Origin of the sequence: Pseudokordiimonas caeni, from assembly GCF_026719705.1 — a bacterium.
In the GTDB taxonomy this organism is placed as follows: Bacteria; Pseudomonadota; Alphaproteobacteria; order Sphingomonadales; family Kordiimonadaceae; genus Gimibacter; species Gimibacter caeni.
On the sequence record NZ_JAPPRR010000001.1, the window covers coordinates 1 to 230,686 of the forward strand.

At 61.1% G+C, this 230,686-nt stretch carries 200 protein-coding genes and 1 tRNA gene (1 of these 201 cut by a window edge); 133 read left to right on the forward strand and 68 right to left on the reverse strand.

Going from position 1 to position 230,686, the window contains the following annotated elements:
* The 3 genes from OU694_RS00005 to OU694_RS00015 form a co-directional block, all read left to right on the forward strand.
* Nucleotides 1-993, forward strand: a 993-nt coding sequence (locus tag OU694_RS00005; protein WP_308908951.1) for a calcium-binding protein, incomplete at its 5' end; no start/stop codon positions are given.
* Nucleotides 994-1,463: 470 nt separating this feature from the next.
* Nucleotides 1,464-2,504 (forward strand): UDP-2,3-diacylglucosamine diphosphatase, encoded by a 1,041-nt coding sequence (locus OU694_RS00010; protein ID WP_308908952.1) that lies wholly within the window; start codon nt 1,464-1,466, stop codon nt 2,502-2,504.
* Nucleotides 2,505-2,548: 44 nt separating this feature from the next.
* Nucleotides 2,549-3,667: a glycosyltransferase family 4 protein gene (locus tag OU694_RS00015; protein WP_373460227.1), complete on the forward strand. Its 1,119-nt coding sequence runs from the start codon at nt 2,549-2,551 to the stop codon at nt 3,665-3,667.
* A 9-nt stretch (nt 3,668-3,676) separates the two neighbouring features.
* Here the strand turns inward: OU694_RS00015 and OU694_RS00020 are convergent, their stop codons facing one another.
* Nucleotides 3,677-4,366, reverse strand: a complete 690-nt coding sequence (locus tag OU694_RS00020; protein WP_308908954.1) for a helix-turn-helix domain-containing protein — start codon at nt 4,364-4,366, stop codon at nt 3,677-3,679.
* A gap of 126 nt (nt 4,367-4,492) precedes the next feature.
* On the opposite strand from OU694_RS00020, the gene OU694_RS00025 reads away from it, so the two are divergent.
* From OU694_RS00025 to OU694_RS00095, 16 genes are all read left to right on the forward strand, one after another.
* Nucleotides 4,493-5,092, forward strand: a complete 600-nt coding sequence (locus tag OU694_RS00025; protein ID WP_308908955.1) for a hypothetical protein — start codon at nt 4,493-4,495, stop codon at nt 5,090-5,092.
* A 344-nt stretch (nt 5,093-5,436) separates the two neighbouring features.
* Nucleotides 5,437-5,907, forward strand: coding sequence for a hypothetical protein (locus tag OU694_RS00030; RefSeq protein WP_308908956.1), 471 nt, complete (start codon nt 5,437-5,439; stop codon nt 5,905-5,907).
* Nucleotides 5,843-7,132, forward strand: coding sequence for a DNA-packaging protein (locus OU694_RS00035; RefSeq protein WP_308910587.1), 1,290 nt, complete (start codon nt 5,843-5,845; stop codon nt 7,130-7,132). The genes OU694_RS00030 and OU694_RS00035 overlap by 65 nt, the downstream gene beginning before the upstream one ends.
* Complete coding sequence (locus OU694_RS00040; protein ID WP_308908957.1) at nt 7,132-8,289, forward strand: phage portal protein; 1,158 nt, start codon at nt 7,132-7,134, stop codon at nt 8,287-8,289. The genes OU694_RS00035 and OU694_RS00040 overlap by 1 nt, the downstream gene beginning before the upstream one ends.
* Nucleotides 8,282-9,220, forward strand: a complete 939-nt coding sequence (locus tag OU694_RS00045; RefSeq protein ID WP_308908958.1) for an HK97 family phage prohead protease — start codon at nt 8,282-8,284, stop codon at nt 9,218-9,220. Before OU694_RS00040 ends, OU694_RS00045 begins: the two co-directional genes overlap by 8 nt.
* A gap of 8 nt (nt 9,221-9,228) precedes the next feature.
* Complete coding sequence (locus OU694_RS00050) at nt 9,229-9,687, forward strand: hypothetical protein (protein ID WP_308908959.1); 459 nt, start codon at nt 9,229-9,231, stop codon at nt 9,685-9,687.
* Nucleotides 9,688-9,856: 169 nt separating this feature from the next.
* Nucleotides 9,857-10,990 (forward strand): phage major capsid protein, encoded by a 1,134-nt coding sequence (locus OU694_RS00055; RefSeq protein ID WP_308908960.1) that lies wholly within the window; start codon nt 9,857-9,859, stop codon nt 10,988-10,990.
* Between the two features lie 72 nt (nt 10,991-11,062).
* Complete coding sequence (locus tag OU694_RS00060) at nt 11,063-12,526, forward strand: hypothetical protein (protein WP_308908961.1); 1,464 nt, start codon at nt 11,063-11,065, stop codon at nt 12,524-12,526.
* 9 nt (nt 12,527-12,535) lie between these two features.
* Nucleotides 12,536-12,988 carry a hypothetical protein gene (locus OU694_RS00065; RefSeq protein ID WP_308908962.1) on the forward strand — a complete coding sequence of 151 codons (453 nt, stop codon included), beginning with the start codon at nt 12,536-12,538 and terminating at the stop codon, nt 12,986-12,988.
* Nucleotides 12,989-12,992: 4 nt separating this feature from the next.
* Nucleotides 12,993-13,274, forward strand: coding sequence for a phage fiber-tail adaptor protein (locus OU694_RS00070; RefSeq protein ID WP_308908963.1), 282 nt, complete (start codon nt 12,993-12,995; stop codon nt 13,272-13,274).
* A gap of 4 nt (nt 13,275-13,278) precedes the next feature.
* Nucleotides 13,279-13,908: a head-tail connector protein gene (locus OU694_RS00075; RefSeq protein WP_308908964.1), complete on the forward strand. Its 630-nt coding sequence runs from the start codon at nt 13,279-13,281 to the stop codon at nt 13,906-13,908.
* A complete protein-coding gene (locus OU694_RS00080) occupies nt 13,905-14,261 on the forward strand; it encodes a head-tail adaptor protein (protein ID WP_308908965.1) in 357 nt (118 codons plus the stop codon). Before OU694_RS00075 ends, OU694_RS00080 begins: the two co-directional genes overlap by 4 nt.
* Nucleotides 14,258-14,674 carry a DUF3168 domain-containing protein gene (locus OU694_RS00085; RefSeq protein WP_308908966.1) on the forward strand — a complete coding sequence of 139 codons (417 nt, stop codon included), beginning with the start codon at nt 14,258-14,260 and terminating at the stop codon, nt 14,672-14,674. Before OU694_RS00080 ends, OU694_RS00085 begins: the two co-directional genes overlap by 4 nt.
* Before the next feature lie 35 nt (nt 14,675-14,709).
* Nucleotides 14,710-15,117: a phage major tail protein, TP901-1 family gene (locus OU694_RS00090; RefSeq protein ID WP_308908967.1), complete on the forward strand. Its 408-nt coding sequence runs from the start codon at nt 14,710-14,712 to the stop codon at nt 15,115-15,117.
* Entirely contained in the window at nt 15,117-15,500 is a 384-nt protein-coding gene (locus tag OU694_RS16365; RefSeq protein WP_373460162.1) for a GTA-gp10 family protein, read from the forward strand. The genes OU694_RS00090 and OU694_RS16365 overlap by 1 nt, the downstream gene beginning before the upstream one ends.
* Nucleotides 15,501-15,508: 8 nt before the next feature.
* Nucleotides 15,509-15,694 carry a hypothetical protein gene (locus OU694_RS00095; protein WP_308908968.1) on the forward strand — a complete coding sequence of 62 codons (186 nt, stop codon included), beginning with the start codon at nt 15,509-15,511 and terminating at the stop codon, nt 15,692-15,694.
* 9 nt (nt 15,695-15,703) lie between these two features.
* On the opposite strand, the gene OU694_RS00100 is transcribed toward OU694_RS00095, so the two are convergent.
* On the reverse strand, nt 15,704-16,072 hold the full coding sequence (locus OU694_RS00100; protein ID WP_308908969.1) for a hypothetical protein: 369 nt from the start codon (nt 16,070-16,072) through the stop codon (nt 15,704-15,706).
* 90 nt (nt 16,073-16,162) lie between these two features.
* Nucleotides 16,163-16,798 carry a hypothetical protein gene (locus tag OU694_RS00105; protein WP_308908970.1) on the reverse strand — a complete coding sequence of 212 codons (636 nt, stop codon included), beginning with the start codon at nt 16,796-16,798 and terminating at the stop codon, nt 16,163-16,165.
* Between the two features lie 125 nt (nt 16,799-16,923).
* Here OU694_RS00105 and OU694_RS00110 point away from each other — a divergent pair, with 125 nt between their 5' ends.
* The 24 genes from OU694_RS00110 (at nt 16,924) to OU694_RS00225 (ending at nt 41,597) form a co-directional block, all read left to right on the forward strand.
* Complete coding sequence (locus OU694_RS00110; protein WP_308908971.1) at nt 16,924-17,637, forward strand: hypothetical protein; 714 nt, start codon at nt 16,924-16,926, stop codon at nt 17,635-17,637.
* A 4-nt stretch (nt 17,638-17,641) separates the two neighbouring features.
* Nucleotides 17,642-18,256: a hypothetical protein gene (locus OU694_RS00115; RefSeq protein ID WP_308908972.1), complete on the forward strand. Its 615-nt coding sequence runs from the start codon at nt 17,642-17,644 to the stop codon at nt 18,254-18,256.
* Nucleotides 18,253-18,906, forward strand: coding sequence for a hypothetical protein (locus OU694_RS00120; protein WP_308908973.1), 654 nt, complete (start codon nt 18,253-18,255; stop codon nt 18,904-18,906). Before OU694_RS00115 ends, OU694_RS00120 begins: the two co-directional genes overlap by 4 nt.
* Before the next feature lie 9 nt (nt 18,907-18,915).
* Nucleotides 18,916-19,341: a DUF6950 family protein gene (locus tag OU694_RS00125; protein ID WP_308908974.1), complete on the forward strand. Its 426-nt coding sequence runs from the start codon at nt 18,916-18,918 to the stop codon at nt 19,339-19,341.
* Nucleotides 19,342-19,344: 3 nt separating this feature from the next.
* Nucleotides 19,345-22,824: a phage tail protein gene (locus OU694_RS00130; protein ID WP_308908975.1), complete on the forward strand. Its 3,480-nt coding sequence runs from the start codon at nt 19,345-19,347 to the stop codon at nt 22,822-22,824.
* Nucleotides 22,821-23,441: a hypothetical protein gene (locus OU694_RS00135; protein WP_308908976.1), complete on the forward strand. Its 621-nt coding sequence runs from the start codon at nt 22,821-22,823 to the stop codon at nt 23,439-23,441. The genes OU694_RS00130 and OU694_RS00135 overlap by 4 nt, the downstream gene beginning before the upstream one ends.
* Before the next feature lie 11 nt (nt 23,442-23,452).
* Complete coding sequence (locus tag OU694_RS00140) at nt 23,453-23,746, forward strand: DUF6127 family protein (protein WP_289504856.1); 294 nt, start codon at nt 23,453-23,455, stop codon at nt 23,744-23,746.
* 1 nt (nt 23,747) lies between these two features.
* Nucleotides 23,748-24,212, forward strand: a complete 465-nt coding sequence (locus tag OU694_RS00145; protein WP_308908977.1) for a hypothetical protein — start codon at nt 23,748-23,750, stop codon at nt 24,210-24,212.
* Nucleotides 24,209-24,682 carry a lysozyme gene (locus OU694_RS00150; RefSeq protein WP_308908978.1) on the forward strand — a complete coding sequence of 158 codons (474 nt, stop codon included), beginning with the start codon at nt 24,209-24,211 and terminating at the stop codon, nt 24,680-24,682. Before OU694_RS00145 ends, OU694_RS00150 begins: the two co-directional genes overlap by 4 nt.
* Nucleotides 24,675-25,316: a 4'-phosphopantetheinyl transferase family protein gene (locus OU694_RS00155; protein ID WP_308908979.1), complete on the forward strand. Its 642-nt coding sequence runs from the start codon at nt 24,675-24,677 to the stop codon at nt 25,314-25,316. Before OU694_RS00150 ends, OU694_RS00155 begins: the two co-directional genes overlap by 8 nt.
* Before the next feature lie 63 nt (nt 25,317-25,379).
* The gene (gene kdsA, locus OU694_RS00160; protein ID WP_308908980.1) at nt 25,380-26,222 is read left to right on the forward strand and encodes a 3-deoxy-8-phosphooctulonate synthase; all 843 of its coding nucleotides are present in this window, start codon (nt 25,380-25,382) and stop codon (nt 26,220-26,222) included.
* Nucleotides 26,223-26,227: 5 nt separating this feature from the next.
* Nucleotides 26,228-26,731, forward strand: coding sequence for a KdsC family phosphatase (locus OU694_RS00165; RefSeq protein WP_308908981.1), 504 nt, complete (start codon nt 26,228-26,230; stop codon nt 26,729-26,731).
* Between the two features lie 8 nt (nt 26,732-26,739).
* Nucleotides 26,740-27,483, forward strand: a complete 744-nt coding sequence (kdsB, locus tag OU694_RS00170) for a 3-deoxy-manno-octulosonate cytidylyltransferase (protein ID WP_308908982.1) — start codon at nt 26,740-26,742, stop codon at nt 27,481-27,483.
* 3 nt (nt 27,484-27,486) lie between these two features.
* Nucleotides 27,487-29,556: a capsule polysaccharide biogenesis protein gene (locus OU694_RS00175; RefSeq protein ID WP_308908983.1), complete on the forward strand. Its 2,070-nt coding sequence runs from the start codon at nt 27,487-27,489 to the stop codon at nt 29,554-29,556.
* Nucleotides 29,557-29,571: 15 nt separating this feature from the next.
* A complete protein-coding gene (locus OU694_RS00180) occupies nt 29,572-30,561 on the forward strand; it encodes a glycosyltransferase family 2 protein (protein WP_308908984.1) in 990 nt (329 codons plus the stop codon).
* Between the two features lie 126 nt (nt 30,562-30,687).
* The gene (gene cysD, locus OU694_RS00185) at nt 30,688-31,590 is read left to right on the forward strand and encodes a sulfate adenylyltransferase subunit CysD (RefSeq protein ID WP_308908985.1); all 903 of its coding nucleotides are present in this window, start codon (nt 30,688-30,690) and stop codon (nt 31,588-31,590) included.
* Nucleotides 31,590-33,509 (forward strand): sulfate adenylyltransferase subunit CysN, encoded by a 1,920-nt coding sequence (gene cysN / locus OU694_RS00190; protein ID WP_308908986.1) that lies wholly within the window; start codon nt 31,590-31,592, stop codon nt 33,507-33,509. Before cysD ends, cysN begins: the two co-directional genes overlap by 1 nt.
* A gap of 16 nt (nt 33,510-33,525) precedes the next feature.
* On the forward strand, nt 33,526-34,737 hold the full coding sequence (locus tag OU694_RS00195) for a capsule polysaccharide biogenesis protein (protein ID WP_308908987.1): 1,212 nt from the start codon (nt 33,526-33,528) through the stop codon (nt 34,735-34,737).
* 270 nt (nt 34,738-35,007) lie between these two features.
* On the forward strand, nt 35,008-36,015 hold the full coding sequence (locus OU694_RS00200) for a KpsF/GutQ family sugar-phosphate isomerase (RefSeq protein WP_308908988.1): 1,008 nt from the start codon (nt 35,008-35,010) through the stop codon (nt 36,013-36,015).
* 46 nt (nt 36,016-36,061) lie between these two features.
* Nucleotides 36,062-36,844 (forward strand): ABC transporter permease, encoded by a 783-nt coding sequence (locus tag OU694_RS00205; RefSeq protein WP_308908989.1) that lies wholly within the window; start codon nt 36,062-36,064, stop codon nt 36,842-36,844.
* The gene (locus tag OU694_RS00210) at nt 36,841-37,491 is read left to right on the forward strand and encodes an ABC transporter ATP-binding protein (RefSeq protein WP_308908990.1); all 651 of its coding nucleotides are present in this window, start codon (nt 36,841-36,843) and stop codon (nt 37,489-37,491) included. The genes OU694_RS00205 and OU694_RS00210 overlap by 4 nt, the downstream gene beginning before the upstream one ends.
* Nucleotides 37,492-37,541: 50 nt before the next feature.
* Nucleotides 37,542-38,723: a KpsE/RkpR family capsule polysaccharide export protein gene (locus OU694_RS00215; protein WP_308908991.1), complete on the forward strand. Its 1,182-nt coding sequence runs from the start codon at nt 37,542-37,544 to the stop codon at nt 38,721-38,723.
* Complete coding sequence (locus tag OU694_RS00220) at nt 38,716-40,359, forward strand: polysaccharide biosynthesis/export family protein (protein ID WP_308908992.1); 1,644 nt, start codon at nt 38,716-38,718, stop codon at nt 40,357-40,359. Before OU694_RS00215 ends, OU694_RS00220 begins: the two co-directional genes overlap by 8 nt.
* Before the next feature lie 32 nt (nt 40,360-40,391).
* The gene (locus OU694_RS00225) at nt 40,392-41,597 is read left to right on the forward strand and encodes a hypothetical protein (protein ID WP_308908993.1); all 1,206 of its coding nucleotides are present in this window, start codon (nt 40,392-40,394) and stop codon (nt 41,595-41,597) included.
* A gap of 15 nt (nt 41,598-41,612) precedes the next feature.
* Here the strand turns inward: OU694_RS00225 and OU694_RS00230 are convergent, their stop codons facing one another.
* From OU694_RS00230 to galE, 4 genes are read right to left on the reverse strand one after another with little or no spacing between them, the layout of a single operon-like run.
* Nucleotides 41,613-42,212 carry a hypothetical protein gene (locus OU694_RS00230; RefSeq protein ID WP_308908994.1) on the reverse strand — a complete coding sequence of 200 codons (600 nt, stop codon included), beginning with the start codon at nt 42,210-42,212 and terminating at the stop codon, nt 41,613-41,615.
* Nucleotides 42,209-43,939 carry a hypothetical protein gene (locus tag OU694_RS00235; RefSeq protein WP_308908995.1) on the reverse strand — a complete coding sequence of 577 codons (1,731 nt, stop codon included), beginning with the start codon at nt 43,937-43,939 and terminating at the stop codon, nt 42,209-42,211. The genes OU694_RS00230 and OU694_RS00235 overlap by 4 nt, the downstream gene beginning before the upstream one ends.
* Nucleotides 43,936-45,066: a glycosyltransferase gene (locus tag OU694_RS00240; RefSeq protein WP_308908996.1), complete on the reverse strand. Its 1,131-nt coding sequence runs from the start codon at nt 45,064-45,066 to the stop codon at nt 43,936-43,938. The genes OU694_RS00235 and OU694_RS00240 overlap by 4 nt, the downstream gene beginning before the upstream one ends.
* Before the next feature lie 16 nt (nt 45,067-45,082).
* The gene (gene galE, locus OU694_RS00245; protein WP_308908997.1) at nt 45,083-46,075 is read right to left on the reverse strand and encodes a UDP-glucose 4-epimerase GalE; all 993 of its coding nucleotides are present in this window, start codon (nt 46,073-46,075) and stop codon (nt 45,083-45,085) included.
* A gap of 174 nt (nt 46,076-46,249) precedes the next feature.
* On the opposite strand from galE, the gene OU694_RS00250 reads away from it, so the two are divergent.
* The 6 genes from OU694_RS00250 to OU694_RS00275 all read left to right on the forward strand — a co-directional run bounded on the left by OU694_RS00250 (nt 46,250) and on the right by OU694_RS00275 (nt 57,149).
* Entirely contained in the window at nt 46,250-47,482 is a 1,233-nt protein-coding gene (locus OU694_RS00250; protein WP_308908998.1) for a glycosyltransferase, read from the forward strand.
* A gap of 244 nt (nt 47,483-47,726) precedes the next feature.
* A complete protein-coding gene (locus tag OU694_RS00255; protein WP_308908999.1) occupies nt 47,727-49,724 on the forward strand; it encodes a beta strand repeat-containing protein in 1,998 nt (665 codons plus the stop codon).
* Nucleotides 49,725-49,984: 260 nt separating this feature from the next.
* Complete coding sequence (locus OU694_RS00260) at nt 49,985-51,724, forward strand: type I secretion system permease/ATPase (RefSeq protein WP_308909000.1); 1,740 nt, start codon at nt 49,985-49,987, stop codon at nt 51,722-51,724.
* 2 nt (nt 51,725-51,726) lie between these two features.
* Nucleotides 51,727-53,103, forward strand: coding sequence for an HlyD family type I secretion periplasmic adaptor subunit (locus tag OU694_RS00265; protein ID WP_308909001.1), 1,377 nt, complete (start codon nt 51,727-51,729; stop codon nt 53,101-53,103).
* Nucleotides 53,104-53,127: 24 nt separating this feature from the next.
* Nucleotides 53,128-55,137 carry a DUF6212 domain-containing protein gene (locus tag OU694_RS00270; RefSeq protein WP_308909002.1) on the forward strand — a complete coding sequence of 670 codons (2,010 nt, stop codon included), beginning with the start codon at nt 53,128-53,130 and terminating at the stop codon, nt 55,135-55,137.
* Between the two features lie 11 nt (nt 55,138-55,148).
* Nucleotides 55,149-57,149: a glycosyltransferase family A protein gene (locus OU694_RS00275; protein WP_308910588.1), complete on the forward strand. Its 2,001-nt coding sequence runs from the start codon at nt 55,149-55,151 to the stop codon at nt 57,147-57,149.
* Between the two features lie 15 nt (nt 57,150-57,164).
* Here OU694_RS00275 and OU694_RS00280 read toward each other — a convergent pair whose 3' ends face one another.
* Nucleotides 57,165-58,028, reverse strand: coding sequence for a Stf0 family sulfotransferase (locus OU694_RS00280; RefSeq protein WP_308909003.1), 864 nt, complete (start codon nt 58,026-58,028; stop codon nt 57,165-57,167).
* An 82-nt stretch (nt 58,029-58,110) separates the two neighbouring features.
* Here OU694_RS00280 and OU694_RS00285 point away from each other — a divergent pair, with 82 nt between their 5' ends.
* A complete protein-coding gene (locus OU694_RS00285; RefSeq protein ID WP_308909004.1) occupies nt 58,111-58,791 on the forward strand; it encodes a sulfotransferase in 681 nt (226 codons plus the stop codon).
* 23 nt (nt 58,792-58,814) lie between these two features.
* Here the strand turns inward: OU694_RS00285 and OU694_RS00290 are convergent, their stop codons facing one another.
* The 6 genes from OU694_RS00290 to rfbC are packed head-to-tail and all read right to left on the reverse strand — an operon-like array spanning nt 58,815 to nt 67,590.
* Nucleotides 58,815-61,766 carry a rhamnosyltransferase WsaF family glycosyltransferase gene (locus OU694_RS00290; RefSeq protein WP_308909005.1) on the reverse strand — a complete coding sequence of 984 codons (2,952 nt, stop codon included), beginning with the start codon at nt 61,764-61,766 and terminating at the stop codon, nt 58,815-58,817.
* Nucleotides 61,767-61,776: 10 nt separating this feature from the next.
* Nucleotides 61,777-64,143: a glycosyltransferase family 2 protein gene (locus OU694_RS00295; protein ID WP_308909006.1), complete on the reverse strand. Its 2,367-nt coding sequence runs from the start codon at nt 64,141-64,143 to the stop codon at nt 61,777-61,779.
* A 19-nt stretch (nt 64,144-64,162) separates the two neighbouring features.
* On the reverse strand, nt 64,163-65,044 hold the full coding sequence (rfbA, locus tag OU694_RS00300) for a glucose-1-phosphate thymidylyltransferase RfbA (protein WP_308909007.1): 882 nt from the start codon (nt 65,042-65,044) through the stop codon (nt 64,163-64,165).
* Nucleotides 65,045-65,078: 34 nt separating this feature from the next.
* Entirely contained in the window at nt 65,079-65,966 is an 888-nt protein-coding gene (gene rfbD, locus OU694_RS00305; RefSeq protein ID WP_308909008.1) for a dTDP-4-dehydrorhamnose reductase, read from the reverse strand.
* Nucleotides 65,967-65,970: 4 nt separating this feature from the next.
* Nucleotides 65,971-67,020: a dTDP-glucose 4,6-dehydratase gene (gene rfbB / locus OU694_RS00310; protein WP_308909009.1), complete on the reverse strand. Its 1,050-nt coding sequence runs from the start codon at nt 67,018-67,020 to the stop codon at nt 65,971-65,973.
* 6 nt (nt 67,021-67,026) lie between these two features.
* The gene (rfbC, locus tag OU694_RS00315) at nt 67,027-67,590 is read right to left on the reverse strand and encodes a dTDP-4-dehydrorhamnose 3,5-epimerase (protein ID WP_308909010.1); all 564 of its coding nucleotides are present in this window, start codon (nt 67,588-67,590) and stop codon (nt 67,027-67,029) included.
* 137 nt (nt 67,591-67,727) lie between these two features.
* Here rfbC and OU694_RS00320 point away from each other — a divergent pair, with 137 nt between their 5' ends.
* Together OU694_RS00320 and OU694_RS00325 are read left to right on the forward strand one after the other, a co-directional pair.
* A complete protein-coding gene (locus OU694_RS00320; protein ID WP_308909011.1) occupies nt 67,728-68,882 on the forward strand; it encodes a glycosyltransferase in 1,155 nt (384 codons plus the stop codon).
* Nucleotides 68,879-70,327, forward strand: a complete 1,449-nt coding sequence (locus tag OU694_RS00325; RefSeq protein ID WP_308909012.1) for a mannose-1-phosphate guanylyltransferase/mannose-6-phosphate isomerase — start codon at nt 68,879-68,881, stop codon at nt 70,325-70,327. Before OU694_RS00320 ends, OU694_RS00325 begins: the two co-directional genes overlap by 4 nt.
* Before the next feature lie 21 nt (nt 70,328-70,348).
* Here OU694_RS00325 and galU read toward each other — a convergent pair whose 3' ends face one another.
* The 3 genes from galU to OU694_RS00340 form a co-directional block, all read right to left on the reverse strand.
* Nucleotides 70,349-71,218 (reverse strand): UTP--glucose-1-phosphate uridylyltransferase GalU, encoded by an 870-nt coding sequence (gene galU / locus OU694_RS00330; RefSeq protein ID WP_308909013.1) that lies wholly within the window; start codon nt 71,216-71,218, stop codon nt 70,349-70,351.
* A gap of 3 nt (nt 71,219-71,221) precedes the next feature.
* Complete coding sequence (locus OU694_RS00335) at nt 71,222-72,493, reverse strand: phosphoglucose isomerase-related protein (RefSeq protein WP_308909014.1); 1,272 nt, start codon at nt 72,491-72,493, stop codon at nt 71,222-71,224.
* Between the two features lie 226 nt (nt 72,494-72,719).
* Nucleotides 72,720-73,178, reverse strand: a complete 459-nt coding sequence (locus tag OU694_RS00340) for an Rrf2 family transcriptional regulator (RefSeq protein WP_308909015.1) — start codon at nt 73,176-73,178, stop codon at nt 72,720-72,722.
* A gap of 147 nt (nt 73,179-73,325) precedes the next feature.
* On the opposite strand from OU694_RS00340, the gene OU694_RS00345 reads away from it, so the two are divergent.
* Nucleotides 73,326-74,240, forward strand: a complete 915-nt coding sequence (locus OU694_RS00345; protein ID WP_308909016.1) for an NAD(P)/FAD-dependent oxidoreductase — start codon at nt 73,326-73,328, stop codon at nt 74,238-74,240.
* Between the two features lie 31 nt (nt 74,241-74,271).
* Here the strand turns inward: OU694_RS00345 and glmS are convergent, their stop codons facing one another.
* The 4 genes from glmS to OU694_RS00365 form a co-directional block, all read right to left on the reverse strand.
* Nucleotides 74,272-76,092 (reverse strand): glutamine--fructose-6-phosphate transaminase (isomerizing), encoded by a 1,821-nt coding sequence (gene glmS, locus OU694_RS00350; RefSeq protein WP_308909017.1) that lies wholly within the window; start codon nt 76,090-76,092, stop codon nt 74,272-74,274.
* Between the two features lie 3 nt (nt 76,093-76,095).
* A complete protein-coding gene (gene glmU, locus OU694_RS00355; RefSeq protein ID WP_308909018.1) occupies nt 76,096-77,454 on the reverse strand; it encodes a bifunctional UDP-N-acetylglucosamine diphosphorylase/glucosamine-1-phosphate N-acetyltransferase GlmU in 1,359 nt (452 codons plus the stop codon).
* 91 nt (nt 77,455-77,545) lie between these two features.
* Complete coding sequence (locus tag OU694_RS00360) at nt 77,546-78,577, reverse strand: phytanoyl-CoA dioxygenase family protein (RefSeq protein WP_308909019.1); 1,032 nt, start codon at nt 78,575-78,577, stop codon at nt 77,546-77,548.
* Nucleotides 78,578-78,598: 21 nt separating this feature from the next.
* Nucleotides 78,599-80,125 carry a S10 family peptidase gene (locus OU694_RS00365; RefSeq protein ID WP_308909020.1) on the reverse strand — a complete coding sequence of 509 codons (1,527 nt, stop codon included), beginning with the start codon at nt 80,123-80,125 and terminating at the stop codon, nt 78,599-78,601.
* Between the two features lie 298 nt (nt 80,126-80,423).
* Here OU694_RS00365 and OU694_RS00370 point away from each other — a divergent pair, with 298 nt between their 5' ends.
* Nucleotides 80,424-81,275, forward strand: a complete 852-nt coding sequence (locus tag OU694_RS00370; protein WP_308909021.1) for a CHAD domain-containing protein — start codon at nt 80,424-80,426, stop codon at nt 81,273-81,275.
* Here the strand turns inward: OU694_RS00370 and OU694_RS00375 are convergent.
* The gene (locus tag OU694_RS00375; RefSeq protein WP_308909022.1) at nt 81,267-82,163 is read right to left on the reverse strand and encodes a LysR family transcriptional regulator; all 897 of its coding nucleotides are present in this window, start codon (nt 82,161-82,163) and stop codon (nt 81,267-81,269) included. The two genes, OU694_RS00370 and OU694_RS00375, sit on opposite strands and share 9 nt — an antisense overlap.
* A gap of 147 nt (nt 82,164-82,310) precedes the next feature.
* Between OU694_RS00375 and OU694_RS00380 the strand changes: the two genes are divergently transcribed.
* The 6 genes from OU694_RS00380 to mmsB all read left to right on the forward strand — a co-directional run bounded on the left by OU694_RS00380 (nt 82,311) and on the right by mmsB (nt 91,881).
* Nucleotides 82,311-83,816, forward strand: coding sequence for a CoA-acylating methylmalonate-semialdehyde dehydrogenase (locus OU694_RS00380; protein WP_308909023.1), 1,506 nt, complete (start codon nt 82,311-82,313; stop codon nt 83,814-83,816).
* A gap of 86 nt (nt 83,817-83,902) precedes the next feature.
* Complete coding sequence (locus OU694_RS00385) at nt 83,903-86,728, forward strand: M16 family metallopeptidase (RefSeq protein ID WP_308909024.1); 2,826 nt, start codon at nt 83,903-83,905, stop codon at nt 86,726-86,728.
* A gap of 87 nt (nt 86,729-86,815) precedes the next feature.
* Nucleotides 86,816-88,750, forward strand: coding sequence for a S9 family peptidase (locus OU694_RS00390; protein ID WP_308909025.1), 1,935 nt, complete (start codon nt 86,816-86,818; stop codon nt 88,748-88,750).
* 9 nt (nt 88,751-88,759) lie between these two features.
* Nucleotides 88,760-89,899 carry an acyl-CoA dehydrogenase family protein gene (locus OU694_RS00395; RefSeq protein ID WP_308909026.1) on the forward strand — a complete coding sequence of 380 codons (1,140 nt, stop codon included), beginning with the start codon at nt 88,760-88,762 and terminating at the stop codon, nt 89,897-89,899.
* Nucleotides 89,900-89,902: 3 nt separating this feature from the next.
* A complete protein-coding gene (locus OU694_RS00400; RefSeq protein ID WP_308909027.1) occupies nt 89,903-90,973 on the forward strand; it encodes an enoyl-CoA hydratase/isomerase family protein in 1,071 nt (356 codons plus the stop codon).
* Nucleotides 90,974-90,990: 17 nt separating this feature from the next.
* Nucleotides 90,991-91,881 carry a 3-hydroxyisobutyrate dehydrogenase gene (gene mmsB / locus OU694_RS00405; protein ID WP_308909028.1) on the forward strand — a complete coding sequence of 297 codons (891 nt, stop codon included), beginning with the start codon at nt 90,991-90,993 and terminating at the stop codon, nt 91,879-91,881.
* 4 nt (nt 91,882-91,885) lie between these two features.
* Here the strand turns inward: mmsB and OU694_RS00410 are convergent, their stop codons facing one another.
* Complete coding sequence (locus tag OU694_RS00410) at nt 91,886-92,599, reverse strand: helix-turn-helix transcriptional regulator (RefSeq protein ID WP_308909029.1); 714 nt, start codon at nt 92,597-92,599, stop codon at nt 91,886-91,888.
* Between the two features lie 263 nt (nt 92,600-92,862).
* Here OU694_RS00410 and OU694_RS00415 point away from each other — a divergent pair, with 263 nt between their 5' ends.
* Genes OU694_RS00415 through astB form a run of 4 tightly spaced genes read left to right on the forward strand, consistent with a single transcriptional unit; the run spans nt 92,863 to nt 98,015 of the window.
* Nucleotides 92,863-94,119 carry a hydrolase gene (locus OU694_RS00415; protein WP_308909030.1) on the forward strand — a complete coding sequence of 419 codons (1,257 nt, stop codon included), beginning with the start codon at nt 92,863-92,865 and terminating at the stop codon, nt 94,117-94,119.
* 32 nt (nt 94,120-94,151) lie between these two features.
* The gene (astA, locus tag OU694_RS00420; RefSeq protein ID WP_308909031.1) at nt 94,152-95,204 is read left to right on the forward strand and encodes an arginine N-succinyltransferase; all 1,053 of its coding nucleotides are present in this window, start codon (nt 94,152-94,154) and stop codon (nt 95,202-95,204) included.
* 1 nt (nt 95,205) lies between these two features.
* The gene (gene astD, locus OU694_RS00425; protein WP_308909032.1) at nt 95,206-96,681 is read left to right on the forward strand and encodes a succinylglutamate-semialdehyde dehydrogenase; all 1,476 of its coding nucleotides are present in this window, start codon (nt 95,206-95,208) and stop codon (nt 96,679-96,681) included.
* On the forward strand, nt 96,681-98,015 hold the full coding sequence (astB, locus tag OU694_RS00430; RefSeq protein ID WP_373460228.1) for an N-succinylarginine dihydrolase: 1,335 nt from the start codon (nt 96,681-96,683) through the stop codon (nt 98,013-98,015). The genes astD and astB overlap by 1 nt, the downstream gene beginning before the upstream one ends.
* An 18-nt stretch (nt 98,016-98,033) precedes the next feature.
* Here the strand turns inward: astB and OU694_RS00435 are convergent, their stop codons facing one another.
* Nucleotides 98,034-98,627 (reverse strand): PAS domain-containing protein, encoded by a 594-nt coding sequence (locus tag OU694_RS00435; protein WP_308909034.1) that lies wholly within the window; start codon nt 98,625-98,627, stop codon nt 98,034-98,036.
* A gap of 152 nt (nt 98,628-98,779) precedes the next feature.
* Here OU694_RS00435 and msrP point away from each other — a divergent pair, with 152 nt between their 5' ends.
* A complete protein-coding gene (gene msrP, locus OU694_RS00440) occupies nt 98,780-99,730 on the forward strand; it encodes a protein-methionine-sulfoxide reductase catalytic subunit MsrP (protein WP_308909035.1) in 951 nt (316 codons plus the stop codon).
* Nucleotides 99,730-100,368 carry a protein-methionine-sulfoxide reductase heme-binding subunit MsrQ gene (gene msrQ, locus OU694_RS00445; protein ID WP_308909036.1) on the forward strand — a complete coding sequence of 213 codons (639 nt, stop codon included), beginning with the start codon at nt 99,730-99,732 and terminating at the stop codon, nt 100,366-100,368. Before msrP ends, msrQ begins: the two co-directional genes overlap by 1 nt.
* Here the strand turns inward: msrQ and OU694_RS00450 are convergent.
* Together OU694_RS00450 and OU694_RS00455 are read right to left on the reverse strand one after the other, a co-directional pair.
* Nucleotides 100,340-100,702: a hypothetical protein gene (locus tag OU694_RS00450; protein ID WP_308909037.1), complete on the reverse strand. Its 363-nt coding sequence runs from the start codon at nt 100,700-100,702 to the stop codon at nt 100,340-100,342. The genes msrQ and OU694_RS00450 overlap by 29 nt on opposite strands.
* Complete coding sequence (locus tag OU694_RS00455; RefSeq protein ID WP_308909038.1) at nt 100,699-101,157, reverse strand: MaoC family dehydratase; 459 nt, start codon at nt 101,155-101,157, stop codon at nt 100,699-100,701. The genes OU694_RS00450 and OU694_RS00455 overlap by 4 nt, the downstream gene beginning before the upstream one ends.
* Nucleotides 101,158-101,226: 69 nt before the next feature.
* Between OU694_RS00455 and OU694_RS00460 the strand changes: the two genes are divergently transcribed.
* The 5 genes from OU694_RS00460 (at nt 101,227) to OU694_RS00480 (ending at nt 104,967) form a co-directional block, all read left to right on the forward strand.
* The gene (locus OU694_RS00460; protein ID WP_308909039.1) at nt 101,227-102,144 is read left to right on the forward strand and encodes a DUF3108 domain-containing protein; all 918 of its coding nucleotides are present in this window, start codon (nt 101,227-101,229) and stop codon (nt 102,142-102,144) included.
* 132 nt (nt 102,145-102,276) lie between these two features.
* The gene (locus tag OU694_RS00465) at nt 102,277-103,560 is read left to right on the forward strand and encodes a metal-dependent hydrolase family protein (RefSeq protein WP_373460229.1); all 1,284 of its coding nucleotides are present in this window, start codon (nt 102,277-102,279) and stop codon (nt 103,558-103,560) included.
* 127 nt (nt 103,561-103,687) lie between these two features.
* Nucleotides 103,688-104,053, forward strand: a complete 366-nt coding sequence (locus tag OU694_RS00470; RefSeq protein WP_308909041.1) for an ArsR/SmtB family transcription factor — start codon at nt 103,688-103,690, stop codon at nt 104,051-104,053.
* Entirely contained in the window at nt 104,022-104,456 is a 435-nt protein-coding gene (locus OU694_RS00475) for an SRPBCC family protein (protein WP_308909042.1), read from the forward strand. Before OU694_RS00470 ends, OU694_RS00475 begins: the two co-directional genes overlap by 32 nt.
* A 34-nt stretch (nt 104,457-104,490) precedes the next feature.
* Nucleotides 104,491-104,967 carry an SRPBCC family protein gene (locus OU694_RS00480; protein WP_308909043.1) on the forward strand — a complete coding sequence of 159 codons (477 nt, stop codon included), beginning with the start codon at nt 104,491-104,493 and terminating at the stop codon, nt 104,965-104,967.
* A 74-nt stretch (nt 104,968-105,041) separates the two neighbouring features.
* Here the strand turns inward: OU694_RS00480 and ychF are convergent, their stop codons facing one another.
* From ychF to OU694_RS00495, 3 genes are read right to left on the reverse strand one after another with little or no spacing between them, the layout of a single operon-like run.
* Nucleotides 105,042-106,145, reverse strand: a complete 1,104-nt coding sequence (gene ychF, locus OU694_RS00485) for a redox-regulated ATPase YchF (protein ID WP_308909044.1) — start codon at nt 106,143-106,145, stop codon at nt 105,042-105,044.
* The gene (pth, locus tag OU694_RS00490; RefSeq protein ID WP_308909045.1) at nt 106,145-106,837 is read right to left on the reverse strand and encodes an aminoacyl-tRNA hydrolase; all 693 of its coding nucleotides are present in this window, start codon (nt 106,835-106,837) and stop codon (nt 106,145-106,147) included. Before pth ends, ychF begins: the two co-directional genes overlap by 1 nt.
* Before the next feature lie 42 nt (nt 106,838-106,879).
* Nucleotides 106,880-107,497 (reverse strand): 50S ribosomal protein L25/general stress protein Ctc, encoded by a 618-nt coding sequence (locus OU694_RS00495; RefSeq protein ID WP_308909046.1) that lies wholly within the window; start codon nt 107,495-107,497, stop codon nt 106,880-106,882.
* A 288-nt stretch (nt 107,498-107,785) separates the two neighbouring features.
* On the opposite strand from OU694_RS00495, the gene OU694_RS00500 reads away from it, so the two are divergent.
* The 3 genes from OU694_RS00500 (at nt 107,786) to OU694_RS00510 (ending at nt 110,190) form a co-directional block, all read left to right on the forward strand.
* Nucleotides 107,786-108,472 carry a transporter substrate-binding domain-containing protein gene (locus OU694_RS00500; protein ID WP_308909047.1) on the forward strand — a complete coding sequence of 229 codons (687 nt, stop codon included), beginning with the start codon at nt 107,786-107,788 and terminating at the stop codon, nt 108,470-108,472.
* Between the two features lie 71 nt (nt 108,473-108,543).
* Nucleotides 108,544-109,386 (forward strand): substrate-binding periplasmic protein, encoded by an 843-nt coding sequence (locus tag OU694_RS00505; protein ID WP_308909048.1) that lies wholly within the window; start codon nt 108,544-108,546, stop codon nt 109,384-109,386.
* A gap of 84 nt (nt 109,387-109,470) precedes the next feature.
* A complete protein-coding gene (locus OU694_RS00510; protein ID WP_308909049.1) occupies nt 109,471-110,190 on the forward strand; it encodes a CPBP family intramembrane glutamic endopeptidase in 720 nt (239 codons plus the stop codon).
* A 64-nt stretch (nt 110,191-110,254) separates the two neighbouring features.
* Here the strand turns inward: OU694_RS00510 and OU694_RS00515 are convergent, their stop codons facing one another.
* The 4 genes from OU694_RS00515 to lgt form a co-directional block, all read right to left on the reverse strand.
* Nucleotides 110,255-111,187 carry a ribose-phosphate pyrophosphokinase gene (locus OU694_RS00515; protein ID WP_373460230.1) on the reverse strand — a complete coding sequence of 311 codons (933 nt, stop codon included), beginning with the start codon at nt 111,185-111,187 and terminating at the stop codon, nt 110,255-110,257.
* Between the two features lie 149 nt (nt 111,188-111,336).
* Nucleotides 111,337-112,098: a peptidoglycan editing factor PgeF gene (gene pgeF / locus OU694_RS00520; RefSeq protein ID WP_308909051.1), complete on the reverse strand. Its 762-nt coding sequence runs from the start codon at nt 112,096-112,098 to the stop codon at nt 111,337-111,339.
* Nucleotides 112,099-112,141: 43 nt separating this feature from the next.
* Nucleotides 112,142-113,203 carry a class I SAM-dependent methyltransferase gene (locus tag OU694_RS00525; RefSeq protein ID WP_308909052.1) on the reverse strand — a complete coding sequence of 354 codons (1,062 nt, stop codon included), beginning with the start codon at nt 113,201-113,203 and terminating at the stop codon, nt 112,142-112,144.
* Nucleotides 113,203-114,036: a prolipoprotein diacylglyceryl transferase gene (gene lgt / locus OU694_RS00530; RefSeq protein WP_308909053.1), complete on the reverse strand. Its 834-nt coding sequence runs from the start codon at nt 114,034-114,036 to the stop codon at nt 113,203-113,205. The genes OU694_RS00525 and lgt overlap by 1 nt, the downstream gene beginning before the upstream one ends.
* Nucleotides 114,037-114,179: 143 nt before the next feature.
* On the opposite strand from lgt, the gene OU694_RS00535 reads away from it, so the two are divergent.
* From OU694_RS00535 to proC, 3 genes are all read left to right on the forward strand, one after another.
* A complete protein-coding gene (locus tag OU694_RS00535; RefSeq protein WP_308909054.1) occupies nt 114,180-114,446 on the forward strand; it encodes an accessory factor UbiK family protein in 267 nt (88 codons plus the stop codon).
* A 313-nt stretch (nt 114,447-114,759) separates the two neighbouring features.
* Complete coding sequence (locus OU694_RS00540; RefSeq protein ID WP_289504954.1) at nt 114,760-115,272, forward strand: type III secretion system chaperone family protein; 513 nt, start codon at nt 114,760-114,762, stop codon at nt 115,270-115,272.
* A 175-nt stretch (nt 115,273-115,447) separates the two neighbouring features.
* A complete protein-coding gene (gene proC, locus OU694_RS00545; RefSeq protein ID WP_308909055.1) occupies nt 115,448-116,275 on the forward strand; it encodes a pyrroline-5-carboxylate reductase in 828 nt (275 codons plus the stop codon).
* A 380-nt stretch (nt 116,276-116,655) separates the two neighbouring features.
* Here the strand turns inward: proC and OU694_RS00550 are convergent, their stop codons facing one another.
* Entirely contained in the window at nt 116,656-117,549 is an 894-nt protein-coding gene (locus tag OU694_RS00550) for a LysR family transcriptional regulator (protein WP_308909056.1), read from the reverse strand.
* A 137-nt stretch (nt 117,550-117,686) separates the two neighbouring features.
* Between OU694_RS00550 and OU694_RS00555 the strand changes: the two genes are divergently transcribed.
* Nucleotides 117,687-117,992 carry a hypothetical protein gene (locus tag OU694_RS00555; RefSeq protein ID WP_308909057.1) on the forward strand — a complete coding sequence of 102 codons (306 nt, stop codon included), beginning with the start codon at nt 117,687-117,689 and terminating at the stop codon, nt 117,990-117,992.
* A 58-nt stretch (nt 117,993-118,050) separates the two neighbouring features.
* Here the strand turns inward: OU694_RS00555 and trxB are convergent, their stop codons facing one another.
* Complete coding sequence (trxB, locus tag OU694_RS00560; protein ID WP_308909058.1) at nt 118,051-118,998, reverse strand: thioredoxin-disulfide reductase; 948 nt, start codon at nt 118,996-118,998, stop codon at nt 118,051-118,053.
* A 170-nt stretch (nt 118,999-119,168) separates the two neighbouring features.
* On the opposite strand from trxB, the gene OU694_RS00565 reads away from it, so the two are divergent.
* Nucleotides 119,169-120,662 carry a serine hydrolase domain-containing protein gene (locus OU694_RS00565; RefSeq protein WP_308909059.1) on the forward strand — a complete coding sequence of 498 codons (1,494 nt, stop codon included), beginning with the start codon at nt 119,169-119,171 and terminating at the stop codon, nt 120,660-120,662.
* Here the strand turns inward: OU694_RS00565 and OU694_RS00570 are convergent.
* The 5 genes from OU694_RS00570 to OU694_RS00590 form a co-directional block, all read right to left on the reverse strand.
* Entirely contained in the window at nt 120,659-121,954 is a 1,296-nt protein-coding gene (locus OU694_RS00570; protein WP_308909060.1) for a hypothetical protein, read from the reverse strand. The two genes, OU694_RS00565 and OU694_RS00570, sit on opposite strands and share 4 nt — an antisense overlap.
* Nucleotides 121,929-122,468 (reverse strand): hypothetical protein, encoded by a 540-nt coding sequence (locus OU694_RS00575; RefSeq protein ID WP_308909061.1) that lies wholly within the window; start codon nt 122,466-122,468, stop codon nt 121,929-121,931. Before OU694_RS00575 ends, OU694_RS00570 begins: the two co-directional genes overlap by 26 nt.
* Nucleotides 122,469-122,538: 70 nt before the next feature.
* Nucleotides 122,539-122,904, reverse strand: coding sequence for an MmcQ/YjbR family DNA-binding protein (locus OU694_RS00580; RefSeq protein ID WP_308909062.1), 366 nt, complete (start codon nt 122,902-122,904; stop codon nt 122,539-122,541).
* Nucleotides 122,905-122,920: 16 nt separating this feature from the next.
* Complete coding sequence (locus tag OU694_RS00585; RefSeq protein WP_308909063.1) at nt 122,921-123,385, reverse strand: hypothetical protein; 465 nt, start codon at nt 123,383-123,385, stop codon at nt 122,921-122,923.
* Between the two features lie 111 nt (nt 123,386-123,496).
* The gene (locus tag OU694_RS00590) at nt 123,497-124,102 is read right to left on the reverse strand and encodes a peroxiredoxin (RefSeq protein WP_308909064.1); all 606 of its coding nucleotides are present in this window, start codon (nt 124,100-124,102) and stop codon (nt 123,497-123,499) included.
* A gap of 260 nt (nt 124,103-124,362) precedes the next feature.
* Between OU694_RS00590 and OU694_RS00595 the strand changes: the two genes are divergently transcribed.
* The gene (locus OU694_RS00595; protein WP_308909065.1) at nt 124,363-124,824 is read left to right on the forward strand and encodes a GNAT family N-acetyltransferase; all 462 of its coding nucleotides are present in this window, start codon (nt 124,363-124,365) and stop codon (nt 124,822-124,824) included.
* Between the two features lie 17 nt (nt 124,825-124,841).
* Here OU694_RS00595 and OU694_RS00600 read toward each other — a convergent pair whose 3' ends face one another.
* Together OU694_RS00600 and OU694_RS00605 are read right to left on the reverse strand one after the other, a co-directional pair.
* Nucleotides 124,842-125,054: a DUF4287 domain-containing protein gene (locus OU694_RS00600; protein WP_308909066.1), complete on the reverse strand. Its 213-nt coding sequence runs from the start codon at nt 125,052-125,054 to the stop codon at nt 124,842-124,844.
* A 36-nt stretch (nt 125,055-125,090) separates the two neighbouring features.
* Nucleotides 125,091-126,650, reverse strand: a complete 1,560-nt coding sequence (locus OU694_RS00605; RefSeq protein ID WP_308909067.1) for a PAS domain-containing protein — start codon at nt 126,648-126,650, stop codon at nt 125,091-125,093.
* Between the two features lie 405 nt (nt 126,651-127,055).
* Between OU694_RS00605 and OU694_RS00610 the strand changes: the two genes are divergently transcribed.
* On the forward strand, nt 127,056-127,535 hold the full coding sequence (locus tag OU694_RS00610; RefSeq protein WP_308909068.1) for an Lrp/AsnC family transcriptional regulator: 480 nt from the start codon (nt 127,056-127,058) through the stop codon (nt 127,533-127,535).
* Nucleotides 127,536-127,609: 74 nt separating this feature from the next.
* Here the strand turns inward: OU694_RS00610 and greA are convergent, their stop codons facing one another.
* Entirely contained in the window at nt 127,610-128,083 is a 474-nt protein-coding gene (gene greA / locus OU694_RS00615) for a transcription elongation factor GreA (RefSeq protein WP_308909069.1), read from the reverse strand.
* A 198-nt stretch (nt 128,084-128,281) separates the two neighbouring features.
* Nucleotides 128,282-128,977 (reverse strand): winged helix-turn-helix transcriptional regulator, encoded by a 696-nt coding sequence (locus OU694_RS00620; RefSeq protein WP_308909070.1) that lies wholly within the window; start codon nt 128,975-128,977, stop codon nt 128,282-128,284.
* Between the two features lie 185 nt (nt 128,978-129,162).
* Between OU694_RS00620 and OU694_RS00625 the strand changes: the two genes are divergently transcribed.
* Both OU694_RS00625 and OU694_RS00630 read left to right on the forward strand, forming a co-directional pair.
* Nucleotides 129,163-129,384 carry a tautomerase family protein gene (locus tag OU694_RS00625; protein ID WP_308909071.1) on the forward strand — a complete coding sequence of 74 codons (222 nt, stop codon included), beginning with the start codon at nt 129,163-129,165 and terminating at the stop codon, nt 129,382-129,384.
* A 31-nt stretch (nt 129,385-129,415) separates the two neighbouring features.
* Nucleotides 129,416-130,561, forward strand: coding sequence for an acyl-CoA dehydrogenase family protein (locus tag OU694_RS00630; RefSeq protein WP_308909072.1), 1,146 nt, complete (start codon nt 129,416-129,418; stop codon nt 130,559-130,561).
* A 74-nt stretch (nt 130,562-130,635) separates the two neighbouring features.
* Here OU694_RS00630 and carB read toward each other — a convergent pair whose 3' ends face one another.
* Together carB and carA are read right to left on the reverse strand one after the other, a co-directional pair.
* On the reverse strand, nt 130,636-133,887 hold the full coding sequence (gene carB, locus OU694_RS00635; protein WP_308909073.1) for a carbamoyl-phosphate synthase large subunit: 3,252 nt from the start codon (nt 133,885-133,887) through the stop codon (nt 130,636-130,638).
* 32 nt (nt 133,888-133,919) lie between these two features.
* Nucleotides 133,920-135,101, reverse strand: a complete 1,182-nt coding sequence (carA, locus tag OU694_RS00640) for a glutamine-hydrolyzing carbamoyl-phosphate synthase small subunit (protein WP_308909074.1) — start codon at nt 135,099-135,101, stop codon at nt 133,920-133,922.
* A gap of 287 nt (nt 135,102-135,388) precedes the next feature.
* Here carA and OU694_RS00645 point away from each other — a divergent pair, with 287 nt between their 5' ends.
* The 8 genes from OU694_RS00645 (at nt 135,389) to OU694_RS00680 (ending at nt 145,137) form a co-directional block, all read left to right on the forward strand.
* Complete coding sequence (locus OU694_RS00645; RefSeq protein WP_308909075.1) at nt 135,389-135,844, forward strand: GatB/YqeY domain-containing protein; 456 nt, start codon at nt 135,389-135,391, stop codon at nt 135,842-135,844.
* A 245-nt stretch (nt 135,845-136,089) separates the two neighbouring features.
* Complete coding sequence (locus OU694_RS00650) at nt 136,090-136,737, forward strand: PEPxxWA-CTERM sorting domain-containing protein (RefSeq protein WP_308909076.1); 648 nt, start codon at nt 136,090-136,092, stop codon at nt 136,735-136,737.
* Nucleotides 136,738-137,004: 267 nt separating this feature from the next.
* Nucleotides 137,005-137,640 (forward strand): PEPxxWA-CTERM sorting domain-containing protein, encoded by a 636-nt coding sequence (locus tag OU694_RS00655; protein WP_308909077.1) that lies wholly within the window; start codon nt 137,005-137,007, stop codon nt 137,638-137,640.
* Nucleotides 137,641-137,984: 344 nt separating this feature from the next.
* Nucleotides 137,985-138,626, forward strand: a complete 642-nt coding sequence (locus tag OU694_RS00660) for a PEPxxWA-CTERM sorting domain-containing protein (RefSeq protein ID WP_308909078.1) — start codon at nt 137,985-137,987, stop codon at nt 138,624-138,626.
* Between the two features lie 371 nt (nt 138,627-138,997).
* Nucleotides 138,998-139,906, forward strand: coding sequence for a LysR substrate-binding domain-containing protein (locus OU694_RS00665; RefSeq protein ID WP_308909079.1), 909 nt, complete (start codon nt 138,998-139,000; stop codon nt 139,904-139,906).
* 109 nt (nt 139,907-140,015) lie between these two features.
* Nucleotides 140,016-141,914: a DNA primase gene (dnaG, locus tag OU694_RS00670; RefSeq protein WP_308909080.1), complete on the forward strand. Its 1,899-nt coding sequence runs from the start codon at nt 140,016-140,018 to the stop codon at nt 141,912-141,914.
* 45 nt (nt 141,915-141,959) lie between these two features.
* On the forward strand, nt 141,960-144,191 hold the full coding sequence (gene rpoD / locus OU694_RS00675; RefSeq protein ID WP_308909081.1) for an RNA polymerase sigma factor RpoD: 2,232 nt from the start codon (nt 141,960-141,962) through the stop codon (nt 144,189-144,191).
* Nucleotides 144,192-144,198: 7 nt separating this feature from the next.
* The gene (locus OU694_RS00680) at nt 144,199-145,137 is read left to right on the forward strand and encodes an aspartyl protease family protein (protein ID WP_308909082.1); all 939 of its coding nucleotides are present in this window, start codon (nt 144,199-144,201) and stop codon (nt 145,135-145,137) included.
* Here OU694_RS00680 and OU694_RS00685 read toward each other — a convergent pair.
* Together OU694_RS00685 and OU694_RS00690 are read right to left on the reverse strand one after the other, a co-directional pair.
* Complete coding sequence (locus OU694_RS00685) at nt 145,134-145,979, reverse strand: flagellin family protein (RefSeq protein WP_308909083.1); 846 nt, start codon at nt 145,977-145,979, stop codon at nt 145,134-145,136. The two genes, OU694_RS00680 and OU694_RS00685, sit on opposite strands and share 4 nt — an antisense overlap.
* A 25-nt stretch (nt 145,980-146,004) precedes the next feature.
* On the reverse strand, nt 146,005-146,835 hold the full coding sequence (locus tag OU694_RS00690) for a flagellin (RefSeq protein ID WP_308909084.1): 831 nt from the start codon (nt 146,833-146,835) through the stop codon (nt 146,005-146,007).
* Between the two features lie 260 nt (nt 146,836-147,095).
* Here OU694_RS00690 and OU694_RS00695 point away from each other — a divergent pair, with 260 nt between their 5' ends.
* From OU694_RS00695 to OU694_RS00720, 6 genes are all read left to right on the forward strand, one after another.
* Nucleotides 147,096-147,317 carry a hypothetical protein gene (locus tag OU694_RS00695; protein WP_308909085.1) on the forward strand — a complete coding sequence of 74 codons (222 nt, stop codon included), beginning with the start codon at nt 147,096-147,098 and terminating at the stop codon, nt 147,315-147,317.
* A gap of 45 nt (nt 147,318-147,362) precedes the next feature.
* The gene (locus OU694_RS00700) at nt 147,363-147,713 is read left to right on the forward strand and encodes a hypothetical protein (RefSeq protein ID WP_308909086.1); all 351 of its coding nucleotides are present in this window, start codon (nt 147,363-147,365) and stop codon (nt 147,711-147,713) included.
* Between the two features lie 76 nt (nt 147,714-147,789).
* Nucleotides 147,790-147,866, forward strand: a tRNA-Ile gene (locus tag OU694_RS00705).
* Nucleotides 147,867-147,974: 108 nt separating this feature from the next.
* The gene (locus tag OU694_RS00710) at nt 147,975-148,529 is read left to right on the forward strand and encodes a TetR/AcrR family transcriptional regulator (protein ID WP_308909087.1); all 555 of its coding nucleotides are present in this window, start codon (nt 147,975-147,977) and stop codon (nt 148,527-148,529) included.
* Between the two features lie 52 nt (nt 148,530-148,581).
* Complete coding sequence (locus OU694_RS00715; protein ID WP_308909088.1) at nt 148,582-149,757, forward strand: efflux RND transporter periplasmic adaptor subunit; 1,176 nt, start codon at nt 148,582-148,584, stop codon at nt 149,755-149,757.
* Between the two features lie 6 nt (nt 149,758-149,763).
* On the forward strand, nt 149,764-152,877 hold the full coding sequence (locus OU694_RS00720; protein ID WP_308909089.1) for a multidrug efflux RND transporter permease subunit: 3,114 nt from the start codon (nt 149,764-149,766) through the stop codon (nt 152,875-152,877).
* Nucleotides 152,878-152,901: 24 nt separating this feature from the next.
* Here OU694_RS00720 and OU694_RS00725 read toward each other — a convergent pair whose 3' ends face one another.
* Together OU694_RS00725 and OU694_RS00730 are read right to left on the reverse strand one after the other, a co-directional pair.
* Nucleotides 152,902-153,516 (reverse strand): DUF2306 domain-containing protein, encoded by a 615-nt coding sequence (locus OU694_RS00725; protein ID WP_308909090.1) that lies wholly within the window; start codon nt 153,514-153,516, stop codon nt 152,902-152,904.
* Between the two features lie 105 nt (nt 153,517-153,621).
* Nucleotides 153,622-154,404, reverse strand: a complete 783-nt coding sequence (locus OU694_RS00730; RefSeq protein ID WP_308909091.1) for a MipA/OmpV family protein — start codon at nt 154,402-154,404, stop codon at nt 153,622-153,624.
* Between the two features lie 262 nt (nt 154,405-154,666).
* On the opposite strand from OU694_RS00730, the gene OU694_RS00735 reads away from it, so the two are divergent.
* Nucleotides 154,667-155,533, forward strand: coding sequence for a LytTR family DNA-binding domain-containing protein (locus OU694_RS00735; RefSeq protein ID WP_308909092.1), 867 nt, complete (start codon nt 154,667-154,669; stop codon nt 155,531-155,533).
* Here OU694_RS00735 and OU694_RS00740 read toward each other — a convergent pair.
* A complete protein-coding gene (locus tag OU694_RS00740) occupies nt 155,530-156,525 on the reverse strand; it encodes a LacI family DNA-binding transcriptional regulator (RefSeq protein ID WP_308909093.1) in 996 nt (331 codons plus the stop codon). The genes OU694_RS00735 and OU694_RS00740 overlap by 4 nt on opposite strands.
* A gap of 160 nt (nt 156,526-156,685) precedes the next feature.
* On the opposite strand from OU694_RS00740, the gene OU694_RS00745 reads away from it, so the two are divergent.
* From OU694_RS00745 to OU694_RS00775, 7 genes are all read left to right on the forward strand, one after another.
* Entirely contained in the window at nt 156,686-157,879 is a 1,194-nt protein-coding gene (locus OU694_RS00745; protein WP_308909094.1) for a Gfo/Idh/MocA family protein, read from the forward strand.
* Nucleotides 157,876-158,895 (forward strand): sugar phosphate isomerase/epimerase family protein, encoded by a 1,020-nt coding sequence (locus OU694_RS00750; RefSeq protein ID WP_373460168.1) that lies wholly within the window; start codon nt 157,876-157,878, stop codon nt 158,893-158,895. Before OU694_RS00745 ends, OU694_RS00750 begins: the two co-directional genes overlap by 4 nt.
* A 93-nt stretch (nt 158,896-158,988) precedes the next feature.
* On the forward strand, nt 158,989-160,695 hold the full coding sequence (locus tag OU694_RS00755; RefSeq protein ID WP_308909095.1) for a GMC oxidoreductase: 1,707 nt from the start codon (nt 158,989-158,991) through the stop codon (nt 160,693-160,695).
* Nucleotides 160,695-161,327 (forward strand): gluconate 2-dehydrogenase subunit 3 family protein, encoded by a 633-nt coding sequence (locus OU694_RS00760; RefSeq protein ID WP_308909096.1) that lies wholly within the window; start codon nt 160,695-160,697, stop codon nt 161,325-161,327. Before OU694_RS00755 ends, OU694_RS00760 begins: the two co-directional genes overlap by 1 nt.
* Nucleotides 161,328-161,329: 2 nt before the next feature.
* Nucleotides 161,330-161,974: a 3-keto-disaccharide hydrolase gene (locus OU694_RS00765; protein WP_308909097.1), complete on the forward strand. Its 645-nt coding sequence runs from the start codon at nt 161,330-161,332 to the stop codon at nt 161,972-161,974.
* Nucleotides 161,975-162,030: 56 nt separating this feature from the next.
* Nucleotides 162,031-163,242 (forward strand): nucleoside permease, encoded by a 1,212-nt coding sequence (locus OU694_RS00770; protein ID WP_308909098.1) that lies wholly within the window; start codon nt 162,031-162,033, stop codon nt 163,240-163,242.
* A 136-nt stretch (nt 163,243-163,378) separates the two neighbouring features.
* A complete protein-coding gene (locus tag OU694_RS00775) occupies nt 163,379-165,076 on the forward strand; it encodes an MFS transporter (protein ID WP_308909099.1) in 1,698 nt (565 codons plus the stop codon).
* Between the two features lie 78 nt (nt 165,077-165,154).
* Here OU694_RS00775 and OU694_RS00780 read toward each other — a convergent pair whose 3' ends face one another.
* Nucleotides 165,155-166,426: a hypothetical protein gene (locus OU694_RS00780; protein WP_308909100.1), complete on the reverse strand. Its 1,272-nt coding sequence runs from the start codon at nt 166,424-166,426 to the stop codon at nt 165,155-165,157.
* Nucleotides 166,427-166,603: 177 nt separating this feature from the next.
* Here OU694_RS00780 and OU694_RS00785 point away from each other — a divergent pair, with 177 nt between their 5' ends.
* The 9 genes from OU694_RS00785 (at nt 166,604) to OU694_RS00825 (ending at nt 179,158) form a co-directional block, all read left to right on the forward strand.
* Nucleotides 166,604-168,235, forward strand: coding sequence for a carboxylesterase/lipase family protein (locus tag OU694_RS00785; protein ID WP_308909101.1), 1,632 nt, complete (start codon nt 166,604-166,606; stop codon nt 168,233-168,235).
* 151 nt (nt 168,236-168,386) lie between these two features.
* Nucleotides 168,387-170,657, forward strand: coding sequence for a TonB-dependent receptor (locus OU694_RS00790; protein WP_308909102.1), 2,271 nt, complete (start codon nt 168,387-168,389; stop codon nt 170,655-170,657).
* An 8-nt stretch (nt 170,658-170,665) separates the two neighbouring features.
* Nucleotides 170,666-172,417, forward strand: coding sequence for a carboxylesterase/lipase family protein (locus tag OU694_RS00795; protein WP_308909103.1), 1,752 nt, complete (start codon nt 170,666-170,668; stop codon nt 172,415-172,417).
* A complete protein-coding gene (locus OU694_RS00800) occupies nt 172,414-174,006 on the forward strand; it encodes an AMP-binding protein (protein ID WP_308909104.1) in 1,593 nt (530 codons plus the stop codon). Before OU694_RS00795 ends, OU694_RS00800 begins: the two co-directional genes overlap by 4 nt.
* 123 nt (nt 174,007-174,129) lie before the next feature.
* Entirely contained in the window at nt 174,130-174,759 is a 630-nt protein-coding gene (locus OU694_RS00805; RefSeq protein ID WP_373460231.1) for a TetR/AcrR family transcriptional regulator, read from the forward strand.
* 103 nt (nt 174,760-174,862) lie between these two features.
* Nucleotides 174,863-175,756: an SDR family NAD(P)-dependent oxidoreductase gene (locus OU694_RS00810; protein ID WP_308909106.1), complete on the forward strand. Its 894-nt coding sequence runs from the start codon at nt 174,863-174,865 to the stop codon at nt 175,754-175,756.
* A 117-nt stretch (nt 175,757-175,873) separates the two neighbouring features.
* Nucleotides 175,874-176,677, forward strand: a complete 804-nt coding sequence (locus OU694_RS00815; protein WP_308909107.1) for a DODA-type extradiol aromatic ring-opening family dioxygenase — start codon at nt 175,874-175,876, stop codon at nt 176,675-176,677.
* A 91-nt stretch (nt 176,678-176,768) separates the two neighbouring features.
* A complete protein-coding gene (locus OU694_RS00820; RefSeq protein WP_308909108.1) occupies nt 176,769-178,148 on the forward strand; it encodes a serine hydrolase domain-containing protein in 1,380 nt (459 codons plus the stop codon).
* A gap of 170 nt (nt 178,149-178,318) precedes the next feature.
* Nucleotides 178,319-179,158, forward strand: a complete 840-nt coding sequence (locus OU694_RS00825) for a MurR/RpiR family transcriptional regulator (RefSeq protein WP_444860593.1) — start codon at nt 178,319-178,321, stop codon at nt 179,156-179,158.
* Here OU694_RS00825 and lysA read toward each other — a convergent pair.
* Nucleotides 179,155-180,438 carry a diaminopimelate decarboxylase gene (gene lysA / locus OU694_RS00830; RefSeq protein ID WP_308909110.1) on the reverse strand — a complete coding sequence of 428 codons (1,284 nt, stop codon included), beginning with the start codon at nt 180,436-180,438 and terminating at the stop codon, nt 179,155-179,157. The two genes, OU694_RS00825 and lysA, sit on opposite strands and share 4 nt — an antisense overlap.
* An 86-nt stretch (nt 180,439-180,524) precedes the next feature.
* Between lysA and OU694_RS00835 the strand changes: the two genes are divergently transcribed.
* Complete coding sequence (locus OU694_RS00835; protein ID WP_308909111.1) at nt 180,525-182,081, forward strand: serine hydrolase; 1,557 nt, start codon at nt 180,525-180,527, stop codon at nt 182,079-182,081.
* Nucleotides 182,082-182,100: 19 nt separating this feature from the next.
* On the opposite strand, the gene OU694_RS00840 is transcribed toward OU694_RS00835, so the two are convergent.
* Genes OU694_RS00840 through OU694_RS00850 form a run of 3 tightly spaced genes read right to left on the reverse strand, consistent with a single transcriptional unit; the run spans nt 182,101 to nt 185,776 of the window.
* Entirely contained in the window at nt 182,101-183,195 is a 1,095-nt protein-coding gene (locus OU694_RS00840; RefSeq protein ID WP_308909112.1) for a dipeptide epimerase, read from the reverse strand.
* A gap of 25 nt (nt 183,196-183,220) precedes the next feature.
* Nucleotides 183,221-184,609, reverse strand: coding sequence for an SH3 domain-containing protein (locus OU694_RS00845; protein ID WP_308909113.1), 1,389 nt, complete (start codon nt 184,607-184,609; stop codon nt 183,221-183,223).
* Nucleotides 184,610-184,618: 9 nt separating this feature from the next.
* Nucleotides 184,619-185,776 carry a DUF819 family protein gene (locus OU694_RS00850; protein ID WP_308909114.1) on the reverse strand — a complete coding sequence of 386 codons (1,158 nt, stop codon included), beginning with the start codon at nt 185,774-185,776 and terminating at the stop codon, nt 184,619-184,621.
* 294 nt (nt 185,777-186,070) lie between these two features.
* Between OU694_RS00850 and OU694_RS00855 the strand changes: the two genes are divergently transcribed.
* Entirely contained in the window at nt 186,071-188,995 is a 2,925-nt protein-coding gene (locus OU694_RS00855) for a TonB-dependent receptor (protein WP_308909115.1), read from the forward strand.
* A gap of 75 nt (nt 188,996-189,070) precedes the next feature.
* On the opposite strand, the gene OU694_RS00860 is transcribed toward OU694_RS00855, so the two are convergent.
* The gene (locus OU694_RS00860) at nt 189,071-190,144 is read right to left on the reverse strand and encodes a S66 peptidase family protein (RefSeq protein ID WP_308909116.1); all 1,074 of its coding nucleotides are present in this window, start codon (nt 190,142-190,144) and stop codon (nt 189,071-189,073) included.
* A 199-nt stretch (nt 190,145-190,343) separates the two neighbouring features.
* On the opposite strand from OU694_RS00860, the gene OU694_RS00865 reads away from it, so the two are divergent.
* Together OU694_RS00865 and OU694_RS00870 are read left to right on the forward strand one after the other, a co-directional pair.
* On the forward strand, nt 190,344-191,591 hold the full coding sequence (locus tag OU694_RS00865; RefSeq protein WP_308909117.1) for an NAD(P)/FAD-dependent oxidoreductase: 1,248 nt from the start codon (nt 190,344-190,346) through the stop codon (nt 191,589-191,591).
* Between the two features lie 48 nt (nt 191,592-191,639).
* Entirely contained in the window at nt 191,640-193,046 is a 1,407-nt protein-coding gene (locus OU694_RS00870) for a Na+/H+ antiporter NhaC family protein (protein WP_373460169.1), read from the forward strand.
* Between the two features lies 1 nt (nt 193,047).
* Here OU694_RS00870 and OU694_RS00875 read toward each other — a convergent pair whose 3' ends face one another.
* The 3 genes from OU694_RS00875 to OU694_RS00885 all read right to left on the reverse strand — a co-directional run bounded on the left by OU694_RS00875 (nt 193,048) and on the right by OU694_RS00885 (nt 197,779).
* Nucleotides 193,048-193,512, reverse strand: coding sequence for an Lrp/AsnC family transcriptional regulator (locus tag OU694_RS00875; protein WP_308909118.1), 465 nt, complete (start codon nt 193,510-193,512; stop codon nt 193,048-193,050).
* 77 nt (nt 193,513-193,589) lie between these two features.
* The gene (locus tag OU694_RS00880) at nt 193,590-195,560 is read right to left on the reverse strand and encodes a serine hydrolase domain-containing protein (RefSeq protein WP_308909119.1); all 1,971 of its coding nucleotides are present in this window, start codon (nt 195,558-195,560) and stop codon (nt 193,590-193,592) included.
* A 29-nt stretch (nt 195,561-195,589) separates the two neighbouring features.
* The gene (locus OU694_RS00885; RefSeq protein WP_308909120.1) at nt 195,590-197,779 is read right to left on the reverse strand and encodes a TonB-dependent receptor; all 2,190 of its coding nucleotides are present in this window, start codon (nt 197,777-197,779) and stop codon (nt 195,590-195,592) included.
* Between the two features lie 134 nt (nt 197,780-197,913).
* Between OU694_RS00885 and OU694_RS00890 the strand changes: the two genes are divergently transcribed.
* The 4 genes from OU694_RS00890 (at nt 197,914) to OU694_RS00905 (ending at nt 203,134) form a co-directional block, all read left to right on the forward strand.
* A complete protein-coding gene (locus OU694_RS00890) occupies nt 197,914-198,579 on the forward strand; it encodes a helix-turn-helix domain-containing protein (protein WP_308909121.1) in 666 nt (221 codons plus the stop codon).
* Between the two features lie 55 nt (nt 198,580-198,634).
* Nucleotides 198,635-199,972 (forward strand): MFS transporter, encoded by a 1,338-nt coding sequence (locus tag OU694_RS00895; protein ID WP_308909122.1) that lies wholly within the window; start codon nt 198,635-198,637, stop codon nt 199,970-199,972.
* Nucleotides 199,969-200,970: a dipeptide epimerase gene (locus OU694_RS00900; protein WP_308909123.1), complete on the forward strand. Its 1,002-nt coding sequence runs from the start codon at nt 199,969-199,971 to the stop codon at nt 200,968-200,970. The genes OU694_RS00895 and OU694_RS00900 overlap by 4 nt, the downstream gene beginning before the upstream one ends.
* Before the next feature lie 172 nt (nt 200,971-201,142).
* On the forward strand, nt 201,143-203,134 hold the full coding sequence (locus tag OU694_RS00905; RefSeq protein ID WP_308909124.1) for a BCCT family transporter: 1,992 nt from the start codon (nt 201,143-201,145) through the stop codon (nt 203,132-203,134).
* A 3-nt stretch (nt 203,135-203,137) separates the two neighbouring features.
* Here OU694_RS00905 and OU694_RS00910 read toward each other — a convergent pair whose 3' ends face one another.
* Together OU694_RS00910 and OU694_RS00915 are read right to left on the reverse strand one after the other, a co-directional pair.
* Nucleotides 203,138-205,135, reverse strand: a complete 1,998-nt coding sequence (locus OU694_RS00910; RefSeq protein ID WP_308909125.1) for a tetratricopeptide repeat-containing sulfotransferase family protein — start codon at nt 205,133-205,135, stop codon at nt 203,138-203,140.
* A gap of 57 nt (nt 205,136-205,192) precedes the next feature.
* Entirely contained in the window at nt 205,193-207,601 is a 2,409-nt protein-coding gene (locus OU694_RS00915; RefSeq protein ID WP_308909126.1) for a TonB-dependent receptor, read from the reverse strand.
* Between the two features lie 496 nt (nt 207,602-208,097).
* Between OU694_RS00915 and OU694_RS00920 the strand changes: the two genes are divergently transcribed.
* A complete protein-coding gene (locus tag OU694_RS00920) occupies nt 208,098-210,431 on the forward strand; it encodes a TonB-dependent receptor domain-containing protein (RefSeq protein ID WP_308909127.1) in 2,334 nt (777 codons plus the stop codon).
* A gap of 130 nt (nt 210,432-210,561) precedes the next feature.
* Here OU694_RS00920 and OU694_RS00925 read toward each other — a convergent pair whose 3' ends face one another.
* Nucleotides 210,562-211,722, reverse strand: a complete 1,161-nt coding sequence (locus tag OU694_RS00925; protein WP_308909128.1) for an alkaline phosphatase family protein — start codon at nt 211,720-211,722, stop codon at nt 210,562-210,564.
* Between the two features lie 183 nt (nt 211,723-211,905).
* On the opposite strand from OU694_RS00925, the gene OU694_RS00930 reads away from it, so the two are divergent.
* The 3 genes from OU694_RS00930 (at nt 211,906) to OU694_RS00940 (ending at nt 215,357) form a co-directional block, all read left to right on the forward strand.
* Nucleotides 211,906-212,235 carry a DMT family transporter gene (locus tag OU694_RS00930; RefSeq protein ID WP_308909129.1) on the forward strand — a complete coding sequence of 110 codons (330 nt, stop codon included), beginning with the start codon at nt 211,906-211,908 and terminating at the stop codon, nt 212,233-212,235.
* A gap of 136 nt (nt 212,236-212,371) precedes the next feature.
* Complete coding sequence (locus OU694_RS00935; protein ID WP_308909130.1) at nt 212,372-213,079, forward strand: pirin family protein; 708 nt, start codon at nt 212,372-212,374, stop codon at nt 213,077-213,079.
* A 244-nt stretch (nt 213,080-213,323) separates the two neighbouring features.
* Nucleotides 213,324-215,357, forward strand: coding sequence for a glycoside hydrolase family 97 protein (locus OU694_RS00940; RefSeq protein WP_308909131.1), 2,034 nt, complete (start codon nt 213,324-213,326; stop codon nt 215,355-215,357).
* A 53-nt stretch (nt 215,358-215,410) separates the two neighbouring features.
* On the opposite strand, the gene fghA is transcribed toward OU694_RS00940, so the two are convergent.
* A complete protein-coding gene (gene fghA / locus OU694_RS00945) occupies nt 215,411-216,247 on the reverse strand; it encodes an S-formylglutathione hydrolase (RefSeq protein ID WP_308909132.1) in 837 nt (278 codons plus the stop codon).
* A gap of 154 nt (nt 216,248-216,401) precedes the next feature.
* Here fghA and OU694_RS00950 point away from each other — a divergent pair, with 154 nt between their 5' ends.
* Nucleotides 216,402-217,511 carry an S-(hydroxymethyl)glutathione dehydrogenase/class III alcohol dehydrogenase gene (locus OU694_RS00950; RefSeq protein ID WP_308909133.1) on the forward strand — a complete coding sequence of 370 codons (1,110 nt, stop codon included), beginning with the start codon at nt 216,402-216,404 and terminating at the stop codon, nt 217,509-217,511.
* A gap of 74 nt (nt 217,512-217,585) precedes the next feature.
* Here OU694_RS00950 and OU694_RS00955 read toward each other — a convergent pair whose 3' ends face one another.
* The 4 genes from OU694_RS00955 to OU694_RS00970 all read right to left on the reverse strand — a co-directional run bounded on the left by OU694_RS00955 (nt 217,586) and on the right by OU694_RS00970 (nt 222,491).
* Nucleotides 217,586-218,500, reverse strand: coding sequence for a sugar phosphate isomerase/epimerase family protein (locus tag OU694_RS00955; RefSeq protein ID WP_308909134.1), 915 nt, complete (start codon nt 218,498-218,500; stop codon nt 217,586-217,588).
* A 9-nt stretch (nt 218,501-218,509) separates the two neighbouring features.
* Nucleotides 218,510-219,751 carry an Nramp family divalent metal transporter gene (locus OU694_RS00960; protein ID WP_308909135.1) on the reverse strand — a complete coding sequence of 414 codons (1,242 nt, stop codon included), beginning with the start codon at nt 219,749-219,751 and terminating at the stop codon, nt 218,510-218,512.
* Between the two features lie 78 nt (nt 219,752-219,829).
* Nucleotides 219,830-220,579 carry a FadR/GntR family transcriptional regulator gene (locus OU694_RS00965; protein ID WP_308909136.1) on the reverse strand — a complete coding sequence of 250 codons (750 nt, stop codon included), beginning with the start codon at nt 220,577-220,579 and terminating at the stop codon, nt 219,830-219,832.
* A 67-nt stretch (nt 220,580-220,646) separates the two neighbouring features.
* Entirely contained in the window at nt 220,647-222,491 is a 1,845-nt protein-coding gene (locus OU694_RS00970) for a glycoside hydrolase family 88/105 protein (RefSeq protein ID WP_308909137.1), read from the reverse strand.
* A gap of 253 nt (nt 222,492-222,744) precedes the next feature.
* Between OU694_RS00970 and uidA the strand changes: the two genes are divergently transcribed.
* The 6 genes in view from uidA to OU694_RS01000 are tightly spaced (at most 20 nt apart) and all read left to right on the forward strand, a layout consistent with a single transcriptional unit that may run on beyond the window.
* Entirely contained in the window at nt 222,745-224,538 is a 1,794-nt protein-coding gene (gene uidA / locus OU694_RS00975) for a beta-glucuronidase (RefSeq protein ID WP_308909138.1), read from the forward strand.
* Nucleotides 224,539-224,542: 4 nt separating this feature from the next.
* A complete protein-coding gene (locus tag OU694_RS00980; protein ID WP_308909139.1) occupies nt 224,543-226,243 on the forward strand; it encodes a sodium:solute symporter family protein in 1,701 nt (566 codons plus the stop codon).
* Nucleotides 226,244-226,263: 20 nt separating this feature from the next.
* Entirely contained in the window at nt 226,264-228,801 is a 2,538-nt protein-coding gene (locus OU694_RS00985) for a beta-N-acetylhexosaminidase (RefSeq protein WP_308909140.1), read from the forward strand.
* Nucleotides 228,802-228,806: 5 nt separating this feature from the next.
* Nucleotides 228,807-229,565, forward strand: coding sequence for an SDR family NAD(P)-dependent oxidoreductase (locus OU694_RS00990; RefSeq protein ID WP_308909141.1), 759 nt, complete (start codon nt 228,807-228,809; stop codon nt 229,563-229,565).
* A gap of 10 nt (nt 229,566-229,575) precedes the next feature.
* Complete coding sequence (locus tag OU694_RS00995; RefSeq protein ID WP_308909142.1) at nt 229,576-230,322, forward strand: SDR family oxidoreductase; 747 nt, start codon at nt 229,576-229,578, stop codon at nt 230,320-230,322.
* 12 nt (nt 230,323-230,334) lie between these two features.
* On the forward strand, nt 230,335-230,686 hold the beginning of the coding sequence (locus OU694_RS01000; RefSeq protein WP_308909143.1) for a fumarylacetoacetate hydrolase family protein. 494 nt of this gene lie beyond the right edge of the window; only the first 352 of its 846 coding nucleotides appear in the window; it begins with the start codon at nt 230,335-230,337; its stop codon lies off the right edge, out of view.

The following is a 230,686-nucleotide window of genomic DNA, read 5'->3' on the forward strand; positions in this document are numbered from 1 at the left end:
ATCAATGCCGCCGCCCTGATGGAAGGCGCGCAGATCGACCTCAGACCCGGCCAGACCAGCCTGATCGGCGGGGAAGCCGCCTTCAAGGTGGCAGCGGGTGCGGTGATCACCAGTGCCATAGGCACCGATCAGGCCGATACGCTGACGGGCGCCACGGGGGATGAAGCGCTTTACGGCATGCAGGGGAACGATGTGCTCACCGGCGGGGCGGGGGCCGACACGCTGGAGGGCGGGGCCGGCAACGATGCCCTCTGGGCCGGAGCCGCTGACGACGGCAACGATCTGGTACGTGGTGGCGCCGGGGCCGATACGCTCGGGGGCGGGGCGGGCGACGACACGCTCGAAGGTGGACAGGGACGCGATATCCTCTATGGTGGCGCGGGCGACGATCTGCTGTGGTCGGGCGGCGCCGGCAGCACGGGCGATCCGTTCACGGGCATCCTCTGGGGCGGGACAGGCGACGACAGTCTCACCGGGGGCGCCGGGGCCGATACGCTCGGCGGCGGGGCGGGCAGCGACCGGCTTGAGGGCCATGACGGCGCCGACACCCTTTATGGCGGGCCGGGGGACGGCGCCGACACGCTTCTGGGCGGTGCCGGGCGCGATACGCTCTATGGCGGGGCGGGTGCTGACAGCCTCATCGGCGGCGCCGACGAGGACCTGATCTTCAACGGAACCGGGAATGACGCGGTCGATGGCGGCAACGGGAATGACACGCTCTGGGGCGGGGCGGGCGATGACCTGTTGACCGGTGGCACGGGCGCCGACCTCTTCGCCTTTGAAGCCGGCATGGGCAAGGACACGATCACCGATTTCGATACGGGGGATGACCGGCTCGACCTTTCGGGCTTTGCCATCACCAGCACCGCCGCGCTCAAGGCCGCCGCCAGCAGCGTGTCAGGCGGCATCACGATCGAACTCGGCGGGGGTGACAGCCTTATCCTCAAGGGGCTGGCGATGGGCGACCTTGATGAGCTGGTGCTGGTGGGGTGAGTGGTCGCGTCTGCACGCTTTATCAAAAGTCTCTATCACCAGGTAGGCCCTCGAACTGCAAAGGGCGTTTCCACAAAGTGCAAAACATCATTCGGGCAAAACCTCTAAATCCCAAGGCCGTGGCCAAAAAAAAGGCCACGCACGAAGCGTGGCCCAGGCTCAGGGAGGAAACGCCCACGGAGGGCATTAGCGGGTCGCCCCGCCACCTACTAAGATAGAATCTCGGTAGGTAAATGCAAGATCAGCCTACGTCACGAAATATTGAGGACCGGTTAAAAGTCTCCAAATCATTGATTTCGAAAGAATAAAAATTTCTCAGAAAATCAGATTCGAAAGACGAATCGTTGCGGCGCCGTACCGCTTTCATGGAATGGAAGACTGGAGTGAGGCATCGACTCAACAAATTCGCTGTCACAAAAGTGTCAACTCGCTGAAATCCATATGTAATAGGCTTCTGGCATACGGAAGCCATGAAAGCAGCGCATGGTTCGAACAGCAGTTTCCCCGCCCTCGCCGGCCAGCCGGCTCAATCCCGATTTGATGATGACGATATCCTGGCCTTCACCTCCATCGAAGGCGGCGGGCTCGCTGCAGCGCTTGGCGCCAGTGCACTCCTGAGGAGCATCGACGGTGACCGACCGGGTCACGAGGGCGCACACGAGGCGGATGACGATCATGCCAGCAATATTCGACGCAAGGGAAAACGCCACTTCCGGGCGGTTTTCGTGTCCGACGTTCATCTTGGCACCCGTTCGTCACGCGCTGACCTTTTGCACGATTTCCTGAAATCCATCACCTGCGAGAAACTGTATCTGGTGGGCGATATCGTCGATGGCTGGCGGCTCAAGAAATCCTGGTACTGGGATACGCGCCATAATGACGTGATCCGCCGCGTGCTGAAGATGGCGAAATCCGGCACCGAGGTGATCTATATCCCCGGCAACCATGACGAGGGTCTGCGTGGTTTTGTCGGCCACAATCTGGCCGGTGTTACCCTGCAGATGGAGGCGGTGCATGAAGGCCTTGATGGCCGTCGCTTCTGGGTCATCCACGGCGACGAATTCGATGGCGTGGTGAAATATGCCCGCTGGCTCGCCCATGTGGGGGACCATGCCTATTCGCTGCTTTTGAAGCTCAATACCGCCTTCAACCGGGTGCGCCGGTCGCTCGGCTACCCTTACTGGTCGCTGTCGGCCTATCTGAAACACAAGGTGAAGAACGCGGTCGAATATATCGGCAAGTTCGAGGAAGCGGTTGCCCACGAGGCTGGCCGCCGTGGTGTGCAGGGGGTGATCTGCGGCCATATCCACCACGCCGAGCGCCGCATGATCGGCGAGATCGAATATCTGAACGACGGCGACTGGGTGGAAAGCTGCACAGCGCTTGTCGAAACCCCGACCGGCGCATGGGATATTATCCGCTATGCCGATGAAGTGGCGGCGGAAGAAGCCACCCGCCCGCCCCGCGAGGGCCGCAAGCGCCGCGCCGCGCGCGACAAGGTTGCGGCATGACCGTCCCTTTCGCCCCGCGCCTCAAAGGGGCAAACCGCACGGCGATGCGGATATGCATCGTCACCGATGCCTGGCACCCGCAGGTGAACGGGGTGGTTCGCACGCTGGATACCCTGCGACGCACGCTCAGGGCGGAAGGACACCGGGTATTCATGCTGTCGCCCCGGCATTTTACCACCGTGCCATGCCCGAGCTATCCTGAAATCCGGCTTTCCCTGAACATCCCCTTCCGGGTGGCGGCGATGATCGAAGGCTTCCGGCCCGATGCCATCCATATCGCGACCGAGGGCCCGCTTGGCTGGGCGGCGCGGCGCTATTGCCTGAAACACGGACTGCCGTTTACGACCGCCTATCACACCGCCTTCCCCGATTATATTGCGGCGCGGACCCATCTGCCGGCATCGTGGTTCTATCCGCTGTTCCGGCGCTTTCACGGGGCGAGCCGGGGTGTGCTTGTCGCCACGCCGTCGGTGCGGCGCGATCTTGCTGAGCACGGCTTTGAACGGCTGGTGCCCTGGAGCCGCGGGGTGGATACAGGCGTCTTCTATCCCCGCAGCGACGCGGAGGCTGCGGACCTGATCGCGCGCATCTGCCCAGATACGGATATTTCTGCGCTGCCCCGCCCGATCCAGCTTTATGTGGGCCGGGTGGCAGTTGAGAAGAATGTCGAGGCCTTTCTGGCTGCCGATGTGCCGGGGACCAAGCTTGTGGTGGGCGACGGGCCGGCGCTTGCCTCGCTTCGCCAGCGCTTCCCCGCAGCCATCTTCACAGGCGCCCTGTTCGGCGACGATCTGGCAACGGCCTACAGCCTTGCTGATGTTTTTGTGTTCCCGAGCCGGACCGACACCTTTGGCCTCGTGCTGATCGAGGCGCTGGCCTGCGGGACGCCGGTGGCAGCATATCCCGTGCAAGGCCCCGTTGATGTGCTGGGGCCGGAAGGCTGCGGTGGCGGCGCCTTGCCGGCGGGGGTTGGCCCGGCGGCGCGTCCGGCGGCTTGCCTTGACGATGATCTCGCCACCGCCATTCGCGGCGCACTGGCGTTTGACCGGGATGCCTGTCTCGATCTCGCCCGGCGCTTCAGCTGGCAGACGGTGGCCCGCCAGTTTGTGGCATCGCTTCAGGGAATTGCCCGCTTCGCTGCGGAAGCCCGGCCGGCGGCCTGAGCTGTAACCCTAATCCGTATAACGCCGCGTCACCCACAAGACGCCAGCGACGATATCGCCGGTGCTGACACTGTCGCTGCCGGCACTGTCGGCGCGGGCGCCGGGCATCAGGCGGAAAGGCCAGCTTTCATAGGCCGGGTTTGGCTTTTCGGGCAGGGGCACGAGCCAATCCTCGCCGTTTGCGGTGCGGTGATATTGCCGGGCGGCGATGCGGCCGCCGGGGCGGGAGACGAGCAAGATCACGCCCGGTGTCATCGGGAAGAAATGTTTGCGCGGGTCGGCGGCAATGATGAGGCTGCCGGGGCGGATCTCCTGCGCTAGGCTGTCATCCCCCATCAGATAGCAGGAAAGGCCTTCGGGGCTTGTGGCATCAAGGGGGACAGCCACTTCGCGCAGGGCCATGTCGTCGGGCAGGGGCTCCAGCACGCCGCTGCCCGTGAGGCGGCCGCGGATCGGCAGTGTGGCATGCGCGCCTTCCTGCGCCGGGACAGGGGCACCGGCAGCGAGGCTAAGGAGCAATGCACGCACGCTCATGCCCAGCATCTCAGCCATCGGAATCACTTCATCCGACTGGACCTCGCGGGTGCCATTAACGATATCCGAAATGCGTGGCGGTGGCAGGCCGAGGGTCTCGGCCAGATCCTTCAACTTGAAACCCCGCTGTTTGAGGGCATCCTTGATCCAAGGCTGGGTGCGCATGGCGCTATAATTATGGTTCTCGTAAAAAATGTCATTTACTATGGTCGTAAATGGCGATATTTAAAATACGAATAACGAAAATAATTGATCGAATCAAGCTCGGATCAAGAATGAGGACCGACAGCCATGCACTATCTGACCGCTACCGCCCTTCGTGCCCTCGGGCGTGACCTGCCCGTGAAAGCCGACGCCAGCCTGATGGCTGCTTTTGTGGAAGAACGGATGATTGATGCCGTCTGGACGCTGCGCCGGATGCCTGACCGCGAGGCCGGTCTTCTATATTCCCGCCAGATCCTGTGGCCGGACATGAAGGTGGATCGCAATACCGCCGTGCCGGCAGCGCTTGGCCGCGTGGCAACCGCGAAGCGGATACCGGCAGAGCCACGCTCGATCGACCTGATGCAGCCGGTGCTCGATCTTCTCCGCCTGTTGCCGGATGTGGAGGATCGGCGGATCATTTTCTGGGGAGCCTGGCATCAGGATGGCATGCGGCAAGAGCGGATGCCGTGGGCCAAGGTGCGACGCAGCCTGACCGGGCATCTGGGGGGCGAGCGGGCGAGGGGTCTGTCGCGCTGGACCCTGAAGCGGCGCTATGACGATAGCCTTGGATGGATCGCCTGCCTGCTGATCCGCGCTGAATCGGGCGGCCTCACAGATACGTTAACGAATTCGGAAAAAAAGGCTTGCGTAGGCGCGGCCCATCGGGCACCATCCGTCAAGCCATAGTGACCGAATGCGCCCGCCGAAGGGGTTTCCCCTGAGGCGGGCTTTTCTTTGTGGAATCCGGCTTTTTGAGGCCCTGATTCAACGCATTCTGCCCCGTGGCATTCACAATATACAATTCGAGATTTCATTAGGCGCCTTCTGCGTGCATTTGCGGCATGGCATCGAGTCGTCAGTGATTTTTCCCTTCATTCATAAAAAATACGAAATTCGAAAATATTTGTTGCACCCTTTGCGGTGATTTGCTACATAGTGATTATCAGATTGGAAATGTGCGCCCGCCGAGAGCCTGAACGCTCCTGGCGGGCGCTTTCTTTTCCGACTTCGTTTCCGGTGGTGACATTCCCATGACCCTCCCCCCTGCAGCGTCACCGCCGGGCCGGGCGGCGCGGCGACAGGCCTATCTGATCGCACGCGCCGCCGGCGAAACACGTACGGAGGCGGCTGCCTTTGCAGGCGTGTCTCCGTCCACCGTCCGGCGCTGGTCCCGTAGCGACCCCGCCTTCAGGGATGCGGAGGCGGCTGTTATGGCCGGGGCGCTCGACGCTCTGGAGGCGGAGGCTGTGCGCCGCGCCCTCCATGGTGTCGAGAAGCCGGTGTTCAGGGGCGGCGAGCAGGTGGCGACGGTGACTGAGCTGTCGGACGGCCTGTTGACCCTGCTTCTGAAGCAGCGCTGGGCCGAGCGGGAAGCCGAAAGAGCGGCGCGGCAACGCACGGGCCTGCAGGATATGGAAAGGCTGAGACGTGCCCTTTATGAAAAGCTCGCTCGCCAGTTTGTCCCGCCCGGCACTGAAACGACTGATCCGGGGCCTGAGTGATGAGGAAGCCGCGCTCCTGTTCTACGACTGGCCTTTCTGGGCCCGGCCCGAGCAGCTGGCACCGGAGGGCGACTGGCGTTGCTGGCTGGTTCTTGCCGGGCGTGGCTTCGGGAAGACGCGCGCCGGGGCCGAATGGGTGCGTGGTCTTGTTGAAGGTGGAACAGCCACGCGGATCGCCCTTGTAGCGCCCACGCTTGGTGATGCGCGCGCGGTGATGGTGGAAGGCGAAAGCGGTCTTCTTGCGATTTCACCACCCTGGGCCCGCCCGGTGTTCGAGCCCTCGAAACGCCTGCTGACATGGCCGAACGGTGCTGTTGCGACACTTTTTGGCGCCGAAGAGCCCGACCGTTTGCGCGGGCCCCAATTCGATGCTGCCTGGTGTGACGAGCTTTGCGCCTGGGGTCGTGCTGACGAGACGTTTGACATGCTGCGGTTCGGGCTGAGGCTCGGGGCCACACCCCGGCTGCTTGTCACCACCACGCCGCGCCCGATGCCGCTTCTGAAGCGCCTGATGGCGGATCCGGTGACAGCAGTGACACGCGGCAGGACCACCGACAATAGTGCCAACCTCGCGGCCGGTTTTCTGGACGAAATCACCCGCAAATACGGTGGCACCCGGCTCGGGCGGCAGGAACTGGACGCGGAAATTCTGGAAGATACGCCCGGCGCGCTGTTTGCCCGCGACCGTATCGAGGCGCTGCGAGTTTCAGGCCTGCCTGAGATGCAGCGGATTGTGGTGGCGCTCGACCCGCCGGTTACCGCGGGCGAGACGGCCGACGAGTGCGGGCTTGTTGCCGCCGGGCTTGGGGTTGACGGCCATGGTTATGTGCTCGCTGACCGCTCGGTGCGGGGTCTCAGTCCGCTCGACTGGGCGGCGCGCGCGGTGGACCTGTATCACGAATTGCAAGCCGACCGGATTGTTGCTGAAGGTAATCAGGGCGGTGACCTTGTGCCGGCGCTGATCGGGCAGGTGGATGCAACCGTACCGGTGAAACGGGTGCATGCCCGTGTTGGTAAGCGTCTTCGGGCCGAGCCTGTGGCTGCGCTTTACGAGCAGGGCCGAGTGCATCACACCGCTTGCTTCCCTGATCTTGAGGACCAGATGGCCAATTTCACCGGCAGCCTGCCGGGTGGGGCCAGCCCCGACCGGCTCGATGCGCTTGTCTGGGCACTGACCGACCTGATGCTGACCCAACCCGTTAACCTGAACATGAGGATGCTTTGATGCGATTCCTTTCGCGATTGCGCGCCCGGCGGCCCGAGGCAAAAGCGGCGCCGAACCCCCTTCTGGCCCGAACGCTACCCGGTGATGCTGTTGCCACCCCGCGCCGCTATGACCGGCTGGCAAGCGAGGCTTACCAGCAGAATGTGGTGGCGTACCGGGCGATCAATCTGGTGGCGCGCGGTGTGGCGTCGATCCCGCTTGAAGTGATGGTGGGCGAGGTGCCGATGGACCGGCATCCGCTCCTTGATCTGTTGCGGAGGCCAAATCCGAAACTGAAGGGGGCGGGACTTCTATATGAGATGGTCGGCTTCTATCTGATCGCGGGCAACAGCTACGCCCTGAAAATTGGCCCCGAAGGCCGCCCGCCGGGTGAGTTGTGGCTGATGCGGCCGGACACGATGGCAGTGATTGAAGGCGCTGACGGGGTCGCGAGCGGGTACCGGCAATCGGTTCTCGGTCGTCGGCAGATCTTCGACGCCGCAGCGATGCTCCACTGGAAAAGCTTCAATCCGCTGTCGGATTGGTACGGCATGGCGCCTCTTGAGGCGGCAGCGATGGCGATCGACGCGCACAATGAAGGCAGCCGCTGGAATCTTGCCCTGATCCAGAATGGCGGGACGCCCTCGGGTGTACTGTATCAGGAAGAAGGCGGCGTACCGCTGACCGAGGCACAGTTCGCCCACCTGAAGACGCAGGTGGAAGAACGCCACATGGGTCCGGTGAATGCAGGCCGTCCGCTTCTTCTCGAAGGCGGGCTCAAATGGCAGCATATGGGGCTTTCCCCCAAGGATATGGACTGGCAGGCCGCCAAGAATATGAGTGCGCGGGAAATCGCGCTCGCCTTCGGTGTGCCGCCCCAGATGCTTGGCATTCCCGACGCCCAGACCTATTCGAACTATGCCGAAGCGCGTCAATCGGTGTGGGAGGACACGATCATCCCGCTCGCAGCCGAGCTTGTGGGCGAACTCAACGCCTGGCTGGCGCCTGAGTATGGACCGAACGTTCGGTTGATATTGGATCTGGATGAAATTCCGGCGCTGGAGCCGAAGCGACAGGCGAAGTTCGACCGGCTGACCCGGGCCGATTTCCTGACACGCAACGAAAAGCGTGCCGCCCTCGGCTACGGCCCCAATACGAAGGAAGACATGAATGCATGATGTGATCGATCTGAGGCTCGAAGCGAAGGCGGAGGGGCCGGCGGGTGCGTTTGAAGGCTATGGTGCCGTGTTCGGCAATGTGGACCGCGACGGCGACCGCCTGGCAAAGGGTGCTTTCACTGAAAGCCTAAAGGTGCGCATGCCCGCCCTCTTGTGGCAGCATAATGCCAAGGAACCTATCGGCTGTTTCGATCATGTGGCGGAAGATGCGCGTGGCCTGCATGTGAAAGGACGCCTTTCCATGGAGGGGCGTGGCAGGGAAGCCTATGATCTCTTGAAAATGGGGGCACTCGATGGGCTTTCCATCGGCTTCGTGACCCGCGAGGCGAGCCGCGATGCAGCTGCGGGCGTGCGCACCATTTTGAAAGCCGACCTTATGGAAATATCGCTCGTTACCTTCCCGGCGAACGAACTTGCCCGCGTCGCAAGTGTGAAGGCAGCACCGGACCTGGCGAGCCCACGCGGGCTGGAGCGACTCCTGCGGGAAGCCGGCCTGTCGCGCACTCAGGCAAAAGCGGTGACCGCGCAAGGATACAAAGGCCTTGCAGGCCAGCCGAATGAACAGGCGTCCCTTATTGCAAAGATGATGGCCCGGCTTTCGCGCAAGGATGCCGGTGTGGCCAGTGTGGAAGCGCCGCCCGCCCAGTATGGCACCTGGGTGCGGCTTCCGGCAACCGGCTTCGGCGGCGATGATTTCGACTACAGGATCAACTTTTCCGGTACCGGGGAACTCGTCGGCCCCTTCGAACTGGAGGTCGCCTATCAGGGCTTGCATGGCCCCCATATTGCCCGCACTATCGCCGGAGGGTTGAGTGCGCCTTCGGGCAGCCTGACCCTGCGCCTGCCCGGTATTAGCTGGCAGGAGCTGCAGGTTCGGGCCCGAAGCCTTGCGCAATTCGGCCAGCATATAAGGGTGGCCTATTCGGGATAGGGGGAATTATGACGCTGCAGGCACTGACAACAACACTTGTACGGTTTATCGCGCTGTTCTTTTCGCTGCTCGCCTTTCAGGGGCTTGTCTCGGGCCTGCTCATCAGGATTGGCCATGATGGAGCGGCAGGCCGGTATGACTGGCAGCCACAGTTCGATCTTTTTCAACTCGTGCTCGGTATTGCCCTCTGGGTTCTGGCGCCCCGCATCGCACGCTTGATGCAGGAAGGTGCGGTAGAGCCGCACGTTGAGGTGACACCTGATCGCTTCATCAGGGTCGGGGCGTTTCTCCTTGGGCTTTACTGGCTGATCCGCAGCCTGCCGACCGCCCTGTGGGCTATCCTTCATGGTCCGGGCATGGGACAGGGTATCCTGTTCAGCCTAGCGACGCCGGAGATGCTCACGGCCCTTATCGGGGCGATAGTGATGTTTGTCTCAGTCAGGAAGCGGACGGCAGCCGAGCGCTGACCACGATCACCATTCAGTTTTGAAACATGGGCGTCCAATCGGGCGCCCTTTTCTTTTCCGGGCTTTGTATCGCCTGTGCGAAGCAGGGTTGCGGCCTGGTGCCTGCGGACGCGACGGGATGTCGCTTTCAACGGCTTTGCCATCCCCATCAAATTCAAAGGACAGATACATGGAACTCACCGATCTCAAATCGGCGGTGGATGCATATGCTGATGCTGCCGAAACCGGTCTCGCGGCGTTGGAAATGCGTCTCGGCCAGATTGAAACGAAGCTGGCACGGCCTGGCGCCACACCGGACGTCAAAGCGGCCGACGATGCCTCCGTCGCGCACAAGACGGCCTTTTTTGAAGGCTTTATCAGGAAGGGCGATGACGGCGATCTGAGGGCGCTGGAGAAAAAGGCCCTCTCAACTGTTTCCGGCGGCAATAGCGGTTACGGTGTGCCGGGGGCGATCGACACTGAAATCGAGCGGCAGCTCAAGGCCTACTCGCCGCTCCGCCAGATCTGCAAGGTGCGGGTGATCGACACGCCGGACTATAAACGCCTTCTCGGGCAGACGACGGCGGCTTCGGGCTGGGTTGGTGAAGAAGCGGCGCGTGGCGAAACCACAGCGCCGACCTTTCGCGAAATCGCCATCCAGCCCGGCGAACTTTATGCCAATGCGGCGGCAACCCAACGGGCGCTCGATGACCTGCAATTTGACGCCGAAAGCTGGCTTCTTGAAGAAGTCGCTGAGGAGTTTGCCGCCCAGGAAAGCGCGGCTGTTGTCTCCGGTAACGGGGTGAACAAGCCGAAGGGCTTTTTGACCTACGCCATTTCGACCGCAAGCGATGCGGCCCGGGCAGATGACACGATCCAGTATCTGCCGACCGGCGTGGCCGGTGATTTTGCGGCCGAAGATCCGGCTGACATCCTCATCGACCTTGTTCATGCCCTTAAGGCCCGGTATCGCCAGGGTGCCGTATTTCTGATGAACTCGAAGACGCTGTCCGCTGTTCGCAAGTTCAAGGATAGCGACGGCAATTTCCTGTGGCGTCCGGGCCTTCTGGAAGGTCAACCGGGACTGTTGCTTGGCTATCCCGTGATCGAGGCAGAGGAGATGCCGGATGTTACGGCGAACAGTCTTTCAATTGCCTTCGGCAATTTCGAACGCGCCTACACGCTCGTGGAGCGGCAGGGAACCCGAGTGCTGCGGGATCCCTATTCGAACAAGCCGTTCGTGCAGTTTTACGCGACCCGCCGAGTGGGTGGTGCGCTCGTCAATGACGAGGCTCTGAAGCTCGTTCGTTTCGCAGCGTCCTGATTTCAGCGTCTTCCGCAAGCTTCGGACGGCACCTCCGGGTGCCGTCTGCTACCATCATGGCGAGGCACATCAATGGCGACCAATCTTCGTACTATTCATATTGGTGCCGGGCAGGCAACCAATGTGGCCGCTGGCACCTATGCCACATGGGATGAATTCCGTACCTCCCTGATAGCAGGAGACCTGCCGCTCGACCTGCGTGCCGGGACCGGCGCAGACGAAGACTGGGACATTCTTTTCTATGGGGACGGGGTGAACCCGATCTATTTCGGGGAAACGACCAACCTGAGTTTGCATGTGGGCATGGTGGGTGACGAAAACTGCACGCTCACCTTTCGCCCGGCGCCCGGTCATGGATTTGCGGATAATTTGGATGTTTTGAGCGATCCCTTTACGTATGGAGGGAGTAACGGGGTAACAATCCAGCCCTTGTTTGGCAATAGGGTTTTTATCGCTAGTGGCGCGTCTTCCTCGCCGAATATCGTTATTAGAGGGCTTCAGTTTTATAATCCGGATCGTGAAAACTCCAGACTGGTGGCAGGAACCACTGATAGCAGGCTCAGTGTAAGGGGGTGTGTGGTATGGAATTTGATGTGCGGTGAGGCCGTTGAATATGCTGATGGGACTATAGAAAATTCTCTCTTATTTGCCTTCGAAAACGAAACTGATTTAGGTAGAACCATCAATGGTAAGTCTGGCTCAAATATTGAACATTACATCCGCAACAATATCATAGTAGATGCTCGCTCTTCGGTTGTGGGGTCTGCGATTTTTTCATACCACGGCGACACTGGCAAAACAGCTGCGGGAAATATCTTCTGTGGGGCATGGACCAGCCTGCTTGACACCAACAGGACGTGGGTCACCAAAGCGAACCTCATATCGGGTACCACGGATTCTTCCGGGCAGTTCAAAGAGGAAGATGGCAATCGCTTCAATGTGGATCCCCGCGACATCTTTCAGAAATTTACCCCCGGCAGCACCAATCCGGCGGATTTTGACTTCAGGCTGAAAGCGGGAAGTCCTGCAATCGGTGCGGCGGTCGGGTATCCTCTCCCTCTGACAGATATCTACGGACGGATGCGCTCATCGGTGAGCCATATCGGTCCTGCCGAGGTCGTTGCCCAGACCGATACTGAGAGCGTAGATTTTTCAGTACTGCAAGGACATTGCCTTAGCAGTGCAAAACACCCTGAAGTGGTTACTGACACCATCACTGACCAGAGGGCTGCAGCATCTTCAAGAAGCGCAGGTAAAGTCCCTCAGACCTTCGCGGCGGCTAATCTTATCTCAGCAAGCGGGCATATGCCTGTACGTGCGTTGCCGGTACCGGTGATCACAGCCGCAATAATCTTGCCGCTGAAGGGGCAACCGGATTGTCGTGGCTATGCGCCACTGCTGGATATTTCGGTCGTTGGCAATCCGTCCCCTTCAATGGCACGCACGCGCCATGCGCGGAAGCATCGGGCACAGCTTCAGCCTTCGCATCAAGCGCGCGTGGCACGGACTCATCCCCCTAAGCGAACCCTGACATAGGAGACAGCAATGTCCACCGGCCCCTTCACCCTGTTTGATACAACGCTTGCGGGGCTGCTTTCGGGCGCCTTCGGCAATCTCGCCGTCGGCCCCGTGAGTGCAGTCCTGCTGACCGATGCCTACAGCCCCGATCTGGTAGCCGACGCGTCCCTGGCTGACGTTTCGATATTCGAGGTATCGGGTGGTGATTACGCGCCCTTATCGATTTCGTCGCCCGCAATAGTGCCGGTCGCAGGTGGTGCAGCCTTTTCAAGCGGCGATGCTGACTGGGGCGACCCGGTCACGATGCCCGAGGCCAAATATCTGGTGCTGGTGAAGGGTAATGCCGGAAGCCTTGATCCCGGCGATCCGCTCATCGGCTTTGTCGACCTTGACGAGAGCGGCGACGGTGTCGCGAGTGTCAACGGGCGTTTCCGGATCAGCACACCCGTCGGCGGTTGGTTCGACCTGACGCGGGAGTGATGCCATGAGCTTTTTCGCCAAATCGAGCGAAGCCCGGCTCGACTATTCCGTGGACTGGGCCGACTGGCTGACCGGCGACGAAGCCGTGTCTGAAGCGGCCTGGTCCGTAACGCCCGACGAAGACGGCGGTATCAGCCTCGACAATGCCTTTCTGTCAGGCAGCCTTTCCGGCGTCTTTGCCGAAGGTGGTGTTCCCGGACATCGTTACCGGCTTACCTGCCGGGTCGAAACCGATGCCATGCGGGTTGGCGAGCGCACGATGACCCTGCTGATCGCGGAGACATGAACCCATGCGTATCGAAATTCCAACGCCGCCAGCCCACCCACCGGTGCTGCTGGCGGAACTGAAGACGCATCTCCGGATCGATCATGAAGACGAAGATCCTGCCCTGGCCAGCCTCGTCGCCGCAGCGACCGATGCGATTGAACAGGCAACCTGTCTGATGCTGGTCGGCCGGGTCGTTGATCTTTATCTGACTGCGTGGCCGACGAGTGCGGACAATAGCTGGTGGGACGGTGTGCGCACCGGATCTGTAAGCGATTCCAATACAGCGCTCAGCCTTCCCCTACCTGTGCGGCCCACGCGGCAATTGCTGGGGATCGACCGAATGGAAGCGAACGGCAGTCCGACGGCACTCGATGCCAGTGGGGTTTACTTGCAGCCGGGCACATCGCCTGCCTTGTGCCGTTTGCGAGACACCAGTTGGCCGACGCCGGGAAGGCCGGTCGATGGTATTCGGCTGCGTCTGATGGCCGGGTTCGGCGACGACTGGAACTCGGTTCCCGCAGCCCTTCGGCAGTCCGTCCTGAAGCTCGCGGCTCACCTTCATGTTCATCGGGGCGATGCCGAGAGCGCCGCACCTGTCGAGAGCGCCGGAATAGCGTCGCTCCTTGCACCTTATCGGAGATTTTCACTATGACACCTCAGCGGCTGCTGATCGGCCATATGGGCCGTCGCATCATTCTGCAAAGCCTGGCCGAAACCGTGGGGGCCGGCGGGGAGCGCGCAGCATCGTGGCGTGACATTGCCGCGGTCTGGGCACGTATCGAGACGGAAAAACCGTCGCCTGCCGATTATGGCGAAACGCGAGTCGGGCGCACCAGGGCCACCTTCACCACCCACTTCGCCAAAAGCTTCCGCACGGCACGGCGACTGATCATGGATGGCCGCGTGTTCGAGATCGATGCCATCATCGAGCATGATTTCGATCACAAGCGCTTGTCGTTCGAGGCGAGCGAAACTGGCGAGTTGATTGCCGAGGCTGCAGCATGAGTGCTTTCGCCCCCATGAAGCTGCAGCAGGCGGTTTTCGCCGCGCTGGCGGCGGATCCGACACTCGCCGCGAAGGTGGCAGGTATCCATGACGGCCCGCCCGATCATGCTCGGATGCCATACATAGCGCTTGGCGATACCAGCACTGAAGACGCCAGTACCAAGAGCCATGCGGGTCAGCGCGTGAGCTTCGATGTGCTGGTCTGGTCGGATGCTGGCGGACAGATGGAGGCGAAGGAACTCATGGCCCATGCCGATGCTGCCCTTACAGCATCCCCCATTACGCTTGAAGGGTTGAGCCTTGTTTACCTCCGGCTCGTTTCTTCAGGCGTCACTCGGCGCATCGCCGGCCACGGCACCCAGTATCGGGGCCGGCTTTCCTACCGTGCGCTCGTCATGGCACCCGCCGTCTGAGCCCACAATTCAACCTTATTCCAGGAGACATTTCCATGACCGGCCAATATGGCAAACTTCTGCTGCTGAAAATCAAGAATGGCGAAACCTATGAGGCGGCGGGCGGCTTTCGCACCAACAGCTTCACATTTTCAGGGGAAGTCATTGATGTGACCTCGAAGGACTCGGGTGGATACCGCGCGCTGATGGCGGGTGGCACCCGGTCGCTTTCAACCTCAGGCTCCGGCGTCTTCGTGTCCGACGATATCGTGAAGATGCTGAACGTCAGGATTGCGGCGGGTGAGCTTGTCGACTGCGAGCTGGTGGTGCCGGGCCTTGGCAGTTACAGCGGCATGTTCGCCATCAAATCACTGGAAATGAGCGGTGAACACAATGGCGAGGTCACCTATTCGATCAGCCTCGACAGCGCCGGCGTCGTCGCGTTTGCTGCGGAGGTCGCGTGATGGCGCGCGGGATTTCCGGGGAGGTAAGTCTGAAGGTCGGGCGGCAAGTGCGGCGCCTGCGACTGGAGATTGGGGCAATCCTTGATCTTGAAGATCATTTTGACATGGGACTGGTTCCTCTTCTTTCCACGCGCTTGCCGGAGTGTCGTCTTGGCGACCTCGCCGCACTTCTTGTCGCCATGACGGGCGGAGCCCCCGCCGATGAAGACGCACGCCGGGCAGCCGCTGCCGACATTCAGGAGGCGGGCATTGCGACAGCCGCAAAAGCCATGGCCCGATGCCTTGAGCTTACATTTGCGGGGCCCGAACGTCTCCCGGTGCTTGAGGAGCCGTCCGGAAAAAAGTCCGATCAGGGGAGGGAAGCGCCATCTCGCCCGACATGATGCTGGCGATGGGGTATCTTGGCTGGCCACCGGCAACGTTCTTCGCGGCAACGCTTCCCGAACTTCTCTATGCCATTTGCGGCTGGCAACGGGCGCGCGGGATCGGCGTGGGTGTGGGCTACAGGAACAATGCCCCTGCTGCAGCGCTGACGCAGGCTGAGCTTAGGGACCTGATTGCGGCCGTGAGCAAGTAAAGGGTAGCGTTATTCGTCGCGGTTGGCCCGCAGGCCTGAAGCACTTGTGCGCGTGGGTGAGCCAAGGATGGGTTCGCGGCGGCCGGCCTGAGCTTGTGCAGTCGGTTCATCACCTTGGGCTGCCGGTTGACTGCGGGGCACTTCGGGCCGTTGCGGCATGGGGATACCCGGCTGCTGGTGGCGACGGCCTTCCAATGCTTCCCGAAGGGCTGCAATTTCGTCGACGAGTGCGGTCATTTCGGACGAGACCTTCTCGAGGTGTTTCTTGAGGCCGAAGATTGCGAACGGCGCGAAGGCCCAGAAAACAGCCGCCATGATCAGGACGAAAACAGCGATACCCATCCCGGTTTCGCCGATCAGATTTTCGAGAGTTGCCACATCATGCTCCCTGGCACAATTTGCGCCGCGTCAACGTCTCGGACCATAACCCTTGACGGAAGTGAATTCAATTGGCGACCCCTGAGATATTCAGTTGGCAGCTGCACCGGGAATGCTGGCTTGTTCCATCGCTTTCCAGAAGCCCGCAAAATACCCTGCCGGAACATGAAAATTGCGCTTGCCGCTGTATCCGGCAAGCTGAAATTCGAGGCCTTCCCTAGAAAGGCGTTCGAGTTCGTCGTTCGAGATATTAATTGCTACATGTTCCTCTATGGCACAGCGGATGCCACTGGTGCCGCACTTGGCGATTTCCTGCCGACTGCATTTTTCGCCTTCGTAAGGGCTGCAAAAGATCAGCTCGCGCTTGATCACCAGCAACGGAAACTCATACCCCTGCGTATACATGCGATCGTAGTAGATCCACCGGTCTTCATCCACGTTGATATAGAGCTGTACATAATCCCGCTGCTTCGCAGCGTCAGTGTGGCCCCGATTTCCGCGCAGGAAATAATAGTCTTCTAGAAGGTTGCCCGTCGGGAACACTCTGGGCCCTCGAAATGCGGTCGTTTGCTGGTGGGGGTCGAAGGTCGCTTCGGTTTTGGCCGCCACGGCATCGGCGTCTTCCGGCGCCTGCACATATTGTACGCCCATCATGTCGGCGAATGTTGCTCCACAGGCTGTCAACAGCAGGCCTGCAAGGACAATTATCAAATGGCGTCTCACCATTATTGCTCCCTTTCAACGCAACCCAAACATTCAATCATCGCTATTCATACGGGCACTTCGGTTTGCAGGCAAGGTCAAATCGGAACATATGAAGAACATCTTTGCAAATTCTAAGGAGTGAAATCATGGCCCTTGGTCCGTTCGATTCAGCGCTTGCGCTTCTGGGTGCGGAAGGCAAAGGCTCGCTGGCAACAGCTTTTGGAAAAACGGGCAGCCACCTAGGCTTGCTGGAGCGGGAGTTCAAGGAATTGAGCCGGATTCTCGGCCTGACAGGGGCCGGCGCCGCGACCACGTTGCCGGCTTCCGGCTCTCAGACCGGGACCGTTGTCCCGAAAGCCGACCCGCCAAACACGGAACTGGATGCCATGCGGGATGCGTTCAAGACGGCGGCGGAAAACATCAAGATTGATGTGCTGGATCTGACGAGCAGCCTTGATGCAGCGTTCCAGACGCTCGGGCGTTCGCTCATGCAGGCTGTTGTCAAGCCGATCAATGACACCGTTTCCGGTTGGGTCTCAAAGGCTGTCGGCGGCATTCTGGACTTCGCCGTTCCGACCCTTTTCGGTCATCCGAAGGCCGGAGGTGGCAGGTTGCAGCCAGGCACGCCGACCCTGATTGGCGAGCGAGGGCCGGAGCTTGTGGTGGCCCACCGGCCTGCCACGGTGATGAATGCAGCCGACACGCGCGGGGCTGTGGGATCCGGTGTGACCGTGCAGCAGACGCTGAACTTTGATCTCGTTCCGGCCCCGACCATTGGCGCGATGATCGAAAATGCCATGCCTGCCATCGTGGAAGCGTCCAAAATGGCGGTGCTGTCCTCCTTGCGGCGCGGAGCCTGAGCCCATGAGTATCAACTATCCCCTTATCATGCCTTCGTCGCCAACACCGAGTGCGGTGGAACTTTATATCGACCGGAACCAGACAAAGACCGAAAGCTACAGCCGCCTGCCGCAAGTGCAGCGCGCCCCCGGGGACCGATGGACGGGCAAGCTGACCATGCCGCCGATGACCAGTGCGCAGGCGGCCGACTGGCTTGGTTTCTTTGATGCACTTGATGGCTTTGTCGGCACCTTCTGGATGCCGCATCCTGATTTCATCGTTGCAAGGGGGGCCGCCGGTGGCATTGCCACGGGCCGGGTGAAAGGGGCAGGGCAACTTGGCAGCAGTATCGCGACGGATGGTTGGGGCGCCAATGTTGCGGGGCTTTTTCGCAGGGGGGATGTGGTTCAGATCGGCAATCATCTGCACCGGATCACGAAGGATGCCGTGAGCGACGCGGGTGGCAATGCCACGCTTGATATCGCCCCGGCCATCTACACTGCCCCTGCCGACAACAGCGCGATTGTCACTGCCGGCCCGAAAGGCCTGTTCCGGCTGGCGGCCGGGTTCGTGGTGCCGACGAGCGACCATATGAACCTTTTTACCTTCAGTTTCGCAGTGGAAGGAGCACTTGAATGACCGATCCGCGATTTGGCGGTCAGGGCATAGCTGCCCTTGGCGGGCCGGAAGTGATGCTGATTCCCATCGTCTGGCTGGATATTGAAGGCGACCCCGTGCGCGCGTGGGGTGGTATCGGCGACCTTTCATGGGGCGGACAGATCTGGACCGGGATCGGACAGATGGGCGATATCGGCCCGATCAAGACCGGTGTGAAGGACGCGATGCCCGGCCTGTCGCTCAGCCTGAATGGCTTGCCATCAAATCTGCTCGCGGATGCCAAGGCGGCAGCCTATCGAGGCCGGCGCGGCTATGTCTGGCTTGGTCTCTTTGACCCCGATACGCTGGCGCTGCTTGATGGCGACGCCGCCCTGATTTTTGCCGGGGAAATCAGCGCCATGAACCTTTCGAGCGGACCGGGGGAGGCCCGTATCACGGTCGAGATCGAAAGCCGGATGATGCTTCTGAGCCGGCAGATGACCCGTTATCGCACGCAGGCCGATCAGGCGCGCCGCCATGCGGGCGACCGCTTTTTCGAGTTTGTGCCGGCGGTCCTGAATAAGACCATCTATTGGGGGCTTGAAGCCTCGAAAGCCGCAACTGGCGGCGGTGCCGGCAAGATCGCTGGCAGCGATAGCGGCGGTTTCAACCCGGCTATCAAACTTCGCTAGGGGTAATCCATGCAACGTTATGCTGACTGGCCGGTGCGCTTGCGTGCCGCCATCAAGGCCGCCGATGGGCGGCCTTTTCATTATGGGCGCCATGACTGCTGCACGGCGGCAGCAGGCGTCGTCCATGCCATCACGGGCACGGACCCCCTGAAAGGCTGGCGCGGCCGGTACCGGAGCGCAGCAGGGGCAGCGCGTGCGATGGGCGGCCATAGCCTGCTCGAGACGGCGTCGGCGGTTCTTGAGGCCATGGGTGCCACGGCCATTTCACCCGCAATGGCAACGGCCGGGGATCTGGTTTTGACCGACAGGGCACAGCATGACGCTTGCCGGGGGCAAGCCCTTGGCGTCTGCACTGGTATGGGCGCGCTGTTCCCGGGTGAGGCCGGCTGGGTTGCGCTGCCGCTTGGCACCTGCATTGCTGCATGGAAGGTGTGACGGATGGGCAAGATCGTAAAATCCGCACTGTTTGTGGCGGCTGTTGCGGTGGCAACAGTGGCGACGGGCAATCCCTGGCTCGGGGTGGAACTGGGCAAGGCGTCCTTTATCGGCCTCAGCGGCTATGCGGCCATCGCGGCTTCCGGTGCCGTGCTCGGTGCCGGAATGGGCCTTCTGTCGAGCGTGCTGGCACCCAGTGCGCGGGACATGGGCCAGCAGGCTGACGCCAAGACCCCGATCACCAACAGCGTCGACACCCGGAAGGCCATCTATGGCCGCGTGCGCGTCGGCGGTGCGGAAGTTTTTATCGAGGAATATGACACGTCGGCCGGCAACGACATCCCGAATGACACGCTCGTTTTCGTCCGCGCGGTGGCGGATCACCCGGTTCACGGCTTTGGCCAGTTCAGGATGGGGGATCAGCCGGTCAGTTTCAGTGCTGGGGCCGCGACGGGCGATCTCGCCGGAAACCTGTGGCTATACACCCACGACGGCCGCCAGACAGCGGCGGAGCCTGTGCTTGTGACGGCCGGCCAAGGCTGGACGAGCACGCACAAGGGGCTCGGCATCGCCTATTACGCTGTCAAGGCGCTATACGATAACGCCAAGTTCCCATACGGCGCGGGGGAGTTGCGCCGCTGTTCTATCGATGTGCTTGGCAAGCGGCTGTATGACCCGCGCAAGGACGATAGTGTCGCAGGCGGTGCGGGCGCTCACAGGCTTGATGACCCCGCTACATGGGAATATTCCACCAACCCGGCGCTGTGCATCCTCGATTTTCTCCTCGACCCCGACGATGCGCTTGGCAACGCCGTGCCCATCGACGAAATCGATGTTCCGGCCCTCATGGCGGCCGCTGCGGTCTGCGATACAAGCGTCGGCGTGAAGGCGGGCGGTGCGATCCCTCGCTACAGCCTCAATGGCGTGATCGACAGTGCGCGCCCGAAGCTTGAGAACCTGCGCCTGATGTTGACGGCGATGAGCGGCCGCATGCAATGGCTTGGCGGCAAGCTGGTGATCCATGCGGGCAGCGCGGGCTATGCCACCGCCGTGACGTTTGACGACGACGATATCATCGCAGCGACCTTCTCCGCGATGCTGCCGTCCGGCCAGCGTTACAACGAGGTTCGCGGCACTTTCATCGACCCTGAGGCCGGGTTCGAGCCCGCAGAGTTTCCGGCATTTGTGAATAGTGCTGCACAGGCCGTTGAAGGCGAGGTTGTCCTCAACCTGCATCTGCCCCTCTGCCAGGATCACCGCGAAGCGCAGCGCCACGCCAAGATCGCGCTCGGGCAAGCCCGGCAGGCTGTGATGACCCTGGAGACAGGCGCCAAAGGCTTGCTCGTCAAGCCGATGGACGTGGTGATCGTGCGTCACTCGGGGCTCGGGTTCGATGCCAGCAGCGAAGATTTCCGCGTGGTCGAGCATGAAACAATCCCGCCTGCCGCGGGTAAGCCGCTCATGGTGCGGCTGGGGCTCGTTGCGGAAGATGCCTCGATCTATGGTTGGGATCCGGCGACCGAAGAGCTGGACCAGAATGCCAACCCCGCCCTTCGCAGCGTCAGTGGCCGGGAAGTCACCGCAGTGACCGGCCTTGTGCTGAGCCCCGTCACGCTTGCCAATACGGATGGCAGCGAGACGGCAGCAATCAATGTCGGCTGGAATGAACCGGGGCCGACAGTTGCCTCCACCATTGTCGATGTCCGCAAGGCGGGCACGAGCGTGTGGCGGGCCGGCGGATCGGCGCTTCGCGGAGACAATGACGTGCTTCTGGAGGTGCCGGAGAATATGGCGCTGGAGGTGCGTGCCCGCCATGTGCTGGGCAACGGGCTCATCGGTCCGGCGGCAACGGCTATCGTCACGAGCCCCGATGTGGCCGGCAGCGGCACGGTCGTATGGGACGATATCGAGGGCGACGGCAAGCCCGATGACTGGGCGGACGTGACGGCCGACAACCAGTTCTTCCCGGCCCCCAACGGATACTGGAATTTTGGGGGCTATGAGGACGCTGAAGCTGATTGGGAAGCGCACAATTCGCTCGTGGCGCTTGAAACGCGATATTTGCGGGTGACGCGCAACGTGCCTGAAGGCAATCCGTGCGGCATCGACAGTCCGGACAATCTGAAACTCGATGCCGGGGCCTATCCGCTGCTTCAGGTGCGAGCCAGCCGCCCCGCTGGTGCGGCGCTCGCCAACGCCCGCCCGCGGTTATTGTGGAAACGGTCTGGTGACAGTGACTGGGATTATGCGGGCCGGTCGTATGCTATTACGACAAGGCCTCGGCTTGGCCCGGACACTTGGACGACTTACGTGTTCGACCTGTCGCAACACACGGGCTGGTCGGGGAAAATCAGGCAGTTGCGTTTCGAGCCTGATACCACACCGAACGAAGATGATTTCCTGATCGATTACATCGCAGCCGGGCGTTCTGGGCTTGGCGACGCAAATGCCGTCGAGCCCGCCGAGGTCACCGGCAATATTGCCGACCAGTATTATTCGGCTGTGACGGCCAGCGATAATTCGGCGAGCGAAGACAATTTCGGCGTGATTACCCTGGCGAACGAGGGCTTGTCACCGGGCGACGTCGTGAGCTTCGGTTGCGAAGTGAGAACCGAAACCGGCAAACGAAAGGGCGGCAGCACCATCGTTTTCCGCGGAGCAGACGGCCATACGATCCGTGCCTATTCGACAGGTGTGAAGGATACGGGAGGGGCATGGTCCCGCGTGATGCGGGGCGGGCTCGTCATTCCGGAAAACACAGTCACCATCCTACTGCAGTTGCAGCGCCAGAACGACAATCCGGGCGTCGTTGCCGGCTATGTGCAGGGGCGTCGCCCGTTCCTCAATCTGGGTGCCGTCCCGCAACCACCCCTGCCGACACGGACGGACGTGGAGCAAGGGGCGAACAATGTGACCAGCACCAGTCAGCTTGCCGATGGTGCCAACCTCGGCAAGACGGCCAACTGGTCCGGCGTTGCGAACGACGGTGGCAAGCCGGAAAACAACGCGACCCGAAACAGCGGCCTGCCATCGAGCGGCCCCATCACGTCCGGATATCTGGCGAGCGAAGCGGTACAGGGCGCCCATATCGTCAAGGGTGCCGTTACGGAAGAAGACGGCGGTTCGTCGTCCAGCACCAGCGGAACCGTGAGCGGCAACACGACGATCACCAGCACCGCGATCCAGAACAACCGGATGGCCTTGATCCAGGCAGAATTGCGTATCCGGCACACTGAAGGCGGATCGGGCTGGGGGAACGGATATCGCTGCATCATGCGGCTGCGGCGGAACAATTCGTGGCCGGCTGAAATGCCGATCTTTGTAACCGACGTCTACCGGACTTTCGTTTTGAATTACGTGGATTTCGATGGCGGCGCGGGCTCGTCCTCGGCCACTTATTATATCGAAATCGCGCCCATTGATACCGGCTGGGACTATCAGGTCACCAATGCCGAGATTCAGGCCAGAAAGGTGAACAAATGACCGTTTCTGTCGGGACCATTTACGACCCCCTGACGATGAGGGTCATTGCCCCCTGCACTGGCGGGCGCGGCGTGGACTTCGGCTTGGTGCCGCCGATCCTTGAGGAAGGTAGCGCCTTTCTGTCGGGGTGGCTTGCCCCGCTCGATCACCCGCAGGACTATCTGGTCGATCTGTCCGATCCGACGCAGCCGGGCTTTGTGTTTGACCCGCGGCCGGAGACGGACCTGAGCACGGTCAAGACGAAGACCTTCGACAAGATCGATGAAAGTGCCGGGCGGGCCCGGCGCCTGATTGGCAGCCCTGGCTATGCGATTGATGCCACCTACAAAGCCAAGGAAGAGGAAGCCCGGCGTTTCGTGGCGGAAGTGGCCGCCGGCGGTAGCCCGGAAGGGCATCTTGAGGACTATCCCTATATAGCGGCGGGTACGGGCATCGATGCGGCCACGCCCGGCGATGTTGCCGCACTTTACCTTGCCATGGCGAGGGAATGGCACGCGTTCAACGCGTCGGTGGAGGCGGTGCGGATCGCTTCCAAACAGCAGGTTGCTGCCGCTGAAAGCCGGTCTGAAATCGATACGATCATGGCCACGATCACCTGGCCCATCCCGGCAAGCTGAGGAGGTTAGACATGGAACAATCCGGTCCATTCGAAAATGCTGACGGGCTGGTGGTGCTGAGCCCCGAAAGCCTGGAAGCGATGCTTGAGCGTGCCGCAACACTTGGCGCCCGCCGTGCGCTCGAAGGTGTGGGGTTGCATGACGCCGACGCTGGCGAGGACGTGCGCGACCTGCGCAGTATGCTGTCCGACTGGCGGCATGTGCGGGCGGGTTTCATGCGGCAGCTCGGGCGGGTGCTTTTCTGGGCATTCATCGCACTTGGTGCGGTGATGAGCGCACACAGCGGCTGGTTCGGGGGAAAATAGCATGGTGCTTGAAAGCCTGATCGGTGGGGCGCTCACCCGCCTTGCCCCGGAAATCATCGGTCTTTTCCGCTCAAAAGCGGACCGCGAGCACGAATATCGCATGGCGAAGCTTGGCTATGACGCTGCCGAACGACAGGTCGACATGCGGATGGCTGAGCTTGCCGTGACCGAAAGGACGAGCGAACTGCATGCCATGATGGAAGCGATCAAGGCGCAAGGGAAGCGAACCGGCATCTGGATCGCGGACGCGCTGTCGGCACTCGTTCGTCCGCTGGTCACTTACTGGTGGATGCTCCTTTACACCGCCTACAAGTCGGCAACCCTGATTGCGGCCTATCGCACCGAAGGCAGCGTTGTGGCGACACTTCTGGGCGCATGGACGGAGGCGGACATGGCAATTCTTTCCTCGATCCTCGCCTTCTGGTTCGTGGACCGCGCGCTCAGGCGGCAGGGCAATATGCGGTGAGCGAAGGCATCGATTTCATCAAACGGTTTGAAGGGTTGCATGACGGCGATCGGCGAACCCCACTCTTGGAGCCGATGCGTGACCCTATCGGTATCTGGACGCTTGGCTGGGGCTCGATCTACGACATCAACGGTTGCCGGGTGAGTGCGGCGACACCGGCAATATCACCGGACGAGGCGGAATGGTTGCTCATGCGGGATTTTGATATTGCGATGGAGAAGGCGATCCTGCTTTCACAACCTGCTGAGCTGGTGAATGCGCAGATTGTGGCACTTGGCTCCTTTGTCTATAACGTGGGCGCGGCGGCCTATCGGGCGTCCACCTTGCGATGCAAGGTGAGGGAGAACGATACAACTGCAGTGATGGAATTCAGGCGCTGGATTTTTGCGGGCGGCAGGCGTCTGCCGGGACTTGTTCGTCGCAGGGCTGCCGAGGCGGCACTCTATCTGGGGAAGGATCCGTTTGGCTGATATCGAGATAAGGCTTGAGCAAGTGTCGGTTGCCCTCGCCGACCTGACGCTTCTGAGCGTGGCGGAACGGGGCCGGCATGCGGGTATGGATCCTGAGGCGGGCCGGGCTTTCGCCTGCGGGCGGACCCTACTGCGCCGGATGCTGGGTGCCTTGCTGGAGCTGTCGCCTGAAAATGTGGTGCTGACGCAATCGGGGGCAGGGCGCGTGGCGCTGGCCTCTGCGGGGGGCAAAGGGCCGTATTTTTCCGTCAGTCACACTCACTATGAAGGTGGTGCCTGGGTGGCGGTGGCGGTCAGCCAGGGCGTGCCCGTCGGCCTTGATATCGAGGCGCCGGGCCGTGCGCTCGATTGGCGGCGGACAGCAACGCGGCGCTATCACGCGGACGAAACGCGAATGCTGGCGCGCTTGCCGGAAGATGAAGCCCGACAATCTTTTTTCGATATCTGGACGCGCAAGGAAGCCTTGGTGAAGCTCAGGGACGGCAAGCTTCTGCCGACACTTGCAGCCCCCATGCCTGTAGATGTCTGGGCGGTGACCCGCCGGCTTTCGCCGCTGCCGCTGACGTGCAGTCTTGTCGTTGAAGGGCCAGAGGAAAGATCGGTCGCATGGCATTTGCCCGGGGACAGGGCGTAGCGCATGCTTGCGCTTTTACGCCCGACAGGATAGCCATGCAGCTTGAAGGAGATTGATGCCCCCATGCGTCACGCTGTCATGATTGGCGAGGAAATCGCTGTCGCCAACGAGCGGCCGTTCGTGCTGTTCGGCGGGATGAATGTTCTGGAAAGCCGCGAGCTTGCTCACGAGGTCTGCGCCCATTTTGTGGAGGTGACCCGCGAGCTTGGCATTCCCTATGTTTTCAAGGCGTCTTTCGACAAGGCGAACCGGTCGTCGATCCATTCGTTCCGCGGGCCGGGGCTGGATGGAGGCCTGCAGATACTTGCGGACATCAAATCCAAATATAGCGTGCCGGTGATCACCGACGTGCACGAGCCCCATCAGGCAGCCCCTGCAGCCGAAGTGGCCGATGTGATCCAGCTGCCTGCATTCCTTGCCCGCCAGACCGACCTTGTGGTCGCGATGGCGGAGACGGGCGCTGTGGTGAATATCAAGAAGCCGCAGTTTCTGGCCCCGCACGAGATGCGCCATATCATCAAGAAAATCCAGGACGCCGGGAACGACAATATCCTGCTCTGCGAACGCGGCAGCAGCTTCGGTTACAACAACCTGATCGTCGACATGCTGGGGATGGACAGCATGAAATCCATGGCGCCGGTGATTTTCGATGCGACCCACGCGCTGCAGCGTCCCGGCGGGCGCGAGGACAGCGCCGACGGCCGCCGCAGTCAGGCGGCCGCCCTTGCACGTTCCGGCATGGCGCTTGGCATTGCCGGGCTCTTCATTGAAAGCCACCCGGACCCGACACAGGCGAAATGTGACGGGCCCTGCGCCCTGCGGCTTGATAAGCTGAAGCCCTATCTGCAGCAGATGAAAGCTATTGACGACCTCGTCAAGGGCTTTGCGCCGATTGTGACGGACTGAGCCGGATGGTGAAGCTTTTCGCGCTTGATGTAGATGGTGTCCTGACTGACGGGACGCTCCATTACAGCGCGGACGGTGAAGTGTTGAAGATCTTCCATGTCGAGGACGGACTTGGCCTGAAGCTTCTGGCCAAGCTCGGTATCGAGGTTGCGGTGATTTCGGGGCGCCAGAGTGCCGCACTTGAGCGGCGGCTCGATGATCTGGGCGTCCGACGTCGGCGGTTGAAGGCATCGGACAAGGTGGCGGCGCTGAATGATATCTGCGCAGATACGGGCCTCACGCTCTCTGACTGCGCCTTCATGGGCGACGATCTTGTTGATCTGGCCGTGATGAAGGCGGTGAAGCTCGCCATTGCGCCGGCGAATGCGGTGCCCGAGGTGAAGGCGATTGCCCACCATATTACGCGGCGAAGCGGGGGGCAGGGCGCAGCACGCGACGCGTGCGAGCATCTGGCCGGGCTTGCAGGCACCAGCCTTGCTGCACTTTTCGATGGCAAGGCAACGAACTGAGGGCCCAGATGAAAGTTGTCATTCCTGCCCGTTTCGCTTCTTCCCGCCTGCCGGGCAAGCCGCTTGCCGATATCGCGGGCAAGCCGATGATCCGTCATGTGGTCGACCGCGCGCTTGAGGTGGCGGCTCCTGCCAATGTGTATGTGGCGACGGACGATGATCGTGTCGCCGCCGCAGTTGCCGCCTTTGGCGGTCAGGCCGTGATGACGCGCGCCGATCATGTCTCGGGCACCGACCGGATTGCCGAGGTGGCAGCCGCGCTTGGCTGGGAGGACGACGAGATCGTGGTGAATGTGCAAGGCGATGAGCCTCTGCTGCCGGCGCCCTTCATCCGCCTTGTAGGCGCGGCGCTCGAGGCAGATGCGACCGCCCATATGGCAACGGTTGGCTGTCCCTTCACGGCGGCGGCGGATGTTGCCAATCCGAACATGGTCAAGATCGTGACGACAGGCACGGGGCACGCGAGTTATTTCTCCCGTGCAGCCATACCGTTCGACAGGGACGGGGACGGCATCGATCTCGCCCGCTTCCCCTATCTGCGGCACATCGGGCTCTATGCCTACCGTGTCGCAACGCTGAAGCGGCTGACCGCGCTGCCGCCTGCACCGACGGAATCGGTAGAGATGCTGGAACAGCTTCGCGCCCTTTGGCACGGCATGACGATCCGGGTGGAAGTGATCCCGGAAGCGCCACCGCCGGGCGTGGATACCCCCGAAGATCTTGAAGCGGTGCGCCGCCTTCTCGCAGGCTGACGCATGACCGGCCGCATTCTCACCCCCATCACCTCCACGATGGCCAAGGACAAGGCGATCCGGAAGCTTCTGGGCGCGCCCGTCCGGCGCGGACACTGGGGTGCGCGGCCCGGCGATACGCTCGCGGGCTGGGGCGTGAAACTGAACGGCCAACATATCCGGGCGAAAGCGGCCCGCACCGGGCTGCCCTACATCACGCTTGAAGACGGTTTCATCGGATATCTGACCCATCCGAGCCGGGACCCGCGCCGCCTGAGCCTGATCGTCGACCGGCAGGGCATCTATTATGACGCCAGCCGCCCGAGCGAGCTTGAGGCCATACTGAATTCGGGAGAGGCGTTTCCGGCCAGCCTGCTGGAGCGGGCGGAAGCCGCCATGGCGCTTATCCGGCGCTGGCGACTATCGAAATATAATCAGGGCCGGTTCGAGATCAGCCCCGAGACACAGGCGCTGATCGAAGGCCACAAGGGCCCGATGGTGCTGGTGGTGGACCAGACGGCAGGTGATCTGTCGATCGAGCTTGGCGGGGCGTCCGCCGCGACCTTCACGGCGATGCTTGAAGCGGCAAAAGGCGAAAATCCGGATGCGCTGATCCTTGTGAAAGTGCATCCCGATGTGTTGGCCGGGCAAAAGAAGGGTCATTTCGGACCTGAATCAAATGCGGGGAATGTGCGGCTGATTGCCGATGACTGTGCGCCGCTCGCGCTCATCGAGCGGGCCGCGAAGGTTTATGTGACCACCAGCCAGATGGGCTTCGAGGGGCTGATTGCCGAAAAGCCGGTCGTGTGTTTCGGCCAGCCTTTCTATGCCGGCTGGGGGCTCACGGATGACCGCCAGCCCATTGCGCGCCGCACCGCGAAGCGCAGCAGGGCAGAGCTTTTTGCGGCGGCCTGCATCGGATACTGCCGCTATATCGACCCCTACACCCGCACGCCGGTGGAGCTGGAGCATGTGCTGGATCTGCTCGTGGCCGAGCGCCAGGTGCCCCGCATCACGGCGAAGACGACCTATGCCGTTGATTTCAGCCTGTGGAAGCGCGGCTTCATCGGCAATTTCCTGGAGCCGGGGGCAGGGCGCGTGCGTTTCGTTTCCGAAGCGGCACTCGCTGAAGTGACCTTCGCGCCCGGCGACGCAATTGCGGTGTGGGGCCGTAAGCTCGACAGGCTTGTCGAAACCTTGCCGCCCCAAGTACCCGTATGGCGGATCGAGGACGGGTTCCTGCGCTCGGTGGGGCTTGGGAGCGACCTTCGCCGTCCGTCCTCGCTCGTCGTTGACGGTGAAGGTATCTATTATGATGGCGGGCGGGCCAGTTTGCTCGAAACCTTTCTCGCTACCCACGAATTTTCAGACCGCGATCTGGCGCGGGGGCGGGCGCTGACGGACAAGATCCTGTCGCTGCGCTTGTCGAAATATAATGTCGGCGCGCGTGGCAACCTTGATTTCAAGGCGAAGGCGATGGGCCGCAAGGTGATCCTCGTACCGGGGCAGGTAGAGGGGGACGCCTCGCTCCGCTTCGGGTCGCCCGAGATTTCCTCGAACGGTGCACTGTTGGAGGCTGTGCGAGCGGCGGAACCTGATGCCTATATCGTCTACAAGCCCCATCCGGATGTGGTGAGTGGTAACCGCGAAGGTGCGGTCGCCGACGAAACCCTCGCTTCCTGCGCGGATGAGATTGTTGATGCCGCCGATATCATCGATTGCCTCGAGGCGTCGGACGCGGTGCACACCATGACAAGCCAGACGGGCTTCGAGGCCATCCTGCGCGGCATACCGGTTGTCACCTATGGCATGCCCTTCTATGCCGGCTGGGGACTGACGACCGACCGGATGGCAGCCGCACTGGTGCGACGTGGTCGTGCGCTGCCGCTTGAGGCGCTGGTTTACGGTTCGCTTGTTGCTTATCCGCGCTATGTGGAATGGCCGTCTGGACGCTCCACGAGCCCCGAAGCGCTGACAGAGGCGATGGCCAAGGCCGCGAAGAAGGGCAAGCGGGTGGCCGCACGCGGGCCCATCGACAAATTGTTGGGCAAGGGGCGCAAGCTGCGCTATCTCCTCTCCGCACTTCTCAAATAGACAGGGGAACACTCGGTGCCGGGCACGCTTTCCACCCGCTGGCGCAAACTGATAACGCATCCGGTCGGCTATTGCCTTGACAGCCGGTTTGCGCCCTTGCGCGCCCTTGGGGCACGGATGCGGGACCGGGAGCGCGCACGACTGCTGGCGGCGGGTAGCGTAAACGCCGATGTGCCGGTGACCGTGGTGATGACGGCCTATAATACAGGTCACCTGATCGAGAAGGCAGTGCGGAGCGTGCTTGACCAGAGCCACACCAACCTGCGGCTGATGGTGATCGACGACGCCTCGACGGACGAAACGCCCCAAATCCTCTTGAAACTGGCGGCAACGGACACGCGCCTTACGGTGGTACGCTCCAGTCGCAATCATGGCACCTACTGGTCCAAAAACTGGTGTCTCGCGCAGGCCGATACCGACTTCGTGGCCTTTCATGATAGCGACGACGTGTCGGACCCCGACCGTATCCGCATCCAGCTTGGCTATATGATCGCCAATCCCAACGCCATGGCCTGCACGGTGCGCTGGCAACGGGTGGATGAGGACGGCAGGCTTTTTACGGTCGACGGCAAGACGGACCGGAACGCAGTGATATCGACCATGATCCGCCGCCGGCCGGTGCTTCAGAAAGCCGGTTTCTTTGACTGCGTGCGGATTGCGGCGGACACCGAGTTTCAGTACCGGCTGCGCAGGCTGTTCGGATACGGCGCCGTGCATAATCTTTATCACGTCCTTTATACCGGGCTTCTGCGCTCGGGCTCGCTGACGACAGGTGTGGGCTCGGGCTTCACGTGGGAGGCCGATGGCATGCGGCTTGATCGCACGCTCCATGGCAATCGCGCGCTTTATCATCAGGCCCACACGGAATGGCACGCGTCGGCAGACGCAGCAGCACTCCGCCTGTCATTTCCGCCCGCAGCTCGCCCCTTCCCTGTGCCTACTGACATCGTGCGCGGGGCGGATGACCCCGATGCATCGTCTGCGGTCGTCGTCACGCCCGCGTGATCGGTGGCAGCTAAGGTTGGCGGCCCATAAAGAATTTTTCGCTTTCGTCGCTTTGCTGCACTGCGCTACAACCCCCGGACATTTGCGGCCTTTCCGGGTCGCCCTCTCAGTAAGACCGGGTAGCACATGAAGACGCTGACACACCTGAAGCGGCTCGAGGCCGAAAGCATCCAGATCATGCGGGAAGTCGTGGCCGAGGCCGAGAACCCTGTCATGCTCTATTCCATCGGCAAGGATTCGAGCGTGATGCTCCATCTCGCCATGAAGGCCTTCTACCCCTCGAAACCGCCGTTCCCGGTGATGCATGTGGACACGACCTGGAAGTTCCGGGAGATGATCGAGTTCCGCGACCGCTACACTGCCGAGCTTGGTCTCGATCTTATCGTCCATATCAATCAGGAAGGTGTGGCACAGGGCATTGGCCCCTTCACGCATGGCTCGGCGGTCCATACCGACATCATGAAAACGGCCTCGCTGAAACAGGCGCTTGATAAATACGGCTTCGACGCAGCCTTCGGTGGCGCGCGCCGTGACGAGGAAAAGAGCCGCGCCAAGGAGCGCATCTTCTCCTTCCGCTCGGCCCAGCATCGCTGGGACCCGAAGAACCAGCGCCCCGAGTTGTGGTCGATCTATAATGCCCGCAAGTCGAAGGGGGAAAGCATCCGCGTCTTCCCGCTGTCGAACTGGACCGAGCTTGATATCTGGCAATATATCCACCTTGAACAGATCCCGATCGTGCCCCTGTATCTGGCCAAGGAACGCCCGGTGGTGGAGCGCGACGGCACGCTGATCATGGTAGATGACGACCGCATGCCGCTGAGGCCCGGCGAGGTACCCGAGATGCGCACCGTGCGCTTCCGTACCCTTGGCTGCTATCCGCTGACGGGTGCCGTTGAAAGCCACGCTGCGACGCTGCCTGAAATCATCCAGGAAATGCTGCTGACGACGACAAGCGAGCGTCAGGGCCGCATGATTGACCATGACGCTGCCGCGAGCATGGAGAAGAAGAAGCAGGAGGGCTATTTCTGATGTCGCACCAGTCCGACCTGATCGCCACCGATATCCATGCCTACCTGAAAGCGCAGGAAGAGAAGTCGCTGCTGCGCTTCATCACCTGCGGTTCGGTGGACGACGGCAAATCGACCCTCATCGGGCGGCTTCTTTATGATTCCAAGATGATCTTCGAGGATCAGCTGGCGGCTCTTGAAAGCGACAGCAAAAAGATGGGGACGCAGGGGCAGGAGATCGACTTCGCCCTCTTGGTGGATGGCCTCGCTGCCGAGCGCGAGCAGGGCATCACCATCGATGTGGCCTACCGCTTCTTCTCGACCGACAAGCGCAAGTTCATCGTGGCCGATACGCCGGGCCATGAACAATATACGCGCAACATGGCAACCGGTGCCTCGACCGCCGACCTCGCCATCCTGCTGATCGATGCGCGCCGGGGTGTGCTGACGCAAACGCGCCGTCACAGCTTTATCGCTTCGCTTCTCGGCATCAAGCATGTGGTGCTGGCCATCAACAAGATGGACCTCATGGATTACTCGGAATATGTGTTCCGCGATATCGAGGCCGAATACCGTACCTTTGCGGCGGAGCTCGGCGCGCTCAATATCACGGCGATCCCGATGTCGGCGTTGAAGGGTGACAATATCCTCACGCCGAGCCCCGAAATGCCCTGGTACAACGGCCCTACGCTGATGCATCACCTTGAAACCGTTCAGGTGGAAGACGCGCGCCAGAGCGGCCCGTTCCGGATGCCCGTACAGTGGGTGAACCGCCCGAACCTCGACTTCCGCGGATTTTCAGGCACGATCGCCGGTGGCACCGTGAAGCCTGGCGACCGGGTGAAAATCCTGCCGTCGGCGGTCGAAACCACCATCAAGTCCATCGTCGTGCACGGTGGTGATCTGGACGAGGCGGTGGCTGGCGAAGCCGTCACCCTGACGCTGACGGATGAAGTGGACGCCAGCCGCGGCGACGTGATCGTCGGCAAGGATCATCCGGCGGAAGTCACCGATCAGATCGAAGCCAAAATCATCTGGATGTCGGACGAGCCGATGCTGCCGGGCCGGCCGTACCTGATCAAGACTGCGAACCGCACGCTGCCGGGGCAGATCAGCGACCTGAAATACAAGGTCAATGTAAACACGCTCGAACACACGGCTGCGAAGAAGCTAGATCTCAATGAGATCGGCGTCTGCAACGTCAGCCTTTCCGACCGGATCGCGTTCGACCCCTACGCCCAGAACCGTGACATGGGTGCCTTCATCATCATCGACCGCCTGACCAACAATACGGTCGGCGTCGGCATGATCGACTTTGCCCTGCGCCGCGCCTCGAATATCCACTGGCAGGCCCTTGACGTGAACAAGGACGCGCGCGCCGAGATGAAGCACCAGCGCCCGGCGGTGCTTTGGTTCACCGGCCTCTCGGGGTCGGGCAAGTCGACGATTGCCAATATTGTCGAGAAGCGCCTGTTTGCTCGTGGGCGGCACACTTATATCCTCGACGGCGACAATATCCGCCATGGCCTCAACAAGGACCTCGGCTTCACCGACGCCGACCGTGTGGAAAACATCCGCCGGATCGGCGAAGTGGCGCGGCTGATGGTGGATGCAGGCCTTGTGGTCCTCACCTCCTTCATTTCGCCCTTCAGGGCCGAGCGCCGCATGGTGCGTGAGCTGGTGGCGGGCGGCGAATTTGTCGAAGTGTTTGTCGACACGCCGATTGAGGTTTGCGCCGAGCGTGATCCCAAGGGCCTTTACAAGAAGGCAAAGGCTGGCGAGATCAAGAACTTCACGGGCTTCGACAGCCCCTATGAAGCGCCGGAGGTCCCGGAAATTCATGTGAAGACGGCCGAGAAGTCGGCGGAGGCTTGCGCCGACCAGATTATTGCGTACCTTGAGGCAAACGGCTATCTGAGCGCCAACGGCAAATCGACCTGAAAGGCCTGACCGCCCCATGACTTCAACGGCCCCTCGACGCATTCTCCTGCTGCAGGGGCCACTGGGGCCGTTCACCGCCTACCTGATTGCGGAACTGCGTAAATCCGGGGCCGAGGTTTTCCGTATCAATCTGAACGGCGGCGACGCGCTTTATGGTGGCTTCTTCGGGGGCTATGAAGTCGCTCTGCCTTTTCGGGAACGGCCCGAGGACTGGTCCGATTTTATGGCCCGTTTCCTTGAAAGCAATCAGATCGACACGGTCGTGGCCTATGGCGACTGCCGCTTCTATCACCGCGTGGCGCGCGAGATTTGCGCAGTGCAGGATGTGCGTTTCTTCGGGCTGGAGGAAGGCTATATCCGGCCGGGTTATGTGACGCTTGAAGAAGGCGGCAACAATGGCAATTCCCGCTTTCCGGCGCGTTTCAGCGCTGGCGAGACGAGTGCCGCTAATATGCCCGCGCCAGATGCCGGGCCTTCCACCTTTTGGGCGCAGGCTGGATATGCCTATCGCTATTATGGCGGCAAATTCTTTCGCGGTGACTTGTTTCCCCATTATCTGCATCACCGGCCGGGGCCATGGCCGTACGAGGTATATTGCTGGGGAATGGCGGCGCTGAGGAAACAGCTTTACCGCCAGCGCGACGCGCGACTGGAAGCGCGCCTGCACGGCGATCTTTCCGGGCGTTTCTTTCTGGTGCCGCTGCAGGTCGCTATCGACGCGCAGGTTCTTTATCATAGCGACTTCGCCTCGGTCGGTGCCTTCATTGAAGCGGTCGTCGCGAGTTTTGCCCGGCATGCGAACGGGGATGATCATCTGGTGCTGAAACATCACCCGATGGACCGCGGTTTCTCGCATTATGGTCGCCTGATCCGCCAACTGGCCCACGCACATGGCCTTGTAGGGCGCCTACACTATTGTTTCGATCTGGACCTCGACAGGCTATGGCCGCATGTGAAGGGTTGCGTCACCATCAACAGCACGGTCGGCTTCTCTGCCTTGAAGGCCGGCGTGCCGACCGTTACGCTCGGGCGTTCGATGATGGCGGTGCCCGGGATGGCACAGGCAGGTCATCTGGATGCCTTCTGGCAGGTGCAACCGTCGGTGGATTCTGATGCGGTGCAGACATTTGTGTCTCATCTGGTCGTGGAAACGCAGGTTCCGGGTAGCTTCTACCGTAAAGACAATGTAACTGCAGCGCGCGTTGCTGCAAAATTGCTGGCTTTTTAGCGCTTGCTGCACTGCAAAAAAATTGTCATCCTAGGCTCTGGCCAAAGTGAATGCCTCATTCAGGCGAGGTTCATGAAAGCGAGCATAGAAAGACGACCGGCTATTGCTGCAAATATTTGCCTTCTGTTGTTAAACAGAATCGCTTGTGGTAGCGTGCCAATCGCTCGGTTCTTGCCTGAATGGCCAGGGCTCAACAGGGTAGATAAAAGACCTGAAAAACAAAAGGTTGATGGGACGATCTGCCAAATAATAAAGGCTTAGGGATCTTTTATGAAGAGCTCCGCGGATCATAATGTTTTAGAACTTCCGAACAGCATCAAAGCCGACTTCGGGATGACCATCGAGAATATCGGCGCGTCTTTTCTCAAGCAAGGACAGGCTCTTGAAAGGCTCGCACAGGCATATGACGAAGATGCCTACCGCGATGCCGTAAGGCTGATGCTCAATACGACAGGTCATCTTATTGTCATCGGCATGGGCAAGTCCGGCCATGTGGCGCGCAAGATTTCCGCGACGCTGGCTTCCACCGGCACGCCTTCCTTCTTCCTGCACCCGGCAGAGGCGAGCCACGGCGACCTCGGGATGGTGACCAAGGGCGACACGCTCCTGATCATTTCCTACTCGGGCGAGACGAACGAAATCGTCCAGCTTCTGCCGTCTCTAAAGTCCTTCGGCAACAAGATCATCGCGATCACGGGCGTGCGCAATTCAACGCTCGCCCGTGCTGCCGATGTGGTGCTTGAAATCCCGGTTACCGAAGAAATCTGCCCGAACAACCTGGTGCCGACGACGTCGATCGTCGTGACGGTTGCCATCGGGGACGCGCTGGCGATTGCCCTTATGGCGCTGCGCAACTTCCATGCGAAAGATTTTGCCCGCTACCATCCGGGCGGCTCGCTCGGCCGCCGTCTCTTGAAGAAGGTGGGCGATGTGATGCTGTCGAATTCGGTGCCGGTCGTCACCCCGCAAATGGTGCTGATCGAGCTTGCCGCCGAAATGGCAGGTGGCCCGGCAGGTGTTGCTGTGGTTGTCGATGAAGATCACCGTCCTGTGGGGATCGTGACCAAAGGGCAGCTTGCCGTTGCCCTGCGCGTGACGCGCCGCGTGCGCGAGGTTTCGGCCTTTCAGTGCATGAGCAAGGAATTCTCGACAATCCAGCAGGATCAGCTCGTTGACGACGCCGAAACCATGATGCGTGCCGACGAGGTGAAGTTCCTAGTGGTGATCGATGCCGAAGGTCGTTATGTTGGCCTCTACAAGCACGAAGAAGAGCCGTGATCGCCGCGTGAAGGCCTCCGGCTGATCCGGAAGCGACTGTCGGCCCATGAGAAAGCGTTCCGCCCTTTCAATCCAGAAGGACGTCATCTTCGCCATATTCGTGCGCGAGATCGTCTCGCGTTTCAGCGGATATGCGTTTGGCGCTGTCTGGCTTGTGCTTGAGCCGCTGATGATGATGATCATCTTCATCATGATCTTCGGCGCGCGCGGGCGCGGAGAATTCGGCTTTGCAGAACCCCCCGTCTTCATTATGGCGACTTTCTTGCCGTTCCGAATGTTGTGGCAATCCACGATGAGGAAAAACTTGGGCGCGCTCAGCGAGGCAAGGGGGCTGATGGGGTTCCGCCAGGTGCGGCTTTTTGATGTTTTCATGGCGCGGGCACTTGCTGAAGCCGGACTTTTCTGCGCAGTCGGCCTTCTTCTCATTACCGGCTTCTGGTGGGTCGGCTTCGACCCCTGGCCGGATAATGTTCTCGAGGTTCTGGCGGCATCCTTCATCCTGTGGCTCTTTGCCGCCAGCTTCGGCATGCTCGCCTGCATGGCCAGCAGTGTGGCGAAGGAAGTGGAGAAAGTGATCGGGATCATCACCATGCCGCTTCTCTTCATCTCCGCGGTTTTCTTCCCGATGACGGCGGTACCTGAGTCCTACATGACGTGGCTCTCCTGGAATCCGTTGGTGCACGCTGTTGAAATGATCCGCGAAGGCTGGTTCGAAACCTATGTCAGCCCGATGGCCGATCCGGGATATCTGATCGACTGGACCATTGTCTGCATGGCGCTTGCCATGGCGACATACAGGCTGAACTGGCGGCGGGTTATCGCTACATGATCCGCCTCGAGAATGTCTCCAAATATTTCCCGACACGCTATGGTCCGAAATACATCTTCCGGAACCTCAACCTGCGCATTCCAGACGACCGGGATGTCGCGATCCTCGGCCAGAACGGGGCCGGAAAATCAACCCTTTTGCGGCTGATCGGCGGGATCGACTTTCCATCATCCGGCCGCATTGTGAGCGACCGGTTTGTCAGCTGGCCGCTCGCGCTTGGCACCGGTTTTCACCGCGCGATGACGGGCCGCGAGAATGTGCGTTTCGTGTGCCGCATCCATGGCATCCGCGACACCGCCGACATTGAGGAATTCGTGAAGGACTTCTCCGAAATCGGGGAGAATTTCGAACTGCCGGTCGGGGGCTATTCGTCGGGGATGCGGTCGAAATTCGGCTTTGCCGTTTCCATGGGGTTCGATTTCGACACCTACCTGATGGATGAGATCCTGGCGGTGGGTGACGCGGCCTTTCGTCGCAAGTGCCGCGATGCCCTGATGGCCAAACGTGAAAGCTCCAACATTATCCTTGTGTCGCACGTTGAAGAGAATATTCGGGAACACTGCAATGCGGCAATTTTGCTTGCATATGGCAGGGTGGAATTTTACGAGAGTGTGGAGCGGGCGCTCTACCGTTACCAGCGTCTGTAGGGATGCGGCCTCCGGCCTGGAGGCGTAACCGGACGCCCGATGGGGAATTCATGATGTCATCGCTCGAGAAACTTAGGGGTGCGGTCGCACAGCGGCTGGACCGGCGCGGCGAGGCGGTCCTGCGCCGTTCCGTCATGCCCGATATCCGTCGCCGCATGATCGGCCTTGGCAGCTATCGCTGGGTTCTCGTGCTTTTTGCCATTGCAGCCTTTTACTATGTGGTGATGGCAAGTAACCGTTATGTCGCGGTTGCCGAGGTCTATGTGAAGGCTTCCCAGTCGGAGGCGACCGATATCACCCAGGTCGGTCTTCTGAGCGGGATGGGCAACAACCATCAGGATTCGACCCTACTCCAGGATTTCATCCATTCGCAGGACATGCTGAAGAAGCTGGATGAGAAAGTGGGGCTCCGTGCGCATTATAGCTCGCGCGACTGGGACTTTATCTCGCGGCTCGATGACGACGCGACGATGGAAGATTTTCTCGAATATTATCAGGATCATGTCACGGCCCAGCTCAGTACCACCAGCGGGGTCCTGACCATTGAGGTGCAGGGATTCGACCGCGATGCCGCGCTCGCTATCCTGCAGGCGATCATTGCCGAGGCAGAGGCCTTCATTAACGATGTCGGGCATCAGGTTGCGCGCGCCGAGATCGCTTTCGTCGAAGGTGAAATGGAGCGGGCGCAAGAGAAGCTCAATGCCGCGCGTGAGCGGATGCTGGCCTTCCAATCAACCAACAAGATTATCAGCCCGGTCATCTCTGGGCAGGCGTTGCAGGTTGTTGTGAACGAACTCAATTCACAGCTTGTCCAGTTGAAGGCGGAAGAACGTGCTTACGCCGCCTATCTGAATGACGACGCTTCGCAGCTTGTCAGCACGCGTAACAGGATTGCTGCCGTCGAAGCCCAGATTGAGGCGGAGAAAGCGAAGCTGACAAGCGGTGGTGAAGGCGCGTTAAACGAACTGACCGCCGAATATCAGGAAATGGAAATCGAGCTGCAGCTTGCCACCGACCTTTATCAGGCAACCCTTGTGGGATACGAAAAAGCTCGTGTGGAAGCATATCGCCAGCTCAAGCACTTGGTGGTGGTACAAGCTCCGGCCCGACCTGACGAGGCCCTCTATCCGCGCATACTTTACAATCTGACGACCTTGCTTGTCCTATTGAGCCTGGCCTACGGGATTATCATGATGACAGTTGCCACGATCCGGGAGCACCGGGATGTTTAAACGCCTTCTTCTCTTGTTCGCATTCCTCTCGTTTTCCGGTCTTTCCAGCACGATTGCGACAGCGCAAACCGCACCAACCACGCCCGAGGCCGCGCAGGTGGCCGAACAGTCGCTTCAAACCATTTCCGAGCCTCATGAGACGGTCTTCGGTGACTGGATCTTCAAGGGCATGTTTGCTCAGCAATCCTTTATCGGCTTCAATCCGAACTATCTGATCGCCGTTGGCGACAAGATTCAGGTAAGGCTCTGGGGGGGTTACGAGTTTGCCGGCGGACTGATTGTCGACGCGCAAGGCAACGTTTTCCTGCCGGGGGTAGGGCCGGTGAAGGTTGCCGGCGTGCGCAACGAAAAGCTGAACGAGGTCATCGCCGGCGCGATCAAAGAGGTTTACCGCAAGAATGTGAATATCTATGCAAGCCTGGAAGGCGCCGAGCCGGTGAAAGTGTTTGTTACCGGCTTTGTGCGCCAGCCCGGACTTTATGCGGGGCATGCGTCCGATAGCGTTCTTTATTTCCTCGACAAGGCAGGCGGTATTGACCCGACGCGGGGGTCCTTCCTGAGGGTTGATGTCCTGCGGGGAGGCAGTGTCGTTCGCACGATCAACCTGTATGATTTCATCTTGTCAGGCACCATGCCGGCCATGCAGATCCATGACGGCGACACCGTGGTGGTGAACGCCGTGCAGGGGCAGGCCGGTGTCTTCGGTGAGGTGCAGAATCCCGCGCTCTTCGAGTTCAAGGGCGAGTCCATTCCGATCGAGAAGCTTCTTGCCTATGCACGGCCGTTCCCCCAGGCGACCCATGTGAGAATTAACCGCAATAACATGGAACGTGCCGAGGTCCAGTATTTCGCCTTGTCTGATGTTGCCGAGCGCAGCATCAATCCGGGTGACGTTCTTGACGTCGTCTCGGACAAGAATCCAGGCACAATCAGTATCCGGGTGGAAGGGGAGCACTTCTCATCGAAGGAGTTTATCCTTCCCTATGGCGCCACCCTTGGCGATGTGCTCAAGCAGGTGAAGTACGGCTCTGACGCGGAAATGGATGCGATCCAGTTGATGCGCAAGAGCGTCCAGAAGCGTCAGAAAGAGATGCTGGAAGCGCAACTGGTGGCGCTTCAAAGCAGCGTTCTGACTGCCCGTTCCAACACCGTGGAAGAAGCTTCTCTCCGCACGCAGGAAGCTAACCTGATCCTGCAATGGGTGGAACGCGCCCGCAAGATCGAGCCAAAGGGGCAGGTGGCAATCGCTGGCTCGTCTGTTCGTGATCAGATACTGCTCGAATCCGGCGATATCATCCGTATTCCGCGCAAGAGCGAGCTCATCCTTGTGCACGGCGACGTGCTGTTCCCGACCGCGATTGCGTGGCGTGACAACTTCACGGCTGCCGACTATATCGATCAGGCTGGCGGCTTCACACAGAAGGAAAGTGCTTCGAACGTCCTTCTTCTTCACAGGGATGGTACCTTCGTGAAGCTGGACCGTGGCAGTCTCAATAGCAAGCGGATCGGCCTCAAGCCCGGTGACGAAATTTTCGTTCTGCCGCGTGTGGCGACCAAGCATGTCCAGATTGCCAAGGATATCATCGAGGTTCTATATCAACTTGCCCTGTCGGCTGGCGTTGTCTTCGGTATCTGATGAAAGCCGGGAACAAAGCACGGACAACGGCAGTGGGCGACCGCTTTGATACGCTGATGACACGCCTGCAGGCGTGGGGCGTACCCGGCCTGTTCAAACGTCTGGAATCGATTGATCTTCTGGTCATCGACCAGCAGCTGCAGAGCGCCCTCGAAAGCTTCAATCGGGCGAAGCTGACATGCCATGTTCTGCGGCCTGCCGATCTGGTGGAAAAGAAGGCAATTGGGCGCGCGCGTCGCATCTTTGTCTTCTCACGGACCAACGAATGGGCCCTCGTGCGTAAACTGCGCGGCTGGTACCCCGGGAAAGTCATCCTGTCCGTCCAGTATGATCTGGGACCGGCCGGGGCCCTGCGGCCGATCCGGCGGCGGCCGCTGCCTGAAAGCAATGTCGACAAGGAGGCTGCGCCTCTGGTCATTCTTTCAAGTCCCGGCAGTGATGCGGAATATCTGATCGACCTCCTGCAGGCTGGTGGTCTTGGCAATTTGCCTGAGTATCTGGGGGCGCCTCTCATCGACCTGTTGCCGATGCTGAAGGGGAAGTTCCACCTGCCGCGTTTCCTGATGGGGGCCGCGATGCGCCAGCCCGAGCGAGGTCCGTTCCAGATGCTGGTGCAGACTGACGTTCTTGATGCGCTGTACGCGAACAAGGCCCTGTCGCCTGAGCGCATGCTGAAATGGCTGAATTCCACCAAGGCTCGGGTCATCTATTTTTTGCGTCGGGACAAGCTGATGCAGGCAGGCCTCATGGCTGCGTTTGCGGATAGTCACCACCGATCGGTATGGCGCGTGCCGCCCGGCCAGCGGCAGCAACTTGGGGGTGCGAGCATCGATTTTGCGGCAACCAACCGGCTGCTTAACCGCATCATGGAACATGAAGCGGAGCTTGAGGACAGCCTCGCGCCCTTCGAAAATGTGAAGATGCTGACGCTTGAGGATCTGGTGGAACGGCCGACCGATGTGCTGAAGGACATCGGCATGTTCATCGGGCGACCGGTGAGTATCGGCGACGACCTGCCGTCCTATACCGGGGTCTATCACGCGATGCCCGATCTGCTGCGGAACGTGGTCAGCTTCCGGTATGAACTGATCGACCGCCTTGGCCTGCATGTCAACGAAGCCGGCTCGGTGCTTGGCATGTCGGATGAGCTTTTCAAGTTCGGCAAAGCGCAACCGGCCGAGCGCAGACAGCTCGGGCGAAAGCCCGATACCGTCAAAAATTGGCGCAAGAACCGGTAAGTCTTGTCGCTCGCGTCAGGCAGCGACAATCTCGATCCGGCTGACGGCTAGGCTGCGGCCAGCCTCGCTGTCGCCGCCCTTCGCACCCGCCCGATCTGTTTGTATGGCGAGGAGATGACATGCGGCGCCGGGGGCGAGCTTGGCGGGTGCTATCGTGCCCTCGAAACTCCATCCCTTCAGCCCCTTACGGCGGAAGGCGCCGCTCACCCGGTGGCCATCAAGCCAGACGCTCGCTTCCCGGAGACTCCGCCCGCGCACGAGGCCCGTGCCCGTGATGCGCAGCCGGGCACCCGAGGAAAGATCGAGCCGCAGCATGAGGCTTGCCAGCCGGTCCATCCAGCGGTGCCTTCCACCCCTGCCATCAGGCTCAAGCGTTGACCAGCCGGCCCCAAAAAAAGCATCGCTTCCTGCAAGGATATCCGCCGTGCGTGGCATCGTGCCACCGCCTTCCGCGGCAGCCGGGTTTAACCCCTGTGCACTGGCATGGTGCCGGGCGAGGATGCCAAGGGCAGCATCGACATAGGCAAGGGCTGCTTTTGGGAAGCGCGGCTTCAGGACCGGCGTGCCGAAGGCGGAATAGGGTGCTTTGAGACCGCTGTCTTTTTCGTCCGTCATCGTGTCATCCATAGTCCGGTACTGTTCAGCCATCCGGTCATCCGTTCCGGCCCCGCTGCCGGATCATCAGCTTGCAGCATCAGGCGAAGCCTGAAATCGACGAGCCCATCGGTGTTGGCCGGCACCCTTTCGGTCGCGCCCGGCGCAAGGTCGAAGGTGCGGTCCGTGCTTGCGATCCGCAATATATCCTCGCCCCGGTTTTCAAGATAGACGGGGCCCGTACTGCCGGCAAGCAGCAGGCACCGGAGCGACAAGCCCCGGTGATCGAGCATCCAGAGCGTGCCGCCATCGGCACATGAGCGCCAGGGGCCGTCTCCCGTGCTGACGCTCGGCTGCAGTTGCAGCATGGCGCCCGCATGCCACGGCGCAGCAGCGCTTGCCACGGTGTCCAGCCTCCGAAGCTCTTTCTTCTGCCGTATCACGTCTTCGTCACTGCCAATGACCGGCGCTTCGAATCCGAGCCGCGCCAGCAGCCCGGCAGCGGGCAACCCGGTTGCTTCGCTGAACTGCTTTGCAATCGCAGGCGCTGCGAATCGCGGCGAGGCGGCAGCGTCGATATCCGGCCAGATACGCGCAATGACGGCAGGACCGGGCACAGCACCGATCAGCATAGTGCGGCCTTGGGGGACAGCGTCAGGCGGTGCGAACGAAAGTGCAATGTGTGGCGCCACTGGTGCATCAGGTTGCGTGGCGACCGGTGTCTTGAGCGCGGGCAGGAGAAGACTTGTCAGGTCGTCAGCGCTCGTCAGGCCTTGAATATACGTATGCAGAATGCGCGCGCGCGCGCCAGCGAGGGCGGCGTCGCTGGCAAGCGCCCCGATTGCAGCGACGAGCTGATGATGGGCGCCAGCATGATCGATCCTGACCCCGCCGTCAGGCGGCAGGTGGGGCGAGGCATGCACAAGCGGTACGCCAGCCTCGGCCATGGTTCGCACGAAGGGGGACCATGCCGGGGCGGGGTCGGCTTCCAAATGGACGGCAACGGTCGCGCCCGCCGGCCAGCCAGCGTCAGCCGGGGTGGTGAGGCGCACCGCCCGCCCGAGGGACCGAATGGCATCAGCAGCGGCGCGGACTGCGGGTGCCGCCTCCGGGCAGGCAATCACGATTTCGCCGGTCAGGGGGCGCACTAGCGTTTGAAGGGGCGCGAGTGGCGGGGCTTTCAATACGGTCGCCGAAGCGCCATCCGCCGCCAGCAGGTTGGCGATAGAGGGACTTGCGGCATAAACGGTATCCGCAAGGCTCGCCGCCGGGGCAAGGGCTGGCATGGCGGCAGCCAGACTGTCGGTGAAGCGGCGACGATTGACGAGCGCCTCAGCCAGCACATCGCCTTCCGGCCCATAGGTCGCTACCAACCAGTTCGCAAATCCGTGGGGCCACTCGCCGCGCTGTTTGAAATCGTCCACGAAAGCGTCAAACAGCGTATCGGTGAACAGGAGGAGGGCGCCCGGTCGCAGGCGCAAGGCGTGAAACAGGAGGCCGCCCGCGGCATCATCGTCCGCCAGATGCAGGCGGGGCAGGGCCGCAAGTGCGCTGTCCGCCAGATAGTGCCGCCAGTGCAGATAGGTCGGTCCGCCGCCTTCAGCGCTTGCGGGCAGCAAGTCCAGATCGCCCCCCACGCACCATATATCGGCATGCCGGGCGAGGGCATTGCCGAGCGCTAAGTTCCGTGCGGAGGCCTCGCCGTCGGTGCTGTCGAAACTGCCGATGAGGACGAGGGCACTGGTCATGCGGCCCGCTCCCGCGCGTCACCGAACAGGCGAATCAGCGTCTCCCATTGGCGGCCTTCGTAAGTCTCGAAAAGCTGCCGCCCGGCGACGCCAAGCGCCATGATGTCATCCGGATTGTCCACCAGGCGAGCGAGGGCAGCGCCGTAGGCTTCCATATCGGCGAGCCGGTGGCCGGGATGGACGGGCCCGAGGCCGGTCATCGCGTCTTCGGTGGCCAGAAGCGGCTTGCCGAAGGCGAGCGCCTCGACCGATTTGATCTTGAGCCCGGTGCCGCCGATGTTCGGGTTCAGGATCAGGTCCATCTCCCGGTAAAAGTCGGTGGGGTCGGCAATGAAGCCGAGCCGCCGGAAGCCGCTTGCTTCGCCGGGCGGCGTCTGCCCGATCGCGCCGGCGAGGCAGAAGTCATGGGCGCTAGCGAGGCCGGGATGGCGGGCGAGCACGCGATTGAGTTCAGCAAGCGTGTGCTGGTTCACATAATTGTCGCTTGCCATGAAGCCGATCTTCAGCCGCTTCGGGTCGGCAGGGGCCTCAAGCGGCAGGAAACGCGGGCTTTCGATATGGCCGAGGATTTCAACGCGCGCCTTCGTGCGGCGTGCAAGTTCTGCCGCTTCCACATCCTGGATCGCGAGTACGGTGCCGGCACGGTCAAGCCCCTTGCCTTCAAGGGCGGGACTTGTGGAATACCAGCTCGGCTCCATGCCGCCGTCGCGCAGGCGCTTGTGGCGGTTGCCGAAAAGGTCGTGCGTATCGATGAAGGTGGGGATGCCGGCCGGCACGCCGGTCAGCCATTTCGAGAACCACACATAATTGGCGAGGCAGGCGCCGATCTGCCAGCGATCGATGATGCGGGCGGTGAGGGCGCAAAGCTCGTCCACATACCATTCATCAAGCCCGTGGTGGCGCCAGCGCGGCGGGCGGCGCTTGCCCTTGGCCTCGATGAGATAGACATGATCCCACGCCGCACGCATCGCATTTTCCTGTGCCGCCGTCAGCCCTTCAAGGGTCGCATGCACGAAATGGATTGTGTGGCCGAGTTCCTTCAGCGCAGTCAGCAGGCGGAACACGCGGGCGCGGTTGCCGTGATTCTGTGGGTGCGAGGGAATGGGCGAGGTGACGAGGATATGCAAGGATGTGTGCCCCGGTTCAGGCCGCTGCCGCGCGCGCCTGCAGGAAATGCCAGGCGTGGGCGATCATGTCGTCAAGTGCGGGCCAGTCGGGTGTCCAGCCAAGCACAGCGCGAGCAAGGGCCGGGTCGGCCACCAGCACCGGCGGATCCCCGGCGCGGCGGGCTTCCTCGGTCACCGGGATCGGATGACCGGTCACCCGGCGGGCGGCCTCGATCACCTGCCGCACCGAAAAGCCGCTGCCGCTGCCCAGATTGAAAGCCTCGACTGCAGGGCGGTCGCCGCCGGCTTCCAGCCGCTGCAGGGCGCGGACATGGGCGGCGGCAAGATCGGCCACATGCACATAGTCGCGCACGCAGGTGCCGTCAGGGGTCGCATAGTCGGTGCCGAACATGCGGATGGCGTCGCGCTTGCCTGCCGCGACCTCCAGCACCAGCGGGATGAGGTGGGTTTCAGGCTCGTGCCGTTCCCCGGCGCGGCCCTCCGGGTCGGCACCTGCAGCATTGAAATAGCGCAGGGCAATGGCCTGTAGCCCGTGGGCAGTGGCGGCATCGCGGATCATGCATTCGGCCGCCCATTTGGTCTGGCCGTAGGGGTTGACGGGTGCCTTCGGCAGGCCTTCAGTGAGCGGCGCATCGCCCGCCTGCCCGTAAACGGCGGCGGTGGAGGAAAAGACGAGCCTGTCCACGCCGTGATCCTTCATGGCGGAAAGGAGCGCTAGGCTGCCGCCGACATTATTATCATAGAAGGCAAGCGGCTCGCGCACGCTGACACCGGCCTCGATCGACGCCGCGAAATGGATGACGGCCCCGATCCCGTGGGCGCTGAACACCCGGTCCAGCAGCGCGCGGTCGCGGATATCGCCGTGCACGAGCGGCACATCGCCCACCGCATCGGCATGGCCGTTGGAAAGATCGTCGATCACAACGGGTTGGTAGCCGGACGCCTTCAGGGCCAGGAGCGTGTGGGAGCCGATGAAACCTGCGCCGCCGGTCACAAGGATGGTTGTCATGGGTGTCCCTTCAACTGTCGATCCGGTTTTCGCGGACCCTAACTATTGGTGGAGGCAAGTCAAGATCATGCACGCTTGCGCTCCCGTGTTGCGCAGACCTCTATATTTGGCTAAGTCCCGTTGAACAGCCGTGCTGAAAGGGCAGCACTTCAATCCAACGATACCGGGTAACCCATGCGCATTCTCTTTCATCACAACAATTTTCCGGGGCAGTATCGCCGCATCCTGAAATATCTGGGCACCAGGCGCGGTTACAAGATGAGCTGCCTGACGCTGTCGTCGAACCAGCAGGAAATCACCATCCCGCGGGTGAATTTCAAACCGCACCGGCAGGCCAATCCGGGCGGCATGCATCCGTCCCTTCTCTATACCGAGAATGCGGTGCTCCACGGCCATGCCGCCTTCGCGGCGCTGCACGAAATGAAAAAGCGCAAGTTCAAGCCGGATATCATCCTCACGCATTCGGGCTGGGGCGCAAGCCTGTTTTTCAAGGATGTCTTCCCGGATGCCAAGCAGCTCAGCTATTTCGAATGGTATTATAACGCCAGCAATTCGGACGTTTCCTTCGTCGCCCCTGAAAAGGCGCACGACCCGAACCAGCAGATGCGGATCCGGATGAAGAACACGCCGATCCTGCACGATCTTGCCGCCATGGATTGGGGCCAGTGCCCCACCCATTATCAGCTCAGCCGCTTTCCGGCCCAGTTCCGGGACAGGATCAGCGTGCTGCACGACGGTGTCGATACCGGGTTTTTCTCGCCGGATGAAACGGCGGTGGTCGAGGTCGAGGGCAAGCGATTCTCGGCCGATGATGAAATCATCACCTATGTGGCGCGCGGAATGGAGCCCTATCGCGGGTTCCACCAGTTCATGGAGGCTGTCTCCATTCTGCAGAAGCAGCGGCCGAATCTGCAGGTGATCATCCTCGGTGCCGACAAGGTATCCTACAGCGCCGCCTGTCCGGTGGAGGGCAAGACCTACAAGGATCTGGCACTGGAAGCGTTCGAATTCGATCACGCCCGCCTGCATTTCCTTGGCCTGCAGCCCCTTGATGTCTTCCGCGACCTGATGCGGATCACCAGGGCGCATGTCTATCTGACCGTTCCCTTCGTCCTTTCGTGGTCGATGATGGAAGCGATGGCCGCTGGTGCCCTTGTCGTCGGTTCGCGCACCGAGCCGGTGGAGGAAGTGATCGAGGACGGCAGGAACGGCCTTCTCGTCCCCTTCTTCGAGCCTGCAACGCTGGCAGAGACCGTTTGCCGGGTGCTTGCAGACCCCGCCGCACACGCGCCGCTGCGGAAAGCCGCGCGCGAAACCATCCTGGAGCGGTACGATATCAGGGATCTGTTGCCAAGATATGAAGAATTGATCGTATCTGTTGCAAACGGGTCACACTCCGGGGTCTAAGCAACAAAATTTTCAAGACGGTATCTTTGGGTAGTTGAAAATTAAGCTGAAGGATGGTCATCTCTTCAGCGATTCAAGCGGCATAAGGTTGCGTCTTGGTTGACAAATAGTCGCCACGTGACAATTATGCGGTTGACATCGCTGGCAGCCACTAGCTAGAGGTTGTCGGTAGGGGGCATAATGCAAATAAAGAAGCGTTCGGCCTCGGTTTGAAAAACGAGATTGCTTTTTCAGGAGGAAAGCTATGGCAGATATTTACGGTTCGCCCGTGATCAACGATACCCTCGTGGGTACGTCGGCGGACGACAACTTCTACAGCTCGACCGGTAACGACAGCGTCAACGGCGGTCTGGGCAACGATACCCATCACTACGAAAACGGCAACGACACCGTCGACGGCGGCCTGGGTGATGACACCCTGGACCTGACCACCTTCCTCGACTGGGACCTTTCGGACCTCGTTGCGGCTGAAGCTGCTGACGATGGCCTCATCCTTGGTGGTGCTCCGTTCGACTGGACGATCAACCTTGGCGGTGCCAACGGTATCGTGAACCTGCTGAACACCGAGTTCATCAAGCTCAACGACGCCACCATCGACCTCAGCAAGGACAACCTCTGGGATGGTACCGCTGTTCTCGGTTCGGACCAGTCGGATGGCGCTGACGACAACGACACTGCTTGGGAATCCGGTACGAGCGGCGCTCAGACCAACACCAACCTTGCGGACGACGAAGCTACCATGTTCGACGTGTCGACTGGTTCGCTTGGTGACCTCGCTGGTTTCTCGATCCTTTCGGTTAATGGAACCGACGTTACCGATGCTGCTGCCAACACCCTGACGGTTGCTGGTGGTTCGCTGGTTGTTGCTGCTGGCGCAACCCCGACAGCTGCTGTTTACGAAGCCACGGGCGTTGTAAACCTGCGCGGCGGTTACAATGAAGTTGGTACCATTGATCTTGTCCTTACGGACGGTACCAACACCGTTAACTCGGAAGTCACCCTTGTTCATGTCGACCACGACAACGTCCTGAACCAGTCGGCTGCTACGGCTGCTGTCAACATCAAGGGCGGTGACGACTATGATGGCGACGCAATGCGTGAAGCCATCACCGGTTCGGCTTTCGGTGATACCCTCGTTGGCGGCGGTGCGAATGACCTTATCCAGGCCGGCGCTGGCGACGACACCGTGTTTGCTGGCGAAGACAGCACCAACGGCGGCGATGACCTCGTTCAGGGTCAGGCCGGCGCCGACACCATCGGTGGCGGCTTCGGCAACGACATCCTCGTTGGTGACAGCATCGTTACCAAGACGACAGCTACCTTCAACACCGACAGCACCACGAACGCTGGCGGCGGTAACACAGCTTCGGCTGTGACCACCGGTGCTGCAACCGACGGCTCGGACGTGATCTGGGGTGGTGCGGGCGATGACCTCATCATCACTGGTTCGTGGGATGATGCTGCAGGTACCGGCGACGACGGCATTGCTGATGCAACTGATGCTGCTGCTGAAGTTTTGGGCGTTGCAGCTGACGTTGCTTGGGCTGGTGCAGGCGACGACGTTGTTGTCGGTGCCGGTGGCGACGACATGCTCGGCGGCGGTCTCGGCGACGACGTGATCTACGGCAACGACGGCGACGACACCATCTACGGCGGTGCCGATGATGGCGCGACCACCAATGCTGACGACATCTTCGGTGGCGCTGGCGATGACGTTATCTACGCCGGTGTTGGCAATGACACCATTGATGGTGGTGACGGTGACGACACCATTTACAACGGCAAAGGTAACGACCAGGTGACCGCTGGCGAAGGCAACGACATCCTCTGGGCTGGTGAAGGCAACGACACCTTCACGGGTGCTTGGGGCGCTTCGAACGCCAACCAAGCTGCTGAAGAAGCTCTTGACGGCGTTGATGCAACCGCTGACTTCGACACCTACATGATCGTCAGCAACGGCGGTCAGGACACCATCCACGGCTTCGACAAGCTCGACAACGCTGCTTCGGTTAACGTTGACGACATGGACGTTCTCGACTTCTCGAACGTGACCACCAAGTCGATCAACAACATCAGCGAACTGCTCGACATTGCCGACACGGGTGACTTCGGTCTCGGTGGTGCTGCGCTCGATCTGCAGATCAACCTCGGCGACGGCACTGTTCTCTACATTGCCGACTTCAACAACGCTGACCTGCAGGCAATCGCCAACGCTGGTAACGTGGTTTACAACGCCATCTAATCCCAAGGGATTGGTAAAGATTGCGAAGGGAACCCCTCGGGGTTCCCTTTTGCTTTTCGGACAGCGCGGCTGCTGGATACGGCCGGCCCCCGCGGCTGGCGGGCCCTCGCGCGTCTATGGCATCGACATGCCGTGGGGCCTATGCTAACAGGGTCCAACCGTAGCGGCGTTTGTCGTGATCTCCGGCAAAGAGCTGCGGCATCGGCACAGGCCAGGGCCAGCCGCTGCCTTCGTTTTTCCCTGGCCGGAATCAAGACCACATGAGTTTGAGAAACGATTTCGAAGCGGCACGGGCAACGCTCAAGCAGAGCTTCAAGAAAGTCGCTGGCTATTCCCTTCTGTCCAGCCTCTGTGTCCTTGCGATGCCGATCTATCTGGCGCAGGTCTATAACCGCGTGATCCCGTCCCACAGCCTCGAAACCCTTGTGGCGATCTTCGTGGCAGCGCTTGTTGTGCTCATCTCCTATGCGGTGTTCGATGCCGTGCGCCAGTATCTGCTGACGCGCGCCGCGCTGCATTTCGAAGGGGAACTCGCCGGGCTCGTGCTGGCCGGCGAAATGGCCCGCCAGTCGGACACGAACAAACAGACAATCAATGATCTCGCCGTGGTGCGCGGCACCGTCGCCTCATCCGCGTTCGGCGCCCTGTTCGACCTGCCGGCACTGCCGTTTTTCATGCTGCTCGTGTTTCTTGTCCACCCGGTCCTCGGCTTGGTGGTGCTCGCAGGCGGGGCAGCGCTTGTGGCGCTGGCGCTTTATGGCAATCGGCGCACCGGCCCGATGTCGGAAGATCTGTCGCGGCAGGTGCAGCTCGCCTCCCGCCGGCTTGAAGACCTTATGGCCTCGCAGGAACTGGTTCGCTCGCAGGGCCTGTACCGCGAAAGTGTGAAGGCCTGGGGGCGGCTCTATGCGCCCACCCTTACCGACTATCTCAAATCCTCGATTGCGTCGAACAGCTTCAGTTCCGCATCGAAGGCGGGCCGCCAGATCCTGCAGATACTCATCATCGGCGCCGGTGCGCTGCTGGTGATCGACAATCAGGCAAACGCGGGGGTCATCTTCGCCGCGTCGATCCTCGCTGGCCGCGCCCTCGCCCCGGTCGAGATGATCATCAGCACCTGGCGCCACCTGCGTGGCGGGCAGGAAGCATGGGCGCGGCTCACTGCGCGCATGGATGAACTGACGTTGCCCGAAAACCGCACGCCCCTGCCGCGCCCGAAAGGCCGGATCGAGATGGACCGCCTGATCTATACCCCGCGCCCCGGCCAGCCGCCGATCCTGCGGGGCATTTCTGGCACCATCCAGGCGGGCGACTGCGTGGCGATCATCGGCCCCTCGGGTGCCGGCAAATCGACGCTTGCCCGCATTCTCGTGGGCTACATCGAACCGAGCCACGGCAAGGTGGCGCTGGACGGCCAGGAACTCAGTGTATGGGACCCGGTCGCCCGCGGCCTGCATGTGGGCTATATGCCCCAGCAGGTCAATTTCTTCGAAGCCAGCATCCGCGAGAATATCGCCCGGCTGCGCATGGATGACGATCCGGCCCTTGCGGTTCAGACGGCACAAAGCGTGGGCGTGCATGACATGATCCTGCGCTTCCCCGAAGGCTACGATACGCAGCTCAAGCGCGGTGCCTTCTGGCCTTCGGGCGGGCAGGCACAGCTGATTGCGCTGACCCGTGCCTTTTACGGATCGCCTTCGGTGCTGGTTCTGGACGAGCCGAACGCGGCACTCGACCAGCTTGGCGAGCGCATCCTGCACCATGCCCTGAAAATGGCCCGTGCGCGCGGCATGACCGTTGTGGTCGTCACCCAGCGTCCGAGCCTCCTGCAGGATGTGGACAAGATCATTGTGATGCGGGGCGGCGAAGTTTCCGACTTCGGCCCGCGCGATGAAGTGCTGCAACGCCAGAAAGACGCTGCCGCCAAGGCTCTGCCACGTCGCGCGCCAAAGACACCGCCACCTGCCGCACCGGCGAACACAGCATCAGGGGAGGCTTGATCATGGCTGAAGCAAAGAGCCTTGCGCCGGCCAACGATGCCAAGACGCCCGCAGTGATCCAGGACCAGTTCGACCGGCAGGGCCTGACCTCGTGGGCGGGCCACCTCATGGAACGGGATGACAAGATTCTCAAGCTCGGACGGCTGGTGATTCTGCTTGTTGTGGTTCTGGGTGGTATCTGGGGTTCCACGATGAAGATCGGGGGGGCCGTCATTTCCCCCGGCCGCGTGATCGCGGAAGACCGCAACCGGGTCATCCAGCATCTGGAAGGCGGAATCCTCAAGAGCATCAATGTGCGCGAAGGCGATTTCGTGACGGAAGGGCAGGTGGTTGCCGAGCTTGACGACACGCGCTCGGGCCCCGAGCTCGCGAACTTGCGGGTCCAGCGTGCCATCCTGCAGGCCCAGCTCCTGCGCCGCCGCGCCGAAGTGATGCTGAGCCAGACACTTGAATATCCGGCAGATTTCGGTGGCAAGGTTGCCGATCATCCCCGCGTTCTGGAAGCAGTGGCCAGCCAGAAAGCCGAATTCGATGCCTCGCGTGCAGCCATGCTTGCCGAACTCGAGGTTCTTGACACCAGGATTTCGGCAAGGCGGAAGGATATCGTCGCTTACGGCGAGATGATCGACGCCCTGCAGGACCAGAATGCCCTATACAAGAAGGAACTGGCCGACTTCCAGGAACTGCTGGTGAAAGGCCTGATCCGCCGCACGCAAGTGTATGCCACCGAGCGCAAGGTTTCGGAAATGAATGCGCAGATTGCGGTGCGGGAACTTGATCGCCGTCAGGCTTCGAACGATATTGATGGCCTTGAAAGCGAAAAGCGGCAGGTTCAGCTCAATTATGTGAAAGACGCCAACCGGCTGGTGGTGGAATTGCAGCGCGACCTGAACACGATGGATGAATCCATGGGCCGGCTTGAAGATTCGGTCAATCGGGCCAAGGTGAAGGCGCCCGTCGATGGCACGGTGTTCCGCATCAACGCCCGCACGCTCGGGGGAGTGATCAAACCGGCCGATCCGATCATGGAAATCTTCCCGAGGAACGATAACCTGACCGTCGAATCCTACGTACCCGTCAAGGATATCGAGCAGGTGTACAAGGGCCAGAAGGTGCGTGCCATCTTCCCGTCCAACCGCGAAAACCCGATGCAGCCGGTGAATGGCGAGGTGACTTATGTCTCGCCTGACGCTGTCGTTTCAGAGAAATCGCCGGAAGGCACCTATATCGTGCATGTCAGCATCGATCCTGATCAGACCATTCAGGAAATCGTGCCGGGCAACGTGGCCGAGGTTTATTTCGTCACAGAGCCCAAAACCTTCTTCGGCTACATGGTTGAGCCGATCACACGATTTGCCTTCAGGGCGTTCAAGGGGTAAGGCGCCCCGCTCGGGGCAGGGGGAATGATGGACCTGCGACTGTCGCATGCAGCGCTCAAACGCCTGTTCGGTGAGCCCGTTGTGTTTATCGCCGACGCTACTGCCGCTTCCCGGCTGAAATGGATCGTCGGCAAGAAGGGGGCGGGCGCGCTGGTGATTGCTTCAGCGGGCGGCTGTCTCTATCTGCCGGGAGAGAATGCAAAGGTAGCGACCCTGCCCTTGCCGGGCGTTCCCGGCGGACTTGTCGGGGTTGTCGGGAGCACCGGCCTGAGGTCGTTCTATGAGGCGCTGGAGGCACGGTATCTGGCCGCCCAGACACCGGATGTGCCCCCTTTCCATGCATTGGGGCTTCCGCTTTTGGGTAATGCTGCGCTAGGCCGGTTTGTCGCAGAAGCCCTTGCCCGCAACCAGAAGCGAATGTCGGGGCGCACCGCCATGCTCGAGCGACAGCTTGTGACCGTGCGGGAGGAGGCCGAACGCGCGGCCAGCCGGATCGAAGTCGCCCGCCGCATGCTTGAAGGGGTGGGCTATGGCAGCGATTATCCGGTCATCGAAGCGGCCCCCGGTGCCCGAACACTGGGCCCCGCCGGCGATCTCGATACCACCGCTTTCAGCCAGCTCCTGCCAGTCGATCTGGCAGGTCTCACCAGGGTCGATGTCTATCTGACGGCAGCAACGGGAAAGCCCGGCGATGGCATATTGCGGCTGCGGATCACACGGGCCGCCGATGGTACCTGCCTTGCCGAGACCCTTTTGCCGTTCAAGCATGTCGAGACCGGATGGGCGGCGCTTGCACTGGTGCCCGAACAGGTTCTTGCTTATGGCGATGCCCGGCTGGATATCGACTGGCTGACAGGGGCCCAGGGTGCGAGCGTGCCGCTGGTTTCGCTGTCGGATGCTGTGCCGCGCAGGTTCGGCCATGACGGCCGGACGGTGGCCCTGCGCGCATGGCGCGGACTTACGGATCCCATGTTGTTCGGCAGCCGGCCATCGCACGGCTCGGTTTTCTCTTCCCATGCCCGCATGCGTCTGGGCCCGGACATTCTGGATGCGCACCGTCGCCCGGATAGCCCCAAGGGTGTAGCGCGCAATCAGGATGCCCTTGAAATGCCGCTGCAGGGTGGCAACTGGGCATTGATCCGTTTTGCGGGTCTCGTTCATGCCGGGACGGGTTGTGTGGAGGCGCACGTGCGTGCCAAAGACGCGGGGCTCGAAGTCCTGCTGGCCAGCGTACCGCATGATGCGGACACAGACCCCGGCGAGCTTGCCGGTGAAGCCCACACGATTGGTGAGGGCGAGACGACAAGCGTATGTATTCGGCTGGACGGGCAGGAAGGCGCGGATATCCTGATCGCCGTTCGTCCGGCAGACGCGGGGACTGCGTCGCTGATGATCGAGGGGCTGACGCTGGTCAGCCAGCTTCAGGACCGGACAGCACCGGAAAATGACCGAACCGTATCACAGCGCCGTGCCATCTGGCCCGTGCGGTTCGCCGATGTGATGGCTTCTGTCGTCATACCGGGCGGCCAGAAGGCCATGGCGTCCCTTTTCAAACGCACCGGCATTACGGTGGTCCAGTTCGTCGAGGAGGCAGGCTATTTGCAGCTGCATCCGACACTCGAGGCGCCGTCGGCAGTGGGATTTGTCGGGCTCCTGACCGGTGAAACGCGGGAAATCAGGGCGTGGGTGTCCAACGCAAGCGAGCGCGCGCCAATATTCCGCTTTGTGATTGTAGTGGCACCAGCGGGCTTTGCGATGTCGCAGGACCGGGTCGCAAGCCTTGGTGATACCATCATGGAGAATCCAGCAGGTGAGGCCCTCCATGATGACCTGACCGGCGCCATCTGGACAAGTGCTGACTTGCCGGGAGGCGCTGCCGCCCAGCTGAGCCTCAAGGGACTGGAACAGGCAAACGGGGCCCTTGCATCGCGCGAGATACTCCTCATGACGCTGCCCGTTGAGGGAACAGTCGGTTTTGGCTGGTGTCGCTGGTACAGCCTCGATCTGATCTCCGGGGCTGCGGAAGTTTCCTGATGGCAGGCCCGATGGCAAGACAGGCGGGCGAACGGCGGCCGGTAGGTATCGTGATCCCGGCCTATGGTCACCCTCAATTTCTGGCGGAAGCCATCTCCAGCGCGTGCGAGCAGGATTATCCGGCACCCGTTTATGTGGTGGTGGTGGATGACCAATGCAGATTTGAAGATACGGCAAGGGTCAGCGTTGGGCTGCAGGAGGCTTATCCGGGCAAGCTCTTCTATCTGCGTCAGAAAAACACCCGCCTGCCAGGCGCGCGCAATGCCGGAATTCGCTTTTTGCTGGCGATGGACAATGAGATCGATGCCATTTTCCTGCTGGATGCCGATAATCGGCTGATGCCGCATGCGATGCAGCGGTATCGCGACGTGCTGGGCGACGACGAGAGAATAGGCTGGGCTTATCCCGATATAGCCTTTTTCGGTCTGTCGCGCGTGGATGACGGCGTGGATATCCGCGAGACCGCGCCCGAATACTCTGTTCTCAAGCATCTGAATGGCAATATCTCGGAAGCGGGCTCTCTGGTCCGCGCCGATCTGTTCCGCAAAGGTGTCCTGTTCGACGAGGAAATGAAGTTTGGCCTCGAGGACTGGGATTTCTGGCTGACCGCCGTAGAGGCGGGCTATCGCGGTGTAAGGGCACGGGATTGCGGTTTCCTCTATCGCCGCCGCCCCGAAAGCATGATTGCCGATTCGCAGCGCATGACAACCGGCTGGCTGGATCGGTTGCGAGCCAAACATTCCTCTCTCCTCTCGCCCCGCGCGGTCGTCCGGCACGAGCATGAAGAGGCACCGGCCTTCGCCATCTGGCTGGTCGATAGTGATCGGGTGCATTTGACAAGCGATCCGTATGCGCCGGGCCGGGTCGTTGACCTTGCAACTTTCCGGCAGATGGCGGCGGCATGGATCGAGCGGCCGGAGGAAGTATTTTTCCCGACGCATGTTTTTGCCTTCCAGAATGCGACGTGGGACATGGTCCGGGCTGGCAGTCGTGTTCTGCGCTACCTGTTCTGGCGGCTCCGGAACGAGGAGCACGGTTTGCGTTTCCTAAAGATCGGCCGCTCGCGATCATTTGCCCTTCTTCGCAAGAAGGAACTGATCGAAGAAGTGCATTTCGCTTGCTGGAACACCGACCATCTGGCGGCCCTAGCTGCTTCAAGCCATCGGGCAGAAGGAAGCTCCTCCGGATCACTCGTCCCGGACGATTATGAAAGCGGCATCTGGGCCCAGACGAACATGCATCTTTTCGAGTGCCCACCCGTGGCGGATCTTCCCGCCCGGATGGACGAATTTGTGGCGACACTCCGATATGCACCGGCGCTAATCCACTCAAGAGGCCGGCGCTTTGCCGGGCCCCTTGCCAGCAAGGTTCGCGAGGATACCCGTGAAACCATGAGCCTGACGGGGATTCACTATCCTTATCCCTGCCTGCTTGACGACGGGCCGCGACACATTCTGGCTGTCAGGCCGGACGATCTTGCGTCAAGCCTCGGGGAACAGGCGCTTGGTCCGATTGTTCAGGCGATGGCCGCGCACGGCGCCTTTGTGGTTGCGGCGGAAGGGGACACGGAGCTTGATCTGAAGCGGATCGAGGGCGCAAAATGGTTGCCTCCGATCGCGGAGATCATCCCGCAGAAATGGCAATTCTCCGATGGCGATCATGCCATCTATCTTGGTCGGCGCCTCCCCATTCGCAGTGGGACCGCCCGTGTGCTTTCGATACCCTTCCAGCAGGCGGATACCGTGATCGTGGCGGGCGGGATCGGTAGTCTGGAGGTCCTTGGCAGCACCAGGCATTATGGTGCGCGCTGTATCGTTCTGGCGGATGAACGGTTGCCAAGTTTTGCGAAGGATCCGGCCGCGGCGCTGCATGCCATTCTTGCACTTGAACACGCTGCGAACGAAATCTGGGCTGGCCAGCAATGGATTGCCGATGCGCTTGTTGCGCGGGGTGTTCCCGCCGGCAAGATTGCGGCGAGCGAAAGAGGCCTCAGCGCCTTTTATGCCGGTTGATCCTGCAGCCGTCGCTTAACGGCGATTATCGACCGCGCGGTTGATGATGCGGTCCGTATAGGTCTCGAACCATTCGTCATTGATCGCATTTGATAGCCGCACCATGGCACGTTCCGGCAGGTCTGCAGGAATATCGAGCCCTGCGGCTGCGGCAAGACGATGCAGGTAGCCCGGAAAGTCCCGGCAGTTGTCTTCGTAGATCAACGACAGGGGCTGGATTTCCCAATCATAGAAGAAGCGCTGCCAAAGCAGATTTTCTTCCGTGATTGAACTCACTTTTGCAGCGATCGCGTGCTCGTTGAACTGGGTCTGCACATTATAGTCGGGCTTGTAACCCTGCAGCAGGTTTCCGGCAAAGTGATCTGCTTCCGTATCGCCTGTTGCGTGGTTGACGCCCGTCTGGGTGGCCATCTCCCGAGAGATGGCCTGCCGCACCACATCGTCCCGGCGCAGCCATACCCATGTTGCGTCGCTGAACAATGACCTCACATAGGGAAAGGCCCGGCCATCTGACTCTGCGGCAGGCATCATGGTGGCAAGGCAGGCATCGAGCGTCGCCATCTGGTTTGCCATTATCTTGACGGCGAAAACGCCATTTTCACCGCTACCGCGACGGTAGACGCCTTCAAGATGTGGCGCCCAGTTCATGTCGGGTTTGAGGGACTGCCATGGCAGAAAATGTTCTTCCGGCAGCCCAAGCGTTCCGGCGTTGCGCATATCTTCGCAGATCATCGTCGAGCCACAGCGCTGCGTAGCGCACAGAACGATACTTTTCCGGGGCTTCGGGGGCATGGTCATGATGCGATATCCTTGGGCTTCGAAACGGCTGACACCATACTGACGGGGACCATCCGATGCAACAACCGTGCGGTCGCGCATCGGGCTTTTCCCTATGGCCTATCGGGCTTCTTCCGGTTAATGATGGTGCCCTTGTTCCATCTGCCGCGACGAAATCATTCAAATGACCGAAGACAGAAGACTCTGGCCCAGCGAGGGGTTCGTATTCATCGTCAGCTACGGACGTACTGGTTCGACCCTTCTTCAAACGGTCTTGCAGTCGATCCCGGGTTATTTCATTCGCGGGGAAAACTGGAACACCCTGTATCCCCTGTTTCGCAGCCATGTGCTGGCGAGCCACGCGCGTATCCACCAGGGCTCCAAGGAAATTCCGCCGCACGGCCCCTGGTATGGTGCAGACCAGATCGATCTCGACCGTTATGGGCTTGCGCTGGCGGACCTGTTTATCCGTGAAATCCTGCAGCCCCCGGCTGGTCAACGGGTGATCGGCTTCAAGGAAATTCGCTTCGGCCTTGCCCAAGGGGATGAGTTCAACCACTTCCTCGATTTCATCGCCCGTTTTTTCAAACCGGCACGCTTCATCTTCAATACGCGGAATCCGGAAGAAGTGGCCGTTTCCAGTTGGTGGAAGGATATCGAGCGTTCGCAAGCGTTGCAGAAGATCGCAGATGTGGAGGCGCGCTTCCGGGGCTATATTGAAAGCCATCCGGAGACATGCATGCATGTACCGTATGAATCCTTCAACGGAAATCCGGAAGGGTTACGCCCGATGTTCAATTTCCTTGGCGAGGAGTTCGATTTGTCGGTCGTCGAACGGTTGATGGAGCGCCGGCTGAAACACTAGCACCGGCACTGAGACGCGCCAGTTCAGAACATGCCGGCTGTGCTGGCACGCGCACCACGCAACATGCCCCGAAGCCTTGCCTTTGTCAGGCGTGCCTGGTGCTTGACTGCACTTTCGGGTATGCCATTTTCCTCGGCCCACGCGCGATCATGCGCGTTGAAGTTTTCAAGGACTTCGGCGAGCTGGTCTTCATCCTGCATCAATTCATACCCGAAGAAGTGCTTGAAGAAGGCGCTTTCAATGAAATGCCGATCCTCGGTCTCTTGCGGGTCATAGTCGTGGCTGTGATAGACCACCGCCCGTGGCGCGTAAACTTTGCCATATCCTGCCTTGATGATGGCATCGGCCCAAAGTTGATCCTCACCGAATTTGGTGCGCGGATAGGGGATCTTCTCCCACACCGACCGCCTGAAACAACTGTTGTTGTCGCTGTAGAAGTGCAGCTTCTGGCGCCACGATGGATCTTCCTCGGCATAGCGGTCGGGGTTGGTATCCTTGCCGAGATAGACAGGCAGCCGATCGAATGCATCGAAATGGCGTGTCATGTCACGCTGGGTAAAGGGCGATGCACCGGGCCATGCGAGGTGTTTGCCAAATGCCCCCGCAGCGTCTGGATAATGCTCCAGCGCCGTGACCAGATTGAAGAGCCATCGGCCCACCGGAAGTGCGTCGTGGGTGATATATGCGATGAATTCGCCACTCGTAAGCGATGCGCCGAGGTTGCGGGTGTCCCCGTGGTTAAAGTCTTCGTTGGGGATTTGGTGAAGGCTTACAGTCGGATATTTGCGGACGATATCGATGGTGTTGTCGGTGGAACCACTATCGATCACCAGAACTTCAAACCGCCATGGCGCACGTTGATCAAGCACGCCTTTCAATATGTGCTCGAACCCGTCACCAGGATTGAAGGTCGGGATCACGACGGATGCCTTGAAGGGCTGGTGCCGGATGGCAGGGCCTGATGCCTGAACTTTCGAGACCTCCTTCAGGCCGCGTACGATCGCCTGCTCGACCGTGCGGCAGGCTGCACCCCAGGTGAACTGATTGACCCATTTCAAGGCTTCGGACGCCTGTCGTTGCCGGGCGGTCGGGTCGACTAGCAGGGCCTCCAGCGCGCTGGCAATGGCAAGAGGATGAGGTTTCGTGAACTTCACCACCGTCTCCGGGAAGATGGCGCGGGTATTGTCGCCGTCCAGTTCCACCACCGGCAAGCCACAGGCCATCATCTCTTGCGGCACCAGCGAATAATTGGTGGCCGAGAAGACGAGACCGATATCCGCATTGCGGAATATGGTCGCCAGCTGCTCAGGCGATGCAACCCCGTGATTCACGAATTGGAACGGGGCGGACTCCAGTGCGATGTCGGCACCGAAGAAATCGACCTCGAACTCGATCTCACCCTTGGCGAGCGTTTCCAACGCCAGCATGGCCAGTTCGACCGCCCGCCGGGCCGTGAAATGACGTGCATAAACGGCGATCCGCGGCACCGTATTCGGCGTCCGGTCTGTCGCCGGGGAATAGATTGACATATCTGCAGCCAGCCAGAAGGCGTCGGCTTCCCGACCGTATTTTTCCTGCATCAGCGAGGCAAGCCAGGGGCTGGCGCAGATGCAATGCATATCCTGCCGGTAGGTTTCTTCTGCCGCGAGATAGTGCGACCCCATCGGGAAGAAGGAAGGTTCGAAGTCCTGAATGAAATAGAAGCGCTTCTTGAACCTGGTGGCAGACATGACCGGCCATACCGTCCAGCAGTCGGTTGCGATGATGGCGTCGCCGGATGCCTCCTCCAGTCCTTCCGATACAAAATGGACATCGCCTGCAAAATGCTGGAAATGCTTGATGATATCCTGATAGGCGCTGTCCGGCGTGTTGTGCTGGCGCGGATGGTTGATCCAGACCGTGACCTTGTGGCCTGCAAACTCTAGGTGGTTGATCATGCGGAAGATGGTCATGTGGCCGCCGCCACCTGGCGCAAAGTCCGGGATAACCCAGTGAATGTTCATGCAGGCGGGGTTGAAGGTCTCATTTTCCGGCGCGAGCGGGCGAGGCGCGAATGCGACCATGTCACGCATCGGCTCCAGCCTTGGCATTTTGGCATCAGGGTCCAGAACCGACTTCTTGCCGCGGCCAGCCTGCCGTCCGGGCCGATAGCCGCCCTCGCGGTGCTGGCCAATGGTCAGATAATGGCTGAGCGGATCGAGCCCCGACGACACTGCTTCAGGGGTCATTGCCAGATAGCGTTGGGGATCGAACAGCCGGCCCGGTGAATGGCCCTTGGCGGCACCTTCCCGAAGATAGAATGCGAGCGGATTCTGGCCCGCCAGCTCGTGCCCGTGGTGAGCCTTGTACCATTTCGTGTCGAAGAAACGGTTGGGAGATACGCCGGACAAAGCACCTTCACCCACATAGTGTGCAACCGGATCGGTCCAGCCGCGCACCGGGGCGGGCAAGTTTCCAAGATACCAGTCCCTGTCGATCAGGGGTGAATTGCGCAGGAATATGAAGTCGGCAATCTTCTGTTCGCTGCCTTCGCCCGAAAAAGCCTCGCCAAGGACGATGGCGCCGGCCTTTCGGCCTTTGGTCAGGTAATGGGCGAGCGGGTCTTCGTTCTTGCCGATCAGGTCGGCATTGAGCGCACGGTAGCAGCTTGCCGAAAACTCGGCGCACGGATCCTTGCTGCTGCTGCGCCAGTGTTTGGCATAATGCCGGAGTGCCCGTCCTTTGCCGGCCTTGCCATTCTTCATGTAGCGGCCGGCGTACCAGACAGGATCGAACCACGGGTTCGGCCGGAGGCCTTTTCCTTCGCCCCAGACAATATAATGCAAGACAGGATCGAGCCCGCAGCGCCGCACATCGGCATTCTCGGCGAGATACCAGTCGCGGTCGAAAAGGCCGGTCGCAAGGACCTGGCGCCGCAGGCGTGCCCGCTTGAAATATCGGCGCAGTTTCTTAAGCGGGCTGTCGGACGGATGCATGGCTGCCTTGTTACTCTCTCGACTGGATTGGGGCTTCTATCGCCTGAAATGCCTTGCCCTCGCGGGCGAAAAGCGACGGATACCAGGGGTCGCCCCTGAATGAGGGGCCCCACTTGGCCCGGATATGGTCGCGTTCTGCTTCCTCGCGGGCGCTCTTGGCGCGGTCCTGCGCATCGTATCCCCGGCTTTTCGACTCAAAATGCGACAAGGTCAAGGCAGGAACGTACAGCGTGGCGAAGCCGGCTGCCCACGCCTTGAAACAGATTTCATAATCACTGTACCCGATGCCGAGATTGCCTTCATCAAAACCGCCGGTACAGTCAAACACTTCGCGGCGGCAGGCGAGGAAGGCCCCGAAGACCGCAAGCGTGCGATGGGGTCTGCGAGTGCGGTCGAGATACAGCCCGTCGTCACAGGTGTCGCCCGTGCCTTCCTGTGCGCCGTCCACCACCGAATGGAAGATAACGCCCGCATGCTGGATCGTGCCGTCTTCATACAGGAGCCGTGCGCCAACGATGCCGACCTCAGGCCGCGCAAGATAACCCCTGAGCGTTTCGTCCCACCCGTCTGTCAGCGCCAGTGTGTCGTTATTGAGGAACAGCAGATAGTCGGCGTCCGTCGCCTGCGCGGCAGCATTGTTGAGGGCCGACCAATTGAAGGGGCGGTCATCGCGGATCAGCCGGATGTCGCCCTTGCCGGCAACCGCATCAAGCCACGCAAGGGCCGCCGGGTCATCGCTGCCATTGTCGACAATGATGATCTCGGTGTGCTCCGGATGGCGGAGCGTGCGGTGCAGGCTTTCGACGCAGGGCCGCACGAGATCGAGCCCGTTTCGGGTCGGGATGATGATGGCGAGCGTCGGCAGGGTGGGGTCCGCTTCCCACACAATATCAAGGCAGTCGCCGATCGCGCCGCCGAACACATCGCTGTGGGGGCGGACGCTCGCCTTGCGGCCGGTGCGGGCGAGGTGGGCAGCGACCGCCGCCGCGTCAGCCTCCGCCTGCGGGGGCGTGCCGAGATGCCATGCGATGCCCGGTGCCGGGGCTAGGGCTGCAGCACCGCCTTCCTCGAAGGCACGCAGCATCAGGTCATGCCCACTCGTCAGCCCTTTCTGGCGGGCGAGGAATTCGCGCCGGACGAGGATTGCACGGCCGCTGTCGTTCCGGGAAAGCAGCAGGTCATGATCGAACGCCGCAAACAGGCGCGGGTCGCTGTGGCGACCGTCGGAAGAGATATGATCGTGGTCGGGATAGAGTATGAGCGCATCCGGTTGGCGCCCGGTTGCAGCGGCGAGATGGGCAAGCGCGCCGGTCTCCAGTTCGTCCCGCGCGTGAAGGGGCATCACCCAGTCAGCATCCATTTCGCCGGCGGCATGCGTCAGGGCGGCCCAGTCTATCTCTTCGCCGACGGGCAGGACAGCGATCCTGCTGGCATCACCGCCCACCAGCAATTGGGGGCGATACAGGGCCGCGTACAAATCATAGTTGGCGAGCGGGAAGCGGCGGAACTGTGTCACATGCGGCAGGGCATCCCGGATATGGCCGAGGAGCCTGCCGAGCGCTCCTTCCTCTGGCACAATGCCCGCCAGCGCCATCTTCTCGGCGGCTGTAGCCAGCCGCTGCATATGGCCGATAACGGTCAGGTCGTCACGCCGGATGATTGTATCCGGCACCACCGGCAGGCCGAATTTCCGGTCTCGTACGGTCAGCCGCAAAACAGGGGAGCCTTCAAGCTTGCGGGGTGGGATGACCGTCAGCTCGAACCCGAAACGGCCATGGCCGCCATGGATATCCTGCAAGTCCCGCCGTATCCTGTCGGGGCTTGCGGTGGCGAGATAGGCACCGTTCAGGAAGAAATCGAGCACGGGCGTGCGGTCGGGGTCATCAAGGGCCACGGCCCAGCCCCGGACCGTGTAACCGCTGATAGTTTCAATCCGCGCAAGTGTCGCCGGGGCGGCATCGTCATGCACTTCAAGGCGTGCAAGGGTGCTCGCCAGCACCTCCTTGCCGAGCGCAGACACGAAGGCGTGTCGTGCCTTGTCGGCGGCCAGCGATCCGGCGATCAGCCGTGCCCAGCTTGTCCCTTCGGCCAAGCGTATGCCGAAATGCCGCTGCAGGCTCGTGGCAACCGCCTTGCGGGCTTCTGCGGGCAGCCATTCGTGCGGCAACGAGACGCCGGCCTCAAGGGCGGAAAGAACGCCCGCTGAAAAGTCTTCGGACGCGAACAGGCGCCGCGCCAGCGAAAAAGACGTGAGGCGAGAGGCGTGGATGGCCGCGCAGTCGTCCTGCGTGGGTTCGCGCCCCAGAATCCAGAGATGGAAGAAGCGGACATCGGCCGGGGTGAGTCTCCGGCGCAGTCGTGCAAACCAGCGTTTCATCAGGCCTGTCCGCTTGTCCTCAGAAGCCGGCCGCGGGGCCGAACTTGATGAGCGACTTCAGATATTCGCCGTAGCTGTTCTTGTAACTCGCTGCCAGTTTCTCGAGTGTGGCATCGTCGATGAAACCCGAACGCCACGCCACTTCCTCGGGGCAGGCGATCTTCAGGCCCTGACGCGCCTCGATTGTCTGCACGAAAGTGGCGGCCTGCAAAAGGCTGCCCACGGTGCCGGTATCGAGCCATGCAGTGCCGCGTTGCAACTTGATCACATGCAGGTCACCGCGCTTCAGGTAGGCATCATTGACGCTGGTGATTTCAAGCTCACCGCGCGCCGAAGGTTCCACCGTCTTGGCGATATCGACGACATCCTTGTCGTAGAAATAGAGGCCGGTGACAGCGAGATTGCTTTTCGGCTTGGTGGGCTTTTCCTCGATGGAGATGGCTCGTCCCGAGGCATCCATTTCCACGACGCCAAAGGCGGTCGGGTCGCCCACGGGGTAAGCGAAAACGAAGGCGCCCTTTTCCACCTTGCCAGCCTGTTTCAGATACTGGGTGAAACCGGCGGCGTAGAAGATGTTGTCGCCAAGGGCGAGCGCACAGGCGTCGCCGTCCACGAATTTCTCGCCGATGAGGAAGGCTTGCGCCAGTCCTTTGGGCTCGGGCTGCACGGCATATTCAAGGCGGATGCCCCACTGGCTGCCGTCGCCCAGAAGGTCGCGGTAGAGGGGAGTGTGTTCCGGCGTCGAGATGATCAGCACCTCGCGGATACCGGCCAGCATCAGCGTGGTCAGCGGGTAATAGATCATCGGCTTGTCGTAAACCGGCAAGAGTTGCTTGCTGATCGACTTGGTGATCGGATAAAGCCGCGTGCCAAGCCCGCCAGCCAGAATGATGCCCTTCATGCTTCCCTCCGGAAAATTGAACGCCGACGCGAGACTAGCCGACTTCGCCCGTCTCGACTAGGCGTTTGACGCAGGCGTCGGTACTGGTCTGCCATGCGGGCAGGCGGATGCCGAAAGTGGCCTCCAGCTTGCTGCAATCGAGCCGGCTGTTGGCCGGGCGTTTGGCAGGGGTCGGATAGTCGGCGGTGGTGATCGCGTTCACCGTCGGTGCCTTATGCCCGGCAATGCGTTCGCCCGCTTCGAAGATGCGCGTGGCAAAGCCATGCCAGCTGACGCTGCCGGTGCCCGCCAGATGATAGACGCCTGCCTTGCCTGTGGTGCCCTTTTCAAGGACGGCTACAAGGGCCGCGGCAATATCCGGCGCATAGGTCGGGTTGCCGACCTGATCGGCGACCACACCGAGCGTGTCGCGTGTGGCGCCGAGCTTCAGCATGGTTTTCAGGAAATTTTTGCCCCAGGGGCTATAGACCCACGCCGTGCGGAAGATGAGCGCGTCGGGGTTCACCTTCGTCACCGCCTGCTCGCCCGCGAGCTTGGACCGGCCATAGGCGCCCGTGGGGCCTGTCGGGTCGGTCTCGACATAGGGGGCGTCCTTGGTGCCGTCGAAGACATAGTCGGTCGAGATATGCAGGAACGGCAGCCCGCGCGCATGGGCGATGGCGGCGAGCGCGGCGGCGCCATCTGTATTGATGGCGGTCGCTTCGTCCTCGTCCGTCTCGGCTGCGTCCACTGCCGTGTAGGCGGCAGCATTGATGATGGCGTCCGGCCGGAAGGCGGCCACAGCCGCGTCCATCGAGGTCGGGGACTTCAGGTCAAAATCCGGACGCCCGAAGGTCTCAAGCGTCAGGTCCTCGCGGCCTTTCGCCAGTTCTTCAAGTGCCAGCGCGACCTGACCCGATTTTCCCGCCACAAGAATGCGCATGCGTCTATTTGCCTTTCAGAAGGCCGCGGCGCTCCTGCGCCACATCACGAAGCGGACCCCACCACCATTCGTTATCGAGATACCACTGGATCGTCTTTCTGATGCCGGTTTCGAAATTGTCGCCGGCGCGCCAGCCAAGCTCGTCTTCAAGCTTGGTCGCATCGATGGCGTAGCGGGCATCATGGCCCGGCCGGTCGGTCACGAAGGTGATCTGCTCGGCATAGGGTTTGTTCTTGGGGCGTATCTCGTCAAGGATCGTGCAGATAGTTTTCACCACGTGCAGGTTGGTGCGCTCGTTGCGGCCCCCCACATTATATTTCTCGCCAAGCCGGCCCTTCGCCATGATGGTGTAAAGCGCACGGGCATGGTCTTCCACAAACAGCCAGTCGCGGACGTTCGAGCCGTCGCCGTAAATCGGCAGCGGCGCGCCATCAAGCGCGTTCAGGATCACGAGCGGAATGAGCTTTTCCGGGAAGTGATAGGGCCCGTAATTGTTGGAGCAGTTGGAAATCACCACGGGCAGGCCGTAGGTTTCGAACCAGGCGTTCGCCAGATGATCGGCCGAGGCCTTCGATGCTGAATAGGGGCTTGAAGGGTCATAGGGCGTTTTTTCAGTGAAAAGGCCGTCCTCGCCGAGCGACCCGTAGACTTCATCAGTCGAGACATGCAGGAAGCGGAAGGCTGCCTTGTCGGCGTCGCGGAGACCCATCCAGTAGGCGCGCGCGGCTTCCAGAAGCTGATAGGTGCCGACAATGTTGGTCTGGATGAAATCGCCGGCACCAGTGATCGAGCGATCTACGTGGCTTTCGGCGGCCAGATGCATCACGGCATCCGGCTGGTGCCTGGCGAAGATTTCGTCAAGTGCCGCGCGGTCGCAGATATCGGCTTTCTCGAAGCTGTAAAGCGGGCTGTCCTCGATCTCTTTCAGGCTCGCCAGATTACCGGCGTAGGTAAGCTTGTCGAGATTGACGACCTGATGGCCGAGATCCTTCACGAGGTAGCGGCAAACCGCGGATCCGATGAAGCCGGCGCCGCCGGTGACGATGATTTTCATGGGCTGTCAGCCTTCAAAAACAAAGGGATTATCAAGATCCTTCAGGCGCGGCAGCTTCCCGTCTTTGTCCGAGAGAATAGCCTTTTGAGGATCGATGGGCCACTCGATACCAAGGTCAGGGTCATCGAAGGCGATGCCGCCGTCGCAGTCGGGCGCGTAGAAATCGGTGACCTTGTAAAGAAATTCGGTGCCGGGCTCGAGCGTGCAGAAAGCGTGCGCGAAGCCGGCAGGTATCCAGAGCTGCTGCCAGTTGTCGGCCGAAAGCTCTACCGCCACATGCTGACCATAGGTCGGCGAACCCTTGCGGATATCGACCGCCACATCCAGCACCCGGCCCCGCGAAACGCGGACAAGCTTGCCCTGCGCATGTGGCGGCGCCTGGAAATGCAGCCCGCGCACCACGCCCACATCGCGCGACAGGGAGTGATTGTCCTGCACGAAGGTCACGCCCGGCACATGTTCGTTGAACACGCGGGTCGAGAAGGTCTCGGAAAAGAAGCCGCGATCATCGCCAAAGCGCTTCGGGGTGAACAGAAGGACGCCGGGCAGGGCCAGTTCTTCGACGGTCATTGAGCCTCCAAGAGCGTTTGGGGACAAGGGGTTCGGGACTTTATAGGGGATGCCGAAGGGGAAGGAAAGGGGGCAAGGGCCTTGCGCGGGGCGCGGCGACAACTTATGAGATAGGAACCTCGACAGGGCAGGCATCAATGCTCAAACGCAAACTCAGAAAAAGGCAGGCAGCCAAGGCCCCCGCGCCGGTGACCGCACCGGGCGCGACCGTCGTTGGCGTTTTTCCGCATGCCCGGCGAAACCCCTTCCAGCGGATGCTTTATGCCGATCCGGGCAGCCATGATGTTGACATCGTCATGCTCTCCCGCCCGGAAGAGCTGGTGACCGTTGCCGCCGGCCGGCCGGCGATTGCGCATTATCACTGGGTCCATAGCCTGTTTGACGGGATGAAATCGCCCCGTGCGGTGGCCAAGGCTGCAAAACAGTTCATCGCGCATCTGGATGCCCAGAAGGCGGCCGGCACCGGCATTGTCTGGACGCTTCACAATGTGATGTCGCACCGCAGCCGCTGGCCCGAAGAAGAATTGATGGTGCGTGAGGCGCTCGCCGCGAAAGCCGATGTCATCCATGTGATGAACCCGAATAGTGCCGCAATGACCGCCCCCCTCTACCGGCTGAACCCTGAGCGGATACAGCATGTGCCGCACCCCAGCTATTTTGGTGTCTATCCTGTTTATCAGGCGCGGGAGGTGGCGAGGCGCTCGCTCGGCCTGAAGGACGGTGACATTGCGCTGCTCTTCTTCGGCATGATCGAGCCCTACAAGGGGCTGCGCACCTTCCTTGCCGCGCTCGACAAGCTGCAGGAACGGCTGGATGGGCGGGTGCGGGCGCTGATCGCCGGGCGGCCGTCCGACAAGGATTTCCTGACTGAGGTCGAAGAAACAGTACGGAAGCGTAACGATATTCACCTGCATGCCGAAGCGGTGGACGACCAGTCCGTTCAGACATGGTTCAGGGCGGCGGACATAGTGATGTGCCCCTATCCGCGCGGCCTCAATTCCGGGGTGGCGCAAACGGCCATCAGTTTCGGCCGCCCGGTAGTGGCTTCGGCGGGTCTCGTGCCGACTCTGCCGAACATTCCTGGCGCGGTTTCGGTGTTTGATCCGTCGGCACCTGAAACCTTCGTGGAGGCAACGCTGGCCGCAGTTAAGGCCTCCGCACGGCCTGAACTGGAGGGCGAACTGCTTGAATGGGCGGCGCGACTCGCGCCAGAATCTGTTTCAAGGCGATTCTTCGCCATGCTAGAAACGGCAGGACTATTGCCCTCGGGCGATCAGGAGAGAAAAGCGTGACCAGACTGTCGGACCATGTAGGGAAGATTCAGCCGGTGATCCTGTCGGGCGGATCGGGTTCGCGCCTGTGGCCGCTGTCGCGCACGCACTATCCCAAACAGTTCCTGCCGCTGCACGGTGACAAGAGCCTTTTCTTGCAAACGCTCGAACGGGTATCGCACTCCTATGGCTTCCGTGACCCGATGGTGATCGCGAACGAACATCACCGTTTCATTGTCAACGAGCAGGCTTTGAGAGCCGATGTCGCGCTCGGGCCGTTCCTTCTGGAACCGGTTGGCCGCAACACAGCCCCCGCTATCGCGCTTGCCGCCCTCAGGATCGCAGAAAGCGACCCCGATGCACTTCTTCTGGTGCTGCCGTCCGATCATGTGATTGCCGATGTCCCGGCCTTCCACAAGGCGGTCGCCAAGGCTGCGGCTGTTGCCATCGAAGGCCGCCTCGTCTGCTTCGGGATGACGCCGACCCGGGCTGAAACCGGTTATGGCTATATCGCGGCAGGCAAACCGGTTGCCGGCCATGAGGGGGCTTTCGCGATTGCCGCCTTCAAGGAAAAGCCTGATGCCGCCACCGCAGAGGGGTATCTGAAATCAGGCGGCTATAGCTGGAACAGCGGCATGTTCATGTTCCCTGCGGGCCTGATTTTGGATGAATTCCGCGCGCACGCGCCGGCCATTCTTGATGGTGCGGCCAAGGCGCTTGCGAGCGTGCGGCATGACCTGAATTTCGAACGGCTTGGCGAAGCCGAATTCGGCGCGATTCCCGCCGATTCCATCGACTATGCCATCATGGAAAAAACGGCGCGGGCGGCCGTGGTGCCCGCCAGTTTCGGCTGGTCGGACGTTGGCAGTTTCGGGGCGCTTTGGGATATCGCCGATAAAGACGCCGGCGGCAATGTGTTGCGCGGCGATGTGATCACCGAGGCCTGCCGCAACAGCTATTTCCATACCGATGGCCGCATGGTCGCCGCCCTTGGGCTCGACGACCTGATTGTCGTCTCCACCGAAGACACCGTCCTTGTCGCCCACAAGGGGCAGGACCAGGACGTGAAGAAGCTGGTGGAACGCTGCAAGGCCGAAGGCCGCAGCCTTGTCGACCTGCACACCACCGTCTATCGGCCTTGGGGCAGCTATCGTTCGATTGCTGTCGGTCCGCAGTTTCAGGTGAAGGAAATCATCGTGAAGCCCGGCAAGAAGCTGAGCCTGCAGATGCACCATCACCGCGCCGAGCATTGGGTGGTTGTCGAGGGGACCGCAACGGTCACCCGCGACGAGGATATCCTCACCCTGCATGAAGACCAGTCGATCTATCTGCCGCTCGGCTGCAGGCACCGGCTCGAAAACCCTGGCAAGATCGACCTCAGGCTCATCGAGGTACAATCGGGCAGTTATCTCGGCGAGGATGATATCGTCCGCTTCGAGGACGATTTCGGCCGCCTGAAGGACTAGGCGGCCGAGACGGGCTTTCTGTTATTTCAGCGTGACGAGCGGCGCCAGCCGAGCGGCGAGCTTGGGGTCGTCCATCGCCATCGAAAGGTTGGCCATCAGCCAGCCGACCATGCTGCCGCAGTCGAAGCGGGTGCCTGAGAAGCGCACGGCATGGAAGGGCTGCTTGCCAATCAGCTTGGCCATCGCGTCGGTCAGCTGGATTTCGCCGCCAGCGCCGATTTCCTTCGACGACAGCAGGTCCATGATTTCCGGCTGCAGGATATAGCGGCCGACCACAGCCTGCGTCGAAGGCGCTGCTTCCGGCAGGGGTTTTTCAACAAGGCCGGTCACTTCGATGCAGCGCTCGCTTTTCTGGGCACCGGGGGTGATCACACCATATTTGGATGTATCCTCGCGCGGCACCTCCATGGTGGCGACAAGGTTGCCACCAAGCGTTTCGTACGCTTCGACCATTTCCTTCAGGGCGCCATCCTTGCCCTTGATCAGGTCATCGGGCAGCGCCACGGCAAAGGGCTCGCCGTTCACCAGTTCGCGTGCGCACCATACGGCATGGCCGAGCCCGCGCGGCCGCATCTGCCGGACATAGGAGATGCGACCTTCTTCCAGAAGCATGCTGCGGGCAACTTCAAGCGCTTCGTCCTTGCCCCGCTCGCGCAGGATATCCTCAAGCTCGTAGGCATGGTCGAAATGGTCTTCCATCACCTGCTTGTTGCGGCCGGTGACAAGGATCACATCCTCGATCCCCGCCTGCCGTGCTTCCTCGATCGCGTACTGGATCAGCGGCCGGTCAAGAACCGGCAGCATTTCCTTCGGGATGGCCTTGGTGGCCGGCAGGAAGCGGGTGCCGAGGCCGGCAACGGGAAGCACGATTTTGCGGACGGGACGGGGCATATGTCACTCCAGTTCAGCGAGATACTTGCGGGTCAGGATCTTGCTTTCCTCCACGGCGGGCTGGTCGAAGGCATCCACACCCATCAGGTGCGCCATGACCACGGTTTCCAGCATGAAGGACATGAACAAGGCTCCGATATTCTCTTCGTCCAGCGCGTTGATCGTCAGCTGGCGGATGATGCGACCGCGGGCGCGCAGCGCATCCTGCGTGGCGCGGGCCTGACAGGTGACCGTGTCGCCGATGGTGCGGCCAGCCATATAGTCGAGGCCGTTGTCGCGAGCGGCTTTAGGGTCAAGCCGCGGTCCTTTGCCGTAGCTTGGCACCACGATGAAGGTCGAGAATTTGTCGTCCGGGCCATCCAGGAACAGCTGAAGCTGGCTGTGCTGGTCAACGGGGCCGACAGCGCGGATAGGCGTGGTGCCCTTGCCGTCCTTTCCAAGGCTTTCAGCCCAGAGCTGGCCATGCCAGCGGGTGAAGGCGCGGAGCGCATCGGCATAGGCCATCAGCAGCACCTGCGTCACACCGCGATGTTCGGCAAGCGTGTGGGTGAGGGCGGCGCCGATCACGGCGGCGGTCGTCTCCGGCACGCTGCCGACAGCCTTGTAAACCTCGTGCGCGCCGTGGCGGAAGCCCTCGACCGAAAGGCCGGCAGCCGCGACAGGTACCATGCCGACGGTGGTCAGCACGCTGAAGCGCCCGCCCACATCCATCGGATGCTCGACAATATGCGAGCCAAGCGCTTCACCGTAGGCGCGAAGCGCACTCGGCTTCGGCTCGGTGATGAAGCTGAAATGATCCTTCAGCGGGCGTTTCGTCTGCGGCTCCAGCCAGGCGCGGAAGGCCAGCAGTTGCGCGAGCGTTTCGGCCGTGGTGCCGGATTTCGAGATCGACAGGACATGCGTCTCGCTCGGATCAAGCGTCGCGAACAGGCGGTCCATCTCGAACGGGCAAAGGCTGTCGGGGGTATGGACCGTCACGCCGGTCGAAGGACGGTAGCGCGCGATGGCAAGGGCCGCCTGCGCGCCAAGGCTCGAACCGCCGGTACCCAGCACCACAAGCTCCTTGAAACCGCGCTGGATTTCATGGGCGAGCGCCTCGATGGCGGCATGATCCTGATCTTCACCGGTACGGCGGGCAAACGGGGGGAGGGCATCCATGGCGAGCGCCCGGGCATAGGCCGAGGCCTTTTCGCGATTCTTGTCGAACGCGTGGCGAAGCCCCGCGTCGTCGAGAAGGTCTTCAAGCGGCCGGTCGCCGAAATCCATCGTGAACATTATATTGGTCTCACTTCCCTTGAGTCTGTAAATGACAACGTTGCCATTCAAGCTCTTCTGCGGCTTTTGTGCAAGCTGTCTTTTACTCGGGACACCATGATCGGACGATCATGTTGCAGCACCATAAAGGATGATCAAGGAAAGTGCCATAGGGTCCGAGAGGGAACAGCATCAAGGACTTGGGGGTGACAGGACCTGCAAGGGTGTACAGGGCGCGCTTTACACCTCAGCCATGGTCTTTGGCGTTGGGCGGATGATGCCCAATCATGATGTCGGCGGGAAAACGGTCTGCAATGGCAGCGAGTGAAACCCCCTCGAAACGTTTCAGAAGCAATCGTTCGGCGTCGGCGAAAACGCCTTCGAGAGTTTCATTCACCGCCTGCTCGATCGGGCAGTCCGGCATGTCATACGCAGGCCCCACGGCAAAGACAGACGGTTCGCCGACAGCGCGGTAGATGTCCAGAAGGGTAAGATCTTCAAGGGGCTTTGCCAGCGTCCAGCCGCCGCCATGGCCTTTCTCGGAATGCACATAGCCCTTTTCGCGAAGGCCGGCCATGGTGCGACGGATAACCACCGGATTGGTACCGAGCATCTCGGCAATCCGGTCCGAGGTCAGCGCACCTTCATGTCGTCCCATGTGGATGAGGACATGCAACATGCGCGATAGCCGACTGTCCTGACGCATTCTACTGGTCCTTTGCTTGCGGCTACCCGGCGGCCGACAAGCCTTTCGTAGCATAGCCCGGTGGCTTTCGTCGCAACAAATGTTGCGAGACTATTGACTCTGTGAAGTCACGTAACTTATTTTGTTTCGAGAAATAAGGAGTTTTTCATGAGCGACCGGATTCACGACGTCATCATCATTGGCGGCAGCTATGCCGGGCTTTCGGCGGCCCTGCAGCTAGCCCGCGCCCGCCGCACAATCCTGATCATTGACGAGGGACTGCGCCGCAACAGGTTCGCCAGTCACTCGCATGGCTTCCTGACGCAGGACGGGGCAGATCCGGCCGCTATTGCGGAGGCGGCACGTGCGCAGGTATTGAAATATCCGACCGTAGAATGGCGCCCCGCGCGTGCCGAAAGCGCCAGGAAACTTGAAGTCGCAGCGGGTTCAGACGCTGCGTTCGAGGTCATGGTTGGCGGCGAGAAGCACCTCGCCCGTCGCCTGCTTCTGGCGACCGGTGTGCGGGATATCATGCCCGATATCGATGGATTGGAAGCACGGTGGGGCAAGGCTGTGTTCCACTGCCCCTATTGCCACGGCTATGAACTGAATCAGGGCCAGATCGGTGTGATCGCGGGCTCGGCCCTTTCCATGCATCATGCATTGATGCTGCCCGACTGGGGCCCGACGACCTTCCTGATCAATGACGCGTTCGAACCCGACGAGGAACAGCTGAGCAGCCTGCAGGCGCGCGGCGTGGCGGTGGAGCGCAGCCCGATACGCAGCATCACCGGTCATGCCGAGGCCAATCTTGCTGATGGGCGGACCCTGTCTTTCGCGGGTCTGTTCGCATTGGCACGTTTCAGGGTGGCGAGCGCCATAACCGAAGGGCTCGACCTTGATTACGAGGAACTCCCATTCGGCACGATCATCAAGACCGGGCAGATGAAGGAAACCAGCGTCCCCGGCGTTTTCGCCTGTGGGGATGCGGGCCAGCCGATGGCTTCGGTCGCGCTCGGCGTTGGGGACGGCGCTTTGGCGGGCGCAGGTGTGCACCGGTCCCTGATGTTTGGCGCAGTCTGAGATAACGAGAGGGGAAACCCCGCCCCGCTTCTTATTCCACCGTCACGGCCTTGGCGAGGTTGCGGGGCTGGTCTACGTCCGTGCCCTTCTCGACCGCGGTGTGATAGGCCAGCAGCTGCACGGGCAGGGCATAGAGGAACGGGCTTGTCAGGTCGCTTGCCGATGGCATCGCGAAGCTGCCGTGCATCTCGTTTTCCTGGAAGGCGGTCAGGTGATCGGAGACGAGGATCAGCCGCCCCTTGCGGGCCATGATTTCCTGCAGGTTCGACAGCGACTTGTCGAACAGGCCGTCGGACGGCGCGAGGCCGATCACCGGTACATTCTCGTCAATGAGCGCGATGGGGCCGTGCTTCAGTTCGCCCGCTGCATAGCCTTCGGCATGGATATAGCTGATTTCCTTCAGCTTTAAGGCACCTTCCATGGCGATCGGATAATGAATACCGCGCCCCACGAACAGGATATCCCGCGCCTTGGCGAGCTTGCGGGCGATGTCCACAAGGTCTTCCTGATGATGCAGGATCTTCGCCATTTGCGAGGGGATGCGTTCGAGGTCCGCGACCATCTTGGCTTCTTCCGTCTCGCTCACATGTCCTTTGGCGCGGCCAAGTGCCACCGCGAAGGAGGCAAGCACGGCAAGCTGGCAGGTGAAGGCCTTGGTGGAGGCGACACCAATCTCGGGGCCGGCATAGGTCGGCAGCACCACGTCGGCCTCGCGTGCCATGGTCGATTGCGGCACGTTGACGACCGCCGCGATATGCTGGCCGCCAGCCTTGGCGTGGCGAAGGGCGGCGAGGGTGTCGGCCGTTTCGCCGGACTGCGAGATGAAAAGCGCAAGGCCGCCTGTTTCATACACGGGGTCGCGGTAGCGGAACTCGGACGCGATATCGACATCGACCCCGACGCGCGCGAATTTCTCGATCCAGTATTTGGCAACCATCCCGGCATAGAAACTGGTGCCGCAGGCAACGATAGTGATGCGCTTCACGCTGCCGAGGTCAAACGGCAGGTCCGGCAGTCGCACGCTGCCGGTATTCGGGTCCAGCAGGCGGCCAAGGGTCTGGGCCACCACGGTCGGCTGCTCGAAGATTTCCTTCTGCATGAAGTGGCGGTGATTGCCCTTGTCGACAAGCGCACCGGTGAGGTGCGAGATGGCGACGGGCCGTTCGACCGGTTTACCGGTCTCGTCAAATGTCTTCAGGCTGCCGCGCTTGGCGACCACCCAGTCACCTTCCTCGAGATAGATGAGGCGGCTGGAAAGCCCGGCAAGCGCCAGCGCGTCCGAGCCGAGGAAAACCTCGCCGTCGCCAAGGCCGACAACCAAGGGGCTACCGCGACGGGCACCAAGGAGCAGGTCTTCTTCCCCGTCCACAAGCACGGCCAGCGCGAAGGCGCCCTCAAGGCGTTCAAGCGTGGCGGCAAAGGCCTGTTCGGCGGGCAGGCCGCCATCCAGATAGCGGGTGAAAAGGCGGACGACGACTTCGGTGTCGGTTTGCCCTTCGAACTTCACACCGGCAGCGGTCAGCTCGTCGCGCAGCTCGCGGAAGTTTTCGATGATGCCATTATGCACAAGGGCGGCCTTGTGGGTCATGTGCGGGTGGGCGTTCACCTCGGTCGGCTCACCATGCGTGGCCCAGCGGGTGTGGCCGATGCCGGCATTGCCCTCCAGGGGATCGGTCGCCAGCACCTCGCGCAGGGCGGCAAGCTTGCCAACGGCCCGGCGGCGCTCCAGCTTGCCGGCCTTGATGACAGCGATGCCGGCGGAATCATAGCCCCGGTATTCAAGCCGGGAGAGAGCTTCCACGAGCCCGCCGGTGACCGATGCCTTGCCAAGAATGCCGATAATGCCGCACATGGGTTACTTGCCCTTCTTTTCGGCCTTGCGGGCTTCCGACTTTTTGCGGAAGCGGGCCGCATAGCCCTCGATCTGGTTTTGCGAAGCGCGGGTCAGCGCCAGCGCATCGGCTTCTACCGTTTTGGTGATCACACTGCCAGCCCCGACGATGGCGCCGTCGCCGACCTTGACAGGGGCAACGAGGGCCGTGTTCGAGCCGATGAAGGCGCCCGCGCCGATTTCGGTGCGGTATTTGAAATAACCGTCGTAATTGCAGGTGATGGTACCGGCGCCGATGTTCGCCTTGGCACCCACGGTGGCATCGCCAATGTAGGATAGGTGATTGACCTTCGCGCCGGGCTCGATATCCGCCTTTTTAACCTCGACAAAGTTGCCGATTTTGGCGCCTTTACCGATACGCGCGGCAGGCCGCAGGCGGGCGAAGGGGCCGATCACGGCGTCTGCCGCTACGGTAGCACCTTCAAGGTGTGAAAAGGCATGGATCACGGCGCCTGTCGCCACCGTCACGCCGGGGCCGAACACCACGTTCGGCTCCACCGTCACGTCGGGCTCGATGACTGTGTCATGTGAGAAGAAGACGGTTTCCGGGGCCACAAGCGTTACCCCGTTAGTCATCATTTCGCGGCGCTTGCGCGCCTGGAAGGCAGCCTCTGCAGCGGCAAGATCGTTACGGTCGTTAATGCCAAGCACGTCGGCCTCATCCGCCACCACCACCGCCACATTGCGGCCATCGCCGCGCGCGGCGGCCACAAGGTCGGTCAGATAATATTCGCCGGCGGCGTTGGCATTTGAAAGCTTGTCGAGCCAGCCGAACAGTTCCTTGCCGTCGATCACCATCATGCCGGAATTACAGAGGGTGATGGCGCGTTCTTCCTCGGTCGCGTCCTTATATTCAACGATGCGTTCAAGCGTGCCGTCAGCACCGCGGACAAGCCTGCCGTAACGGGCAGGGTCGGCGGGTTCGAACCCGAGGACGACGATGCCGGGATTTGCGGAACTTGCCCGTGCCGCCATCATTTCCTGCATCACATCCAGCGGGGTGAAGGGCACATCGCCAAAGAGCACGATCACGTCACCGGTGAAGTCCTTCAGCGCGTCGCGGCATACCATCACGGCATGCCCGGTGCCAAGCTGTTCCGCCTGCGTTACGAACTCCAGCCCTGGCAGGGCGGCCTCCACCTGTTCCCGCAGCGAGCCGACAACCACGATGCGGCGCTCGGGCGACAGGCCATCCAGCTTATGAAGAAGGTGGCTCACCATCGGCAGGCCGCCGATCGGATGCAGCACCTTGTGAAGGCCCGATTTCATGCGGGTGCCTTTTCCGGCGGCGAGGATGATGGCGGCAGTATGGCTTTTGGACATGATGTTCCGAAAATTAACGATAATTCCGGGGGCAGTCTATGCTTGGGTGCCCTGTTTCTAAAAGGGCTTTTTGACAGGATCGGGGCAAGGGTCAGAGATTATCGAACATCTCTGCCGCCGTGATCCGGTGCCATGTGGCGCGGCGGCCTCTGGCTGCGGCCTTTTTGTCCTGATGGCGCCACCATGCCTTGAGGGCCGCATTCTGCGCCTTGGCATAGGCCGCAACCGGCAGGCCGGGCAGGGGATTGAAAGGGTTGTGGCGGCTGTAGGCCCAGATTTCGAGCCGGCTGGCGCCTGCCTCCGCCTGCCCCCGGCCATGGAAGCCGTTCGTAAGCCCGATGACGAGCGTGCCGGCCTTTACCGTAAGGCCTTCGGGGGCTGGCAGGCCAAGCTCGGCGAGGTCCTCGGGGTTGGCGCGGAAGGAGCCTTTTTCGGAATAGCCGTCGTTGAGCTTTGCGGCGACCAGCGACCGGCGATATTCCCACTTCAGGCGCCGCCATGTCAGCGCCGCCGAGCCACGCACATAAGTGAAGGGGCCTTTTTCGGGCGTCACGTCCTCAAGGAACAGCCATGCTTTCATCGTCGGGTGGAAGGTATCGGAATGCATCACCTTCTGCGGGTCGGCAGCACCATTGAGTGACCCGTTGCGGATACGCTGCACATACAGGATCGAAGATGTCGCCTTCGCGCCCGCATATGCCAGCCAATCGGTGAAGCGCTTGTCCGTAACCGTCGCGGCGAGGGCAGGTGCAGCGGCGAGCGTTTCTTCGTCCAAAAGAATGCGCTGTGTGGCGGTATCGCCCTGCACCATCTGGCGCGGCTCGCCGGGGCCGCGGGCAAGGTCTGCGCGGATCGCGGCCACCGTTTCAGCGCTGATGAAATCCTCGACCGCGACGAAGCCGTCCCGGTGGAAACGGGCACGCAGCTCCTTCGGCATGCGACCCCGGAGGATGAACCAGCGGAAATTGGTGGCGGCGTGGGAGAGAAGCACCCTCAGCGCATGGAGCCCCAGAAGATTGGGGATCCGTGCGCCGAGGATCGGGTTCGCCTTGAAGGACTTTGCCTCGCCGAGAAGGCCGAGAAGCCAGCCCGGCCACAGATGGAGTTTGAGGATGCGAGGCATGGTGTCCTTCAGGCTGTTTTCCTATTGCTTGTCGTAAGCCTCGATGAAGGACCGGATATCATCCAGGAACTTCAGGCGTGACGGTTCATGCACATACATCATATGGCCCGATTCGTAATAGGTGAAAGCAACGCGGTCCTTCACGATTTCGGGTTGGGCCAGCGCATTCTCGGCCCCGTAGAAGGGGGTTGCGAAGTCATAATAGCCCTGGGTGACAAGCACATGCATGTCCGGATTGTGGCGCATAGCGGAACCGAGCATCGGCACCACGTTCACGAAGCGGCCGCCGTTCGGCAGATCCTTGCCCCACACATTCCAGTTCCAGCCCCAGTCCTTCTCACCGCGTGCGCTATTGTTGTAGCGACGGTCGGTCAGCTTCACGCCGAAGAAGTTTTTCAGCTGGTCGTTGATGGCGACGGTGAAAGCGTTGCCGGTGGCGTCCGAGAAGGGGTCGCTTTCGAAAAACTCGCCGGCTGAATCCGGCTCGTCGCCGAGATAGCGGCTGTCGAGACGGCCCACGACCTTGCGTTCGTCGCGCATCAGTTCCTTGAAGAAGCGGAAGACCTCGATCCGCATATTGGTTGCCTTGATATAGCTTTTCTCAAGGCCCGTATACTGGTGCAACTTGTCGATGATGCGGGCTTCCTCGTCCGCGCTCAGGCGGTTTCCGGCGATGAGGGCGGCGGCATAGTCGGTGCTGGCAAACGCACGCACTTCATCAAGGAAGGCTTCGAGGTTCGCAGGCTTCGACGGCAGCTGGTTATGATACCAGGCGGTTGCTGCATAGCTCGGCAGGAAAGACACATAAGCCTGCACCGAACCCGGCTGGAAGCGGCTCTGGTGATAGTCGAGCACCGCCGAGATCAGCATGATGCCATTGAGGCCGATATCGTGATCGTTGGTCAGCTTGTCGGCAACAACGGCCGAGCGCAGCGTGCCATAGCTTTCACCCGCCAGAAACTTCGGCGAGTTCCAGCGGTTGTTCTCGTCGATCCAGGTGCGGATGAATTCGGCGATGGATTCGCCGTCTTCCAGCACGCCCCAGTGTTTCTTGGGGTCTTCGTCGCCGAGCGTGCGGCTGAGGCCGGTGCCGACTGGGTCGATGAAGACAAGGTCGGTCACATCAAGGACGGTTTCAGGATTGTCGATGATCCGGTAGGGCGCGGCGCCATCATCTGCGGGGTCCGAAGGCACGACCACGCGGCGCGGGCCGAACACGCCCATATGCAGCCACATGGAGGCCGAACCGGGACCGCCGTTATAAACGAAGGTGACCGGGCGGGTCGACGGATCCTTCACGCCGTCCTTCAGGTAGGAATAGGTGAAGAAGGTGGCCACGGGCTTGCCCTTGGCATCCCGGATATAGGTATCCCCGGCAACCGCCTTGTAGGCAACCTTGGTGCCATTAAAGGTGCCGGATTTCGACGAACTGAAAACGGCAGGTTCCGGAATGGCCGGTGCGGCGGCAGGTTTGTCCTCTTCCGCGAACACCGGGTTTGTCAGGCTCATGGCCGAAAGGCCAAGGGCCACGATGCAGCTTCTGATCATGTGTTCCCCCACTTGATTATGCGATCGTTTGAACATTCAGTCCCCAAGGTTGAATGCCACCGGCAGCCCGGAGTCAAGGCCAAGCGCATGACAATAAGTTTAGCGAGAAGGTTGGGGGTATGATTGCATTGACATGGTATCGAGAACGACCAGCCGAATGCAGAGTCCAGTTTCACACGAGGAATCATCGAGCTTTAGGTCATGTCAAGCCATTCACAGCTTGCGGCCTTGCCGTTTCCTTTTCGCAGCAATCGATCAAATAATGATACATTGGTGCCGCCAGAATCTGGAGGGACGCATGCATTCCATGCAAAAGGTGATGCGGGCTTTGAAGAAGGTCCGCCGCATGACGGCGACGCCGAAGGGAAAGCGGCGCAAGGTCGTCCACCGGGCGCGTCAGTCGTGCAAGCGTGTCAGGGCTTCGCTGGCCGTGATTCCGGTCGAAAGTGCCGATCTGGTTCGGGATATGGACGACAGGATTGGCAAGGCCGCGCGGACCCTTGGGCCTGTTCGCGATGCTGCGGTCCACAGCTCGACGCTGAAAAAGCTGCGGCAGAAGGCGGCTACACCGGAGGAAGGCAAGCAGCTTAAGCGGCTGCAGAAGGCCATACGTCGGGCCGATTTGGCAGCGGGGCTCAGCGCCCGCAAGGTCCTGAAACGTTTCTCCCGGCAGATTGACAAGGCTTTGAAAGTGGCCCGCGGAGCAAAGGGGCATGCAGCATCCGCCAGTCAGGCCCTGCCTGCACTGCAAGGACTGCGGGATGCCTATGCGGCCGCGCGGCTGGGGCTGTTGAAGGTCCGGCGCAGTCCTGATGCTGCTGCCTTCCATCGCTGGCGGCGTGCGATTGAACATTTGCGCGACCAGCTTCCGCTTCTGCCCGAAGGCAAGGAACCTGCACTCCAAAGCCTTCATGACGATCTAGCCGTGCTGGCAAAGGCGCTTGGCAAGGATCATGACCTTGCGATGCTTGCAGCCAATCTGGAGAGGCTCAGCGACGCGGTGCCGGCTGACCTGAAACAGACCCTTGTCATGGCGACTGAACGCGACCGGCGACGGATCGAGGCGGATGCGCTTGAGGCGGGTGGAAAGCTGTTTGCGCTGACCCCGGCAGCCATGCTGAAGGCACACGGGGTGCAGGCTTCAGCCTGAGCCGTCCAGCACGGCCGTATCCGCTCGGACAAGTTCCCTCAGGAAGCCGGCAAGGGCGGTAAGGCGCGGATGATCGGCGATTTCGGGGTGAACGACAAAATAGAGGCTGCGGGTGATGGAGACGTCTTCCTTCAACACCGGCGTCAGGCCCTTGATGCGGTCGGCAAGGAAGCAGGGCAGGAGCGCGATCCCCATACCGCTTTCGGCAGCCATCGCCTGCCCCGTCACGCTTGTCGAGCGGAACACCACATGCGGGTTGCTGACCGAGCGGTCCAGAAGCTTCAGTTCGCCGACCGACAGAAGGTCGTCCACATACCAGATGAAATGGTGGGGGGCGAGATCGGCGAGGCGTACGATCGGTGGGTGGCTGTTGAGGTAACTGGGGGCCGCGTAGAAGCGCAGGCGGTACTGGCCAAGCTCGGTTGCATTCAGGCGGCCGATGGTCGGCTCCGACAGCGCCACGGCCGCGTCCGCCTCGCGCCGGGTGAGCGACAGGTGACGGGTTTCAGCCACCAGCTCCAGCTCGATCCCCGGATAGCGCTGGTGAAAGGGCATCAGGCGCCGGGCCAGATACTGGCTGCCGAAAGCTTCGGGTGTGGAAAGCCGGATGGTGCCGGTAGGTGTCGAGCGGCTGGCATCGAGCGTGTTGACGAGCGCATGACCGGCGTTTTCCATCGCCTCCGCATGATAGAGAAGCCGCCGGCCTTCCTCGGTCAGAATGAAGGTGCGGTTGCGCCGGTCGAAGAGCGCGACACCAAGGTCGGCCTCCAGCGCCTGCAGGCGTCGCCCCACAGTGGTGTGATCGACGCCGAGCCGTTCGGCCGCCGCCACCATCTTGCCGCGGCGCGCGACCTCAAGGAAGTAGCGAAGGTCATTCCAGTCGAACATGGTACCCCTTATGTGCAAAAATGCAGATTAAATACTGCATAAGTTCGGGGTGACCTGCAAGCCTGCATGCGATACGGTCCCTGTCATTCCGGGGTGCAGCGCGTGGGGCGCAGGCTCCCGAGGCGCATATGACAGGAGGGTTTCCCCATGTATGACATTCATCACTATGCCGATGGCAAAATCGTTGAAGGCACGTCCGGCCGCTTTGGCAATATCTTCAACCCGTCGACGGGTGAAGTGCAGGGTCGCGTGGCGCTGGCCTCGAAAGCCGAAGTCGAAGGCGTCATCGCGGTTGCCGAAAAGGCCGCGGAAAGCTGGGGCCGTGAATCGGTCGTCAAGCGCGCCCGCGTGCTGCAGAACCTCGTCCATATCCTGTACCGCGAAAAAGACGCCCTCGCCGAGGCGCTTTCCCGCGAGCATGGCAAGGTCTTCTCCGACGCGCAGGGTGATGTGCAGCGCGGGCTGGAGGTTGCCGAGTTCGCACAGGGCATCCCGCACCTCATCAAGGGCGAGTTTTCGGATAACGTTTCGACCGGTATCGATATGTATTCGATGCGCAAGCCGCTGGGCGTGGTGGCTGGCATCACCCCCTTCAACTTCCCGGCGATGATCCCGCTGTGGATGAGCACCGTTGCCATCGCCTGCGGCAATGCCTTCGTGCTGAAGCCTTCGGAACGCGACCCCTCGGTGCCGATGATGCTGGCCGCTTGCTGGAAAGAGGCCGGCCTGCCGGATGGCGTTTTCAACGTTGTGAACGGCGACAAGGAATCGGTCGATACCCTGTGCACCGACCCGCGCATCAAGGCTGTGTCGTTCGTGGGCTCCACGCCGATTGCCCAGTATGTCTATGCAACGGGTACGGCGCATGGCAAACGCGTGCAGGCCATGGGTGGTGCCAAGAACCATATGATCATCATGCCGGACGCCGACCTTGATCAGGTGGCCGACGCGCTGATCGGTGCGGCTTACGGTTCGGCTGGCGAACGCTGCATGGCGATCTCGGTGGCGGTGCCCGTGGGCAAGGCCGTTGCAGACAAAATGATTGAAATGCTGAAGCCCCGTGTCGAGGCACTGAAGGTCGGTCACTCGATGGACCCGCTCGCCGAGATGGGCCCGCTCGTGACTGCCGAACACCGCGCCAAGGTGAAAGGCTATATCGACCTTGCCGAACAGGAAGGCTCGAAGCTCGTCGTCGATGGCCGGTCGTTCCAGTATAATATGCAGGGCTTCGAGAAGGGCTTCTATATGGGCGGTTCGCTGCTCGATAACGTGAAGCCCGGCATGCGCTCTTACAAGGAAGAGATTTTCGGGCCCACCCTGCAAATCCTGCGGACCGAGAGCTTCGACGAGGCCGCCAGCCTGCCGACCATCCATGAATATGGCAACGGTACCTCGATCTTCACCCGCGACGGCGATACCGCCCGCGAATATGTGAACCGCGTTGAGGTCGGCATGGTTGGCGTCAACGTCCCGATCCCGGTGCCGCTCGCTTTCCACAGCTTCGGCGGCTGGAAAAACTCGGCTTTTGGTGACATGAACCAGCACGGTCTTGAAGGCGTGCGCTTCTATACGAAAGTGAAAACTGTAACGAGCCGCTGGCCGACGGGTATCCGGTCAGGCGCAGAGTTTGTCATCCCCACACTGAACGGCTAAGATGCGGCGGTCCGGAACGGCCGGGGGGCCGTTCCGGTAATGCCAACATCCGGATCAAGAAGACCGGAACGACAGTGGGGAACCTTATGAAAAGCCTGAAAACGCTCCTTCTGGGCGCCGTTGCGCTATCGGCTCTCGCCGCCTGCCAGCCCGCCGCCAACAACGACAATGCCACGGCCGACAAGCCGGCGTCCGAAAGCGCGGCGCCTGCCGGTTCGCTGTCGGGCATGAAGGTCGATATCCCGTACGAAAAATTCACGCTGCCGAATGGCCTGACCGTGATCGTGCATGAAGACCGCAAGGCGCCCATCGTTTCGGTCGGCGTCTGGTATCATGTGGGCTCGAAGGACGAACCCGCCGGTAAAACGGGCTTTGCTCACCTGTTCGAGCACATCATGTTCAACGGGTCGGAAAACTTCGACGGCGAGGTTTTCGTGCCGCTCGAAAGCATCGGCGGCAAGGACCTGAACGGCACCACCTGGTTTGACCGCACCAACTATTTCGAAACGGTGCCGACGCCTGCCCTTGATGTGGCACTGTTCCTCGAGTCCGACCGCATGGGCCACCTTCTCGGTGCCGTGACGCAGGAAAAGCTGACTAATCAGATTGGCGTCGTGCAGAACGAGAAACGCCAGGGCGATTCCCAGCCGTTTGGCAAGGTTGAATATGCCCAGCTTGAAGGCCTGTTCCCGCCCGGCCACCCGTACCGCCATTCCACCATCGGCTCGATGGAAGACCTGTCGAACGCCAGCCTTGACGACGTGAAGGCATGGTTCGCCAAATATTATGGCGCCGCCAACACCGTGCTGGTGCTTTCGGGTGATATTGATGCCGCGACCGCGAAGCCCCTTGTGGAGAAATATTTCGGCGATATCGGCGCGGGCGAGCCGCTCACCAAGATGAAGTCCTTCGTGCCGGTGAAGGAAGCCAATCAGGTCGAGGAAATGATCGACCGCGTGCCGAACACCCGCATCTACCGCACGTGGGCAGTACCGGGACGGGCAGAGCGTGATGCCTATCTCCTTGATCTCGCGGCTGGCGTGCTGGCCGGTGGCAAGAACAGCCGCCTCTATCAGGAACTGGTGTACAAGAGCCAGCTTGCTGCCAACGTATCGGCGCACATGCAGCCTTTTGAAATCACCAGCCTCTTCGAAATCCAGGTCGATATGAAGCCGGGCGCCAGCCCTGAGGACGTGGCCAAGGCCGAAGCAATCCTCGACGGGGTGATGGCCGACTATCTGGAAAATGGCCCGAAGGCAGAGGAACTTTCCCGCGCGCAGACCGCCAGCATCGCCGGCACCGTGCGCGGCCTTGAAAGCATCGGCGGCTTCGGCGGTAAGGGTGTCGCCCTCGCGCAAGGCCAGCTTTATGCCGGCGACCCGAACTTCGTGGCCACCATCGTCGACTGGCAGGCCAAAGCCGGTACTGCGGATGTTGCCAAAGCAAGTCGCGACTGGATCGGCAAGGGCTATTACCAGCTGACCGTGAAGCCCTACGACACGACCTACCGGACGATTGCGACCGACCTTGATCGCAAGAAGGGCCTGCCCGAGGTTGGCGATATGCCGAGCCTGAAGCTGCCGGCGATTCAGCAGGCGACGCTCAAGAACGGTATGAAGCTCGTGCTTGTGGAGCGTCACACCGTGCCGGTCGTCGAGGTTGCCCTGCAGTTTGACGCGGGCTATGCGGCGGACGCGGGCGCCAAGCTCGGTACTGCCAAATTCACCCTGTCGATGCTGGATGAAGGCACCGAAAGCAAGACCGCACTTGAAGTGGCGGAAGAGGCCGAAAAGCTCGGTGCTGAAATCGGCTCGAGCTCCAACCTTGATGTCAGTCAGGTGCGGCTGTCGGCCCTGAAGCCGAACCTTGATGCCTCGCTGGATCTCTTTGCCGATGTGGTGCGCCATCCGGCCTTCTCGGACGAAGAGCTGGACCGCCTGCGCGGCCGCTGGCTCGCCGGGATCGCGCAGGAAAAGGCCGACCTGATGCCGATAGCGCTACGCGTGCTGCCGGGCCTTGTGTACGGCGACGACCATGCCTATTCGGTGCCCTATTCGGGCTCGGGTACGGAAGAGTCGATCAAGACGCTGACCCGCGACGATCTGGTGAATTTCCACCAGAATTGGCTGCGGCCCGACAATGCCACCGTCTTTGTGGTGGGGGATATCGGCTTTGACGAGGCTATCAAGGCAGTCGAGAAAGCCTTTGGCGACTGGGCGGCGCCTGCCGTGCCGAAGCCCGAAAAGAACCTCGGCCATGTGGCAGCCCCCAAAGGCAATCGCGTGGTAATCATCGACAAGCCCGATAGCCCGTCGACCATGGTCGTGGCGGCCAAGCTGGTGCCCGGCACGGGGGCAGAGGATTCGCTCGTTCTCGATACCGCGAACGATATCCTTGGCGGCGAATTCACGGCGCGGATCAACATGAATATCCGTGAGGACAAGGGCTGGTCCTACTATGCCTATTCCTCGACACTCGCCGCGCGCGGGGACCGCATGTGGATTGCCTATTCGCCGATCCAGACCGACAAGACGGTCGATGGCCTGAAGGAAATGCTGAAGGAAATCAGCGACTATACGGACAAGCGTCCGGCCACCGAAGCCGAGCTCGACAAGATGAAGGACACCCGTATCAATGCGCTGCCGGGTGCCATCGAAACGTCGGGCGACGTGATGGGCGACCTGTTGCAGAACGACCGCTTCGGCCGTCCGTACAATCACGCAGAAACCCTGAAGGAACGCTTCAGCAGTATGGACCTTGATGCGATCCGCGCGGCTGCCGACACCTACCTGAAGCCCGAAGGGCTGACCTGGGTGCTGGTGGGCGACCGCGCCAAGATCGAAAAGGGCGTGCGCGATCTTGGCCTCGGGGAAGTCAGCTTCCTCGATGTGGATGGCAATCCGGTCGAATAGACCCGAAATATCTGCGATCGGACCGGGGGTGCGCCGCCGGTCCTTTATCATGGGAAACAGGGTCCAGCGCGACCGGGGGGTATTCAGATGAAGCAGGCGTGGATTTTAGGGGTGATGCTGGCGCTTGCCGGCGGGCAAGTGTGGGCTGACGATTGGCCCTATCCTGAGGATACGCCCGCCCCGGTACCGGTGAGCGTCGGTGTTGCCGGTGACTATCCCGCCGATATCAGTCGCTTCCTGATGGCGCGCGGGGCACGCAGCGTGGCGCCCAACACCGATGGCAGCGCTGTTGCCTACGTTTCGTCTGTCACCGGTGTGCCGCAAATCTGGATCGCGCCGACCGCAGGCGGGCAGCCGCACCAGCTTACCTTCGGCGGCGGCGTCACCTTCTTCCGCTGGCACCCGGATGGCACGCATCTTCTATACGGCGCCGACAATAACGGCGACGAGCGCGAGGCCTATTATCTGATCAGCACGGATGGCAAGTCCGAACGGGTGATCCTGCCGGCGTCTGACGCCTACCGTGCCTTTGGTGATTTCGACGGTGAAGGCAAACGCATCGTCTATGCGTCCACCGAACGCACGGGGCGCGATTTCGATATCTATGTCGCCGACCTTGATACCGGCACCGCGAAGCTTGTGTATCAGGCCGAGTTCGGCTTCATGCCGCAATCGTGGCAGCCCGGCACCGATACGGTGGTGGTTGCTGAAACGCGCGGCGAAGATGCGGCCGATGTGCATCTCCTGAATGTGGCGACGGGCGAGATGAAGGCCCTGTACAAACCGAAGGTCGCGGCTGCCTACACGGGCTTCAATTGGACACCCGATGGCAAGAAGCTCTATTTCGCCTCGAACGTCGACGGTGAATATGCGCAGGTGATGGTTTACGAGCCCACAAGCGGCAAGACCGAGTCTTTCGCTCCGGCGGCAGCCAAGGGTGTTGATATCGATGAGGTTGCCCTGTGTGGCGGTGGTCGCTATCTCGCCTGGACGACCAATGAAGGCGGCTACAGCAAGCTTCACCTTTATGATTTCAAATACCAGCGCATGGCGGGCACCCCCTACCTGCCGGACGGGGTCATGTCGCTCAATTGGGCGCTCGGGCATTATTCGGCGCTCGCGATCACGGTGAGCGGCCCGGCGAGCCCCGGCGACAGTTTCGTCTGGCGCGTCACCGATGGCCGCATGGACCGGGTGCTGACGCCTGATATGGCGGGGCTTGATGCCTCCCGCATGGTGCGGCCGGAGGCCATCACCTTCAAGGCGCGCGACGGTGTCACGGTCCACGGGCTTCTCTATCTGCCCCAAGGTGCAGAAAAGCCGCCCGTTGTTGTGGACGTGCACGGCGGCCCGACCGCGCAGGCGCGGCCCGAATGGGCATCGGCGACCCAGTATCTCGTGGGGCGCGGTATCGCTGTCCTTGATATCAACGTGCGTGGCTCCACCGGCTACGGCAAGACCTACACGCGGCTCGATAATCAGGAAAAGCGATTGGATAGCGTCCGCGATCTGGCCGACGCCGTCGCGTGGCTGAAGAAGGACGGTCGGGTGGATGGCACCCGCGCTGCCGTGATGGGTGGCTCCTACGGCGGCTATATGGTCAATGCCGTCATGGGGCTTTATCCCGGCACCTTCCGGGCCGGCGTTTCCATCGTTGGTGTATCCGACTGGGTCCGCGCGCTTGAAGAAGCAAGCCCCGGCCTCAAGGCATCCGACCGTATCGAATACGGCGATATCCGCGAGAAAAAATGGCAGGATTTCTATGCCGTCAACTCGCCGATCAACACGGTTGGCAAGATCGAAGGCGCGATGATGTTCAGCCACGGCGTCAACGATCCGCGCGACCCGGTCACCGAATCCGACCGCATGGTGAAGGCGCTTCGGGACAAGGGCCAGACGGTGGATTACCTGCGCTGGCCGGATGAAGGCCACAGCGTGCGGAAACTGTCGAACCGGCTGATCATGTATCGCCGCGTCGCGCACTTCCTTGAAACGCAGCTGGGTGTGAAGGGTCAGGAGTAAGAGGGACCGATGAATTTCGAACTGACGGAAGACCAGCGCGCCATTCAGGATATGGCGGCCGCTTTCACGCGTGACCGGATCACCCCGTTCGCCGCTGAATGGGACGAAACTAAAGTGTGGCCAGCGGACGTGGCAAAGGCCGCTGGCGAGCTGGGGTTCGGCTCCATCTATGTAGATGACGAACACGGCGGCTGCGGGCTGACGCGGCTTGAATCCGTGCTGGTGTTCGAACAGTTGTCGCAGGGCTGTCCGTCCACCGCAGCCATGATCTCGATCCACAATATGGCGACATGGATGATCGATACATTCGGCAGCGATGCGCAGCGCGCCCGTTTCGTGCCGTCGCTCGCGAGCCTTGAAAAGATGGCGAGCTATTGCCTCACCGAACCCGGTGCAGGGTCGGATGCCGCCGCCCTCAAGACCAAAGCCGTGAAGGACGGCGACCATTATGTCCTGTCCGGTGCCAAGGCCTTCATCTCGGGCGGAGGGGCAAGCGATCTCTATGTCGTGATGGCCCGCACGGGCGAGGACGGCCCCAAGGGCATTTCCTGCTTCGTGGTGGAAAGCGGCACCCCCGGCCTTTCCTTCGGCGCGCAGGAAAAGAAGCTTGGCTGGCACAGCCAACCGACCGCTGCCGTGATGTTTGACGATTGCCGTATCCCGGCCGAAAACCTGATCGGCGGTGAAGGCAGCGGCTTCAGGATCGCCATGCAGGGGCTGGATGGTGGGCGGCTGAATATCGGCGCCTGTTCGCTCGGCGGTGCGACCCGCGCGCTGAACGAAGCCGTGGCCTATGTCAAGGAACGCCGCCAGTTCGGCCGCCCGATTGCCGATTTCCAGGCGCTGCAGTTCAAGCTCGCTGATATGGCGACGGAACTTGAAGCCGCCCGGCTGCTCCTTTATGCCGCTGCACAAAAGGTCTCAGCCAAAGCGCCGGACGCCACGATGGCAGCGGCGATGGCCAAGCGGCTGGCGACGGACACCGGCTTTGATGTCTGCAACGCGGCCCTCCAACTGCATGGTGGCTATGGCTATCTGATGGATTATCCGATCGAGCGCCTGCTGCGCGATCTGCGCGTCCACCAGATCCTTGAAGGCACCAACGAAATCATGCGCGTTGTCATTTCCCGCACGCTTCTGAAGGACTGATTGATGACCACCGAACCTGAAGTCTTGTTTGAAATCAAAGGCGGGATCGGCCTCATCACGCTCAATCGCCCGAAGGCGCTCAATAGCCTGACGCGGGATATGTGCAATGCCATCCGCGCCGGGCTCAAGGACTGGGAACGCGACCCGCGTGTCCATGCCGTTGTGGTGGTGGGTGCGGGCGACAAAGCCTTCTGCGCGGGCGGCGATGTGGTGAAAGTGTCCACAAGCTACAAGGAAGGGACCGACGACTGGCGCGGTTTCTTTCATGACGAATATCTGATGAATGTCGCCATCGACGAATTCAAAAAGCCTTATGTGAGCCTCGTGGACGGCATCTGCATGGGCGGCGGGGTCGGCGTTTCCATTCCTGGCGACTTCTGGGTCGCGACCGAAAAGACGCTTTTTGCCATGCCGGAAACCGGCCTTGGCCTTATCCCGGATGTGGGTGGTAGCTGGTTCCTGCCGCGCCTGCCGGGTGAAGCCGGCATGTATCTCGCCCTCACGGGAGCGCGCCTGAAGGCGGCAGACTTGTTCGCGCTTGGCATCGCCACCCATGTGGTGGCCTCGGCTGATGCGCCGGCCCTCGTCAATGCGCTTGCGGACGCCGACATTCACTGCGGCAACTGCGTGAAAGGCGTGCTCGCCAAATTCCACAAGGAACCTGATCCGGCGCCGCTTGCCGCGTATATGGACCAGATCGACGAGATTTTCGCGGGCTTCAGTGTCGAGGACATTATGACAGGCCTCAAGGCCGATGGCGGCGAATGGGCTGTGAGAGAGCATGACCTTTTGCTGACCAAATCGCCCACCAGCATGAAAGTGACGTTCGAACAGCTGCGCCGGGGTGCGGCTGCCGAAACCTTCCGCGAAGTGATGCTGATGGAATACCGGATCGTCACCCACATCCTCGCCGGCAACGATTTCCACGAAGGGGTGCGGGCTATCCTGATCGATAAGGACCAGAAGCCGGTCTGGTCGCCGGCCTCCCTTGCCGACGTCAGCGACAAGGCCGTAGCCGCCCATTTTGAACCCCTCGGCAGTGCGGCGGAACTTGATCTCGCCCGCCTTGGCTGAAGGAACGGAGAAGAAGAATGACGAAAATCGCCTTCATCGGGCTTGGCCATATGGGCCTGCCCATGTCCAGAAATCTGCTGAAAGCCGGCTTCGATGTGATCGGCTTTGACCTTGTGCCTGCAGCAGTTGCGGCCTTCTCGGAAAGCGGCGGCAAAACGGCAGGGGCAATTGCCGATGCAGTGGCGGGCGCCGACGTCGTCCTCACCATGTTGCCGTCTGGCGCCATCGTGAAATCGGTTTATGAGGGCGAGGGCGGCGTGTTTGCGCATGCGAAGGCAGGGGCGCTGCTGATTGACAGCTCAACCATCGATGTGGCTACCGCGCGTGAGGTTTCGGCGAAGGCTGTGGCCAACGGATTCGATATGGTCGACGCGCCGGTTTCGGGTGGTGTTGGCGGGGCGACTGCCGGGACGCTTGCTTTCATGGTCGGTGGCACCGCAGAAGCCTTCAAACGCGCCGAACCGGTGCTCGCCCCCATGGGCAAGAAGATCGTGCATGCGGGGGCATCCGGCAACGGTCAGGCCGCCAAGATTTGCAACAATATGCTTCTGGCCATTTCGATGATCGGCACGTCCGAAGCCTTCAACCTCGGGCGCGCGCTCGGCCTTGATGATCAGGTCTTTTTCGATATCGCGTCGAACGCCTCGGGCCAGTGCTGGTCGCTGACGAGCTATTGCCCGGTGCCGGGCCCAGTGCCTGCGTCGCCAGCGAACAACGACTACAAGCCCGGCTTTGCCACGGCCCTGATGCTGAAGGACCTGCGTCTTGCAATGGAAGCCGCAGGCGGGGCTGGCGCCAATACGCCGCTCGGCAAGCTGTCGGCTGAAATATATACCGCCATGGACGCGGACGGCCATGGCGGTGTGGATTTCTCCGGCGTGATCAAACATCTCGCCGGCAAGCTGTAAGGGGTCAGACGGCGCCTGCCGTCATCCAGCCGGTGACGGGTTGCATATGCCGCGCGACATCCTGCCCCGTCGCCCCGTAGCGGATTACCGCCTGCGTGCGGTTCGAAACGCCAAGCACTTTGAAGATCGCATGCATGTGCGCCTTCACGGTGCCTTCGGCGATATCGAGCCGGGCTGCAATTTCCTTGTTCGGCAAGCCGTCGGCAGCCATGGCCAGAATCTGCTTCTGGCGGAAGGACAGGCGGCCGAGATCGACCGTTTCTTCCTTCAGACGGTAGCCGTTCGTACCGGTGCGGTGGCCGCGCATGGCGGCACCCACGTCGGGGCGCGCCGGCTGTGTTGCTGAGTGGCCGATATGATCGACAGGCAACTGCAGTGCGCGGCGGATCGTCTTGATGATCATGCCAACGGGGGCCGAGCGCGGCACGCTGAGGCCGGTCCCTGCTGCATCAAGCGGGATTTCTTGGCCCTCGGTGATGGTGACAAGCGCGGCATCGGGATACAGGCGCCGTACCAGCTTGATAAAGTCGGCAGCAGCCCGGCCAAGGCTTGCCGGGCGGACGACGACCAGTGAAATGTTCGACGTGCCGGCAGCAGCAGTGACAAAGCTGTGTTCGGTGCCGACCTCGATGACGCTTTCAAAAGTGGCGGAGGCCCGCACCACTTCTTTCAGGCTCAGTCGGTAAAGTTCTTCGCTATCAGCGATCAGGGCTTGCATCGTTAATTCCTCGCTTTCGTGTTTGGTCCGGCGTTTTTGCCGGCCGCCCCGGGTGGGTCCCGGATGCGGTCCCGTGTCAGGCAACGAAAGTGTATCGGAAACGCGAGGGTTTCTGCGGGGGATGCGATGAAATGTGCGAAAGGCGCGATGAACCGACGTTACAGGCCGTTTGGCGGGCACGGCTTGACCGGCACGCCGGGTTAGTCTAGCGAGGAGGGAGGCATCGGCGCTGTCTCAAAGGCCCGATGCGGGAGAGGAATTTCATGCTCGGGACCCTGACCCAGGCGGCAGCAGCACGCCGCATCCTGGACGAAGTGGACAACCGTACGGCCGCGCTTGTCGGCGTGCTCACGGACTGGTCAGCAATCAATAGCGGCAGCCGCAATCTGGACGGCCTTCTGCGGATGGAAAAAGCCATTGTGGCGCATGCGGCATCGCTTGGCGCCGAGGTTTCCTATGTGGACCTGCCGGACACCGAAATGGTGGAAAGCGATGGTCGGGTGGCGACGGTGCGGAACGGCCGGGCGATCCGGCTTGTCAAACGGCCGACGGCTAATCGCCGTGTGTTGCTGACTGGCCATACGGATACGGTTTTCCCCGAAACGAGCGCTTTCCAGAAAGCCGAATTCCTGAGCGAGACGCACCTCAACGGCCCGGGCGTGGCGGATATGAAAGGCGGCATCCTTGTGATGCTGTCGGCGCTTGAGGCCTTTGAACAGTCGCCCTATGCGAGCCAACTTGGCTGGGAAGTACTGCTGTCCCCTGACGAGGAAACAGGGTCGCTCGCAAGCGCGGGCCTATTGGCGGAACGCGCCCGTGCTGCCCACATCGGCCTTACCTACGAGCCTGCCCTCGCCGATGGCACGCTCGCCGGGGAGCGCAAGGGCAACGGCAATTATACGCTGGTGGTGGAGGGGCGGGCCGCCCACGCCGGCCGCGATTTTGACAAGGGCCGCAACGCAGTGGTGGCGCTTGCCAGCCTCATTGGCGAATTCGCCGGACTCACCGGCGGCCGCCCTGGCATCACGGTCAACCCGGCAGTCATCACGGGCGGCACAGCCACGAATGTGGTGCCGGATCATGCCCAGTGCCGCATCAATGTGCGTCTTGCCCGCCCCGAGGACGCCGAATGGCTCGAAGACCGGTTCGACGAGATACTGGCAGTGTGGAACGCGCGTGAAGGCTATCACGTACACCTGCACGGCGGTATTAACCGCCCGCCCAAGATACTCACACCCGCCAACCTCGCCCTCATGGAACTGATCAAGGACTGCGGTGCCGACCTAGGCTTCGAGGTCAGGTATGTGCCGACAGGCGGCTGCTGCGAGGGGAACAATCTGGCCGCTGCGGGCCTGCCGAACGTCGACACACTTGGCGTGCGTGGCGGCAATATCCACAGCGCCGACGAATACATGCTGACCGATAGCCTGCCCGAACGCATCCGGCTGTCGGCACTCATTCTGATGGCCATCGCCGACGGGCGGCTTGATGGCTATATCGAACGAGGCACCGGCAGTTAGCGACCGGTGCCCAATATGAAGGGGAGAAGGGAATGATCGTTGTCAGACCGGCAGCGCAAGGGGATATCGACGGCCTGATGGCCCTCGCAGGCAAAGCCGGGACGGGGCTTACGACGCTGCCGCCCCATGCCCCGACGCTGGAAGGCAAGATTACCGATTCGATCAAGGCGTTCGGGCACCCGACAGGGCTTGGCGAGCGGTTGAAATATTTCCTCGTGATGGAAGACACCGAGACCGGCGCCATCATCGGCACCAGCGCTGTGGTGGCTGGAATCGGGCTCGACAAGCCTTTCTACTGCTACCGTCTCCTCCATATCACGCAGGCGTCGAATGACCCGGAGATGCGGATCGATACGGAGCTTCTGCAGCTCTCTAACGATTTTGTCGGCTGCACTGAAGTCGCGACCCTGTTCCTTGATCCCGATCATCGCCGGCCCGGTCTTGGCAAGCTGCTCGCAAAGGCGCGCTACCTGCTGATCGCGGCACATCTTGACCGTTTCGCCGACCGTGTGTTCGCCGAAATCCGCGGATGGGTGGACGAACACGAGAACAGCCCCTTCTGGGAAGCGATCGGCCGCCAGTTTTTCGGCATGAGCTTCACAGAAGCAGACCGGATCAACGGGCAGGGCAACAGCCAGTTTATCGCCGACCTGATGCCCAAGTTCCCGATCTATACCGTGCTGCTGCCGGAGGCCGCCAAGTCGGTGATCGGTCGCCCGCACGATGGCGCACGCCCGGCGCTCAAGCTTCTGGAACAGGAAGGTTTTCACTTCTCGGGTGCTGTCGACATTTTCGATGCCGGCCCAGAGGTTGAGGTGCATAAGCGCGGTATCTGGACGGTGCGTGCATCCGAGCGCGGTACGCTCGCCGGCAGCGTTGACGGCCAGCCGGGCGAGGGCGCCTATCTTGCCGCCAACGCCAGCCTTGAAGGCTTCCGCGCCACGCTCACCAATGTGGTCGATACGGCAAGCGGGCTCTGGATGCCTGACGCGGCGGCGAAGGCCCTTGATCTTGCCAAGGGGGACGAATTCATATTCGCGCCCCTCAATCGCGGTGAGCGCACAGCGAACAGGGAACGGAGCTGACATGGCACATCTTATCAACGGCACCTGGCTTGAAGGCAGCGGCACGCTTTTCACTTCGATCGATCCGTCGAATGAGGAAACGGTTTGGACGGGCTTTGCCGCGACCGAAGCCGAAGTTGCTGCCGCCGTCGCTGCGGCCCGTGCCGCCCGCGACAAATGGGCCATGACGCCGCTTGCTGACCGGATCGCCACCGCTGAACGTTATGCCGCCATCCTGACAGAGGAAAAGGCGGCACTCGCCGAACTGATCGCCCGCGAGGCCGGAAAGGTACTGTGGGACGCCGAAGGCGAAGCCACGGCGATGATCAACAAGGTTGCCATCTCGGTGCGCGCCCATGAGGAGCGCACCGGCACGAAGGAAGCGGTCAACGGCCTGATCCGGTCGCGCCTCACCCACCGACCGCACGGGGTGATGGCAGTGTTCGGGCCCTACAATTTCCCCGGCCACCTGCCGAACGGCCATATCGTGCCGGCCCTCATCGCCGGCAATACGATTGTCTTCAAGCCGAGCGAACTGACGCCCGCGGTGGCCGAATTCATGGTCAAGGCCTGGATGAAGGCCGGCTTGCCGGATGGCGTCTTCAACCTCATCCAGGGTGCGCGCGCCGTCGGTGAGGCGCTCGTCAGCGACCCCGGCATCGACGGACTTCTGTTCACCGGCAGCGTGCGCGGCGGGCAGTCGATTGCCCGCGCGCTTGTCGACCGGCCGGAAGTCATCCAGGCGCTTGAAATGGGCGGTAACAACCCGCTGATCGTGCATGAAGTCGATGATCTTGATGCGGCTGCCGTGCTGACCATCCTTTCGGCCTTTGTTTCGTCCGGTCAGCGCTGCACCTGTGCGCGTCGGCTGATCGTGCCGGTGGGCGAGGCGGGCGACCGTTTCATCGCGCGGCTGATCGCCGCCATGAAAGGCATCCGCATCGGCGGCTGGGCAGATGCCGAAGAAGTCTTCATGGGGCCGGTTGTCAGTGCGGCGGCGGCCGACATGGTGCTGAAGGCGCAGGGCGACCTGATCGCGAAAGGCGCGAAAGCCCTTGTGGAATGCGCTGAATTGCCACGCGGCGAGGCGTTCCTGTCGCCCGGCCTTCTGGATGTCACTGCCGTGAAGGACCGGCCAGACGCCGAGATTTTCGGGCCGCTCCTGCAGCTCATCCGCGTGCCGGATTTCGAAGCGGCGGTGGCGGAAGCCAACAATACCCGCTTCGGGCTCGCCTCGGGCCTGATCTCGGATAGCCACGCGCTGTTCGAAAGCTTCTATCCCCGCGCTCGCGCCGGGATCGTGAACTGGAACCAGCAGCTGACCGGTGCTGCCTCCACGGCGCCCTTCGGCGGGATCGGGCTTTCCGGCAACCACCGCCCGAGCGCCTATTATGCAGCAGATTATGCCGCCTATCCGGTAGCGACGATGGAACAGGCCGAAGGGCGCGTGGCAGTGGCCGCGAACCCCAAGGGGCTTGTGTTTGAAAGGGCCGAATGATGGCGTTTACAGAAGCGAATTTTGATGGCCTTGTGGGCCTCACCCACAATTATGCGGGTCTTTCGTACGGCAACGTGGCGTCGGCCAAAAACAAGGGCGGCGTCGCGAATCCGCGGGAAGGTGCGCTTCAGGGCCTCGACAAGATGGCGCATATGAAAAGCCTTGGCCTTGTGCAGGGCCTGCTGCCGCCGCACGAACGCCCACATCTGAAAACCCTGCGCGCTTTCGGTTTCACGGGCTCGGACGCGGAAATCATTGCGAATGCCTACCGCGCAAACCCGGTCCTGATGGCGAACGTGGCATCGGCCGCCGCGATGTGGACGGCAAACGCGGCGACCGTTTCGCCGTCCCCAGACACAACAGACGGCCGCACCCATTTCACGCCCGCAAACCTCGCTGCCATGTTCCACCGTTCGATTGAGGCGCCGACCACGGCCCGCGTGCTGAAACGCCTGTTCCCGCAGGGTGACCGTTTCACGCACCACGAACCGCTTATCGGTGGTACGCATCTGGGGGACGAAGGGGCGGCGAACCACAACCGCTTCTGTGCCGATCACGGCGCTGAAGGGGTGGAGCTGTTCGTTTATGGCCGCAGCGCGTTCGAAACCGCCAAGGAACTGCAATTCCCCGGCCGGCACACGCTCGAGGCCTGTCATGTGGTTGCCACGCACCACAAGCTGAAGCCCGGCAAGGTGCTGATGGTGAAGCAGAATCCAGTCGCGATCAACGCTGGAGCCTTCCACAATGATGTGGTCGCCGTGTCGAACCGCGATGTGTTTTTCTTCCACGATCAGGCATTCGAGGATAGCGCGTCGCTGACAGGCGCCATCCAGAAGGCGATGGGCGATACGCCAATGCATTTCATCGAGGTTGCCTCGTCCGATGTGCCGCTTGAAGATGCTGTCAAATCCTATCTCTTCAACAGCCAGCTCGTCAGTGTGCCCGGCCGTGATGGCATGACGTTGATTCTGCCGACAGAAGTTGCGGAAACGCCATCAACCAAGGCTTATGTTGAAAAGCTGATCGCCTCGGGCGGGCCGATCAAGCATGCCGACTATATGGATGTGCGCCAAAGCATGCGGAACGGTGGCGGCCCTGCCTGCCTGCGCCTGCGTGTCGTGCTGTCGGACGAGGACCGTGCCGCCATGGGCGGACGTGTCCTCATCGATGACGCGCTGCTGGCTGATCTCCGCACATGGGTGAACAAGCATTACCGCGACCGGCTGATGCCGGAAGATCTGGGCGATCCAAAGCTTGCAGAGGAATGTTTCGTAGCCCTTGACGAACTGACCCGGATCCTCGATCTCGGCAGCGTTTACGACTTCCAGCTCTAGGGCAGGGACAGAGCCCGCTCAGGCGACGTCGGCGAAAAGCCGGCCGCCCATCGGCGAGCCGAAGCCGAGGTCGGCGAAATGATAGGATGCGCCTTCATCACGCAGGAGGCGCATTTCCACCCCGGTCTTGCTCATCATATGCGGCGGCAGGGCGCGCGAGGCCCCGATGATGAAGCGCGGCTGGCCGTTGGCGTCGGCAAGCGGCAGGTGGATCGAGCGATAGAGGACTGGCTTCGCGCTTTTCTTGTCGGTGATCAGTACTTCATGGCTGCCCGCACACCGGAAAGTGTGCAGTACACGGAAATAGTCCATCTCACCTTTGGTGAGGAGGCTTGTCGGCAGGTCGTCGATCTTGAGACCCGTCAGGTTGCGCCCGAAATGGGCGCTGAAGGCGGTGCCAGCCAGACGAATCTGCAGTGCGCCTGTATCGGTCCATTCCAGCATGAAGATGTAAGGCAGGTAACGCGCGATTTTCATCGGCGTGAAGGCGGATTTCGCCGGGATGCGGCGGCCGGTTGCGGCCACGCTCTCCTCGCTCAGTTGAAGCCAAAGGTCGACAAGCGCCTTGGCTGCTTCATCCTTGCATAAAATACTCAGATCGATCGGTGTCATTGCCGTCAACTCGGATACCACTCTAAACGTAAACAGACTTGTTGGCCCTTATAGCCTCCCAATCCCTCACAAAAAGTAAAAGGATTCGTTATTTGGTCTTGAGGCCCGTGAAGACTAGGGTGGGGCAAGTCACATTGCAAAGGAATGAAGTCATGTTTCGCCGGTCAAGCCCTTGGCAGGAAAAGGAAAGTGAAGTTACGCCGCAGTCGGTTTACCTGAACCGGCGGCAGATCATGACGGGCGCCGGTGCGCTTTTCGGCCTCACGGCGCTTGGCGGGATCGCGGCGTCGGCACGCGAGACTCGCACCCTTGCGCCCCTGAAGGCGATGAAATCGGACTTTGATCCGGGCGAGGAGCTGACGCCCGAGAGCGCTGTGACCAGCTACAATAATTATTACGAGTTCGGCACCAACAAGGACGACCCGGCGGCGGAAGCCTGGCGGCTGAAGGTTAAGCCATGGACCGTGAAGGTCGATGGCATGACCGACAAGCCGGGTAATTATGCGCTTGAGGATATCGTCGACTATAATGCCCTTGAAGAGCGCATTTACCGGCTGCGCTGTGTGGAAGCCTGGTCGATGGTGATCCCGTGGCTGGGTGTGCCGCTCGCCCCCCTGATCCGAAAGCTTGCCCCGCAGTCCGGTGCCAAATTCGTGCGTTTTGAAACGCTTGCCGACAAAAGCCAGATGCCCGGCATCCGCTGGCCGGTGATCGACTGGCCCTATGTGGAAGGCTTGCGGATGGACGAAGCGCTCAACCCGCTCGCCTTCCTTGCAGTCGGCCTTTATGGCAAGGAACTGCCCAACCAGAACGGTGCGCCGGTGCGCCTTGTGGTGCCGTGGAAATACGGTTTCAAGTCGATCAAGTCGATCGTGCGGATCAGCTTCACGGATGACATGCCCCGCACCGCCTGGATGAAATCGGCACCGAGCGAATATGGCTTCTATTCGAATGTGAACCCGGAGGTCGATCACCCCCGCTGGAGCCAGGCACGCGAGCGCCGTATCGGCGAGTTTGGCCGCCGTGAGACGCTGATGTTCAATGGCTATGGCGAATGGGTCGCGGACCTTTATCGCGGCATGGATCTGCAGAAGAATTATTGATGCCGAAAGTGCCGATGAATGTGTTGCGGTTCGGGCTGAAGCCGCTGGCCTTCGTGGCCATGCTGCTGCCCTTCCTGTGGCTTGCCTACAGTTGGTATTTTGCCTTTCAGGGGCTGCCGAACGGGCTTGGCGTCAACCCGCAAGAAGCATCCAACCGCTTCACCGGTGACTGGGCCCTGCGATTCCTTTTGCTGACGCTGGCGGTGACGCCCTTTTCGAAGCTGATCAAAAGCCCGAAGCCGATCCTGTTTCGGCGAATGATCGGGCTTTATGCGCTTTTCTACGCTGTCGCGCACGTGACGAGTTATGTCTGGCTGGATCTCTATTTTGCGTGGGGCGACATCTGGGCCGATATCCTGAAGCGCACTTATATCACCGTCGGCATGGCCGCACTTCTACTTCTCATCCCGCTTGGCGTTACCAGCACGAAAGGCTGGATACGACGCATGGGCAGCCGGCGCTGGCGAAAGCTGCACATGGCCATCTATGCAATCGCCCCGCTTGCCGTGATCCATTTTTTCATGATGCGAAAGGGTATACAGATCGAGCCGCTGGTTTACGGCGCGATCTATCTGGCGCTGATGGTGCCGCGCGTGAAGGCGCGCCTTGTTACCCGCCGAAGGGCGAGTCCGGCATAACGACTTCCATATTGCAGGTCCGGGCGGCTTTCATGCCGACTTCAGACATGACCTGTGCAAGGCGCCCCATATCCGCCATGTCGATGACACCGCTCATCATGAACTGGGCCATGGCATTCGGATTGTCCTTCAGCTCGTTCGCCTTCAGGGACATCAGCATGAAGGTTTCATAATCCTTGGCGGACAGGCCCTTTTTCATTTCCGCGTGGGCGCAGCGGCATTTGCCGAGGTCGCGGTGTTCTTCAACGCAGGCCTGAATGAGGGCGTCCTCGTTGCTGGCAACGGCAGCACCCGAGAAAAGCGACAGGCTGATAGCAAGTGTCAAACGGATCATGATTGTGTCGGGCGGCGCAGGATCATCATGGTTGCCGTGAAGTCCATCACCACCTCTCCTTTCTGGTTGAGTGTTTCAATATTTGATTTCGACAGCCCGAGGTTGGGCCGTGTTTCAGAGGGCCGGGCTTCAAGCACCGTTGTCCTCACACTCAATACTTCGCCGACCTTCACCGGCTGGCGCCACCGCAATTGCTCGACGCCCGGGCTGCCCATGCTGGCTGTACCCCGGCCCATCATATTCTTCACCATCATCGACATGGTCATGGCGCATGTATGCCAGCCGCTGGCGCACAGGGTGCCGAACACTGACTTTTTCGCCAGTTCCTCATCCAGATGGAAGGGCTGGGGGTCGTATTTGGAGGCAAACTCGATCACTTCATCGCGGGTGACCTCGTAGGACCCGAAGGTCTCGACACTTCCGACAACGAGGTCTTCCAGAAAGATTTTGAACATTCTATCCTTCTCCCTTGAGAAGCGAGAGCGTGGCGGCGAGGCTGCCTTTCGTCAAGTGAGGAAAGAAAAATGACGGCGAGTTTCAAATCTGTCTGCGTTCGCGTGGCTGCGGCTGCCGTGCTGATTGCGCTGCCGGCAAGCGCCGAGACGCATCAGGCTTCCTACGAGTTCCGTTGGGGTGGGCTCCTGATCGGCGAAAGCGATGTTCGGCTGACAACGGATGATGACAGCTACCGGATCGAAACGACCTTCCGCACGCGGGGGCTTCTCTCGCTTTTCTCGAAAGGGGAGAGCCGGGCGTCGGCGACCGGGGATATCCTGCCTGATGGGAGATTGGTACCTGATCAGTATGTCTCCGAGGGTCGTTGGGGCGGCGACGATTACCGCCGCATGATCCGCTATGACGATACGGGTCGGGTGGCCGGGATCGAGCAGGACTGGCCCGAGGAATGGCTGAAGGACGACAAGCGCGAACCTGTGCCCGAGGACCAGCAGGCAGGGCCAGATCCCCTGTCGCTTCTTGTATCCGCCGTCAGCGGCGCAGCACTGCCGGGCGGGGTGGAAAGCGACCGGGTGTGGCGCAGCTTCGAAGGGCGCAGCGTGATCGATTTCCGGGTACGCTGTCTGGATGGCATGGACGAGGTGCCGGAAAGCCGTCACAGCCCGATCGCTGGCGAGGCTGTCGCCTGCGGGCTGACAAGCGAGATCGTGGCGGGCAAACCCATCGAGACTGAGAAGGAACGTCGCAAGCGCGAGAAGCGCGAGGCCAAGGAACTGGCAGCCAGGGACAAGGGCCATGACGACGAACGCGACGGCACGCGCGACGCCGACCTCAAAGGCCTTCGTCTGTGGCTGCAGCGGGACGAGGCGGCCGGCCTGTGGCTGCCGATCCGTGCCCGCATGCGATCCGGCTGGGGCACGGTCAGGATGATCATGGTGGAAAGCGAACTCTCTGATTCCGCAACTGAATCCGCCACGTCCCGCTAGAGCCTAAACTTTAGTCGCGAATCTTCACGTCTTTGTGACTAGGCCGGCCGCTTATCCCCTTGGCTCGCCAACCTGCTGTGGCAGACTGCCGCGCAAAGGTTTCAAGTGGGAGGAAATACCGTGAAAAAATTGATGAAACTGGCTGCCGTCGCCCTGATGGCGGGAGCGTCCACCGCCGCCATGGCAGAAACTACCGTGATCCATGCCGGCGAGCTTCTGGCCGTGCCCGGTAAGGCGCCCCTCAAGGCGCAGACGCTGGTGATCGAGGACGGCAAGGTGAAGGCTGTGGTTGACGGCTACCGGGATGCCGCCAGCTTCGGTGCCGATGCCAAGTATCTGGACCTTAAAGATCGTTTCGTGATGCCGGGCATGATGGACATGCATGTCCACTTGCAGGGCGAACTGGGCGGCGACAAGTACCGCAATCAGGTGCTGCTCTCGAAAGAAGACCTCGGCATGCAGTCGATCATGTATGCGCAGCGCACGCTGGATGCCGGCTTCACGACGGTGCGTGAATGCGGCTCGGACACTGACCAGATGTACGCCTTCCGCGATGCCGTGGAAAAAGGCTGGGTGATGGGTCCGCGTATCATCGCGGCGGGCCATGTGGCCATCACCGGCGGCCATATTGACGTAGATGGCATGAATCACGAGCTGCTGGATCTTTACACCAACAAGGAAGAAGTATGCGACGGTGCCGACGATTGCACCCGCGCCACCCGCCACGCCATCAAATACGGCGCCGACCTTATCAAGATCGCGTCCACGGGCGGCGTGCTTTCGGATATCGCCACCGGCACCGGCCAGCAGATGACCGATGACGAGATCAAGGCGGTGGTCGAAGCTGCCCACGCCATGGGCCGTAAGGTAGCAAGCCATGCCCACGCGGCTGCAGGCATCAATGCCGCCCTCCGTGCCGGAGTCGATAGCATCGAACATGGCTCGTATGCGGATGACGAATCCTTCAAGCTCTTCAAGAAAACCGGCGCCTATCTGGTACCCACCCTTCTGGCCGGCCAGACTGTGGTGGACCTTGCCAACAACACCGATGTCCTCTCTCCGGCACAGGAAGAGAAAGCACTCGCGGTGGGCGAGGCCATGAAGGCCAATATCGCCAAGGCGGTGAAGGCCGGCGTGAAGATTGCCTACGGCACCGATAGCGGCGTATCCCACCACGGCGAGAACGCGCGCGAAGCCGTGCTGATGGTGGAAGCCGGGATGACCCCGATGCAGGTTCTGGAATCGGCAACCGTGGCGGCTGCCGACCTGATCGGTAAATCCGACAGCCTCGGCACGCTCGAGCCTGGCAAGGCCGCTGACATCATCGCCACCTCGGCAAGCCCGCTTGGTGACATCAAGGAACTTCTGGACGTCGACTTCGTCATGAAGGGCGGCAAGGTTGTGAAGCAGAAATAAGAAGGCATCCACCTTCGGAAATCCGGCCCTGGCAGGCATGAGCTTGCCGGGGCTTTTTTATATCTTGACGCGTAACTAAAAGGTGACATATAAAAGCGTTACTAAAAGGTTACGAATAAGGAAAGCCATGTCACAAGCCGCCGATCAAGTCAGCCCCGATGTCTTCGCCGCCGTCGCCGATCCGACGCGGCGGGGGATTGTCGAACTGCTGGCACTGAGCGACCGGACGGCGGGAGAACTGGCAGCCGCCTTTCCGGCCCTGTCACGACCAGCCGTTGCCAAACATATCGCCGTCCTGCAGCGCGCGGGGCTCGTGGAAACCCACAGCGTGGGGCGCCAGCGCGTCAACCGCCTGAAGCCTGCCGGCCTCAGCGACGTGATCACCTGGACCGAAACCCTGAACCGCTATTGGGACAGCCGTCTGGATACACTGAAAACACTCGCAGAAGAGGAAGCACGACATGCAGGACATCGTCCGCAAGATCAGGATTGAAGCGCCGGTCGAAATTGTCTGGCGCTATCTGGTGGACGCCGAAAAGCTCCAACGCTGGCTGATGCGGCTGGAGGGTGAAATCGCGCCGGGCAAGGATTTCAGGCTCTGTTATGACGAGCCGGTCGCCAGGGGCGGCGATCCGATTGTGCATCCTTGCAGTGTCCGCGAGATGGACCCACCGCGTCGTCTGGTGATGAACTGGACCTACAGCGGCCTTCTGAACACCAACACCATCGTCTCCTTCGATCTGGTGGCGGATGGTGGTGCAACCGAATTGACCCTCACCCATGCGGGGTGGGACGACGTGCCCGAAGCCGTGCGGGCGGCACAACGTGGTGATTATGACGGCGGCTGGGCGGAGTGCCTTGTACAGCTGAATGCGGCCGTTACCGAAGACCAATAGAAGCTCAACGAGTACGACAGCAAAGGAAAACACCATGCAGGATATTACACGCAAACTCTGGATTGATGCCCCCATCGAAACCGTCTGGTCATACCTCGCCGACCCCGTGAAGCTCGGCCGCTGGCTGATGCGGGTCGATGGCCCGCTCAAGGCCGGGGAACGTTTCCGCTTCGTTTATGATGCGACAAAAATCCAGTGCGGAGACGGTGAAGTTGCCTGCCGGGTTACCGAGATGACGCCGCCCCGCCGGTTTGTCTTCAACTGGACCTTCACCGAGATCGCCGGCGTTGATACGCTGGTGGCGATCGATCTGGCGCCCGTCAATGGCGGCACCGACCTCACCCTCACCCATTCCGGCTGGGGCGCGGTGGCCGAGCCTGTTCGTGCCGAGCAGGTCGAGAGCCACAGCGATGGCTGGACGGAGCATCTGGCGATCATGGAGGAGCTTATCATGGGCAAATCGGTGATCGGCTGGGAAGACAGGATGCTGGCAGCGCTGAAGGCAAGCTGACAGCGCGGCACAGCAAAAACGAAAGGGCCGGGAAACTTCCCGGCCCTTTCTTTATCAAATGCCTGTGGCTTGCCTCAGTTGGCGAAGCGGAAGTGGAGGACGTCGCCGTCTTTCACCACATATTCCTTGCCTTCAAGGCGCATCTTTCCAGCGTCCTTGGCGCCCTGTTCGCCGTTCAGGGCGACATAATCGTCATAGGCGATGGTTTCGGCGCGGATGAAGCCTTTTTCAAAATCGGTGTGGATCACGCCGGCCGCCTGCGGGGCCTTGGTGCCCTTTTCGATGGTCCAGGCGCGGGCTTCCTTCGGGCCTACGGTGAAGTAGGTGATGAGATGCAGCAGGTCGTGGCCGGCGCGGATCACGCGGGCAAGGCCGGTCTGGCCAAGGCCGAGCGTTTCAAGGAATTCGGCTTTCTCGGCGTCATCCTCAAGCTGGGCGATTTCGGATTCGACCGCTGCAGAGATCACCACGCACGCAGCACCCTGAGCATCCGCCATTGCCTTTACCTTCTCGGAGAATTCGTTGCCGGTCGAGGCCGCGTCTTCTTCCACATTGCACACATAAAGGATCGGCTTGGTGGTCAGCAGTTGCAGCATTTCGAGCGCGCGGACTTCATCCTCGTTCGCGGGTTCTACCTTGCGGGCGGGTTCGCCGGCTTCCAGCACCTTGATAGCCTTTTCGATCACCGCCATGGTGACGATGGCTTCCTTGTCGCCGCCTTTCACCTTGCGGGTGAGGCCATTGATGCGCCCTTCAAGGCTTTCGAGGTCGGCGAGCATCAGCTCGGTCTCGATCGTCTCGGCGTCGGCCACAGGATCAACGCGGCCGTCAACGTGGGTGATGTCGTCATCTTCGAAGCAGCGCAGAACATGGACGATGGCATCCACTTCGCGAATGTTGGCGAGGAACTGGTTGCCAAGGCCTTCGCCCTTCGAGGCACCGCGCACGAGGCCGGCAATATCCACGAACGACAGCTGGGTCGGAATGATTTCCTTTGAACCTGCGATGGCAGCGAGCTTGTAGAGGCGCTCGTCCGGCACCGGCACCTGGCCGACGTTCGGCTCGATGGTGCAGAAGGGATAGTTGGCGGCGGCCGCAGCAGCCGTCGAGGTCAGGGCGTTGAAAAGGGTCGATTTGCCGACGTTCGGCAGGCCGACGATGCCACATTTGAAACCCATCAGGTATCTCCGTTCTTGAGGGCCCGGAGTGCCGCCGCAAGGGGCCCGTCGGGTTGTTCCTGTTTATAGTCAGCCTTGGGCTTCGCCGTCTCGGGCGCTGCTTCGGCTTTTTTATCCTGTTTTGGCGGCTGCAGGTGGCGCGCCACATCGGTCATGAAACGGACCGGGTCGCGCCGTGCCAGCCAGCCGCATTCGGCCGCCACGGCGTCCAGCAGCTTGTCGAGCTCGTCTTCTTCCGCCTTCGCGAAATTGCCAAGCACGTGGCCTGTGACCCGGGACTTGTCGCCGGGATGGCCAATGCCAAGGCGCACACGCACGAATTCTGCCCCGATGTGCTGGTCGATTGACCGGATACCGTTATGGCCCGCTGCACCGCCGCCCGTCTTCACCTTGATCTTGGCGAAGGCCAGATCAAGCTCGTCATAGAAGACCACCACATCCGCAGGCGTCAGCTTGTAGAAGCGCATCGCCTCGCCGACCGACTGGCCCGAACGGTTCATGAAGGTTTGTGGCTTGATCGTCAGGACCTTTTCGCCCCCGATCATGCCTTCCGAGACAAGCGCATTGAAGCGGGCGCGCTCGGGCGAAAAAACATGGCGGCGGACAATCCTGTCCACCGCCATGAAACCGATATTGTGCCGGTGGTTCTGATACTCGCTGCCGGGATTGCCGAGACCGACGAACAGCAGCATGAGTCAAAACCCTCCAGCCGGGGTTGCCCCCGCGATCCGCGATTACTCGCTGGCTTCTTCTTCGCTCTCGGCCGCAGCTTCAGCCGAACGCATGCCGCTCGGTGCCACGATCGAAACGATGGTGAAGTCGCGGTCGGTGATGACCGGAGTGCAGCCCTTGGGCAGCTTCACGGACGAGATTTTTGCAGCTTCGCCGATGTCGAGGCCTTCAACCGACACTTCGATGAATTCCGGGATGTTGTCAGCCGGAACATGGAGGTCAACGTCGTGACGGTTGTGGTTGATGGTGCCACCACGCTTCAGGCCCGGCGACTTCTCTTCGCCGATCACATGCACGGGCACGTGAACAACGACGGTCGCGCCTTTGGCGAGACGCAGGAAGTCGATGTGCATCGGGACGTCCGAAACAGGGTGCAGCTGCAGGTCGCGCGGCAGAACCTTCGTCTTCTTGCCGTTCACGTCAACTTCGTAGGTGTGCGACATGAAGCCGCCACGGTTGATCAAGCGAACGATCTCGTTCAGGGGAACCTGAATCGACTCGGGTTCTTTCTTGTCACCGTAAATAACGGCGGGGACCATATTTGCGCGGCGTGCTGCACGGGAGGCTCCCTTGCCAACCCGGTCGCGAGCTTCCGCTTTCAGCGAAACGATTTGTGCCATGGCACTAGCTCCGAATTCGTTGTGCGCATACGGGCCTATCCCGTATACGACCGCCGCTTCCTCCAGGGATGCAAGGGCGGGTTCCCCGGCCCTCCGGAATGAGGGGACGAGTCGGGGCGCGGTGTATCCCGATTCCGGGCCGAAATCAAGGATAAAGGCCGCGAATCCGGTTGACGGGGAGGCATCGTCATGCTTCGTTGCCCGACTGCCGATAGGTAGCCCCGGTCGTATGCGGGGACGTTTGGTTGGGGGACTGACGTGTCTGGCGTGTTGAGGCGTCTTTTAATCGTGCTGGCGTTTGCCGGCCCTGTTGTTGCCGATGACCCCGGGATTCTCCGGGTTTTTACCCATGGCGAAGGCGTTTACGGCCTGGTGCAGCGCGACGGCACCATCAAGGGCCCGGGTGTCGACCAGCTCGCCTGCGCCTCCAAAAACCTCGGCATTCCCTACGTGATTGAGGCAACGTCCATGTCGCGGTCGGAACGGCTGCAGGCACAGGGGCTGCTCGACATGTGGTTCCCGACCTACGATACCGGTGAGCCGCGCGTTGAAGGGCGGCTTGTCGGGCATTTGGGCGACATGGCGATCTACTGGTATCTTCGGAAAGACAGCACGCTTATGCCGGGAGATCCTGATTTCTGGGCGAAGGCGCGAATCAGTGCGTTTGCCGGCTCCTATCCCGACCGCTATATCCGCCAGCGCTCCAACCTTGTGGTCAACGGATCGGACAATCCCGATACGATGGTGATCAATCTGATGGCCGGGCGTTTTGACGCGTTTCTCGCGGCCGATATCCGGCCGGTCCTGAGCCTGGGGATCGAGCGGCGCGCGGCGGGCCGGGTGGGGCTGATCCTTCATTCACAGCTGCCGATGCGGTTCGAAGTCTCGCCCGAGTTCATCGCGGCACACCCCGGCATCATGCCGCGCCTGAAGGCGGCGTTCGACGCCTGCATCGATCAGCCTGCCACGCAATAATCGCGAACCTTCCTTGATTTGTGCGGGCGGCAGGCCCACATTCAGGGAAAGTAAGGCTGTACCGGAGACAGATGCCTTTGCAGGCCCTGCGCTTCATTTTCCTGATCCTTCTGTCCATGACTGCGGCGCATGCTGCTGCCGCACGCGACGAGCAGGCCGTGGCACCCGCCCCTGTAGCTGTTGTTGTGGCAGGATATGAATTCGAGCCCTATGTCACTGCATCCGGCGGGCTAACGCCTGATCTTGTTGCGTTCCTGAACGAAGCGCAGACGGACTATCATTTCGAATTTCTCCAGATTCCAGCCCAGCGCCGCTACCGGATGATGGAAACCGGCAAGGTGGATGCGATCTTTTTCGAGATGCCGCGTTGGGGCTGGGCCGAAAGCGGTGCGGCGGTCGACGCGACGCCGGTGCTGATGAACGATGCCGAAATCTTCGTTGCCCGCCGCGAGCAGGCCACCACCCCCGGCTTTTTCGATTTTATCGCCAACCGGCGGATTGCGGCGGTCCACGGCTTTCACTACCGGTTCGCCGGGTTCGAGGCGGATTCAGCGACGCTGAATTCCAAATTCAACATGCAACTGGTGAGCAGCCAGTCAGCCGTGATGCGGCTGGTGGAAGCGGGCTCAGCCGAGGTCGGGATTGTGGCGCGCAGTTTTCTGATCGGCGAAATGCTGCAGCGGCCTGCACTCCTGAACGCCATCCTGGTCAGTCCGGATGTCGATCAGATTTTCCGCCTGCCGGTGGTGGTCAGGAGAGGCGGCCCGATCAGCGCCGAAGCGCTGACCGCCCTTTTCCAGAAGCTGCATGATGATGGCCGCCTGCCGCACTTCTTTACCAGCCGTGGCCTTGGGCCCCTCTATGTGTGGCCTGGTGCGGCTGAAGAGGGCCGCGAAAATACCCTAACGCCTTGACATGACGGTTTCTTCCTGCCTCCCTTGACGAGCGACAGCCCGTCCAACAAGCCGCAAAGGCACGGACGCAGAGAGGAAACAGGTATGGATAACAACAGCCCCAGCGTTTCGGCGCTGCCGCGGGCAACCGGCCAATTCGATATCGGCGCCCTTTTCGATCTCATCGTCATCCTCGCGGTGCTTGTCACCGTGAAATGGATGCTTACTCCCCACACGCAGCTTTATGCCGGGGCAGGCTCAACTACATCTGCCATGATCGTGGGCACGCTGCTTCTCCGCCGGCGCGGCCTCCGTTGGGCTGACCTCGGCTTCCGCCGCCCCGAAAGCTGGCCGAAGACGCTCGGGCTCGCGGTTCTGGTCTTTGGTATCTATATCGTCGCGCTTGGCGCCATGAAGGGTGTGGCCGACCATTTCTTCGAAGATGTCGGCACCAGTGGCCGGTTCGATCATGTGGAAGGCAATCTTGTTGCGTATCTGATCCTTATGGGCGTGATCTGGACCCATGCGGCCTTTTTTGAGGAACTGATTTACCGGGCCTTCTTCATCAACCGGCTGGGAACAGCGCTTGGTGGCAGCGGTGTCGCGCTCTGTGTTGCTGTCCTCTTCGCGGGCTCCTTCTTCGGATACCGGCACCTTGTGTATCAGGGCATGCATGGGGCACTGATGACCGGCGCTGTAGGCGTGGCCTTCGGGCTCGTTTACCTGTGGTTCGGGCGGCGCAATATATGGCCGCTTATCATCGCGCACGGCACTGTCGACACAATCGGCATCACCGCACGATTTCTCGGAGTGATGGACGACTGAGACATAAGAAAAAGCCCCGGCAGTCATCTGCCGGGGCTTTTCAAATCTCAGCGCGGGCTGTCGCTCAGTCGAACAGGCTCGACACGCTCGTTTCGTGCGCGATACGATTCATTGCTTCCGCAAGGAGCGGGGCAACGGTCACGACGCGGATTTTGTTGTGCTCCTTCACGCCGTCGGTCGGGCGGATCGAATCGGTGATTACCAGTTCGTCCATCGTGCTTGCTTCAATGCGGTCGAGCGCGGGGCCCGAGAGCACGCCGTGGGCGACATAGGCGGAAACCGAGACGGCACCAGCGTCAGCAAGCGCCTTGGCCGCGTTGCAAAGGGTGCCGGCGCTGTCGACGATGTCGTCGACGAGAACGCAGTGATAGCCTTCAACCTCACCCACGATATGCATCACTTCCGACACGCCGGCACGTTCGCGGCGTTTGTCGATGATGGCGATCGGGGCATCGAGGCGTTTTGCATAGGCGCGGGCACGGACCACACCGCCGACATCCGGCGACACAATCATCGTCTGCTTGCCCTTGTATTTTTCCTTCAGGTCGCGCACCAGCACTGGCATCGCGTAAAGGTTATCCGTCGGGATATCGAAGAAGCCCTGGATCTGACCGGCATGCAGGTCCATCGTCAGCACGCGGTCGGCGCCCGCCGTGGTGATGAGGTTGGCAACAAGCTTGGCCGAGATCGGGGTGCGCGGGCCGGGTTTCCGGTCCTGCCGGGCATAGCCGAAATAGGGCAGCACCGCGGTGATGCGGCGGGCGCTGGCGCGCTTCAGGGCGTCGATCGACACCAGAAGCTCCATGATATGGTCGTTGGTCGGGAAGCTTGTTGGCTGGATGACGAAAACATCCTCGCCCCGAACGTTTTCATGGATCTCTACAAACACTTCCTGATCGGAGAAGCGACGGATCGCCGCCTTCGTCAATGGCATGTTGAGATAGGCCGCAATCGCCTCCGCAAGTTCGGGGTTGGCGTTTCCGGTCAGGATCTTCATACCCATCGGCTGGCCTCCGTGTCATGGGTGTGGCGGGATCGGATTTCGCCCCCCTTTATCAGTGCCGCCCGGCGCTGTAAAGCCGCACGGCCCCTGCACAACAATATTGCGGGAAAATGACGGAAGCAGGTGTCCCGCATGTCCCATTTTCAGGGACGCGGTAACATGATGGCCGAAATCTGCCGCCCATAGTCCGACTCAGCCCGGTGGGTGGTGCGCCGGAAGGAAAAGTGGTCGGGGCTGGTGTAAGTATCGATATTTACGTGGGTTGCCGCCACACCAAGGCGATCGAGCCGCGCGAGGATATAGCCCGGCAGGTCGAACTGCAGATGATCGGCGTCCTTGCCGGGCAGGAAAAAGGCTTCTGCCCCCGCATCAGCCTTCCGGCAGGCTTCGCGGAAGGGCAGGGTGACCTCGTAGCTTGCGGCATGGATGCAGGGGCCAAGGGCTGCTTTGACGGCGGCCCGTCGGGCGCCCAGCGTTTCCATAGCATCAAGTGTCGCCTCTATCACGCCCCCCACGGCGCCTTTCCACCCGGCATGGGCCGCGCCGATGACGCCCGCTTCGGCGTCCTCGAACAGCACGGGGCCGCAATCGGCGGTGAGGATGCCAAGGATCAGCCCCGGCACGTTCGTCACCATCGCGTCGCCGTCCGGCCGTTCGTCGCCCCAGGGTGCGGTGACATTGATGCAATGGGTGCCGTGCACCTGATAGGTGCTGACAACCGGGGTGTCGGCGCTGCCCGACAGCGTCGCCGCGACCCGTCGCCGGTTTTCGGCCACCAGCGCCCGGTCATCGCCCGATCCCAGCCCGCAATTGAGCCCGGCAAAGACACCTGCGGACACGCCGCCCCGGCGGCTGAAAAAACCGTGGGGCAAGGAGAGGGAGGCGCGGTCAGGCTGTGTGGTCATGGCCATATCCTGCTTTTCAAATCATGGCAGCGTCAAGGCGGCGTCAAAAACCCGGCGGCGGGGTGAGGGCAGGGGACTGCGCGGCAAGCGCCTTGAACAAGGTACCCATTTCATCGGGCGCGGTCAGGCGCTTCAGGTCGGCAAGGATTCGGGCCGGGTCGCCACTGGCCGCAAGCGCCTCGGCACGCGCCCCGATGCCAAGCGTCATCAGGAAGGTGCCCTGGTCGGCAATGCGGCTGGCGGATGCGCCTTTTTCCACGGCTGCGCGAGCAAGGGCAGCGAAATCGACATGGGCCGTCAGGTCCGCCGCACCCGGTTCTGCGAAGGGGTCAGTGTAGGCGTGCGCCTTCAGCGCCTGGAAGGTGTCGCCCGTAGCGCTGGTCGCGTAGCCATAGTCAAGGGCGAGGAAGGCGCCGCCCTGTTCGGCGATCATGGCGGCAAGCGTACCCATGACGCTTACCCCCATCGGGCACACCTCGGCAATGGCCCCGGCCTCCGCTCTTGCGGTGACCGAGGAATGGATCATGCCGGCCATCGGGCTCGCAGGGCCAGGCACGAAGCCGAGCCTGCCGTCGGCCTCTCCCACCATTCGTTCGCGCCAGACGCTGCCCGTGCGTTCGAACTGATGGATCGGCAGCGCATCGAAAAACTCGTTGGCGACGATCAGGAGCGGCGCACCGGCCGGCAGGGTCAGGATATCGTCATGCCACGTGGCGTCCGGCACCTTTTTGGCCTGCAAGGCGCGGAGCTGACGGCTTGCTTCAACGAAGTGAACGGTCGCTGCCGCCTGAAAACCCGGTACACGCGCGGCGGTACGCAGGATATCGGCCATCAGGGTGCCGCGGCCGGGGCCAAGCTCCACAAGGCTCACCCGTGCGGGGCGACCCAGCGCAATCCAGCGGTCGGCGAGCCACAGGCCGACCATCTCGCCGAACATCTGGCTCACTTCGGGCGCTGTGATGAAGTCGCCTTCCGCGCCGAACACCTGTTCCTTCTGGTAATAGCCGTGTACCGGGTGCATCAGGCACGCCGCCATATAGTCGGCAAGCGTCATGGGGCCGAGCGCGCGGATGCGGGAGACAAGCTCGGCCTTCAGGGCAGTCATTATCCCTGCTCACCCTTGCGCTTCTTGTAGGTCACGCCCATCCAGATCAGCCAGCCCGCGAAGATCAGCATGGGGGCGGAGAGCATCTGGCCGCGCGAGATGCCGTCCACAAGCCCGATATGGGCGTCGGGCTCGCGGAAGAATTCAACCGTCATGCGGGCGAACGAATAGCCGATGAAGAAGCAGCCGGCGATGACGCCGGGCTTGTCTTTCGGCAGGCGTGTCTTGTGAAACAGGATCTGCAGGATGATGAACAGCACAAGCCCCTCAAGGGCGGCTTCATAGAGTTGGCTCGGATGGCGCGGCAGGCCGGTCGGGTCATCGGGGAAGATCATCGCCCATGAAACATCGGTCGTGCGGCCCCAGAGCTCGCCATTGATGAAGTTTGCGAGCCGCCCGGTGAACAGGCCAAGGGGTGCGACGATGGCCATCAGGTCCGCCATCTTCATCATTTCGATACGGTGCCGTTTCGAAAAGAAGACGACAGCCAGGCAGACACCGATCAGCCCGCCGTGGAAGGACATGCCGCCATCCCACAGCCGGAAAATGGCAATAGGGTCGGCCATGAATTTCGGCAGGTTATAGAAAAGCACATAGCCAAGACGCCCGCCGACGATCACGCCGATCGTTGCCCAAGTGAGGAAATCATCCACATGGGTCGGTGACATCGGCGCACCGGGCTTCGCCATCAGTCGCCGGAGATACCACCAGCCGAATATGAGCCCGGCGATATAGGCAAGCGAATACCAGCGAATGGCCAGAGGGCCGATTTCAACAAGGATGGGGTCGATTTCGGGGAAGGCGATAAGGCCGATGCCGATAAGGTCCAGCATGAAAGCTCCTGCAGGTTGCTTCGGGCGCCATCATGGGCGAGCGGCTTGCCAAGTCAAGCAATTGGAGCGCAGGCCTTGCTGCCTGTTGAAATGCGCGCGCCGATGCGCCATATGAGGCAGGAGCCTTTTGAGAGGAGCCGCCGATGCAAACGACCAGCAAATTCTTCGACGATTTCGCCCGTCTCGCGACCGGGGCGGCTGGCGCCATGCACAGCGTGCGCGGCGAGATGGAAGAAGCCTTCCGAGCCTGGCTCGACCGGCAGCTTGCAGGCCTTGATCTTGTCACCCGCGAGGAGTTCGACGCGGTGCGTGAGATGGCTGAAAAGGCCCGTGCTGAGAATGAAGACCTTCGCGCCGAAATCGAACTTCTGAAGAAAAAACGCACGACGACGGCTAAAAAGCCCGCCTGATCCGCTGCAGCGCGAAAAAAATTCTCCCGCAAGTCGTTTCTGAACGCCGTTTCCTAACGGCTTGAACTGCTTTCCGAATCACTTTTCATCCGATTCGTCGAATCGGAGTTTTCCACAGCTTTTCCGGGCTGGCGGCAAATTCGCCCTTGATCGGGTGAGTCTGTAATGGCACGCTACATCTAGTGTTGTTGGTGGACAAGAAAGCCAGATATCGTGCTTCTGAGCCATAAAAATTGACACGTTGACCGGCACCAATCGGGCCTGCCGGGGCACGTCCAGACCGGTGGGTCGCATCTCTCAAGGGGGAATCGAGATGACGACACTGAATACCGAGCACTCCGAAGTCATTCTCCACAATCCTGTCGATATTGTCGAAGAACTGGCTGCCGCCAATGACTGGGCTTACGAGCGCCAGGGCGATGACGAACTGACCCTTTTCATCTCCGCACAATATACCGACCTGCAGATGCGCATTTACTGGCGCGACGATTTCAAGACGCTGCAGTTCGCCTGCATTTTCGACCTGAAGGTGCCGCCTGTGCGGCAACGCGACGTTTACCAGACAATCGGGCGCATCAACGAACGCCTGTGGATCGGCCATTTCGAATTCTGGGCCGAGGAGGAAGCGCTTCTTTACCGGCACGCCAGCCTCGCCAATGATCCTCTCATCGGCGCGATCGGCGAGGAGCATATCGCCACCATCATCGAAACGGCCGTCGGCGAATGCGACCGTTTCTATCCTGTGTTCCAGTTTGTGATGTGGGGCGGGCAGACGCCCGACCAGGCGATTGAATCAGCCATGCTGGAGTGTGCCGGCACGGCTTGAGTACCGAGTAGCCACTTCTCCGGGGGAGTATTGGAGAAGGGTTCGCAACCCGCGCGTACAGAGTGGTGCAGAGTTGTACCGAGTGTGATCAAGGGAGTCGGGTTGCTGTACTGATCGGGCGGGGCTATGCTCCGCCCGATTTTATTTTTTGGAACAAGCACTGGAACAGCGCCTCATGCTCAGCACCTTCACGCCCGCTTCGCCCCTTCTCCTTGTCGGTTACGGCAACATGGGCCGCGCGATGGTGGACGGCTGGCTGCGCGCCGGGCTGGATGCCGCAGCCCTCCATGTGATCGACCCGGTCTTCGCGCCTGCGCCTGCGGGTGAGTTGGTTGCCCATACTTATGCTGCGGCAAGCGAAGTGCCGGAAATCACGCCCCGCGCGCTGATGGTAGCCGTGAAGCCGCAAGCGATGGAGCATGTGCTGCCGGGCCTTGCCCGCTTTGTGGGCGACGAAACGCTGGTCCTTTCGATCGCTGCTGGCGTGAAGATCTCGACCTTCGCCGAAGCCCTCCGTGACGACTGCGCCATCGTGCGCACCATGCCCAACACCCCTGCCGCCATCGGCGAGGGGGTGAGCGGCCTTTGCGCGTCAGCAGGCGTGACAGACGAAGACAAGGCGCTCGCCGAAGCCCTGATGACGGCGGCGGGGAAAACAGTCTGGGTCGCCGATGAAGGGCTGATGAACAGTGTGACGGCGGTTTCTGGCAGCGGTCCGGCCTATGTTTTCCATTTCGTGGAGGCATTGGCAGCGGCTGCCGAGCGCGAAGGATTTGACGCAGAAACTGCCATGACACTTGCCCGGCAAACCGTGATCGGTGCGGCAGCCTTGATGAAGGAACAGGCCGATGTGCCGGCCGCCACGCTCCGCGAGCGTGTTACAAGCCCCGGCGGCACCACGGCGGCCGCCCTTGGTGTGTTGATGCCGGAGGCCGGCCTCACCGGCCTTCTGACCCGCGCCGTGGCAGCCGCCCGCAAGCGCGGCGAAGAACTCGGCGGCTGATCCGCCACCTTCCTACCAGCATCTGACGACCGACCAAAAAAATCGGGCCCGGAAATCCGGGCCCGTAAAGGGAGAATTGGGAGGTAAATCAGAGTATCCCGATCTTGGGATTGAATGCTGGTCCCGGGAGGGAAGTGGGGGGGAGGGGAGGGTTCCCGGGACCAGCCTTCATGACGGTGGCATCACTGACGCCGTCAGATCTTTTGTTGCGGTGCACTTGTGTGTTGCGCCGCAGCACTTGAGACGGGTTATACGCAGGTGCAGCGAACCGGGAAATAGTTAATTTTGCGATCCAGATATGCAAAAAATGCATGGCTCGCGTGCAGAGATATTAAATTTTTGTTTAAGTGTCCAGCGCTGTCATAAAATTGCGCAAACGCCTAGAGAATGTTGCTGGCATCGCGAATCTGGCGGATCATGAAATCACGGAAAAGGGCGACTTTCACCGAATTTTTCCGCTCCGGGGGGTAGCAATAATAGCTGTTGAAGCTGGTTCCCTCCACATCCGGCAGCACGCGGACGAGCTTCTTGCGGTCATGAACCAGATAGTCGGGCAACACGCCAATGCCCATGCCGGCTTCCACGGCATGCAGGACACCGAGAAGGTTGTTGATCAGCAGGCGCGGCTGGCGGCGGTGCGGGCCGGCACCCACCTCCAGAATCCAGTTCAGGCCGCGAATGGTCGGCGCCGTAGTGTTGCCGATGGTGATCAGGTCATGCTGGTCAAGGTCCTTCGCCGTCACAGGTGTACCGCGCTTGTCCAGATATTCGGGGCTCGCATAGATATGCGCATGGAAGGTGGCGAGCGGCCGGGCGATCAGTTCGGCCTGTTCAGGTTCGTGCAAGCGGATCGCCACATCGGCTTCCCCGGCCGCGAGGTCAAGGTCGCGGTCGTCAAGCGTCAGTTCGATACGGATTTCGGGATATTCGGCCATGAACTGCGTCAGGTGCGGGGTCAGCCACACCGAGCCGAAGGTGACCATCGTCGTCACCCTGAGCACCCCCGTGGGGCGCTGGCGCGATTCCATGATGGCGCGTTCGGTATTGTCGATCTGCTGCACCACGGCGCGGGCGGTTTGGTATAGCTGCAGGCCTTCCTCCGTCAGCACCAGCCCGCGGGCATGGCGGGTGAACAGGGAAACATTGAGGCTTTCCTCCAGCGCCCGAATCTGGCGGCTGACCGCCGACTGGCTGAGTTTCAGCCGTGCGCCGGCGCTTGTGAAGCTGCCGCACTCGGCAACTGTGTGGAAAATCCGCAGTCTGTCCCAGTCCATTCTGTCCTCCCGAATGGCCGGACGATGCCACCGTGTGCGCGTGCGCGCAAGCGATAGCGCAGGGGTTGCTTGGCAGACGGCGCGGAAACCGTTAGATTCGAATGAGTTTCGTGTATCCGGGGCGGGGAGACAGTGCCATGTCGGACCGTGAAATGCTGAAGCAGGCGAGCGGCTTTTTCAAAAGCCATTATCCGGGCCTTATGCCGGAAGCCATTGTCGCTTTCCTTTTTATCGCCGGATCGGAAAAGCAGCTGACTGTGGGCGATGTCGCCCGTGCGCTCGGGATGACCGAACCCGACGCCTACCAGCATCTTTCCCATATCGCGGTGGGCCGCGGTGCGGGGCTCGTGCAGCTTGTCAATCTGGGTGAAGGCCGCAACGGCGTGACGCTGACCGAAACAGGCCAGATGGCGCGGGCGGATATTCTGGAAAAGATGGGCTGACAGACAAACGGGCGAGCCATAATTGGCCCGCCCGCTTCCGTTGCCATGAAGGCGCGTCTCAGTGGCTGATGCCAGCCAGATATTTCTCGGCTTCAAGCGCGGCCATGCAGCCCATGCCGGCGGCGGTCACGGCCTGACGGAAGACCTTGTCGGTCACATCGCCGGCGGCATAAACGCCCGGGATGTCCGTCTGGGTGCTGTCTGGCTTCTTGATCAGATAGCCTTCCTCGTCCATCGGCAGCTGGCCCTTGAAGATTTCGGTCGACGGTTTGTGGCCGATGGCAACGAAAATGCCGTGCACATTGATGTCGGTCACATCACCCGTTTTCACATTCTTCAGGCGAGCACCCGTCACGCCGAGGGGTTCGGTGGTGCCGACGACTTCATCCACAACGGTGTTCCAGATGACCTCGACATTGGCGGTCTTGAACAGGCGATCCTGCAGGATCTTTTCGGCGCGGAACTCGTCACGGCGGTGAATGAGCGTGACCTTCGAGCAGAGGTTGGAGAGATAAAGCGCTTCCTCAACGGCCGTATTGCCGCCGCCGATCACCAGTACTTCCTTGCCACGATAGAAGAAGCCGTCGCAGGTGGCGCAGGCGGAAACGCCGTAACCGTTGAACTTCTGCTCGCTCGGCAGGCCGAGCCACTTGGCCTGCGCGCCGGTTGCGATCACAACCGTATCGGCGGTGTAGACGGTGCCGCTGTCGCCGACGGCGCGTTTCGGCGTTGCTTTCAGGTCGACTTCGGTGATCAGGTCATAGACGATCTCGGTGCCCACATGCTCGGCCTGGGCACGCATGGCTTCCATCAGCTCGGGGCCCTGGATGGCAGCGGCGAAACCGGGGAAGTTTTCCACGTCGGTTGTCGTGGTGAGCTGCCCGCCGGCCTGCATGCCGGTAACCATCAGGGGCGAAAGGTTTGCGCGTGCCGCGTAAATCGCGGCGGTATAGCCGGCGGGGCCCGACCCGATGATCAGCATCTTGCTATGCTTGGCGTTGCTCATAGTGCCTCCTTGGAATTTGCTGCTGTTTACATAGCGACAGCACCCCGCCTTTGCCAATGGGGAAAGACGATCATCTTGATCGATTGCGCCAATCAGACGGGGGCATCTGCAAAAGAACTGGCAAAAGCAGCGTCATTTTTTAAACTGTGCCGAGCGAGGGAGGAGTATCCATGCTGAGAAAAACAGGAAGAAGCGCCAGAGCGCTCACCGTCTTTGCCTTTGTCCAGCTGGCCGCCATCCCGGCCGGGGCGAAAGACGACAAGATATTCGACGAGCAGGCGGACACGGCAATCGCGGCCCTTACAAGCGAGTGGCTTTCAGCCCAGCGCGACTATGAAGGCTGGCCGAGCGTGACGGCAGCGGTGATCCGCAAGGGCGAAATCGTCTATGAGGCCGGCTTCGGCTTCGCCAATCCGGCGACCGGTGTGAAGGCCACACCCGATACGATCTACAGCATCTGCTCCATTTCCAAACTGTTCACCGCCGTGGCGGCGATGGAACTGGCGGAAGCCGGCAAAATCTCTGTGCTTGATCCTGTGCAGAAACATCTGCCGTGGTTCACCCTGAAACAGGGTTTCGCTGACAGCGGACCCATTACCATCGAAGGCCTGCTGTCGCATTCGTCCGGCCTGCCGCGCGAAGTGGACACGCCTTACTGGACGGCGCCCGAATTTCATTTCCCTTCAAAGGAAGAGGTTCGCAGCGTCACTTCGGGGCAAACGACATTGTATCCCGCCCGCACGCAGTACCAGTATAGCAACCTCGGGCTTACCCTTGTGGGCGAGATTGTCGAAGCCGCGAGCGGCGAGGACTATGATGCCTTTGTACGTCGCACGATCCTTGATCCCCTCGGTATGAAGGATACGACCACAGCGGTCCCGGCGAGCCTGCATGGCACGCGGATGGCGGTGGGCTATGGCTCGGTGAAGCGGGATCGCAGCCGTGACGCGCAGCCCGTGTTTGATGCGGCGGCCATCGGCCCGGCTGCCGGCTTTGCCTCGAACGTCAAGGACCTCGCCAAATTTGCCCTTTGGCAGCAGCGCCTGCTGGCCGGGGGTGGCAAGGAAATCATCGAAAGCCATACCCTGCGCGAAATGATGCTGCCGCACTGGGTGGACCCGGACTGGACCTTTGCGCGCGGCCTTGGCTTCCGTATCATGCGCGATGGGCCCCGCAACCTTGTCGGTCACGGTGGCAGTTGCCCCGGTTACCGCACGACCCTGCTGCTTGACGCCGACAATGATCTGGCAGCAACGGTGATGATCAATGCGGCGGGTGCCAGCCCCGAGCGTGTGGCGGCCCGGTTGATGGGCTTCTACCGCGAGGGCAGCATGAAGGCCGAGGTCACGCGCGTGGCCAAGGCAAAGGGCGGGCACGGTCTCACCGTCAAACCCGATCTTGGCGACTATATCGGTATCTATAATGCCCAGCCGTGGGGTGACGAATCCTATGTCGGCGTCTGGCGCGGCGACCTGGCGATTTTCAACCTGTCGTCATCCGATCCGGTCGGGAATCGGGAACGGCTGCATTTCGTTGCGAAGGACCAGTTCGTGCGCCTGCGCGACGACGGGACGCAGGCAGAGCCCATTGTGTTCGAACGCGATACGGGCGGCAAGGTGGTCGGCTTCATCCAGCACAGCAACAGGTCGCGCCGGGTGCGTTAGTCCTCCGCATGCTCCTTGATGCTGCTCCAGTTCCTGCGGGCAACCGCCATGGGGGTCTTCAGGCGCGGGGCGATGAAATCGCCGGTCAGGTAGTCGAAACCCGCTTCATAGCCGGCGACTGCCATTTCCAGCGTTGAAAGCCCGTGAACATGGCTGCGCAAGCGGGCCCGGCGGGCGGCGTGCACGAAAAGCCCGAACCGGTCTTTCAGCGACGGTGTCGACAGGCCTCGCATATTAAGGGCCGAAAGACCGACCGAGCCGATACCTGCCGCCTGGATATCGCCGAAATGAGGGGCATATTCGGGCCCCGTCAGCATCAGGACCCAGCGAATACGGGCTTTCAGGAGATCGACAATCCGCTTCAGCGCCATCGGGTTAACGCCCACCGGAAACTCGAGCAGTTCAACGCCCAGCGTGCGGCGTGCAGCGGGGGAGATATTCTCGATGATGCTGAGGAAATTCTGAAGTCTGTCCTCGCGGCTGGCGGTCGCGAAACTGAGCGGCAGGATGAGGGGTGCGATAACATTCTCGCGGTACAGGTCATCCGCCAGATGCAGGCTGTCGGCGGCGATGAGGCAGTCGATGGCGTCGCGCTCAAGCCCCTTCAGGCGGGGGCTCATGACAATATAGCCGTAGCCGCGATACCCATCGGGGGTTGCCGCCGAAATCTGCACGATATGGCTGACGATGGCCTGATGGGCCGAATCCCAGAAGGGCTGGAAGGCGCTGTGGCTTATCGCGGGTGCGGCCTTGCCGGCCTTTTTCCCGGCCGCCTCGTCGTCTTCATTTTCGAGCGCTTCTATATTGGCCGGGACCCGGTCCCTCAGGTCCCCGATCTTTTCAAGGAAACGGGCGGACCGCATCAGGTCCGTGCCTTTCACTTCCTCGGTGATGACCTCGAGAAGCTGGTCGACGCCTTCAACGCCAATGAAATGTTCCAGCACGCGGGCAACGATCCGGCCAAGGACGACATTCGCTTCATCGAGCGTCGTTTTCTCGAAAATCACCAGGAAGCGCGACCGCTCGGTGCGCAGGCAGATATCGCCGGGGGCGAGATGTTCTTCCATCTCGGCTTCCAGCCGGTCGCAGACGCGTGCCTCGAACTTCTGCCATTTGTCGCCAAGGGAATTCTTGAAAAGGTCCGTCGCCATGATCCGTACACGACCGGTGGTCAGCGACCCTTGCACGAGCGCAAGTTCGCTCAGCCGCTTCAGCTGCTCGCGCAGCAGGCGGTCCATCGCCTGGGTCAGGGCGTGGGACGTGTCTTTACTGGTTGAATAGGACATGGGCATCGGAATCTACTCTGTACATACGGGTTTGCGGATCGCCCCACACGCCATCCATCATCATGCGGCTTTCAACCGTGTAGGTGTCGGGGCCGTCCATCTTCATGAAGGTGCGCACGTCGCTCGGGCCGCCGGTGGCGCCTTTGACATTCTCCGTGATCTCGAAGCCGCCGTCTTTCGGCACGATGGTGCCTTCGGTGTAGAAGCCGCCCGTGGTGGCATAGCGAAAGACGATGGTGCGGGCCTTGGCGTCATGATGGATCAGCGTCACGCCGCCATAGACGCCGCCGTTAAGCGAATGGGTGGCCAACGCCATATGGCCGCCCGCCTGCCATTCCCATCGCACCACATCATTGAAGGTTGAACCGTCCGGATTGGCCCCACTTTCCACGCTGCGCCATGTCTTGCCCATCAGGGGGGCGAGCGGCGCAAGCGCAGGGTCGGATGCCGCAGCGGGCATCATGGCGACTATGCAGGCAATGAGGGCGACAGCAGAAGCAAGAGGCTTGAACAGCAGCATTGGAACCTCCCATCCGGAGGGATCAGACTAGGCCTCACGCGCGTCCTCTGCAATCCATATTGGCGTTTTCTCACGTATCCATGGCAACAAGGGCGGCCAGTTTCTTCGGTGCAATGGCGCGGTAGCTCTGGCTGGTCCATTCGACCAGCATGTCGAGCGGGATATCGTCGCCTTCCGCGAACCGGCAGGAAACCCAGCCGCTTTTCCCAAGGCCGTAGCCGGTGGGTGTGGCGAAATCATGGAGCAGAGCGAACTCGCCCGATTGCGGCAGTTTCACCGATACGGCGAGCGCGCCGTCTTTCTGGAAACTCAGGAAAACGAAGATCTTCTTGCGAACCTTGATGACCGTTTCGCTCCACGGATGGTCTTCCCATGCCTCGGGCAGGGAAAGGGCGTGGGTGCGCAGGGTTTCGAATGAGAGTTCTAGGAAGGCCATAGCTGAAAGGATCTTCTTATGTCGCCCTTGAAAGCTGGTTCCAGGCGGGGTGGGCTTTCAATGGAAAATTTGTGCGCCAATATTTGGGAATTGTCTCAAGGTCTATTTCTTCCAGCATCGATTTCTTTAAGTGAGGGATGTGGCCAGTCCGAGAAAGAGGCCCCTTTGATCTTGCATGGCGCGCAATGCACAGCAGGTAGGTATAGATGTATTTTTGAAGATCGATTGCGAGCGTATCTCGTTGATGAATTCCCTGCATAAGTTCAATACATAAATCGTAGCTTTCTTGGAGTTGGCCCACGTAGTTCAGCGTCTCAGCTCGAAGCACCAGCAAAGCGATTGGTTCAACGCCAATATCGCGTAGTCGATCTAGGCTTCTTAATGTTTCGGTGTATTCGTTTTTATTGAAAAAGCTTTGTGCCTTATGCCAGTGCCAAAACGCTCTGACGTAGAAGGGCAAAAATCGGAGAAATCGGATCATAGATGCACCCCTTCGAACAAGGAATGGTAGCATGGTTGCTCTGAATGCAAGTCCCCAAAAGAAAACGGGCCCCCGGTCGGGAGCCCGTCTGGTCTTGTAGCAGCGGGGAGCTTAGAGCTCGCCAGCGTGCTTCGACAGGTAAGCGGCAACGCCCTTGGCGTCGGCTTTCATGCCTTCGTCGCCCTTGTTCCAGCCGGCAGGGCAAACTTCGCCGTGCTCTTCATGGAACTGCAGTGCTTCGACGAGGCGGACATATTCGTCCACGTTACGGCCAAGCGGCAGGTTGTTCACGGTCTGGTGCCAGACGAGACCTTCCTTGTCGATCAGGAAGGTACCGCGCAGGGCAACGCCGTCGCTTTCGATCAGCACGTCATAATCGCGGGCGATCTGCTTCGTCAGGTCGGCAACCATCGGGAAATCAACCGGGCCAAGGCCGCCTTCGCTCGTCGGCGTGTTGCGCCATGCGGCGTGGGTGAACTGGCTGTCGACCGAAACGGCAACAACCTTGGTGTTCAGTTCCTTGAACTTTTTCATGCGGTTGTGGAACGCCAGAATTTCCGACGGGCACACGAAGGTGAAGTCCAGCGGATAGAAGAAAACGAGACCGTAGCTGCCTTTGAGGTAGCTTTTCAGGTTGAAGTTTTCGTTGATCGAGCCATCTTCCATCACTGCCTGGGCGGTGAAGTCGGGGGCCTGTTTGCCGGCGAGAACTGCCATGTTTTCCTCCATCGTGTTTTGAACTTGAAATCTGAATTCGGGCGGGGAAGGGTCTGTCCGGGCGTCGGTCAGCCCTCCGGTGGCAGCCTGAAAGGCCACCACGCGCGCGCCTACTCTATGATCTTTCAACCGAAAAGCAATCATGCTCGTTCGATCAGTGTGATCGATTATCTCGATTTTTCTGTCATCTTTATGACCGCTTGTGCGGAAAAAAGACCCCGACCATAATGGCGCCCGGTTGTGACAGGCGAGGAACTAAAATGACAGCCATTGAAATTGGCGCGCCCAAAGGGGCGGACGAGATTGCAGCGGCCCGTGGCCTATTGGTCGATTATATCGCAGAGCTTGGCGAAAACCTGTGTTTTCAAGGCGTTGATGCCGAACTTGCCGACTATCCGGGGGGCTATGTGGCGCTTCTGGTGGCGCGCATGTCCGGCAAGGTGGTCGGTACGGTTGCCTTGAAGGATCGGGGCGAGGGCAGGGTCGAAATGAAGCGGCTCTATGTGGGGCCGGACGCACGCGGCACCGGCGCGGGGCGCGCGCTTGCGGTTGCCGTGCTCGAGGCCGCAAAAGCGCTTGGGTACCGTGAAATGGTGCTCGATACCCTGACGCGGCTGAAGCCTGCGCTGGCGCTATATTACGATCTCGGGTTCAAGGACTGCAGCGCTTATTACGACAACCCCCTGCCGGGTGTCGTCTATCTCTCCAGGCAGCTGGGTTAGGCCATTTGGCGCAAGGCTCAGGCCTTATTCTCGGCAAGGGTATGGGCGACAATCGCGTTGGCATGGCCATGCCCCAGCCCGTGCTGGTCTTTCAGCATCGCAACGAGTTCCATATGCTTGGCCGGGAGTGCGGCCCGCACCAACGCTTTCCAGTGGGAAATCGGCTGGCCGTATTTCTTCTCGATGGAAGGAAAGTAGGACGCAGGGCCTTTGATTTTCTCTTCGCTCATGGCTTGCAGTCGCTCCGCTGATTCAGAAAAAGTGGCCTAGCGGTCGAGCTGTTCGCGCAGGGATTTGGCACAGGCGGCGGCGATATCGGCCTGCAGCCGCAATTGCGGCGTGCCGTTGCGGGCGGCCTCGCTCAGGCGGCGGATCGCGTCGTCCAGTGTGTCGAGCGTGGCGCGCAGGTCGTCCTGTGTCATCGGTGCAGCTGCCGGAGCCTGTTGCGCTTGCGGCGGGATCGGGGCCTGCTGCTGGGCGGACTGCTGCTCGGCCGCCGGGGCGCTGAAGGGACGCGCGGGCGGCACATCATGTTTCAGTTCGGCACGCAGCATGGCGAAGGTGTCGCCCACATGGCGTTCCGTTTCGGCATTCACTGCAGCGTGGTGATCCTCGTCGCCATCACCTTTGGCGACCGGCTGCATGCGCAGGTCAGCGGCAGCGGTGCGGGGCTGTGGGGCATCGCCTTCGTCCTCGTCGAGGAAAAGCTGCTCTGCAGCCTGGTTTGCATCGCGGCGGGCGGGTTCGTCGTCCTCCATGGGCATCACCGGGGTCAATATACCCTCGTAGCCTTCAAAAACGCCACCGCAAGGGCTGAACAGCGGCGTGGCTTCCAGCGTCCAGTAGCGATGATGACTGTCGAGGTTCGACAGATATAGCGGCGCATCATGGATGGCGCTGCGGCGCTGCAGGGCGCGTGCGATCGGGTGGCCGAGCTTGGCATTCAGGCCAAGCAGGTCAAGGAGCGAGGAGCCAACCACATCGGCGGCTTCCACATCAAGGATTTCGAGACCCTTGGGCGAGACGGTGGCAATCAGGCCGTCGCGGTCGCTCGCGAAGGCCCAGCCACCGGGGCCGGGGTCGGGCAGGTCACGCACGATCTGGCGGATTGGCGCGGTGCGCGGCATATCGCGGACCACATCTTCCTGATCCAGAAGGCGCAGTTCATTCCGCGCGCTTGCGTCTTCGTCGCCTTCGGCAGCGCTGGCGATCAGATCTTCATCTGTGCGCAGGATACGCAGGCGTGCTGGTGCGCGGCCACCGGCATCCGGGTGAAGTTGGGTGATGGTCGCGGCGAAATCCTGCGACGGGCGCTTGATGCCAAGGTCATCCCGCCACAGGGCGAGGGTCGACTGGCTGTCGTTGGCGCGCGCCGTGGGAGTGGCTCGGGCAAGCGCGATCCAGACATTGGCGGAAAGGTCGTTACGGGCGGCCAGTTCCTGATGATGCTCGCGGCCCGTCGTCTCGATCAGCGAGATCATGTCGTCTTCGCTGAAAGGTGCACGGCGCAGCAGGTCGGACACCAGATTGGCGCGGTCGCGGCTGATGCGGCGCACGAGATCCATCGGGGGCTCGGAGAGCCCGGCCAGAAGGTCGGCTGCGGTGCGGCGGGTTTCGGGATCGACGTGCGGAATCAGGGCTTCAAGGACATCGAGAAGTTGCGTGCGTGTAGGCTCCCTCGACGGGGCCTTCCCCGTCAGGAACAAATCGACCAGGTTGCGGAAAAGCGTGGTACGGTCTTCGCCGTCCCGTTCCCGGGCGTACGCCACCAGCTCCCTGATCCGGTTATCAAGCGCGTTCATGTCGAACGCGGATGCTTTAGCCACCGTTGTTGCCCATTATCCACTGATACACGCACCCCCGGCCTTCTGTGGGCCGGATGGCATGAATTAACGTCCCTTGATCTTTGCCCTGCACCCGTGGCCGGGTGTTCTGGTATTGGAATGCGGCACGGCCCTGAGAATGAGGAGCGGCGGCATTCTCGCAGCAGGAAACAAGGCCCACTTCGGGACGCTCGAATCACTGCTGGCGATATTCTATACAAATAGGCCCGGCGTGCCAGCGCTTATAGCATGCCGAAACAAAATTATCCAATTTTGGAACTTTATTTCTTCCAAGCATATCGCTAGTATAGCCTTGTTTCGGGAAGGCTTTCCCGGATTGCCTCGGGAAGCGCTGAAAACCCCGGGGCCTTTCGCTGTTTTTTATGTCATTTCGGGGAGTCACCGGCCATGGGGCGCGTCAAGCTCGACAGTGTTGACCGCAAGATTCTTTCTGTGTTGCAGGCCGAGGGCCGCATCACCAACGTGGATCTTGCCGAAAGGGTGGGCATCACCGCGCCGCCCTGTCTGCGCCGCGTGCGGGCGCTCGAGGAAGAGGGCTATATCCAGGGCTTCCACGCCGATCTCAACAAGGAGATGCTGGGGTATGGCCTGACGGTTTTTGCGATGGTTGGCCTGCATAGCCAGGCGGACAGCGACCTGAAGGCGTTTGAACAACAGTGCCAGAACTGGCCGCTGGTGCGCGAATGCTACATGCTGAACGGCGAGATTGACTTCATCCTGAAGATCGTGGCGCACGACCTGTCGTCGTTCCAGCAGTTCCTGACAAGCTCGCTCACCGCTTCACCCAATGTAGCCAGCGTGAAAACCTCGCTGACCATCCGCACCTCGAAGCAGCTGCCGGGCGTGCCGCTGCCGCCGGTCGAATAAACCGCGGCCCAAAGTTCCAAACAAAAAGCCCGCCGGTTTGGCGGGCTTTTGATTTCTCGGGGCATATGGCCCGATCAGACGAACTTCAGGTCCGTCAGTTCATAATAGCGCTCGCCCGATGGGGTTTTCACCTCGATCTCGGCGCCGACCGTGCGGCCAATCAGCGCACGGGCGATGGGCGACTGGTAGGAAATCTTGCCGGCCTTCACGTCACCTTCATCCGCGCCGACGATCTGGTAGACGACTTCCTTGTCGTCTTCGTCGATCAGGGTCACGGTGGCGCCGAAGACGACCTTGTCGCCCGAAAGCGACGTCGGGTCGATCACCTGCGCGCGCGAAAGCTTGCCTTCGAGCTCGATGATGCGGCCTTCGATCAGGCCCTGGCGTTCCTTGGCGGCATGATATTCGGCATTTTCCGACAGGTCGCCGTGGGCGCGCGCTTCCTCGATCGCCTGCACCACAGAGGGGCGTTCAACGCTTTTCAGATTCTTGAGTTCGGCTTCCAGTCTCAGATAGCCGTCTCGCAGCATCGGTACTTTTTCGTTCATAGGGTCCGTCCAGCTGGCACCAGAATGTGATGTTCTCCGCGCGGCTTTCCGGGGGTGATGCCCACTCGCGCCGCTGCGCATCCGTCTCTTATAAAGCACTGCGCCGACCCCAAGGGGCCGGCGCAGAACTCTACTTCTAGCGCAGAAGGGCCTTTCAGGCAAGGAAAAGAGAGTTGCGGTCCGTGCCAAAGAATGGCGTCAGGCAGCCGTATCGGTCAGGGGTGGACGCGGGCTTTCGGCAAAGATGCTGGGGCGCAGCCAGTCAAAGAGGTTGCGGGTCAGGCTTGAGGGGCCGACAACGGAGAGGTCCCCTTCCTTGATGGCGGAACGATAGCTCCTGTCACCCATCCACACATCGGCCATGGTTCGCACGCTGGACGACAAGAAGACATCAACGTCCTTTCCGGGATCCTTGATGCACACTTCCACCGTGTCGCGGTTGACGACCAGCCACCAGTTTTTCTGGGTTTCATAGTCCGGGAATTCGAAGCGAATGACCGTTTCGTTGCCGGGCAGGCTTTCGGGCATAATGCTGCGTTCCAGATAATACATCAGGAACTCGGCGTCATAATCGCTGTCGCTGAGGTTCCGGCGCGCCCAGCACAGGCCCCATTCGCCCATGGCGACGAGGACAGGCAGCATTTCCTCGGCCGCCTTGCTCGGGAAATATTCAAAGCCGCGCTGGCCGCCGATCTGGCGCCGCACGACCATTCCCTGCTCTTCAAGGGCCTTCAGGCGCGTGGTCAAAAGGGCAGGCGATATGAGGCCAAGCCCGCGCTGCAATTCGTTGAAGCGCCTCGCCCCCATCAGAAGTTCGCGGATGATCAGGATGGTCCACTTTTCGCCAAGTATTTCGTTTGCCTTGGCAATCGGGCAAAATTGTCCGTATCGCACACCGGTTCTCCCCTCATGCGTGGCAACGATACTCAGAAAAGTGAAGTGAGCTACTATAGAATCTGTAGTGCTTTACTTCAATGCGTGAACTATCGACTGCGCCGCGGTTTCCATAAGTTCGCTTCATCGCCGGCAATCAGGCCAATGGTGGCTCGCCGGGATCAGGCAACATGAGGAGAAATCAAATGCCGCTCGTAACGATTGACGTGATCAAGGATGTATTTTCGCCGGCCCAAAAGCGCCGTATGCTCGAGAATGTGACCGAAGCGATGGTCGCCATTGAAGGCGAAGCCATGCGTCCGGTCACCTGGGTTCGCATTCAGGAAGTAGAGCAAGGCGACTGGGCCATCGGCGGCCAGCCACTGGCTGCACGTGATATCCATGCATTGGCGAAAGGCGCCGCATAAGTGGCGTCTGTTCCAGACGGGGGGAAGCCCGATGAACCATCAAAGCAAGACGATTGATCTTCAGGCGATCCTGGCCGAACTTGGCCCCCGGTTCGCTGAACGCTCGGCAGCCCTTGAGGCGAGCGACAGTTTCGTGTTCGACAATTATGCCGAGCTCAAGATGCGCGGCGTGTTTTCCGCGCAGGTGCCGACCGATCTCGGCGGTCCCGGCGTAAAACATAGCGAGGTTGCGGCTTTCCTGCGCGGCCTTGCCGGATACTGTCCTTCAACCGCACTTGCCTTGTCGATGCACCAGCATCTGGTGTCTGCGGCGTCCAAGAACCACCGGGATGGAAAGCCGGGTGCGGCGCTTCTGTCGAAGGTGCTGGAAGGTGAACTGGTGCTTGTCAGCACCGGGGCCAATGACTGGCTCGATTCCGGTGGCGAGGCGGTGAAGGTGGAAGGCGGTTATCGCATCAATGCTTTCAAATCTTTCGCGAGCGGATCGCCGGTGGGTGATCTTGCCATCACTTCCTGCGCCTTCAATTGCCCGGTGGACGGCCCCTCCGTCATTCACTTCCCGCTGTCGCTGAAGGCGGAAGGCGTGACCCTGATGGGGGACTGGGAAAGCATGGGCATGCGGGCAACCGGTTCGCAGACCATCCAGTTCAAGGATGTGTTCGTGGCGGATGCGGCCGTCGGGATGAAACGCCCGCGCGGGCCTTTCCACCCTGCATTTGCCGTGATCGTTACCGTGGCCATGCCGCTGATCATGTCCGTTTATGTCGGGATCGCCGAAGCGGCGGCGGCCCTTGCCCGCAAGCAGGCAACCCGCCGGCCGGCCGATGCGGTGGCGGCGATCCAGCTGGGTGAGCTTGAAAACCTGCTGACCACCGCCCAGCTTGCCGTCGATTCCATGGTGGCACTGGCGGATGACCTGAGGTTCACGCCAAGCGCCGAGCTTGCAAGCCAGATTCTCGTCCGGAAATCAATCTGCGCGGGGCATGTGGTTGCCGCGACCGAAAAGGCGCTGGAGGTGGCGGGTGGTGGCGGCTTCTTCCGCAAGCACGGGCTGGAGCGGCTGTTGCGCGATGTGCATGCCGGGCAGTTCCACCCGCTGCCAGAAAAACGCCAGCAACTTTTCACCGGCCGGCTGGCGGCGGGGCTGCCGCCGGTTGAAAGTCCCTTTGGCAATTGAAGAATATCACAGCGAGGATAGAAAAGGGCGGCTCCAGCGGGCCGCCCTTTTGCAATTTGGTCTGACGCATCAGGTCAGCTTGCGAAGTCCTGCAGCTTGCGGACATCGAGCTTGCCGGCACGCACGGCGCGCAGGGCCTGCACGGCGGCGCGGCTGGCTGCCATCGTGGTGAAGTAGGGCACCTTCATGGTGAGCGCGGCCTGGCGGAGGCCGAAGCTGTCCTTGATGGCCTGCTTGCCTTCAGTGGTGTTGAACATCAGCTGCACTTCGCCGTTCTTCATGACATCCAGCACGTGCGGACGCTGGCCGTCGCCAACCTTGAAGACCGGCTTCACGGCAAGGCCGTTGTCGTTCAGATACTTGGCGGTGCCGGTGGTGGCAACCACGCCGTAACCCATTTCCAGAAGGTCGCGGACGAGCGGCACGAGCGCGTGCTTGTCGCTGTCCTTGACCGACACGAAGACCTGGCCTTCTTCCGGCAGCTTGACGCCAACGGCAAGCTGGGATTTGTAGAAGGCCATCGCGAAGTTGCGGTCGATGCCCATCACTTCGCCGGTCGATTTCATTTCCGGCCCGAGAAGGACGTCAACACCCGGGAAGCGTGCCCACGGGATCACCACTTCCTTCACCGCCACATGCTCGGTGATCGGGTCCTTGAGCTGGAAGCTCGAAAGCTTGGCGCCGGCCATCACTTGGGCGGCAATCGCGGCAATCGGGCTGCCGACGGCTTTCGCCACAAACGGCACGGTGCGGCTGGCGCGCGGGTTGACCTCGATGAGATAGACTTCGCCGTTCTTCACCGCGAACTGCACGTTCATCAGGCCGACCACGTTCAGGGCCTTGGCAAGCACGCGGGCCTGACGCTTGATCTCGTTCACAAGGCCGACCGGCAGGCTGTAGGGCGGCAAGCTGCAGGCGCTATCGCCCGAGTGGATGCCTGCTTCCTCGATATGCTCCATGATGCCGGCGATATGGACGGTTTCGCCGTCGGAAAGCGCATCCACATCCACTTCGATGGCGTCCTTCAGGAAGCCATCGACGAGCACCGGGCTGCCTTCCGAAACCTGCACGGCTTCGTTGATATAGCGGCGCAGGCCCTCTTCATCGTGCACCAGTTCCATGGCGCGGCCGCCGAGAACGTAGCTGGGGCGCAGGAGAACCGGGTAGCCGACTTCATTGGCCACGGCGAGGGCTTCTTCAAGGCTACGGGCGAGGCCGTTTTTCGGCTGCAGTAGGCCAAGCTGGTTCACAAGCACCTGGAAGCGTTCGCGGTCTTCCGCGAGGTCGATCGCATCCGGGCTAGTGCCGAGGATCGGGATACCGGCTTCCTCGAGCGCTTCGGCGAGCTTCAGCGGGGTCTGGCCGCCGAACTGCACGATCACGCCCTTCACCTTGCCCCTGGTTTGCTCGGTACGGATGATCTCGATCACGTCTTCGGCCGTCAGCGGCTCGAAATACAGGCGGTCCGAGGTGTCATAGTCGGTCGATACGGTCTCGGGGTTGCAGTTGATCATGATCGTCTCGTACCCGGCGTCCGAGAGCGAGAAGCAGGCATGGCAGCAGCAGTAATCGAACTCGATGCCCTGACCGATCCGGTTTGGGCCGCCGCCGAGGATCACGACCTTCTCGCGGTCCGTCGGCTGGGCCTCGCACTCGGCCGCTTCGCCGTCGGCGAAGGTTTCGTAGGACGAGTAAAGGTAGGGCGTCTTGGCGTCGAATTCCGCGCCGCAGGTGTCGATCCGCTTGTAGGACGGGCGCACGCCGGCCTTGTGGCGGATGTCCATGATCTCGGTCGCCTGCTTGGTCGTCAGTTGCGCGAGGCGCGCGTCCGAGAAGCCGAGCATCTTCAGTTTCCTGAGTTCGGCGGCATCCGTCGGTAGGCCTTCGGCCTTCAGCTTGTTCTCGGCCTCGACAATGCGAGCGATCTGGCGGATGAACCAGGGCTCGTAAAGGCAGGCAGCGTTGATGTCTTCAACCGTCATGCCTTCGCGCAGGGCCTGCGCGATGCGCAGCAGGCGGTCCGGCTTCGCGATGCGCAGGTCATTGCGGATAGCGGTATAGTCGCCCGAGCCCGGGACATAATCGTCGAACTTCACTTCATTGAGGCCCGTGAGGCCGGTTTCCATCGAGCGCATGGCTTTCTGCAGGCTCTCGGGGAAGGAGCGGCCAACCGCCATCGCTTCGCCAACCGACTTCATCGCGGTTGAAAGCACGGCTTGTGCGCCCGGGAACTTCTCGAAGGTGAAGCGCGGGATCTTGGTGACGACATAGTCGATGGTCGGCTCGAACGAAGCGGGCGTCACGCCCGTGATGTCGTTGTCAAGCTCATCGAGCGTATAGCCGACTGCGAGCTTCGCGGCGATCTTGGCAATCGGGAAGCCGGTAGCCTTGGAGGCGAGCGCGGACGAGCGGCTCACGCGCGGGTTCATCTCGATCACGATCAGGCGGCCGTTTTCCGGGTTCACGGCGAACTGCACATTCGAGCCACCGGTTTCGACGCCAATCTCGCGCAGCACAGCGATCGAGGCGTTCCGCATGATCTGGTATTCTTTGTCGGTCAGCGTCAGGGCCGGGGCCACGGTGATGCTGTCGCCGGTGTGGACGCCCATGGGGTCGACGTTTTCGATGGAGCAGACGATGATGCAATTGTCCGCCTTGTCGCGGACCACTTCCATCTCATATTCCTTCCAGCCGACGATGGATTCCTCGACCAGGATTTCGGTGGTCGGGCTGGCATCGAGGCCTTTCGTCGCAATATCGAGGAATTCTTCCTTGTTGTAGGCGATGCCGCCGCCGGTGCCGCCCATGGTGAAGCTCGGGCGGATGATCACGGGCAGGCCGATCTTGTCCATCGCGACGAGTGCTTCGTCAATCGTATGGGCGATTTCGCTGCGCGGGCAATCGAGGCCGATCTTGGCCATAGCCTCGCGGAAGCGCTCGCGGTCCTCGGCCTTGTCGATGGCGTCGGCGGTGGCACCGATCAGTTCTACATTATGCCGCTTGAGGGCACCATTGGCTTCGAGCGCGAGCGCGGTGTTGAGCGCCGTCTGGCCGCCCATTGTGGGCAGGATGGCGTCCGGCTTTTCCTTCTCGATGATCTTTTCAACGACTTCCGGCGTGATCGGCTCCACATAGGTGGCGTCGGCAAGCTCGGGGTCCGTCATGATCGTCGCGGGGTTCGAATTCACGAGGATGACCCGGTAGCCTTCTTCGCGCAGCGCCTTGCAGGCCTGCGTGCCGGAGTAATCGAACTCGCATGCCTGGCCGATGACGATGGGACCGGCGCCGATGATCAGGATGCTTTTGATGTCTGTACGCTTTGGCATGGTTCTTTTCCTGTTGTCTGGCGCTTCGGGGATCAGGCGGCTTTTTTATGGTTCAGGATCAGGGCCATGAACTCTTCGAACAGATAGAAACTGTCCTGTGGGCCGGGGCTTGCTTCGGGGTGCTGCTGCACGCTGAAGATCGGCTTTGTCTTGTGGGCAAGGCCGCACACTGTTTTATCGAAGAGCGAGATATGGCTCACCGTCACGTCGGCCGGCAGGCTCGCGGCATCGACCGAGAAGCCGTGGTTCATGCTGGTGATCTCGACCTTCTTGGTGCGCAGGTCCTGTACCGGGTGGTTTGCACCGCGGTGGCCCTGGGCCATCTTGTAGGTGGTGCCGCCGAAGGCGAGCGCAAGCAGCTGGTGGCCAAGGCAGATGCCGAAGATCGGCAGGCCGGTGTCGATCAGCTTCCTGATCACGGGGAGGGCATATTCGCCGGTGGCGGCCGGATCGCCGGGGCCGTTCGACAGGAAGATACCGTCGGGGTTATGCGCCATGATCTCGTCGAAGGTTGCGGTCGCGGGCACCACGGTCACGCGCGCGCCGGTTTCGGCAAGGCACCGGAGGATATTGTGCTTGGCGCCGTAATCGACCGCCACGACATGCGCCTTCGGGGACTTCAGGTCACCGTAACCGCCTTCGATGGTCCAGCGGGTGCCGGTCCAGTCGTAAGTTTCGGTACAGGTGACTTCCTTCGCCAGATCCATGCCCTTCAGGCCCGGCCATTGCTTGGCTTTCAGCATCAGGCGTTCAATGTCGAACTTGCCGTCTTTCGCGTGGGCGATGACGCCGGTCGGGGCGCCGCGCTCGCGGATGATGCGGGTGAGGCGGCGGGTATCGATCCCGCTGATGCCGATAAGGCCCTGTTTGGCCGTCCAGGTTTCCAGATGCTCGGCCGCGCGGTAGTTGGCGGGCAGCGTGATATCCTCGCGGATCACGAGGCCGCGGGCGGCGGGCTTCTTCGTTTCCATGTCCTCGGCATTGGTGCCGACATTGCCGATGTGAGGGAAGGTGAAATTGATGATCTGCCCGGCGTAGGACGGGTCGGTGAGGATTTCCTGATAACCCGTCATCGCGGTGTTGAAGCAGACCTCGCCAACCGTGTCTCCCTCCACGCCGAATCCTCGTCCCCTGAACACTGTACCGTCAGCCAGAACAAGGACGGCGGTGATATCAGAGGAAGAATGGTCAGGCGAGCGGGTGGAGTCGGTCATAGCGGCAGGTTCCTTCCATGGCATCGGTGCTGACTTTTCCTTGCCAATACGGGCGGTTAAGCCCGCATTTGCAAAGGTTTGGCCAGCCGAGAGGGTGGCGCGAAAACGCGCTGGGGGGCGGCCAAATTGTCGGGACACTATAGAAAAGGGGTGGCGGGGTCAAGAAAAAGCTAAGAAAAAAAATTCATTACAAATCAATGACTTACTGAAAATAAACTCATTTGCTCTGCTGCAGGTGCTAAGCTATTATCGGCGCTTCCGAAAAACAGACCAAAGGTCAGGGGCTAATGCTTAGGGACGAACTGAACGACGCCATGAAGGATGCCATGCGCGCCAAGGACAAGCGCAAGCTTGGCACCGTGCGCCTCATCCTCGCGGCCATCAAGGAAAAGGATATCGAGCTTCGCGTCCAGGATGGGCCGGAGCGGAACGACGATGCCATCGTGCTCGACATCCTCGCCAAAATGGTGAAGCAGCGGCAGGACAGCATCAAGGCCTATGAAGAAGGTGGCCGCCTCGAACTCGCCGAACAGGAACGCGAGGAAATCGAGATCATCCAGGAATTCATGCCGCGCCAGCTTTCGGAAGCCGAAATGAAGGCGGCCTGCGAAGCGGCGATCGCCGAAATCGGCGCCGAAGGCCTAAAAGATATCGGCCGCACCATGACGGTGCTGAAAGACAAATACGCAGGCCAAATGGACTTCGCCAAGGCCAGCGGCATCGTGAAAGGCTTGCTGAGCTAAGAGTTCGGTATCTTCACCCAGATGAACCAAGAAGGCGGCTGTGGCCGCCTTTTTTATTGCCCGCTGTGGAGTGGCCGCGGGCGAAAAACTGTTTCATATCGGAACAATCCAGGCGGTCTGCAGCTCAAAAGTTAACTAAAAATTAATTATATTTGCGATCTCGGCCGGTATGGGGCACATTTCCCGCCCATAAGTGCATGGCCATATGCCTTGCCAAACTCTTTCAATAGTTCAGGGAGACTATGATGAAGAAGTTTATTGTTGGGGCGTTTGCAGCAGCCATGCTGAGCGTCAGCGCCCAAGCCGCAACAACGATGGAATTTGTGCCGCCGAGCGATACTGTCGGTATGATATATTCGACGAATTCCAACGACGGTTACGCCAATGGTCGTGGCGTCGTGTTCGAGATGGCGAGCGATTTCGAGCTTTTCAGTGTCGGGCTCTTTCAGGATCTGACGGGCGTCGACCTTTCCTGGGAACTGACACTTGCACCTGTCGGTACAGGATATGTCGGTGGCGGCAGCGTGGTTCAGTCCGGGGGTGGCAATGTGACGACAAGTGGCCTCGAGTGGGTCGAGTTCAACTTCTCGCCGCTGACGCTCCTTGCCGGTAACATTTATCACCTGAACTTCGTGTTCAACGACAGTTCGAATCAGAATTTCTTCTATAGCCAGTATAATGACGGCAATACTCAGGCGTATGACGACGGCATTTTCCTGAATATCGACGGGACGCAGGAAGCTGAAACCAGCAATTATGTCCTCCCCGGTATCCGGCTGAATGGCGGAATCGCATCGGGCATCCCGGAGCCTGCGACCTGGCTGATGATGATCATGGGCTTTGGCCTCGTTGGTATCGCATCGCGCCGCCGCACGGGTGCACTGGCACTCTGAGCGCCAGTCCGTACTGAAAATGCGCCTGCCACCCAATGTGGCGGGCGCGTTCTTTTTTGTGGGGCCTGGCCGGCCCCGGCGGGGGCGGGTGCGACCGTTCGTTCTGTCTAAACTTCTTTGCAATTCTGGATAGTTTGATACTCTCGACGTGCGGTGGCAGTCATCGTGGTCCGCCCGAGGGGCAGACGGGACTGGGTTTCCCGGTCGCTTTTTCATGTTCAGTTCCGGGTTTCAGGTTCCATACAGCTTGTACGGCAGGAGGCTCTCATGAAGAGACAATGTACGGGTTTGTTTGCGATGCTTGTCCTGAGTGTTTCGTCCGGCGCCGCCAACGCCAGCGCCATCGTCCTCGATTTCGAGGGCGTCGGGGATCTGGTGGATGTCGCGGATTTCTATGATGCCGCCTATGGCATCACATTTGGTGACGGCGCGACAGTCTTCACCGATACCGATGCCGGCGGGTCCGGCCTTTTTGCCAATGAGCCGTCGCCGGACACCATCGTCTATTTCGACCCACTCGGATCGGCGGTGATGAATGTGGCCGGTGGCTTCGATACCGCTTTTTCCTTTTATTACACAAGTATCTCTGACGGCTTGGTATCGATCTATGACGGGCTTGATGGCACGGGCAACCAGCTTGCCACAATCGTGCTTGGCCCGACAGCGGCAGGCCCCGGCGATCCGACCGGCGGTGATAATTTCGGCACCTGGCTATTCACGGGCACCGCCTTTGCCGGGACGGCAATGTCGGTTGATTTCTCGGGCGCCACCAACACGGTGGGCTTCGACAATATTACCCTTGGCGCCAGCATCCCGGAGCCGGCCACCTGGCTGATGATGATTATGGGCTTTGGTCTGGTCGGCATCGCATCGCGCCGCCGCACGGGTGCACTGGCACTCTGAGCGCCAGTCCGTAATGAAAAACGCGCCTGCCACCCGGTGTGGTGGGCGCGTTCTTTTTTCAGGAATGAGGAATGGGGGTCAAGGGCGGCTTTGCCGCCCCTTTTCTTTGTCTGCGCCCAAGCGTCACTTCACCCGATTCTCCTTCCCGTATCGTGCCGGATGGCGCGCCGAGATATCTGCTGGCCGTGGTTCTTGCATCATAAATGGCGGAAACCCTAGGCTCTATATGACCTGGTTAATATAAACTTAATGTTTATTGATATTCGGCATAAATGCAGAATATTAGAGATAACGGCAATAATGCTGAATAGGGCGACAGGCGAGAAACGCGAAGGAACAATCTCATGAAAACCCTCCTCAAAGGGCTGCTTGCTGCGGCAGTTCTCAGTTTTGGTGCCAATGCGGCAAACACCTATGAATTCACCCCGCCGAACGATCCCGCAGGGTCGGTAACGGGCGAAGAATCGAACGGATTTTTCGGTTATGGCCGCGGGGTCTTTTTTGAAATGGCCGATGATTTCGACCTTTTCAGCATCGGGCTCTTTTCCGATTTCACGAACGTCAATGTCCTTTGGGACATCATGGAAGTGACCCAGTATAACCGCGCGCTCGGCGGCACGCCCCTTCGGTCGGGCAGCAGCATCGTCTCAACCGACGGGCTTGGCTGGGTCGATTTTAACGTCGTCCCGCTGACGCTGGAGGCCGGGCACGCCTACCATGTGAATTTCAAATTCTATACGGCCGCCAATCAGGTGTTCACTCATTATGAGGGCAATCTCCCGCCCTATGACGACGGCATCTTCCACAATATCAACGGTACGATGGGCTATATGCCCGAGGTGCCGGCGATGCCGGCGATCCGCCTGACGGGCGAAGGCGGGGTCATGCCGGGTATCCCGGAACCTGCTACCTGGCTCCTCTTCATTCTCGGCTTCGGGATGGCGGGCATTGTGTCGCGCCGCCGCGCGGGTGTGCTCGCGGTCTGAGCGATCTGCTCTGCAGAATGAAAAACGCGCCCGCCAAGGATGGTGGCGGGCGCGTTTGCTTTTTTCAGGAACACAATGATCAGGAGGTCAGGATCCGGGCCGTCTGATGAAGGCAGGGCTGGTCGGTCCTGCATCCCCTGAGATCCTCGCTGTCGCATGCTCGGGCCCGTCCTGCCACGGGGAGAATATCGTCTGCAGGAGCAAGGCCGAGGGCCATGCGAGCCCAAAAATTGCTTGGGCTTTGGAAGAGGGTGACTTTTTTCGTCATTTTGCTTCTCCGCTGTCGCTATAAGCCTTATTTACTATGGAAAAGCGATGGCTCGCAAATTCGTACATTTAAGACTTAGCCTTAACATATCTAAGGAAAGATCATGGAATACCGGCTTCGCACCCTTTCGGGCCTTCTGGCGTTCGAGGCAGCAGCCCGCCATGGCAGCCTGACGGCCGCCGCGCAGGAGCTGGCCCGCACGCAATCGGCGGTCAGCCAGCAGGTGAAGGGGCTGGAGGAAGAGATCGGCCTGCCGCTTTTCGTGCGCCGCCCGCGCGAGGTGACGTTGACGCCTGCCGGGCGCTGCCTTGCTGATGTGGTGACCGCTTCACTTGGGGCAATCAATCACAAAATCGATGAATTGAGGCGGCGGGCAGAGCCGAACGTGATCCGCCTCACCGTCTATCATTCCTTCGCTGTCAACTGGCTGATCCCGCGGTTGCCGAATTTCGGCGTGCGGCGGCCTGAGCTTGATGTGCGTATCGGTGCGGACGACCGGAAGCTTGATCTGATCGCCGGTGGCTTTGATCTGGCGATCCGCGGTGTGCGGCGCGGCCAGCCGGCACCGCAGGGCAGCGCCCTGATGCGCGGCGAAGTCATGATCCCCGTTTATTCCCCCGCCCTGTCGCCGGACACCGAGATCACCGCCGATGACATGCGGCACTACCCGCTTCTGCGGGAAGAAGATCGTTCCTTGTGGCAGGAATGGCTGGATCTCAACGGTCAGCCAGGGCCGGCTGTCCTGTCGGGCAAGGCTTACAGTCACACCGGGCTTCTGGTGCAGGCGGCGATGGTCGGGGCTGGCATCGCGCTCGTTCCCGTTGCCATCGCAGCCGAGGCGCTGAAAGCCGGTCGGCTGTGCTGCGTGCGCGGCCAGCATCCAGATAGCGGCTATATGGTCCACATTGTGGTTGCCGAAGACCCGGTGCCGGAGAAGGTGGCGGCGTTCGTAGACTGGTTCCAGGACGAGATGCAGTTGATGGACGAAGAAATGCGGGCCTTTATCGAGTAAGGCACTGCTGTCCTATTGCAGTTGTGGCACCACCCACTATCCTTGTAAGGAACACCGCTTCAATGGGTATGAACAAGGCTTCCGGGCAATCGCCGGGACGGGGGAACGGGTGCTAAGTCCGCAGTTTCTGGATGATCTGAAGCATCGCTTCACGCTTTCGGACGTGATCGGGCGCAGCGTGCGACTCGTGCGGCGCGGGCGCGAGCATACCGGTCTTTGCCCTTTCCATAATGAAAAGTCGCCGTCTTTCACAGTGAACGACCAGAAAGGTTTCTACCATTGCTTCGGCTGTGGCGCCCACGGCAGCGTCATCGATTTCGTGATGAACACGCAAGGACTGGAGTTCATGGAGGCGATCAACACGCTTGCGGCGGAAGCGGGCGTGGAGGTGCCGAAACTGACGCAGGCCGAAGCCGAACGCTCCAAGGAGCGCGCCTCATTGTCCGAGGTCATGCAGACGGTGGCCGACTGGTACGCCACCCAGCTGCGCGGGCAGGTGGGGCGCGCGGCTTATGATTATGTGAAGGGCCGGGGGCTGACGGACGCCACCATCGACCGCTACGGCCTTGGCTACGCTCCCGAGGGCCGCACCAGCCTGAAGGAAGCGATGCGGGCGCGCGGTATCCCCGAAGACCAGCTTGTTGAAACCGGCATGCTGATCGTGCCGGAAGGCGGCGGCGAAACCTATGACCGCTTCCGCGACCGGGTGATGTTCCCGATTGGCGACCGGCAGGGCCGCATCATTGCCTTCGGTGGCCGGGCGCTTTCGAAGGACGCCAAGGCCAAATATCTGAACAGCCCTGAAACGACCATCTTCCACAAGGGGGCCACCCTTTATAACTGGGCGAATGCCCGCGCCGCCGCCCACAAGACCGGCCAAGTGCTGGTGGTGGAAGGCTATATGGATGTGATCGCGCTCGGTCAGGCCGGGATTGACGAGGCCGTCGCCCCGCTTGGCACTGCGCTTACCGAGGAACAGATTTCGCACCTCTGGCATATGGCGGACGAACCTGTGCTCGCCTTCGATGGCGACAAGGCAGGTTTCCGCGCGGCCGAACGCGCAATGGAGCGCGCCCTGCCACTGCTGCGCCCCGGCAAGTCGCTCCGGTTCGTGATGCTGCCCGAAGGCGAAGACCCGGACACGCTAGTCCAGAAAGAGGGTCGCGGTGCTATCGAGCGTCTGGTCGACAAGGCAGAACCGCTTGTCAGCATGCTCTGGCGCACGCTTACGGACGGCGTGCCCGCCGACACACCGGAACGCCGGGCAGGGCTTGAAAAGGAAATCTTCGTGCGGCTGGCCGATATTGCCGACGAGAATGTAAAGACGCTCTACCAGAAAGACTTTCGCAACCGGCTGTATGAAAAGTTCCGCCCGCAACGGCCGGAACGTCAGTCCTATGGCGGGGGTGGATATGGCGGGCAGGGGCGGAAGGGTTTCACCCGCGCGCCGCTTGCCACGGGGCTGCTTTCCCGCACGCGGATCGGGGCCGGGCGTGGGGCAGGGCCAGTGACCGACCGGCTTGAAAAGATCCTTGTCCTCACGCTTGTCAATCATCCCGAGCTTCTGGTGCGTTATGAAGAAGACCTCGCGCATATGGAATTCTCGGTGCCGGGGCTTGACGCCATCAGGAACCTTCTCCTAGACATGGCGGCTTCCGGCGCCCCCCTTGACCGGGAGACGGTGACAACCCATCTATCGGGACGTGAGGAGGCCGGGGTCGTGCGGACGCTGATGGGCGAAGCTGGCCTCAGGAGCGACTGGTTTGCCTTTGACGCGGCGGCTTTATCGGATGCCCAGACGGGTTTCGAGCATAGCCTGTCGCGCTATCGGCATATCACCATCGCCTGGAAGGATTACCGGCAGGCCGAAGCCGACTATGCGGCCGACATGACAGAGGAAAATCATCGGCGGTTTGTGGCCGCGCAGGAGATTTTCCGCTCACTTGAGGAACGTGAAGCCTCGATCGCAGGTTACGGCCTCGAATCAAATAAGGTGCGCACGCTCTGATGTGCTATAGGTGCGATTCGCACCTGCTTTTTGGAGATTTAACGGATGGCACGGGACACGACTCAGGACGAAACTAAGGAAAGCGGCCGCGACGATTCGGGTGGCAGCCCCCTTAATGACGTCTCCGAGGCCGCCGTCAAGAAGATGATCGCCCGCGCGAAAGAGCGCGGCTACATCTCGTATGACGAACTGAATGCTACCCTGCCGACCGACGAAATGTCGTCCGAGCGGATCGAGGACATCATGACGATGCTCTCGGAAATGGGCATCAATGTGATCGACGGCGACGAACCCGACGAGGGTGAGGACGGCGAGCGCGCTGCCGACGACGATGACGACGAGGCCGAAGAAACGCTCGACGCGGATACCAGCTCCAGCGACGACGACGACGAATTCAAGACGACCGACAAGAAGGAAGCGGGCGACCGCACCGACGATCCCGTGCGCATGTATCTGCGCGAGATGGGCTCGGTCGAACTTCTGTCGCGCGAGGGTGAGATTGCCATCGCCAAGCGGATCGAGGCCGGCCGCGCCACGATGATCGAAGGGCTGTGCATGAGCCCGCTGACATTCCAGGCGATCATCACCTGGGCCGAGCGCCTTGAAGCCGAAGACATGCTCCTGCGCGACATCATCGACCTTGAAGCCACCATCGGCAAGGAGCCGGGGGCGGCCGAGCTTGAAGGCGAGGAAGGCGGCGATGCGACTGCCGAGCCCGCCGTCAAGGATGAAAAGGCCGAAGCCGAGGCCCGCAAGAAAGCCGAAGAAGCCAAGAAGGCCGAGGAAGCTCGCAAGGCTGAAAAGGAAAAGGCCGAGAAGGAAAAAGCTGAACGCGAGAAAGCCAAGGCTGCTGCGAAGGCCCAGAAGGCTGCCGCGCGCAAGGCTCGTTCCTCGGACGATGACGACGACGATGAAGACCTCGACGACGATGACTATCTCGAAGACGAGGAAGAAGAGGAAAGTGCCGAGGAGGAGCAAGCCGAGGAAGAGGATGACGAGGACGAAGGCGCCATGTCGCTTTCGGCCATGGAAAGCCACCTCAAGCCCGAAACCATTGCCAAGTTCCAGGCGATCACCGCGACCTACAAGAAATATGCGAAGCTGCAGGAAGCCCGTCTTGCCGCAGCGGCGCAAAGCGAAGACCTTTCCTCCCCGCAGGAAAAGCGTTTCGCCAAGCTTCGCGAGGAACTGATCGGCATGGTCAGCGCCGTGAAGTTCAACGCTGTTCGTATCGAAGAGCTGGTGGATGAACTTTACGGCCTGAACAAGCGCCTGATGAGCCTTTCCGGCCGTCTGCTGCGTCTGGCCGAAAGCCACAAGGTCAGCCGTCAGGCCTTCCTTGAAGAATATGAAGGCAACGAGCTTGAAGAAGGCTGGGCCGACCGCGTGGCCGGCCTCAAGGGCCGCGGCTGGGCGGCGTTCGTCTCGGACGAGCGCGACGCCATCAACAATATCCGCGACCAGATCAGCGATATCGTTGGCCAGTCCGGCCTGCATGTCGTTGAATTCCGCAAGATCGTTCGGACGGTGCAGAAGGGCGAGAAAGAAGCCCGCATCGCCAAGAAGGAAATGGTGGAGGCCAACCTCCGCCTCGTGATCTCGATCGCGAAGAAATATACGAACCGTGGCCTGCAATTCCTCGATCTCATTCAGGAAGGTAACATCGGTCTGATGAAGGCCGTGGACAAGTTCGAGTACCGCCGCGGTTACAAGTTCTCGACCTACGCCACTTGGTGGATCCGGCAGGCGATCACCCGCTCGATCGCCGATCAGGCGCGCACCATCCGTATCCCGGTCCATATGATCGAGACGATCAACAAACTGGTCCGCACCGGTCGCCAGATGCTGCACGAGATCGGCCGCGAGGCGACGCCGGAGGAACTGGCCGAGCGTCTTTCGATGCCGCTCGAAAAGGTTCGCAAGGTCATGAAGATCGCGAAAGAGCCGATCTCCCTCGAAACCCCGATCGGGGACGAGGAAGACAGCCACCTCGGCGACTTCATCGAAGACAAGAACGCCATTCTGCCGGTGGATGCGGCGATCCAGTCGAACTTGCGCGAAACCACCACGCGGGTTCTGGCATCGCTCACCCCGCGTGAGGAGCGCGTCCTTCGCATGCGTTTCGGTATCGGTATGAACACCGACCACACGCTTGAAGAGGTTGGCCAGCAATTCTCGGTAACGCGTGAACGTATCCGCCAGATCGAGGCGAAAGCGCTGAGGAAACTGAAGCACCCGAGCCGGTCGCGTCAGCTCAGAAGCTTCCTCGACACCTGAGGCGAGCATGCTGAACGCCGTGACAAAATCTGATGGGAGGGGGCGCCGCTGGCGCTCCCTTCTGTGCTTTCTGGGTCTCGCCGCTGTTAGCCTGCCGGCTTTTGCCGACCCTTCCGCGCCGGCCCTGCACCGTGACCGTTACGGACGCTTCAATGTGGAAACCACGGTAAACGGCCGCGAAGGTTTCCTGTTCCTTGTGGATACGGGCGCCAGCCGCACGACGGTTTACAGGAGCCTTGCGGCAGATCTCGGCCTTCGTTCGCTGCCGCGCACGCAAACCATCGTCACGGCGACGGGCACGCAGGAAAGCCTTGTCTATCCCATCGCCTCGATCACTGCCTTCGGCCGCACCTTGCGGCCCGGCCAGATGGCGGCCTTGCCGGAACGGGCAAGCGGGCGTCTCGCTGGCGTGCTCGGGATCGATATCCTGCGCGGCGCGATGATCGAATTTGATGTGAAGAAGCCTGCTGGCCGCCTGCTGCCGCCGGGCTCTGCGCCAGGTGACGGCAGCTGGGTGCGGGTCGATGGCCGCCCTGTCGGCTATGGCTCGCTGGCGCTTGAGGTGGTGGTGGACGGTGTCACCATCCCCGCCTTCATTGATACAGGCGCAGGCCTCAGCGTCTTCAACCCGCCCGCTGGCAAAGCGCTCGGGAAAGGCAGTCTGGTCCTCAACAAGAATGGCAAGCCGCGCCGCACGCCGGGCATCAGCGCGGGAGCGGGCAATATTTCCGGCCTGCTGCGCGATGTGGGTGAACTCAGGATCGGCGACCATAAGGTGGCAGCCGTGCGTGTGACGGAAGCCGACCTGCCGGTGTTTGATCTGTTCGGTGCCAGTGAATTCCCGGCCATGATTCTGGGGATGGATATCCTCTCCAAGCAGGATTTCGCCGTGGACCTTGGCCATTGGCGCCTGTGGATCCGCCCGCCCGCTCAGAAGCAGGATTAGAAGCGTCCGCCGTCTTCCGGCCGCGCGAACAGCGATAGCAGCGCGCCCGGCGTGCCGTTCGCGATATTCGCATCGGCTTGGCCAAGGATTTCTCGCACCCGCTCCGCCGCTGTTTGCGCGTCGCTCAGCGTCAACGCACCGGGCGTGTCGCTGCTCGCGGACGCTTCATCCGTTTCAAAATTCAGGGCAAAGGCCCGCACGCTTTCCAGCCGGTCGTTTCCCGCACCAATGGCAGTGAGCGCATCCGTCGCATTGCCAATGGAATCTTCGATAGCAGCAAGGCTTGCCTCGGCGTCTTCGGCGGAGGCAAGCGAGGCGTCGTCGGTGAGGGTCAGAATGTCGCCGCCAAGGCTGAAATCGCGGCCGCGTACCTCGATCCGGCCGCCCCCCAGAAGCCCGGTCTCGGCGCTTGCAACAGCCTTGTCGCTCGCCAGCAGGTTGGTGCTTTCGAACCCGGCGCCGGAGATGGCCTCCTTGAGGTCAGCTTTCAGGCTGTTGAATTCGTCGCTGAGTTTGGCTCTGTCCTTGTCGGCAAGGTCCGGGTCTGTCGCGTCGCGTGCCACATCGCGCAGTTTGGCAAGGATGCCTGCGGCCTTGTCACCACCGGCAAGGGCGGCGTCGGTGGTGGCAATGGCCTTGTCCAGCCGTTCCCGCACGCCTGCCGCGGCTCCGGCGCTGCCGAGCAAGGCTGGGTCCGGCCCCACGGTATCGACCGGAGACCGGCGGGTCGTGCCGGTTTCCGCAAGGCTCGCGGGGTCAAGCTGATACAGGGGCTTCGGCCGTCCGGTCGCTTGCGGATAGGCGGCGAAAAGCGTCAGATAATCGATATTGCCCACTGCCATGGGGTGGTGACGCTGTGCGTCCTCCCTATTTCTGGAACAGGCTCAGGATCGACGACGGCTGGCGGTTGGCGATATTGAGCGCTACGATGCCAAGCTGCTCGCGCACGCTGTTTGCCGCCTGCTGGGCCGAGGTTTTGCCCAGGTTGGCGTCGACAAGGTTGCCGATACCGATTTCCGTGGTGTCGGAAAGCGCCTGGTTGAATTCGCGGGTCTGTTCCAGCCGCCGCGCACCCGAACCGATGGTCGAGAGGCTTGCCGACACATTGCCGAGCGATTGCTCGATTGCCGCCACCGCATTGGCAGCGTCCGCTGCCGTGCCGATCGACGCGTCGGCCGCGAGCGTCACGTTGCCGCCGCCAAGGCTCAGGTCCTGATTGGCGATGCTGAAGGTCTCGCTGCCATCCTGATTGGTGATGGCCGCAATGTCACCGCCTCCGGCTTCCACGGCGTTGGTGCCGTTGAAGGAGGCGCTTTTCACCACCTGGCCGATCTGGTCGCGCAGCGAAGCGAATTCATTATTGAGCGCCTGACGGCTGGCGTCATCGAGGCCCGGATCGCGCGCCGCGACAGCCTTTTCCTTCAGTTGCAGCAGAAGGTCGCTCACCTGATTGCCGGCAGCTTCGGCGACACTGGCGGTTGAAAGCGCACGGTCAAGTGAATCGCCCGATGCACCAAGACCGCCAACCTCACCCAGAAGCTTCTGGGCGATGGCGAAGGTGGCGGCATCGTCCTTCGGGCCGTTCACCTTCTTGCCGGTGGAAATCTGGTTGTTGGTCGACAGGGTCGAGGACTGGCTGCGATTGAGATTCTGCAGGCCGCCGAGCGACGAAGCATTCGTATTGATGGAATTGACCATGGGGCGTCACTCTCCTCTGAAAAACAGGCACCGCCGGAACCTTGTGGTTCGGCGTGCCAGCACCCGTATTGACCCGAGGCCGAGTATAACAGAGCCGGATCGCGGCTGGAAGATTTGGGGAAATTTTTACAGGCATCAGGCCGATCAGCGCCTTGGCCCTTGTAATTGGATTATATCGGTTTGATATTATGCTTTATCCGCCAAAGAAGCCCGGATGCGGGCCGGGCGGGGCTGACAGCGAAGGAACAAGGGGAATAGAAATGAATCCGTTTGAAATGGTTGCGATCATCGTGATCGTCGTGGCGGTTGCCGGCATGGTCCGCAGCCATCACCGCACGCAAGCCGCGCGGGCCGAGCGCCCCGCAGGACCGGACGCCGAAACAGCGGCCCGCCTCAATGCGCTTGAAGAACGCATCCGTGTCCTGGAGCGCATCGCGACCGACAAACGCTCCCGCCTTTCGGACGAGATCGACAGCCTTTGAGGGCGTCCGGCATCCGTTCAAACTGATGATACGGGAGGGGAAGCCATGCCCAGATTTCTAGCCGTCTATACGATGAAAGCGGAAAATGTCGCGCGCTTCCGCGAACTGCCGAAGGTCGAGCAGGATGCCATTGATAACGCTGGCCTTCCCGCGTGGGCGGCATGGGAGGAAAAGAACGCCGCCGCACTTATTGACCGTGGCGGGATGGTCGGCAAAACGACTCGCATCACCCGCGACGGCATCGCCCCCGCCACGAACGATTTTTGCGGCTATGTGATTGTCGAGGCTGAAACAGCCGAGGCCGCCGCCCGCCTGTTCGAAGATCATCCGCACTTCAATATTTTCCCCGGTGACGGCGTGGACATCATGCCCTTCGTCACGGAGCCACCCGCCTGATATGCAGGTGGGCTTCCGAAATCAGATTTTGCTACCCACAGGGGCGACCATTTGCTAGGTAGCCCCTGCGTGGTCGGGGCCTGTAGCTCAGTTGGTTAGAGCTGGCCGCTCATAACGGCTTGGTCGGGGGTTCGAGTCCCTCCGGGCCCACCACGCCCCAAGTTTCCTGCAAATTCAATGTCAGTGCGCGTGCCGATGAAATTTCCCTTGCATAAAAGAACGAACGTTCATATTTATATCGCGCCGAAAACAGGATGAAAAATGTCCCGGACCCGAAAGATCACGACAGACGATATTCTTGATGCCGCAGAGCGCGTGGTGGCCCGCCTTGGGGCTGCCGCGCTCTCCATCGATGCGGTGGCGCAGGAAGCCGGTGTCAGCAAAAGCCGGGTTGTCTATGATCACAAATCGAAGTCCGGCCTTCTCGAGGCGCTGATCGAGCGCCAGATCGGGCGGGAGCAGGAACGGCAGGAAGCGGCGATCAAGGCCGCGGCGGATACACCGCACCCCGAACTTTTCGGTCGCATCGCCGGCGCCGCGCGTACGTTGAACGAAGTGGACAAGGCCGTTGCCATGGCCGTGTGCGCCTCAATGTCCGGCGAGCAAAAGGTGCAGGAGCAGATCCGCGACTGGGTCGAAGCGGATTTGAAGGCGATGGCCGATGGCCCGCGCCCGAAAGCCGCCCTGATGGCCTATCTGGCGCTGGGCGGCTTTTGCAATACGGAATTTTTCAGCTTCTACCGTTGGGGTGAAGCCGAGAAGCAGGAGATTCTGGAAGGGATACGCAAGATTTACATATCCTTCCCGGAAGACTAGAGTAACCCCCCCGAAGTCACCAGAGAGTGGCTCGTCAATAAAGGAAACTTTCATGGACAGCAGGATAAAGGCACACCTCAAGGTGTGTTTGGTCTCATCTATCTTCATTTTTGCGGGCCTTCAGGGGGCCGCAGCCCAGTTTGGCGGGGAAATGCCCCCACCGGCGGTTGGTGTTGTCGAGGTCAAGGCCGCGACCGTGCCGGTCGTGAGCGAGCTTCCGGGCCGGATTGCCGCGACGCGCGTCGCCGAGGTGCGGCCGCAGGTGTCGGGCATCCTCAAGGAACGGGTGTTCGAGCAAGGCGCACGGGTGAAAGCGGGCGACGTTCTGTTCCGTATCGATCCCGCCATGTTCAAGGTGCGGGTGGCGAGTGCCGAGGCTTCGCTGGAGCGCGCCAAGGCAGCCGATGCCAACGCCAAGCTGCAGCTTGAACGCCAGCGCGTCCTTCTGGAAAAGAAAGTGGCAAGCCAGGCAGCCTATGACAGCGCCGTGGCGGCGTCTGCGCAGGCCGAGGCCGATGTTGCCTTCGCCAAGGCCGCGGTTGCCGAAGCAAAAATCAATCTCGCCTACACGGAAATCCGCGCCCCTATCAGCGGCGTCATCGGCGGTGCGCTTGTCACCGAAGGCGCACTGGTGACGGCGGAAGGAGCTGAAAGCCTCGCGCTTATCCAGCAGGTTGACCCGGTCTATGCCGACTTCACCCAGTCCGCCGACGAGCTTCTGGCGCTGAAGCGTGCAGTGGCCGATGGCCGGCTGGAAAGTACGGCGGAAGGCGACGCCCGCGTGTCGCTCGTGCTGGGCGATGGCACCGATTATGGCCGGGCGGGCAAGCTGCTGTTCTCGACCGCCAATGTCGATCCCGGCACCGGGCAGGTGACGCTTCGGGCCGAGTTTCCAAACGACAGCCGCGATCTTCTGCCCGGCATGTATGTGCGGGTGAAGATCGAGCAGGCCGTGCGTCAGGGCGCGATCACCGTGCCGCAGCGCGCTGTTTTCTGGACCGACACCGGCGCCCCGCAGGTTTATGTGGTGAATGCCGAAGGTGTCGCCGAAGTGCGGCCCGTCACGCTCGGATCTGCGAGCGGCTCAAGCTGGGTCGTGGAGGACGGTCTTGCGGACGGCGCCACGGTCATCGTGAATGGTGTCCAGAAGGTGCAGCCCGGCGGCAAGGTGATGGCCGAACCCTGGTCACGGCCTGAAGGCAGCACACTCGCACAGCGTGCGGAGTAAGCGACAATGGCACAATTTTTCATCTCGAGGCCCATCCTCGCATGGGTCTTCGCCATCTTCATCACGCTCGCCGGGATCATCGCGATCCCGCAGCTGCCCGTTGCGCAATATCCGAAGGTTGCCCCACCGCAGCTGACGATTGCCACCTCCTATCCCGGTGCCTCGCCGCAGGAGATTTATCAGGCAGTCACCCGCCCGATCGAGGACGAGCTGAACGGTGTTGAAGGCCTGATGTATTTTGAATCCGCGTCCGATACGTCGGGGTCGGTTTCGATCACGGCGACCTTTTTTGCAGGCACCGACATCGATCAGGCATCGGTGGATGTGCAGAATGCGATCCGCCGGGTGGAACCGCGCCTGCCGAACACGGTAAAGCAGCAGGGTATCGCGGTCGATGAAGCCAGCACCGGCTTCCTGATGGTGGTTTCCCTGCAATCGACCGATGGCACGCGCGACGAAGTGGCGCTTGGCGACTATGTGAACCGCAACATCATCGGCGAGCTTCGCCGGCTGGACGGCGTCGGCAAGGCCCAGTTCTTTTCGAGCCAGCGGGCGCTTCGCGTGTGGATCGATCCCGATAAGCTTGTGGGCTATAGTCTGACGGCGGAGGACGTGAATGCCGCCATCGCCGCCCAGAACGCGCAGGTCGCGGCCGGCCAGATCGGCGCGCTGCCAAGCCCTGTGGTGCAGGACCTGACGGCGACAGTGATCGTCAAGGGCCAGCTTTCCACGGTCGAACAGTTCGGCAATATCGTGCTGCGCGCCAATGCGGACGGCTCTACCGTCAAGCTGAAGGATGTGGCGCGGGTCGAGCAGGGTGCGGAGCTTTATAACTTCTCCAGCCGCCTCAACGGGCAGTCGAGCGCCGCGCTTGGTATCCAGCTATCAACCACGGGCAACGCCATGGCGGTGTCGGCTGCGGTGCGCGACAAGATGGAGGAGCTTTCCCGCTTCTTCCCCGAAGGCGTTGAATACAAGATCCCCTATGATACCAGCCCGTTCGTTTCGGCCTCCATCAAGAAGGTGGTTGAAACGCTCATTGAGGCGATGGTCCTTGTCTTCATCGTCATGTTCGTCTTCCTGCAAAATCTGCGTTACACGCTGATCCCCACGCTTGTGGTGCCGGTTGCCCTCCTTGGCACCTGTGCCGTGATGTATGCGACGGGCTTCTCGATCAACGTGCTGACGATGTTTGCCATGGTCCTCGCCATCGGTATCCTTGTGGATGACGCCATCGTGGTGGTTGAAAACGTCGAACGCATCATGGCGGAGGAAGGCCTTCCCCCCGAAGCGGCGACCCGCAAGGCAATGGGCCAGATCACCGGGGCGATCCTCGGGATCACACTGGTGCTTGCCAGCGTCTTCATCCCGATGGCTTTCTTCCCGGGCTCGACCGGTATCATCTACCGCCAGTTCAGCCTGACGATGGTCGTCTCGATCCTCTTCTCGGCCTTCCTTGCGCTGTCGCTCACGCCCGCGCTTTGTGCCACCTTCTTGAAGCCGATCGAGAAGGGGCATCATCACAAGACGGGCCTTGGCGGCTGGTTCAACCGCGCGTTCGAACGCATGGCTGCCGGCTATTCCGGGCGGGTGGCTGGCATCGTGCGCAAGACCGGGCGCATGATGGGTGTCTATCTCGCGCTTCTTGTGGGGCTTGGCTATCTGTTCATGCAGCTCCCCACGGCTTTCGTGCCGGACGAGGATCAGGGCTTCCTGATCGTCGATATCCAGGGGCCGCCCGAGGCCAGTGCCAACCGCACGCTTTCGTCGATCAAGGAGATCGAGGCGATCTTCATGGCGGAACCGGCGGTCGACAGTGTGGTGGCGATCCAGGGCTTCAGCTTCTCGGGGAACGGTGCCAACGCCGCCCTTGCCTTCGTGCCGCTGAAGGACTGGTCCGAACGCGGTGAGGGCGATGCAGCGCAGGATATCGCCAACCGGGCGAATATGAAGCTGTTCGGGCTGAAGGATGCCCGCACCTTCGCGCTCTCGCCGCCGCCTATCGAGGGCTTCGGGGCAACCGGTGGCTTCTCCTTCCGCCTGCAGGATCGTGGCGGGCTCGGGCAGGCGGCGCTTTCCGCCGCGGCGGGCCAGCTGATGCAGCTGGCGTCGCAAAGCGAAATCCTCACCGGCATGCGGATCGAAGGCTTGCCGGACGCTGCGCAGGTGATGCTGGTGATCGACCGCGAGAAGGCGAATGCGCTCGGCGTCACCTTCGCCGATATCAATGCCACGATCACCACCAACATGGGCTCGTCCTATATCAACGACTATCCGAACGCTGGCCGCATGCAGCGCGTGATCGTGCAGGCAGAGGCGACGAAGCGGATGCAGGTCGAGGATATCCTGCGGCTGAACGTGCGGAACGCCAGCGGTGATATGGTGCCCCTGTCGGCCTTCGCGATTGCTGAATGGCAGAAGGGCCCGCCGCAGATCATCGGCTATAACGGCTATCCGACCGTGCGGATTTCGGGTGCACCCGCGCCCGGTCAGTCCTCGGGCGATGCGATGGCGGAGATCGAGCGTCTGGCGGCCCAGCTGCCGGAAGGCTTCGGTTACGAATGGACAGGCCAGTCGCTGGAGGAAATCAGCTCGGGTTCGCAGGCGCCGCTTCTGTTCGCGCTCAGCATCCTGTTCGTTTTCCTGCTGCTTTCGGGGCTTTATGAAAGCTGGTCGATCCCGTTTGCGGTGATGCTTGTGGTGCCGCTTGGCGTCATTGGCTCGGTGATGGCCATGATGCTGCGCGACATGCCGAACGACCTGTATTTCAAGGTGGGGCTCATCGCCATCATCGGCCTCAGCGCCAAGAATGCGATCCTGATTGTCGAGTTCGCGAAGGACTATTTCGCGCAAGGGAAATCGCTGATGGAGTCGGCGCTTGAAGCGGCCAAAATCCGCTTCCGCCCGATCATCATGACTTCGCTTGCTTTCACGCTTGGTGTGCTGCCGCTCGCCATCGCGACGGGGCCGAGTGCGGCGAGCCAGAATGCCATCGGCACCGGGGTGCTCGGCGGCATGATCACCGCGACCATCCTTGCCATCTATTTTGTGCCGGCCTTCTTCGTGTTCGTGCTGAAAATGCTGAAGACGAAGCGCCCGACCGAAGGCAACGACGCCTGATCAAAGCTTCGGGGAAGTGATCCGTCACTTCCCCGCTTTCAGCGGGCGGACGATCAGATATTCCGCCAAAGTCAGGTTCGGGATCCAGCAGAGCCATGCGATGGCCGTATAGGCACTGTCAAACGCGGCCCCTTCGGCCCCGCCGGTGGCAACCATGAAGAACACCAGATAAAACCTGAGCGTGACGGCCGCGAGCGTGAGCGCGAAGGAGCGGATCATCCAGATCCGGTGCTGCAGTTGGTCGCGCCGACTGATGGCGACCACCGCCATTACAGGCGTGATGATCCAGCCAGCCGCCAGCAACAGGAACCCTGTTGAGGCAATCCCCGATGACGGTGAATTGAGCGCCAGAGCTATGCTGCCCGCCGCCCCCAGAAGGCACGAGATGACATAAAGCCATCCGGTGCCCCGATGCACGATCGGCCAGCGTGTGCGGAGCCGGGCCGAGAACTGGAAACCGCCGACCAGAAGTGCGAGCGGCGAAAACACGAAATGGAAAAAGGCACCAAGCGTGTTGTGATGAAGGTGGAACCCCGCCGGCTCGCTGTCGTCGGGCCAGATACCCAGAAAGAACCGCCAGGATAGGATTGCGGTCGCACCCGCCACCAGCAGCATGAGGATATAGAGCCTTCTTGTCATGGGTCGTCTTTCGTTGCTGCGTTGGGGGGGATCAGTCCGGCGGGGTTCGCACCCCGCCACCAGCCCGCAGGGGCGCGGGTGGCAGCAGGGATGCGGCTGGGGGGCTCAGAAATTGTAGGCAAGGCCGAAGCCGAGGGTCAGTTCGTACTTCTTGTCGATCCCCGGATGGTCGCGGATATCCTTGTCGAGATAGGCACCCTCAGCGAAGCCGATCAGCGTCCAGCTGTCCGAAAGGCCGTAAACGGCGGTGAGGCCACCCTGATAATTCACAACCGACCCTGAAAGGGCATAGAGGGGCAGGACCGGCTTGTCCTTTTCGATCATGCGGTCCTGCTGCTTCTGGGTGATGCCCCACATATGGTTGGCGAGCTTGCGGCTTTGCCATGTGACACCCACCGATGGCGACAGGGTGAATTTGTCGGTGATCTGGAAATCATACTCATAGATGGCCGAAAGCTCGGTGCCATTGTGGGTGTCGGTCACATCCTGAAGGGCCGTCAGGTCCAGTCGGCCCATGCCGCCACCGATGGAGGCGCGCAGGCCCATGTCGGCGGTCACCTTGTTGCGGCTTTCACCGGGCAGCATGCGAGCAGCGGCGATCACATCAAGGCCGAAGCTAAGGCCTGCTTCCTCGTCCGGCTTGATCAGGTGATAGCCAAGTGCTGTTGCATCGATGAAGAAACGGTCGCCGCGATAGGCGACATAGGGGACAGCCTGGAACTCGTTGTCTTCGGCAGCGAAGGGGGTGTCATAGTAAAGCCCGATGGCGCCGACCGACCATCGCGGCGGACCGCCGGCGCCGTCATCGTCATCGCCGTGGGCGGGCAGGGCGGCGAGGATAGCCGCGGCAGGCAACAGCGCCCATGAGGTGCCGGGATTGAAACGCATATACTGCTCCTTGTTCGCTCGTCATGTCTCGGTTTGGGGGCAGACCCGCATCGGTGCCCCGCGGCCTGAATGGCGGGCAAAAGCGGATGAAGAAAGTGCAATTGCGTGAGTTTGCCGTTTCCCTTCGTGAAATTGCCGGGAGCATCACCCGCGCTGATTTGGCGAACGCGAATAGGTCATCGCGGGCCGCCCCAATTTGCGCTGGTAGGATGTAGCCAACCTCCGCTACGATCCCGCCCAAAAGAAGCATGAGCAGCGAGTGATGACAGGCGAACGTCTTTTCAGATTGTGGGGCGCCCCCGATAACCGGAAGTCCTTTGCCCTGAAGGTGGCAGGGATGCTGGTGGCCGGTTTTACCCTTGGTACCATCACGCCCTATGATAGTGCCGGATTACCCGTCCCCCTGAGATATGCCTACTGGGTTTTTTCGGTGCTTCTGGGGCTAGCAGTTGCGCGGCCAATCGCGGGGTGGGTCATTCCGCGGCTGATCGAGAAGGGGCGCTCGGCGCTTTCCGTCTTCATGCTTTTTTGTGCGGCAATTTCGGCGCCGATCTTTGTCTATGTGATTGCGGCAGACGTGGCAGTCTATTTCGGCGCCCAGCACCCGAATTCGCTGACATGGGGGAGTCTCGTCCATTTTCTGGGTGATGTGCCGGTCCAGTATTTCGGCTCGATTCTCTTTGGCTACGCCTTCTGGTATTTTCAGGTTTTCATCATCGTGGTGCTTGTGTTCGGTGGGCTCGGCCTTGCGCTCGAACGATATGCAATGCCTGATGACGCACCGGCTGCGTTCCAGCCCGAAGCCGGGCATCTGTTCCTGCGCCGCCTGCCGGATGCCATCGGCAAGAAGCTCGTTTGTCTTTCGATGGAAGATCACTATGTGCGCGCCCACACTGAAAAGGGCGACACGCTCCTTTTTATGCGCATGTCGGATGCGGTTGACGAACTGAAGGGATATCCGGGCGCGCAGGTGCACCGCTCATGGTGGGTGGCGTTCGATGCCATCGACCGCGTGGTGCGCGACAGTCGCCGCCATGTGGTGAAGCTCACGAACGGCGAGGCGGTGCCAGTATCCAAAACCTATCTGGATAATCTGGCGCCCTTCTTGCCCGAGCAGGAACGCGTTTAGGCCTTCGGACGCCCCGCGCTTTGGCGGATCACCATTTCATACGGGAGATGCTGGTTCGTCTCGGCCAAGTGGGCGCCTTGCAGGAGGCTGAGGAGCATTCCCATGGCTTTGGAGCCGAACTCCTCTGCCGGTTGGCGGATGGTGGTGAGCGGCGGCTTGCAATATTCGGCGAACAGGATGTCGTCGAAGCCGACGATGGAAATATCGTTCGGCACCTTCAGGCCCATTTCCCAGACACTGTGCATGGCGCCGATGGCCATTTCGTCGCTGAGGCAGAAAAGCGCGGTCGGTGGCTTGCCAAGTGCCATCAGTTGCGTCGCCGCGTGGCGGCCCGAACTGGCCGAGAAATCGCCGCGCGCGACCAGGCTTTCGTCGAACGGCAGGCCGGCGGCTTCAAGTGCCTCGCGGTAACCGCGCAGGCGCTCCTGTGTCAGGCGGCTTTCAGATGGCCCCTTGGCAACGCCGATCCGCTTGTGGCCAAGCGAGATCAGATATTCCGTCATGGCGCGGGCCGCACCCGCGTTATCCAGCTGGATCTTGGGGATATGTGCGTCCTCGACACAGTCGCAGGCATTGACGAGCGGGATATCGGCCACCGCGCCGTTTTCCATCGGCAGGCGGCCATTCAGCTGGATCACGCCGTCTGCAAGCCGGGCGCGCACCATCGATGCGTAGGCGTCCTCGATCTCACTTTCGCCGCGCGTATCGCCCAGAAGCACCGAATAGCCAGCCCGCTGCGCGGTATGTTCGATGCCGCGAATGACGCGCGAGAAGAAGGGGTTCGAGATATCGGGCACCAGCACCACGATGGTCTTTGACTTGCGGGTCGAGAAGTTGCGGGCCGACATATCCGGCATGTAGCCGGTTTCCCGGATGGCGGCTTCCACCTTTTCCCGTGTGGCGGGGGAAACCTTGTCCGGGTTGCTCATGGTGCGGGACACGGTGGCGACAGATACGCCCGCCAGCCTTGAAATGTCCCTGATCGTCGTCATCCCGTTTTCCCTATGGTCTTGAAGGCCTTGCGCCTGATTGGCCTGCATTCTGGCGACAACGGGTTGAAAGATCAATCGAATGTGGTGGCTTGCGCGCAGAAATGTAACCGGTTACAGTCAGGCCGGTGGGAGCGATATCGCAAGGGATACGGGAGGCAGAATGAACCGCGCCAGAATACGCATGGGCATGGTCGGGGGCGGCGAAGGCGCCTTCATTGGCGACATTCATCGCATGGCGGCGCGGCTTGACGGCCAGATCGAACTTGTGTGCGGCGCATTCAGCCGGGACGCTGAAAACTGCCGTCGCACAGCTGCATCCCTCGGCCTCGCGTCCGAGCGCGCCTATGAAAGCTACGAGGCGATGTTTGCGGCTGAAGCTGCATTGCCGGCGGATACCCGCATGCAGTTTGTGGCCATCGTCACACCCAATCACCTGCACCTGCCGGTGGCGCTCGCCGCCCTCAAGCATGGCTTCCATGTGATGAGCGACAAGCCAGCCACACTGAACCTTGCCGAGGCCGTGACGCTGGAAGCCGCGATCAGGGCGTCGGGCTGCCATTATGGCCTCACCCATACCTATCTTGGCTATCCGCTGGTGCGGCAGGCGCGGGATATGATTGCGGCGGGCGAGATTGGCGCGGTGCGGCGGATCAGTGTTGAATATCCGCAGGGCTGGCTGTCGGCCCCCCTTGAAGACAGCGGCAACAAGCAGGCCGACTGGCGGACCGATCCGGCCCGCGCCGGTCTTGGCGGGGCGCTTGGCGATATCGGCACGCATGCCAGCAGCCTTGCGGAATATATAACGGGCGACCGGATCAGCCATGTCTGCGCTGATCTGCGCGCCGTGGTGCCGAGGCGGCGCCTTGATGATGATGTCGCGGTCCTGTTCCGGATGGAAGGGGGCGCGCATGGCACGCTGATGGCCAGCCAGATATGTGCGGGCGAGGAAAACGGCCTGTGGATCCGCATCTCGGGCGAAAAAGGCACGCTCGAATGGCACCAGATGGCGCCGAACGAGCTGGTCTTGCGCCGGCCGGGTGCGCCTGTCGCCACCTATCACGCGGGGGCGGAATTCGAGTATCTGACGCCGGCAGCCCGCAAGGCTTGCCGTACGCCTTCGGGGCACCCGGAGGGCTATATCGAGGCCTTCGCCAACCTCTACCGCGATTTCGCAGGCCTTGTGCGCGGCGACAAGCGGGCAGCAGATGATGCGCCGCTGCCGGGGATCGAGCTTGGCCTCAGCGCCATGGCCTTTGTGGAAGCCGTGGTGACTAACGCGGCTGGCGATGAAAAATGGACGGATATCGGCGCGATCGTCACGGCGGCGCGTAATGAACGGGAGACAGACCGGTGAAAATGATCAAGGGCCCGGCGCTTTTCCTTGCCCAGTTTCTGGGTGACGAAGCGCCTTTCAACAGCCTGCCGGCCATCACCAAATGGGCCGCAAGCCTCGGTTATAAAGGTGTGCAGATCCCGACAAGCGATCCGGCGATTTTCGACCTGAAACGCGCCGCCGAAAGCCAGGATTACGCCGACGAGATCAAAGGCATTTGCGCCGAGGCAGGGGTGGAGGTCACCGAACTTTCAACCCACCTGCAGGGCCAGCTTGTGGCCTGCCATCCAGCCTATGCCGATCTGTTCGCGGGATTCGCCCCCGCCGAGCTGCGCGGCAAGCCCGAAGCCACAGCTGCGTGGGCAACCGAGGAGTTGAAGCTGGCGGCAAAGGCGAGCGCGCGCATGGGGCTGAAAAGCCATGCGACCTTCTCGGGCGCGCTACTGTGGCACACCGTTTATCCGTGGCCGCAACGCCCCGCCGGGATGGTTGAGGAAGGCTTCAAGGAACTGGCGCGGCGCTGGAAGCCGATTTTGGACGCGTTCGAGGACGCCGGTGTGGACGCTTGCTACGAATTGCATCCGGGGGAAGATCTGCACGACGGCATCACGTTCGAGCGGTTCCTGGAGGCAGTCGGCAATCACCCGCGCGCCAATATCCTCTATGACCCGAGCCATTTCATCCTGCAGCAGCTCGATTATCTGGCTTTCATCGATCATTACCACAGCCGCATTCGCGCCTTCCATGTGAAGGATGCCGAGTTCCGGCCGAACGGCAAAAGCGGCGTTTACGGCGGTTATCAGGGCTGGGTCGAGCGGCCGGGCCGCTTCCGGTCGCTCGGCGACGGGCAGATCGATTTCAAGGCCATCTTCTCGAAGCTGACGCAGTATGATTACGACGGTTGGGCGGTCGTGGAATGGGAATGCTGCCTGAAGCATCCGGAAGACGGCGCCCGCGAAGGCGCCAAGTTTGTGGCCGATCATATCATCCGCCCGGCGCCCCGCGCGTTCGATGATTTCGCGGCGGCGGGCGGCTGAGGCAGATGCATCTTTCGTTCGGGTGAATTGACAGGTTTTTCTGTAACCGGTTACAGATTCTGCGGGGAAGCAGGGACAACGAGGGGGAAGTCCGTGAAACAGCCAACACCATATGACGTGATCGTTGTCGGCTCTGGCGCCGGCGGCGGCATGAGCGCCTATGTCCTCGCCAAGCGGGGGCTGAAGGTCCTGATGCTGGAAGCGGGCCGCGACTACAAGCCCGAAGAAGAAACCCCGATGTTCAATACGAACGCCGAGGCACCGCTTCGGGGTGTTTCAACACCTGACAAGCCCTTCGGTTATTATGATGCCACGGTCGATGGTGGCTGGACGGTACCGGGCGAGCCTTATACGACGGCCCCCGGTGACCGCGAATTCATGTGGTGGCGCCCCCGCATGCTGGGCGGTCGCACGAACCATTGGGGCCGCATCTCGCTGCGCTTCGGGCCTTATGATTTCAAGCCCTACAGCCGCGATGGCCTCGGCGTCGACTGGCCGATCAGTTACGAAGAACTGGCGCCCTGGTATGACAAGACCGAAAAGATCGTCGGCATCACCGGGGCAGGGCAGCTCGGCCTTGAAAACACACCCGACAGCCCACCCGGTATCCTCCATGATACCCCGACCCCGCGCCTGCATGAGATCATGATGACCCGCGCGTTCGAGGCGATGGGTATCCCTGTGGCGCCGATGCGGGCGGCGGTTATCCAGAAGCCGATGGATGGCCGCTCGGCCTGCTTCTATGCCACCTCCTGCGGGCGGGGCTGCTCGATCAAGGCGATGTTCCAGACAACGACGGTGCTGATCCCGCCGGCACTTGCCACTGGCAACCTCGATATCATCACCGATGCGATGGTCTATACGGTGGACATGGGCAAGGACGGCCGCGCCAAGGGCGTGACCTATATCGACCGGGTGAGCGGCGCGCATAAAAGCGTAACGGCGAAGGCCGTGGTGCTGGCGGCAAGTGCCGCTGAAACCGCGCGGATCCTGTTGAACTCCAAAGACGGTCGCAACCCCGATGGGGTCGCCAACTCTTCGGGCACTGCCGGCAAGTATCTGATGGATACGGTTGGCACCGACAGTGGAGGCCATATCCCGATGCTTGAAGGCATGCCGTCCCGCAACGACGATGGCATGTCGGGCGCGCATATCTATGTGCCCTGGTGGGGATACCAGCAGCAGGCGCGGAAGGAACTGCCGTTCCCGCGCGGCTATCATATCGAGGTCGGCGGCGGTCAGCGGATGCCGGGCATGGGCATCGGCGATCTGGCTGACTATAGCGACGTTCCCTTCGGGGTGGGCCTGCGCCAGCAGATGCGCCACCATTATGGCTCCGACATCGGCTTTGCCGGTCGCGGCGAGATGATCCCGAACGACGACTGCTACGCCGAGATCGACCCCGACATCAAGGACCGGTTCGGCATCCCGGTGCTGCGCTTCCACTGGAAATGGTCCGAACATGAAATCGGCCAGGCGGCCCACATGCGCAAGACCTTCCACGAGATCATCGACCGGCTTGGCGGCCGGGTGACCTACGGGTTTGAAACCGACGGAGAAAAGGCAATCGCGGCGGGCGGCGAGATCATCCACGAGGTCGGCTGCGCCCGCATGGGGGCTGACCCGAAAACCAGTGTCGTCAACAAATGGGGGCAGGCATGGGATGTGAAGAATCTCTTCATCACCGATGGCGCGGTGCTGCCGTCGAACCCTGACAAGAACCCGACGCTGACGATCCTGTCGCTTGCCATGCGCAACGCCAACTATCTTGCCGATGAAGCCGCGAAGGGGAATCTCTGATGTCGCCCTATGTTTCGAAAATCGACCGCCGCACCGCGCTGAAATGGCTTTCGGCGGCTGCCGTCACGCTTGCCGTTGCCCCCACGATGGCGCGCGCCGCGACCTATGTAAAAACGCCGAAAGGCTATGGCACTGACCCCGATATGCTGAACCCCACGTCGCCGTGGGACAGGATCATGACGGACCGGCAATTGCAGCTGACCGCGGTGCTGACCGATATCATCCTGCCGGCGGAAGGCCCGCATCCGGCACCAAGCGCCATCGGCGTGCCGGACTTTGTGAATGAATGGGTATCAAGCCCCTATGAGCAAACCAAATCTGACCAGAAGGTGATCCTCGAAGGCCTCGACTGGATCGACGCGGAAGCGAAAAGCCGGGGCGCCAAGGGCTTTGTGGAGGCGGATGCGAGCCTGCAACTGGCCATCGTCACCGCCATCGCCAAGCCGGATGCAAGTGCGGCCCATGCCTTCTTCAAACGGTTCCGCCACCTCACCCTTGGCGGATACTATTCCACGCCCGAAGGCTTTGCCGACATCGGCTATATCGGCAACGTGCCGTTGGAAAGCTATCCGGGGCCGGACGCGAAAATGAAAGCCATGCTCGAAGAGCGCATGAAAGCGATAGGAATCTGACCATGAAAAAACTGTTTCTGGCCCTCGCGCTGATCAGCGCACCGGCTGTGGCCGACGACTGGCAAACGCTCGATGCCAGCCAGTGGCGTGCCTACAAGGGCGAAGGCATCCCCGCTGGCTGGCACGCCGAGGGCAACACGCTTTCAATGGTGAAATCACCGGCGGGCGATATCGTCTCGAAAGAGACATACGGCAGCTTCGAACTGACCTTCGAATGGAAGATTTCAGCCGGTGGCAACAGCGGTGTCTTCTTCCATGTGCAGGAATCGCCCGATCTCGCCCAGACCTATTTCTCCGGCCCTGAATATCAGGTGCTGGATAACAAGGGCCGCAGCGAACCGCCGATCGAACAGGCCGGCGGGCTTTATATCCTCTATGCGCCCGAGGCCGACTATACGAAGCCGGTTGGCGAGTTCAACGAAGGCCGCATCCTTGTGGACGGCAGCAAGGTGGAACACTGGCTGAATGGCCACAAGGTTGCCGCCTACGATATGGCGTCTGATGATTTCAAGGCGCGCGTGGCCGCCAGCAAGTTTGCCAAATGGCCGGCCTTTGCTGCCTCGCCTTCGGGCCATATCGCCCTGCAGGACCACGGTGACCCGGTCACCTACCGCAATATCCGTATCCGCCGCCTGTCGGCTGAATAAGGGCGCGCGAGGCGAGGGGCCTCGCGACCGTCATCGTCACCAAGGGGGAGGGGTGGATGGGCACCAAACGCTACGCGCAGCTAAGCGCGATGATGTTCCTGCAGTTTTTTGTATGGGGAGCGTGGTTCGTCACGCTCGGCACCTATCTCGCCGGGCTCGGCTTTTCGGGTGCCGAGATCGGCACCGCGTATCTGACTAACAATATCGGCGCAATCATCTCGCCCTTCTTCATCGGACTGGTGGCTGACCGTTATTTCAACGCCGAGAAAGTGATGGCGGTGCTGCATCTTCTGGGCGGTGCCGTGCTTTTCTATGTGTCGGACCTGGCGACGACGAGTGCGATCATCATCGGGCTCTTGGTTTATAATGCCTGCTATATGCCGACACTGGCCCTCGTCAATTCCGTAGCTTTCAACCAGATGGCTGAGCCCGATGCCGAATTCCCGCGTGTGCGGGTCTGGGGCACGCTGGGGTGGATCGTCGCGGGGCTTGCCATCACCTACGGGCTGACGAGCACTGGCAGCAATGTGGAAGCGACCGACCTGCCGATGAAGATGGCGGCGGCAGCCTCTATCCTGCTCGGCCTCATGAGCCTGACGCTACCCGCCACCCCGCCGGGCAAGGCAGGCCAGAAGGCGAGCCTTGGCGAGATTCTCGGCCTTGATGCACTGGCGCTGTTGAAAGATCGCTCGTTTGCGATCTTCGCGGCGTCGTCGCTGCTCATCTCCATTCCGCTTGCCTTCTATTATGCCTTCACGAACCTCTATCTGAACGAGCTGGGGATCGAAGGCGTGGCCGCCAAGATGAGCCTAGGCCAGGTGTCGGAGGTCGGATTCATGGTGCTGATGCCCTTCTTCTTCCGCCGCCTTGGTGTGAAATGGATGCTGTTCGCCGGCATGCTGGCCTGGGTGGTGCGCTACGGCTTCTTCGCCACCGCAGCCACCGACGCGACCGTCGGGCTTCTGCTTGCGGGTATCTTGCTGCACGGCGTCTGCTACGACTTCTTCTTCGTTACCGGGCAGATCTATGTGGACCGCAAGGCGGACAAGAAAATCCGGGCAAGCGCGCAGGGCTTTATCACGCTCATTACCTATGGTGTGGGCCTTGCCATCGGCTCAAGCATTGCCGGGCAGGTTGTCGACCATTTCACGATGGACGGCGCGCGCGACTGGGCAGCTATCTGGTGGGTACCGGCGGGCTTTGCCGCCATTGTGCTGGCGCTTTTCACCCTTCTTTTCCGCGAAGAGAAAGACACGGCCGGGGCATAACCCCGGCCGTTTGGCCATAGTGACTGGTCCACTTTGATCTGTCCCCAATCCGTCCGATAGAACATTAACACGCTTGTGAGTGAATTTACTTTCTGCTACATCCTGCCTTGAGGGAAATACGGGAGAGGAGAAAGCCATGTCGCTTGACGGGGACAAGGGTGCTGGCTCGGCTGCGGCCGGGGGAGCGCTGCCCAAGCATCACGAAGCCACGAAGAAAGAGAAGCTGGTTATTGCTGCCTCTTCGCTTGGTACCATGTTCGAATGGTACGATTTTTATCTCTACGGGCTTCTGGCGACCTATATCTCCAGCCATTTCTTTTCGGGTGTGAACGAAACCACGGCCTTCATTCTGGCACTGGCGGCTTTTGCTGCCGGCTTCGCGGTACGTCCGTTCGGCTCGCTCGTGTTTGGCCGGATCGGTGATCTCGTTGGGCGGAAATATACCTTCCTTGTCACCATGGGGCTGATGGGCCTATCGACCTTCGCGGTCGGCCTGCTGCCGAACTATGACCAAATCGGTGTTGCCGCCCCCATCATTCTTGTGGGCTTGCGCCTCTTGCAGGGCTTGGCCGTTGGCGGTGAATACGGGGGAGCTGCGACCTATGTCGCCGAGCACGCGCCAAACAACCGGCGCGGCCTATACACCAGCTTCATCCAGACAACCGCCACACTTGGCCTGATCACCGCGCTGATGCTGGTGATCGGCCTGCGCACCGTGCTGGGCGAGGAAGCCTTTGGCGACTGGGGCTGGCGGGTGCCGTTCCTTGTGTCGATCCTGCTTCTCGCCATTTCGCTTTGGATCCGCATGAAGCTGGATGAAAGCCCGGTCTTCAAGAAGATGAAGGCGGAAGGGTCGACCTCGAAGGCGCCGATCAGTGAAGCCTTCGGCAAATGGAAGAACCTGAAGTTCGGCCTGATCGCGCTTTTCGGTGCCGTCGCAGGGCAGGCGGTGATCGGCTACACCGGCCAGTTCTACACGCTTTTCTATCTGGAAAAGGTGATGAAGGTGGACCCGGCAACAGCCAATATCATGATCGCGACGGCCCTTGCTATTGGCACGCCCTTCTTCGTGATTTTCGCCTGGCTCAGCGACCGGATCGGTCGCAAGCCGATCATTGTGACCTCGTGTCTGGTGGCAGCCCTTGCCTTCTTCCCGATGTTCAAGGCACTGACCTATGCGGGGAACCCGGCTCTCGCGGCGGCGGTGGCGAACTCGCCCGTCACGGTGCATGCGTATGATGGGGAGTGTTCGCTGCAATTTGATCCCGTTGGCAGCAACAAGTTCGACGCCACCAGTTGTGATATCGCCAAAACCTACCTTGCCAAGGGCGGCATCAACTACAGCAACGCGGAAGCCCCCGCCGGCACCATAGCCTTGGTGCGGGTGGGCGAGCGCGAAATCGCTGCCCCCGATCCTGCTGGCATGGGCGACGCGGAAAAGGCTGCTGCCATTGCCGCGTTCGGCGCCGAGATGAAAGCAGCCCTCGATGCAGCGGGATATCCCGAGAAGGCAGACCCCGAAGGCATCAACAAGCCGCTGGTGATCCTGATCCTTGTGGGTCTCGTGATCCTTGTCACGGCACCTTACGCGCCGCTTGCCGCCCTGCTTGTGGAAATGTTCCCGGCGCGTATCCGTTATACCGCCATGTCGCTGCCCTATCATATTGGCAATGGCTGGTTCGGTGGCTTTCTGCCGTCTGCCGCCTTCGCCATGGTCGCGGCAACGGGGGATATCTATTACGGCCTGTGGTATCCGGTGGCGATAGCGGCCATGACCTTCGTGGTCGGCGCCCTGTTCCTGCCTGAAACGTTCCGTCGGAATATCGACGACTAGGCCATTGGCGCCGCGTTGGGGCCGGGTTATCCCCCCGGCTTCGGACCTTGGCCTCCGCGCGGCGCCTTCTTCTTTTTGTCAGATTTTCAGGGCAGCCGCCAGCAACCGCTGGAAGGCTGTCGTTGTTTCTGCGACCGCCGCTGCCACCACGCAGCGGGCGTCATCTTCCGCCACATGATGAAAGCGGTGTAGTCCGAAGATACCCGCAACTGATGGGTAGCCAGCGGCGATGATGCCGGTCAGCTCACCCGCTGAAAGATCGGCACTCGAATAGGGTGCCTCAAGCCCCGAAAGGCCGGCGAACAGCTCGCGTGCCGCGGGCAGCAGCGCAGGGCTCGTGACCAGATAACGCTGCGCATCTGTACCCGGTAGCGGCATGGGCGAGCCGGTGATTTCATGCCAGTCGCGTGCCGCCAGATTGGCGCCGAGATGAAGCCAGAAATCGGTTTCCACCGGTTTCGGCACCATCGCCTTCATTGATTCTTCGGCGCCCAGATATTCATATTCGTGGCCGCTATTGCAGACGAAGGCGAGGTTGTGGCTGGTGACAGCCACGGCGGCCCAGCGCGCGATTGCAAGCCAGGCAGCAACCCCGCCGCCCCGCTCGCCCGCGCAGGTGAACCAGCCGGACCGCGGGGTGGACACCACAAGCCAGCGGCCCTTGCCGCGATCAATACGCCCGACGAAATTGAAGGCCGGCCGCCGGCTGCTCTCGCCGGTCAGATACAGTGTCGCCGTTTCGCCTGCCATCGCAGCAGCGAGGAAGGGGCCAGCGTCTTCAGGGGCAATCAGCGCCGTGGGGCCAGCAAACATGGGTTGGCGGCCATCGGTATTCAGCGCGATCACCTTGCCGCTCGGGCCGTTGGTGATGATCACGGCTGCTACTGCCCCGGCGGCAAAGGCGGCTTTGGTAGGCGCCTGGACGGCTTTCGACAGGGCCGAGGACCAGCGGCCGTGTGGCAGGTCGATCAGCGCGATCGCGCCTTCGAGCGGTTTGCTTGCCCGCCCGGCGGCATCTACCCGAACGATCCGTGCGGTTATCCCTTCCGCGCCCGTGGGCATCACGATGGGCTGCGGCCACACATTGGCTCTGGCGCCACCCGAAACCAGTTCGGTGCGGGCGGGGGCAAAGGAAGGCACTGAAACGCTCTGTCGTTCGATTTTGAAGCCGGCCTTGACCAGCTCGCCCGCCATCCAGTCGCCGCAGGCATTGTCGCCGGGGCCACCGGCCTGTTTGCTGCCGAAGCCGATATAGCGGGCGAGGTCATCTGCCACATTGCCGGTGACACTGTCGTCGGCTTTTGCCATGGCGGCACTTGCCGTCAGGCCGCCCATGAATGGCAGCATCATGCCGCCCGCGAGAAATCCACGCCTTGTTGGTCCCCTCACTGATATGCTCCCCTCATGGCGATTGCGGTACGCGCCCTGCAAATCGCGCCTTGCATAAATGTTAACTCGCATGAGAGTTTATATGAATGAGCGAGGGAGACAAGCGCACGATCCGCATTTGCCGAGGGGGAGCCGACCATGAAACTGAAAGTCTGTCTTGTCCTGGTGGCTGCTCTGTGGGGCTCGGCCGGGTCGGCAGCCGCCACCACGCGGCCCGAGGTGACGGTGGCTGAGGGCCGGCTGGCCGGGGTCGCTGAAGCCGGGCTTCATATCTTCAAGGGCATCCCCTATGCGCTGCCACCAGTAGGGGAGCGCCGCTGGAAAGTGCCGGAACCGCCTGCAAGCTGGCAGGGCGCGCGCGATGCCGGTGCCTTTGGCCCCGCCTGCGTCCAGCCGCCAATCTCGCCCGCAAGCGTCTATTTCGATCCGCCCGCCGGGATGGGTGAAGACTGCCTCACGCTCAATGTCTGGGCGCCCGAAAGGGCGGAAAAGGCCCCGGTGATCGTGTGGATCTATGGTGGTGCGCTGCAGCGCGGCCATGCTTCAAGTCCGCTCTATGACGGTGCCAATTTCGCGCGCAAGGATGTGGTTTTCGTGTCGCTGAATTACCGGCTTGGCGTGCTCGGCTGGATGGCGCATCCGGACCTCAGCGCCGAGGCCGAGGAGGGTGTTTCCGGCAATTACGGGCTGATGGACCAGATCAGGGCGCTTGAATGGGTGCGCGACAATATCGCGGCCTTCGGTGGTGATCCGGCCAATGTGACGGTGATGGGCGAATCCGCCGGGGCGCTCAGCGTCACCTATCTTCTCTCCAGCCCCGAGGCGCGGGGCCTGTTTCACAAGGCGATCGTCGAAAGCGCCAATATCCGCGCCGTCCCCGCTCTCAAGGAGGCCGCATATGGCCAGCCATCGGCCGAGGATATCGGCATGGCTGTGATGAGCGGTGCAGGCGCGGACAGCCTGAAGGTACTTCGGGACATGGATGCGATGGCAATTACGACGGCCGCGATGAAGGCGCGGTTCGTGCCGCAGGGGACAGCGGGCGGCCATGGGCTTCCGGCGCAGGTGGTGGATATATTCGATGAAGGCGGGCAGGCAAAGGTGCCGCTGCTGATCGGGTTCAACAGTGGCGAAATCCGCTCGCAGCGCATTTTCGTGCCAAAGGCACCCGACACGGCAGCTGCCTACGAGGCTGAGATCAGGGCACGCTACGGTGATCTTGCTGACGCCTTCTTGAAAGTCTATCCGGCGGACGATATCGCGAACAGCATGCTCGCCACCGTGCGGGATGCCATCTATGGCTGGGCGAGCGAGCATCTTGCGCACCGCCAGACCGCAGCCGGGCAGCCTGCCTATCTCTATCTCTTCGATCATTGCTATGACGCCGCCGCCGCGCGCCACATGTGTGCCTTCCATGCCAGCGAACTGCCATTTGTTTTCGGGCAAGCGGGGAAGGATGGCGCCATCCCGCCAAACTGGCCACGGCCTGAGGGCAGCGAAGACGAAGCCTTGTCTGCCGCCATGATGGATTACTGGGTCAGTTTCGCAAAAACTGGTGTGCCATCGAGCCCCGACCACGATACGTGGCTGCCTTACGGTGAGGCGGAGGCCTTCATGCGCTTCGACGGCGTGCCGGTGGCGGGCCACAACCCTGTGCCAGGCATGTTTGAAATGCAGGAAGAACTGGTCTCCCGTCGCCGCGCGGCCGGCCAACAATGGTTTATCAATGTGGGGGTTGTTGCCGGGAAAGTCCCTGAAAAGCACCCTTAGTGCCTTGTTTCGAAAGCACCAAATCAAATATTCACACGCGTGAGAGTGAGTGTTGACGAGGCGCCCCCGGCGTGTCAATATCCAGCCTGTATCGGACTCAGGGGAGGCCGGTGCGGGAGGGGAAAATCAAGTTAGGGAGAGGGGAGGATCTATGAAAAAGATTCTGTTTGCCGTCACATGCGCTGCTGCCGTGACGGCCGGTTCGACTTATGTTTATGCACAAGCGGCCGGACAATCGGGCGCTGCTGAAACCGCCAAAGACGATCCGCTGTTTGACGAAATCATCGTGACCGCCACCCGGCGGAACGAAAAGCTGCAAGACGTGCCGCTCAGCATCACGGCTTTCTCGCAAGAGAAGCTGACAGAGAAGGGCATTGTCGGTTACGAGGGGCTGGCGCACGAAACGCCCGGCGTAGTGATGAACCGCCCGACCCAGAACTTCAACAACTTCACCGCGCGCGGCCTTGCCACTAACGGCTATAACGCCAACCTGCAAAGTACGGTCGCGATCTATATCGACGAACTGCCGATTTCCGCAAACGGCAACTCGACGATCCTTGACCCGAACCTTTATGACGTCGAGCGCGTTGAGTTCCTGCGCGGCCCGCAGGGCACGCTCTTCGGCTCCGGTTCGCTCGCTGGTGCTGTGCGTATCCTGAACAAGAATCCCGACCTTGATGAGTTCGAGGCGTCGGCCCTTGTGGACTTCGGCCTTACGGGCTCGGATTCGCTGCGCCAGCGCTACAATGGCATGGTCAACGTGCCGATTGTGGATAACGAGCTGGCGCTGCGTGTTGTTGCCTTCCGCCGCGACGAGGATGGCTATGTTGATAACGTCCTCACAGGCGTTGAAGACGCCAACGCCCACAAAAGCTGGGGCGGTCGCGCCATCCTCCTTTGGGAGCCGACCGAGAAGCTGTCGCTTCGCCTGATGGCCTCGCACGAGGACAGCAAGCCCGAGGATTCGTCACTGGTGAACCCGGCGCTTGGCCGCAACAAGCGCAATTCCGAGCGTCCGGACCTCTTCAATGCGAACCTCGACAATTACAATGCTACGCTAGATTACCAGTTCGACGGGGCAACGCTGACGAGCTCGTCGACCTATTCGGAGTTCGACCAGACCTTCTTCGTCGATCTCGCGAATACCTTCGGCTTCACCATTCCGTTCCGGCTGGATGCTTCTGCCTATGACAAGATTTTCGTTCAGGAAACACGGCTTGTGTCCGATCCGGGCGAGAAGATCGACTGGGTCATCGGCGGCTTCTATTATTACAAGCGCCGGGACGTGGACTATGAATACCGGGCTTCGGAAGAATTCCTCGCCGCACGCGGGCTCACTGGGCTTGACGGCGACACCTATCAGTCGTTTGGCGCGCACACGAATTCGAACGAACTCGCAGCCTTTGGCGAGCTGACCTACCATATTTCGGATGACCTGTGGCTGACCGGCGGCTTGCGCTACGGCAGCACCGACGTGCAATCCTTCACCGAGGAAGGTGGCTACAACAGTAACTATCTGGCGGCGGCACTGGGCGGTCTCACCGGCCCCCTGACCATCACGCCGGTGGTGGCGGCTGAGGGCGACAAGGCCAAGGCCAGCAAGCTTTCCTACAAGGCGAGCCTTTCCTACCGCATGTCGGAGGAAGTAACGACCTACGCCACGATCTCGACCGGCTTCCGTTCGCCGATCGTGAACGCCCGCGCAGGCCTCTCGAGCGTTGTGGACCCGAATGACATCATCATTCCTTATGGTGCATCGAGCGACAAGCTCACCAACTATGAAGTCGGCCTCAAGGGGCGCTGGCTGAACGGGGCACTGACCGCCAATCTCGCGGCCTACCTGATCGACTGGAAAAACATCCAGGTACAGGCAAACCGTGTGTCGGATTCGGTACAGTTCGCCACCAACATCGGCGCGGCCCGTTCAAAGGGTATCGAGTTCGAGATTGCGGCAAGCCCGGCCGAAGGGCTGGATATCAACCTCAATGGCTCGTTCAACGATTCGAAGGTGGTCAGCCTGACGCCAGAAGAAGCCGCCATTTCGGGTGCGGTTGAAGGGGCACAGCTTGCCTCGCCGCACTTCCAGGGCTCGGCCACGGTCAAATACAGCTTCGATGTCAGCGATGACATGCAGGGCTTTGCGGCGGGCACCATCAGCCATGTCGGCAAGTTCCCGGGCCTCTTCCAGAATGTACCGGGCCGGCCGAACCAGCAAAGCCCGACCTACGGCTTCACCGAGGCGTTCGAGAATGTGAACGTGCAGTTGGGCGTGAGCAAGGACACATGGACGCTGATCGCCTATGCCGAAAACCTTTTCGACAATAGTGACATCACCTATGTCCACCCTGAAAACTTCCTGGCCAGCCGGTTCGGGACGTTGCGGCCGCGCACGGTGGGCCTGCGCTTCAGCTATACTTACTGAGGTGCGTCATGAAGGCCTTTACCCCCGCGAGTTTTCACCCGGACGGTCTTCCCGCCAACGGTTCCGCTGCTGAGGCAGCGGGGCCGCGCCGGGCTGGCGCTCGACTTTTACCAAGGGGGCTGACCCATGTTGCGGCGGCTGTATTCGCCGCAGCATGGGTTCTTCTTGCTGCCCCTCTCTCCTCCGCGGCCGAAAGCCCTGTCGTTCAGGCGCCGTCTGGCCCGGTGAAGGGGGAGGCGAAAGATGGCCTTCATATCTTCAAAGGCATTCCTTATGCCCTGCCGCCGGTCGGTGACCTTCGGTGGAAACCGCCGGTGGCGGTGCCAGCATGGGAAGAGGTGCGTGATGCGGGCGGTTTTGGCCCCGCCTGCATCCAGCCGCCCTCGCGTCCCGGAAGCATCTATTTCGAAAAGCTGCGCTCGACGAGCGAGGACTGCCTGTATCTGAATATCTGGGCACCCGAGAAAGCCGAGAAGGCACCGGTTTTTGTCTGGATCCATGGTGGCTCGCTGATCGCGGGTGCTGGCAGCCAGTCCATGTATGACGGCGAGGCGCTCGCCAAACGCGGCATCATCGTTGTTTCCATCAATTACCGCCTCGGTATTCTCGGATATCTAGCGCACGCCGAACTGAGCGCGGAATCGCCGGATCAGGTGTCCGGTAACTATGGCTTGCTTGACCAGATCGAAGCGTTGCGCTGGATCCATGGGAATATCGCGGCCTTCGGCGGTGATCCGGCAAATGTGACCATCGCGGGTGAATCCGCCGGCGCGCTGAGTGTCATGTATCTGATGGCCGCGCCGGATGCGCGCGGGCTTTTTGCCAAGGCCGTTGCCCAAAGCGCCTATATGGTCACCGCACCAACGTTGAAGGAAAAACGTTACGGATCCGAATCAGGTGAAGCCATCGGGGCGTGGATCGTGAACAAGCTGGGTGCGGCCTCGGTTGCCGAACTGCGCGGCAAGGATGCGCAAGGCTTGGTCGACGGGGTCGGGCGGGCTGGCTATTTCCCGTTCCCCTCAATCGACGGCAAGGTGCTACCGCATCAGCTCGTCGAGGTGTTCGACCGCGGCGAGCAGGCGCCGGTGCCGTTGCTTGCCGGGTTCAACAGTGGGGAAATCCGTTCGCTGCGTTTCCTGTTGCCCCCGCCGCCCGAGGATGCCGCAGCCTATGAAGCGGCGATCCGCAAAGGCTACGGCGACCTTTCGGATGAATTCCTGCGCCAATATCCGTCCCGCCTGATTGATGAAGCCATGCTCGCCGCCACGCGCGACGCCATGTATGGCTGGACGGCGGAGCGGCTGGTGAAGAAGCAGGCAGCGATCGGGCAACCCGGCTATCTGTATCTCTTCGATCACAGCTATCCGGCGGCTGACATACTGGGGCTCCATGCCTTCCATGCGGCTGAAATTCCCTATGTGTTCGGCACCACGCGGCGCATCACCGATGCGTGGCCGAAGATTCCCGGCACGACCAACGAACAGAATCTGAAAGACGCCATGATGGATTACTGGTCCTCCTTCGCGCGGGCCGGCAAGCCGGTGGCTGATGGTCAGCCCGACTGGCCCGCCTACGGCGAAAATCAAGCCTATATGTATTTCGCCGATGAACCGCACGCAGCCACCCATCTGCTGCCGGGCATGTATGAACTTCATGAGGAAGTCGTTTGCCGGCGCCGCGCCGCCGGTGACATCGCCTGGAACTGGAATGTCGGCGTGATTGCACCTCCCCTGCCACCCAAGACGACGGATTGCCAATGATACACGGCGCCATGCAGCCTTACTCGCTGACGCTCGATAAATTTCTCGATCACGCCGCAAAATGGCACCCCGACGCAAAGGTCGTGACCGCCCGTGAAAACGGGCCGGCGACCGGCGTGGGTTATGCCGACCTGCGGCGCCGGGCAGGGCGTATTTCCACTGTTCTCGCGGGGCTCGGTATCGAGCTTGGCGATCATGTAGCCACGCTCGCCTGGAACACGCAGGCGCATGTCGAAGCCTGGTATGCCATCATGGGGATGGGGGCGGTGTGCCATACGCTCAACCCCCGTCTTACGGCTGCCCAGATCGCCTCGATGCTTGCGCAGTCGAAGGCGCGGGTGCTGATCATCAGTGCCGACCTGCATGCGCTGGCCAGCCAGATAGCCGAACGTGCCACGGCCATCCAGCATGTGCTGGTGATCGATGGTTCGACGCAGGGCTGGCGCCTTGGTGGTGCAAGCCCGGGCGTGACCGCACTGGAAGCCGAAATCGAAGCCGCTACTGGCGAGGCCGAGTGGGGGCAGTTTGATGAAAACAGCCCGTCCGGCCTTTGCTTCACGTCCGGCACGACGGGCGCGCCGAAGGGTGTGAGCTATACTCACCGGTCAAGCTTCCTGCACACGCTGCGCCTGTTGCAGGCAGATGTGCTGGCGCTGCGCGCATCGGATGCCGTGATGCCGGTGGTGCCGATGTTCCATGCCAGCGCCTGGGGCCTGCCGTTCGCTGTGCCGGCGGTGGGGGCCAAGCTCGTGCTGCCGGGCCGACAGGCGGACGGGGCGAGCCTCGCCAAGCTCATTGCCGCGGAAGGCGTGACGATTGCCGTGGGCGTGCCGACCGTGTGGGTCGGGCTCATCGATCATCTGGAAAAGACGGGCGGAGAGCTGCCAAGCCTTGAGCGGATCATCGTCGGCGGCGCGCCGATGCCGCCCGCCCTGATGGCGCGGATCGAGGAACGGTTGGGCGTGACGATCCAGACAAGCTGGGGCATGACCGAACTGTCGCCGTCCGGCACCTTCGCACCACCCGCTGACCCCGACCGCAAGGCGTCTGTCTCTGGCCGCCCCGCCATCGGCGTGGACCTGTTGCTGGCGGACGCTTCCGGGCAGCCGCTTGCCGAGCAGCGCGGTGCGGAGGGGTATCTGAAGGTGCGCGGCGCGGCGGTTGTCGAACGCTATTTCGGCTTCGACGAAGCGTCGACCGACGAAGACGGCTGGTTTGATACGGGCGACCTCGCCCGGATCGACGCGCGCGGCAACCTGACGATCACGGGCCGCGCCAAGGATCTGATCAAGTCGGGCGGCGAATGGATCAACCCGTCGGAGATCGAGGCGGTGATCGGCGCGTTGCCCCAGGTGTCGCTGGCGGCCGTCATCGGCCGGGCTGACCCCAAATGGGGGGAACGCCCGGTGCTGCTGGTGGAACTTCGCGAGCCTGAGGCAGTAACAGACGACGAGCTTTTGAAGCCCCTGCAGGGTCGCGTGGCCCCTTGGTGGATCCCGGATGCGGTGGTACGACTGTCAAAGATGCCGCTGGCATCTACCGGTAAAATAGACAAAATGCGGCTTAGAGAGATATATGGCGGTATCTAGACCTGTGGTTCCAGAAACCTTAGGGTCCGGAAACCGAATGACGGACGGAGAGGCGAACGCGTGGCCGAAAACGCAGCAACAGCACGTAAACGCACGATCAAGGCGCAACAACGCGCCGAGATGATGGAGCAGATTCTCGATGCAGCCGAGTATCTGTTTTCGAAGCATGGCTTTTACGGGGTGACGCTCAAGGATGTTGCCAAGCGCGTAGGGGTGCACCACACGCTCCTTAACTATTATTTCGATGACAAGAAGAACCTTTTCGATGCCGTTTTTGCCCGTCGTGCAGTGGTGACGAGCCAGCGCCGGATGGAAACGCTGGACGCCTACGAAAAGGAAGTGAACGGCAAGCCGACCGTTGAAGGTGCGCTAAGGGCCTTTCTCGATACCGACCTGGATCTTTATATCCAGGGCGGGGAAGGCTGGCGCAATTATGCAGCCCTAGGCGCGCAGGTCGCCAACACCCCGGAATGGGGGGCGGAGACCATGGACCGGCATTTCGATCCCGTGGTGCTGCGGCTCATTGACCTTCTGAAGAAGGCACTGCCCGATTGCTCGGACGAGGACATTTTCTGGGGCTATCATTTCGTGACCGGCGCCCTGATGCTGACCCTTGCCCGCACCGGGCGGATCGACAAGCTTTCGGGCGGCCTTTGCCGGTCGGAAGATTTTGTGGCAGTGAAGAAGCGCATGGCGACCTTCATGGCCGCCGGTTTCATCGAAGTTTGCAAACAGCGTAAGGCGGAAGGCTGAATCCCTGACCCGGAAGGAGAGGGGCAAACAGATTTTGTTTGATCATTTTATTAACTCACAAGATAGCGAATAAAAATTCGATCCAGAAACGGGAGGAATGAAAATGAAACTGCAAGACCGCGTAGCGATTGTCACCGGTGCTGGTGGCGGGCTCGGGCGTTGTCATGCCCTGATGCTCGCAAGCCACGGGGCCAAGGTGATCGTGAACGACATGAACGGCGACAGTGCAAAGCGCGTGGCCGATGACATCCGCGCAGGCGGCGGCGAGGCGATCGGCGTGCAGGCTTCGGTGACCGACGAAGCGCAGGTTGCGGCGATGGTGACCAAGGCGATGAATGCCTGGGGTCGGGTCGATATCCTTGTCAACAATGCCGGCATCCTGCGCGACAAGAGCTTTGCTAAGATGGATATGGCCGATTTCCGCCTCGTGGTGGAGGTGCATCTGATGGGCGCCGCTATCTGCACGAAGGCTGTGTGGGATATCATGCGCGAGCAGCGCCACGGCCGGGTGGTGATGACGACCTCGTCGTCAGGGCTTTACGGCAATTTCGGGCAGGCAAACTATGGTGCCGCCAAAATGGCGCTTGTTGGCCTGATGCAGACACTAGCGATTGAAGGCGACCGTTATGGCATAAGGGTCAACGCGCTGGCACCGACGGCCGCAACCCAGATGACGGATGGTGTGTTGGCCGCCGATGCACTTGCCAAACTTGACCCTGCACTCGTCAGCCCCGGCCTGCTGGCACTTGTGGGGGATGAGGCACCGACGCGCGCCATCCTGTGCGCGGGTGCCGGCCACTTTGCCTGCGCCAACGTGACCCTCACGAACGGTATTCAGGTGGGCGACAGCCCGCGGGCGGGGGAGCAGGTGATTGCGGCATGGGACGCCGTCAGCGACCGGACGGGGGAAATCGTCCCCGCCTATGGCTTCACGCAGGCCGAGCGGGAACTCGCTGCTGCCGGTTTCGCACCACAGAACCTGACGCTTCACGGATAGGGCCGCCAAAAAAAATGTAACGCATGGGGGCGGGACTTGGGGTGAACAAGTCTTTGTGTGTTGTCTTGAAGCGGGTGTGTGTGCACGCGATATCAGGGCAACCGAAGGAGTATCCCCATGCGTCAACCGGCTTACTATATCACCCACGGCGGCGGCCCCTGTTTCTGGATGGATTTCCCGCCGCCCCTTGGTCCCAAGGCATATGAAAGCCTGCGCGCGTTTCTGGATGGGCTGATCGGCAGCCTGCCAGCGCGCCCGAAATCCGTACTTGTGGTTTCGGCGCATTGGGAGGCACCGGTGCCGACAGTTGGCAGCGGCGAAGCGCCGGGCATGCTTTATGACTATTACGGCTTCCCGCCGCATACCTATGAACTCTCCTATCCCGCTCCCGGCAATCCGGCTCTGGCTGCGCGCGTGCAGGAACTTCTCTCCAGGGCAGGGATCGCCTCTGCTGCTGACGCCGAGCGCGGTTTTGATCACGCGGTTTTCGTGCCGATGCTGATTGCCGATCCGAAAGCCGAAATTCCCGTTGTAACCCTGTCGTTGCAGGAGGATCTGGGCCCCGAGGCCCATCTCGCCGTGGGCCGGGCGCTTGCACCCCTCAGGGATGAAGGCGTGCTGATACTGGCCAGCGGCAGCAGCTATCATAATTTGCGCGATATCTTCCGGGGCGGGGAGGCGTCGTCGGTGGAGTTTGACACATGGCTCCGCGAGACGGCCGAGGCGGCGCCCGACCTGCGCACGAGCCGTTTGATCGATTGGGAAGCCGCGCCCGGTGCCCGTGCCTGTCACCCGCGCGAGGAACATCTCATCCCCCTGATGGTGGCGGTGGGCGCGGCCGAGCACGAACCCGGCGTAACGGTCTATCACGCCCGGATCGGCGGCAAGCCTTATTCCTGCTTCGCCTTCGGCGCGGCCTGATCCCTGCTTCCAGAATAATGTATTCTATGGATTGTACCGTTTCGGTATTTGTGTGAATATATTATTCAATAACGGAAAAGTGGGGGAATATATGGCTGTCGTCAGGCGTTCGGATTGGAAAGCTGCGTGCTTTGGTGTCCTGTTGCCGCTTGCCGCTTTCACGACCTCTGTGAATGCAGCAGAGCCGACGGCAGAAGAAGCGCTTGTCCGCATCTTCGATGGCTCGGTGGAAGGCTCGCCCGCGATGAGCGGGGTCGAGGTTGTGGTGCTCGATCAGGGCAAGGTCGTGTTCGACACAGCCCTTGGCATGGCGACGCTCTCGGACAATGGCGCCGCGACGCCGCTGACCACCGATCACAAGGTGCGTATCGCCTCGATTTCGAAGCTTGTCGCCACCGTGGGGCTGATGCAGCTCGTTGAGGCGGGCAAGGTGAATCTTGACCGTGACGTTTCCGATTATCTGGGGTTCAGCCTGCGCAATCCGAACTTCCCGGATACCCCGATTACGCTTCGCCAGATCCTGTCGCACACTTCCTCAATCCGGGACGGTGACCAATATTGGCTGCCGCGCGGGCAGCATCTCCGCGACTTCTTCACGAAGGGTACCGACCTTTACGATGGCGGCGCGCATTTTGCGGCAGCCGCAGGTGAGGCGCCGGGCACCTATTTCACCTATTCGAACCTCAATTTCGGTGTGGTCGCCGGGGTGATCGAACGGGTTTCGGGCGAGCGGTTCGACCGTTATATGGCGGCCAATGTGCTGCGGCCCCTCGGACTATCTGCAAGCTACAATGTCTGCGACGTGAGCGGGCCGGAGCCCGAGCACCTGGCCTCGCTTTTCCGCAAAAGCACCGACGGCGGCGATACGTTCGCGCCCGAAGGGCCATGGCATGTCCAGCTCGATGGAGCGAAGGTCGCCTGTCACTATGGCATGACGGCGATCCCGCGCGGGGAAAGGGTGGTGATCGAGCATGAGGACTTCGTGCCCGGCGACAATCCGACCCTTTTCTCGCCGCAGGGCGGCCTCAGGGCCTCGGCCCATGACCTGGCCAAAATCGCCCGCATGTTTTTAGGTGGCGGTGAGGTGGACGGCGTGAGGGTCCTGAAGGCCGAAACCGTGGACGCCATGTGGACGCCTGTGTGGACCTTCGACCGCGCCAAACGGAACGGCAATACGACGGGTGAGGATAACCCTGCGCCCGGAGAAGTTGGCCCGATGCTTTCCTATGGCCTGTCGGTCGATCTGATCGATCCGGCGAGCTGGAACCTTGGTCCCTCGCAGCAGCTTGGCGGGCACCGGGGGGACGCTTACGGACTGCTCGGACTTTTCCTTATCGACCGCAAGTCGGACAGGGCGCTGATCGCGCTGATGACCGGGTTTGCTGACGATCCGGCCGCCCATAAGGGGGAAACGCCCTTCTATCGGCCCGAGGAAGAGATGCTGAAATGGTGGCTTCGCCACTTCAACTGAGGGGTGCCGGTGCATCCCCTATCGGATGGTGCTTGAGTTGACCCATGAATCACCCTAAACCGGTCAGAGACGACTTGGCCGCTGCGCGGCGACGGGGCAATGCCGCAAGGCGCCGCCCGGCCGCCACACGATCGGGGGGATCGGGTACAGAGATGGATTGTCTGGAAAGAATGCGACAGGCTTCAGCGGACATGTCGGCGAACGAACGCAAGCTTGCCGATTTCATACAGAAGAACGCCTCGCTCTTGCGGGACTATAGCTCGCAGCAACTGGCCGAGGCCGTGGGCGTGAGCCAATCGAGCGTTGTGAAATTCAGCCAGAAGCTCGGTTTCAAGGGGTATCCGGCCCTCAAACTGGCGGTGAGCGAGGATCTCGCGCGCGCCATGCCGCAGCAGGGTGAGGCGCCAGCAAAGGCCCCACAGCACGCACCATCGGAAAGCAGCGGCGAGCATCTGACCCCGTTCGAGGAACTGGCCAAGGTGAAGGCCGATGTGCTGCGCTGGATCGCTGACCTCAACAGCGAGGAAAGCCTGATGAATGTGGTCCGTGCGCTGGAACGCGCCAACCGCATCCAGTTTGTGGCAGCGGGCAGTTCTGCCCTTATCGTCAAGGACTTCGCGCTGAAACTGCTGATCATGGGCAAGTCCGTGGTCGCGGAATCTGATCTGTTCATGCAGCGCGCCAATGCCGCCACCTTGCGCGGCGGCGATGTGCTTTTTGCGATCTCCGTCTCCGGCAACAATACCGCCATTACCGAGATGGTGGAGAAGGCCCGCGAGAACGGCGTCACCATCATTTCGCTGACGCATTATGATGTGAACCCCTTGAGCCTTCTGGCCCATCATACGCTTTTCACCTTCATGGAGAAAACACCGCTGACCGTGCCGCATGTGGTGGCGCGGGTGGCGCTGCAGCATGTGATCGATGCGCTTTATCTGGTGATGTCGAGCCGCGATACGCAGGGGCGTGAACTGCTGGAGCTCAGTCAGCAGGTCTCCGAACATTTCTAGGCGAAGGCAATCGCCCGGTTGCTATCGAGCGCCATCATGTCCGCATGGCTTGGCCGCTCGCGGATGATGCTTGCACTGTCGCCGTCCACCATCACCTCGGGCACCAGGGGCCGTGCGTTGTAGGTGGATGCCATGACGGCGCCGTAGGCGCCTGCATCCAGAATGGCGACAAGGTCACCGGGCTCGAGCGGCGGCATCGGCCTTGCCCGCGCGAACGTATCCCCGGTTTCACAAACGGGGCCGACAATATCGGCAGGTGTTTCGGCGGCTCCCGTGCGCACTACCGGCACGATCCGGTGATAGGCATCGTAAAGGGCCGGGCGCATCAGGTCGTTCATGGCGCCATCGAGGATCAGGAAGCGGCGGTCGCCGCCATGCTTTTCGTAAATCACGCGGGTGAGCAACAGCCCCGCTGCGCCCACGAGCGACCGGCCGGGCTCGACAATCAACCGGCAGCCAAGGCCGCCCAACCGTTCGCGGGCGAGCTTGGCGAGGTCCGCAGGCGTCGGGATCGGGCCGGTGTCCTCGCGGTAAGCAATGCCGAGCCCGCCGCCGACATCGATGGTGGAAAGCTTGATGCCTGCCGCTGCCAGTTGGCCAACAAAGGCGGCGATCCGGTCGAACGTGAGGCCGTAAGGGGCAAGCGAGGTAAGCTGCGAGCCGATATGCACCGCCACGCCCTGGATATCGATGCCGGGCAGGGTTTTGGCTTCCCGGAAAACGCCAAGCGCGCGATTGAGCGCGATGCCGAACTTGTTCTCGGTCAGACCCGTCGAGATTTTGGCGTGCGTCCCCGCGTCCACATCGGGATTGACCCTGATGGCGATCCGCGCGCGGCGGCCGAAGGCCATGGCCGCGGCCGAAATGGCTTTCAATTCGGGTTCCGATTCCACATTGAACTGCAGGATATCGGCGTTCAGCGCGAAATCGATTTCCTCCCGCGTTTTGGCAACACCTGAAAAGACGATACGGCGCGCAGGGACACCCGCCGCGAGGGCGCGGCGAAGCTCACCGCCCGAGACCACATCAGCGCCAGAGCCCATATCGGCGAAGGTGCGGATCACCGAAAGATTGGTGTTGGCCTTGACGGCATAGCAGACAAGGGCATCCATCCCTTCAAACGCATCGCGGTAGCGGGCGTAGGCTGCCTGCATTGCGGCCTTGGAATAAATATAGACCGGCGTGCCGACCCTTTCGGCAAGGGCGGGCAGCGGGATAGCCTCGATTGTCAGAATATCGTCGCTGTAACGGATGGCTGGACGTGATTTCTTGCTCGGCATGGCAGGCCGCCTTATGGTGTTGGAATAAATTATTATCTATGGAATAATTGTCGCGAATACAAGCGTCATGACAGGGAGGACGAGGAATGGGTGCATTTTGGCGGCAACGGACGCTGGCGGGTTTCATGATGGGGGTGGCGGCTTTTACCCTGCCGGCCAGTGCCGACGGGCTGGCGGAAACAGAAATCGATACGCTGGTCACCTCAGCACTGAAGGAATTTGATACACCCGGCATGTCGGTCGCCATTGTGGAAGATGGCAAGGTCACCTTCATGAAAGGCTATGGCAGCCGCGATCTGGAGGCCAAAAAACCGGTCACGCCAAAAACGCTGTTCCGGCTGGCTTCCACCACCAAGGCTTTCACGGCTGCGGCGCTCGCCATTCTGGTGGATGAAGGCAAGATCGGCTGGGATGACAAGGTGACCGACCATCTGCCCGCCTTTCGCATGAAGGACCCTTGGGTGACGGATGCCTTTACCGTTCGTGACCTGCTCACGCACCATAGCGGGCTCTGGAACGGGGCGGGGGACATGCTGCTGTGGCCGGAGCCATCAAGCTTCACGGCAGCGGAAATCGTGGCGAGTCTCGCGACATTCGAGCCGCTGACCAGCTTCCGCTCGTCCTACGCCTACAACAACGTCCTATACATCGCGGCGGGGGAGCTCGTCGCGGCGGTTTCGGGCGTGCCTTATGCCGACTTTGTGGAAGGCCGTATCCTGAAGCCGCTCGGCATCGCCTGCTATTGGGGGCCGGTGCCCGCGAAGGCGCTGAAGGATGCAGCGGTCGGTTATGATATGGTTGATGGCAAGCTGGTGCCGCATGTGCGAAACGGGATCGACCGCAACCCGACTGCCTCGGTCGCGGCAGGCGGTGGCGTCTGCAATGCCGAGGGCATGGCCAAATGGATGATTGCCCAGCTGGATGGCACCCATGCGCCTTTCAGCGAGAAGCAGCGCGATGAAATGTGGGCGTCGCAGGCGCTTCTGCCACTTTCGGACCGGATGCAGGAAATTGATGGCACCGCGTTTCGCTCCTATGGCCTTGGCTGGCGGCTTGCTGACGTGAACGGGGTGAAGACGGTGTCGCACACCGGCACGCTGGGCGGCTGGCAGGCTTATGTGATGCTGGTGCCATCGAAGAATCTCGGTATCGCGCTCTTCAACAATGGCTCGCACGAATATGCCCGCCAGTCGGTGATACAGGGGCTGTTGAAGTCGTATCTGGCGCCGGGTGAAGAGCGCGACTGGGTGGCGTGGTACGCGGCCGAGGAAGCAAAGGAAGAAGCCGAGGCGAAGACGAAGCAATGGCCGGAGCCCGAGGTGCTGCCGCTGACCCGTCCGATTGAAATCTATGCCGGCACTTATGTGGATGATGTGATGGGGGATGTGACCATCACGCTGCAAGGCGAGCAGCTTGAAATCGTCTTCGCGCGCATGCCGGCGCTGAGAGGCACGCTGATCCCTATCCGCGACGGGCTGTTCCGCACCGAGTGGACCGACCCGACGGCAGCAGGCCGCATGTATGTGGCCTTCCCGTCGGACGCTCTGGGCCAAGTGGTTGCCCTGACGCTTGATAACGCGGCGGGGGCGCCCAACCAGGCGGACGATTATGCCAGCCGCTATTTCAGGCGCCGGTCGGACTGACCGACGCCTGATGGTGTGATCAATCGAGCGGGATCAGGTTCTCGATCGCCTCGATCCCGAGACCCGGCGTCTCGTTCAGCTCGATATCGGGGCCGCGGAAAGTGGCCCCGCCGGTTACCGGGTTGAACTGGCAAAGCGAGGGTCCATCGAGATCCACCTTGGTGATGACGCTCGATTTCGCGACCGCAAGATGCGCGGCGGCGGTGACGCTGATTGACGATTCCAGCATGCAGCCGATCATGCAGCGCACATCATAAATCTTGGCGATATCGGCGATCTTGATCGCGTCCGACAGTCCGCCGGTTTTCATCAGCTTGATATTGATGATATCGGCCGCACCCATCTGGATCAGTTCGATCACTTCGCGCGGCCCGAAGGTGCTTTCGTCCGCCATCACCGGGGTGCGAACGCGTTCGGTGATATATTTCATGCCCTTGAGGTCGGCACCCTTCACCGGCTGCTCGATCAGTTCAAGCTCGATACCGGATGATTCCAGTTCATGAAGGGCGGCCACGGTTTCCCGTGCGGTCCAGCCCTGGTTGGCATCAAGGCGCAACAGGCACCGGTCCTTCACGGCGGCATAGATGGCTTTCACGCGCTTGATATCGACGCCGAGATCCTTGCCGACCTTGATTTTCAGGGTTTCATAGCCGGCGTCGGCTGCACGGATCGAATCCGCGACCATCTTGTCGATATAGTCGACGCTGATGGTGATATCGCTGGCGATGCGCGGCTGGCCGCCGCCGAGCATCTTGTAAAGCGGCACGCCGTGCGCCTGCGCGAACAGGTCATAGACAGCGATTTCCACTGCGGCCTTGGCACTGAAATTGTTGATGAGCGCTTCGCCGATGATCTCGGTGATCTGGTTCAGCTGGCTCACTTCCATACCCGTCACCATGGGCATGATATAGTTGCGGATGGCATCGATGATCGATCCGTGGGTGTCGCCCGTGATCACCGCCGTGGCGGGAGCGGCGCCATAACCCACATGGCCCGTATCGGTTTCGATCATGATGACGATGTCCTCGACATGATCGACGGTCCGGAGTGCCGTCTTGAACGGTGTGACGAGCGGCACCCGAAGCTTGCCCAGTTTGTAACCGATGATTTTCATGGAATGGACCTCAGATCATTGCGCCTCAGGGGCGGACCCGTTTGATATTATAAACAGCATCGATATAGAGCCGTTCGTTGGATAGGGAGAGCGGCAGCAAGGGCGTGATCGATACGCCGTTGAGGGTGCCGCGATAGAATGCGCCGTCCGCCTTGGTGTAGGCAAGGCCGGTGACATCATGGATGACGAAGGGCTCGGCCCCGTCGAAGCCCAGCACCATCATCACATGGCCGGGGATGTAAACGAGATCACCAAGTTGCACCTTGCGGGCGGCGGCAAGGCGCGCCTCGCGGCCGGTTTCCTTGTCAATGCGGGTGTTTTGGGCAAAGACGCTTTTGCCCTGGTCACCGGAATTGCGTGGCATCAGGATGCCGAAGGAGGCGTAGATGGCGCCCACAAAGCCGGTGCAATCGCGGCCGTTATAATCGTGCCCCCATCCATAGCGCTCGCCAACGAACTTGAAAGCCTGCTTCACGATATTGGCGTTCGTGTAGGGCAGGTAGCCCATGTGGACATCTTGTGAGCGGGCGATGAGTGCCTTCCGGAAGGCAAGGCTGCCGTCTGCTTCACGCACCGGCAGGCGGACCATGTATCCAAGATACGGGTTTTGCCCATAAAGCTCGGTGCCGCGCTCGGCTGTCGGCACCACGGGCAGGCGCACGCCCATATCAAGCTGCAGTTCGGAAACGCGGGGTTCTTCCGGGTTGAAAACCGTATGAACCTTGGCGCCGGTCACGACGAGGAAATCACCGTCGTTGCGGTAGCCAAGCACGGCCTCGCGGTTCCCTGTTGCGATGGCGTCCACCGGCACCCACGCAACATATTGATAGTTGGCGACCAGATACCATTTGCCGTCGGCACTTGTATGCAGCACGGCGACTTCATCGCCGGGGAAAACGCCGGTTTCCTGGAAGCGGTCGATATCCCGGTCGGTCGCACCTTCGCTGAAGATGCGCTCATGTGTCGGATAGGTGCGCAGTGACGCGCGCTTCACCACAAGGCCGAAACGCACCGGGTTCTGGGCCTTCACATCCCCGAGCGCGAGGCTTGCTTCCCAGCGTTTCACGTCGGCGTCCGTCACTGGTTTACCGTCTTCGTGGATGCGCGGCACGGTCGGCGGGTTGCTGATGCCGCGGATATAGGCCGTGAGGCTGGCGCGGCTGAGGGTTGCGGGCAGGGCGGCCAGATCGCGCATTGTCGGGTCGTCTGCAATGGTCTGCCGGTTCATCTCGGCAATCGCATCCACACTCATTATCGGCGTGTCTGCATCCTTGCCCTTGATCCAGAAGGCGGGGTCCAGATGCTTTTCACTGGCCCCAATCACGTCGCTTGCGAATTCATAATCGCTGGCGGCTGCCGCACTGGCGATGCTGGCGGCAAGGGCGATACTGTGGATAAGGCTGCGCGGTCGCATGGAATATTCCTAGATCATGAGAGACAGAAGCTTGCCGACAAACAGGCCGCCGCCTGTGCCGACAATATAACCGAGAAGCGCCATCAGCACACCGATGGGGACAAGCGCTTCGGAATAGGCAGCGGCAAGGATCGGGGCCGAGGCCACCCCGCCGATATTGGCAAGCGACGCCACACCGCAGGAGAAGAGGTCCAGCCGGAAAACCTTGGCGGCTGCCGCAAGGCACAGGCCGTGGACGGCAAGCACCACAAGCCCCGCGGCGATATAAAGCGGCGCCTTGGCGAGTCCTGCGAAATCAGCCTGCGAGGCGATCAGCCCGATCATGGCGTAAAGGAGAACGTTGCCAAGCTCGATGGCGCCCGGCATGCGGCCAAGCGGCGTCATCGCGGCGATCACACCGATGAGGGTGGCGATGAAGATGGCCCATGTGCCTGTCGAGAAAAAGGCACTCGTGGGTGCATAGGCAGCCAATGCCTGCGAAACGGCGGATACGGTAAGTGCCGCGCCGAGGAGAAACAGGATCGAGGTCAGGTCAATGGGCTTGCCCGTCTCGGCCGCTGCAAGGCTGGCGCTGACCTTGTCGATCACGCCGCTGTCCGCACCCGACCAGCGATTGAAGCGGTTGGCGAAGGGCACAAGCGCCAGAAGGATGACAACCCAGAGGGCATAGTCGACCGAATCCATAAGAAGCGTGTAGCCGATGCTGCTGTCCGGCACCTCAAGGGCGGCCTGCACGGCGAGCATATTCCCCGTACCACCCATCCAGCTACCTGAAAGCGCCGCGAAGGCCTTCCATGCGTGAGGTTCCAGCCAGTTCTGGAAAATCGCGAACGCGACCACGAAGCCGATCATGATGCTGATGGTGGCAGCGGCAAAGGCCAGCAGCATGCGGGGGCCAAGCTTGACGATGCGGCGCAGGTCCGCCTTCGCCAGCAGAAGGAAGATCATGGCTGGCAAGAGATCGCTTTTGAGCGTGCTGTTCACAGCCGTCACATCGTCTGTCCATGACCATAGCCCGAGGGAAGCCAGCACCATCACGATGAAATAAAGCATCACGACACCGGGCAGATATTCGAACAGCCGATGCCGAGTCGTCGTCTCGGTAAGCCGGATCAGGCCCCCGATAGCCATCAGGCTGGCGATATAGGCAAAGCCCGTTTCGATCATGCGTCCCTCCCGGATGTCCGGCGAATCCCTTGGCAGGCTGCCGTTGAATTCGGAATTAATTATTCTTTTCCGGCCTCTCCCTGTCCGTTCTAGCAGATCGGAAACGATGCGGAAAGCTATTAAATCAGCGGAAATGACATGTTGGAATAGAAAATTCTTTACAGTCTTGTGAAATGCGAAGATAAATTATTCATCAACTATATTCCGGCCCGGTGGATAGCGCCGAGGCCTATTTCCAAGGGGGGAAATGAAATGTTGTCACAACAGTTGAGGCGGGCGTCCCTGGCGCTTGGAATGGGTGTCAGTCTGATCGGACTGACGGCAGGCGGTGCTTATGCCGCCAACAGCGATGGCTCCATCCGTGGTGCCGTCATCTCCGAAAATCAGGCGCTGGCTGGCGCCACGATCACGGTCACGAATGCCGAGACCGGCTATTCTCGCACGGTAACCGCGGGCGCGGACGGCAGCTTCCGTTTCTCGCGCCTGCCGATCGGTACCTATCGGGTCACCGCAGCCAAGGGCGGCTATGAACGCACCGTGATTGAAGACGTGAAAGTCTCGATCGGCGGCACCACCTCGCTTGACCTGCAGATGCAAGTCGGCGGCGAGATGGAAGAAATCGTCATCTCGGCGAAGGAAGTCTCCGGGCTTTATCTTGCCGTGGCCGAATCCGGCCTGCAGATTGATGCCACCTCCATCGAGCGCTTCCCTGTCGGTCGCTCGGCCGATGCAATCGCACTTCTGGCGCCCGGTGTGAATGAAGGTCCGTCCTTCGGCGGCATCTCGTTCGGTGGTTCGTCGGTCGGCGAGAATAACATCTTCATCAACGGCCTGAATATCAGCGACGTTGAAACCGGCGTCGGCTTCTCCGACGTGCCGTTCGAGATGTTCAAGGAATTCCAAGTGAAAACCGGCGGTTATTCCGTGGAATACGGCCGCACGACCGGTGGCGTGCTGAACGCTGTCCTCAAATCGGGCACCAACGAATTCCACGGGGGTGCCAATGTCTTCTGGGAACCCGATGACCTGCGCGGCAGTGCCAAGGACTTTTACGCCAAGGATGGCACGGCAACGATCTATCGCAGTGACGATAGCGAGAATAACCTCAACGGGAACATCTACCTCAGCGGCCCGATCATCAAGGACAAGCTGTTCTTCTATACGCTGTTCCAGCCGCGCCACAATACCGGCAGCTATTACAGCACCAGCGGCTCGTCGCTCTACGACTATAAGGACAATTCGGCCTTCTGGGGCGGCAAGGTCGACTGGTATATCGTCGACGGCCATTCGCTCGAATTCTTCGCTTTCTCGGACGAAAGCAAGACCCTGACCGATCGCTATGATGACGGCGACTATATCGAAACCGCGACCGCCAAGCGCGGCGGCATCAACTGGGCGGGCACCTATACCGGCCATTTCGGTGACGATTTCACGCTGAAAGTCCTTTACGGCCATAACAAGCGCAATTCCGACGATTTCACCAACGTGTCGTCTGAATGTAACCGCGTGCTGGACCGTCGGGGCGCTTCCAACGTCGAGATCGGCTGTACCTCGCAGTTGCGTGGTGATCACCGCATCAACTCCCGCGATGCGCTTCGGGTGGACGCGGAATATGAGCTTGGCAATCACCTGATCCGCGGTGGTTTCGACTATGAGAAGCGCACCACCTACATGGAGCGCGCCTCGGTCGGCCCGGATATGACGAGCTATGAAATCTTCGCCACCACGCCGGGTGCCAGCGTTAACAACGTGACGGTACCGGATGGCGTTGATGCCTATGTGATTGCCCGTCAGGAAATCCGTGGCGGCACGTTCGATGCCAAGACTTCGGCAGCTTATCTTGAGGATGTCTGGTCGGTGAATGACGATCTGACCGTCACCCTCGGCATTCGCTGGGACCGGTTCGACAGCAAGGACGCAGCCGGCGACAGCTTCATCAAGGTCGATAACATGTGGTCGCCGCGGGCAGCACTGTCGTGGACCCTTGATGAGGAGGGCAAGTCACGCGTTTATGCAAGCGCTGGCCGCTATTACTTCCCGATCGCCAACGGCCTTGCGGCACGTGAAGGCGGCGGCACGGTCGACACGCGCTACTATTATGCCTTCAACGGCCTGCAGGAAAACGAAACCTCGGCCGGCCTTACCAACGTCACCCCGATCCTCGGCGAGCAGCTTGGTACTGTCGTCCAGTTCGGTTCGGGTGAAGGGCGTGGGGAAGACATTCCCTTCATCGTCGATCAGGATCTGCAGGCGAGCAGTCAGGACGAGTTCATCCTTGGCTACGAGCACCAGCTTGATGACCTTTGGAGCGTCGGTGTGCGTGGTGTGTACCGCCGCTTCCGCAACGCGATCGAGGATATCCGTGTCTATGCCAAGGTGCCCGGCTGTGGCGAGTTCAACAACGACTGGTTCTTCGGCAACATCGGCCAGCCGCTCACGGTGGATATGAACTGCGAGGACGGCACGGTGAAGACCGTGACGGTTGATCTTGGCAAAACCAACCAGTACGGCCTGAACGGCGAGGATATCGGAAGCCCGGTTGCCAAGCGTAACTACAAGGCTCTCGAGTTCGTCGTGAACCGCGAATGGGACGATGTATGGATGGCGCGCCTTTCCTACACGCTTTCCAAATCGTCGGGCAACTACGAAGGCGGCGTGAACTCGGATACCGGCAACGATATCCCGGGCTGGACCGAGATCGGTGACGAGGTTTCCTACATCATCGGTAACCAGGGCGATCTCGCGAACGATCACCGTCATGCGATCAAGCTCTGGGGTGCCTACGCCCCGACCGAACGGCTGACCTTCGGTGGCAAGCTGACGGCTGTTTCGGGTGCGCCGATCAACGCCCGTGCCTATGGCAACCCCTACACAAGCGTGACGCGCTACCGCGAAAACTGGCTCTGCGTCCAGAACTGCCTTGATACCGGCGGTGGGTGGACTCCGGCGGACCGTGTGTTCGAAGAACTCACCCGTGGCAAATACGGTCGTCTGCCGTGGCAGGTCAAACTCGACCTCTCGGTCGACTATGAAGTGGAAGTCAACGGTTTCGACGTGAATGTCGGTCTCGATGTCTTCAACGTCTTCAATACCCAGAAGGCGCTGACCTACGACGAGATGATCGAATCCTCGCTCGGTACCGAGAATATAGGCTTCCTGTCGGCAGATACGGCAGCACAGCCGCGCTACTTCCGCCTGTCGGCAGGCTTCAAGTTCTGATCTCCGACTACCCTCCCGTAGATAAAAAGAAGGGGCGCCTGCGGGCGCCCCTTTGCGTTGGGATTTTAGCTGGTTTTAGGCGACGGCGGCCTCTGTCAGGCGGATGATGCCGGCGTCGGCATCGATCATGGCCCGGCCCCCGAGAGGCAGGGTGAAATTGTCCTTGATATGGCCGAACTGGGCGCCTGCAAAAACCGGGATGCCGAGTTTCGCGAAATGCTGTTCGAACACTTCGATCAGCGTGAAGCCGCCAAAGGGCTCGGCCTCGTCGGGCCCGCAATCGGTGAAACCGCCAAGCACAATGCCCTTCAGTCCTTTCAGGTGGCCGCCAAGCGCCAGTTGTGTGATCATCCGGTCCACGCGGTAGATCTTCTCGCCGACATCTTCAAGGCACAGGATACAGCCGGTGAGATCGGGGAAATAGGGCGACCCCATCAGCGAGGTGAAGACGGTGAGGTTACCGCCGACAAGCCGCCCTTCCGCCTTGCCCGGCGTGATCGTGTGGGTCCGGTTGGCGCGAGCGACGAGTGTGCCGTCATTCCGGGGAATGGTCCGATATTCCACCTTGTCGCCGTTGAACAACAGCGCCTGCAGCATCTCTGCCTCAAATGTATACCAGCTCGATCCCGCATTGGGGCCGTGATAGGTGATCATGCCGGTCTTGGCCGCAATCGCCGCGTGAAGCGCGGTGATATCGCTGTAGCCCAGCAGGATTTTCGGGTTGGCGCGGATCGCCTCGAAATCCAGATGCGGCAGGATACGCGCCGCCCCCCACCCGCCACGCAGGCAGAAGATGGCGTCGATGCCGGGATCACGGAACGCCGCCATCAGATCGGCGGCCCGGTTCTCGTCGGTGCCCGCAAGATAGCCATAGCGGTCCATCGCGTGGGGGAAGACCTTTGATTTCAGCCCCATCGCGGCCAGCGATTCCGTGGCGAGCGGCAGGTTGGTCTTTTCCCACAGCACGCCGGAAGGGGCGACGATCGCGACCGTGTCACCGCGTTTCAGGCGTTTCGGTTTCAGGCCCGGCTTGGCCGGGCGCGCTGGTGATTTCGCGGCGGCGGCTGGGGCCATGCTGCCCATCGTGGCGGCGGTGGCAGCTAGTGCGCCGACGGCTTTCAGGAAGCCTCGTCTGCCAAGCTTTTTCATGATATTCCCCTCACGTCTGTATGCGGTGTTGCAACCGCAGGAATAAAAAATCACTTTTCGGATCGATCCTAACGGACCTGTTCACGAAATCCACCTAAAGCCGGTCATTCGAGCCATATTATTTGGAATATATTATTCTTGACAGGTGCGGGGCGACCGTCTCTGATGCGCCGGAGAATTGTGAGGGAGGATGCGGACCATGCAGGACCGCAATGTGACAATCGTGGGCGGCGGGATCATCGGGCTGATGACCGCTTATCATCTGATGGAACGCGGCATTGCCGTGACCATCATCGATGCCGTACCGCCGGGTGACAGGGCGCAGACCTCCTATGGCAATGCGGGTTCGATCTCGATCGGCAACGTGTTGCCGCTTGGCAAGCCGGGCTTCGTGATGGATGGCATCCGCATGACGCTTGATCCGGAATCGCCGCTTGTGATGCCGGTTAGCTACATGCCGCGTATCGCGCCCTGGCTTTACAAGGTGTGGCGTGCGTCCGGCCCGGCAACGGTGGAGACGAGCGCCAAGGCGTCGGCGCTGCTGAGCCATGAATCGCTCGAGGCATGGCAGGCGCTTGTAGCTGATCTCAAGTTGGGTGACCTGGTGCGGCCCGATGGCTGGCTGAAGCTTTACGAGACCGAAGCGAGTTTTGAGAAAACCGCCAAGGAACGCGCGCTGATGGACCGGTTCGGCTTCGGCTACCGCGTCCTTGACCCTGATGCACTGGCCGAGCTTGAACCCGGTATCGCACCAATCTATCCGAAAGCGATCCTGCAGACCCAGTCGCTCGCCATCCGCAATCCGGGGCGCTGCGTTTCGGCGCTGGCGAGCCATCTGCTGGCGCGGGGGGCGGCCTTCACGCTGGGGCGTGTGACGCATATCGAGCGCACCGAGGGCGGCTATTATGTGAAAGGCGAGGGGATCGACCATCTGGCGCGCGAGCTTGTGATTGCTGGAGGCGCCTGGTCCAACCGGCTTCTCAAGGGGCTCGGGATCAGTGTCCCGCTGGAAACCGAGCGCGGCTATCACCTTATGTTTGACGGTGGTTCCGGGCTCAGCCGGCCGACCGTGAATATGAACCGCTATTTCGTCCTTTGCCCGATGGAGCAGGGCTTGCGCATGACGGCCTGCGTGGAACTCGCAGGGCTCGATGCAAAACCCGACTATCGCCGTATCCGGCGGCTGGTGGCGCACGCGAAACGCATGTTGCCGGGCATGGCGACGGATGAGCGCGACCAATGGCTCGGCTTCCGCCCCTCGATGCCTGACACCCGCCCGGTGATCGGCGAGGCGAGCGGCCACAAGGGGCTCTATCTTGCCTTCGGGCATGGCCATATGGGTATGACGCACAGCGCCGGCACAGGCCGGTTGCTGGCCGGGCTAATCGCCAGCGGCGAGGGGGGCGACGTGCTTGCGCCCTTCACGCCGTCACGCTTCGGCGCCTGAGGGGGCATCAATTGCGGCGGGGGTGCCGCCCGAAACGGGGGAAATGACTTGGGTTGGATGACGCTGCTACCGCCATTATTGGTTCTGGCCTTGGTTTTGTGGAAGAAGGAGGTCCTTTCGGCGTTGCTGGTGGGTCTCTTTGTGTCGGAACTGCTGCTTCTGGTGTCGGGCGGTCAAAGTGGCCCGGTGGCGTCGGTGGGATTGGGGGCGCTGGCCACCATCGACCGGATCGTTGCCGTGGTGGCGGATGCGGATAATGCCCGGGTGCTGGTGTTCGCGCTGCTGATCGGGTCGCTCCTCGCCTTCATGTACCGCTCGGGCGGGGTGGCAGCGGTGATCGACCGGGTGGTCGGCATGGGGCTTGTGAAGTCCCGCCGCCAGGCCCTGGGGCTGACGGCCGTGACCGGCACGGTCATCTTCGTCGAATCCAACCTCAGCGTTCTGGCCTCGGGGCTTCTCTCGCGCGGGCTCTATGACCGCTACGGCCTCAGCCGGGCGCATCTCGCCTATATTGTCGACAGTACCTCGGCCCCCATCTGTATCCTCATTCTCCTGAATGGCTGGGGGGCCTTCGTGCTGGCTCTCCTTGGTGGCTATGACCTCGGGATGAGTTCGGCCTCCGTCCTCTGGGGCAGCGTGCCCTTCAACTTCTATGCCCTCATCACCCTCGCCATTGTCGTCTATTCGGTGGCAAGCGGGAAGTTCCACGGGCCGCTCGGCCGGGTGAAAGCCACCGAAGGCCGGATCGGGCCCGACGCCCATGAGGGGGCAGACGGCGGCCATGAGTATGCCCCGACCCGCTCCCGCTTCATGATCCTGCCGCTGCTCGCCATGATCTTCGGGATGGTCGGCTTCATGCTCTGGACCGGGAATGGCAGCATCGCGGCGGGCAGCGGGTCGCGCTCGATCCTTTATGCCACCGTGCTTGGCTGCCTCGTCGCCTATCTCCTTCTCGTCTTCGACCGGCGCTTCGGTCACAAGGAACTGGTGGAGATCGGCCTTCAGGGCATGAATGACCTGATGCCGGTGGTCCTGATCCTCCTGATGTCCATCGCCTTCGGGGCGAGCCTCAAGGCGCTCGGCACCGGGGCCTTCATCGCCGGGATCGTCAGCGGCGGCATGGCACCCATCCTGATCGCCCCGGCGCTCTTCATCGCGGGTGCCCTGATGTCCTTCTTCACCGGCACCTCGTGGGGCACCTTCGCGATCCTCGTGCCCATCGCCATGCCGATCGTGCAGACGCTCGGCCTGCCGCCTGCCTTCATCCTCTCGGCTGTTCTGGGGGGCGGGGTGTTCGGTGACCATTGCTCGCCAATCTCCGACACCACCATCGTCTCGTCGCTCGCCTCCGGCTGCGACCATCTCGAGCATGTCAGAACCCAGATCCCCTATGCCCTAACCGCCGCCGCCGTTACCATCGCGGTGTATCTCGCGGCGGGAGCCGTGGTGCTGTAGGTCAGGGCGCGGAGCGGCCGTAGGAGATCATGGTTTCGGTGCCGGAAACGGCCGGGTGGCCGTTCACATAGGTGCGGCGGAAGGCTTCAAGCTGAGCAAGATCGCGGCCCCAGAATTCGACCAGAAAGTCGAACTTGCCCGACACCATGTGGACCTGCGCCACATCGCTGCAAGACATCAGGTCGCGGCTGTAGGAACTGAGCATCTCGTGATGCTGGCTTTTCAGCTTCACGGCGATGAAGGCGGTGACGGGCAGGCCGATCTTTTCGCGGTCGATCACGGGGCGCCATCCCTTGAAAGCCTGTTTGCGTTTCAGGCGCTGCACGAACTGGCGAACAAGGCCGGTAGGGCTGCCATCGGAGGCTTCCTCGATCCGTGCCTGAAACACATGATCGCGGATAAGGCGGACGAGCGCGGCGCGCTCGTCTGTGGTCAGGATATCGGCAGGCGGAACGGTCCGCTCCATGGTCGGTCTTTCAGTCAGTGGAAAACTTTGGGAAAAGCGGGATGGCCCTTACGGACCATCCCGGAAGGTAGCAGACGTCAGAAATTGAGGTCAAGCGTCAGGAAGCGGAAGCGCAGGATGATCCAGGCGACCGCCAACATGCCGACAACGATCAGCGCGGACCAGAGCTTGACGAGGCGGCTACGATCGTCGTTCCACACAAGCCACGCATTCCATGCCGAAACCGGTACGCCTGCAAGCGCCACAAGCGTGACCAGCTGCAGAAGGCGCATCGGTGTATCCAGGCGGCCATCAAGGGCGGAAAGCGACGAGTCTGTCAGCGACACGACCTGGAACCAGCCGGCAATCACGCCAAGCGCCACGAAGGCGAAAACACGGGTCAGACGGTGCGCGGCAAGCGCCTTGTCCTTGATCGGCAACTTGTAGCCATAACGGCGTCGGATGAGGGCAGCAATCGGCCACGAGAAGGCGGTCAGCACCAGAATGGTGAGCCCGCCCCCAAGGACCGGCTGACCCCACTCAAGCGACAGCGAGGTCGGCACCGGCTCGAAGCTCAGGACGGGCGGCAGGTCGCTTGAAGAAAGGCGTTCCACCTTGCCGTCCTTGACGGCTGCGGCAAGGCGGCTGGTACCGCCGACTTCCTGCCAGACGAACGGCTCGATCTCGCGCCACTCTTTCGGCACGCCGGCTTCATCGCGGAAGAAATCGGTCGTGATGGTGGCATCCGCGTTCACGGTGATATGGCCTTGGCCAAGGATGTTGAAGAGCGACACCCAGCTCGTTTCCGGGCGGCGGCTGCTGTAATAGGCGCCGGCCATCAGGGCGGCATGTTCCTTGGCGGTTGCTTCATCGACCGAAGCTTCGCTTGGCTGCAGAGGGCCGGAGAAATAGCGCTCAAGGAAACCGGTGCGGAGCGAATTGCGCACGGTGCGCGATGCGCCGTTCTTGCCGCCGCTGTTGACCGAGATGAAAACGCCCACGTTACGGTCGGTGAAAAGGGTGAGGTCCGAATGGAAGAAGACGGTATCGCCGCCATGACCGATGATCGTCTCGCCGCCCGCGTCACTGTGATAGAAACCAAGCGCCATGCCCGGCAGGCCGGGTACGGGCGTGAAGGCGGTGGCATGCATCAGGGCTGCCGTTTCGGGCGACAGGAGCACACCGCCATCCGCGAGGTGCGCGATCATGAATTTGGCCATGTCGGTGCTGGTGGCGGACATCGACCCGGCAGGAGCGAGGCTGATGATCTCGAACGCCTGCGGCTCGCCCGAGGCAACACGGTAGCCTTTGGACATCACACCCGGATGACCTTCCGGCAAGGGCTGGCGGAAGGACGAGTGCGTCATGCCAAGCGGCGCATAGATATGCTTTTCGACATAATCCTCGAACGGCTCGCCCGATACACGCTCGACGATATAGCCGGCGATGGCCGCACCATAGTTTGAATAGGCGACAATCTCGCCGGGCGCGAAAATGCGGCTCGGGGTCCATTTCTTGAGAATTTCACCAAGCGGGAAGGCGCTCGCCGGATTGTCGGTGATCAGATATTTCACCGTCTCTTCAAAACCCGTCGTGTGGGTCAGAAGATCGCGGACGGTGATAGGCTTGCCATAGGCTGGCGGAATTTCGAAATCGAGATAGGTGTTGATATCGGCGTCAAGGCTCACCTTGCCGGCTTCCACCTGTTGCATCAGCGCTGTCCAGGTGAAAAGCTTGGATACGGAGCCCGGTCGGAACAAAGTCTCGTCGGGGTCAACGGGCGTACCGGCGTCGACATCCGAAAGGCCGAAGCCACGCTTGGTGAGGATTTCGCCGTCTTTCACCACCACGACAACCGCGCCTGCAATATCACCGGTCTCCAGTGCATAGGGCATGAAGCCGTCAAGCCATGTATTCACGTCGTCCGCTGTCAGCGGATGGGTGCCGGGCGTGGGGGCGGCTTCCACAGCGGCGACGGGTGCCGCTGTGGTTTCTGTTTCTGCATCCTGTGCCAGGGTGGGCGCCGTTCCCAGCGCCCACATCAGGGCAAGGCTCAACCATTTACGCATTGTCGGATCCTCGCTGTCTGTTCTTGTTGTCAGTATTGCAGGCTGAGCGAGAGGCCGAAGGCGCGCGGGCGGACGATCGAAGCCGCAACACCCCCCATCGGTGCGGAGTCCGGCCCACCGAGCGCGGTGAAGCCGCGGGCATCGGTCAGGTTCCGCACATAAGCTTCAAGCGTGATATTCTCGAAGCTCACGCCTGCGTGCAGGTCGACAAGATCGTAGGACGGTAAGTCACGCTGGCCGAGAGTGGAGTCGAAGCCCGACTGCCGCGAGCCCGTATGGCGCCAGCTACCGCCGACGGAGCCCGTCAGCGTATCCGAAAGCGGCCATTCATATTCGGCACCGAGCGACGATGAGAATTTCGGCACATAGGGCAGGCGGTCGCCGTCCAGTGCGCCGGTCAGCGGATCGGCGTCCTCGGTCAGCTTGGCATCCACATAGGAAGCGCTACCGGTCAGGGTCAGGCCTTCAAACGGGGAATAGATCGCCGAGAATTCAGCCCCCTGGCTCTTGGCCTTGCCGCCGTTCGAGTTGACACCGTAATTGTCGACCGAGACGAGAACCTGAATGTCGGTCCAGTCGATATAGAAGAGCGACGCATCGACGACGAGAGTGCGCTCCAGAAGTTCGGCTTTCACGCCCGCCTCATAGTTGGTGGTGTAATCGGGGGCGAAATCGCGAGGTACCGATGTCGGTGCGGTGGGCGGCAGGGCGTTCGGGCCGCCCGGACGGTAGCCGCGTGCCACACGGGCGTAGAAAGTGGTGGTCTCGTTAGGTTTGAAGCTCGGTGCGACCGAGAAGGTGAAGGCATTGTCGGAAGATTCGCCATCAAAGCTCGAAGCAGGGCCTGCGAGCAGGCCGGAGGAAGTCTGCAGGTTTGTCTGGTCGTTGCTGCTGTAGCGTGCGCCGACCGTCAGGTCGAACTTTTCCGAGAAGCTGTAGGTGGCGCTCGCAAAGGCCGCGAGCTCTTCATAGTCGGAATCAAGGCCGACAAGCTGCAGTTCGCCAAGCCCCGGGAAGATATCGCCGGTTGCTGCATCGGCCCCGTAAAGGGTCTGGTGCAGGGCGTTTTCTTCTTCCGAATAATAGCCGCCGACGGTCCATTGCAGCGGGCCGTCACCGGTCGAATCTACACGGAGTTCCTGAGTGAAACGTTTCTGACCCATGGTGGCATCAACACCGGCGCCAAGCGGCACGCCGAGGATCGAGGTCAGGACAGGGCCATAATAGGCGGAATAGTCCTGGGTCTGCACCTGATCCAGTTTGCCATAGCTGGTGGCCGAGGTGAGGGTGAAACCTTCAAGGTCCCATTCTACCGTGCCGTTATAGATGCGATATTTGACGTCGTTATTCTGAACCAGCAGGCGGCTCTGCTCAAGGTCGCCGAAAATCGGCGCATAGGTCGTGCCGTCCACGTCGAACGAGTTGTCACCATTGCTGTTCAGGTCCTGCAGGTTGGCGGACAGGAGCACCGAGAAATTGTCGGTCGGTTTGAACAGCAGGCTGGCGCGGCCGCCTTCCATGGTGCCGCTGTTGACATGCTCGTTGCCATTCACGTCATCGATGAAGCCACCGTCCTTGCGGTGGAAGCCGCTGGCTCGCAGGGCAAGCTTTTCGCCGAGCGGTACGTTTACGGCACCGCGCAGGGCATAGCCGGTGTCACCACCCTTCAGGGTTTCGACACTGCCTTTGGCAGCCGCTTCAAAGCCCTCTGTCGACGGTTTAACGGTCACGAATTTGACAAGGCCACCGAGCGAGTTGGCGCCGTAAAGGGTACCCTGCGGCCCGCGCAGGATTTCCACACGCGCGACATCGAACGGGTCAAGGTCGGGGGTCAGGATCGAGCCGTTGGCAAGGCCTGTGGCCGAGCCATAGGGTGTTTCGTCCACATAGGTGGCAACCGTTGCACCTACGCCACCCGTGTTGATGCCGCGCAGGATCAGGCGCGTCTGGCCCGCTTGGGTGGTGGTGAAGGCCGCACTTGGCACGCGCGTCAGATAGTCATCGAAGCGTTCGGCCTGTGCCGCGGCCAGTGCCTTGGACGACAGGACGGAAACGGACTGCGGTACGTCCAGAAGGCGCTGTTCGCGCTTCTGGGCGGTTACGATGATTTCTTCCAGTTCAAAGGCATCGTCTGCCCCACCTTCTGCTTGTGCAACGGCAGGCAGGGTCAGTGCGATAGCGGCGCTTGAAGCAAGAAGCATTCTCGACAGATGTAACACGGCAAGACCTCCCAAATATGTGTGATTTTTGTTAAGCGTATCGCTGTTTTCAATATTAGCAACATTTTTCTCATTGTGATAATGGTGAGCTGCCGCTTGCACACGGGCGCATCACATGCAGACTGGGGGCAAATATGGAAGCGATAAGGAAAATCATGGCGGCTCACCCCGGAATTACTTTGCGCGACATCCGCACCGAACGGTCGATGACCCTGAAGGAACTGGCTGAAAAGTCCGGTATTCCGGTGTCGACTCTTTCCAAGCTTGAAAATGGCAAGATGACGATGACCTACGACAAGCTGGTGCGGATCGGCATCGGTCTTGGCGTCGATCTCGGTCGGCTCCTGAGTACGCCGCACACCGAAACACGCCCGGCGCAAACCGCACTCGGGCGTCGCTGTGTGACGCGGGCTGGCAAGGAAACCAGTGTGCTTTATAAAAGGCACCGGCATTTCTATCCGGCGTCGGAACTGCTCAACAAGCAGATGGTGCCGATGATCATCGATGTGAAGGCCCGTAGTATTGAGGAAATCGGCGGCCTCCTGCGCCATACCGGCGAAGAATTCCTCTATGTGCTTGAAGGCACGATGGAGTTGCATAGCGAGCTTTACACGCCCCTGAAGCTTTCGGCGGGGGATTCCGTCTATTTCGATAGCGGCATGGCGCACGCCTATATCCTGGCGGGCGAATCGCCTTGCCGTGTTTTGGCGGTTTGTGCGGGTGCCGGGGTCGACGCGCTTGCCGAGGCGGTGCTGAACACCACCGGGCAGGGCGAGGATTCGGCCGAATCTGACGACTGATTTTCAAAAAATTTCATATCTTGAAAATTTTTGATTGTTCTGAAATGCTGCGCGCATGATGAACACCATTTCCCCCATTCCGGCCTCGCCGGCTGAAACAAAGGGCTGGCCTTCGGCGACGCAGGGCTGGCTGACGGTCGCGGCTTTCTGTGTGGCGGCGATCCTTTCCTATACCGACCGCCAGATCCTCAGCCTGCTTGTCGATCCGATCCGGGGTGACCTCCTTATCAGCGATACGCAAATCGGTCTCCTGCAGGGCATGGCGTTTGCCATCGTCTATTCCTTCGCCGGCATCCCTTTCGGGCGAATGGCTGACCGCACCGCCCGCCGGACTGTGGTCCTTGCCGGGATTGTGGTCTGGAGCCTTGGCACGCTTCTGTGCGGGATGGCTGGGTCATTCGGTGAATTGTTCGCGGGCCGCCTGATCGTCGGGATCGGCGAAGCCGCGCTCGCCCCTGCCGCCACCTCGATGATCGGCGACCTGTTCCCACAGGAGCGGCGCGGCGTGGCGCTCGGCGTCTTCATGATGGGCATGGTGGTGGGCGGCGGTGTCGCCATTGGTATCGGTGGCGGCATCCTGACGCTTGCGACCGGCGGCGCGTTTGAAGGCCTTCCCTTCATCGGGGATCTTGCGCCCTGGAGGACGGCGCTGGTGCTGCTGGCGCTAGCCGGCGTGCCACTCCTTATAGGCCTTGCCTTCATTCCGGAGCCCGCTCGGCGGGGGCTCGCGGAAGGTGGCAGCGACGGACTGCCGCTGCGCCGTACCTTTGAAATGCTCGCCGCGCTACGCTGGCGTATCCTGCCGCTGGTGCTTGGCTGCGCTATGATGGCGGTTGGTGATTTCGCGATGCTCAGCTGGGCGCCGGCGTTGCTGTCGCGAAACTTCGCAATGGCGCCGGGCGAAATCGGCGCGCTCCTCGGCACACTCATTGTGATTGCCGGGGTTATTTCCACCGTCGGCGGCGGCTATGTCAGCGACCGGCTGACGCGCCGCTCGGGTGCTATTGGCCGCGTCCATCTGGCGGTGGTGGCCTGCGTGCTGGCCCTTCCCTGTTCCTTCATCTGGTTCGCGACCGGGCCCTATCAGGTTCTGGCGCTTGTGTCGCTCTGGACCATGATTTCGACGGTTGCGGGCGTCACCGGCATCGTCGCCCTGCAGGAAAGCGTGCCGAATGAGCTGCGGGGCCTCAGCGTTTCCTTCATCGGCTTCGGCAACATTCTGGTGGGGCTCGGTATCGGTGTCACGATGATCGGCTTTGTGGTCGATCATGTGTTTGTCGATCCGCTGTCGCTTGGCAAGGCGCTCACGCTTTGCGTAACCCCCGCCGCCATCATCGCCATCTTCAGCTTCGCGCTTGCCGGGCGCGCCATCCGGAAGGCTTCCCCCTTATGAAACCCCTGTCGATTTCCGCCGTGATGGATCCGATGCGCCTGCGTCAGCCCTTCCGCATTTCGGGCTATGTGTTCGAGGCGCTGCCTGCTGTTGTCGTCACGCTTGATGATGGCGCCTACACTGGCCGGGGCGAGGCGGGGGGCGTTTATTATACTGGCGACGATACCGAGCATATGCTCGCCGAGATCGAGCGCTGCCGCGACGACATCATCACCTGCGAGAGCCGCGAGGCTTTGCGCGCTGTGATGCCCTCGGGTGGGGCCCGGAACGCGGTCGATGCGGCCATGTGGGAACTGGAATCCTTCCGTGCAGGCAAGCCGGTGTGGCAGCTTGCGGGCCTTGCCGAGCCGAAGCCGCTTGTCACCACCTTCACGCTTTCCGCTGACGATCCGGCGACGATCCTCCGCAATCTTGAAGGCTACCGGGACGCCAGGGCGATCAAGCTGAAGCTTGACGGCGATTTCGCCGCCGACGCCGAGCGGGTGGCAACCGTGCGCAAGGCCCGGCCGGATGTGTGGATGATGGTGGACGCCAATCAGGGCTATTCCATCGGTGGGCTCGACGCGCTCGTCGGTGTACTTGCCGATCATGATGTGTCGCTTCTGGAGCAGCCCTTGCCGCGCGGCAATGAGGCGGACCTTGAGGGCTTCAAATCCCCGGTGCCGATCGCGGCGGATGAAAGCTGCCTCGATCTCAGCGAGATTCCGGCCATTCTCGGGCGTTTCCAGGTGCTGAATATCAAGCTCGACAAATGCGGCGGGCTGACCGAAGCGTTGCTGATGGAACAGGAGGCGCGGCGGCTGGGGCTGCAGGTGATGGTTGGCAACATGGCGGGGTCGAGCCTCGCGGCGGCCCCCGGTTTCCTGCTGGCACAGCGTTGCGACATTGTCGATCTCGATGGTCCGTCTTTCCTCGCGAAAGACCGTGACGTAGGGGTCACCTACACGGACGGCCGGGTTTTCTGCCCGGCGGAGGTCTGGGGCGCATCTGTCGCCTGAAATTATGATGAGAACGAAGTAACTACCTGCACGCCGGACGCAAGCCTTGCGCCTCCGGGCTGATGCTCTATAGTCGCGTCGTTCATAAAATCCGCGCAGATGTGATATTCGCAAGATCGTTGCAGCGGATTGCTATTGTTTTGATGTCGAATGAAAAGGTCAGCCCGCCCTCATGATGTTCAATGCCGCCAAGCATGACCGTCCCGAAACCCACAAGTCGGGTATCCTGCCGCCTGTTTTCTTCCCCGCAGCCGGGGCGATTGCGCTGATTGTGATTGCCACGATGGTGGCAGGCGACGCTGCTGCGCCCTTTTTTGCGAAGCTGCAAGGCTGGATCACCCATACGGCAGGCTGGATCTATATGCTCGCGGTGACCGGCTTCCTCTTGTTCTGCCTGTATCTGGCGATGAGCCGGTACGGCGACATCAAGCTCGGCCCCAATCATGCCGAGCCCGACTATAGCTATCTTTCATGGTTTGCCATGCTCTTCTCTGCCGGTATCGGGATCGGCTTGATGTTCTTCGGCGTCGCCGAGCCCGTGACGCACTTTCTGGCGCCGCCGGACGCAGAACCCCGCACCATCGAGGCCGCGAAGGAGGCGATGCAGATCACCTTCTTCCACTGGGGCATCAATGCATGGGGCATTTATGCCATCGTCGGGCTGATCCTCGCCTATTTCAGCTTTCGCCATAGGCTGCCGTTAACGATCCGCTCGGCGCTTTATCCGCTTATCGGCAACCGGATCAACGGTCCCATCGGTCACCTTGTTGACGTGCTGGCGGTGGTCGGCACGCTGTTCGGGGTGGCGACCTCGCTCGGCTTCGGCGTCGCGCAGGTGAATGCGGGGCTTTTCTATCTGTTCGACGTGAATGTCTCACCCGAGGTGCAGGTGATCCTGATTGCGGCGATCACCGCCTGTGCCACCGTGTCCGTGGTCACCGGTCTTGACGCCGGGATCAAGCGCCTGTCGGAGCTTAATATGGTGCTCGCGGGGCTTCTTCTCCTGTTCGTCATCATCGCCGGGCCAACGATCCTTTTCTTCGACAGCCTCGTGCAGAATATCGGCCTTTATGTGCAGACGATCGTGGAGCGCAGTTTCCGCCTCAATGCCTACACGGGCGACGAGGAATGGCTTGGCAACTGGACGCTGTTCTACTGGGGCTGGTGGATAAGCTGGTCGCCGTTTGTCGGCATCTTCATTGCGCGCATTTCGCGCGGGCGCACGATCCGTGAATTCATCATCGGCGTGCTGCTGGTGCCGACCGCCTTCACCTTCATCTGGATGACGGCGTTCGGCAATGACGCGCTGGCCTTTGAACTGCGCGGCATGGGCGGCGCCATCACCGAGGCTGTGCAGCATAACCTGCCGCTTGGGCTCTTTCATTTTCTTGAGCTGTTTCCGGCGTCTTTCTTTGTTTCATTCCTGGCCCTGATCCTGATCATCACCTTCTTTGTGACCTCGTCGGATTCCGGCTCGCTTGTGATCGATACGATCACCTCGGGCGGGCATCTGGAGCCGCCAGTCTGGACCCGTGTGTTCTGGGCCGTCACGGAAGGTCTGGTTGCAGCTGCCCTGTTGCTGTCGGGCGGCCTTGGTGCCTTGCAGACGGCAACGATCACGACCGCACTGCCTTTCACCTTCGTCATCATCTTTGCCTGTATCGGGCTGATGCGGGGCCTGAGGATGGAAGCGGCCAAGCTCACGACCGCAGGTGTGGTGCCGGACGTGCACGTGGGCGGCAAGGAGATCGGCTGGAAACAGCGGCTGCACGCGCTGCTGGCGCACCCGAGCAAAGAGGAAGTGGAAGCCTTTCTGGCGGAGAGGGTAGTGCCCGCGCTTGCAAAGGTCGCAGCCGAGGTTCGGAGTAGCGATTTCGATGCGTCGGTCGAGCTGTCCGCCAGTGGCACCGAACTGCGCATCCTGCATGGCGGCGAGATCGACTTTCGCTACGCGGTCCGTTCGCGTGGGCTTCTGAAGCCCGATTTTGCCTATATGGAGCGCGGCAGCGAAGATCCTGATGAGCGCTTCTATAGGGCCGAAGTGCATCTGCTGGAGGGCAGCCAGAATTACGATGTTTACGGCTTCACGGAAGAGCAGCTGATCCACGACGTGCTCAGCCAGTATGACAAGCACATGCACTTCCTGCATCTGTCGCGGGTGTGATGCTTAAGGCGTGAAATCTGCCGGGGCTGCGGCCCCGAGTGCAGCTTTCAAGGGTGCGAGATGCGGCGCGAAGCGCTGCCAGATGCCGATGCCCTTGGCATTGATCGGCTGACGGACCTGCTCCGAACTTGCTGTCCTGACCGAACGATCGGTCTGGTGGAAATTCAGACAGGCTTCCTCGAACGGCAGGCCGCAGAAATCGAGCATGCGGCGTACCTGCACGTCCAGACCGGCGACCACATCTTCATGCTGCACGTGCAGTACCTGATCGGGCATCACGCTATCCCAATGGTCCATAAGCGACACATAATCGCGGTAGTACTGACCGATGTCCTTGAGACCGTAGGTAAACTCCTGCCCCTCGGCGAAAAGCTGCTTGAAGCCGCTGACGCAACAGTCGGCGGCGTGGCGACGGGCATCGATCACCTTGGCGTTCGGCAGGATCAGCTTGATGAGGCCGATATGGCGGAAGTTGTTGGGCATCTTGTCGATGAAGAAGGGTGCGCCGGCACGGTATATCTTCGTTTCCTCGATATAGCGCTCGCCGAGTTCGCGCAGCTGTGTATGGCTCAGCTCATGCAGAATGTCGGGGTAGCGTGGCGCTTCCCCCTGTTTGCGGCGACCATTCAGGCGGTGAGCGATGGCCAGAATGTTCGGCAGTTCCATCGTGCCGTCGACCATTGAATGGGAAGCAAGGATCTGCTCAAGGAGCGTTGAGCCCGCCCGCGGCAGGCCAACAATGAAGATGGGCGCGTCATCGGGGCAGCCGTTACCATCATGCTTTTCAAAAAGGGCAGGGCCGCAGGCTTCTTTTTGAAGGGCAAGCTCGGCTGTCATCGCATCGGCGTCATACCGTAGCTCTGCTTTTTTCAGCGCATTGCCGCGTTCGTAGAAGCGGAAGGCTGCTTCCACGTCATCCTGGTCCTCGTGCGCCTTGCCGAGGGCGAAACACAGATGATAACGGTCCGTCGCGCCAGTTGTATCGGCGGCTTCGGCCTTGGCCATCTGTTTCATTTCCTCGTCGGTGAAACGATAGGTCTTGAGGTTTGCGAGGCTCCAGAAAGCATCGCCAAGATCGCGCTTTTCGCGGTAGGCGGCGCGGTAGGCGGCCACGGCATCCTCGTGGCGGCCGATGGTCTTCAGCGCATGGCCGCGGGCAAGCTGGATCGCGGCGGTGTCATCGACCTGCGCGACGACACGGTCGTAAATATCGAGGGCGGTTCTGTGGTCGCCGGTCGCCACACATTCGTGCGCGTAAAGCGCTTCATAGGCGGGATTGCCGGGATCGTCTTGCATCAGCCGTTCGGCTTCCTCGCGGGCGCGGGCGAATTTCTGGCGCTTGTGCAGCACATTCACATAGTCAAGTCGGGCGAGCTCATTGTGGGGCTCCAGCACCAGCACGCTTTCGAGCAGGAATTCGGCATCGTCCAGTATCTGCAGTTCCATGCCGATCAGGGCCAGCAGCCGCATGGCTTCGGGGTGATGCTGGTTTTTCTGCAGGAAGGCACGGCAGAGGGCTTCGGCCTTGGCGAGTTTGCCCTCATGCAGAAAGCTTGTAACGCTGACCAGTTCGCGCGGCATCGCGGTGAAACGCTCAAGATGGCGTTTTGCATTGGCAGCAGCCGGCGCGTCTCCTGCGGCATTGAAAAGCTGCACCAGCATCTGCCAACTGGCAATCAGCGCGGGGTTCCTGACGACGGCGCCCTGATAGGCGCCGATGGCGGCGTCGGCATCGCCGAGGCTGCGCCACAAGTGGCCGGCTTCCTGCCATGCGCGGCCATAGTCGGGTCGGGATTTCTGTAATTTTTCCAGATGCGCGAAGGCCGCTTCGGTGTGGCCGAGATAGCGGCTCGCGACGGCGGCCATATAAAGCGCGTCTGCGTGGGCGGGATCATCGGCCAGTGCCTCTTCGGCGGCTTTTAGTGCACCGGCCATATCCTGCTGTTGCAGCAGGCGGGTGGCGGTGGCGAGCTTCTTTTCAATCGGGGTTGGGTCGGTCATGGGTCCGATCCTAAGGCGCCGGGCGGCGAGGGGAAAGCCCCGCCGCCCGGAAAGGGCTCAATAGTCGTAGGTGACCTTCAGGCCGATGGTGCGCGGACGAGCGGTCGTCACCCGCAGGATGTCGTCCTGCTGGTTGATGTAAAGCTCGGGCCGTTCGTCCCAGATATTCTGGATGAAGAGCTCGGCACCCCACCTGTCCTTCTTCACGCCTATCGCCCAGTCGGATGTGGCATAGCCGCCCTGGCGTTCGCGGTCGGCGGCAATGAGCGAGCTGTAGCTGTGCGTTGCCAGCTGCAGGCTGCCCTGCACATAGGCGTCATAGTCGCTGTTCACGATCCATTCGTATCGGGCACGCAGGTTGGCCTGGAACTTGGGTGTCAGCGGCAGGCTGCTGCCCACAGGCGCGAGCTCGATAGCCTCGGCTTTGGCGGCTTTCAGTTCCGTATGGTTATAGGAGAAGGCGCCGAAGACGGTGAGATTATCCGTGGCAAGCCAGCTGATATCCCCCTCGATCCCCTTGATGCGGGCATCGGCCGAATTCTCGATGAAGGTCAGGATCGAGACATTCTGCGGATCGAAACGCGAAATCTGCATATCGGTCCAGTCGATATAATAGGCATTACCATTGAAACGGACGCGCCCGTCAAAGAGAGTGGTCTTCCAGCCAAGCTCGTAATTTTCCACATTGTCGGTGCCGTAGGTGACGCCGACGGTCGGGAAATCGGGGTTGGCAGAAGGAATGCCGCCACCACGGTTGAAGCCCCCGGGGCGATATCCTTGCGACCATGTGGCATAGAACAGGAGATCCTGTGTCGGCGTGTAGCTGAGGTTCAGCTTGAAGATCACGTCGTCGGCCTTGAGGGGTTCGTCCGTATGGCCACCCGAGGTGTCATAATCGCGTCCCGCGTCGTTATCGACAGAACCGGCGAACGGGCCGGCGGCGAAGTTCGAGGAACCGGTGAAGTCTTCGCTGATATCATAATAGCGCGCGCCGCCGGTGAGGGTCAGGCGGTCCGGCACGATATCGAAGGCGACTTCACCGAAGAAGGCGATCTGCTCTTCGCTCCGGGTGATATCATTGAAGAAGGCAACACCTGCGGGCCGGGTCGACGGGTCGATATTGTTGGCCGTCGGGATCGGGGCATTCGGTGCGAAGCCCAGATACTGGGTGGCCTCATACACGAAGTCATCAAGCGATTTGATCTCGACATCGTCATAGAAAACGCCACCCACCGCGCGGATGCGGTTTTCCTCAGGCGTTGCGAAGCGCAGTTCCTGCGTGAAGCGCTTGTGATACTGGCGGCCCTTGAAGCCCTTGGTGGGGTCGAGGCAGGCGCGAACAGCATCATAGCTGCAGGTATAGTAAGCGATGAAAGCGCCGGTATTGTTGTAACCCGTATAGTCGATCGATTGGGTCACGTCGCGGTCCAGATAGCCGCCGGTATAGACAACATCCAGCATGGCAAGGCGGCCTTCAAGGGTCCAGGTGGTCAGTCCGAAGCTGTCTTCAAGCTCATCCGGGAAGTAGCGCTCTACCTGAAGGTCGCCGACCTCGGGGTCGTAATCGAACACGCCATCCGCACCGAGATCCTGCTGGGTATGCTGGGCCAGAAGGCTCCAGTCCTCATTGATCTGCAACTTGGCGCCGATGCGAACGCCGCGATAATAGCTGTCGTTGAAATCCTCTTCGGCGAGATCGACATTCGACGCGGCTTCATAGGTCGTGTCGGCGGGCAGGCCGGCCACGGCGGAATCCGGGTTCACAGCGGGATCAAGCGTGAAGGTGCCGGGTACGTTATCGATATAACCGCCCTTGTTGATGCTGTAGACAACGGCCCGCATGGCGAGCTTGTCGTCCACCACCGGTACGTTGATATAGCCCTCAAGCCCTTCGCTCATTTCACCGTGGCGAGTGAAGGAAGCGCTGCCGTTGAAGCCGGCCTGGAATTCATTCAGTACCGGCTTTTTGGTGATGAGGCGGATGGTGCCTGCCTGCGAGCTGGCGCCGAAAAGCGTGCCCTGCGGGCCGGCAAGAACCTCGATCCGCTCCATATCAGCGGCATAAACATCAAGGTTGCGGCCGGGAGCGGTTACCGGCTGCTCGTCCAGATACATGGCAACGTTCGGCGTGGTGCCCTGCGCGCCCGACAGCATCACGGTGATCGGCTGCACAGCCATGCCGCGGATGAAGACGGTCGACTGGCCGGGGCCGCGCCCGCCCGAGCTTACGTTCGGCAGGAAGCGGATATAATCGTCGAAATTGCCGATATTCTGCTGCTTGATCGCAGTGCCGCTCATCGCCTGAACGGCAACGGCAACGTCTTGCATGCTGGCCGTCCGCTTGGTGGCGGTGACGACGATTTCCTCGAGGACGCCGCTATCGTCCGCCGCACTGGCGCTGTGACCGACTGTCAGCATCGGGGCGGACGCCATGAGCGCCAGTTTCAGCGCTTTGCTCTTGGTCATAAAGGCAATCTCCTTGTTTTCGTTTCATTGGTACCGGCCCATGCGCAGACGCAGGCAGAAGCCGTCGTCAGCAGTGGGGAACTGCAGCGGCATAGGCGACAAATATATTTTGAATACGAAGTATCTGTTATCGGCGTGTGGCTGGAATGTACAGGAAGACGGACCAATAAAGGCGAAAATTCCGGGATTTATGCTGCGGGTGCAGCATATATGTCACAGGGTATAAGTTTGATATCAAAGCATAAGCCAAATGAGGACACCAGAAATCCCCGACGTTGCGGCGCGAAAAAGGCAGGCGGTTCCGGGGGCGCTTCAGTAGATGCGATCGGGCAAACCCGAGCATTCTGTCGTGTCATCTAATCTTCCAGAAAGGTTCAAGTTTCGGTCACTGAACCGTAACGGTCAGCGGGCATTAACGCTGCACCCTCTTCGGCCATAAAAAGCCTTTCCAAATCGAAGAGGTTTTTTTGATTCATCAGATCAAGAGTGCAGCACAATGAAAACTGACTTCAAAAAGGCGCTGCTTGGCGCGGGCAGTCTGCTCGCCTTCGCAGTAGCAGCTCATGCAGAGGAAACTTCAACGGTTGGCGGCGCGGAAGACATGGCGATCGACGAGATCGTCATTTCGGCCCGCAAAACCACTTATGCCAACAACGCGACCGACGCGATCATGATGGACCAGAAGCCAGCGGCTTCGAGCGTCCTTGCTGTCGTTGACAGTCTCCCCGGTATGTTTATCGCTGAAGGCGGCCCCTTCGGCTCGGACGACTGGTCGACCACCGTTTCGGTGCGCGGCTTCACCGTCAGCCTCAGCGAACAGCAGGTCGGCATGACCATCGATGGCCTGCCGAACGGCAACTCCAACTATGGCGGCGGCGCCAAGGCCAACCGCTATATCGACAGCGAAAACATGGAACGCGCCGAAGTTTCGCAAGGGACGGCCGATATCGCCTCGCCCTCGCACGAAGCACTTGGCGGTACCATCAACTTCGTTACCAGCGATCCCTTGGAAGAGCAGCGCTTCTGGGGCAGCGTCAGCATGGGCAACAACAATGCCCAGCGCTATTTTGCCCGCTATGATACCGGCGAGTTCGCCGAAGGCACGCGCGCCTATTTCAGCTATTCGAACACCCAGAACGATGCCTGGATCGGCAATGCCGGCGGCACCGAGCGCGATCACTTCGAAGCCAAGATCGTGTCGGAAATGGACCAGTGGAAATTCACCGGCCGTCTGTCGTTCGATGATGTGACCGAAGCCAACTATCAGCAGATTTCGCTCGCCGAGTTCGAAGAAAACCCGAACTGGGACCGCCTGACCGACGAAATCACCGGCATTCCCTATATCGACCAGGTTTACCGCCCGGTCTGGGGCACACTGCGCCGCAACTGGTTCGCTTACGCGAAAGCCGAATATCGTGGCGACAATTTCGACTTCACCGTCGCGCCTTACTATCACGACAACTGGGGTCGTGGTGACTGGGCACCGCCGTATATCGTGGCGGTCACCGGTGGCGACGTGCAATCGAACGGCACCATCTATGGCGGTTCGGCTGCTGGTTCCTACACCTATGTTGACGCTAACGGCACGCCGCTTGCCCCGATCGCAGGCTGCACGGCAACCCTGCCGTTCCCCTATGGCGGCAGCTCGCCGGCAAGCAACCCGGCGTGTTATGAGGCTGGCGCAAATCCGGTCAGCTCCTACCGTCACACGCACTATGGCAAGAAACGCTACGGTGTGACAGCAGACGGCGCCTACCGCCTTGGTGAAATGAACACCCTGCGCGCTGGCCTGTGGTGGGAAAACAGCGACCGTCACGAATATCGGGACTGGCACAATATCATCGATCCGCGCTCCAGCGTGCAGTTCGATGACGTTGCTTACTGGCGCCAGTATGACCGCGACTTCGATGTCGACACGCTGATGCTGTACGCTGAAGACACGCTGGAACTTGGTCGCCTGCAACTGCGCGGCGGCATCAAGAAATATCTGGTGGATCTGACCCGTACCGACAATTTCGGGACCCAGGCACAGCAGGAAATTGAATCGGATAGCGATATCCTGTTCAGCGCCGGCGCGCTCTTTGCCGCCACCGATAACCTCGAAGTGTTTGCGGGCTTTGCCCAGAACTTCGCGGCCATCAAGGACGGCGTGATTGAAGGTGCCGCCAGCGTCACCAACCCGGAAATTCCGGATCTGGAAGGCGAAACGGCTGACAACTTCGATTTCGGCCTGCGTTTCGGCAATGGTGCGGTTCGCGCCACGATCACCGCTTACTATGTGAAGTTCAACAACCGCATCACCTTCGTTTCGGCGGGCGATCCGGTTGACGGCGTCGACTATCTTGAAGAAGGTGAAGGCGCCTACTTCAACGTCGGCGGTATCAAGTCGAAGGGTATCGAGGCCAGCATCTCGGCTGACTTTGCTGAACACTGGAACATCTACGGCGCCCTGACTCTGAACGATTCCGAATATACGGAAACGACGGCACAGGTCACCGAAGGCAACAAGGTGGCGCTGGCCCCCGAGTTCCAGCTCGTTGGTACGCTCAGCTACTATAACGACGGTGTGCGCGCCGGGGTTTCGGCCAAGCATGTGGGCGAGCGCTACGGCAACTTCGCCAACACCGAAGAAGTGCCGAGCTACACCACGGTTGATGCCTGGGTTGGCTACACGATGCCCGAAGGCACCATCCAGGGTATCGGCGAAATCGACTTCAGCCTGAATGCCACTAACCTGACGGACAAGCGCTATCTCGGTGGCGGTGAACCCGGTGCCTACTTCATCGGCGCCGAGCGTCAGATCACGGCTAATATCGGCTTCAAATTCTGATTGATGGTCCCTCGGGTTCCCGTGGATCCGTGACCCTCATGGGCGGCTTCGGCCGCCCATCTTTTTTGGGGCAGGGCAAAGAAAAAGGGCGGACCGGATGGTCCGCCCTTTCTGGTGTTGTGTTGGCAGATTACTTGCCGCCGAGCATCGTTTCGATCGGCGCGCCGGCCTTCAGCTCCTTGTGGTCGGACGCATAGTCCTTGTAGCCAAGGAACCGCGCGGAAGTAGCAGCAAGCTGGGAAAGCGTGACCTTCTCGCCGCCCGAAATCTCGCCCATCACCGGGCTATCCGGGCCGATCACCGCCATCCAGACCTGATCGTCGCCCTTGAAATCGGTGATGATTTCGGTGCCGTCCTCAAGCGTCCAGGGGAAGCGGCCATGATGGCGGAAGTCTTCAAGCTTTTCGCTGCCGCGGCCATGGTCCACCGTCACGATCAGGGTCGTGCGGCCCTTGTAGCGGGCGTCCGACTGCAGGAAGGACCACAGCTCGCCAAGGAAAGTGTCGGCGCGGTGGGCGGCGCGGACATATTCGTCATACTGGCCGGCGTGGGCAAACTCGTCCGTATCGCCAAGGGCAATGTAAACGAAGCGCTGCTTGTCGTCCTTCAGGGCCTTGCGGGCAAATTCCATGGTGAAGGAATCAAGCCGTTCTTCCGTCCAGGGGCTGTAGGTCATGGCCTGCACGCGGTTCAGCTGGACGGCTTCCTTGTCGCCCGATTTGCCGGCATAGGCGTCGAAGCCCGAATTGACCGGAACCCCGGCGCGTTCCTCGTTTACGATGGCGTCGAACGCATCCCATGAGCCGAAGGCAGCGATCTTGCCCTTGTTCTCGGGCTTGCCGTTCAGCCATTCGAGCACGGTACGGTTGGGGTTCGGGACGCTGTCGTTGCTGTCGACCCGCGGGTCCGGGATGCCGGTCAGGATCTCGTTATAGCCGGGATAGGAGAAGTGATAGGGGTTGGTGAGGGCGGCTTCGCTGCCCTTGTCGCGGTTGCCATAAAGCTGGCCTTCCTTGGCAACTTTGCTCCAGAGGAACGGCATCAGTTTGGTCCGACGTTCGTCTTTTGACGCGGCATCGAAGTCTTTCTTGAAGCTGTCGACATGCTTCGGGTGGGCGAGATATTTTTCGCCGTCCATATAGGCCGGATCGATCCCCCGGAACACTTCCTGCCAGCGCAGGCCATCGATGGTGACAAGCACGACCGTATCGGTCTTCTGGCCGGCATCGGCGAACGCCGGGCTGGTTGCCGTGAGGGCGGTGAAACAAAGCAGGCTCAATATCTTGCGCACGGGGCTGGTTCCTTTCGGGATGGTCAGGCAAGCGGATGGGGCCGGGCGCACTGACCCGGCATCGCGGCGCATTGTGGCGGGGCTTTGTGACAGATGGATTGCGGTTGACCCGGCCATTACAAGGCTTTTTCATGCGGACGGCCGCTCTGTTCTGGTGCGGCAGAACATTCGGGGGCATATGCCATGCATTATCTCTATCTTGGGGCCGCAATCTTTTCGGAAATTGTCGGCACGCTTGCGCTCAAGTCATCGGAACAATTCACCCGGCCCGTGCCGACGCTCGTGATGGCGGTCGGCTATGGCATCGCCTTTTACATGCTGTCGCTGACCCTGAAGACGATGCCGGTAAGTGTGGTTTACGCCATCTGGTCGGGGCTTGGTATATCGATCCTCACCCTCATCGATATCTTCTATTTCAAGTCGCCGGTGAACCTGCCGATGCTCGCGGGTATCACGATGATCGTCGGCGGTGTGGTGCTGGTGGAAATGTACACGGGCCGCACCGGGGCCTGAAACGGTAACGCCACCGCTCCGATATCACCACTGTGTTGCAAAAAAGGTAACGACAGGTCAGCCAGAGTGGCGATTGTGTGCAACGCCCGGATGTCCCATCTCTGTCGCAACACAGTAACCTTATCGGAGACGGAAAATGATCAGTATCAGACGCAGTGAAGAGCGTGGCATCGCCAACCATGGCTGGCTCAACAGCCATCACACCTTCTCGTTCGCCGACTATTACGACCCGCGCCATATGGCCTTCGGGCCGCTCCGCGTGATCAATGAGGACCGCGTGATTGGCGGCGCCGGTTTCCCGACGCACCCGCACCGCGACATGGAGATCATCTCCTATGTGATCGACGGCGCGCTGGAGCATAAGGACTCGCTCGGCACCGGGTCGGTGATCCGGCCGGGTGACGTGCAGCGGATGAGCGCGGGCACAGGGGTCCGCCACAGCGAATATAACCATTCGCCGAAGGACCCCGTGCATTTCCTGCAAATCTGGGTGCTGCCGCAAGCCGAGGGCATCAAGCCCTCCTACGAGCAGAAGCATTTCAGTGCTGCCGAGAAAGCCGGAAAATGGCGGCTTGTCGGCAGCCCGACCGGGCGCGACGGATCGGTGACCATCCATCAGGATGTGAACCTTTATGCCACGCTCCTGAAGGACGGTGAGAAGGTCACGTTCGAAGCCTCGCCCGAACGTATCCAGTGGGTGCAGGTGGTGCGCGGCGGCGTGTCGCTGAATGGCAAGCGCCTGAAGGCAGGTGACGGTGCCGCCATCGAGGATGTGGCCGATATCGAGCTCATTGCCTCGACGGATAGCGAAGTCCTTCTCTTTGATATGACAGCGAATTTCTGACCTGTAGCGTATCCGTCAGAAACCGGGCCCTGGGGTGAGTTCGACACACTGTTTGTGTCGGCCCCGGGGCCCGACCTTTTTTCAGGCAGAGCAAACGGGCATCTTTCTGTGAAAAATTGGTCAAGCCACCTTGCCAGATGCTCTAAAATAGGGTTTGCTGGATTGGACGAACTGATCACGTTGTCATCAAGAAAACGCGCCAATACCGAGCCTTGGCGAACCATTCTAGCGAGAGGCCAGATCCATGAAGTTTCGTCCGTTCCTGATGCTTTCCCAGCTGGTTGCGCTCGGCGCCGCAGGTGCCGTGCAGGCCGCCGATCGGGAGTGCGCCCAGTCGCCTGGTCAGGTGATCGACCTGTGTGTCTATATCGAAAGTGGTCAGGCCTATTATGAGGTGAGCCGCAAGGGCACCAAGGTGATCGCGCCTTCCGTCCTTGGCCTCAGCTTCGAGGGTGAGCCACAGGCCCGCTACACGGCAATCGCTGGCGCCAAACGGAATAGTGCGGACAGCACATGGGAACAGCCGTGGGGCGAACAGCGCTTCATCCGCGACAATCACACCGAACTGAAGGTGACCCTGAAGGGAGACACGCCGCTCAACAAGGCTGTGGACGTGACCTTCCGCCTGTTCGACGATGGTTTCGGCCTGCGCTATACCTACGGTGCCATTCCGGCGGGCCGGAAGGTGGCGGTGACGGCGGATCGTACCGAGTTCAGCACCATCGGGAACTATAGCGCCTGGTGGTACAAGCCTCTGGAAGACGACCGCGACGAATATCTCTACAAGGAAATCGATGCCAAGCGCATCACGCTTGCCGAAACGCCGCTGACACTGCGCTCGCAGGAAGAGGGTGGTCTTCTCCTTGCCTTCCATGAAGCGGCCCTTGTCGATTTCCCGAGCATGCTGCTTTCGGGCGATGGTGCCGGCAAGCTGACAGCGTGGCTGATGCCGTGGCCGGATGGCGTGCGCGCCTACAGGACCGGGCCTTTCTCGACGCCGTGGCGCACGGTCGTGATTGGCGAAAGTGCCGGTGATCTTGCCGATAGCCGGATCGCGCTTAATCTCAATGAGCCGAACAAGATCGGTGATGTTTCATGGTTCACGCCGGGCAAATATGTGGGCGTCTGGTGGGAAATGCATCTGAGGCGCAGCACGTGGGCAAGCGGTGACCGCCATGGTGCGACTACCGAAAATGTGAAGCGCTACATCGATTTCGCTGCCAAGTACGGCTTCAGTGGTGTGCTGGTCGAAGGCTGGAACAAGGGCTGGGACGGCGACTGGTTGCGGAACGGCCACCAGATCAGCTTCACCGAGCCTTACCCTGATTTCGACCTGAGGGGGCTGGCGGACTATGCCAACTCGAAAGGTGTTCGCCTGATTGGCCATCACGAGACCGCAGGCGCCATCGTCAACTATGAAAGCCAGCTTGATGAAGCCTTCTCGCTTTATGCGGGGCTTGGCGTCAACACGGTCAAGACTGGCTATGTGGAAGACAGCGGCGATATCAAGGACGCCGAGGGCGGCAAACACTGGTTTGCCGCCCAGTATATGGTCCGCCACCATCTGAAAGTGGTAGAAACCGCCGCCAGATATCATATCGCCATCAATGCGCACGAGCCGGTGAAGGATACGGGCCTGCGCCGCACCTACCCGAACTGGGTGAGCCGCGAGGCGGCACGCGGGCAGGAATTCAACGCCTGGGGCCGTCCGACGAACCGGCCGGATCATCTGACGATCCTGCCCTTCACCCGGCTGCTCGCTGGCCCCATGGACTATACCCCCGGTATCTTCGATATCGAAAACGGCAAGTCCGTGGTCACCGAGCGCCTGCAGGCAACCATCGCCAACCAGTTGGCGCTTTATGTGGTGATATACAGCCCGGTCCAGATGGCGGCGGACCTGCCCGAACATTACGAGGCACGCCCCGATGCGCTGCGGTTCATCCTTGATGTCCCGGCCGACTGGGAAAACTCCAAAACGCTGGCGGGCGAAATCGGCGACTATGTCGTCGTCGCCCGGCAGCAGCGTGAGGGCAAGGACTGGTTCCTTGGCGCCGTGACGGATGAAGAAGAACGCAGCATTCAGCAGTCGCTCGGTTTCCTCACACCCGGCAAACGCTATGAGGCGCAAATCTACCGGGACGCGGATGATGCCGACTATCGCACCAACCCAACTGCACTGACGATCGAGAAAAAGGTGGTGACAGCCAAGGACAGCCTCGGCCTCGTGTTGAAGCCCGGTGGCGGTGTCGCGGTACGCTTCAAGGCGCTGGACTGATCGTCAGGAAAAGACGGAAGCAAGGGGCGGGCTGCGGCGCGCCCCTTCTTTTTTCAGCGCAGCCGTTTGGCGTGCCACTCGATATGGTCGGCCATGAAGGTGGAGACAAAATTGTAGCTGTGGTCATAGCCGGCCTGCAGCCTGAGGATCAGCGGGATACCAGCCTTTTCGCACGCCTTGCGCAGCAGTTCCGGCTTCAGCTGTTCGGTCAGGAACCCGTCGGCGTCACCCTGATCAACAAGAAGCGCATCGAGCCGCGCGCCGCTTTCGATAAGCGCAACGCTATCATGCATGGCCCAGGCCGCGCGGTCGGTGCCCAGATACCCGGTGAGTGCTTTTTCGCCCCACGGGCATTGCATCGGGGCGGCGATGGGGGCAAAGGCGGAAACGCTTCTGAACCGGCCGGGGTTCCTCAGCGCAATGGTCAGCGCACCGTGCCCTCCCATCGAATGGCCAGTGATACCCTGCCGCTTCATGTCCGCCGGGAAATGGTTGGCGATCAGGCGCGGCAGTTCCTGCGTGATGTAGCTATACATCTGGAAGTGCGTCGCCCACGGTGCCTCGGTCGCATCGACATAGAAGCCGGCACCCTTGCCGAAATCATAGGCTTCATCATCCGGGACATCCTCGCCGCGCGGGCTCGTGTCCGGGCAAACGACGATCACGCCTTGCTCGGCGGCAGCGCGCCGGTATTCGCCTTTGTCCATCACATTCTGGTGGGTGCAGGTGAGGCCCGAGAGATACCACAGCACCGGCAGCCTGATGCCGTGTTCGTGCGGCGGCACAAAAACGGCGAAGGTCATGTCTGTGCCTGTCGCTTCGGATGCGTGGCGGTAAACGCCCTGAATGCCGCCGAAACATTTGCTCGTCGAAACGGTTTCTATGGTCATGGGGTTCCTCCTTGGCAGGTTGTCTCTTTATGGAGCCAAATGGTTACAGGCGAAAGCTACGATTGAAAAATGGCAACAGCTTGATTTGCGTCGGGCTTCCGGCTTCGCTACTAGTGAGGTGAGACGAAATTCCCAATCCCCGGAGACCCTGCCCATGAAAACCCGTGCCGCCGTCGCCTTTGAAGCGAAGAAACCGCTCGAGATTGTCGAGCTTGACCTTGAAGGCCCCAAAGCCGGTGAAGTGCTGGTGGAAATCATGGCGACGGGCATCTGCCATACCGATGCCTATACGCTTGATGGGTTCGATAGCGAGGGGATTTTCCCTTCCGTCCTTGGCCACGAAGGCGCGGGTATCGTGCGCGAGGTGGGCGCAGGCGTTACGAGCGTGAAGCCCGGCGATCATGTGATCCCGCTTTACACGCCCGAATGCCGTCAGTGCAAAAGCTGCCTTTCGGGCAAGACCAACCTTTGCACGGCAATCCGCGCCACGCAGGGCAAGGGCCTGATGCCCGATGGCACCACGCGCTTCTCGTACAAGGGTCAGCCGATCTATCACTATATGGGCTGTTCCACCTTCTCGAACTTCACGGTGCTGCCGGAAATTGCTGTCGCCAAGATCCGCGAAGACGCACCGTTCGACAAATGCTGCTATGTCGGCTGCGGCGTGACGACCGGGGTGGGGGCTGTCACCAAAACCGCGAAGGTCACGCCAGGTTCAAATGTCATTGTCTTCGGCCTTGGCGGCATCGGCCTCAATGTCATTCAGGGGGCCAAGATGGTCGGCGCCGACATGATCATCGGGGTCGATATCAACGACGCCAAGGAAGAATGGGGCCGCCGTTTCGGCATGACGCACTTTGTGAACCCGAAGAAGGTTTCGGGTGATCTGGTTGCGCATCTTGTGGAACTGACAGGCGGCGGCGCCGACTATACGTTCGACTGCACCGGCAACACCGATGTGATGCGTACAGCGCTTGAAGCCTGCCATCGCGGCTGGGGCGAAAGCGTCATCATCGGGGTCGCCGAAGCCGGCAAGGAAATCAGCACCCGCCCGTTCCAGCTGGTCACCGGCCGCGTCTGGAAGGGCTCTGCCTTCGGTGGCGCCAAGGGCCGCACCGACGTGCCGAAGATTGTGGACTGGTATATGAACGGCAAGATCGAGATCGACCCGATGATCACCCATGTGCTGAACCTTGAGGATATCAACAAGGGCTTCGACCTGATGCACGCGGGCGAAAGCATCCGCAGCGTCGTCGTGTTCTGACACACTGAGTATATAAGCAAAAAGCCCGGCGCCAGTGATGGCTGCCGGGCTTTTTCATTTCAGGGGAAGGCGGCTCAGGCAGCCTTGCCCAGATAATCTTTCTGCAGCCATTCGGCAGCGCCTTTGTAGGCGCCGTCGAGATCCGGCACCGCGGATTCATCGCCGCCGATATCGAGGCCGAGATAGCCCTTGTATCCCACCCGGTCGAGCGTCTCTAAGAAGATGTCCCAGCGGATGCGGCCATCGCCTACCGCCAGATGCTCCACCTTCTGCCCGCGGTTGTCGGACACGTGGATATAATCCACATGGTCCTTCAGGCGGGTCATCGAAAGCGCGAGGTTGTCGCGGACCACGAACTGGTTGGCGGTGTCGAGTGTGAAGCGCAGGTTATCGCGCCCCACGGCATCGTGGAAATAAAGATAGGCATCGGTGTTCGAAGCCAAGAGCCCCTCAGCCGGGTGCATCAGGTACGTCAGCCCGTGGCGTGCTGCGATATCGCAGGCATCGCGGTAGGTGCCAACGATATTGTCCCACACCTTCTCCCATGTCACATCGCGCGGCAGGAAGGCGGCGGAGAGAACCTCGTCGCCATAGTGGCGCACCACAGGGATATCTTCCGGGAACTGGTAGGGCGGCAGCGGCGCGTTATCGAGCACACCGAGCGAGCCATAAAGCGTCGCTACCTCGCAGCCTTTCTCAAAAAGCGCCAACTGTCGCTCGCGCTCGGCGGCATCGAGCGACGACAGGCCCGGCAGTACGGTGCAGAAATAGGGGACATTCAGCCCCAGTTCCTTGATCTTGGCGGCGAAGCGGTGGCGGTTCTCGTAGACCTTGCCGAGATGCTCCTCACGGATGCCTTCCAGCTCCACGGATTTGAAGCCGAGCGCTTTCATTTCCTCCAGATGCTTTTCGGTATCCTCGGCCTTCGGCGGATAGCCATATTTGGTGATGATATAGAGGAAAGCGCAAACGATACGCTCGTTATACATGGGGAACTCCTAAAGCAGGTCGGCGATGCCGATAAGGCCGATAACGGTCATGAAAACGGTGAAAAGGGTGATGGCGGCGACGATGGCGAGCGTGGCGGGCTTTGCCACATGCTCGCCCATGATCGATCTGCGGGTTTGCAGGATCGCCATCAGGGTCAGTACGATAGGCGTGATGATCAGGGCCAGCGCCTGGGTCACGATCATCACCATCACCGGGCGACCGCCGAAGATCGGCACGACAAGGCCGAGGGCGGCGTAAAAGACGATGATGCCTTTCGACCATTTGGAGGACAGGTCCATCGGCTTGCCGTGATAATCGGCGAGCAAGAGCGGTACCAGCATATAGTGCGGGAACAGGGACGAGAGACCCGCGCAGACAAGGCCTACAACAAACACGGATACGGCGAAGCGTCCGGCGAGCGGCTCCAGAAGCTGGATCATGTCGATGGCGTTTTCAACATGAAGCCCCTTGGGGTGCAGCGTGCCGGCAGCGGCGGCCATCACCGAAATGCTGAGAAAGAACATCAGGAAGGACGAGACGAAGGCGTCGCGCTTTTCAAGTTTCAGGTCCGCGACACCCCATTGTTTTTCCTTCACGGTGATCGACCGTGCCACATAAAGGACCCCGCCCATGGTGGTGCCGAGCATGCCGGCAACGATAAGCCCGGCGTTCGCTTCCTCCGGGATCGAGGGAACAAGGCCGCGGATCACGGTGCCGGCGTCCGGGATCACCATCACCGCGGTCGCGAGGAAGCAGACGGCCATCAGGCCCACGAACAGTGCGAGGAGCTTTTCGATGAAGCTGTATTTGCCGCCGAACAGCAGATAGACGAGCATCCCGCCAAAGGCGAGGGCAAGGATGATGGTGCTGATGCCTTCGCCCGAAGGCGTCAGCGGGCGAGACCATTCCTTCACCACGTCGGTGATGATCGCCATCACGCCGATCGAGGACACCATCTCGGTGAAGATCAGGACGACAAGCACAAAAAGGGCGGCAGGCTTGCCGAAATGCAGCCTGAAAGCCTGCAGCGAGCTTTCGCCGGTAATCAGCGTATAGCGTCCGAAAAAGACGATCAGGATATAGGTGCAGATGCAGGAAAGCAGCACCGCCCAGGAAAGGATCATGCCGTGCGAGGCCCCGGCCGAGGCCATCGTCGTGATGCTGCCCGTGCCGATATTGTAGCCGACCAGAAAAAGGCCGGGCCCGATGGTGGACAAAAAGAACAGCGCCTTTTTCCAGAAGCTGGACATCAACAATTACCTTCCCTTGATCCGGCCATGACGGCCTTTCCCTGTGTCCCGGCATTGTGCGGCCGGTATTCATTGTGGTCAGTTGTGCTTTAGAAGCCTGCGGTGCCGCTCGATGCTGTTGGCGAGGTGGCGGCGGGTCACTTCCCGCGCCAGCCGTTCGTTGCCATCTGCGATGGCTTCGACGATTTCGCGGTGCTCCACCTGTGTCTGGCGCAGCAGTTCAGCCTGATGCTCCCTCACCTCGTCCTCGGTGCGGCCGGCCGCAAATTTGGGCACCAGATCATGCGGCGGGATCATATGCTTGCCGAGGAAATCGATAAACCGGCGGAACTGCGGGTTCTTGGTGGCTTTGGCGATGGCGGTGTGCAGTTCAAAATCGGGTTCGGTCGCATCCTCACCCGTATCGAGATAGGCGTCGATCCGGTTGAGGCATTCCTGCATGGCGACGATATCCTCGGGCTCGCGGCGGCGGGCCGCGGTGCCTGCCATCTCGATCTCCACTGCCATGCGCAGCTCAAGGACATTGATGACCTCTTCAAGCGTCTCCATTTCCTCGCTGCTGATACGGAAAGGGGCGGCCCCGGCATTCGGGGCTACAAAGGCGCCGACCCCCTGACGGGTGATGACAAGCCCGTCAGCCTTGAGGGCTGCTACCGCCTCGCGCACCACGGTGCGGCTGACGTCCGCCGAGCGCACCAGTTCCTGTTCTGTCGGTAGTTGCTGACCGGACGTAAGCGTGCCGTTCAGGATCTGGCCGCGCAGTTGCTCGATCAGTTCGGATGTCAGCGAGCGACGTTTTCCGAGAGGTTTGATGATTCTGTCCGACATATTTGCCCCCTAAGCCCAGGCTGATGGATGTTGGTGCATCGGATGATGGGTCATGGCGCACCCCGCATCAAGGCTGGCCATCGGCGAGTACCCTTTGCAGGCGCTCCACCGAGACGGTCATATGCAGGAAGGCGCCAAGGCCGCGCGGATCATTCAGGCGCACCGGCTGCTTGTCGTAGGCGTCATCCGAGAAGAGGATCGGTGTGCCCTTGACGATGCCTTTGACCATCCCATCCTCGCGCACTTCTGCCGCCACGGCTTTCCAGCCTTTCTCGATGGCGGGCAGGAAGGCGGTTTCATCGAGCCAGCCGTTACGTACCCCTTCGGCGAAGGCGCGGATGAACATCGCGCTCGCCGATGTTTCAAGATACGTGTCGCTGTTATCCAGCACCTGATGCCAGCGGCCCTGGCTGCTCTGGAATTTCAGCAGGCCTTCGGCGTGGCGTTTGTAAGCGGCAAGGAGGGCCGGATAATCCTTGTGGCCCTTGTCGAGCGACAGAAGGATGTCGGTCTTGGCCATGATGGTCCAGCCATTGGCGCGTGCCCATTTGCTGGTGGTGTGGGGGCCGTTCTCGCCCAGTTTGCCGTGCCAGTAGACGCTGGTGGCGGGGTCGTAGAGATGCTTGTCGATGAGCAGAACTTGCCGTGCGGCCTCATCCCAGTATGCCTGATTGCCCGTTGCTTCACCCATGCGGATGAGGATGCTGGCGCCCATATACATGTCGTCTGCCCAGATGGAGAGCGGCACCGGATTGAGGCGACCGATGGTGCCATCCGAGAAGCGCGGCATATTGTTCATCACATGCTCGGCGGCGCGGTGGGCGAGATCATAATCCGCGTCCCCCGGTTTGGCCGCGGCGCCAGCGCCGAAGCGGCGCAGGAAGCGGTCGGCAAAGGGCAGGGCGGGGATGCCGGCGTCATCCAGAAGGGCGAAGCGGAAGTAATGGCCGTAAGCGCTGTGGATGAGGCCATAGTCGGCACGTTCACGCTCGATCAGCGGGCGCTTCTCGAGGAAGAAATCGAGATGCCGGTTGATATAGGGCTGGTAGTCGAGGCTGTCGAACGTATCCGTCACGCTATACATGGCATCCAGGATGGCACCGGTGAAATAGCGCCAATCGGCATACTCGAGCTTGTCGGCATGCTTGCGCTGCAGATGAATGCGCGGCACATCCCAGCGCACCGGCAGGCCATCAGCGCCTTCATAGTCCCCGCTGAAATCAGGTGTGGTGGCACCCAGCGGATGATCGGTCGCGATACCTTTCGGGGCGGGCACGGGGCCCGCTACGATGAAATGCAGCATCTCGGGCGCGTCTTTCACCTGCGCCGGCGTCACCTTCAGGCGCGGGCTGAGTGTCGCGCCGCTTTTGCCGAAGAAGCCGAGCCAGATGCGGGCGGCGTCCGCCTTCCCCGGCAGCATCCGAACGGCGAGCGTATGTTTGCTGCCGGGGGCGAGGTCCACTGCTACATAGGAACCGGCGTCATAGCGGTCATAGTCATGGCCGACCGGGAAATGGTCTTGCTTCGTGGTTTTGGCATAGATGACCTTGCCATCAAGCCGTACTTCCACGGCACCAGCCGAATGCGAAATGCCGAAGCGTGCGGTGGCAAGCTTGTCGCCCGGCAGTGTATCGGCGGGCTCATCGGTGCCGACGGCAATATCCGCGCGGGCGAAGTAAAGGCCGCCAGCAGCCGCGCGCAGGGAATCGGCGAAATCGATATAATAGAAGCCCTCGTCGTCAGCGCCGGGCAGCTCGGGGGCGAAGGCGAAGGTAGTTTCCGCAACGATGCGATCTGCAACCTGTCTGGCCAGTTTTGCGGGCTCGGGCGAGAAAAGCTCCGCTGCCGGTGCTGTCGCCGATGCTGTGGCCGCCATCAGAATGGCTGCGATGCTGCGTGCTCCCCACTTCATATTTTCCCTCTTTCCCTCGTTTTTCAACCTGTCTGACGTGCTTTTCAGGGCGGTATCCGATGCCGCGCCAGGGCACAGGCGGCAGGTTTCAAGGCAGAGACTAGCGAGTCATCAGATGTACGACAAGATACAATTTGGTCTTGCTGCCTGACCAATTCTGCGCCATCCTGTCTGTCAACAGCTGCCACAGCACCGTCCGCCCCGTTTGGAGCAGGGCGGCGCGGGCCGCTGAGGGGAGTCCAGGGAGAAAAAAGTGCTATATCCGCAGAGAAACGTCTGCCGCGACCTTGTCGACTGTTCGGGCCTGTGGCGGTTCCGGGCCGATCCAGACGGTGTCGGCTTCACGGAAGGCTGGTCCACCGGCTTTGAAAGCGACATGGTGTGTGCCGTGCCCGGCAGCTGGAACGAACAGCTGCAGGAATATGGCCTGATGAATTATGTGGGCGGCGCCTGGTATCAGATGGATATCTTCGTGCCCGTCCATTTCGCGGGTCGCACCGTGCGCCTGCGGGTCGGGTCTGCGGATTTTCAGGCCAAGGTCTGGGTCAACGGCACGCTTGTGGCTGAAAACGACATTCTCTCCCTGCCGTTTGAAGCGATGGTTGAAGACCATATCGCGCCCGGCAACAAGGCCCGGATCGTTATCTGGGTCAGCAATGCGCTCTGGCCCGATGCGATTACGCCGAGTGTTACCCTCGATACTTATGTGCGCGAGGAACGGATCAGGGACGAGCAGTTCCCCGCAACCCGGCCCGATTTCTTCCCCTTCGGTGGCATCCAGCGCCCGGTTCTGCTGGAGGCCATGAATGCGGTGCATATCGACGACCTGACGGTGACGACGGAAATCGACGGTACCACCGGTGTCGTTTCCGCCGAGGCCGCAGTTTCCGCACCGGATGGCACGCTTTTCCGTGTGTCGTTGCCGGGCGGCGAAGTCGCTGAAACCGCCGTCTGGAGCGGCAACGCCATGGTCACGCTGCGGATCGGCAATTGCCGTTTCTGGTCGATGACAGATCCCCACCTTCATGCGTTGAAGGCTGAGCTTTGGCAGGCGAGCCTTCTGGCGGATCAGTATGAACTGAATATCGGCGTGCGCGAGGTGAAGGTTGTCGGCAAGCGGCTTTACCTGAACGGCGAGCCCGTCTTCCTGCGCGGCTTCGGCAAGCACGAGGATTTCCCGGTGCATGGCCGGGCGGTCAACCAGCCCTTGATGGTCAAGGACTTCGGGCTGATGAAATGGATCGGCGCCAACAGCTTCCGCACCTCGCATTACCCCTATGCCGAGGATATCCTCGACTATGCCGACCGCACCGGGGTGCTGGTGATCAGTGAACTGCCGTCGGTGAATCTCGATTTCCGGATTGTGAGCGACGCGACGCTCGATCATCACCGCCGCACGCTGGACCGCCAGATCGCGCGGGACAAGAACCATCCGTCCGTCATCATGTGGTCGGTTGCGAACGAGCCCGGTTATCTCGGCGAGGCCGAATATAAAAGCGACAAGACCCACGCCTACTGGAAAGCGGTATGCGATCACACCCGTGCGCTGGATGTCACGCGCCCGATCACGATGGCGAATGTGGGCCGCATCGGACACGATGACCCGGCCTTCCATTATGTCGATGTGATTTCGATCAACCGCTATTACGGCTGGTACGACATGCCGGGGCAGCTGGACCGCGCCGGTGCGCGCCTGAAGGCCGAGCTTGATGCCATCGCGGCGGATCATGACAAGCCGATCATGGTGCTGGAGTTTGGCGCCGATACGGTTGCCGGACTGCACAGCACCACCGACCAGCTTTTCACGGAAGAATATCAGGCCGACTTTATCGAGACCTATTGCCGGATCATCGAGGCGCACCCGAACGCCATCGGCACCCATGTCTGGAACTTCGCCGATTTCCGCACATCGCAGCATCACCGCCGGGTGGTGCTGAACCTGAAGGGCGTTTTCACACGCACTCGTGATCCGAAGCGCGCGGCGTTCAAACTGCGGGAAATGTGGGCGGTGCCTTACCGCGATCCGGCAGCAGGCGAGGGGAAGTAAGATTATGTTCGGTCTCAGCTATCTCGATCTTGCCGTCATCGGCGGCTATTTCGCCATCCTCACCTGGATCGGCGTGCGCACCTATGCATCGGTGACCAACACCGGCGACTATTTCATGGGCGGACGACGCTTCAACAAGTTCCTGATGATCGGCCATGCCATGGGCACCGGCACTCACACGGACCAGCCGGTCGCGGTGGCGGGTGCGTGCTACCAGCATGGCCTTGCCGGCATCTGGTACCAGTGGATGTGGATGTTCTCCACGCCCTTCTACTGGCTCCTGTCCCCCGTTTACCGACGCCTGCGGTACATCACCACGGGCGATTTTTTCGAGCGGCGCTATGGTCGTGTCCTTGGCGCCTGGTATGCGGCGATGGGGCTTCTTTACTTCACCACCAACACCGGCCTGATGCTGAAGGGCACGGCAACCACCATTGACGTGGTGACGAGCGGCAAGGTGCCAAGCGACTATGCCGTGATGATCATGACGGTGCTTTTCGTCACCTACAGCGTGATCGGCGGCCTTGTGGCGGCCGTTATTACCGATTTCATCCAGAGCCTCTTTATCCTGATCCTGTCGTTCCTCCTGATCCCCTTCGCGCTCAACGCGGCGGGCGGCATCGGGGCGATCCATGACGGCCTGCCGGCCGAGATGTTCAGCTTCATTGCGCCTCAGGAAATTACGCTTTTCTTCATCGTGATGGTGATCCTGAACGGCCTTGTCAGCATCGTCGTGCAGCCGCACCACATGGCGGTCGGCGGGGCTGGCAAGGAAGAATTCGCCTGCCGCACCGGCTGGACTTATGGCAACTTCCTGAAGCGCCTGATGACGCTTGGCTGGGCTTTTGTCGGCGTGTTTGCGGCTTTCCTGTTTCCGGGCCTTGAGGGGCACGACCGCGAAATGGCCTTCGGCCTAGCCATCAACAACCTGCTGCCCGCAGGCCTCATTGGTCTGATGCTGGCCTCCATGGCGGCGGCGGTTATGTCGTCCTGCGACAGTTTCATGGTTGGTGGCTCGGCGCTCTTTACCCGCAATTTCTATCGCCGCTTCATCAGCCCCGACAAGGACGACCGCCATTATATGATGGTGGCGCGGATTGCCTCGTTCGTTGTTGTGGTGGGTGGTGTGGCCTATGCCTACTGGCTGGATAGTGTGATCCAGGGCGTGGTGATCCTCTGGAAATTCACCGCCTTCTTCGGTGTCTCTTTCTGGATGGCGCTCGTCTGGAAACGCGCCAACCGTTACGGGGTTTATGTCAGTGTGCCCCTGATGGCGGCCTGCGTGATCGTCACCGGCGACATGGTGCCGTGGGGTCTGCACTGGGATATCGAATACCAGATCGCGCTCTATCTGCCGGTCGGCTTCCTGTCCTTCATCATCGCAAGCCTCCTGACCCCGCCCGAGCCCGAAAAGCAGGTGAGCGATTTCTACACCTTGCTCGCGACCCCGGTGGGTGAGGAATACAAGCTCCATGAGGCTGGTGTCGAAATGGTGCTTGAGGGTGTGCCCGTGCAGCAGGCTGACCCGAAGCTGCCATCCCTGTCGGAGCGCGGCCACAGCCTGATCCTTGTCGATCTCCTGTCACTTTCGAAGAAGTTCAGCTTCAAACGCTACCGGATCGATGTCCTGGGCTTTGGTGCCGCGTGGCTTTTCGTCGGGGCGATTATCCTCCTCGGCCTCGTGCTTGCCCGGGTCGGTGCATGACTGAAAGGAGGAAATATCCCGTGACACACCTGATGCATTCCGCCCGCCGTTTCATGCTTGCCGGCCTTCTGGCCTTCACGGGCGCCCTTGTGCCAGCGATGGCAGAGACGAGCCCGGTGGTGCCCTTGCCTCAATCCGTGAGCTACAAAAAGGGAGCTTTCCCGATCGATGCGACCAGAACGGAGATTGTGGCAGACGATGCCTTCGCGTTCGAGATCGCACAGATCGCCGCCGAGTATGAAGCCATTGGCGGTGCCCGGCCTGAAGCCGCCAAACCAGCCCTCGTGATCAGCCTGAAGCTTGATGACAGCGAGAAGGAAAAGCTTGGCGCCGAAGGCTACCGGCTGGATGTCACGCCCAAGGGGATTGCGATCACGGGGCCCGCCAAGGCGGGTGTTTTCTATGGTGTGCAGACGCTGAAGCAATTGCTGCGCGCGCATGCCGCCAAAGGGGCCATCCCTGCGCAAACGATCAGCGACTGGCCGGGGCTTGAGTTTCGCGGGGTGATGGACGACATCAGCCGCGGCCCGGTGCCGACCATGGCTTTCATGCGCCAGCAGATCGAGCGTCTGTCGGAACTGAAGTTCAACCGGCTTTCCTATTATTCCGAACATATCATCCGCACGCTCAGCCATCCCGAGGTTGCTCCGGCGGATGGTGGCATCACGATTGCCGACCTCGAGGCGCTCGTGGCCTATGCGCGCCAGCATCACATCATGCTCGTGGGCAACCTGCAGTCCTTCGGTCATTTTGAAAAGTCGCTGATGCACCCCGGCGTCAGGCCGCTTGGTGAGGGCGACCGGATGATTTCGCCGGTGCTGCCCGAAGCGCGGCATTATCTGAGCGAGATGCTGGGCGAGGTCGTTCCGGTTTTCGATGCGCCCTATTTCAATATCAACAGCGACGAGACCTTTGATCTTGGCACCGGCTATTCGAAGCTCGCGGCTGATGCCAAGGGCAAGGGCGCGGTTTACGCGGCTCATGTGAACTGGCTGCATGACCAGCTGACCGGCATGGGCAAGCGCATGATGCTGTGGGCTGACATCGTGGCCGAACATCCCGAAATGATGGCGGATATCCCCAAGGATACCATCATGATGCCATGGAACTATGACGCTGACTTTGACTTCGTCGGCATGATCGCACCCCTGAAGCGCGAGGGCTACGATGTCATCGTCACCGCAGGCATCCTGAACAGCTATCGTATCGCCCCTGATCTTGAAATGGCCCGGCAGAATCTGGACAAGTTTCTGAAGGCCGGTGCCGATGCCGACGTGATGGGCGCATGGACCACCGTCTGGGACGATGGTGGCATGGCCCTGTTCAATCACGATTGGTACGGTCTTGCCTATGCCGCCGATCGCAGCTGGCAACCGGCAGCGGCCGTTGACAGGAAAGGTTTTGAAGCGCGCCTGATGGCGGGGGTTTATGGCTCTCCTGATGCGCCTTTTGTTGCTGCACTTGAACGGCTCTATGCCGTTACCAATGTGGCGCCAACTGCCGGCTTCAATGACCTGCCGATCTGGCGGGCAGCGCTGCCGGAACGTGGGCAGGCAGGCCGTGTGGCGACCGAAGGCTGGCCCGAAGTGAAAGAGATCGCGAAGGAAACGGGCGCCCTTCTGGATAGTGTAACGCTGAAGCGATATCCGGCAGATGCTGAAGTTTATCGCTTTACGGCCAAGCTTTATCGCACCCTTGCGGGTTCGCGCCTCGCGGCACTTGATGCGGCGGCAGATTATGCCCGTGCCTCGCGCCGGCAATGGGAAGACCGGATCGACGCCCGCGCCGGGCTTGTGGAGGCTGTCGAAAAGCTCAGCAAGGTGGAACGCGACTGGCGTACCTTGCAGGGCTGGTACGAAGGGTTGTGGCTGCGAGAGAACCACACATCCACGCTCGATCATGTTCTGGATCGCTATCAGGCCCAGATCGACCGCTGGGCCGATGCGCACCGCCGGGTGAAGCAGGCGCTGCGCGACTTTGACATGGGCAATACGCTGCCCGCCCCGCTGGATGTGCGGCTTGAGATCAGCCCGCTTTCCGGCCAGTATTTCATGGGCTGGCTGGAGCTTGGCACCTTCCCGGTCGCGAAGGGCGAGAAGGCGGTCGATATCGACTATATGGCCACAAATGGCGGCGAGAAGGCAGCCCGGCCCAAGGTTACGGAAACGATTGTCGAGAAGGGCCGCAAATATCGCTGGCGGCGTATCCTTGCCAATGCGTCGGATGTGGTTGACCTTGCAGCGATGAACCCCTCGGCACCCGAACAGGCCGTTCATTATGAATTCGCCGAGGTAACGAGCCCCGACGACCGGTTGGTGAAAGCGAAGGTATCCTCGACCGGCTCGATGGCCGTCTATCTGAACGGCGAGCTTGTCTACCGCCACGAAGGCAGCCGACCGCTGGTGATCGATGAGGATACAATCCCGATCAACCTGAAAGCCGGTAAGAATGCATTGATGGTGAAACTGGTCCGCGAAGGGGCAGACTGGCAATTCACCTTCAAGCTGCCGGACAATCAGGTAGCAACCTCCAAGAACCGTTACCGGATCAAGGATTAGGCATCATGCAGCGATTTGAAGGCAAAAGGGTGATCCTCACCGGTGCACTGGGTGGCATCGGGCAAGCGATAGCCGACCGCCTGAGCGCGGAAGGCGCCCGTCTCGGCCTGATGGACCGGGCCGAGACGGGCTGCGTACCCGGTGTCAAGTCGGTCGCCTATGCCGGTGCCGATGTCGCTGACGAGGCAGCAGTCGCGGATGCGGTCGCAAGCCTTGCAGATGCTCTTGGCGGCATCGATATCCTTGTCAATTGCGCGGGTGCGGTGAAGGGCGAGGATCTGGATCATACCGACCCCGCCACCTGGCGCTGGAATGTCGATCTCAATCTCAATGGCACCTACAATGTGACGCACGCTGCGCTGCCGCACCTTCTGGCGAACGCCCGCAGCGCCATCGTCAATGTGTCGTCGGTTAACGCCGTGATGGCGGTGGGTGTGCCAGCCTATAGTGCCGCCAAGGCCGGCATGATGGCGCTGACCCGCTCGCTCGCCACCGAATATGCAGCAAAGGGCCTGCGTGCCAATGCGGTGTTGCCCGGCACCATCCGCACGTCCGCGTGGGATGAACGGGCCGAGCGTACCCCCGACGTGTTCGAAAAAGTCGCCGGTTGGTATCCCGGCGGCGCGCTCGGACGGCCTGAAGATGTGGCGGCGGCGGTCGCGTTTCTGGCGGCTGACGAAGCGGCCTTCGTGAACGGTGCCGGGCTTGTGGTGGATGGCGGGCTTTCGGCCGGCCATCACCGCATGGTCGCCGATTTTATCTGAGAGGTATGTCATGAGTGATGGGAAATGCCTTTCTGGCAAAACGGCGCTTGTCACCGGCGCGGGGCAGGGCTCGGGCCGGGCAATCGCCCTGCGGTTCCTGCACGAAGGTGCACGGGTGATTGCGCTGGACCTCAATGAAGTGGCCCTTGCCACCTATCACGGGATGGAAGGCGTCGTGCCTGTCGCCCTTGATGTGGGGGATGCTGCCGCCATCGAGGCCTGCCGCACGGCGCATCCCGATGTTCACATTCTGGTCAATTGCGCGGGTATCGTGCGGCACGGTACGGTGCTGGATTGCACACCCGATGATTTCGCCGTCACCTTCCGGGTGAACGTGGAAGCCATGTATCACACGATCCGCGCGTGGCTGCCGGGCATGCGGGCACGCGGCGAAGGTGTGATCATCAATATCGCCTCGGCGCTTGCCGCCAACGCCACGGCAATTAACCGGTTTGCCTATGGCGCCAGCAAGGGGGCCGTGGTGGCGCTGACCAAATCGGTCGCGCTTGATTTCATCAAGGATGGCATCCGCTGCAATTCGATCAGTCCCGGCACCATCCAGTCGCCCTCGCTTGAAGGCCGCATTGCGGCCACCGGCGATACCGACGCTGCCATGAAAGCCTTCATCGCGCGCCAGCCGATGGGGCGCCTTGGCCAGCCCGAGGAAGTTGCTGCCGTGGCGCTGCTGATGGCATCGGGCGAGGCGGGCTTCATGACAGGTTCGGACGTCGTCATTGACGGCGGCTTCAGTCTTTAAAGGAGTATTTCAGTGAAACTTGTTCGTTACGGCGAGAAGGGCCGTGAAAAGCCGGGCATTGTGGACGCCGCTGGCGCCCTGCGCGACATATCGGGTATTGTTGCCGACATCACGCCGGCTTTTCTGGCCAGCCCGCTTTACGGCGAGCTGAGGCGCGCAGACCCGGCATCTTTCCCGCTCGTTTCCGGCAATGTGCGCTACGGCGTGCCCGTTTCGCACGTCGGTAAGTTCGTGTGTGTCGGCCTCAATTATGCCGATCACGCGAAGGAAGCCGGCCTGCCGATTCCAGATGAACCGATCCTTTTCATGAAGGCAACGTCCGCCGTGCAGGGGGCGAACGACACGGTGGTGCTGCCGCGCGGCC

Bases quoted from the DNA above. Each gene is read 5' to 3' on its own strand.
- OU694_RS00010 (WP_308908952.1), top strand. From the start codon at position 1,464: ATGAAAGCAGCGCATGGTTCGAACAGCAGTTTCCCCGCCCTCGCCGGC.
- OU694_RS00015 (WP_373460227.1), top strand. From the start codon at position 2,549: ATGCGGATATGCATCGTCACCGATGCCTGGCACCCGCAGGTGAACGGG.
- OU694_RS00020 (WP_308908954.1), bottom strand. From the start codon at position 4,366: ATGCGCACCCAGCCTTGGATCAAGGATGCCCTCAAACAGCGGGGTTTC.
- OU694_RS00025 (WP_308908955.1), top strand. From the start codon at position 4,493: ATGCACTATCTGACCGCTACCGCCCTTCGTGCCCTCGGGCGTGACCTG.
- OU694_RS00030 (WP_308908956.1), top strand. From the start codon at position 5,437: ATGACCCTCCCCCCTGCAGCGTCACCGCCGGGCCGGGCGGCGCGGCGA.
- OU694_RS00035 (WP_308910587.1), top strand. From the start codon at position 5,843: ATGAAAAGCTCGCTCGCCAGTTTGTCCCGCCCGGCACTGAAACGACTG.
- OU694_RS00040 (WP_308908957.1), top strand. From the start codon at position 7,132: ATGCGATTCCTTTCGCGATTGCGCGCCCGGCGGCCCGAGGCAAAAGCG.
- OU694_RS00045 (WP_308908958.1), top strand. From the start codon at position 8,282: ATGCATGATGTGATCGATCTGAGGCTCGAAGCGAAGGCGGAGGGGCCG.
- OU694_RS00050 (WP_308908959.1), top strand. From the start codon at position 9,229: ATGACGCTGCAGGCACTGACAACAACACTTGTACGGTTTATCGCGCTG.
- OU694_RS00055 (WP_308908960.1), top strand. From the start codon at position 9,857: ATGGAACTCACCGATCTCAAATCGGCGGTGGATGCATATGCTGATGCT.
- OU694_RS00060 (WP_308908961.1), top strand. From the start codon at position 11,063: ATGGCGACCAATCTTCGTACTATTCATATTGGTGCCGGGCAGGCAACC.
- OU694_RS00065 (WP_308908962.1), top strand. From the start codon at position 12,536: ATGTCCACCGGCCCCTTCACCCTGTTTGATACAACGCTTGCGGGGCTG.
- OU694_RS00070 (WP_308908963.1), top strand. From the start codon at position 12,993: ATGAGCTTTTTCGCCAAATCGAGCGAAGCCCGGCTCGACTATTCCGTG.
- OU694_RS00075 (WP_308908964.1), top strand. From the start codon at position 13,279: ATGCGTATCGAAATTCCAACGCCGCCAGCCCACCCACCGGTGCTGCTG.
- OU694_RS00080 (WP_308908965.1), top strand. From the start codon at position 13,905: ATGACACCTCAGCGGCTGCTGATCGGCCATATGGGCCGTCGCATCATT.
- OU694_RS00085 (WP_308908966.1), top strand. From the start codon at position 14,258: ATGAGTGCTTTCGCCCCCATGAAGCTGCAGCAGGCGGTTTTCGCCGCG.
- OU694_RS00090 (WP_308908967.1), top strand. From the start codon at position 14,710: ATGACCGGCCAATATGGCAAACTTCTGCTGCTGAAAATCAAGAATGGC.
- OU694_RS16365 (WP_373460162.1), top strand. From the start codon at position 15,117: ATGGCGCGCGGGATTTCCGGGGAGGTAAGTCTGAAGGTCGGGCGGCAA.
- OU694_RS00095 (WP_308908968.1), top strand. From the start codon at position 15,509: ATGGGGTATCTTGGCTGGCCACCGGCAACGTTCTTCGCGGCAACGCTT.
- OU694_RS00105 (WP_308908970.1), bottom strand. From the start codon at position 16,798: ATGGTGAGACGCCATTTGATAATTGTCCTTGCAGGCCTGCTGTTGACA.
- OU694_RS00110 (WP_308908971.1), top strand. From the start codon at position 16,924: ATGGCCCTTGGTCCGTTCGATTCAGCGCTTGCGCTTCTGGGTGCGGAA.
- OU694_RS00115 (WP_308908972.1), top strand. From the start codon at position 17,642: ATGAGTATCAACTATCCCCTTATCATGCCTTCGTCGCCAACACCGAGT.
- OU694_RS00120 (WP_308908973.1), top strand. From the start codon at position 18,253: ATGACCGATCCGCGATTTGGCGGTCAGGGCATAGCTGCCCTTGGCGGG.
- OU694_RS00125 (WP_308908974.1), top strand. From the start codon at position 18,916: ATGCAACGTTATGCTGACTGGCCGGTGCGCTTGCGTGCCGCCATCAAG.
- OU694_RS00130 (WP_308908975.1), top strand. From the start codon at position 19,345: ATGGGCAAGATCGTAAAATCCGCACTGTTTGTGGCGGCTGTTGCGGTG.
- OU694_RS00135 (WP_308908976.1), top strand. From the start codon at position 22,821: ATGACCGTTTCTGTCGGGACCATTTACGACCCCCTGACGATGAGGGTC.
- OU694_RS00140 (WP_289504856.1), top strand. From the start codon at position 23,453: ATGGAACAATCCGGTCCATTCGAAAATGCTGACGGGCTGGTGGTGCTG.
- OU694_RS00145 (WP_308908977.1), top strand. From the start codon at position 23,748: ATGGTGCTTGAAAGCCTGATCGGTGGGGCGCTCACCCGCCTTGCCCCG.
- kdsA (WP_308908980.1), top strand. From the start codon at position 25,380: ATGCGTCACGCTGTCATGATTGGCGAGGAAATCGCTGTCGCCAACGAG.
- OU694_RS00165 (WP_308908981.1), top strand. From the start codon at position 26,228: ATGGTGAAGCTTTTCGCGCTTGATGTAGATGGTGTCCTGACTGACGGG.
- kdsB (WP_308908982.1), top strand. From the start codon at position 26,740: ATGAAAGTTGTCATTCCTGCCCGTTTCGCTTCTTCCCGCCTGCCGGGC.
- OU694_RS00175 (WP_308908983.1), top strand. From the start codon at position 27,487: ATGACCGGCCGCATTCTCACCCCCATCACCTCCACGATGGCCAAGGAC.
- cysD (WP_308908985.1), top strand. From the start codon at position 30,688: ATGAAGACGCTGACACACCTGAAGCGGCTCGAGGCCGAAAGCATCCAG.
- cysN (WP_308908986.1), top strand. From the start codon at position 31,590: ATGTCGCACCAGTCCGACCTGATCGCCACCGATATCCATGCCTACCTG.
- OU694_RS00195 (WP_308908987.1), top strand. From the start codon at position 33,526: ATGACTTCAACGGCCCCTCGACGCATTCTCCTGCTGCAGGGGCCACTG.
- OU694_RS00200 (WP_308908988.1), top strand. From the start codon at position 35,008: ATGAAGAGCTCCGCGGATCATAATGTTTTAGAACTTCCGAACAGCATC.
- OU694_RS00205 (WP_308908989.1), top strand. From the start codon at position 36,062: ATGAGAAAGCGTTCCGCCCTTTCAATCCAGAAGGACGTCATCTTCGCC.
- OU694_RS00210 (WP_308908990.1), top strand. From the start codon at position 36,841: ATGATCCGCCTCGAGAATGTCTCCAAATATTTCCCGACACGCTATGGT.
- OU694_RS00215 (WP_308908991.1), top strand. From the start codon at position 37,542: ATGATGTCATCGCTCGAGAAACTTAGGGGTGCGGTCGCACAGCGGCTG.
- OU694_RS00220 (WP_308908992.1), top strand. From the start codon at position 38,716: ATGTTTAAACGCCTTCTTCTCTTGTTCGCATTCCTCTCGTTTTCCGGT.
- OU694_RS00230 (WP_308908994.1), bottom strand. From the start codon at position 42,212: ATGACGGACGAAAAAGACAGCGGTCTCAAAGCACCCTATTCCGCCTTC.
- OU694_RS00235 (WP_308908995.1), bottom strand. From the start codon at position 43,939: ATGACCAGTGCCCTCGTCCTCATCGGCAGTTTCGACAGCACCGACGGC.
- galE (WP_308908997.1), bottom strand. From the start codon at position 46,075: ATGACAACCATCCTTGTGACCGGCGGCGCAGGTTTCATCGGCTCCCAC.
- OU694_RS00250 (WP_308908998.1), top strand. From the start codon at position 46,250: ATGCGCATTCTCTTTCATCACAACAATTTTCCGGGGCAGTATCGCCGC.
- OU694_RS00255 (WP_308908999.1), top strand. From the start codon at position 47,727: ATGGCAGATATTTACGGTTCGCCCGTGATCAACGATACCCTCGTGGGT.
- OU694_RS00260 (WP_308909000.1), top strand. From the start codon at position 49,985: ATGAGTTTGAGAAACGATTTCGAAGCGGCACGGGCAACGCTCAAGCAG.
- OU694_RS00265 (WP_308909001.1), top strand. From the start codon at position 51,727: ATGGCTGAAGCAAAGAGCCTTGCGCCGGCCAACGATGCCAAGACGCCC.
- OU694_RS00270 (WP_308909002.1), top strand. From the start codon at position 53,128: ATGATGGACCTGCGACTGTCGCATGCAGCGCTCAAACGCCTGTTCGGT.
- OU694_RS00275 (WP_308910588.1), top strand. From the start codon at position 55,149: ATGGCAAGACAGGCGGGCGAACGGCGGCCGGTAGGTATCGTGATCCCG.
- OU694_RS00280 (WP_308909003.1), bottom strand. From the start codon at position 58,028: ATGCGCGACCGCACGGTTGTTGCATCGGATGGTCCCCGTCAGTATGGT.
- OU694_RS00285 (WP_308909004.1), top strand. From the start codon at position 58,111: ATGACCGAAGACAGAAGACTCTGGCCCAGCGAGGGGTTCGTATTCATC.
- OU694_RS00290 (WP_308909005.1), bottom strand. From the start codon at position 61,766: ATGCATCCGTCCGACAGCCCGCTTAAGAAACTGCGCCGATATTTCAAG.
- OU694_RS00295 (WP_308909006.1), bottom strand. From the start codon at position 64,143: ATGAAACGCTGGTTTGCACGACTGCGCCGGAGACTCACCCCGGCCGAT.
- rfbA (WP_308909007.1), bottom strand. From the start codon at position 65,044: ATGAAGGGCATCATTCTGGCTGGCGGGCTTGGCACGCGGCTTTATCCG.
- rfbD (WP_308909008.1), bottom strand. From the start codon at position 65,966: ATGCGCATTCTTGTGGCGGGAAAATCGGGTCAGGTCGCGCTGGCACTT.
- rfbB (WP_308909009.1), bottom strand. From the start codon at position 67,020: ATGAAAATCATCGTCACCGGCGGCGCCGGCTTCATCGGATCCGCGGTT.
- rfbC (WP_308909010.1), bottom strand. From the start codon at position 67,590: ATGACCGTCGAAGAACTGGCCCTGCCCGGCGTCCTTCTGTTCACCCCG.
- OU694_RS00320 (WP_308909011.1), top strand. From the start codon at position 67,728: ATGCTCAAACGCAAACTCAGAAAAAGGCAGGCAGCCAAGGCCCCCGCG.
- galU (WP_308909013.1), bottom strand. From the start codon at position 71,218: ATGCCCCGTCCCGTCCGCAAAATCGTGCTTCCCGTTGCCGGCCTCGGC.
- OU694_RS00335 (WP_308909014.1), bottom strand. From the start codon at position 72,493: ATGTTCACGATGGATTTCGGCGACCGGCCGCTTGAAGACCTTCTCGAC.
- OU694_RS00340 (WP_308909015.1), bottom strand. From the start codon at position 73,178: ATGCGTCAGGACAGTCGGCTATCGCGCATGTTGCATGTCCTCATCCAC.
- OU694_RS00345 (WP_308909016.1), top strand. From the start codon at position 73,326: ATGAGCGACCGGATTCACGACGTCATCATCATTGGCGGCAGCTATGCC.
- glmS (WP_308909017.1), bottom strand. From the start codon at position 76,092: ATGTGCGGCATTATCGGCATTCTTGGCAAGGCATCGGTCACCGGCGGG.
- glmU (WP_308909018.1), bottom strand. From the start codon at position 77,454: ATGTCCAAAAGCCATACTGCCGCCATCATCCTCGCCGCCGGAAAAGGC.
- OU694_RS00360 (WP_308909019.1), bottom strand. From the start codon at position 78,577: ATGCCTCGCATCCTCAAACTCCATCTGTGGCCGGGCTGGCTTCTCGGC.
- OU694_RS00365 (WP_308909020.1), bottom strand. From the start codon at position 80,125: ATGATCAGAAGCTGCATCGTGGCCCTTGGCCTTTCGGCCATGAGCCTG.
- OU694_RS00370 (WP_308909021.1), top strand. From the start codon at position 80,424: ATGCATTCCATGCAAAAGGTGATGCGGGCTTTGAAGAAGGTCCGCCGC.
- OU694_RS00375 (WP_308909022.1), bottom strand. From the start codon at position 82,163: ATGTTCGACTGGAATGACCTTCGCTACTTCCTTGAGGTCGCGCGCCGC.
- OU694_RS00380 (WP_308909023.1), top strand. From the start codon at position 82,311: ATGTATGACATTCATCACTATGCCGATGGCAAAATCGTTGAAGGCACG.
- OU694_RS00385 (WP_308909024.1), top strand. From the start codon at position 83,903: ATGAAAAGCCTGAAAACGCTCCTTCTGGGCGCCGTTGCGCTATCGGCT.
- OU694_RS00390 (WP_308909025.1), top strand. From the start codon at position 86,816: ATGAAGCAGGCGTGGATTTTAGGGGTGATGCTGGCGCTTGCCGGCGGG.
- OU694_RS00395 (WP_308909026.1), top strand. From the start codon at position 88,760: ATGAATTTCGAACTGACGGAAGACCAGCGCGCCATTCAGGATATGGCG.
- OU694_RS00400 (WP_308909027.1), top strand. From the start codon at position 89,903: ATGACCACCGAACCTGAAGTCTTGTTTGAAATCAAAGGCGGGATCGGC.
- mmsB (WP_308909028.1), top strand. From the start codon at position 90,991: ATGACGAAAATCGCCTTCATCGGGCTTGGCCATATGGGCCTGCCCATG.
- OU694_RS00410 (WP_308909029.1), bottom strand. From the start codon at position 92,599: ATGCAAGCCCTGATCGCTGATAGCGAAGAACTTTACCGACTGAGCCTG.
- OU694_RS00415 (WP_308909030.1), top strand. From the start codon at position 92,863: ATGCTCGGGACCCTGACCCAGGCGGCAGCAGCACGCCGCATCCTGGAC.
- astA (WP_308909031.1), top strand. From the start codon at position 94,152: ATGATCGTTGTCAGACCGGCAGCGCAAGGGGATATCGACGGCCTGATG.
- astD (WP_308909032.1), top strand. From the start codon at position 95,206: ATGGCACATCTTATCAACGGCACCTGGCTTGAAGGCAGCGGCACGCTT.
- astB (WP_373460228.1), top strand. From the start codon at position 96,681: ATGGCGTTTACAGAAGCGAATTTTGATGGCCTTGTGGGCCTCACCCAC.
- OU694_RS00435 (WP_308909034.1), bottom strand. From the start codon at position 98,627: ATGACACCGATCGATCTGAGTATTTTATGCAAGGATGAAGCAGCCAAG.
- msrP (WP_308909035.1), top strand. From the start codon at position 98,780: ATGTTTCGCCGGTCAAGCCCTTGGCAGGAAAAGGAAAGTGAAGTTACG.
- msrQ (WP_308909036.1), top strand. From the start codon at position 99,730: ATGCCGAAAGTGCCGATGAATGTGTTGCGGTTCGGGCTGAAGCCGCTG.
- OU694_RS00450 (WP_308909037.1), bottom strand. From the start codon at position 100,702: ATGATCCGTTTGACACTTGCTATCAGCCTGTCGCTTTTCTCGGGTGCT.
- OU694_RS00455 (WP_308909038.1), bottom strand. From the start codon at position 101,157: ATGTTCAAAATCTTTCTGGAAGACCTCGTTGTCGGAAGTGTCGAGACC.
- OU694_RS00460 (WP_308909039.1), top strand. From the start codon at position 101,227: ATGACGGCGAGTTTCAAATCTGTCTGCGTTCGCGTGGCTGCGGCTGCC.
- OU694_RS00465 (WP_373460229.1), top strand. From the start codon at position 102,277: ATGAAACTGGCTGCCGTCGCCCTGATGGCGGGAGCGTCCACCGCCGCC.
- OU694_RS00470 (WP_308909041.1), top strand. From the start codon at position 103,688: ATGTCACAAGCCGCCGATCAAGTCAGCCCCGATGTCTTCGCCGCCGTC.
- OU694_RS00475 (WP_308909042.1), top strand. From the start codon at position 104,022: ATGCAGGACATCGTCCGCAAGATCAGGATTGAAGCGCCGGTCGAAATT.
- OU694_RS00480 (WP_308909043.1), top strand. From the start codon at position 104,491: ATGCAGGATATTACACGCAAACTCTGGATTGATGCCCCCATCGAAACC.
- ychF (WP_308909044.1), bottom strand. From the start codon at position 106,145: ATGGGTTTCAAATGTGGCATCGTCGGCCTGCCGAACGTCGGCAAATCG.
- pth (WP_308909045.1), bottom strand. From the start codon at position 106,837: ATGCTGCTGTTCGTCGGTCTCGGCAATCCCGGCAGCGAGTATCAGAAC.
- OU694_RS00495 (WP_308909046.1), bottom strand. From the start codon at position 107,497: ATGGCACAAATCGTTTCGCTGAAAGCGGAAGCTCGCGACCGGGTTGGC.
- OU694_RS00505 (WP_308909048.1), top strand. From the start codon at position 108,544: ATGCCTTTGCAGGCCCTGCGCTTCATTTTCCTGATCCTTCTGTCCATG.
- OU694_RS00510 (WP_308909049.1), top strand. From the start codon at position 109,471: ATGGATAACAACAGCCCCAGCGTTTCGGCGCTGCCGCGGGCAACCGGC.
- OU694_RS00515 (WP_373460230.1), bottom strand. From the start codon at position 111,187: ATGAAGATCCTGACCGGAAACGCCAACCCCGAACTTGCGGAGGCGATT.
- pgeF (WP_308909051.1), bottom strand. From the start codon at position 112,098: ATGACCACACAGCCTGACCGCGCCTCCCTCTCCTTGCCCCACGGTTTT.
- OU694_RS00525 (WP_308909052.1), bottom strand. From the start codon at position 113,203: ATGACTGCCCTGAAGGCCGAGCTTGTCTCCCGCATCCGCGCGCTCGGC.
- lgt (WP_308909053.1), bottom strand. From the start codon at position 114,036: ATGCTGGACCTTATCGGCATCGGCCTTATCGCCTTCCCCGAAATCGAC.
- OU694_RS00535 (WP_308909054.1), top strand. From the start codon at position 114,180: ATGCAAACGACCAGCAAATTCTTCGACGATTTCGCCCGTCTCGCGACC.
- OU694_RS00540 (WP_289504954.1), top strand. From the start codon at position 114,760: ATGACGACACTGAATACCGAGCACTCCGAAGTCATTCTCCACAATCCT.
- proC (WP_308909055.1), top strand. From the start codon at position 115,448: ATGCTCAGCACCTTCACGCCCGCTTCGCCCCTTCTCCTTGTCGGTTAC.
- OU694_RS00550 (WP_308909056.1), bottom strand. From the start codon at position 117,549: ATGGACTGGGACAGACTGCGGATTTTCCACACAGTTGCCGAGTGCGGC.
- OU694_RS00555 (WP_308909057.1), top strand. From the start codon at position 117,687: ATGTCGGACCGTGAAATGCTGAAGCAGGCGAGCGGCTTTTTCAAAAGC.
- trxB (WP_308909058.1), bottom strand. From the start codon at position 118,998: ATGAGCAACGCCAAGCATAGCAAGATGCTGATCATCGGGTCGGGCCCC.
- OU694_RS00565 (WP_308909059.1), top strand. From the start codon at position 119,169: ATGCTGAGAAAAACAGGAAGAAGCGCCAGAGCGCTCACCGTCTTTGCC.
- OU694_RS00570 (WP_308909060.1), bottom strand. From the start codon at position 121,954: ATGCCCATGTCCTATTCAACCAGTAAAGACACGTCCCACGCCCTGACC.
- OU694_RS00575 (WP_308909061.1), bottom strand. From the start codon at position 122,468: ATGCTGCTGTTCAAGCCTCTTGCTTCTGCTGTCGCCCTCATTGCCTGC.
- OU694_RS00580 (WP_308909062.1), bottom strand. From the start codon at position 122,904: ATGGCCTTCCTAGAACTCTCATTCGAAACCCTGCGCACCCACGCCCTT.
- OU694_RS00585 (WP_308909063.1), bottom strand. From the start codon at position 123,385: ATGATCCGATTTCTCCGATTTTTGCCCTTCTACGTCAGAGCGTTTTGG.
- OU694_RS00590 (WP_308909064.1), bottom strand. From the start codon at position 124,102: ATGGCAGTTCTCGCCGGCAAACAGGCCCCCGACTTCACCGCCCAGGCA.
- OU694_RS00595 (WP_308909065.1), top strand. From the start codon at position 124,363: ATGACAGCCATTGAAATTGGCGCGCCCAAAGGGGCGGACGAGATTGCA.
- OU694_RS00600 (WP_308909066.1), bottom strand. From the start codon at position 125,054: ATGAGCGAAGAGAAAATCAAAGGCCCTGCGTCCTACTTTCCTTCCATC.
- OU694_RS00610 (WP_308909068.1), top strand. From the start codon at position 127,056: ATGGGGCGCGTCAAGCTCGACAGTGTTGACCGCAAGATTCTTTCTGTG.
- greA (WP_308909069.1), bottom strand. From the start codon at position 128,083: ATGAACGAAAAAGTACCGATGCTGCGAGACGGCTATCTGAGACTGGAA.
- OU694_RS00625 (WP_308909071.1), top strand. From the start codon at position 129,163: ATGCCGCTCGTAACGATTGACGTGATCAAGGATGTATTTTCGCCGGCC.
- OU694_RS00630 (WP_308909072.1), top strand. From the start codon at position 129,416: ATGAACCATCAAAGCAAGACGATTGATCTTCAGGCGATCCTGGCCGAA.
- carB (WP_308909073.1), bottom strand. From the start codon at position 133,887: ATGCCAAAGCGTACAGACATCAAAAGCATCCTGATCATCGGCGCCGGT.
- carA (WP_308909074.1), bottom strand. From the start codon at position 135,101: ATGACCGACTCCACCCGCTCGCCTGACCATTCTTCCTCTGATATCACC.
- OU694_RS00645 (WP_308909075.1), top strand. From the start codon at position 135,389: ATGCTTAGGGACGAACTGAACGACGCCATGAAGGATGCCATGCGCGCC.
- OU694_RS00650 (WP_308909076.1), top strand. From the start codon at position 136,090: ATGAAGAAGTTTATTGTTGGGGCGTTTGCAGCAGCCATGCTGAGCGTC.
- OU694_RS00655 (WP_308909077.1), top strand. From the start codon at position 137,005: ATGAAGAGACAATGTACGGGTTTGTTTGCGATGCTTGTCCTGAGTGTT.
- OU694_RS00660 (WP_308909078.1), top strand. From the start codon at position 137,985: ATGAAAACCCTCCTCAAAGGGCTGCTTGCTGCGGCAGTTCTCAGTTTT.
- OU694_RS00665 (WP_308909079.1), top strand. From the start codon at position 138,998: ATGGAATACCGGCTTCGCACCCTTTCGGGCCTTCTGGCGTTCGAGGCA.
- rpoD (WP_308909081.1), top strand. From the start codon at position 141,960: ATGGCACGGGACACGACTCAGGACGAAACTAAGGAAAGCGGCCGCGAC.
- OU694_RS00680 (WP_308909082.1), top strand. From the start codon at position 144,199: ATGCTGAACGCCGTGACAAAATCTGATGGGAGGGGGCGCCGCTGGCGC.
- OU694_RS00685 (WP_308909083.1), bottom strand. From the start codon at position 145,979: ATGGCAGTGGGCAATATCGATTATCTGACGCTTTTCGCCGCCTATCCG.
- OU694_RS00690 (WP_308909084.1), bottom strand. From the start codon at position 146,835: ATGGTCAATTCCATCAATACGAATGCTTCGTCGCTCGGCGGCCTGCAG.
- OU694_RS00695 (WP_308909085.1), top strand. From the start codon at position 147,096: ATGAATCCGTTTGAAATGGTTGCGATCATCGTGATCGTCGTGGCGGTT.
- OU694_RS00700 (WP_308909086.1), top strand. From the start codon at position 147,363: ATGCCCAGATTTCTAGCCGTCTATACGATGAAAGCGGAAAATGTCGCG.
- OU694_RS00710 (WP_308909087.1), top strand. From the start codon at position 147,975: ATGTCCCGGACCCGAAAGATCACGACAGACGATATTCTTGATGCCGCA.
- OU694_RS00715 (WP_308909088.1), top strand. From the start codon at position 148,582: ATGGACAGCAGGATAAAGGCACACCTCAAGGTGTGTTTGGTCTCATCT.
- OU694_RS00720 (WP_308909089.1), top strand. From the start codon at position 149,764: ATGGCACAATTTTTCATCTCGAGGCCCATCCTCGCATGGGTCTTCGCC.
- OU694_RS00725 (WP_308909090.1), bottom strand. From the start codon at position 153,516: ATGACAAGAAGGCTCTATATCCTCATGCTGCTGGTGGCGGGTGCGACC.
- OU694_RS00730 (WP_308909091.1), bottom strand. From the start codon at position 154,404: ATGCGTTTCAATCCCGGCACCTCATGGGCGCTGTTGCCTGCCGCGGCT.
- OU694_RS00735 (WP_308909092.1), top strand. From the start codon at position 154,667: ATGACAGGCGAACGTCTTTTCAGATTGTGGGGCGCCCCCGATAACCGG.
- OU694_RS00740 (WP_308909093.1), bottom strand. From the start codon at position 156,525: ATGACGACGATCAGGGACATTTCAAGGCTGGCGGGCGTATCTGTCGCC.
- OU694_RS00745 (WP_308909094.1), top strand. From the start codon at position 156,686: ATGAACCGCGCCAGAATACGCATGGGCATGGTCGGGGGCGGCGAAGGC.
- OU694_RS00760 (WP_308909096.1), top strand. From the start codon at position 160,695: ATGTCGCCCTATGTTTCGAAAATCGACCGCCGCACCGCGCTGAAATGG.
- OU694_RS00765 (WP_308909097.1), top strand. From the start codon at position 161,330: ATGAAAAAACTGTTTCTGGCCCTCGCGCTGATCAGCGCACCGGCTGTG.
- OU694_RS00770 (WP_308909098.1), top strand. From the start codon at position 162,031: ATGGGCACCAAACGCTACGCGCAGCTAAGCGCGATGATGTTCCTGCAG.
- OU694_RS00775 (WP_308909099.1), top strand. From the start codon at position 163,379: ATGTCGCTTGACGGGGACAAGGGTGCTGGCTCGGCTGCGGCCGGGGGA.
- OU694_RS00780 (WP_308909100.1), bottom strand. From the start codon at position 166,426: ATGATGCTGCCATTCATGGGCGGCCTGACGGCAAGTGCCGCCATGGCA.
- OU694_RS00785 (WP_308909101.1), top strand. From the start codon at position 166,604: ATGAAACTGAAAGTCTGTCTTGTCCTGGTGGCTGCTCTGTGGGGCTCG.
- OU694_RS00790 (WP_308909102.1), top strand. From the start codon at position 168,387: ATGAAAAAGATTCTGTTTGCCGTCACATGCGCTGCTGCCGTGACGGCC.
- OU694_RS00795 (WP_308909103.1), top strand. From the start codon at position 170,666: ATGAAGGCCTTTACCCCCGCGAGTTTTCACCCGGACGGTCTTCCCGCC.
- OU694_RS00800 (WP_308909104.1), top strand. From the start codon at position 172,414: ATGATACACGGCGCCATGCAGCCTTACTCGCTGACGCTCGATAAATTT.
- OU694_RS00805 (WP_373460231.1), top strand. From the start codon at position 174,130: ATGGAGCAGATTCTCGATGCAGCCGAGTATCTGTTTTCGAAGCATGGC.
- OU694_RS00810 (WP_308909106.1), top strand. From the start codon at position 174,863: ATGAAACTGCAAGACCGCGTAGCGATTGTCACCGGTGCTGGTGGCGGG.
- OU694_RS00815 (WP_308909107.1), top strand. From the start codon at position 175,874: ATGCGTCAACCGGCTTACTATATCACCCACGGCGGCGGCCCCTGTTTC.
- OU694_RS00820 (WP_308909108.1), top strand. From the start codon at position 176,769: ATGGCTGTCGTCAGGCGTTCGGATTGGAAAGCTGCGTGCTTTGGTGTC.
- OU694_RS00825 (WP_444860593.1), top strand. From the start codon at position 178,319: ATGCGACAGGCTTCAGCGGACATGTCGGCGAACGAACGCAAGCTTGCC.
- lysA (WP_308909110.1), bottom strand. From the start codon at position 180,438: ATGCCGAGCAAGAAATCACGTCCAGCCATCCGTTACAGCGACGATATT.
- OU694_RS00835 (WP_308909111.1), top strand. From the start codon at position 180,525: ATGGGTGCATTTTGGCGGCAACGGACGCTGGCGGGTTTCATGATGGGG.
- OU694_RS00840 (WP_308909112.1), bottom strand. From the start codon at position 183,195: ATGAAAATCATCGGTTACAAACTGGGCAAGCTTCGGGTGCCGCTCGTC.
- OU694_RS00845 (WP_308909113.1), bottom strand. From the start codon at position 184,609: ATGCGACCGCGCAGCCTTATCCACAGTATCGCCCTTGCCGCCAGCATC.
- OU694_RS00850 (WP_308909114.1), bottom strand. From the start codon at position 185,776: ATGATCGAAACGGGCTTTGCCTATATCGCCAGCCTGATGGCTATCGGG.
- OU694_RS00855 (WP_308909115.1), top strand. From the start codon at position 186,071: ATGGGTGTCAGTCTGATCGGACTGACGGCAGGCGGTGCTTATGCCGCC.
- OU694_RS00860 (WP_308909116.1), bottom strand. From the start codon at position 190,144: ATGAAAAAGCTTGGCAGACGAGGCTTCCTGAAAGCCGTCGGCGCACTA.
- OU694_RS00865 (WP_308909117.1), top strand. From the start codon at position 190,344: ATGCAGGACCGCAATGTGACAATCGTGGGCGGCGGGATCATCGGGCTG.
- OU694_RS00875 (WP_308909118.1), bottom strand. From the start codon at position 193,512: ATGGAGCGGACCGTTCCGCCTGCCGATATCCTGACCACAGACGAGCGC.
- OU694_RS00880 (WP_308909119.1), bottom strand. From the start codon at position 195,560: ATGCGTAAATGGTTGAGCCTTGCCCTGATGTGGGCGCTGGGAACGGCG.
- OU694_RS00890 (WP_308909121.1), top strand. From the start codon at position 197,914: ATGGAAGCGATAAGGAAAATCATGGCGGCTCACCCCGGAATTACTTTG.
- OU694_RS00895 (WP_308909122.1), top strand. From the start codon at position 198,635: ATGATGAACACCATTTCCCCCATTCCGGCCTCGCCGGCTGAAACAAAG.
- OU694_RS00900 (WP_308909123.1), top strand. From the start codon at position 199,969: ATGAAACCCCTGTCGATTTCCGCCGTGATGGATCCGATGCGCCTGCGT.
- OU694_RS00905 (WP_308909124.1), top strand. From the start codon at position 201,143: ATGATGTTCAATGCCGCCAAGCATGACCGTCCCGAAACCCACAAGTCG.
- OU694_RS00910 (WP_308909125.1), bottom strand. From the start codon at position 205,135: ATGACCGACCCAACCCCGATTGAAAAGAAGCTCGCCACCGCCACCCGC.
- OU694_RS00915 (WP_308909126.1), bottom strand. From the start codon at position 207,601: ATGACCAAGAGCAAAGCGCTGAAACTGGCGCTCATGGCGTCCGCCCCG.
- OU694_RS00920 (WP_308909127.1), top strand. From the start codon at position 208,098: ATGAAAACTGACTTCAAAAAGGCGCTGCTTGGCGCGGGCAGTCTGCTC.
- OU694_RS00930 (WP_308909129.1), top strand. From the start codon at position 211,906: ATGCATTATCTCTATCTTGGGGCCGCAATCTTTTCGGAAATTGTCGGC.
- OU694_RS00935 (WP_308909130.1), top strand. From the start codon at position 212,372: ATGATCAGTATCAGACGCAGTGAAGAGCGTGGCATCGCCAACCATGGC.
- OU694_RS00940 (WP_308909131.1), top strand. From the start codon at position 213,324: ATGAAGTTTCGTCCGTTCCTGATGCTTTCCCAGCTGGTTGCGCTCGGC.
- fghA (WP_308909132.1), bottom strand. From the start codon at position 216,247: ATGACCATAGAAACCGTTTCGACGAGCAAATGTTTCGGCGGCATTCAG.
- OU694_RS00950 (WP_308909133.1), top strand. From the start codon at position 216,402: ATGAAAACCCGTGCCGCCGTCGCCTTTGAAGCGAAGAAACCGCTCGAG.
- OU694_RS00955 (WP_308909134.1), bottom strand. From the start codon at position 218,500: ATGTATAACGAGCGTATCGTTTGCGCTTTCCTCTATATCATCACCAAA.
- OU694_RS00960 (WP_308909135.1), bottom strand. From the start codon at position 219,751: ATGTCCAGCTTCTGGAAAAAGGCGCTGTTCTTTTTGTCCACCATCGGG.
- OU694_RS00965 (WP_308909136.1), bottom strand. From the start codon at position 220,579: ATGTCGGACAGAATCATCAAACCTCTCGGAAAACGTCGCTCGCTGACA.
- OU694_RS00970 (WP_308909137.1), bottom strand. From the start codon at position 222,491: ATGAAGTGGGGAGCACGCAGCATCGCAGCCATTCTGATGGCGGCCACA.
- OU694_RS00980 (WP_308909139.1), top strand. From the start codon at position 224,543: ATGTTCGGTCTCAGCTATCTCGATCTTGCCGTCATCGGCGGCTATTTC.
- OU694_RS00990 (WP_308909141.1), top strand. From the start codon at position 228,807: ATGCAGCGATTTGAAGGCAAAAGGGTGATCCTCACCGGTGCACTGGGT.
- OU694_RS00995 (WP_308909142.1), top strand. From the start codon at position 229,576: ATGAGTGATGGGAAATGCCTTTCTGGCAAAACGGCGCTTGTCACCGGC.